This is a genomic window from Caulobacter sp. GW821-FHT12A07, from assembly GCF_058807655.1.
The window spans coordinates 1-223,098 of the sequence record NZ_JBXAQX010000006.1 but is presented as its reverse complement, the minus strand read 5'-3'; the positions used below and the strand labels follow the sequence as shown (position 1 = coordinate 223,098).

Below are 223,098 nucleotides of genomic sequence, written 5' to 3'. Positions count from 1 at the left end.
CGACCCGCACCTGATCCTCTATTGCGTGGACCAGCGTCAGGCCGACCACTTCGAGCAGGTGTTCCGCGCCGCCTATCTGGCGGGCTACGCCCAGCCGGGCGGGCTGGAGCACATCGGCTTCGGCACCATGAACGGCGCCGACGGCAAGCCGTTCAAGACCCGCGCCGGCGGCGTCCTGAAGCTGCACGACCTGATCGAGATGGCCCGCGAAAAGGCCCGCGAGCGCCTGCGCGAAGCCGGCCTCGGTTCGGAGCTGTCGCCGGAAGCCTTCGAGGAGACCGCGCACAAGGTCGGCGTCGCCGCCCTGAAGTTCGCGGACCTGCAGAACTTCCGCGGCACCTCCTACGTCTTCGACCTCGACCGCTTCACCAGCTTCGAGGGCAAGACCGGTCCGTACCTGCTGTACCAGACCGTCCGTATCAAGAGTATCCTGCGCAAGGCCGCCGAACAGGCCGCCAAGGCGGGTCCGGTGATCGTGGCCGAACCGGCCGAACGCGACCTGACCCTGCTGCTGGACGCCTTCGAGGGCGCGCTGAGCGAGGCCTACGACAAGAAGGCCCCCAACTTCGTGGCCGAGCACGCCTACAAGCTGGCCCAGGGCTTCTCGAAGTTCTACGCCGCCTGCCCGATCCTGGGCGCCGACGATCCGGCCGTGCGGGCCTCGCGCCTGACGCTGGCCCAGACGGCGCTCAAGCAGCTCGAGCTGGCGCTCGACCTGCTGGGCGTGGACGCGCCGGAACGGATGTGACCCGATCCCTCTCCCCTTGCGGGAGAGGGTGGCCTCCGAAGGAGGTCGGGTGAGGGGTTGCACGTACAGAAACGCCGCGACAGCCGATCGGCCGTCGCGGCGTTTCGCTTTTGAGAGACCCCTCATCCGTCGGCCTTCGGCCGCCACCTTCTCCCGCAAGGGGAGAAGGATCAGTCGGCGGAGAACCCCTCGACGTTTTCGGTTTTCACGCGCTCTTCCAGAACCTTGCCCACCGCCACCCTGCGCAGCCGCACGTCGCGGACCGGCAGGTCCTTCTCGCCCTTGATGCGGCAGATCGAGCCGGCCTCCTCGACCCGGACGTCGCTCACCCGCAGCCCTTCGATAGCCGTCAGCCGCCGCTCGTAGGTCGGGACCAGGGTGCGCCACTGGTAGAGGACGTCGGTGTCGACCGCCAAAACGCTGCCGGCGATCTTCGTGGCGCTGACATTGGTCATGTGGATGTTGCGGACGAAGCCGCCGCGCCGTTCGTTGGTCTTGACGAACATCAGGTTGGCGATCGGCACGGCCCAGCCGTCCTCGCCCTTTCCATCGCCGGTGAAGTGGCAGTTGTCGACGAAGACGTTCTCGATCCCGGCCGAAAGCTCGCTGCCGACCGCCAGCAGCTGGTGGCCGTTCTTGATCCGGCAGTCGCGCATGACGACGTTGCGGGTGGGAACGCCCAGGCGCCAGGCGTCCTGGTCGCGGCCCGACTTCACCGACACCGCGTCGTCGCCCTGGTCGAAGACGCAGTCCTCGATCAGCACGTTCCGGCTCATCTCCGGATCGACGCCGTCGTTGTTGTGGCCGTGGGCGCGGATCTTCACCCGGCGGATGACGACGTCGGTGCAGAGGAAGGGGTGGATCACCCAGAACGGGCTGTCCTCGATGCTGACGTCCTCGACCAGCACGTGGCGGCAGCGGTTGAACTGCACGAACTGCGGGCGGAGATTGGCCTCGCCGGCCGCCATCTGGCGCTCGCTCACCGGCTCGCCCCTGGCGGCCTTGTGATAGAGCGCGACCAGGGCGTCCATGTGCGGCTTGGGCCGCGCGTACCAGACCTTCCAGACGTCGAGCTTGGCCTTCAGCTTGCCTGGGCCGGTGATCGCCACGTTCTCGCAGTCGAAGGCGTAGACCAGCGGCGAATAGTTCCAGCACTCCAGCCCCTCCCAGGTGGTCTGGACGGCGGGCAGGTAGTCGGCGGGCTTTTCCGAGAACAGCAGGGTCGCGCCCTTGGCCAGGTGCAGGGCGACGTTGCTTTTCAGGTGCACCTTGCCGGTCGGCCAGGTTCCCTCGGGGATCACCACCACGCCCGCGCCGGCGGCGTTGGCGGCCGTGATCGCCGCGGCTATGGCGGCGCTCGTGCTGCCCTGGTCGCCCTGATCGGCGCCGAAGTCGGTGATGACAAAGCGCCGGGCGCCGGAGAAGTCGGGCACGCCGATGCCCGGCATGTCGAACGGCGCGGTCGGGCGGACGAGCTTGTGCGGGAAGGGTTTGGCGAGGGCGAGGCCTGGGATCAGCGGCGCGGCCAGACCGGCCGCCAGCGCCGTCCGTCGGGTCGGAAGGTGGATGCCCATGCCGCGTCTCCCAGCGCCGGGCGTTGAGCGCGCCCGTGATGGGGCATTGCTCGCATGGTGGGATGTGAAGTCAATATTTGAGAATCGATCCTTCTCCCCTTGCGGGAGAAGGTGGCGGCCGAAGGCCGACGGATGAGGGGTCTCTCAAAAGAAAACCGCTTCGCCCAGCCTGCAGCGTCGAGGTCTGAGAGACCCCTCACCCGACCCGCTCCGCGGGCCACCCTCTCCCGCAAGGGGAGAGGGATCTAGACGAGCCGCTCCAGTCCCGCCCGCGCCGCCTTCAGGAACACGCTCGGCAGCGCCGACAGCCCCTCGTGCGGGGTCCAGACGAAGTCGCCGGCGACGTCGGCTTCGGTGACCAGCACCCGCAGGGTCAGGGAGAAGTGGGTGAAGACGTGCTCCACGGCGCCGAGATCACGCCACGGCGCGAGGATCGGCGCGACGCGGATCGCCTCATCATCCGACCACGGACGATCTCGCCAGTCGGAGGTCGGCAGGCCCAGCATCCCGCCCAGCAGGCCCTTGTCCGGACGCCGCACCAGGGCCGTCTCGCCCCGGCGGCTGACCACATAGGCCACGCCGTGGCGGCGGGGGCGGTCGGCCTTCTTGGTCTTGCGCGGATAGGTTTCGGGCGCGCCGCCGGCTTTGGCCGCGCAGAAGGTCTCGACCGGGCAGCGGTCGCACAGCGGGGCCTTGGGCTTGCAGATCGTAGCGCCCAGATCCATCAGGGCCTGGGCCCAGTCGCCGGGACGCTCGTCGGTGACCAGTTCGCCGGCCAGGCGCTTCAGTTCGGGCTTGGCGTCGGGCACGGGGGCCTCGACCGCGAAGAGGCGCGCCATCACCCGTTCGACATTGCCATCGACCACATTGGCCTTGCGGTCGAAGGCGATCGCCGCCACGGCCGCGGCGGTGTAGGCGCCCACCCCCGGCAGGGCCAGCAGGCCTTCCTCGGTGTCGGGAAAGACGCCGCCGTGGTCATTGGCGACCGCGCGGGCGCAGGCCAGCAGGTTGCGGGCGCGGGCGTAGTAGCCGAGCCCCGCCCAGGCCCCCATCAGCGCGCCGTCCTCCTCGGCCGCCAGGGCTTCGACCGTGGGCCAGCGCTGGGTGAAGACCAGGAAATAGGGCGTGGCGTGCGGCACGGTGGTCTGCTGCAGCATCACCTCCGACAGCCAGACGCGGTAGGGATCGCTGCGCAGCCCCATGCGCCCGGCGACGGGGCCGGTTCGCCAGGGCAGGACGCGGGCCTCGCGGTCGTACCAGGCCAGAAGTGCGGAGCGGATCGCGGCGACGTCGGTCATTGTCGCCTCCTATCGCAAATCCGCGCGCGCGAGGGGAGAGGGGGCGTGCTAGGCTTTCGCGCATGTACCGCCGCACGCTGCCCACGGCCGACGAAGCGCTGAAGATCCTGTCGCGCCGCCGCACCCGGCCGCCGATGCGCGTGCCGCCGCCGGCCGGCAAGAGCCTGGCCCCGCTGATCCGCGAACTGGACAAGAAGTACGGCCAGGGCCCGGGCGCGCTGCAGGCCCGCTGGAAGGAAATCGTCGGCGACGCCCTGGCCCGCCGCACCGAGCCGGTCCGCATCATCAAGAGCCGCACTGGCGAGGGCGGCACGCTGGAATTGCGGGTCGATGGACCCGTGGCCTCGCTGATCCAGCACCAGGCCCCGCAGATCACCCAGCGTCTCGACCTGCTGCTGGGCAAGGGCGCGGTCACCCGCCTGCGGATCGTGCAGGGACCGGTGCGCGTCGCCGGGGCCGCCGCCAGCGCCCCGCCGCGTCCACGCCGCCGCCCGCCGCTCGACGCCGCCCAGGAGCGCGACCTGGCCAACAGCCTGGTCGATCAGCCCGAGGGGCCGCTGAAAGAGGCGCTGCTGAAGCTTGGTCGAGGCGTGCTGCGCAACGAAAGTTGACAACCTGCGCGCGTTCACGCTGATGCGCTCCAAGCCTCAAGCGCGCCATTTTCATGCCGATAAAGAATCGCGCTTAACTCTACTATTCACGTTCGAGGAAGACCCGACCATGCGCTCGCCCCTTCGCCGGATCCTGCTGGCCGCAGCCCTCGTCGCCGGCGTCGCCGGCCTTTCCGCCTGCAACAAGTCGGGCGGCGCCGTCACGGCCGACGACATGAGCCTGGGCAACCCGAACGCCAAGGTCACCGTCATCGAGTACGCCTCGGCCTCCTGCGTGCACTGCGCCCGCTGGAACGAGGAGGTCTTCCCGGCCTTCAAGCAGAAGTACATCGACACCGGCAAGGTGAACTACGTCTACCGCGAGTTCCTGACCGCTCCGCCGCAGGTGGCCGCCGCCTCGTTCCTGCTGGCCCGCTGCGCCGGCAAGGACAAGTATTTCTCGGTCCTGGACTCGGTCTACCGCTCGCAGGAAGAGATGTTCACCACCGGCCAGTACCGCGACGTGCTGCTGCGCATCGCCCAGTCGGCCGGCCTGGACGAGGCCAAGTTCGACGCCTGCGTCAGCGACGAGAAGGCCCTGAAGGCGCTCAACGACCGCATCGAGCGCTACTCCAAGGAAACCGACATCAAGGGCACCCCGACCTTCGTCATCAACGGCAAGAAGCTGAACGAAGAAGGCGGCGAGGCCCCGCTGGCCCAGCTGGACGCCGCCATCGCCGCGGCGAGCAAGTAAGCATGACCCTGGACCGGCGCGCGCTGATCGTTTCAGGCATGGCCGTCGCGGCCATGCCCGGCCTGGCGCGCGCCGCCCAGATGCCGCCCCTGCCCGGCGACCACGTCATGGGCTCGGTCAAGGCCAAGGTGCAGATCGTCGAGTACGCCTCGATGAGCTGCAGCCACTGCGCCCACACCGCGCTCGAGATCATGCCGGCGATCAAGAAGCGCTACATCGACACGGGCAAGGCCCGGCTGGTGTTCCGCGAATTTCTGACCCCGCCCGCCGACCTGGCCGGCGCGGGCTTCCTGCTGGCCAATCGCGTGCCGCCGGCCCGCTATTTCGAGGCGGTCGAGGCGATCTTCGCGGCCCAGCACGACATGTTCCAGACCGGCGACTACTGGGGCGGCCTGCTGGGCGTGGCCAAGCGGTTCGGCCTGACCGAGGCGCAGCTGGAGGCGACCCTCAACGACAAGCCCGCGCTCGCCGCGCTGAACGCCCGCGTCGAGGCGGCCGCCAAGCGCGGGATCAACTCCACGCCCACCTTCTACATCAACGGCGAGGAATTCGTCGGCGAGCTGACGGTGGAAGACCTGGCCAAGGCCGTCGACAAGGCCCTGAAGGGCTAGCGGGCGGGCGCGGCCGTGCAGTTCCAGCGTCTGCGCCTTTCCGGCTTCAAGTCCTTCGTCGAGCCGACGGAGTTCAGGATCGAGCCTGGCCTGACCGGCATCGTCGGGCCCAACGGCTGCGGCAAGTCCAACCTGCTGGAAGCCCTGCGCTGGGTGATGGGCGCCAACTCCGCCAAGGCCATGCGGGCCGGCGGCATGGACGACGTCATCTTCGCCGGATCGGGCAACCGCCCGCCGCGCAACCACGCCGACGTCACCCTGACCATCGACAACGCCGACCGCACCGCCCCGGCCGCCTTCAACGACGATCCGGTGCTGGAGGTCGTGCGCCGCATCGACCGCGGAGCCGGCTCGACCTACCGCATCAACGGCCGTGAAGTCCGCGCCCGCGACGTCCAGCTGCTGTTCGCCGACGCCTCGACCGGCGCCAACTCGCCGGCCCTGGTGCGCCAGGGCCAGATCAGCGAGCTGATCGGCGCCAAGCCGCAGAACCGCCGCCGCATTCTGGAAGAGGCGGCCGGGGTCTCAGGGCTCCACACCCGCCGCCACGAGGCCGAGCTGCGCCTGCGGGCGGCCGAGACCAATCTTACCCGCCTGGAAGATGTGGCCCGCGAGCTGGAGACGGCGCTGAACCGCCTCAAGCGCGAGGCGCGCCAGGCCGAGAAGTACCGCCGCCTGTCGACCGAGATCCGCGCCGTGCAGGGCGCGGTGCTGTTCGCCCGCTGGACCGAGGCCCGCGATGCGCTGGAGCGCACCCAGGCCGAGGCCACCCAGGCGATCCGCGATGTCGAGGACACCGCCCGCGCCGCCGCCGCCGGCCAGGGCGCGATCGTCGAGGCCGAAACCGCCATGCCGCCGCTGCGCGAGGAGGCGACGATCGCTCAGGCCGTGCTGGGCCAGCTGGCGATCCAGAAGGACCGGGCCGAGCGCGACGCCGCCGCCGCCGCCGCCGAGTTCCAGCGCCTGTCGGCCGATCTGGCCCGCATCGACGAGGACCGCGCCCGCGAGGAACAGGCCGCCGAAGACGCCGGACGGAGTCTGGCCCGCATCGAGCCGGAACTGGCTGAGGTGCGCGCCCTGATTTCCGCCGCGCCCGAACGCGGTCCCGAACTGGAAGCCGCCGCCAAGGCCGCCGAGGTCGCCCGCGCCGAGGCCGACGGCGCCGTCGAGCGCCTGGCCGCCCAGACCGCGGCGGAAGAGGCCCGCGCTCGCGCCGCCGCCCAGCGCCTGGCCGAGGCCGAAAGCCGCCTGGCCCGCACCGTCCGCGCTCTGGACCAGGCCAAGGCCGAACGCGCCGCCGTCGGTCCGGCCGTCGATCCCGCCGCCGCCGAGGCCCGTCAGCGCTTTTCCAACGCCGAGGCCGCGCTCGCCGCCGCCCGCGCCGCCCTGGAGACCGCCGAGGCCGAACGCACGACGGCCGCGCAAGGAGAAGGCGCGGCCCGCGATCTGGCCCGCAAGGCCGAGGACCAGCTAGGCCGCCTGCGCACCGAAGCGAGGGGCCTTGCCCAACTGACCGCTCCGCGCGCCAAGAGCGGCTTCTCGCCCGCCCTCGACGCGGTGACGCCCGACAAGGGCTATGGCGCGGCCCTGGCCGCCGCCCTGGGCGACGACCTGGAAGCCGCCCTCGACGCCCGCGCATCCTCGCACTGGGCCGGGGCGGAGACGCCGGCGACCGCCTGGCCTGACGGCGTCCAGCCGCTGGCGCCGCTGGTCAAGGCCCCGCCCGAGCTGGCCGCGCGCCTGGCCATGGTCGGGCTGGTCGAGCGGGCCGACGGCGAGCGCCTGGCCAAGGGTCTGCCGGTCGGGGCGCGGCTCGTCTCCAAGGAAGGCGACCTCTGGCGCTGGGACGGCTTCGTCGCCAAGGCCGAGGCGCCCAAGCCCGCCGCCGTGCGGCTGGAGCAGCGCACCCGCCTGGCCGAGGTCGAGGCCGAGATCGACCTGGTCGCCCCGCGCGCCGAGGCCGGGGCCGCCGCCCTGAAGACCGCCGCCGACCGTCTGCGCGCCGCCGAAGACGCCCTGCGCGACAAGCGCCGGGGTCCACCCGACGCCGAGCGCCTGCTGAACCAGGCCCGCGAGACCGTGGCCCGCTTCGAGCGCGAGGCCGCCCAGCGCGAGGCCCGCGCTCAGTCGCTGGACGACACCATCGCCCGCTTCGAGGCCGAGCGCGCCGAGGCCGACGAGGCGTTACAGGCCGTCCGCGCCGAACACGCGGCCGCCGAAAGCGTCGGCGACCTGGCCCCGCAGCTGCTCGCCGCCCGCCAGGCCGCGACCGCCGCCCGTGAAGCCGCCGCCGCCGCCCGCTCGGCCCTCGATCTTGAGAACCGCGAGCGTTCGGGCCGCCAGCGCCGCGTCGAAAGCCTGGAGCGCGACCTCGGCGACTGGACCCGCCGCCGCGACGCCGCCGCCAAGCGCGCCGAGGGCCTGGAAGTCGATCGCGCCAAGGCCGCCGCCGCCCTGGAGGCCGCCCGCGCCGCCCCGGCCGAGCTGGAGGCCAAGCTGCTGGTGCTGGTCGATCAGTTCGACGCCGCCGAGCAGCGCCGGGCCAAGGCCAGCGACGCCCTTGAGGCGGCCGAGACCGCCCGCATCGCCGCCGACCGCGCCGCTCGCGCCGCCGACCAGGCCGCCGGCGAGGCCCGCGAGCGTCGCGCCGCCCTCGTGGCGCGCCTGGACGGGGCCCGCGAACGCTTCGCCGAGATCGCCTCCAACATCCGCGAGAGCGCCCGCATGGAGCCCGAGGCCCTGGGCCGGCATCTGGCGGGCGAGGCCGTGGCTGTCCCGAAGGACGCCGCCGGCGTCGAGGCTCACCTCTTCGCCCTGGAGCGCGAGCGCGACGCCATTGGGGCGGTGAACCTGCGGGCCGAGGAAGAGGCCCAGGAATATGCCGGCCGGCTGGAGACCATGCGCATCGAGCGGGCCGACCTGTCGGGCGCGGTGGCCAAGCTGCGCGACGGCATCGAGGAGCTGAACGCCGAGGGCAGGGAACGTCTCCTGGCGGCCTTCGACGTGATCAACGGCCACTTCCAGACCCTCTTCCAGGCCCTGTTCGGCGGCGGCCAGGCCGAGCTGCGGCTGATCGAGAGCGACGATCCGCTGGAAGCGGGGTTGGAGATCTTCGCGTGCCCGCCCGGCAAGCGCCTGGCCAGCATGAGCCTGATGAGCGGCGGCGAGCAGGCCCTGACGGCCAGCGCCCTGATCTTCGGCGTCTTCCTGGCCAACCCGGCCCCGATCTGCGTGCTGGACGAAGTCGACGCGCCGCTCGATGACGCCAATGTCGACCGCTACTGCAACATGCTCGACGAGATGCGCCGCCGCACCCTGACGCGCTTCATCGCCATCACCCACAACCCGGTGACCATGAGCCGGATGGACCGCCTGTTCGGCGTGACCATGTCCGAGCGCGGGGTCAGCCAGCTGGTCAGCGTGGACCTGAGCACCGCCGAGGAGCTGGTCGCGGCGCAATAATCCTTCTCCCCTTGCGGGAGAAGGTGGCGGCCGAAGGCCGACGGATGAGGGGTCTCTCAGATCTTTCCGCTGCGTCTGGTCTGACGGCTGGGCGAAGCGGCGCCGATTTTCGACCCCTCACCCGACCTCCTTCGGAGGCCACCCTCTCCCGCAAGGGGAGAGGGATCAGAAGAGGGCGGCCACCGCATGCCGCAGCGGGTTGCTCGGATCGGCCAGCAACTTCACCGCCATGGCGCAGGAGATCGTCACCAGCAGCGGCCGGATCAGCCGCGCCCCGAAGCGCACCGCCAGGCGCGAACCGAGCTGCGCGCCCAGGAAGGCGCCGACGGCCATGGCCAGGCCGATGGGCCAGATCACCGCGCCCTTGAGGATGAACAGCGCCAGGGCCCCGACGTTGCTGGCGGCGTTGGCCAGCTTGGTGTGGGCGGTGGCTTTCAACACGCCGTAGCCGAGCAGGGTGACGATGGCGACCATGTAGAAGGCCCCCGCGCCCGGGCCGAAGATTCCGTCATAGAAGCCGATGATCGGCGCGATGAAGCCGGCGAATACCGGCAGGGCCAGACGGGCCGGGCCGTCCTCGGCCTTCAGGGCCTTGGACAGGCCGAAATAGACCGCGATGACGATCAGCAGCACCGGCACCAGCGCCGCCAGGACGCGCGGCGAAAGAAGGCTGGCGCACAGCGCGCCGGCCAGGCCCGCCAGGCCCGCCGCCAGGGCGATCGGCCAGGCGGTCTTCCAGTCGATCAGGCCGCGCTTGGCGAAGGCCCGGGTGGCCGAGACCGAGCCGAAGGTGCTCTGCAGCTTGCTGGTGCCCAGCGCCGCGATCGGCGGCAGGCCGGAAAGCAGCAGGGCCGGCAGGGTGATCAGGCCGCCGCCGCCGGCGATGGCGTCCAGGGTTCCGGCCACGAAGGCCACGCCGAACAGGATGACGAGCAGCTGGACGCTCAGATGTTCCATGGCGATCCCTACAAACGCGAAAAGCCGCCCGGGAGCCGGGCGGCGGCAGGCGGCGGGTGAAGGAAGGGGAGGCGGCCGATAGCACGTCTCCCCATCGTTCGGATCAGCCGATCAGGTGGGCCCACTGGTGGGCGCGCGAGGCCTTGCTGTTGCGGCCCAGGGCCTTCAGCTCTTCGCGGGCCGCGGCCTTTTCTTCCTTGCGGACGCGTTGCTCGGCGGCTTCGACAGCCTTGCGTTCCTTACGCTCGGCGCGCTTGACGGCCGCGATCTCTTCCTGGCGGGCCAGGGCTTCGAGGCGGGCGATTTCCTTGGCTTCGGCGCGGGCGACGCGAACGGCTTCCAGCTCGGCGGCGCGTTGTTCATCGCGCTTGTCGAAATCAGGATCCTGAACGGTGGCCTTCGGCTTGAACTTGGCCAGCATAGCCTTCTTGGCTTCCTGCTGGGCGGTGATGCGATCGGCGAATCCGGTGTTCTTCAGGTAGGACATGAATCTTCGTGCTGTTGGAGAGGCGCGCCTCCTAAACCCCAAAACGGCGAAAAAAGCAATTGGAGCCGCCACGCTCTTCGTCGGACGGATCGTCGCGCGCCGGGGGTATCGCCAGCGGCGGGGCCGTCCCGGAGACCCAGATTCCGCGGATTGGCTGACCCTGCGGAAATTCCCCCGTCAAAACAGTGCCTTGTGCAGTTTCTCCACAATCTTGACGCACCGCAGCGCGCCCTATAGGTTCCGCCGCGATCAAGCCGGCCGAAAAAGCGCCTTCTTCAGGCGCGTCTGCGGGCGCTTTCGGACCTGACCGCTTCCCATGCCCAAGGCCGACGAACCGAACGACGAGGCTTTCAAGAGCCTGGACGCTCGGCTCGACGCTTTCGAGGCGCGGAAGGCGGCGGAAAAACCCGCCAAGGCGGCGGACGAGAAGGCTTCCCAGGACGGCTATCGCCTCCTGGCGGATTTGATCGGGGGCGTTCTGGTGGGGCTGGGCTTCGGCTGGCTGCTCGACCACTACGTCGGTACGGGGCCCTGGGGAATGATCGGCGGTCTGCTGGTCGGAACCGGTCTCGCGATATTCTCCGTCGTCCGCAAGGCGACGAAACTGAGCGCGCAGGCGTCCAAGGCCCAGGCCGAGGATGTACACACGGGAGGCGGGTCCACCGCCCCCAAACAGAAGAGAGACTAGGGCCGATGGCCGATCCGATGCACCAGTTCCAGATCCAGAAGGTCGTGGAACTGCCCACCGTGAACGTCTTCGGTCTTCCGATCGATCTGTCGATCACCAATTCGGTGGCCGCGATGCTGCTGGCCGCGACCCTGGTCGTGGCGTTCTACGCCGTCGCCGCCCGCCGCGCCGTGGTTCCGGGCCGCCTGCAGACCGTGGGCGAGATGCTCTATGGACTGGTCGACGGCCTGGCGGAGTCGATCATCGGCCACGACGGCAAGAAGTTCCTGCCCTTCATCTTCACCCTGTTCGCGTTCGTGCTGTTCATGAACCTGCAGGGCATGTTCCTGGTGTTCACCGCCACCTCGCAGCTGGCCGTGACCCTGACCCTGGGCCTGATGGTCATCCTGACCGTGGTCGCCGTCGGCTTCGCCAAGAACGGCCTGAAGTTCTTCAAGCTGTTCGCCCCGTCGGGCGTGCCGTGGCCGCTGTACTTCCTGCTGGTGCCGATCGAGATCCTGTCGTTCCTGATCCGCCCCATCACCCTGGGCCTTCGTCTGTTCGGCAACATGCTGGGCGGCCACGTGGTGCTGAAGATCTTCGCCGGTTTCGTGATCGCCCTTGGCGGTCTCGGCGCGATCGGCTGGGCCGGTTCGCTGCTGGCCCTTTCCTCCGTCGTCGCCCTGACGGCCCTCGAGTTCATGGTGGCCTTCCTGCAGGCCTTCGTGTTCGCGGTGCTTGCCTGCGTCTATATCAACGACGTCGTGCACCTCGACAGCCACTGATCACCCTTTTCTCTTCAACCTATCTCTGAATTCTCAAGGAGCCTCACAATGGAAGCGGAAGCCGCTAAGTACATCGGCGCTGGCCTGGCCATGCTCGGCATGATCGGCGCGGGCATCGGCCTGGGCGTCATGTTCGGCAACTATTTCCAAGGCGCGCTGCGTAACCCGACCGCCGCCGCTCAAGAGCGTCCGATGCTGTTCCTCGGCATGGCGCTGACGGAAGCCCTGGGCATCTTCGCCCTGGTCATCGCCTTCCTGATCCTCTTCTCGTAATCCTCTGAGCGCGGCGGCGGTCGGTTCCCGGCCTTCGCCGCGCTTTGATCTTTAAGAACCGAGCCTGCTCGCCCGTTTCGGGCCGCAGGCGCTAGCTGAGAGGCGCCCTCGCCCATGGCGACGGAAAATCACGGCACGGTCGCGACGACTGAAGCCCCCGGACACGAAAGCGGCGGTCTTCCGCAGCTCCAGTTCCAGCACTGGGGCGGTCAGATCGTCTGGCTGCTGCTCATCTTCGCCGTTCTCTACATCGTGCTGTCGAAGGGCCTGCTGCCCCGCGTCAGCGGCGCGATCGACGAGCGCGGCGCCAAGATCGCCGGCGACATCGCCGACGCCCGTCGTCTGAAGGACGAAGCCGAGGTGCAGGCCCGCGCGGCCGCCGCCGAGGTGGCCGAGGCTCGCGCCAAGGCCCAGAAGACCGCGGCGGACGCCAAGGCCCAGGCTTCGGCGCAAGCCGCCGAGCGCCAGGCCAAGGAAGAAGCCGTGCTGGCCGAAAAGCTGGCCGCGGCGGAAGCCTCGATCCAGGCCGCCCGCGACGAGGCCATGAGCCACGTCCGCACGGTGGCCGAGGAGACGGCCGGCGCGATCGTCGAGAAGCTGACGGGCAAGGCGGCTTCGGCCGCCGAGCTCAAGACGGCTCTGGCCTGAGGAGTAGCGGACCATGGAACACGAATCCCTGTTCAGCTTCTCCAACCCGGAGTTCTGGGTGCTGGTCGCCCTGGTGATCTTCTTCGGCCTGCTGGTCGTTCTGAAGGTCCTGCCGGGCGCCCTGTTCGGCGCGCTTGACGGCTACGCCGCCAAGATCCAGGCCGAACTCGACGAAGCCCAGAAGCTCCGCGAGGAGGCGCAAGCCCTGCTCGCCGAGGTCAAGGCCCAGCGCGAGGAAGCCGAGCGCCAGGCTTCGGCCATGCTCGAGGCGGCCAAGGCGGACGCGGTCCGTCTGGCGGCCGAGGCCAAGGAAAAGCTCGAGGAGCAGATCACGCGCCGCGCCCAAATGGCCGAGCGCAAGATCGCCCAGGCGGAGGCCCAGGCCGCCGCGGACGTCAAGGCCGCGGCCGTCGACCTCGCCGCCCAGGCGGCCGAGGCGGTGCTCCTGGCCCGCGTCGGAACCGGCGCCGACCCTCTGCTCGACGCGGCCATCGGCCAGATCGGCAGCAAGCTGCAGTAGTCCTCTTCGGACGGCTGAAGATCGAAAGGCGCGGCTCGCAAGGGCCGCGCCTTTTTCGTTCTGGATCCCTCTCTCATCGAGAGAGGGAGGGGCCCACGCGGAGCGTGGGAGGGTGAGAGGTTACAGTCTGTCCGGACAAGGTACGGGTGAGGCGGAGAGCGCCACCCAGAGGTATTGGCGGATATGCCCCTCAAAGAACAAACGATGCAGGGACCGAGGTTTGCCGGCAAACGGTGAAACCTCTCACCCTCCCACCGCTTCGCGGCGGGCCCCTCCCTCTCTCTAAGAGAGAGGGTTCTTCTTCCTCAGCCACTTCCGCACAGCCTTCCGGCCCCGCTTCAGCACCCGCCAGGCCGGCCGGCGCAGGAACACCTTCTCGGACCGCAGCAGCTGCTGCCAGGCCACCAGCAGGATCTCCGGCTCGCGGCGCATCAGCCTCCGGATCGGGAAGATCAGCTTGGGGTGGCGCTTCTGCCAGCGGATAAAGCGGCGGCGGGCCTGGAACGAGTTGCGCAGCACCACCATCAGCCCGATGACCAGCAGCGGCAGGCCGACGTGGCCGGGCAGGGGCGTGAGGATGGCCCCGGCCAGCAGGATCAGGCAGCCCAGGGCGATCAGCAGCAGCCGCGCGACGCGGGCCAGGGTCTCGCGAAGAACGAAGGCCAGTCGCCGGCGGCGCAGGCTCGACAGGCGACGGACGACCCTTGGGTCGCGGGGGCTCACTGGCCGCGCGGGTTGACCTGGCCCCGGCGCTTGAAGGACTTGCGCCAGCGCTTGGCCACCCGCCAGCGGCGCGGCACGACCAGCTTTTCGATGCGCAGCACCTGCTGCCAGGCCACCAGCACGACCTCCGGCTCGCGGCGCAGCAGGCGGCGCAGCGGGAAGACCAGCTTGGGGTGGGCGTGCTGGAAGCGCACGAACTGCTTGCGGGCCTTGAAAGAGTTCCGCAGCACCAGCATCAGGCCGATGACCGTCAGCGGCACGCCCATGGGGCCGGGCAGGGGCGCGATCAGAAAGCCCGCGGCGATGAACACCAGGCCCAGAGCCACCAGCAGGCCGCGAATAATCCGGCCGAGAAGCTCGCGGGCGAGTTCGTCGGCGGCGGAGAGGCGCACGGGCGTCATGGCGATGGCGAAGTTCATGGGGGGCTGAACGGGGTATGTGGTCCGCCGGTTTCCGACAAAGCGCCGGCCCCCTCTTCCCACACGGTGCATATGGAAACGGGGCGCCCTTCCGTAAAGGCGCCCCGTTCCGCTTTCGTGCCTGTGTTGCGCCTATTCCGCTGCGAGTGGCGCGGGGGCAACAGGTTTCCACTTCAACTTCGGCTTTCGGGCCGCCAGGGTCTCGTCCAGGCGCTTCAGCGGGGCCAGGTGCGGGGCGTTCTTGAACCGCGCGACCTCGCCGGCCTTGGCCGATTCCGCGAGCAGACGGAGGGCTTCGATGAAGCGGTCGAGCTCGGCCTTCGACTCGGTCTCGGTCGGCTCGATCAGCATCGCGCCATGCACCACCAGCGGGAAGTACATGGTCATCGGGTGGAAGCCCTCGTCGATCATCGCCTTGGCGAAATCGAGCGTGGTGACGCCAGTGCCTTCCAGCCAGGCGTCGTCGAACAGCGCCTCGTGCATGCACGGACCTTCGGGGAAGGCCGGGCTCATCAGGTCCTTGAGGCGGGCCTTGATGTAGTTGGCGTTCAGCACCGCGTCCTCGGCCACCTGGCGCAGGCCGTCGGCGCCGTGGCTGAGCATGTAGGCGTAGGCGCGCACATACATGCCCATCTGGCCGTGGAAGGCGCTCATCCGGCCGAAGGCCTGGGCGGCGACGCCCTCGGCCTCTTCGACCAGCTTGTAGCCGCCGTCGTCATGCACCACCCACGGGGTGGGGGCGAACGGGGCCAGGGCCTCGCTCAGCACCACCGGACCCGCGCCGGGACCACCGCCGCCGTGGGGCGTCGAGAAGGTCTTGTGCAGGTTGATGTGCATGGCGTCGACGCCCAGGTCGCCGGGGCGCACCCGGCCGACGATGGCGTTGAAGTTGGCGCCGTCGCAGTAGAAGTACGCGCCCGCCGCGTGGGTCAGGCGGGCGATCTCGACCACGTCGCGCTCGAACAGGCCGCAGGTGTTGGGGTTGGTGACCATGATCGCCGCCACGTGGTCGCCGAGCTTGGCTTCCAGGTCGGCGAGGTCGACGCGGCCGTCGTCGGTCTGGGCGATTTCCACGACCGTATAGCCGCAGAAGGCCGCCGTGGCCGGGTTGGTGCCGTGGGCGCTGGTCGGGGCCAGTACGGTCTTGCGGTGGCCGTTGCCGGCCGCCTCGTGGGCGGCGCGGATGGCCAGCAGGCCGCACAGTTCGCCGTGGGCGCCGGCCTTGGGGCTGAGGGCGACCGCCGGCATGCCGGTCAGGGTCTTCAGCCAGTGGGCCAGGTTGTCCATCAACTCGATGGCGCCCTGCACCGTCGACTGCGGCTGCAGCGGGTGGATGTCCGACAGGCCCGGCAGGCGCGCCATCTTCTCGTTGAGGCGCGGGTTGTGCTTCATCGTGCACGAGCCCAGCGGATAGAGCGCCAGGTCGATGGCGTGGTTCTTCTGGGACAGGCGCACGTAGTGGCGCACCGCTTCCGGCTCGCTCAGGCCCGGCAAGCCGATGGCGTCGTCGCGGGTCAGGCCGGCCAGGGCGCTGTCGGCGGCGACGGCGTCCGGCAGGTCGACGCCGGTCTTGGTCCAGCCGCCCAGTTCGAAGATCAGCGGCTCGTCCTGCAGCAGACCGCGACCGCCCGACAGGGAGGCGAAGCCGGCTTCTTCGTTGGCGGCTTCGGGACGGGTGGGACGTCCGACATTGTTCATGCTCATTGGACGGCTCCGGCCAGCAGCTTGGCGAAGAAGGTGATGTCGGTGTCGAGCGTGGTCTCGGTCGTGGCGATCAGCAGCACGTCGTCCAGGCCCGAGCCCGGCTCCAGCCGCGAATAGGGCACGCCGGCGATGACGCCGTGGGCGGCCAGGGTCTCGACGACCTCGGCGGCGTCCTTGGGCAGGCGCACGGCGAACTCGTTGAAGAACCGCGGCGTCAGGATCTCGACGCCGGGAATGGCCGCCAGGGCCTTGGCCGTGGCCAGCGCCTTCTGGTGGTTCAGCGAGGCCAGCTGGCGCAGGCCCTGCTCGCCCAGCAGGCTCATGTGGATCGAGAAGGCCAGGGCGCACAGGCCGCTGTTGGTGCAGATGTTGGACGTGGCCTTGTCGCGGCGAATGTGCTGCTCGCGGGTCGACAGGGTCAGCACGAAACCGCGCTTGCCGTCGGCGTCCACGGTCTCGCCGCAGAGGCGGCCGGGGGCCTGGCGGACGAACTTTTCCTTGCAGGCGAAGAGGCCGACATAGGGGCCGCCGAAGTTCAGGCCGTTGCCGATCGACTGGCCCTCGGCCACGGCGATGTCGGCGCCCATGGCGCCCGGCGACTTCAGCAGACCGTACGAGACGGCCTCGGTGGTGACCACGATCAGCAGGGCGCCGGCGGCGTGGGCCGCTTCGGCGATCTTGGTCACGTCGGTGGCCGTGCCGAAGACGTTGGGGGTCTGCACGACGACGCAGGCCGTGTCGGCGTCGATGGCGGCGATCACCGCATCCTCGGCGTCGATGGCGGCCGGCAGGCGCTGGGTGGTCACGCCGGCGGCGTGGGCCAGGGTCTCGACCGCGCCGACATAGTGCGGGTGGACGCCGCCCGACAGCACGGCCTTGGTCTTGCGGGTGACGCGCTGGGCCATCATCACGGCCTCGGCCGTGGCGGTGGAGCCGTCATAGAGCGAGGCGTTGGCCACCTCCATGCCGGTCAGGGCGGCGACCTGGCTCTGGAACTCGAACAGCACCTGCAGCGTGCCCTGGGCGATTTCCGGCTGGTAGGGCGTGTAGCTGGTCAGGAACTCCGACCGCTGGATGATGTGGTCGACCGTGGCCGGCACGTGGTGGCGATAGGCCCCGGCCCCGACGAAGAACGGCCCCTCGGCGGCCGAGCGGTTGCGGCGCGACAGGCGCAGCATTTCGCGCTCGACTTCCAGCTCGCCAGCGTGGTGGGGCAGGTCCACAGGCTCGCTGCGGCGGGCGACGGCCGGCACGTCGACGAACAGCTCGTCGATCGAGCCCGCGCCGATCACGCCGAGCATGTCGGCGCGGTCTTCGGGGGTCAGGGGGAGGTAGCGCATGGGAACTTCCTGCTCCCTCCCCCCTCGATGGGGGAAGGGTCGGGGATGGGGGTGGTTACGGCGGCGGGGTCACCCCCAACCCTGCCCTTCCCCCATCAAGGGGGAAGGGTTCTTCCTTACAGCGTCGCCAGGAACGCCTCGTAGGCGTCGCGGTCCATCAGGGCGTCGACCTCGGCCGGGTTGGAGAGCTTCAGCTTGGCGAACCAGCCGCCGCTTTCCGGCACGGCGTTGACGGTTTCCGGCGCATCGCCCAGCTCGGCGTTGGCTTCCACGACCTCGCCCGACACCGGGGCGTAGACGTCGGAGGCGGCCTTGACGCTCTCGACGACGGCCAGGCCTTCACCCTGGGCGACGGTCTTGCCGACTTCCGGAACTTCGACGAACACCACGTCGCCCAGCTGCTCGGCGGCGTAGGCGGTGATGCCGACGGTGGCGATGTCGCCTTCGACGGCGACCCACTCGTGATCTTTGGTGAAACGCATCTCTCGGCCCTTGATTAGAGTTTGCGGACGTAACGGGTGGGAACGAACGGGGAGGCGACGACCTCGGCGGCCGCCGACTTGCCCCGGACGATGACTTTCAACTGCGACCCGAGCACGGCGTAGGCCGGGGGCACGAAGCCGATGGCGATGGCGCCGCCGAAGCTGGGGCCGAAGCCTCCGCTGGTGACCTTGCCGATCACGGCGCCATCAGCGTCGGCGATCTGCGCGCCTTCGCGGGCCGGGGCGCCTTCCAGCACCTTCAGGTTCACGCGGACGCGCGACAGCTCGCCGGCCAGTTCCTTGGTGATGCGCGCCGCGCCCAGGAAGTCGCCGGCCTCGCGGCGGCTCTTGCCGACGGCGAAGTTCAGGCCGGCCTCGATCGGCGAGACGGTCTCGTCCAGGTCGTGGCCGTAGAGCGGCAGGCCCGCTTCCAGGCGCAGGCTGTCGCGGGCGCCCAGGCCGATCGGCTTGACGCGCTCGTCGGCCAGCAGGGTGTTCCAAATGCGCTCGGCGGCGTCGGCCGGAACCGAGATCTCGTAGCCGTCCTCGCCGGTGTAGCCCGAGCGGGAGATGATGGCGTCGACGCCGAACGCGGTGAGCGCGCGGGCGTCCATGAACACCATCGTGGCGGCGTCCGGCACGTGGGCGGCCAGCACGGCGGCGGCCTCGGGGCCTTGCAGGGCCAGCAGGGCCCGGTCTTCCAGGCGGGTGACGGTGGCTTCGCCGGCCAGCTCGCGGGCGATGATCGCGTAGTCGTTGTCCTTGCAGGCGCCGTTGACCACGACGAACAAACCATCGTCATCAGGGCGGGCGGTCATCAGATCGTCGATGATCCCGCCTTCTGCGTTCAGCAGCACGCCGTAGCGCTGCTTGCCGGCCTTCAGGCCCTGGTAGTCGGCCGAGACCACCTTCTCGAAGCTCCTGGCGGGGTTGTCGCCGCGCAGACGGGCCTGGCCCATGTGCGAGACGTCGAACAGGCCCGCATGCTCGCGGGTCCACAGGTGCTCCTTGAGCACGCCGTCCTTGTACTGCACCGGCATGTGGTAGCCCGCGAAAGGCACCATGCGCGCGCCGGCGGCGACGTGCGCGTCGTAGAGCGGGGTCTTCTTGAGGTCTTCGGTGGACACGCGGAGGGCTCCAAACGGGGACGGCGCTGCAAGCCCGGCTTTCGCCTGGCGATAGCGCCCCCGCTGTCCCTTTGACCTGAGAGATTCCGGACCTGAGCCAGGCCCTTGCTCCTTCGGCGGGCAGCTCTCGCAAGCTGCCACTTTCCAGCGTTCCTAAACCCGCGCGGTCCTTTTGCCTGAGCGTTTCCGGGGCGGTTGCGCCTTCGGCCTCGGGAGCGAATCCCGACGTCTCCCGCGAGGGTCAAGGCGGTCAATGAGCGAGGCGGGGGAGGGAGTCAAGCGCGGCCGAGATCTGGGCGGGCGGGGATCTGGCGACGCCGGGATTCAAGGCGCGTCGCGGCTTGGCTTCAGGCCAGCCGCTTCACCGTCGGCGGATAGAGAGAGGCCACCTCGATCAACGCCTCGTGGGTGCAAAGCGCCCAGTGCCGCAGCACGTTCGGTGGATCGGGCGGAAAGCCCTGCATGGCGGCGACGTAATAGGGATCGGCATGGCTGCCGGCGCGAATGAAGGTCAGGAACGGGCTGTCGGGCGGTTCCTCGATCAGGGTCTGGGTGCTGGGGCCGCCGGTGGGAAAAGGGTCGCCCCGCACCAGAACGCCAACCGTGACCTCCCAACTGAGTTCGAAGGTCTCGCCCTCCGCGGCCTCGACGACCAGCCGCAGGCCGCGATCGGAGATCACTTCGATCTCCATCAGCGAAGGCGGAAAGGGAATATCGGGCAGCGCTTCGTCCACGGGCTCAAGCCTTGGTGCGGCCGCCCTGGCCGATGAAGCCGACGATCAGGAACTGCAGCACCGCGCCCATGGCCACGCCCAGCAGGGTGACGCCGAGCCAGGCGGTGGGTCCGGGTTTCGGGCCGAAGCCTCCTTGGTTCACCCAGAGATAGACAGCCCACAGGATCGCCGCGCCGAGGGCTGGACCGATGAACGCCAGGTTGGCCTTCGCGCCCAGCCGGCGGCGGGCGATGAGCACCAGGATGGCGCAGCCGACGATCTCGATCAGCGGGCCGACCAGGCTGACCGGGCCGGCCTTGTCCGGAACCGCCGGACCGCACAGCACCGTCAGCACGATGGCCAGGCAGCCGATCGTCCAGTAGCGGCGAACGCCGATGGGGCCTTCTTTCACGCTGGATCCGGTCAGGCGTGGGGCATGCTGGCGCGCACCTGGGCGCGCAGGACGTCGATGGGGGCCAGGCCCGCGTCTGTCTTGAAGTGCCAGTAGGTCCAGCCGTTGCAGGCCGGGGCCGACTGCACCATGGCGCCGATCTTGTGGATCGAGCCCGACAGGTCGCCGACCGCGATCGAGCCGTCCGGGCGGACCTTGGCGACGTGATTGCCCTTCGAGCAATAGAGGGTGTCGCCCGGGTGCAGCAGGCCGGCCTCGACGATGGTGCCGAACGGCACGCGCGGCTCGGACCGCTTGCTGCCCATGACGTCCAGGTCCTGCGGCGCGATCGGGATGACCTTGGCGATCCGCTCCTTGGCGTGGCCGACATATTCGGCCTCGCGCTCGATGCCGATGAACTTGCGGCCCAGGCGCTTGGCGGCCGCGCCGGTGGTGCCGACGCCGAAGAACGGATCCAGGATCACGTCGCCCGGCTTGGTCGTCGACAGGATCACCCGGTAGAGCAGGGCTTCCGGCTTCTGGGTCGGGTGGGCCTTGTTCCCGTCGGCGCCCTTGATGCGCTCTTCGCCGGTGCACAGCGGGATGGTCCAGTCCGAGCGCATCTGCACCTCGTCATTGGCCATCTTCAGGGCGTCGTAGTTGAAGGTGTAGCGCTTGGCGTTCTGGCTCTTGGAGGCCCAGATCAGGGTCTCGTGGGCGTTGGCGAAGCGGGTGCCCTTGAAGTTGGGCATCGGGTTGGTCTTGCGCCAGATGACGTCGTTGAGGATCCAGAAGCCCAGGTCCTGCACGGCCACGCCAACGCGGAAGATGTTGTGGTAGCTGCCGATCACCCAGATCGCGCCGTCGTCCTTGAGGACGCGGCGGGCGGCCTTCAGCCACTCGCGGGTGAACTTGTCGTAGGCGGCGAAGCTCTCGAACTGGTCCCAGTGGTCGTCGACCGCGTCGACCTTGGAGTTGTCCGGACGCAGCAGGTCGCCGCCGAGCTGCAGGTTGTAGGGCGGATCGGCGAAGATCAGGTCGACCGACTTCTCGGGCAGGGCGTTCATCGCCTCGATGCAGTCGCCCTGGATGATGGTTTCCGGCCCGAAGGACATGTCCGCTTCCCTGAAAAACACCCAAGGGAATCATGGAGTCCCGTGGTTACCCGGGAATGAACGGTCATGGTTAGCCGACGGTTAATCGCGAATCCGAAATCGGTTAACGACGCTTGATGTTCCTGTAATGTTCCGTATTGTGGACTCGACCGAGACGCGAAGAGGCGGGGCGAGGGGGAAGGGGCATGGCGCTGATCCGCGGTTTCATCGCCGCCAGCCTCGACGGTTGCGTGGCCGACGCGGACGGCGGGGTGCAGTGGCTGGCGCCGTTCCGCAAGGTCGATCCCGGCTATGGCGCCTTCATCGACGACGTCGGCACCGTGGTGATGGGCCGGCGCACCTACGACCTGATCCCGAGCCTGGGAACCGGCTGGCCCTATGCCGGCAAGCGCGGCTTCGTCGTCACCTCGCGGCGGGGCGATCCGGTGCAGCGCGGGGTGAGGTTCTGGCGCGAGGGGGTGTCTGACCTGATCGAGCGCCTGCGCGACCTCGACGACGGCGACGTCTGGGTGGTGGGCGGCGCGGGCCTGCTGGCCGCCTTCGCCGAGGAAGGCGCGCTGGACCGCCTGTCGCTGCTGATCGCGCCGGTGCTGCTGGGCGAGGGCCTGCGCCTCTTTCCCGAACGCACCGGCGCGCCGCGGGGGCTGGTGCTGCGGGGGACGGCCGCCCTGGCCATGGGCGTGGTGCGGCTGGACTACGAACTGCCGCCGGTCAGGCCGGGACAGGGCAGGGGGCGGGCGGCCGGGTCCCAGGGCGTAGCGGAGGTTTAGAAGGGGCGCGAACCTCGCCTGTCGGGCGTCATCTAACCTTCGCGCGATCGACGTAACGGCGTCTTGCGACCGCCATATCCGCCACCCCAGCGCGCCGCCTGGCGCACAAGGGGATGGATATGACTTTCAACACGAAGGGCCGCTCGGCCCTGATGTTCTGCGGCGCGGCTCTCGTGGCCCTGCTGGCGACGAGCGCCCAGGCGGCCGACGCCGCCGCGGTTCCGGCGACCGCCGACGCCGCCAATCCTGACTCGACCGCCGTCGAGCAGGTCATCGTCACCAGCCAGAGCGAGACCCGCTCGGCCGTGGCCATGCAGGCCCAGCAAATCCAGCGCGTCCTCCCCGGCGCCAGCCCGCTGAAGGCCATCCAGTTCCTGCCCGGCGTCGTCTATCGGACCGCCGATCCGTGGGGCAACAACGAGCAGAATCTGTCGCTGTTCGTCCACGGCTTCTCGACCCAGCAACTGGGCTTCACCCTCGACGGCGTGCCGCTGGGCGACCAGCAGTACGGCAACTACAACGGCCTGTCGGTGTCGCGGGCCGTCACCAGCGAGAACGTTTCCCGCGTGACCCTGTCGTCGGGCGCCGGCTCGCTGGGCGTGGCCTCGACCAGCAATCTGGGCGGCGCCATCGAGACCTTCAGCCGCGATCCGTCGGCCGAGCGCGGCTTCACCGTGCGCCAGACCGTCGGCAGCAACGAGACCAGCCGCACCTTCCTGCGCCTCGACACCGGCGAGATCGCCGGCGGCTTCAAGGGCTACCTCTCGTACCTGCGTCACGACGCCAAGGCCTGGGACTTCGACGGCCACCAGCGCGGCCACCAGGTGAACCTGAAGGTCGATCGCGAGGCCGAGCACGGCGTGCTGACCTTCTATGCCGACTGGCAGATGAAGGTTGAGCCGAACGAGGACGCCACCGCCTTCGGCAACCAGCAGACCACGGCGGCCGCCAGCTACACGCCCTATACCCGCCCGTTCCTCTATCCGAACCTGGCGGCCTGCACGAGCAACCTGACGGGCGGTCCCGGCACCCCGCCGACGGCCCAGGGTAACAACTTCTCCAACTGCTTCAGCGCCGCCCAGCGCGAGGACATCCTGACCTACGTCAAGTACGCCTGGAAGCCGGTCGAGGACTTCACCTGGACCAACCAGGCCTATCATCACTACAACTTCGGTCGCGGGATCGTCGCCGGCCCGATCAACACCGCCGGCCTGCCGGCGCTGTTCGCCACCTACTATCCCAGCCTCGTGGTCGGCTCGAACACCAGCGCCGCCACCCTGGCCAACATCGCCAACCTGTTCGGCGGTTCGGGGAACGCGGTGCGCACCACCGAGTACCGCATCAACCGTACGGGCCTGACCTCGACGGCCGAGTGGACCCTGGGCGACCACCAGATCAAGGGCGGCGTCTGGTTCGAGCACAATGAATCGGCCCAGCAGCGCGCCTGGTATCCGATGACCGCCGCCAACAACGACCTGTCGCCCTACGACGTGCCGCGCGGCAAGAAGGTGCTGACCCAGTACGCCGCCGAGTTCTACGTCAACGACATCCAGCTGCACCTGCAGGACCAGTGGCGCGTGACGCCGAAACTGCTGCTGCAGGCGGGCTTCAAGTCGAGCCTGCAGGACGCCACCGGCAAGTTCCCGATCAACCAGCAGAACCTGCCGACCGTGGCGGTGCCGGTCCACTATCCGACCGGCAGCATCAAGTCGAACAAGTGGTTCCTGCCGCAGGCCGGCCTGCTGTGGGAGGCCACCGACAGCGAGCAGGTGTTCGTCAACGTCCAGCAGAACATGCGCCAGTTCATTCCCTATGGCGCGGGCAGCAACTTCTACGGCTTCTCGCCGTGGAGCCTGGGCACCCAGGCGGCCTTCGACCTGTTCAAGCAGACGGTGAAGCCCGAGACCTCCTGGACCTACGAGATCGGCCTGCGCAGCCGCCACGACGTGGCCTGGGGTCCGATCACCGGCGTCGAGGGCCAGATCAACGCCTATGACGTCAAGTTCAGCAACCGCCTGCTGAACATCGCCCCCTACAGCTTCATCAACCCCGGCCCGGCCATCCTGGCCAATGTCGGCGGCGTTACCTCCAAGGGCGTCGACGTGGCCGGCACGCTGAAGTTCGGCACGCACGTCCAACTCTACAACGCCCTGTCCTACAACGAGGCCAAGTACGACTCCGACTACCAGAGCGGCACCACCGTCGTGGGCGGCGTGAGCACCCCCGTCACCGTGGCGACCGGCGGCAAGACCGTGCCGTTGACGCCCAAGTGGATGAACAAGACCGTGCTGCGCTTCAACCAGGGCAAGTTCGACGCCCAGATCAGCGGCGACTATGTCGGCAAGCGCAACGTGACCTACCTCAACGACCTGTCGGTGAAGTCGATGATGCTGGTCGACCTGCAGGCCGCCTACACCTTCGACATGCCGGCCGACGGCTTGGTGAAGGGCCTGCGGGTCTCGGCCAACATCACCAACCTCTTCGACAAGAAGGGCGTCTCGACGGCCAACGTGACCAGCAACTCGGGCGGCTACACCGCCTACGCCCAGGCCCCGCGCATGGGCTTCGTGACCCTGTCGGCGGACTTCTAGTCTTCGGGCCAACGACCGCGAACAGAGAGGCCCGGCGGGAACACCGCCGGGCCTTTTCTTTGGGCCTCAGGGCGCCAGCACGACCCCGACGCTGGGCGAGGTTCCGCCGTCGACCTGGGCCAGGAAGGCTTGCTGGATCGCCTCTCGACCCTCGCCGCGCTCCACCGTCAGCCAGCGCGGGGCGTCGGCGACGAACGGGCCCCAGGCGGCGCCGTAGCGGGTCTCGAACTCGCCGGGCGCCCAGTCCTGGCGACGCTTGGCGATGCGGTCGGGGGCGAAGAAGAACACCGGCTTGGGGCCGGGCAGGGATCCGCCGCCGCGTTCGGTCTCCCAGTGCGTGCCGCCGACCAGCAGGGAGAAGGCGAGATCCTCGCCGAAGGTCTCGTGCACGCTGTGCAGTACGGCCGCGTCGCCGGCGAAGTCGACGAACACCGCCGGGCGCTCGATCGGCGCCGTTGGCAGGTCGGCATAGGTCACGACCTGGTTGTAGACGCCTAAGGCTTCGACGAAGGCGACGTTGCGCGGCGAGGTCAGGCCCACGACCTTGGCGGCGCCCCGGCGCTTGAGCAGGTGGGCCAGGCCGATCGCCGTCTTGGCCGAGGCGCTGGAGAGGATGACGGACTTGGCGCCGAACAGGGCGCTCTCGTCCAGAAAGTCCTCGATCAGGAACGAGGTGATGAAGAGGGGCTGCAGCAGCGCCCTGTGCGCCTCCAGCCCGTCGTCTTCGCCGACGGCCTGGTACTGGTTGTAGACCGCCGCCAGCTGGGCGCGGTGGGGCGAGACGTCGGTGAAGCCGGTGCGGCCGGGCCTGGCCTGCACCGTCAGGTGCGTCGACATCGGCCAATAGCCATAGAACCGCTGGCCGACCGCGATGTCTGGATGGGCCGAGGCCTCGACCCGGGCGTGGCCCCAGACCGGCACGCGGCCGAAGCCTTCCGGCGCGGGGAAGAAATCCCAGTAGCGCATGGCCTCGCCGAACACGGCGTAGGTGATGTTGTTGGCGGTCAGGGCGAAGGTCTCGATCGCCAGTCTTGCCTGGCCGTCCTCGAGCGGCGGCGGCTCGACCTCGCGGAATTCGGTGCGGCGCAGGTCGGACTTGGCGACCAGAAAATCCCAGGCCATGGCGAGCCTCCCGTTCGTCGCTGGGAGTAGGCGGCAGGCTCGAACACAAGTCAAACAATTGTTTGAATTCTTGCCGCCCGCCGCGTCAACGGCGCATGGTCGCCGGCAAAAGGGAGAAACGACCATGAGCCTCGCGGGCAAGACCCTGTTCATCACCGGCGCCAGCCGCGGCATCGGCCTGGCCATCGCCCTGCGGGCCGCGCGCGACGGGGCCAATATCGTGGTCGCGGCCAAGACCGCCGACCCGCATCCCAAGCTGCCCGGCACCATCTATACCGCCGCCGACGAGATCGCCGCGGCCGGCGGCGCGGCCCTGCCGCTGGTGGTCGACGTGCGCGACGAGGCCAGCGTGCAGTCGGCGGTCGACCAGGCCGTCGAGCGGTTCGGCGGCATCGACATCCTGGTCAACAACGCCTCGGCCATCTCGCTGACCGGCACGCTGTCGACCGACATGAAGCGCTACGACCTGATGCATCAGGTCAATACGCGCGGCACCTTCCTGACGTCGAAGGCCTGCATCCCGCACCTGAAGAAGTCGGCCAATCCGCACGTGCTGATGCTGTCGCCGCCGCTCGACATGTCGCCCCGGTGGTTCGGCGGCCACGTGGCCTACACCATGGCCAAGTTCGGCATGTCGATGTGCGTGCTGGGCATGGCCGAGGAGTTCAGGAGCGACGGGATCGCCTTCAACGCCTTGTGGCCGCGCACTGGCATCGCCACCGCCGCCATCCAGTTCGCCCTGACCGGCGAAGAGGGCCTGCGCCACTGCCGCACCCCCGAAATCATGGCCGACGCCGCCCACGCGATCTTCGAAAAGCCCTCGCGCGAGCTCACCGGCCAGTTCCTGATCGACGACACCTTCCTCTACGGCGAGGGCGTGCGCGACTTCGACCAGTACCGCGTCGATCCCACCGCCACCCTGATGCCGGACTTCTTCGTGCCGGAAGACAGCGTCCCGCCGCCGGGGGTGGTGATCGGTTAGAGAGCGCGGCTTTCTTTTACATGTCGCGCTCAATGTGTTATTAAAATGCGATTTCTTTAACATGATGGGTGCGACGTGTTAAAGCCGACCTATGTCATTCCGCCGCTGCCGCCGGCAGTGGAATTGGAGACGACGGCGGTGCTGCGCGAGGCGACGCGAGCGCACCGCTATCTGGCCGAGCTCAAGGGGCGCGCCGGCACGATCCCCAACCAGGGCATCCTCATCGACACCCTCTCGCTGCAGGAAGCGCGCGCCAGTTCGGAAATCGAGAACATCGTCACCACCCAGGACGAGATGTTCCAGGCCACCCTTCTGCTCGAGGCGGGGCAGGGCGGTCCCGCCAAGGAGGTCGCGCTCTACAGGGATGCTCTAAAGCGCGGCTTTGACCGGTTGCGCGAGAGCGACGGGCTGCTGACCAACAACATGCTCGTCGAGATGTTTCAGGTGCTCAAGCGCACCGGCGGCGACTTTCGTTCGACGCCAGGGACGGCGCTCTACAACGACGTCACTGGCCAGATCGTCTACGTGCCGCCGCAGGATCGGGACGCCATCATCGCCCACATGACGGCGCTGGAGCGTTTCGTGAACGACGATGCGGTCAGCGATCTGGACCCTCTCATCAAGATGGCGCTGATCCACCACCAGTTCGAAAGCATCCACCCGTTCCCGGACGGCAACGGTCGTCTGGGCCGCATTCTCAACGTGCTGTATCTGACCAAGGTCGGGTTGCTGGAGATCCCGATCCTCTATCTCAGCCGCTATGTGATCACCAACAAGGCCGAGTATTATCGCCTGCTGCAGCAGGTGCGGGACGACGGCGCCTGGGAGCCCTGGCTGCTCTACATGCTGCGTGCGGTCGCCGAGACCTCGATCCAGACGTTGGCGCTGGTGCAGGGCGTCGCTGCGTTGATGACCGAATACAAGGCGCGCCTGCGAACAGGGCATCCCAAGATCTACTCGCAGGACCTGCTCAACAACCTGTTCCGCCACCCCTACACGCGGATCGAGTTCGTGCAGAACGAGCTGGGCGTCGTGCGCCAGACGGCGGCCAAGTATCTGGACGAACTGGCGGCCGGAGGGCTGATCGAGAAGCACAGCCAGGGACGCAGCAACTATTACGTCAACCGGCCGCTGGTGGACTTGCTGCTGCGGGTGTCCGGCGGCTGACGCCTCACCGCTTCTTCCGCGCCGCCACCTCCAGCGCCTTGCGCGCCCAGTCCACCAGCAGGTCCGGATCGTCCATGGCCTCGGCCGGGGCGCTCCAGTAGGCCATGGGCTTGCCTTCGCCGAAGGGATCGAAGGCGTGGCCGCCGGCGGCTTCGAACTGGGGTTTGAGGGCCTCGTCGCCCTTGAGGTAGAGGGTGTCGTCGTCGAGGATCGCGAAGAACAGGCCGTTGGCGTAAAGACCGACGCCGCCGAACATCCGCTTGGGCTTCAGCGCTCCCAGAGGGGCCAGCTGCTCCAGCACGAACTCCAGGAAGTCATTCGAAACCGCCATGCCCGTCACCATCCGTCCCGCCGCGCCAGAAGACGCCGCCCTGATCCTGTCGTTCGTCCGCGACCTGGCGGAGTACGAGAAGCTGCTGCATGCGGTGGAGGCCACGCAAGCCCATGTCGAGGCGGCGCTGTTCGGCGAGCATCCCAAGGCCTTCTGCGACATCGCCGAGATCGACGGCGAGCCGGTGGGCTTCGCCTTGTGGTTCTACAACTTCTCGACCTTCGTCGGCCGGCACGGGATCTATCTGGAGGACCTGTTTGTGCGGCCGGCCGCGCGCGGTTCGGGCGCGGGCAAGGCGCTGCTGGCCAACCTGGCCCGTCGCTGCGTGGCCGAGAACCTGGGGCGGCTGGAATGGGCCGTGCTCGACTGGAACGCCCCGTCGATCGCCTTCTACGACAGCCTCGGGGCGGCGGCGATGGACGAGTGGATCGTGCGGCGGATGACGGGCGAAGCGCTGGAGCGGCTGGCGGCGAGCTGAGGCGCTACTCCAGCCGGTCGGCCTTGCGCAGCGCCGGGAACAGCCAGGCCCAGGTTCCGGTGACGACCATGGCGCCCAGGCCGCCGAACACCGCCGCGCCGACGGGGCCGAGCAGCCAGGCGACCGCGCCGCTCTCGACCTCGCCCAGTTCGTTGGAAGCGCTGATGAACACGCCCGAGACGGCCGAGACGCGGCCGCGCATGGCGTCGGGGGTGACGATCTGCACCAGGGTCTGGCGGACATAGACCGACAGCATGTCGGCCCCGCCCAGCACCGCCAGCGAGGCCACCGACAGCCAGACCAGCTTGGACAGGCCGAAGACCACGGTGGCCGCGCCGAACACGAACACGCCGGCGAACATGATCCGGCCGGCGTGGCGGCGGATCGGCTGGCTGGCGAGATAGAGGCCGACCAGGGTCGCGCCGATGGCCGGCGAGGCGCGCAGCAGGCCAAAGCCGCCGGGGCCGATGTGCAGCACGTCGCGGGCGAAGACCGGCAGCAGGGCCGTGGCCCCGCCCAGGATCACCGCGAACAGGTCCAGCGAGATCGAGCCGAAGACGATCTTGTTGTTCCAGACATAGGCCAGCCCTTCCTTGATCAGCTCCAGGCGCGAGCCGGGCTGGGCCTCGGGCTTGGTCGGCCGGCGGATGGCCGACAGCAGCAGCAGGCCGACGACATACAGAGCAGCCGCGCCGCCGAAGGCCAGGCCCGCCGAATGCACCAGCAAGAGCCCGCCCAGCGCCGGGCCGACGATCGAGCCGGCTTGCCAGGCCAGGGCGTTCCAGGCGATCGCCCGGGGCAGCAGCGGCCGGGGCACCAGCATCGGCCCCATGGCGCCGGTCGCCGGGGCCATGAAGGCGCGGCTGGCCCCGAAGAACACGGCGACGACGAAGATCGGCCACAGGGCGTGGATGCCTTTGATCGCCAGGAAGAACAGGATCAGCACACTGACGATGTCGATCCCCAGGGTGATCATCGCGATGTGCTTGCGGGTGCGGCGGTCGGCCGTCTCGCCGGCCAGCAGGGTCAGCAGGAACAGCGGCACGAACTGCGCCAGGCCGATCATGCTGACCATGAAGGCCGACTCGCCGACCGACATGGTCTGGCGGGCGATGGCGTAGACCTGCCAGCCCAGGGCCACGGCCTGGATCTGCACCCCCAGCGTGCCGACGAAGCGCGCCCCCCAGAAGCAGAGATAGTCCCGCTCGCGCAGCAGGGCGCGGGTCGAGGTGTCGGGTTCTGGCGGCGAAGCAGGGGAGGCGGGGTCTGACATTTCGGCGCGGACCCTGCCCCTTGAGGCGAAGCGTCGCAATCGCGTTTGTCTCATAAGGCCGTCGATTTCGTTGACGTCGGGGTCATACGGCCCTATGCCGCCCGCCTCTGCCATGGGGAGCGCCGCTCATGCGACGCCTGCGACGAACCTGCGCCGCGCCGACTTCGGTCCGCGCCTGAACGCCCCGGAAAGGCGGCCGTCGCGGCCGCGTCACGCGCCGAGGATAAAGCCCCCTGCACGTACCCGGATCATCGCCGCACCATGACTGCTTCTTCTGCTTCTTCCGTCGCCGCCATTTCGCATGACGCCCCCGCCATCGAGGTCGAGGCCCCGCGCCACGCCGCCGCCGTCGAGGCGCTGGTCGATCGCGCCTTCGGGCCGGGCCGGTTCGCCAAGTCGTCCGAGCGGCTGCGCGAGGGCAATCGCAAGCTGGACGACTGCTCGTTCGTGGCTCTGCGCGGCGACCAGGTGATCGGCAGCGTGCGCCTGTGGCCGGTGACCATCGGCGGCAAGCCGGTCGCGTTCCTCGGCCCGCTGGCGGTTGATGCGACCCAGCGCAGCGCCGGCCTGGGCCAGGCCCTGGTCGAGACCGCCTGCGCCGCCGCCGCCAAGGCCGGCTGGAAGGCCGTGCTGCTGGTCGGCGACGCGCCCTATTTCGCCCGCATCGGCTTTTCGGCCGCGCCGGCCGCCAAGGTCGTGATGCCGGGTCCGGCCGACCAGCGCCGGGTGCTGCTGAAGGCCCTGGTTCCCGGCGGCGACGAAGGCTTCGAAGGCCGCGTCGCGGTCGCTTAGGCCCAGCATCGCTTGAGCCGGGAGCGCGCATGGCCTACCTGAGGGCCATGCCCTCCGACACAGCCCGCACCGGACTTCAAGGCGTCGCCGACGCCGCCAAGGCCGCGCAAGGCGGCGAGGGGGAAAAGCGCGGCCTGCCGCCGGTGCATCTGTGGAACCCCGCCCACTGCGGCGACATCGACATCCGCATCCGCAAGGACGGGGTCTGGTTCCACGAGGGCACGCCGATCGGCCGCGAGGCCCTGGTGCGCCTGTTCTCGACCATCCTGCGGCGCGACCCCGACGGCTTCCACCTGGTCACCCCGGTGGAGAAGATGAAGATCGTGGTCGAGGACGCGCCGTTCATCGCCGTGCGCGTCGACCGGGCAGGCGAGGCCCTGCGCTTCCTGACCAATGTCGGCGACGAGGTCGAGGCGGGGCCGGAAAACGCCATCCGCGTCGAGGAGGATCCCGCCACCGGCGAGCCTCGACCCTATCTGCACGTGCGCCGGGGGCTGGAGGCGCTGATCGCCCGCCCGGTGTTCTACGAGCTGGTCGAGATGGCGGCCGAGGGCGACACGCCGGACGGCCCGCGCCTGGGCGTCTCGTCCAACGGCGCCTGGTTTCCGATCGGGCCGGCCGCATGATCCCGCGAACGGACGTGGCGGCGCGGCGGGCCTGGATCCGCGAACGCCTGGACCCGATCGAGGCCTATGATCCGAGCGTGGAGAACGTCTGGCGCTCGGACTACGACCTCAATCCGGGCCTGAAGATGGACAATCCGCACGCCCTGCGGCCTGCGGCGGTGCTGATCGGCCTGGTCGAGCGTGGCGACACGCTGAACGTCATCCTCACCCGCCGCTCGGACGCGCTGCGCAGCCACACTGGCCAGGTCGCCTTTCCCGGCGGGCGCTGCGATCCGGGCGAGACCCCCTGGGGCACGGCCCTGCGCGAGGCCAACGAGGAGGTGGGGCTGGACCCGCGCTTCGTCGAGGTGGCCGGCCTGCTGAACGGCTACGCCACGGTGACGGGGTTCTACGTGACGCCGGTGGTCGGCTTCGTCGATCCGGACTGCACGCTGACCGCCAATCCCGACGAGGTGGCCGACGTCTTCGAGACGCCGTTCGACTTCCTGATGAACCCGGCCAATCACCAGCGCCAGCATCGCGACACGCCGACGGGGCCGCGCTACTTCTACGCCATGCCGTGGAACGAGCGGTTCATCTGGGGCGCCACGGCCGGGATGTTACGGGCGCTGTACGAACGGTTGCACCCTGATGTCCCGACAGTTGGGGACGACGGTGTTTCCCCTCTTGGCGGGTCGAGCCATTCCCTGAAATAGTCGTTTGAAAGCAGGACGTCCCACCCGCGCCAACGGGAGACGGCCTGCCGTTGCGTAAAGGGGGACTTCGCGTGCAGACCCAGACCATCGGCAAGGCGCCGTGGATGGAATGGCCCGAGACCAAGGCGGTGATCGCCGCGCTCGAGGCCAAGGGCCGGCCGGGCTGCGCCCGCTTCGTGGGCGGCTGCGTGCGCAACACCCTGATGGGCAAGCCGGTCGACGACATCGACATCGCCACCACCCTGACGCCCGACCAGGTGATCGAGGCCCTGGGTGAGGCGGGCCTGAAGGCCATCCCCACCGGCGTCGACCACGGCACGGTGACGGCGGTGGCCAAGAAGATCCCGTTCGAGATCACCACCCTGCGCCGCGACGTCTCGACCGACGGCCGCCGGGCGGTGGTGGCCTTCACCCACGCCTGGGAGGAGGACGCCCAGCGCCGCGACTTCCGTTTCAACGCCCTCTATGTCGACGGCGAGGGCCGACTCTACGACCCGACCGGCCACGGGGTGCAGGACGCCAAGGACGGCAAGGTGGTGTTCGTCGGCGAGCCGATGACCCGCATCCGCGAGGACTATCTGCGCATCCTGCGCTTCTTCCGCTTCCAGGCCTGGTACGGCAAGGGCGAGCCCGACCAGAAGGCCCTGGCCGCCTGCAAGGCGCTGAAGGGCCTGGTCTCGGGCCGCGCCGCCGAGCGCACCCAGAAGGAAATCCTCAAGCTGCTGGCCGCCGATGATCCGCGTCCGGCCCTGCGGCTGATGGCGGCGACCGGCGTGCTGGCGGCGATCCTGCCGTTCGTCAAATCGCTGGCGCGCCTGGACGGCCTGGTCGCCATCGAGACCGAGCAACTGTTCGAGAACGACGTCGAGCTTCGCCTGGCCGCCTTGATCCCCGACGACGTGGCCCTGGCCCGCGAGTTGGCCGAGCGCCTGCGCCTGTCCAACGCCCTCAAGGAGCGGCTGGCCGAGGCGGTGGGAACCTCGCCGCGCATCGTCTCGTGGATGAGCCCGCGCGAGGCCCGCCGCGCCGTCTATGCGCTAGGCCTGCGCACCTTCACCGACCGGGTGAAGCTGGCCTGGGCCGCCTCGACCCGCTTGGCCACCACCCCGCAGTGGCGGGCCCTGCTGGCCCTGGCCGAGACCTGGGATCAGCCGTCCTTCCCGCTGACCGGCGAGGAAGTGATGCGCGCCGGCGTGCCCAAGGGGCCGCTGGTCGGCGAGGTGATGCGCGAGGTCGAGATCTGGTGGATCGACCAGGACTTCATCGAGGACAAGCTGTCGGTGATCGAGCGCCTGAAGGCGGTCGTCCAGGGCATGGCGGTTTAACGAAACCTCCCCCTGTGGGGGAGGTGATCGCGTAGCGATCGGTGGGGGGAGGCCGTACGAGATCGGCCGATGCTTCGAAAGCTGAAAACGGCCCCCCACCGGCCTGCGGCCGCCTCCCCCACAGGGGGAGGTTCCAGCAAGCCGGCGCCCTCTCCCTTGAAGGAGAAGGCGCCGTGTCACCTTAGTTCAGGCCGAACGAGGCCTCGTAGATGATCGGGGTGTAGGTTCCCGAGGTCCAGTAGATGCGGGCCTTGCTGGCGTTGACCGTCGGGAAGGTCACCGTCTTGGAGGCGCCGATGGTCGTGCCGGTGTAGGCCGTGGTCCAGCCGACCGTGGGGCCGGCCCAGTACTCGATGCGGTAGCCGCCCGTGCGATCGCCGAACTCCGACATCGTGGCGGTGTTGAACGGCTTGCGGACGCCGAAGTCGACCTCCAGCCAGGTCCCGGCGATGTTGGCGCCGCTGCCCTGCCAGTTGGTGTTCGGATCGTTGTCGAAGGCCTTGGCCGCGCCCTGGCTGGCGTCCCACTGCGACGAAGCCGTGTAGGAGCGGTTCAGCGCGAGGTTGGCCGAGACGTTCGGCGTGGCGTTCAGGCTGGCCTCGTAGATGATCGGCGTGTCGATCCCCGAGGTGAAGTAGAGCCTGGCCTTGCGGCCGGTCACCGCCGGGAAGGTCACGGTGCTGGAGGCGCCGATGCCGGTCCCGGTATAGGCCGTCTTCCAGGTCGAGCCGTTGAGGTACTCGATCCGGTAGCCGGTGGTGCGGGCGCCATACTCGCTGATCGTCGCCTGGCTGAAGGTGGAGTCCTTGCCGAAGTCGATCTCCACCCATTGATTGGCGAAGCCCGAGGCGGCCTGCCAGTTGGTGGACGGGTCGCCGTCGAAGGCTCCCCGCGCCGTCTGGCCGGCGTCCCAGTTGGACGAACTGGCGTAGGTCAGCGTGTTCGACAGCGCGTCGACGCGGTCGGTCCCCTTGGACAGCGTCGGGGTCAGCCAGCCGCCCTCGTCGAACTCGTTCCAGGCGTACATGATCACCGTGTTGGCGTCGGCGGTCGCGGCGAAGTTCTGGTTCCAGGTCAGGGCGTTCTGCAGGTTGGTCGCCACCTCGGCCGCCGTGGCCTGCTGGGCCCAGGCGTTGGTCGGCGGGGTGGGGCTGACGAAGCTCTGCGGATAGAGCGCCCGCGGACGATTGTCCCAGCCGGCGGTGACCCAGGGCACCACCTTGTGGCCGGTGGCCTTGTGGTTGTTCCAGTTGGCGCTGTTCTGGCTGATCACCTGCGAATAGGCCGCGCCGTTGATCGGGCTGTCGGCATAGGCGCTGACCGCGTCGGCCCCGACCGTCGAGGCGATGCTCGCGGCGGTGGACGAGGTGGGGTTCATCACCACGATGTACGGGTTGGGCAGGCTCGCCGTGGCCGCCGCCGCGCGCACCTCGGCCACGTAGTTCGCCGCATAGCTGTCGGCCGAGAAACCGAACAGATAGAGCAGCGGCCGGCCGTTCAGCACCTTCTGGAAGTGCGGCTTGGCCATCTCGGTCACCAGGGTCGGCGTCGGGATCGAGCCCGGGCCGAGCACCAGGGTGAAGTTCAGGCCCTCGCGCTGGGTGCTGGCCTGGTAGAGGTTGCGGGCGATGTCCATGCCGCTGCCGTCGGCGTAGTAGCAGAAGGCCCAGTAGTTGATGCCCGCCCGCTTGGCGTAGGCGATGTCGGCGTCCATCTGGCCTTGCGTCAACTGGCGCACCAGGACGCTGCTGGTCGAGGTCTCGACCCCGTAGAACGGGATCCGATCGTGGAACTGGTTGGGGCCGAGGGCGCCCTCGACCTCGAGACCGATGTGCGAGCCGGCGATGACGCCGTTGGTGCTGGTGTCGCCCACCCAGGCGTCCCAGCGGATGGCGCCGACGGTGGCGCCGGGGCCGTTGGCGGCCAATGCCGCGGCCGGGGTCAGTGACGCCAGGCACAAGGCGGCCGCTACGGCCATCGCGCGTTTGGACGCCCGGCCGCGTAGAGGCTGGAAGCTATGCATGTCTGAAATACCTTTTGGTTCAATAGGTTTGGGTTGAAGCCACGCCGGTGGAAAATTCCCGGCGGGCGGCTGAGTCGACCGCGGCGGCGTGATCCTTGGATCCGGCCCCCGTTTTCGACAGTTCCTATTTTGTTCTCATGTTGCGACAGAGTCGGACGCCTCGGCCAGCCTGGCCGACCGAGGCGAAGCGATTTTCGCGCCTAGCGGAGTTCGAAGTAGACCGTGCCTTCGCCCTCGGTGTGGGCGACGATGGCGATGTCATGCTCGACGCCGTCGTCCAGGGTCAGGCGGCCGCCGCCGGCGCGGAAGGCCTCGCGCATCGCGGCCGGCTCGCCCGTCAGGCTGCCCTTGCCGGCACGCCGCGCGGCCGAGCCGCCGGTGATCAGCAGCGAGAAGTCGATGTCCTGCCGCTGGCGGGAAATGGTCAGGGCGCCGGCGCCCGTACGGGGAGTGGGGGGAACTTTACGCATGGGGATGATAACGCCGAGCTTGGCCGTTCGATCCTGGTCGATCGAAATAAGGCGCCGGTCGAGCAGGTCGTGACGAGATTTTCCAAAAATGAAAGCGGCCTGGCGCCGCTTGTGGAAATGAAAAAGATTCGAAATCGCTTGTGAAATAATCCACAGGCGCGCATGATTTGACGATCGAATATCGAAATGGTTCGGCCGCTCTCCACGCTTGTTCTTCGGATCGAGCGCCCGAGTCTACCCAAAACCTCTCCGAAAATTTGATCGCGCGGACCATTACGGCCGTGCGGCTACACCTGTCTTAAGGATACTCTCCCATGGCTACCGGCACCGTGAAGTGGTTCAACTCCACCAAGGGCTTCGGCTTCATCCAGCCCGACGACGGCGGCGCGGACGTGTTCGTCCACATCTCGGCCGTCGAGCGCTCGACCCTCGGTTCGCTGAACGAAGGCCAGAAGGTCGCCTTCGAACTCGAGCGCGACCAGCGCAGCGGCAAGATGTCGGCCGGCCAACTCCAGGCCGCCTGATCTCGACGTCTCAATTCGCCCGCGGGATCCTCCCGCGGGCGTTTTCGTGAAGGGATCTCATGAGTTCATTCCAAAACGTCGGCCATGCCGATCGCCTCAAGACCGCGGCGCAGGCCAAGGCGGCCCTGCTGGCCAAGTTCAAGCCCAAGGCGGCTGTCACCGATCCCCAATTCGAAGACCGCGCCGCCCTGCGCGCGGCCGAACTGACCGCGGTTCGCAAGGAGCGGTCCGCCGCGCGGGCGCTCATCAAGGCGGAAGCCGTCGAGCAACAGGCGGCCCAAGACCAGGCTCAGGCGGCTTTGGCCGAAGAAGCGCTTGCCGCCAAGCGTGGAGCGCGTAAGGAACGTAAGGCGCTCACCAACGCTGAAGCTAAGGCCAAGCGCGACGCACGTTACGCCGCGCGTAAGGCCCGCGCCTGACTGCGCGGACTTTCTTACAAAGGGAGCCGCCATGGCCCGCAAGCCGAACTACAATTTCGAACGCCAGGAACGCGAGCGCCTGAAGGCGGCCAAGGCCGCGGAAAAAGCCGCCGAGAAAGCCGCCGAACGCGCGGCCAAGCGCGCCGAGTCGGGCGAAGGCGAGGGCGAGGGCGAGCCCTCCGCCTGATCCGCCGGCCCTGAGCCGACGGGGCCTTACTTCTTTTCCGGGTTCCGGACCGACGGGCCTTCCATCTTGGAGGTGTCGGTGTTGATCGGCGGCAGGTTCGCCGGCCGGCCGGTCAACTGCTCGATCGGATAGATCGTGCCGCACTTGAGCCATTTGCCGGCCCAGGCGCCGCCTCGCGCCTCGCACTTCGCCTTCGGCCACACCCACAGGTAATGATAGCCGAACACGCCAACGATGCTGGCGAGGAAGATGCCGATGAAGATGATCTTCAGGCGGTTGATCGTGCGGTTCATGGCGGCGTCTTAAGCACTGGCCGCGCTATGTGGCTAGCCCCATTTCGCGAGGCGGAGCGCCGGACGGCGCTGACGGCGCGCGGAAGGTGTCGTACATTTGTTTGAATGATCCCTGAAAAAGAGCATTACGCTTACGTTAGGGGAAACTTGCAAACCTGTGCGGACGCGCTAAGTCGATTGTCCAAGCAGGGGAAACCTCGAAAGAGCAGCCAGGAGGCGGCGTAGACCGATGAAGGTTCTGGTCCCGGTCAAACGGGTTATCGATTACAACGTGAAGGCTCGGGTGAAAGCCGACCAGACGGGCGTCGACCTGGCGAACGTCAAGATGTCGATGAACCCGTTCTGCGAGATCGCGGTCGAAGAGGCGGTGCGCCTCAAGGAAAAGGGCGCGGCGACCGAGGTCGTCATCGTCTCGATCGGCCCGGCTCAAGCCCAGGAAACCATCCGCACGGCGCTGGCCATGGGCGGCGACCGCGGCATCCTGATCACCAGCGACGCCGACCTCGAGCCGCTGGCCGTGGCCAAGCTGCTGAAGGCCGTCGTGGCCGAAGAACAGCCGGGCCTCGTCCTGATGGGCAAGCAGGCCATCGACGGCGACAACAACGCCGTGGGCCAGATGCTGTCGGCCCTGCTCGACTGGCCGCAGGCGACCTACGCCTCGGCGATCGAGATCTCGGGTTCGGCCGCCAAGGTCACCCGCGAAGTGGACGGCGGCCTGCAGACGCTCGACGTCGACCTGCCGGCCGTGGTCACCGCCGACCTGCGCCTCAACGAGCCGCGCTATGCGTCTCTGCCCAACATCATGAAGGCCAAGAAGAAGGAAATCGCGCAGAAGACCGTCGCCGACTACGGCGTCGACGTCGCTCCGCGCCTGACCGTCGTCAAGGTCACCGAGCCCGCCAAGCGTTCGGCGGGCGTCAAGGTCGAGTCCGCCGCCGACCTCGTCTCCAAGCTCACGACCGCGGGGGTGCTGTAATGGCCGTTCTCGTCATCGCCGATAACGACAACGCGCACCTGCGTGACGGCACCCACAAGACCGTCACCGCCGCCCTGAAGCTGTCGGGCGACGTGGACGTGCTGGTGCTGGGCTCGGGCGTTTCGGCTGTCGCCGCCGAAGCCGCCAAGATCGCCGGCGTCCGCAAGGTGCTGACCGCCGAGAGCGACGCTCTGGGTCACGGGATCGCCGAAGCCCAGGCCGACGCCGCCCTGGCCATCGCGGGCAACTACGATGCGATCCTCGTTCCGGCCACCGCCGGCGGCAAGAACTTCGCCCCGCGCATCGCCGCCAAGCTCGACGTCGCCCCGATCAGCGACATCGTCGAAGTGGTGTCGGCCGACACCTTCGTGCGCCCGATCTACGCCGGCAACGCGCTGGAGACCGTCCAGTCGTCCGACGCCAAGAAGGTGATCACCGTTCGTCCGACCGCCTTCCCGGCGGCCGGCGAAGGCGGCTCGGCCTCGGTGGAAGCCGTCTCGGGCGCCGATGCGGCCAAGACCCGCTTCGTCAGCGAAGAGATGGTCAAGTCGGACCGTCCGGAACTGGCCGCGGCCAAGATCGTCGTCTCGGGCGGCCGCGCCATGGGCTCGGCCGAAGAGTTCCAGGCGGTCATCGAGCCCCTGGCCGACAAGCTGGGCGCCGCTGTCGGCGCTTCGCGCGCCGCGGTCGACGCCGGCTACGCCCCGAACGACTACCAGGTCGGCCAGACCGGCAAGGTCGTCGCCCCGCAGCTCTACATCGCCGTGGGCATCTCGGGCGCCATCCAGCACCTGGCCGGCATGAAGGACTCCAAGGTGATCGTCGCGATCAACAAGGACGCCGACGCGCCGATCTTCCAGGTCGCCGACTACGGCCTGGTCGCCGACTACAAGACCGCCGTGCCGGAACTGCTGAGCGCGCTCACCGCCGCCGGCAAGTAAGGCTTCTCGCCTGTCGAGTACGAAAGGCCCGGGAGCGATCCCGGGCCTTTTGCTTTTTGGGGCGCTTTCTCCTCCCCCGTGCAAACGGGGGAGGGGGACCCCGAAGGGGTGGAGGGGGCGAGACTGGGCGCCGTGCCGGCCGTCGCCCCCTCCGTCACGTCGCCGATGGCGCCGCGCCACCTCCCCCGTTTCACGGGGGAGGAGTTGGGTCCCTTTTTTGATCTGGATCCTCCGCAAAACCCCTTATGCGCGCCCCCGGATTTGCGCGGGATCGGGCTTGGGCTTAAGCCGATCCCATGACGCAACAAGCCGACACCCTTTCCGATCTCGACGCCCAGAAGGCCCGTGCAAAGGCCTGGTTCGAGAGCCTGCGCGACCAGATCTGCGCCGCCTTCGAGACCCTGGAGGACGAGGCCCCCGCCGAGCTCTACGGCGACACGCCCGGCCGCTTCGAGCTGAAGCCGTGGGATCGTCCGGCCGGCGGCGGCGGTGTGATGGGGATGATGCACGGCCGCCTGTTCGAGAAGGTCGGGGTGCATGTCTCGACCGTGTTCGGGACCTTCCCGCCGGAAATGGCCAAGACCATGCCGGGCGCGGCCGAGGATCCGCGGTTCTTCGCCACCGGCATCAGCCTGATCGCGCACATGACCAATCCGCGCGTGCCGGCCGTGCACATGAACACCCGCTTCATCGCCACGACCAAGGGCTGGTTCGGCGGCGGCGGCGACCTGACCCCGCTGCTGGGCTACCAGCGCCAGCAGGACTTTCCGGACGCCATCGACTTCCACGCCGCCTACCAGCGGGCCTGCGACAAGCACGATCCGGACTGGTACGCCAAGTACAAGGCCTGGTGCGACGAGTACTTCTTCCTGCCGCACCGCAACGAGCCGCGCGGCATCGGCGGCATCTTCTACGACCACCACGACAGCGGCGACTGGGGGCGCGACTTCGCCTTCACTCAGGATGTCGGCCGGGCGTTCCTGGAGATCTATCCGACCCTGGTCCGTCGTCGGATGGGCGAGGCGTGGACGGCGGACGAGCGCGAGCAGCAACTGATCCAGCGCGGCCGCTACGTCGAGTTCAACCTGCTCTACGACCGCGGCACGATGTTCGGCCTGAAGACCGGCGGCAACGTCGAGTCGATCCTCAGCTCCATGCCGCCCGAGGTGAAGTGGCCGTGATCCTTCTCCCCTTGCGGGAGAAGGTGTCGCCGTAGGCGACGGATGAGGGGTCTCTCAGAAGTAAGACGTCGCGAAAGCTGATCAGCTGTCGCGGCGTTTTCGTATGAGCGACCCCTCACCCGACCCCCGCCTTCGCGGGGGCCACCCTCTCCCGCAAGGGGAGAGGGGACTTAGACGGCCAAACAAACCACCTGCGCCACGCGCAGGTCCCGCCGCAGGCCGTCGGCGATGCGGCCGTAGTTGTCGGTGGTGATGGACTCGCCCGGGGCGAACTCGGGAACGCCATTGTCGCCGCCGCGGCGGGGCGAGCGGGCGATCAGGGAGCGCAGGCTTTCGGGGGCGGTGGTGTAGATGCGGCCCCGGCGCGGGGATTCGGCCACCGTCACGCCGATCACTCTGCCTGCGCTGTCGAGGGCCGGGGCGCCGGAGAGGCCGGCCAGGGTGCCCTTCAGATTGTCGGTGCGGCCGACCTCGGCCCAGACCAGGACGGGCTCGGTGCGGGCCCCTCGGCCGTGGATCACCAGGTTCTCGCGGCCGATCAGGCGCGAGGCGACCTCGCCGGCGTGGCCTTGCGGGAAGCCGGGGTGGAAGGCTCGCATGCCCTTGCGCGGGTCGCCGGTGTTCATCGGCATGGCCGGGGCGCCGCCCTCGGTGGTCAGGATGGCGGCGTCGAAGCGCGGATCGATGATGACCTTGGCGGCCACGCCGCGCCCGTCGGCGACCAGGATGGCGGCCGACTTGCAGCCGTCGACCACGTGGCGGGCGGTCAGCCAGATCCCTTGCGTGCCCACCGAGAAGGCCGTGCCTGAGGCGGGCTCCTGCTTGTCGGGCACCTGGACGACGATCGACGGGTCGAAGGGCGAGGCGGGGCCCAGGGGCACGCCTTCCTCGCCGGGCACCGGCGGCGGCGGCGGAGGCGCGTCGGCGCGCTCCTGGCGGCCGACGGCGACCACCAGCAGGGCGGCGACCACGGCGCCGTAGACCAGCCAGTCTGGAAGCTTGGGGAAATGCACGCGCCCCGCTCCGGTTCGTCCCTCCGCCTCAGCCCGCCACGCCGGCGGCGATGATGATGGCGGTGGCGAGCTTGGCGCCGACCAGCAGGGCCGCGGCCGAGACCTCGCCCTCGTTGATCCGCTCGGGCAGGCCCTTGAGCATCATGTCGGTCAGGCGGAAGACGAGCAGCTGCAGCGCCAGGGTGGCCACGCCCCACAGCAGGATCTCGATCACCGAGGTCGAGGCGGCCAGCGAGGCGGCCAGCGGAATGGCCAGGCCCGTCAGCACCCCGCCCAGCGACACGGCGGCGGCGGCGTTGCCCTCGCGGATCAGCTTGATCTCGCGATGGGGCGTCAGAAGGATGTAGATGGCGGCCCCCGCGATGAGCATGACCATGGTCACGCCCACATGGGTCAGGGTCGTCAGCAGGCCGTTGGCGAAGGCCTGAATCTCGGGCGACTGGATCTGAGGCATGGTTACGCGACCCCCGGGGACTGAAGGGGCAAGCTCTAACACGGGTCGGCGAGTCTTGCGTAGAGGGCTCGCCTCAGGCGGGTCAGCGCGGCCAGGGTTCGGGGGCGCGCAGCCTCTGGGCGGGGCGGACGTCGAGCCGCGAGCGGCCGCAGCGCGGGCAGTCGGCGGGGAAGGCGCCGAAGTGCATTTCCGAGAGGCCATGGAACGGCCCCGCGCTCCAGGCGCCGAGATCCAGACCGCAGCGCGGGCACTTGAAGAGCAGGGCGTTGGCGGCTTGGAGCAGGACGGTGATGATCAGCAGCGGCCACAGGCCGCCCCACACCGCGCCGCCCATGCAGGCGATCGCCAGGGCGAACAGCGCGAGGCGGGTCTTGCCCCAGGGCCCTGGCACGACGCTCAGCCCTCGCCGTTACAGGTCATCGAGACCAGGCGCTCGGTCTTGACGTCGTACATCACAGAGACGACCGAGCAGCCGCCGTCGGCGATGTCGGGGATGGCCGACAGCGGGCCGATGCGCACGCCGATGGTGCGGCCGCTGTCGTCGCGCACCCAGCGGCCGACGATCATCTTGCGGTCGTCCAGCGTGACGCCGGCGTAGTCGCGGCCGTAGCGCCAGATCGGAGCCATGCCCGGCTTGCGCGAGGTCTGGGATTCCAGCTTGGCCACCTGGGCGGGGGTCGGCGTCCAGTAGGGGCGGCCGCGCGGCAGGGTCGCGCCGGCCGGCGCGGCCACAGCGAAGGCGGTCAGGGCGAGCGCGGCGAGGGCGCGTCTCACGCCGCGTCGTCCGCGTCCTCTTCCAGCATCCCGGCCATGGCCGCCATCGACAGCTTGCGCAGGGCGCTTGCGCGGACCTTCTCGCTTTCGCTCTTCAACTGGCCGCAGGCGGCCAGGATATCGCGGCCGCGCGGGGTGCGGATCGGCGAGGAGTAACCGGCCTTGTTGAGGATCGCCGCGAAGGTCTCGATCGCGCCCCAGTCCGAGCACTCGTACTGGCTGCCCGGCCACGGGTTGAACGGGATCAGGTTGATCTTGGCGGGGATGCCCTTGATCAGCTTCACGAGCGCGCGGGCTTCGTCGGGGCTGTCGTTGACGCCCTTCAGCATCACGTACTCGAAGGTCACCCGGCGGGCGTTGGACAGGCCCGGATAGGCGCGGATGCCGTCCATCAGCTGGGCGATCGGGTACTTCTTGTTCAGCGGTACGAGTTCGTCGCGCAGCGGGTCGTTGGTGGCGTGCAGGCTGATGGCCAGCATGGCCTGGGTCGTCTCGCCCAGCTTGCCCAGCATCGGCACGACGCCCGAGGTCGAGACCGTGATGCGGCGACGCGAGATGCCGATGCCCTCGTTGTCGCTGATGATCTCGATGGCGTCGGACACCTGGCCCAGATTGTAGAGCGGCTCGCCCATGCCCATGAACACGATGTTCGAGAGCAGGCGGTCTTCCTTGTCGGACGGCCATTCGGCGAGGTCGTCCTTGGCGATCTGCACCTGGGCGACGATCTCGGCCGCCGTCAGGTTGCGCACCAGGGGCTGGGTGCCGGTGTGGCAGAAGCTGCAGTTCAGCGTGCAGCCGACCTGGCTGGAGACGCACAGGGCGCCGACCCGGCCGACCGACGGAATATAGACCGTCTCGACCTCGATGCCCGGGGCCATGCGGATCAGCCACTTGCGGGTGCCGTCCTTGGAGACCTGGCGCTCGACCACCTCGGGGCGGGCGATCGTGAAGGTCTCGGCCAGGCGCGCGCGGGTTTCCTTGGCCACGTCGCTCATCTGGGCGAAGTCGGTGACGCCGCGGTGGTGGATCCAGCGGAACACCTGGGTGGCGCGCATCTTGGCCTTGCCGTGCTCGACCACGCCGCTCTCCGTCAGGGCGGCGATCAGCTGCGGGCGGGTCAGGCCCGACAGGTTGACGGGCGGCTTGGCCGCATCGGCCCCGGTTTGCTTTTCAGCAGGGGCGACGCGGGACAGGTCGAGGGTGACGCTCAAGGGGCGGTCCGGGAAATTCGAGGAATGTGCGGGGTCGAGGCGGGGATATAGCAGATGTGGGCCGGTTTTCCAAAAGCGTGCGGCGAAAGGCCCCCTCCGGCCCTCCGGGCCACCTCCCCCAGAGGGGGAGGATTTAGAAAGCGCCGGCGCAAAGATGCTCCCCCTCTGGCGGAGCTGTCGCGGAGCGACTGAGGGGGCCCCCTTCGACAATCCCGCCATCTCCCGCTAAACCGCGCCCATGCCGTTCACCGCCACCGTCATGACCATGTTCCCCGAGGCCTTCCCCGGCCCGCTCGGCGTCTCGATGATCGGGACCGCCTGGAAGGAGGCCGACCTGTGGCGTTTGGAAACACTGGACATTCGCGCCTTTTCCAAGGATAAGCGCGGCTTCCTCGACGACACCCCCGCGGGTGGCGGCGCGGGAGCCGTACTGAAAGCGGACGTCATCGCCTCTGCGCTCGACAGCGTGGACCTGGGCGGACGGCCGCTTTTGTACATGAGCGCCCGGGGCAGGCCCCTGACCCAGGCGCGCGTTCGTGAGTGGAGCAAGGCGCCCGGCATCGTGGTGCTGTGCGGCCGCTTCGAGGGGGTGGACCAACGGGTGCTCGACGCCCGCGGGTTCGAGGAGGTCTCCGTCGGAGACGCGGTTCTCGCCGGTGGCGAGGCGGCGGCGATGGTGGTGATCGAGGCGTGCGTTCGACTGGCCCCGGGTGTGCTGGGGAACATCGAGAGCACGCTGGAAGAAAGCTTCGAGGACGGTCTCCTCGAGCATCCGCAGTACACCAGGCCGCGGACGTTCGAAGGGCTCGACATCCCCGAGGTGCTGCTGTCGGGCGACCACAAGAAGGTCGACCAGTGGCGGCGCAGTATGCGTGAAGAAACGACCCGCGAGCGGCGGCCCGATCTCTGGGAAGCGCATCTCGCCAATCAACAGGCAAAAGGCGGCCCGAAAACGGGTAAGCCCAAGGAGAAATGATCATGGCGATCAACATCGTCGCTCAGCTCGAGCAAGAAGAAGCGGCCCGTCTGCTGGCCGTCCGCGCGATCCCGGACTTCCGTCCCGGCGACACCCTGCGCGTCAACGTGAAGATCAAGGAAGGCGAGCGCGAGCGCGTTCAGGCCTATGAGGGCGTCTGCATCGCCCGCGCCGGCACCGGCGTCCACGAGAGCTTCACCGTCCGCAAGATCTCGTTCGGCGAAGGCGTGGAACGTCTGTTCCCGCTGCTCTCGCCGAGCATCGAAAGCATCGAAGTCAAGCGCCGCGGCGTCGTCCGTCGCGCCAAGCTGTACTACCTGCGCGACCGTCGCGGTAAGTCGGCCCGTATCGCCGAGCGCGTCAACGTTCGTCGCGACGCCGAATAAGCCCTTCCGCTTCGGCGAGAGGATCGAAGGCCCCGGTGGAAACGCCGGGGCCTTTTGCTTTGGCGTCTTGCCCTGGGCGTCGGTCAGCAATGCAACTTTGGGTGACATTTATCACGCCGGCCCGTCTTGGATGGCGCTAGTCTGCCGTCTCGGCTGAAGGGGAGGGCGACATGCGGCGGATGGCGAAGGCGGCGGGGCTGGCGGCGGTCGCGCTGCTGGTCATGGGCGCCGCGGCGCCGCTCGGACCGCTCTGCACCCAGGGCAAGACCCGGCTGATCGCCAAGACCGGCCGGACGGGCCTGCTGGTGAACCTCAACGAGGCGCGGCTGTGGGTGTTCGGCGGCTACGGAGGCGAGCGCCTGCGCAGGGGCGACCTCATGCCGCTGCGCAAGATAGAGGGCATGGGGTTCTACGCGCTGAAGGCCGGCCGGGCGGGCGAGGACGGCCACGTCTATGTCGACCGGGACGGCGACGGGCTGATGGACGCCGGGGCCATCTACAGCACGTTCAATGGCGTCGTGATCGCCGACTGGAACTGCGACGGCAAGGGCGACCAGATGCTGGCCGAGCTGAAGCCGACGTCATAGCGACCGCTTCTGACGCTTCGATATCCGACTGTGCAGGCGTCGGCCCGATCTTGGGTCGTCCGGGCGGCGTTCTATTTCGAGCGCCGCCGAGATTGTACAAAGGGTATTGTAATGACTGAATATTTCCTTCGTCCGGGTTATGGCGCGGCGTCGCGGCCGATGAATGACCAGATTTCCGACTATGTGCTGAGCCTGGGCGAATACGCCGGGGCGGTGTTCGACGGCGCTACCGACATGAGCGGCGTACTGACGGCGGCGATCGCGGCCATGCCGGCCGGCGCCGCCCTGCTGATCCCCGGACCGATCCGGCTGAACAGCACGGTCACCCTGACCAAGCCGATCAAGATCTTCCAGCACGCGAGAGGCGCGGCAAAGATCGTGACGCCGGCGGGCGTCACTGCCTTCGCCATCGCCGCCGGGGTCAACAACGTCACCCTGTCGAACCTGAAGCTGGAGAGCATCGGCGGGACCCGGACGAGCGGTAGCTGCGGGGTCAAGACCCTGGCGACGGCGCTGGCCAACAGCGTGGGCTATCTGTGGGTCGAGGGTTGCGACATCTTCGGCTACGACATCGGCCTGAACCTGACCTACGTCCAGTTGGGCAGCCTGACGACCAACCACGTCTGGGGCAACAACACCGGCCTGTACACGCGCTACGCGGTCAACATGACGGCCAGCGACAACGTCTTCGAGCTCAATCTGCTGTGGAACGCCAATATCGACGGTGATCCGGCGGCGGTGACCGACAGCTGCGGCTTTCGGCTCATGGCCAACACCATGGTCAACGGCGGAACGGCCTCGATCACGGAATCGGGCAATCTGCGCGTCGCCTTCAACGAGAACGTCTTCGACGCCGGCGGCATGTACGACGTGCCCGTCGGGGTGAAGAACGTGCGGCTGTACAACGTGATCCGGGGCACGTTCGCGCCCTCCTGGGTGGGGGCGTCGAAGAGCTCCAACGTCCACCTGTCGCTCTGTACAGAGCTGCAGTACCTGGGCGGCGACAACGTGTCGGCGCAGGAATACGGGGTCGCGGTGGAAAGCTGCTCGGCGGTGCGGGTCACCAACGTCAACTTTACCGCCAACCAGAACTTCGACGCCCTGGTCTATGGCTCCGCCGGCTACAACATCTTCAGGGGCAACGATTTCCGCTCGACCGTCGCGGCCCTGAGCCTAGTGGAGGCCAGCGCCCTGAACACCATCGCTCTCGGCAACACCTACCGCAAACCGCTGCAGCTCGCGGGTTCGGCCGTCGCCAATAACATCGCCGTGCCGTGAGGTCGCAAGGTCAAGCTTGGTGCGTTCGCACGCTTGTTGACAGAACCGCGTTCTAGGCGCTGAATGCTGTCACCCCCGCCGCTCAGTCGACGGGCTTCCAGACCGTCTCCTTTCTAGTGGACGGCCCTCTTCAGGTGGAGCCATCGGCCCCTGGAGTGTTGAAAACGATGTCAGGGCGCGCCGACAGGTCTCTACGACCGGCGCGCCCTTAGTCGTTCTAGGAGACGTCGTGGCGGCGCTATGTCGCGGGCTCGGGCAAGAAATGTGCGTCCGATCCGGCGATCCTTGCGTGTCTGGGGCAAGATCAGTCGTCGCTCGGCGATCACACAGCGGATTTTCGGCGCATCCACGCTTTACGCGCCACCGCTTCGGGCCTAGATGCGAGGCGCTATGACCCGCGCAACAAAGACCCTCTACGACAAGATCTGGGACGCCCACGTCGTCAGCGAAGCCGACGGCGAGGCCATCCTGTACATCGACCTGCATCTCATCCACGAGGTGACGACGCCACAGGCCTTCGCCGGCCTTCGCGCCGCGCATCGCCCCGTGCGCCGGCCCGACCGCACGCTCGCCGTGGCGGATCACAACGTGCCGACCGAGAACCAGGCCGCCGGCGTCGACGCCGTCGCCGACGAGGAGGCGCGCCTTCAGCTCCAGACGCTTGGCCGCAACGTCGCCGACAACGGGATCGAGTATTTCCCGATGGGCGACATCCGCAACGGCATCGTCCACGTGGTCGGTCCCGAGCAGGGCCGCACCCAGCCGGGCATGACCATCGTCTGCGGCGACAGCCACACCTCGACCCACGGCGCCTTCGGGGCCCTGGCCCACGGCATCGGCACGTCGGAAGTCGAGCACGTGCTGGCGACCCAGACCCTGCGCCAGAAGAAGGCCAAGAACCTGCTGGTTCGGGTCGACGGCCAGCTGGGTCCCGGCGTCACCGCCAAGGATATCGCGCTCGCCGTCATCGGCGAGATCGGCACGGCCGGCGGCACCGGCTATGTCATCGAATACGCTGGCGAGGCCGTGCGCGGCCTGACGATGGAGGGCCGCATGACCCTCTGCAACCTGACCATCGAGGGCGGCGCCAAGGCCGGCCTGGTCGCGCCCGACGAGACCACCTTCGAATACGTCATGGGCAAGCCCGCCGCGCCGAAGGGCGCGGCCTGGGACATGGCCGTGGCCCACTGGAAGACCTTCTTCACCGACGAAGGCGCCGTCTTCGACCGCACCGTCGTCATCGACGGCTCGGCCCTCGTGCCGATGGTCACCTGGGGCACCAGCCCCGAGGACGTCATCCCGGTCACCGGCAACGTGCCCGAGCCGGAAAGCTTCGGCACCGCTGACAAGCGCGCCGCCGCCCACCGGGCTCTCGAATATATGGGCCTGACCGCCGGCCAGCCGATCTCGGAAGCCAGGATCGACCGCGTCTTCATCGGCTCGTGCACCAACAGCCGCATCGAGGACATGCGCGCCGCCGCCGCGGTGGTGCAGGAAGCCTTCCTGCACGGCCGCCTCGTGGCCCCGCACGTCAAGGCGATGGTCGTGCCGGGCTCGGGCCTGGTGAAGGAACAGGCCGAGGCCGAGGGGCTGGACGCCATCTTCAAGGCCGCCGGCTTCGACTGGCGCGAGCCGGGCTGCTCGATGTGCCTGGGCATGAACCCCGACCGCCTCGAGCCGGGCGAGCGCTGCGCCTCGACCAGCAACCGCAACTTCGAAGGCCGTCAGGGCCGCGGCGGCCGCACCCACCTGGTCTCGCCGGCGATGGCGGCGGCGGCGGCGATCGCCGGCCACCTGGTCGACGTGCGGACCCTGCTGTCGTGAGTCTGCTGCTCGCCCTGGCGGCGGCCTCGACCTTCGCCGCGCCGCTCGACCTGCCCAAGACGGCGCAGGTCGAGATGGTCGTGGTCAAGAGCCGCGAGGACATCCGTGACGGCAAGGCCGCCGCGCCGATCGGCGGCAGGACGGTCTACGCCAAGACGATCGAGACCCGGGGCGACGGCTACCGCGTGACTCTGAAGCCGGTGTCGACGGAACTGCCCAAGGTCGGCACGGCCGCGCAGCAGGCCAAGGTGCAGGCCGCGCTCGAGGGCATGCTGGCGCGGACCTATGTCTACGACGCCGACGAAAGCCTCTCGCCGGTGTCGATCGAGGATTGGCCGGCCACGGTCGCCGACGTCACCAAGGCGCTGACCGCCCTGGCCGGCGACGACGCGGACGCGGCCAAGGCCATCGGCGCCGTGACGAGCATGTTCGCCAGGATGAGCCCCGAGCAGGCCGCCACGGTCATGCTCAAGGAAGACAGCCTGCTGACCGTGCCGGTGAACGTCGAGCTGGAGGTCGGCAAGCCGCTGACCTACGACGACGAGATCGCCAGCCCGTTCGGCGGCGGCGCGATCAAGGCCAAGGGCGTCGTCTCGATCGAGAAGATCGACGAGGCGCGCGGCGTCGGCGTGGTGCGCTGGAGCCGGAGCCTGGATCCGGAGTCGACCACGGCGATCATCGCCAAGATGATCGAGGCCATGGCCGCCCAGATGGGCCCCGACGCCCAGAAGCCCGACGTCAAGGCGATGTTCGCCAAGATGAGGTTCGAGAACACCAGCGGCTGTCTCTACGAGATCGACCTGAAGATCGGCCTGCCGGTCAAGGCCGACTGCGAGAGCAAGACCGTTCTCACCGATCCGAGCAGCGGCCAGCTGAACGGCCGCACCGAACGCTGGGCCATCACCCAGACCCTGAAGAACTAGGAGAGGCGCGAATGCAGCCCTTCACCCGTCTCGACGGCCGCGCGGCGCCCCTGTCGCTGGCCAATATCGACACCGACCAGATCATCCCCAAGCAGTTCCTGAAGACCGTCGAGCGCGAAGGCCTGGCCAAGGGCCTGTTCTTCGACTTCCGCTTCGATCCGGCGGGGAACGAGATCGCCGACTTCGTGCTGAACCGGCCGGAGTACAAGGGCTCGTCCGTGCTGATCGCCGGCGACAACTTCGGCTGCGGCAGCTCGCGCGAGCACGCCCCGTGGGCGCTGATGGACTTCGGCATCCTGTGCGTGATCTCGACCAGCTTCGCCGACATCTTCAACAACAACTGCTTCAACAACGGCCTGCTGCCGGTGGTGCTGGCGCCCGACGAGGTCTCGCTCCTGATGGACGAAGCCAAGGGCGGCAACCACATGGTCAGCATCGACCTGGAAGCCCAGACGGTGATCTCGCCCTCGGGCAAGACCTTCGCCTTCCAGATCGATCCGGTGCGCAAGCAGAAGATGCTCAAGGGCCTGGACGCCATCGGCGAGACCCTGCAGCACGCCACCGACATCGACGTCTTCGAAAGCAAGCGCGCCATCGGCCAGCCCTGGCTGGAATAGCCCGCTTGCTCCCTCCCCCTTGATGGGGGAGGGCTGGGGTGGGGGTGACAGCGGCGGCTCGGTTCGCGCTACATCCTGACAGGCTTCCACCCCCGTCCCCGACCCTTCCCCCATCAAAGGGGGAAGGGGGAGTGCAGCAGATGACCCTGATCCTCGCCGGCTCCATCCGCTTCGCGCCTGAGCGCCTGGAGAGCCTGCGGCCGCACCTGGCGGCCCAGGTGGCCGGATCGCGCGGCGAGCCGGGATGCCTGGCCTACGCCCTCTCCGAGGATCCGCTTGATCCCGGCCTGATCCTGGTGTTCGAGCACTTCACCGACGAAGCGGCTCTGGCCTTCCATCGCGCTTCGCCGCATATGGCGCTCTGGCGCGAGGCTCAGGCCGAGCACGGCGTCCACGACCGCCGCATGTCGTCATTCGACGTTTCTGACTATCGCGAGATCTGAAATGGCTAAGCTCCTCCTGCTCCCCGGCGACGGCATCGGTCCGGAAGTCTGCGCCGAGGTGCGCCGCGTCGCGGCCGCGCTCACGCCGAACCTGGTGGTCGAGGAAGCCATCTACGGCGGCGCCAGCTACGACGCGCACGGCACGCCGCTGACCGACGAGGTGCGTGATCGCGCCCTGGCCAGCGACGCGGTGCTGATGGGCGCGGTCGGTGGTCCCAAGTGGGCCGACGCCCCGCGCCACCTGCGCCCGGAAGCCGGCCTGCTGAACCTGCGCAAGGCGATGAACGTCTACGCCAACCTGCGCCCGGCCTACTGCTTCGAGGCCCTGGCCGGCGCGTCCAGCCTGAAGACCGAACTGGTCTCGGGCCTGGACATCATGTTCGTGCGCGAGCTGGTCGGCGGCGTCTATTTCGGCGAGCCGCGCGGCATCGAGACCCTGCCCGACGGCCAGAAGAAGGGCTTCGACACCGCTCTCTACACGACCAGCGAGATCGAGCGCGCCGGGCGCGTGGCCTTCGAACTGGCTCGCGGCCGCAAGAACAAGGTCCACTCGGCCGAGAAGTCCAACGTCATGGAGTCGGGCCTGCTGTGGAAGCAGGTGATCACCGAACTGCACAAGCGCGAGTATCCGGATGTCGAGCTGGAGCACATCCTGGCCGACAACTGCGCCATGCAGCTGGTGCGCGCCCCCAAGCAGTTCGACGTCATCGTCACCGACAACCTGTTCGGCGACATCCTGTCGGACGCGGCGGCCATGCTGACCGGCTCGCTGGGCATGCTGCCCTCGGCCGCCATCGGCGATCCGAACAAGCCGGGTCTGTACGAGCCGATCCACGGCTCGGCCCCCGACATCGCCGGCAAGGGCCTGGCCAATCCGCTGGCCGCCATCCTGTCGTTCGAGATGGCCCTGCGCTGGTCGCTGAAGGAAGTCGAAGCCGCCGATCGTCTGCTGGCGGCGGTCAAGGCCGCGCTGGATTCGGGGGCTCGTACCCGTGATCTCGGAGGTGAACTTACGACTGTTCAGATGGGTGATGCGGTTCTTTGTCGCATCTAGATTTCTGATATAGCGTTGTTATTCCTGCATTTTGCAATCTGTGCTTAAGTTTTATCGCCCAGTTCCTCGTCTTATCGAATGATAGGTTGAGGGCTGGGCGAAATGCGTTTCAACGACTTGAAGATCTCGACGAAGCTGGGCATCGCGTTCAGCGCGCTGATCATCGCTTTCATCGCCTCGTCGGCGGTGGTGTTCACCAGCCTGCAGCGCATCGAGGACGCCGCCGTCTCCAGCCAGCGCAGCCAGTCCCTGGCCACCGACGCCCAGTCGGTGATGAACCTGGTGCTGGAGCAGCAGAACGCCCTGCGGGCCTACGCCCTGCTCGGCGACGCCGACTTCGCCCAGACCTACAAGGACAACGCGAGCCAGTTCGACCAGGCGCTTGACGCCTTCGAGGGCAAGACCACCGTCGCCGAGCAGAAGGCCCGCATCCAGCGCCTGCGCGCGGCGATGGCCGACTGGCGCACGACGATCGCCGATCCGGTCCTGACGGCCATGTCCAATGACCCGGTGATGGGCCGTGTCACCGCCGGTGAACTGACGGGCCGCAAGAGCCTGACGCAGATCCGCGCCGTGCAGCAGGAGCTGACCGCCGCGGCCAGCGACCGCGTGGCCCTGCGGGCCAAGGAAATGAAGTCGGCCATGGACACGGCCATCCTGTCGCTGGCGATCGGCGGCGTCGTCGCCCTGGCCATCGCCGGGGTGATGGGCTGGATGCTGTCGGCGACCATCGGCGCCTCGGTGGCGGCGATGACGGCGGCCATGCGCCGCCTGGCCGGCGGCGACAACAGCATCGAAGTCCCGGCCGTAGGCCGCAAGGACGAGGTCGGCCAGATGGCCGAGGCTGTGCTGAGCTTCAAGGACGCCGCCATCCACAAGCTGCGCCTGGAAGGCGAGGCCGTCGAGCAGCGTCGCCTGACCGAGAGCGAGCGCGCCCGCGTCGAGGCCGAGAAGGCCGCCAAGGCCCAGGAAGACGCCGTCGCGGTCGCCGCCCTGGCCGAGGCCCTGGACCACCTGTCGAACGGCGACCTGACCTTCCGCATCACCGCCCGCTTCGCTCCGGAAACCGAACAGCTGAAGGCCGACTTCAACGCCGCCGTCGCTCGCCTGGAAGAGGCCATGCGCGGCATCAACGGCGCGGCCGGCGGCATCCGCGCCGGTTCGGAAGAGATCGCCCAGGCCTCCGACGACCTGTCGCGTCGCACCGAGCAGCAGGCCGCCAGCCTGGAAGAGACCGCCGCTGCGCTCGACCAGATCACGGCCACCGTCCGCAAGACCGCGACCGGCGCCAAGGAGGTCTCGGGCCTCGTGGCCGACGCCCGCGCCGGCGCCGAGCGCTCGGGCCGGATCGTCGACCAGGCCGTCAGCGCCATGGCCGGCATCGAGCAGTCCTCGGGCCAGATCGGCAACATCATCGGCGTGATCGACGAGATCGCCTTCCAGACCAACCTGCTGGCCCTCAACGCGGGCGTCGAAGCCGCCCGCGCCGGCGACGCCGGCAAGGGCTTCGCGGTCGTGGCGCAAGAGGTGCGGGCCCTGGCCCAGCGCTCGGCCGAGGCCGCCAAGGAGATCAAGGGCCTGATCTCGACCTCGACCCAGCAGGTCGGCTCGGGCGTGTCCCTCGTCGGCCAGACCGGCGAGGCCCTGCGCGCCATCGTCAGCCAGGTCGCCAGCATCGACGCCCTGGTCGGCGAGATCGCCGCCAGCGCCCAGGAGCAGGCCACCGGCCTGCACCAGGTCAACAGCGCCGTGAACCAGATGGACCAGGTCGTTCAGCAGAACGCCGCCATGGTCGAGGAAGCCACCGCCGCCACCCACTCACTGAAGGGCGAGGCCGGCGAGCTGGCCGTGCAGGTCGGCCGCTTCAAGGTCACCGGCGGCGCGGCGATCGCCTCGGCCCCGCGCGCGGCCTCTCCCGCCTCGCGTCCCACCGCCAGCCCGGCCCGCGCCGCCCAGGCCCGCGCCGCCGCCTTCGCCAGCGAAGGCTCGGCCGCCCTGAAGGTGGAAGCCGACGCCTGGGAAGAGTTCTGATCCCCCTTCTGTCCTTGTGGGAGAGGGTGTCGGCGACAGCCGACGGATGAGGGGTTTCCCAGACGCAAGACGCCGCGACAGCTGAACAGCCGTCGCGGCGTTTCTGTATGTGCGACACCCCGCTTTCGCGAGGCTGCCCCCTCCCGCAAGGGGAGAGGGGTTTTAAGCCAGGGTCCGCACCTTCGGTTCGCGGTCCCAGAACCGCTTGACCGCGGCGGCGAGGAAATCCTCGCCCAGGCCGGTCACGCCCTTGTCCGGCTCGACCCCGGCCTTGTCCAGCAGAGGCTTGGCGGCCTCATTGGCGCCGATGGCCTTGAGGTGGCCGAAGGCGTCCATGACAAACTGAACGGCGGCGGCCTCCTTCAGCAGGGCCGCGCAGCCGTCGTCCGACAGCACCAGGGCCACGGCGTCCACCGTCACCGACGGGGTTCCGGCCAGCTGGCCGTCGGCGGGGATCAGGGTTCCGTCCGCGCCCTTGGCGCCGCCGATCTTCGGGGCGATCACCTTGGCCACGGCGCCGGCCTTGGCGATCGCCGCCTTCAGTCGATCGACCGCCTTGGCGTCGGAGCCGTCGGCGACCAGGACGCCGATAACGTGGCCCTTCAGCTCGGCCGGAGCGCGCGGGCCGTTGACGATCCGCAGGGCGGGCGAGGGCGGCAGGTCCCGCACCGGAACCGCCGTCTTCGAGGCCTTGGGCACGGGCATGTTCAGGCCGTCGCCGACCCGGGCCGCCAGCTCCGGATCGACATTGACCAGGTTGGACAGCATCCGTGTCCGCACCGCCTCGATCCCCACCTTCGACAGCTCGAACACCAGGGCCGAGGCCAGGTGCGCCTGTTCGGCCGGGTCGAGCGAGCGGAAGAACAGGCGCGCCTGGCTGTAGTGGTCGGCGAAGCTTTCGGGGCGGATGCGCAGCTTGTCGCCCTGCTCGTCGTCGCGGTCGGCGGCCTCGTGGGTATGGAAGCCGGTGGCCGGGCATTCGCGCGGCCCGCCGATCTCGCCGGCCGTTTCGGCCAGGCTGTTGGGCTCGTAGTTGGCGCGGCCCTTGGGCTGCAGCATCTGCATCATGCCGTCGCGCTGGAAGTTCATCACCGGGCACTTGGGCGCGTTGATGGGTATCTGGTGGAAGTTGGACGTGCCCAGCCGGCTCTTCTGGGTGTCGAGATAGGAGAACAGGCGCCCCTGCAGCAGCGGGTCGTTGGTGAAGTCGACGCCCGGCACGATGTTGCCCGGGCAGTAGGCCGCCTGCTCGGTCTCGGCGAAGAAGTTGTCGGGCCAGCGGTCCAGCACCATGCGGCCGATCGGGGTGATCGGCAGCACCTCCTCGGGGATGATCTTGGTGGGATCGAGGACGTCGAACTCGAAACCGTCGGCGAAGGCCTGGTCGAAGGCCTGCACGCCCAACTCCCATTCGGGGAAGTCGCCGCGCTGGATGGCCTCGAACAGGTCGCGGCGCTGGAAGTCGGGATCGGCGCCGGCGATCTTCACCGCCTCGTCCCAGAGCGTCGAGGCCACGCCCTGCTTGGGCTTCCAGTGGAACTTGACGAAGGTCGACTTCCCCCGGGCGTCGATCAGCCGGAAGGTGTGGACGCCGAAGCCCTCGATGGTGCGCAAGCTGCGCGGAATGGTCCGGTCGCTCATCGCCCACATGATCATGTGGGTGGCCTCGGGCATCAGGCTGATGAAGTCCCAGAAGGTGTCGTGGGCGCTGGCGGCCTGGGGATAGCCGCGGTCGGCCTCCATCTTCACCGAGTGGACGAGGTCGGGAAACTTCATGGCGTCCTGGATGAAGAACACCGGGATGTTGTTGCCCACCAGATCCCAGTTGCCCTCCTGGGTGTAGAACTTCACCGCGAAGCCGCGCACGTCGCGGGGCGTGTCGACGCTGCCCGCGCCGCCGGCCACGGTGGAGAAGCGCACGAACACCGGGGTCTTCTCGCCCGGACGCTGGAAGAGGTCGGCCTTGCTGAGCTTGGCCGCCGCCGGATAGGGTTCGAAGAAGCCGTGGGCGGCCGAACCGCGCGCGTGGACGATGCGCTCGGGGATGCGCTCGTGGTCGAAGTGGAAGATCTTTTCCCGCAGGACGAAGTCTTCCAGCAGCACTGGGCCGCGCGGGCCCGACTTCAGCTGGTTCTGGTTGTCGGAGACCCGGACGCCCTGGTTGGTGGTCAGGTGGCCCTCGGCATCGTGCGGGCCGTCCTTGGGAACCTGTTGATGGGTTTCGTCGCCTGTTCCGCGCTTGGTGATGAAACCATCGTCCATGGCCTGCCCTCGTTGGTCCCGGCGGTGTTGCGGGGACCGGTAGCCAAACCCTGGGGTGAGTGTGGCGGTTCCTCCGGCGACGCTTGCGGCCTCAGCCTTCCAGGCGCGCCTTCAGGGTTTCGAGGTCGCGGGTCACCGCCTGGGCGTCGCGCTCGAAGGCGGCGTCGTCCATGTCGGGCAGGCGGAAGAGGGTCAGGGTGACCTCGGCGCCGTCGCCGTTGGCCACCACGCGCAGGGGAACCGAGACTTCGGTCCCGTCGGCCAGGGTCACCCAGTGGTCGAGAACGCCGTAGGGATTGTCGGGTGAGAAGCGCACCTGGGCCTCCCCCTCGGGCGTGTCGACGATCCAGATGTCGGGTTCTGCGGAGGCGCGCAGGCCGCCGCCCAGGCCCGCGGCCCATTCGGGCATGGTCTCGGGGCGGCGCGCATAGTCATAGACGTCGGCGGCCGTTCGGGCGACGCCGATGGAGATCGGGCGGCAGGGATTCAGGGGCATGGACATCTCGCGGCCAAGCGGCGCGCGAGCTGTCCGCGCCGAAGGGTCAGGAAAGGGCTGTGGCCAGGGCGATGATGCCGGCCCAGAGGCCGAGGCTGGCGCCGACGATCGCGACGCGCTCCCAACGGATCCGGCGGCGGGGCGACGCGGTCTGGTGGCGCGCCTCCAGGCTGATATAGGCCATGGCTTCCTCCTCCGTCTCTGTTCTCCCTGGGGGAGGGAGCGGACGGTTTCATTTGAGACGATCTCCTGGGTTGCAACGCTTGGCAAGGGCGAACGGCGCCGTGGAGTGACAAAAATGTGTGTTTTCATACAGCGACTTGTGTCGACGGGCCGACCTAACCCCTAGATCGAGCCCGTTCCGTGGTACGGACGGCCGATCACCTGGTCCTCGTCGCCCTCCCAGGCCTCGTCGTCGGGCATCGAGACATTGGCCTCCCAGTGCTCGGCCTGGCTGCTGCCCGAGCCGCTGTCGGTGTGGCGGACGATCTCGTCGATGTCGTGGGCGCTGCGCGGGGCCGCGCCGGGGATCGCGGCGGACTCGGCCGGGCTGAGCGCGTCGTTCTGGAAGTCGACATGCTGCGGATAGAAGGCCAGCCGCCCGGCCAGCCGGTCCATGCCCTGCAAGGGCGACTCGTAGGACCAGACGGCGTCCTCGATGATCTGCCGGTCGCGATAGATCGTGTAGTAGGTCGCCTGGCCCTTGTAGGGGCAGCGGGTGGTCTTGTCGGACTTGCGCAGGAAGGCCATGGCCACGTCGCCGCGCGGGAAGTAGCGGACCGGCGGATAGTCGGCCTCGCGGAGCACCAGGACGTCGTCGCTGTCGGCGATCTCGTGGCCTTCGAACAGCACCCGCACGCGGCCGCTCTCGCGGGCGCAGGTGATCGGGTGGTCGGGATTTGACGATTGCATGCGCGTTCCCCAGTCGTTGCGGGTGTCGTTGCGGAACCTGTCGCCACTGAAACGCGCGGGGTGGGGCAAGCGCTCCCTTCCGGCAAGCCTTTGCTTGTGAAACGGAAAGCCGCGTGATCTTCTCCCCGCGAACTGGGGAGGGGAGGGCGAAACGACCGTTGGTGTCGCCCTATCTGACTTGAATACAGTCAAGGTCGAGAATGAATAGCATTGTCATTGTTATTGGCGTGCTCGTCACGTTATTGACGGGTCTGCCGGTATTCCTGCAGCTTATCAAAGAGCACCCCAAGGGGCTGATCATCCTGTTCTTCGCCGAGATGTGGGAGCGCTTCTCCTACTACGGCATGCGGGCGATCCTGATCTTCTATTTGACGCAACATTTCCTGTTCGAACCGAAGGTGGCCAACGCCCACTATGGCTCCTACACCTCGCTCGTCTACCTGCTGCCGCTGATCGGCGGCTTCCTGGCCGACAAGTGGCTGGGCACCCGCAAGGCCGTCGCCTTCGGCGCCCTGCTGCTGGTGGCCGGCCACCTGACCATGGCGGTCGAGGGCAAGCCGGCGACCCAGACCCTGGCCTATGCGGGCCAGACCTACGAATTCCAGGCCGAAGGCCGCGGCGACGACCGCGTGGCGCGCCTGATCGTGGCGGGCAAGCCCTACGACATCTCGGCCAACAAGGCCGGCGACTTCGAGATCAAGAACCTGGCGGCCGACGCGCCGCTGCCGGCCGTGCTGCCCAAGGGCCAGTACAAGCTGGGCGTCGAGGGCCGTGACCCGACCTATCTCAACATCTTCTGGCTGGCCCTGTCGCTGATCATCGTCGGCGTCGGCTTCCTGAAGCCCAACATCTCGACCATCGTCGGCCAGCTCTACCCGCAGGGCGACCCGCGCCGGGATCCGGGCTTCACCCTCTACTACTACGGCATCAACCTGGGTTCGTTCTGGGCCTCGCTGCTGTGCGGCTATCTGGGCGTCAAGGTCGGCTGGTGGGCCGGCTTCGGCCTGGCCGGGATCGGCATGCTGGCCGGCTTCGTCGTCTTCGTGCTGGGCAAGCCGCTGCTGATGGGCAAGGGCGAGGCGCCCGACGCCAAGGCGCTGAAGCAGAACGTCGCCGGCCCGCTGAGCCGCGAGCACCTGATCTACCTGGTGTCACTGCTGGCGGTGGGCGTGGTGTTCTTCCTGGTCCAGCGCAGCGCCATCGTCGGCGTGACCCTGACCCTGGGGATGATCGGCTCGATCGGCTACATCCTGTGGTTCATGTTCACCAAGGTCGAGAAGGTCGAGCGCGAGCGCCTGGGCCTGGCCATGTTCCTGATCTTCGGCGCGGTGGTGTTCTGGACCCTGTTCGAGCAGGCCGGCTCGTCGCTGAACCTGTTCGCAGCCACCAACGTCAACCTGAACCTGACGTCGGCGCCGATCCACCTGTTCGGAAGCGCGGTGACCATCGCCACTCCGGGTCAGCTGAAGGCGGCGGGCCTCGACCCGGCCTCGACCTTCTGGATCGACTCCAGCTTCAACGCCGCCCAGACCCAGGCCCTGAACGCCGGCTGGATCCTGATCTTCGCCCCGGTGTTCGCGGCCCTGTGGACGTTCCTGGGCCGTCGCGGCAAGGATCCCAACCCGGTCGTCAAGTTCGGCCTGGCGCTGCTTCAAGTCGGTTTGGGCTTCCTGGTGCTGCAGTGGGGTTCGACCTTCGCCGACGGCGCCTTCCGCATGCCGCTGTTCTTCCTGGTGCTGATGTACATGCTGCACACCACCGGCGAGCTGTGCATGTCGCCGGTCGGCCTGTCGCAGATGACCAAGCTGTCGCCGGCCTCGATGGTGTCGTTCGTCATGGCCGTGTGGTTCATGGCCGTGGCCATCGCCCAGTACGTCGGCGGCTTCATCGCCGGCCTGACGACGGTGGAAACCGTCGGCGGCCAGGTGCTGGACCCCGAGGCGGCGCTGCGCACCTCGCTGCAGGTGTTCAACGTCATCGGCCTGATCGCCGCCGGCATCGGCGTGATCTTCCTGCTGCTGTCGCCCTTCCTCAAGAAGTGGTCGCACGGCTCGGACGAGCATCACGCAGCCCCGGTCGACACCGCGACGGTCGCCGACTGAGGCGGGCGTCAGCCCTGACGACGAAGGCCCCGGAGCGATCCGGGGCCTTTTTCTTTGCCCCGTTTTCTTGGGCGGTTGTCTGGTTTCGCACAGCCGTCCCGGACCGCGCCGCGCGTAATCGCTCGAATGCAATTTTCGGTCGCGCGTGGCGACCGGCGGGGAGGCGGCGATGGCGACGACCTATACGATCTTCGGCGCGGGGCCGGCCGGGCTCTACACGGCCTGGCGGCTGGTCACGGGCGGCAAGGCCGTCGCGGGTGATGTGATCCAGCTCTACGAGTGGGGCGACTACGCCTTCGACGGACCGGGCTCGGGCACGCGCCTGCCGGCCGGGCGCATCGTCACCCACTTCTGCTTCGACGATCCCAAGCAGTCCTACATCGAGGCGGGCGGCATGCGCTTCATCGAGTGGGACGGAACCCAGGGTCACCAGCTGGTCACCCTGACCATCCAGGCGCTGGGCCTGTCGGACAAGGTCATCGACTTCAACACCACCGACAACCCGCTGCTGTTCCTGCGCGAGGAGCACATCTACCAGAACGACCTGGCGACCCACCCCGCGCCCTACAACACGCCGGGCAACAACGAGCAGCCGGCCGCCACCCTGTTCTCGAACATCTCGGCTCTGATCACCGGGACCGCGCCGGTCTCGACCCGGACCCAGCAGTGCGCCTTCTACGGCTCGGGCCGGTTGCCGGACACCTTCAACTCGTTCGTCTATCCGCCGGGCGCGATCGCCGGCAACATCGGCTACTGGAACGTCTTCTACGACCAGGCCGGCAACGAGGGTTACGAGTACGCCGCCGACGCCGGCGGCTACACCTCCAACGTCATCAACTGGAACGCCGCCAACGCCGCCGTCTACAACGGCGAATTCGCGCCCGGCGGGGCGTTCAAGACCGTCAACGGCGGCTATTCCCAGGTTTTCGTCCAGCTCTACCAGCAGGCCCTGGCGGCGGCGCGGGAGGCGGGGGTGGACCTCGTTCTGACCCAGCGCACGCGCCTGCACTCGGTGTGGCTGGAGGACGACGTGGTCAACTACCGCCTGGCCAGCGCCGAGAACCCGTTCAAGGGCGGCGAGGTCCAGACCACGCAAAACGCCTTCCTGGCCATGCCGCCGGCCTCGTTGGATCTCGTGGCCGAGGCCACGCGCTACGCCGACATGCCAGCCGGCACGCTGGACATCCTCAACGCCGAGGGCGTGCAGCTCTACATGGACGGGGTGATCCGCCAGCCGTCGATGCGGGTGATGCTGTTCTTCGACCGTCCGTGGTGGACCGACGCCGACGTGCCCTATCCGCCGGACCTGTCGGGCAAGGACAACGTCTTCGGCCCCACCATCACCGACCTGCCGCTGCGCCAGGTCTACTATTTCGGGAACAACAGCCAGGGGACCGACAAGCCCATGTACGGCGTGCTCGCCTCGTATGACGACATGCAGTACGTGCAGTTCTGGCAGGAGTTGGAGATCGGGGTGGGCGAGCGCCGCAAGGTGCCGATTGACCAGGACTACCAGGTGCTGTTCGGCCCCCGGAAGGCGACCGACACCATGATCCGCATGGTGCTGCTGGAACTGGCCAAGGTGCACTGGGGCGATCCGAACGCCGCCCACCAGATCCCCTGGCCGGTGGAGTCGATCTTCGACGACTTCTCGCTCAATCCGTTCGGGGCCGGCTATCACGCCTGGGCCGCCCACTACGACATCTGCGACGTGATGCAGAAGATCCGCCAGCCCACGGGTCTCGTACCCGGCGCCACGGCGGCCAACCTGTTCATCATCGGCGAGGCCTATTCCAACGACCAGGCCTGGGTCGAGGGCGCGTTCTGCACGGCGGAGTCGGTGCTGGTGCAGTACTATGGCATGACCACCATCGCCGACACGACCAACTACCCGCTGATCTGCGCCTGCTAGGGGGAAGCTAGGCGGCGGCCTGCGCCGCCGCCGCGTCCTTCAGCGCCTGGACCTTGGGCTGGCGGGCCGCAACCAGGAACGACAGGGCGATGGCCACCACGCCGATCAGGGCGGTGTAGACGAAGAAGGCCACATAGCCCGCGCCCATGGCCGCGCCGCTGACGTTCAGCTTGGCGCCGGCGGCGGCGAAGGTCTCGGGCGGCACGCGGGCGAACAGGGCCTTCAGCGCGCCCAGCGGCCCGCCGTGTTCGGCCGCGACCGCCGAGGCCTCGACGATGCGGCCCGACTGCGAGGCCACCAGCTTGCCCGGCAGGGCGTAGAGCGACGAGAACAGGGCGTACTGCGTGGCCGTGAAGCCGGCGCTGGTGAGGCTCGACATGTAGGCGATCAGCGCCGTGCCGGCGATGCCGCCGCAGATGTTGTCCAGGCAGATGCTGGTGAACAGCATCGGCACGCTGTGGCCGCTGACGGCCAGGACGGCGAAGCCCAGGTTGCTGATCGGCTGGGCGAAGGCCCCGATGATCAGGGCCTTCATCAGGCCGAAGCGGGCGACGATGACGCCGCCCAGGAACACGCCGATCATCGAGGCGATGATGCCGAACACCTTGCGGATCTCGGCGATCTCGGTGAGCGAGAAGCCGAGGTCGCGGTAGAACGGGTTCATGATGTTGAGCACGAAGTCCGAGACCCGGTAGACGCAGATCGCGGCCAGGATCAGGCCGGCCACGCCCGAGAAGCGGGTCGTGAACTCCTTCAGCGGCTCGCCGAAGGCCTTGGACATGTAGACGCCAGGCTTGGTGCGCAGGCCCGGGATCGGCCAGGCGGCGATCACGATGACGCCCAGGCCGACCAGGGCGCCGAACAGCTGCAGCCAGACGCCGTTGGGCTTGGCGGTCCAGGCGTCGGCCAGGGCCTCGCCCCCGACCAGCTTCGACAGCAGGCCGGCGTCGCCGGCCAGGCCCGAGCCCAGGATCAGGGCGCCCAGGGCGATGATCGCCAGGCGCAGCAGCCATTCGACCACGACCAGGGCCTGGGGCTGGGCGACGTCGTCGGTGTGGATCGGACGGATGGTGTGGGCGGCCTCGCGCGGGGCCCACAGGGTGGCGCCAACGCCGATCAGCACGGCCAGGGCCATCAGGGCGTAGGAGAAGTTCCAGCCGAAGCGCTCGGCCAGGAGCAGCGGCACGGCGCCGGCCATGACCATGGCGCCGCGATAGCCCCACTGCACGGCCACGGCCATCGGGCCCTGGCGCTCGGCGTCGGCGACCTCGATGCGCCAGGCGTCGATGACGATGTCCTGGCTGGCGGTCAGGAAGCCGGTCAGCACGGCCAGGGCGGCCAGCAGGCCCAGATTGGTCGCCGGGTTCAGGGTCGAGATGGCCCACAGTCCCAGCATGATCCCGGCCTGGCAGACCAGCATCCAGGCGCGGCGGTGGCCCAGCAGGCCGTGCAGGACCGGGATCTTGGTCCGGTCGATCAGCGGGGCCCACAGGAACTTCAGCGAGAACGACAGGGTGGCCAGGCTGAAGAAGCCGATCACCGACAGCGACAGGCCAGCGTCCCGCAGCCACAGCGACAGGGTGTCGAAGATCAGCATGTAGGGCAGGCCCGAGGCGAAGCCGAGGCCGAGCAGGGCCAGGGCCCGCCGCTCGCCGAACACGGACAGGGCGCCGAGCAGGCTCTTCTTGGGCGGCGCCGCGGTCGGCGTGCTGTCCTGGCTCATGCGGTCTTCCCCCGAGGCGACGGGAAAACCGCCGTCAGCGGGCGACCTTGGCGCGCGTCGCGACGTTCGTCCAGCGGCGCGGGCGGTCCGGGCCGGTCCAGCGCGACAGCGCCTCGCGCAGGGCGGCGGGGGTCAGGGGCTTGACGAGAAAGTCGTCCATGCCGGCCAGCAGGCACTGGCGACGGTCCTCGTCGAAGGCGTCGGCGGTCAGGGCCAGGATCGGGGTCTCGACGCCCTTGTCGCGGACGGCGCGGGTGGCCTCCAGGCCGTTCAGACCGGGCATGCGCAGGTCCATGAACACCAGATCGTAGGTCCCGCGCGACAGGGCGGCCACGGCCTCGTCGCCGCTGGCGATGCGGTCGACCGTGCAGCCCTCGCGCTCCAGCAGGGTGCGGGCCAGCAGGGCGTTGATCGGATTGTCCTCGGCCAGCAGCACGCGGGCGCCGGGGGCGGCGGCCGGGGCGATGCGGTCGTCCTGGGCCTCGGCCGGAGTGACGATGGCCTCAAGGGCCGCGTCGATCGGCTTGGCGGCCAGCACCTGCGTGACCAGCGAGGCGCGGCGCAGGGGCTTGATCAGATAGCCGCTGAAGCCGGCCTTCGACAGGCTGGGGATCAGGTCGCGCTGGTCGGGGGTCAGCAGGGCCACGGCGGCGCGGCCGGCGGGGGCGGCCAGCGGACGATCCGGCGCGGCCAGGGCGGCGTCGACCAGCAGCACGGTGGCGGCGGGCAGGGTCGCGATCTTGTCGAGGCCGGCCAGGTTCCTGACCCAGGCGCCCGACGCGATGGCCTGGGCGCCGACGGCCTCGCGGACCACCGGGTTGGGCGAGACCACGGCGACGAACCGGCCTTCCAGCGGCGGGGCGGGGGGGGCTTCTTCGTGACGGGCGAACGGAGCCTCGAACCAGAAGTCGGCGCCGCCTCCGCCCCCTTCCTTGATGGAGGCTTCGCCGACGCCGGCCGCGCCGTCCATGGCCGCCGCCAGGCGGGCGACGATGGCCAGGCCCAGGCCCGCGCCGCCCAGCTGGGCCTGGTGCGAGGGATCGGTCTGGACGAAAGCCTCGAAGATGCTTTCGCGCTGCTCGGGCGCGACGCCCGGCCCGGTGTCGGCCACCGAGAAGCGGACGCGGCCCTCGCCGACGTCGCGGGCGGTGATCAGCACGCCGCCCTTTTCGGTGAACTTCACGGCGTTGCCGGCGAAGTTCAGCAGCACCTGGCGCAGGCGGCCCTCGTCGGCCAGCAGCGGCGGCAGGCCGCGCTCGACCGCCCAGCCGATCTCGATCTTCTTCTCGTGGGCGCGGGGGCTCATCAGCTCGGCGACCTGGCGCAGCAGGTCCTCGATGTGCACGGGGGCCAGATGCAGCTCCAGCGCCGTGGCCCCCAGGCGCGCGAAGTCGAGCACGTCGTTGACCAGCGAAAGCAGGTGGTCGCCGCTCTCGCGCAGGGCGGAAACGTAGGAGCGCTGCTCGGCCGTGAGCTTGGTGTTTTCCAGCAGACGCGCCATGCCCAGCACCCCGTTCAGGGGCGTGCGGAACTCGTGGCTCAAGGTGGCCAGCTGTTCGGCGGTGACGGCGTCGCGGGTCTTGGTCATGGCGCGTGAGTGTAGGGGGCGCGGGTTAAGGTCAGGTTCGCGGCCCTTCTCCCCTTGCGGGAGAAGGTGGCCTGCGAAGCAGGTCGGATGAGGGGTTTCTCAGATATCGGACGCCTCCACCCGGCCTGATCGCTGCACGTAGCTTTCAGTTTTGAGAGACCCCTCACCCGACCCTGCTCCGCAGGGCCACCCTCTCCCGCAAGGGGAGAGGGACATGGCGGTACGGCCTCCCGTGAAAACTCACGAAAGTTGATGGGGAGGCGCGGAGCGGCCGGGCGGAGCCCGGAGACCGTGATGTTGTTTAGCGTTTCGGCTTCGTCCGACCGCTCCGCCGCACCGTAGGCTCGAAGGACCGGGGGCGCGGGTGCTTTTTCAACCCTGGACCCGGTTGTCCCTCGGACGGGCAGGATCAATAGCCCCGCGGTGATCCGGCGGCGCCTCGGCTGATCCTGTTAGGCCGGTTTGAAACGATCCCGACCCTGTCGACCCGCAAGTCTCGTCACCGAACGGCTGGCGGCCCAATCACGCCTTCTGAGCGATCCTGCAAACCCGCCCTTCCCATGACGCCCCAAGCGGCCCCGCTCGATGCGATCCACAGCCGCTAACTCGGGCCGGTACCAAGAGCCCTCCCCATGGCTGGGATGGGTTTGATTATGGGGCGGCTCGAGCAGGGGAGGATAAGTTGGGATTATAAAGTTGTAGAGCGTTGAGTTCGTTCAACTCTTTTTCGCGCTCGCCGTGTGAGCAGCGTGCGTATTCCCCGATCCTTCTCCCCTTGCGGGAGAAGGTGGCGGCCGAAGGCCGACGGATGAGGGGTCTCTCAGACTTGAGACGCCCCGCCCAGCCTGACCGCCGCACGCAGCTTTCAGTTTTGAGAGACCCCTCACCCGACCTCCCTCCGGGAGGCCACCCTCTCCCGCAAGGGGAGAGGGATCAGGTGTTCCGCTTTCGCGGGGATTTTACGGGGGAAAAGGTCGGCGCTGCGGAAGCTGAAAACGGCCCCCTCCGGCCCTTCGGGCCACCTCCCCCAGAGGGGGAGGATCTGGCGCGGCGCCCAGTCTCGGCCCCGCCACCACTTCGTGGGGGGATGGGGATCAGAGGGTTTCCATTTCACCCACCGTCGCCGTCCTGCGATGCGCCAGGGCCTCGGCGATGTGGACGCGCTTGACCGACGCCGCGCCTTCCAGGTCGGCGATGGTGCGGGCCAGGCGCAGGGTGCGGGTCCAGCCGCGGGCGGAGAGGCGGCCGGCTTCGGCGGCGCGGGTCAGCAGGGTGCGGCCGGGCTCGTCGAGGGCGCAGATGCGCTCCAGCAGTTCGCCCTCGGCGCGGCCGTTCAAGACCTCCGGCGTGCCTGGCATGACGTCTTCGGCCCGTTCGGCTTGCAGCCGGCGAGCGGCGGCCACCCGGGCGGCGACCTCGGCCGAGCCTTCGCTGGAGGCGGGCAGGGCCAGGTCGGCGGCGGTGACGGCGGGCATGTCGACGGCCAGGTCGATGCGGTCCATCAGCGGTCCCGACACCCGGCCCTGGTAGTCGCGCTGGCAGCGCGGGGCCTTGCCGCAGGCGCCGCGTCCGGCCCCGCCGTGGCCGCAGCGGCAGGGGTTCATGGCGGCGACCAGTTGCACCCTGGCCGGATAGCGGATGTGGGCGTTGGCGCGGGCGACCATCACCTCGCCGGTCTCCAGCGGCGCGCGCAGGCTGTCCAAGGCCTGGACGCCGAACTCGGGCAGTTCATCGAGGAACAGCACGCCGTTATGGGCCAGCGAGACCTCGCCCGGCTTGGCCTTCAGCCCGCCGCCGGTGAGGGCGGCCATGCTGGCGCTGTGGTGGGGGCTGCGGAAGGGGCGGGCGCGGGTCAGGGTTCCCTTGGCGATCAGCCCGGCCACCGAATGGACCATCGAGGTCTCCAGCAGCTCGCCCGAGGTCAGCGGCGGCAGGAGGCCGGGCAGGCGCTGGGCCAGCATCGACTTGCCCGAGCCCGGCGGGCCGACGAACAGCAGATTGTGGCCGCCGGCCGCGGCGATTTCGAGCGCCCGCTTGCCCTGTTCCTGGCCTTTGACGTCGCGCAGGTCTTTCGCGCGCTCGCCCTCGACCACCGGGCCGGGCGCGGGGGCGGAAAGGATCTGGCTGCCCCGGAAGTGGTTGATCAGCGCCACCAGCGAGCGCGGCGCCAGGATCCGCGTGCCGCCGGCCCAGGCGGCTTCCGGCCCGCAGGCCTCGGGGCAGATGAGGCCCAGGTCCATGGCTCCGGCCGCCATGGCCGCGGGCAGGGCGCCGGCGCAGGCGACGATGCGGCCGTCGAGCGACAGCTCGCCCATCGCCGCCCAGCCGTCCAGCGCGTCGGCCGGGACCACGCCCATCACCGCCAGCACCGCCAGAGCGATCGGCAGGTCGTAGTGCGTGCCCTCCTTGGGCAGGTCGGCGGGGGCCAGGTTGGCGACGATGCGCTTGCCCGGCATCGACAGCCCGAGACCGGCGAAGGCGCCCCGCACGCGCTCGCGGCTTTCGGCCACGGCCTTGTCGGCCAGGCCGACGACGGCGAAGGCGACCTGACCGCCGGTCAGCTGCACCTCGACGTCGACGCGACGCGCCTCGACGCCCTCGAACGCCACCGTGACGACCTTGGCCGCCATCCCGATCCCCCGGTTTTTGTCCTAGTTATCCACAAGTCCAGCATGGGGACCGGTTCGGAGCAAGAACAAAAATCGAACGTTTTGAGAAAGTGTGACGATTCAGTATACTAGCGCTACTTGTTCAAGCAGAGGTTGATCGGATGGCTTCGATCCGATCCCAGAGGATCGCGGCGGCGTCGATTCCGCTGAACCGCTTCAACTGCTGCGCGCCGGTGGGCGAGGTGACGTTGATCTCGGTCAGGTAGTCGCCGATCACGTCGATGCCGACGAACAGCAGGCCGCGCTTCTTCAGTTCCGGGCCGATGATGGCGCACAGTTCCTTGTCGCGGGCGGTCAGCTCGACGGCCTCGGCGCGGCCGCCGACGCGCAGGTTAGAGCGCACCTGGCCGGCGGCCGGCACGCGGTTGATGGCGCCGACCGGCTCGCCGTCGACCAGCAGCACGCGCTTGTCGCCCTTGCTGACGGCGGGAACGAACTTCTGGGCGATGACCTGCTCGCGGCTGATCATGGCGTGCAGTTCGAGCAGGGCGTCGAGATTGGGATCGTCCGCCAGCAGACGGGCCACGCCCGAGCCGCCGCCGCCGTAGAGGGGCTTCAGGACGATGTCGCCGTGACGGGCGCGGAAGTCGTAGATCGCCTCGTGGTCGGAGGTGATCAGGGTCGGCGGCTGCACGCCGGGGAAGTCGGTGACGAACAGCTTTTCGGGCGCGTTGCGCACCTCGGCCGGGTTGTTCACCACCAGGGTGTGGGGGTGGACCTTCTCGAGGAAATAGGTCGCGGTGATGTAGGCCATGTCGAACGGCGGATCCTGGCGCATCAGCACCACGTCGACGTCGTCCTTCATGTCGAGCACTACGGTCTCGCCGAGCTTGGCGTGGGCGCCCTTATCGGCGAACACCTCCAACGGCTGGGCGCGGGCGAACACCCGGCCGTCCTCCAGGGAAAGCTTGTCGGGCGTGTAGAACCACAGCTTATGGCCGCGGATCTTGGCCTCCATCATCATCAGGAAGGTGGTGTCGGTGTCGATGTTGATCCCCAGGACGGGATCCATCTGGACGGCGACTCTCAGCGACATGACGACTCCGGATCAGCTTGGGCGGGGCGGTCCCGCGCGGCGACTGTCTAGTTAGGGCGACAGGCGCCGGAATGCGAGAGAGAGCTGGCTTCAGGGCGGCGAATGTGAGCGCTTGCGCCCTGTTCGTGGCCGCTCCAGAGTTCGGCATCCGAGCGTCGAGAAGGTGAGTCGTGCGTCTTCCCGCCTGTATTGTTTTGGCGCTTTTGGTTGTCGGTGCGGCTCAGGCCGAGCCGGTGAGGCCGGCGTCGGAAGACCCGCAGGCTGGCGGAGCATCCTGGAAATGCAACTATGCTCGGATCCAGGCGACGCATGTCGTCGTGGTCCGGGCCACGCTTCGGAAGGGGGCGCCGATCATTGCGCGGCTCGACCCCGGCGCGGTCGTCTATACGTGCGATGAGACCCGCACGCATACCAAGGTGCATTTCTCGACGTCGCGGAAGCCTTGCCCAGTCGAGGCCGCCGGGCTGGAGCATCTTGTCGCCGAGGCCTGCGCGTCGGGATGGGTCCTAAACAAGGATGTCGAGGTGCTGTCCGGCTGACGGACTGGCGCGTTCAGACGCACCTGCTTCCCAGCCACTAGTTTCAGCCTAACCGCGCTCCCGCGCTGCCCTCTCTAGTTAAGTCTGAGCCGCACGCGTTCGCGCGCCGCCCTCCCTCAGTTAAGTCTGAGCCGCACGCGTTCGCGTGCGGCTCGGGCGGCGATCGTCGCCCCGCCGTCCAGGGTCTGCGCGCGCGACAGCGCCTGCAGCGCCCCGGCCAGGGCGCCCTGGCCTTCGCGGGCGGCGGCGACGTCGAGCCAGGGGTGGTGGTCGGTGGGGTCGAGCAGGGCGCGGCGCAGGGCCGAGCGCTCGGCGCGGGCCCAGTCGCGGGCCTGCTGGGCGCGGGCGAAGATGTTGTTCTGCAGGCGGATCAGCACGGCGCGGTCGGAGATCGGGGCCATCAGCTGGTCGAGCCTTGCCGCGACGTCGGGCATCAGGCCGGTGCGCAGGGCCCGGCGCGACAGCTCCGACGGCAGCACCACCCGGCCCTCGCTGAACGGATCCAGCGCCAGCGGCCCCTCGTCGGTCTCGATGCGCAGCAGGAAGTGGCCGGGGAAGTCGACGCCGAACACCTCCAGCCCCGCCTCGCGGGCGGCGTGGATGTAGAACACGCCCAGGGCCACGGGCAGGCCCTTGCGGCGCTCGGCGATGGCGATGACGTCGGCGTTGTCGGGGTGGTCGTAGGTCAGGAGGTCGCCGGTCAGGCGCAGGTCGCCGGCCATGGTCTCGGCGATGGCCTCTTCGGGCGACTCGCTCCGCAGGCGGCTCTTCAGGCGCTCGACGGCCGAGCGGGCCAGGTCTAGGGCGGGCTGCTCGTCGCGATCGGGATCGTCGTGCACCGCGCAGGCCGTGGCCGCCTCGAACAGCGGGAAGCCGTCGTCGTCGTGCTCGCCGGCGCGGGTGAGGATTTCCTCGGCCTCGTCACGGGTCATGCCCAGCCCCTCCCGTCATCGGGCCAGGCGTCGGGGACGTGGCGGGGCGGGCGGCCCGGCGACATCGCCAGCAGGTCCAGGCGCACGGCCATGCCCTTCAGCCCGGCGCGCGAGGCCGCGGCCAGCGCGCCCGCGCGACGCAGGCGCATCCGTTGTTCGAAGCTCACCGCCTCCAGCGCCGCCTCCAGGCTCGTCCGGCTCTTGACCTCGACAACGATCAAGACGCGTCCGCGTTGCGCGAGGATGTCGATCTCGCCCGCGCGGGTGGCCAGGCGGAAGCCGAGAATGCGGTAGCCCTTCAGCATCAGCCAGGCGGCGGCGATCGCTTCGGCCCGGCGGCCGGAGCGGCGGGCGGCCGCGCCGCGTGCGCTGCGGATGTCGCGGAAGGGACCGGCCGTCATCCAGCCTCCTTCAGGGCCAGGGCCTGGCGGTAGAGGTCCTTGCGCGACAGGCCCAGGGCCTTGGCCACTTCGGAGGCGGCCTCGCCCAGCGGCAGGCGGCTCATGGCCTCGCGCAGGGCGGCCTCGGCGTCGTCGGCGCTGGCGGCCTTCTCCTCGCCGGGACCCACCAGAATGACGATCTCGCCCTTGGGAGCCTCGAAGCGGGGATCGACGGCCAGTTCGCCCAGCGGGCCGCGCACGCAGGTCTCGTAGAGCTTGGTCAGTTCACGGCACACCGCGCCCGGACGATCGGCGCCGAACACGGCGGCCATGTCGGCCAGCGTGTCGTCCACCCGCGAGGCGCCTTCGAAGAAGATCAGGGTGGCGCGGACGTTGGCGAATTCCTCGAGGAAGGTCTTGCGCGCGCCGCTCTTGGGCGGCGGGAAGCCGGCGAACAGGAAGCGGTCGGTCGGCAGGCCGGCCAGGGTGAGCGCCGCCAGGGCGGCGGAAGCGCCGGGGATCGGGAACACCGGATGGCCGGCCGCGATCGCCTCGCGGGCCAGGCGGTAGCCGGGGTCGGAGACCATCGGCGTGCCGGCGTCCGACACCAGGGCCACGCGCTCGCCGGCCTCCAGCCGCTCCAGGATGGCGGGGATGGCGCGCTCGGCCACGTGCTCGTCGTGGCGCTCCAGCTTGGTCTTGATGGAATAGGCCGACAGCAGCTTGCCGGTGACGCGGGTGTCCTCGGCCAGCAGCAGGTCGCAGGCGGCCAGCACGTCGAGCGCCCGCAGGGTGATGTCGCGCAGGTTCCCGATCGGCGTGGCCACGAGATAGAGGCCAGGCGCGAGGGGGGCGTCGGACAGGACGGGCGGGGGAAGCAGACGGCTCAAGACGCGGAACTATCCTTGTGTGGGGCGCTGCCCCGGAGAAGGTGTCGCGAACAGTTATCAGGTCGCCAGCATGCCCGTAAGCCGGTCGAGCACGAGCCTGCCCTGACGCGTGGCGCGCAGACGCATCGGGTCATCGACCAGAAGCCCGGACTCGACCAGCGATTTCACCTTGGGCGTGTCCGCGCGCAAGTCGAGGGCGGCCATCTCGGCGAAGGCCACGCCGTCGTCGATGCGCAGCCCCAGCAGCAGGCGCTCCTCGGCGGCCTCGACGGCGGAAAGGTCCTCGCGCTCGAAGCCAGTCCCGTCGCGGGCGACGGCGGCGATGTAGTCGGTGATGCGGGCCTGGGCGGTGGTGGCGAGCTTGCCCGAGGGCTGGGTGAGGCGGCCATGGGCGCCGGGGCCGACGCCTACATAGTCGACGCCGCGCCAGTAGACGAGGTTGTGGCGCGAGCGGGCAGCCGGTCCCCGGGCGTGGTTGGAAACCTCGTAGGCGTCGAAGCCGGCGGCCTCCAGCACCTCCTGCGTCGTTTCGAACAGCTGGGCGGCCAGGTCCTCGTCGGGCGGGACGATCTTGCCGCGCCCCACCGCGCGGTCGAAGGCGGTGCCGGCCTCGATGGTCAGCTGGTAGGGCGAGACGTGCTCGGGGCCGTAGGCCAGCATTTCGGCGAGTTCCTCGCGCCAGGCGGCGTCGGTCTGACCAGGGCGGGCGTAGATCAAATCGACCGACAGGCGCGGGAAGAGGCGCGCGGCCGTGGCGATGGCGCGGCGGGCCGAGCCGGCGTCGTGGTTGCGGCCGAGCATCTTCAGCGAGGCGTCGTCCAGCGCCTGGACGCCCAGCGACAGCCGCGCCACGCCCGCCTGCGCCAGCGCCTCGAAGCGGCCGGCCTCGGCGTCGGTGGGATTGGCCTCGAGGCTGATCTCCAGGTCGTCGGCCGGGCTCCACAGGGCCTTGGCGGTCGCGATCACGCGGGCGACGGCGGCCGGGTCCATCAGCGAGGGCGTGCCGCCGCCGAAGAAGATCGACAGCAGGCGGCGCGGGCCGGTCAGGACGCGCTGAGCGGTCATGTCGGCGACGATGGCGTCGGCCAGCGCCGCCTGCTCGTCGGTCCGCCCCCGGTCGCGCACGACGTTGAAGTCGCAATAGGGGCAGATGCGGGCGCAGTAGGGCCAGTGGATGTAGAGCCCTAGCGGAGGGAGGAGTTCCTCACTCAAACAGCGCCGCCTTCAGCTTCTCGAAGGCCACGGCGCGGTGGCTCATGGCGTCCTTGGCGGCCTGCTCCATCTCGCCGAAGGTCAGGTCGTGGCCGGTGGGGATGAAGATCGGGTCGTAGCCGAAGCCCTTGTCGCCGCGCGGCGGGAACACCAGCGTGCCGTGCACCTCGCCTTGCACCACCACGGCCGGGCCGCCGTTGGGCCAGGCCACGGCCAGCGCGCAGGTGAACCAGGCGGCGAGATCTTCGGAACCCGTTTCCTCGATGCGCTCGGCCACCTTGTCCATGGCCAGGGCGAAGTCCTTGGTCGGGCCGGCCCAGCGGGCCGAATAGATGCCGGGCGCGCCGTCCAGGGCGGCGACCGACAGGCCCGAGTCGTCGGCCAGCGACACTTCGCCCGACAGATCGGCGGCGTGGCGGGCTTTCAGCAGGGCGTTGCCGACGAAGGTGGTCTCGGTCTCGTCCGGCTCGGGCAGGCCCAGGGCGCCGGCGGCCAGCACCGTAAAACGGCCGTCGAGCAGGGCGGCCAGCTCCTTGGCCTTGCCCGGATTGTGGGTGGCGGCGACGATCTTCTGGCCGTTGATCAGTTTCAGGGTCATCGCGCGGCTCCTCGACAAAAGACGGCCCGTTAGACCCCCGGCGGACCCTCGCCGCAAGGCCCGATCATTGCGAAAGTTTAATATCGTTTATCGATAAGCGACATTGTTCGCTGGCCGCCGATCGGCGATCCTGGCGTCATCGGAGAAAGGCTTCTCCGTCCCCCCGCCTGGAACCGCCCTGATGACCTTGCCCCGCCTGTTCAGCCTGCTGGAAACCTCGGCCTTCCGCCTGGCGACCCTGGCGCTGATCGCGGGCCTGCCGATCTCGGCCGTGACGTTCCTCGCCCACTCGCTCTAGACTTCAATCCGGCGACCGCCTGAGAGCGAGTCGCCAGAGCATAGGTGGGGACAAAAGCCCATGCGCGCCTTGGGGCCGGGCTCGGTATCGAGCTTCCTGAAGATCATTCTCGACGTCAGCTACTATGTGCTGTGGATCTGGGTCAGCCTGCTGGCCCTGGTGACCATCCTGGTGCTGCTGCTGAGCTTCAACACCGACCTGCTGACCTCGATCCTGCCCAGCGAGCTGGCCGAGCCCCTGGCCAAGAACGGCCCGGGATCGGCCGCCGCCCTGGCCGGCTGGGCGCTGATGTCGGGCGGCTGGATGGCCATCGTCGAGCGGCTGCGCAAGATCTTCGCCACCATGACCCTGGGCGACCCGTTCCACCCCGAGAACGTGCGCCGCCTGCGGGTGGTGGGCGGGATCCTGGCGGCCCTGGAGGTCGGGCGCTATGTGTTCGCCGCCCTGACCCGGGTGCTGATCGACGGCGAGAAGGTCGTCGACGGCTCCTTCACCCTCAACGCCTGGTTCTCGGTGCTGGTGGTGTTCGTCCTGGCCGAGGTGTTCCGCGAGGGCGCGCGCCTTCGTCGCGAAGCCGAACTGACCATCTGAGCGCGGAGTTCGTCTCGCCATGTCCATCCGCGTCAATCTCGACCGCGTGCTGCTGGAACGCCGCATGTCGCTGACCGAGCTGTCCGACCGCGTCGGGGTGACTATCGCCAACCTGTCGATCCTGAAGACCGGCAAGGCGCGGGCCATCCGCTTCTCGACGCTGGACGCCCTGTGCCGCGAGCTCAATTGCCAGCCGGGCGACCTGATGACCTTCGAGCACGGGCCGGGCGAGGGCCACGACGAGGACTGAGGGTGGATCGGCGTTCAGTTGTTCGCGACCTTCAACTCCGTGTCTCCCCGCGAAGGCGGGGACCCAAGCTGGTTTTCAGGATTAGGCGCGACCGTGGATCGATCCCAGCCTCGGCTTGGGTCCCCGCCTTCGCGGGGATGCTCGGTGAAAAATGAGCTCGGGCTGGTGAACGTCTATCCGACCTAAAGACGGCCCTTGCGGCGAGGGCCGCCGCGCCACACCTGCTGGCCATGCAAATCGTCTGTCCATCCTGCGGAGCGGCCAACCGCCTGCCGCAAGACCGCGACCCCGGCGCCGGCAAGTGCGGGCGCTGCAAGAGCGCCCTGTTCACCGCGACGCCCATCGAGGTCGACGCCGCCGGCCTCGACCGCCATCGCCGCCTGACTCAAGGGGCGGCCGTGCTGCTCGACGTCTGGGCTCCGTGGTGCGGGCCGTGCCGGGCCATGGCGCCCAACTACGCGGCCGCCGCCGGCAAGCTGGAGCCCCGCGTGCGCCTGCTGAAGCTGAACTCCGAGGCTCATCCCGCGCCGGCTTCGGCCCTGGGCGTCAGCGGCATCCCGGCCCTGATCCTGTTTCGCGACAACGCGGTGGTCGCCCGCCAGGCCGGCCTGATGAGCGCGCCGCAGATCGTCGACTGGACGACCCGGGCCCTGGCTTAGGCGACGTCTTGACCCCTCCCCCTTGATGGGGGAGGGGCAGGGGTGGGGGTGATACGGCGGCGGCCGTGCGCCGCGGCTCGCTCAGCAGGTCACCCCCATCCCCGACCCTTCCCCCATCGAGGGGGAAGGGAGACATGAGAAAGACCCGAAAATGATCGAGCGTATCGGCAAGGCGGCGCGGTGGAGCGACGCGGTGGTCTTCAACGGCGTGGTGTTCCTGTCGGGCCACGTCGCCGAGGAGACCGTGGGCGGCTCGGTGCTGGAGCAGACGCGCGAAGTCTTGGCCCAGATCGACGACACCCTGGCCCAGGCGGGATCCAGCAAGGCGCGCCTGCTCAGCGCCACTATCCATCTGGCCGACATCGGTCAGATCGACGCCATGAACGCGGCCTGGGACGCCTGGGTCGATCCCGAAAACCCGCCGGCCCGCACGACGGTCGAGGCGCGGCTGGCCGATCCGGGCTACGCCGTGGAGATCACGGTGGTGGCGGCGCGGTAGGGGGCGGTCATGCTCACGGCTGACCTGGAGACCGCCATCGCCGCCGCGCTCACCGCGAAGGGCTCCGGTCGCCTGTCGTTCGAGCGGATGACGGCGCTGATCGAGCTTTGCCGATCGCGCGGCCTGTCTGTTTCGACCATCGATGCGACGTGCGACAGCGGTTGGACGCCAAGGCCCGAGTGGGGCTTCCACATCGACAGCGACGACCTGGACCGCATGGCGGGCGATCTCCCGGCGCGAGCCGACGCCGCGGCCGAACAGGCCAGGCAGAACTACCGGTCGATGACGGTCGAGGACGGCGTCGAATTCGAAGTCTGGTTCTGGCGGGACTGAAGTCGGCGCGGTTGGCGAATCCAGGCTGCGTGGACGAAGTTAAGGTGGTGGCGCGCCCTAAACTCCCGTCATTCTCGCCCTTGTGGCGAGAACCTCCCCCGCTACCGACGACCAGCGCTGAAGCGGGCAGAATTGGTCTCAGTTGAGGGTGGTTATCCGACTCCGCCGTGATCGGCGCGGGCTATCAACACTGCTAGAAGCCAGATGCCTGAGAACGCCGCGACAACGAAAATCATGGCCGCTGCGATGCGATTGGTCCTGCTGGCCGGGCTCAAGGCCTTGTTCAGCGTCACCAATGACAATCCCGGTACGATTGGGAGGGGCAGCCAAATGCTCCACTCGGGGAGATGCAGGCTGTAGGTATTGCCGGAGATAAGCAGCGCCAGGATCGCCGCCGCGAAGCCGCTTACAAAGCCCGTCGCGACTGCTAACGCATACCGTTGGGCGCTTTTGACAAGCTGAGCGTTCATGGTCCTCACCATTGGCGACAATGGTGCAGTCGCCGGAGCGGGACAAGCAGACGGCTACGACGGCCAACATGGGTCGCTAACCGAAGGCGCCCTGTCGCCTGTTTTGGAGCATCCGATCGCTGTCGCGGGCAAGTGTCGTTCTGGGTCAACACCTGCCCCTGTGGCGGGAACCCCTCTACTCAGTCGCAGGTGCGGGTGGGGCAGCGTGCTCAGCACGCCGCTGGCGCCTCACGTGCGAACGGAACCAGGGTTTCCCGCCACAAGGGCGGGAATGACGGGAGCGAAGGAAAGGGTAGCCCCCTTACTTGCCGATCGCCGCGCGCTGGAATTCGAACAGTTCGCCGATGCCCTTTTCGGCCAGGCCGAACAGGGTGTCGAACTCGCCGCGGGTGAAGCCGCGCTTTTCGCCGGTGGCCTGGATCTCGACGATCTCGCCGCCGCCGGTCAGCACGAAGTTGCCGTCGGCCTCGGCGTTGCTGTCTTCCTCGTAGTCGAGGTCGAGGACCGGGGTGTCCTTGAACACGCCGCAGGAGATGGCGGCCACCTGGCCCAGGATCGGGTCGGCCTTCAGCACGCCCTCTTCCAGCAGGTAGTTGGTCGCCAGACGCAGGGCGACCCAGGCGCCGGTGATGGCGGCGGTGCGGGTGCCGCCGTCGGCCTGGATGACGTCGCAGTCGAGGCTGATCTGGCGCTCGCCCAGGGCCTTGAGGTCGACGACGGCGCGCAGGGAGCGGCCGATCAGGCGTTGGATTTCCTGGGTGCGGCCGGTCTGCTTGCCGGCGGCGGCCTCGCGGCGGCCGCGGGTGTGGGTGGCGCGGGGCAGCATGCCGTATTCGGCCGTGACCCAGCCGGCGCCCTTGTTGCGCATCCAGCCGGGGACGTTCTCCTCGACGGTGGCGGTGACCAGCACCTTGGTGTGGCCAAAGCCGATCAGGCACGAGCCCTCGGCGTAGCGGTTGACGCCGGTTTCCAGCGTGACGGCGCGCAGTTGGTCGGGGGCGCGTTCGGACGGACGCATTCGGAAACTCCGGTCTGGTTGGCGGGGGCTAGTCGTGGTTGAAGGCGCCGCTTATCCTCCCCCGGACGGGAACCTCCAAGTCCCCGCTCGATTTTTTCGCCCCTCAACCCTATCTCCAAGGGCCATGACACAGCTTTTTCCGGGACCGATCGCTCGGACGCCCGGCCTGACCGAGCTGGACGCCCGCGCCCGCGACATCTTTCGCCGGGTCGTAGAGGCCTATCTGGAGACCGGCGAGCCGGTGGGCTCGCGCACGCTGTCGCGCGGCGGCATCCAGCTGTCGCCGGCCTCGATCCGCAACACCATGCAGGACCTGGCGCAGCTGGGTCTGCTCGACAGTCCGCACACCAGCGCCGGGCGGATGCCGACGCATGCGGGCCTTAGGATGTTCGTCGACGGCTTTCTGGAGGTCGGCGACGTCGGCGAGGACGAGCGGCGCGAGATCGAAAGCCGCCTCTACGCCAAGGGCCGCACCTTCGAGGAGGCGCTGAACGAGGCCTCGGCCATCCTGTCGGGCCTGGCCGGCGGGGCCGGCATCGTCGTCACCCCGGTCCGCGAAGGCGGGGTCAAGCACGTGGAGTTCGTCTCCCTGGGCGGCGGCCAGACCCTGGCGGTGATGGTGTTCGAGGACGGCACGGTCGAGAACCGGCTGATGCGCGGCGGGGCGGGGCTGACGCCCTCGGCCTTCCAGGAGGCGTCGAACTTCCTCAACGCCCGCCTGCGCGGCCGCACCCTGACCGAGGCCAAGGACGAGATCCGCGCCGAGCTGGAGACGGCCCGCCGCCAGCTGGACGAGACCGCCGCCCGCCTGGTCGAGGACGGCCTGGCCGCCTGGGGCGGCGGGGAGGGGGCCGAGCGGGCCCTGATCGTCCGCGGCCGCGCCAACCTGCTGGCCGAGGGCGGCGCCCGCGAGGACCTGGAGCGGGTGCGCCAGCTGTTCGACGACCTGGAGCAGAAGGGCCAGCTGATCGGCCTGCTCGACGACGTGCGCGACGCCGAGGGCGTGCGCATCTTCATCGGGGCCGAGACGCGACTCTTTTCGCTTTCGGGTTCCTCCGTGATCGCGGCGCCCTATATGACGGGGCGACAGAAGGTGCTGGGCGCGATCGGCGTGATCGGCCCCACGCGTTTGAACTATGCCCGGGTGATCCCGCTGGTGGACTATACCGCCCGCGTGCTCGGCCGGATGATCGATGGATGAGGACTGTTTGGAAATGACCGACGAGCAGACGCCGGCCGAAGACGTCGCTTTCGAAGCCGAGGACGCCGCCCAGGAAATCGAGGCCCTGAAGGCCGAGATCGCGGCGATGAAGGACCAGGCGCTGCGCTATGCGGCCGAGGCCGAGAACGTCAAGCGCCGCGCCGAGCGCGAGATGAACGACGCCCGCGCCTACGCGATCCAGAAGTTCGCCCGCGACCTGCTGGGCGCGGCCGACAACCTGTCGCGCGCCACCGCGGCCAGCCCGCGTGATTCGCAGGACGCGGCGGTGAAGAACTTCATCGTCGGCGTCGAGATGACCGAGAAGGAGCTGCAGGCGGCCTTCGAGCGCAACGGCCTCAAGAAGGTCGACCCGACCAAGGGCGAGAAGTTCGATCCCCACCTGCACCAGGCGGTGATGGAGCAGCCCTCGGACGAAGTCGCCGCCGGCGGCGTCGTCGCGGTGCTGCAGGTCGGCTACGAACTGCTGGGCCGCCTCGTGCGCCCGGCCATGGTGGCCGTCGCCGCCAAGGGCTCCACCGGCCCGGCCCCGGCCGAGCCGGCCGCCGCCGCCAATCCGTACGCGGCTTCCGGCGAAGAGTCGGGCGGGTCGTTCGACACCAAGGCTTGATGAAGAGGCCCTCTCCGAAAGGAGGGGGCCTTTTCTTCATCTGATAAATTGTCATCCCGGCCGTAGCGTAGCGAAGCGCCGGGATCTCCCACGCCGGCCATGACAACCAGCCTCTCATGGGTGAGCATCAACCCATGATTGAGGCGGTCTATTTCGTCTACATAATGTCGAACCGCAAACGCGGCGTGATCTATGTGGGCGTGACCTCGGACCTTCCGACCCGTGTCCTGCAGCACCGCACCGGCGACAAGGACGGCTTCACCAAGCGCTACAACTGTCGTCGCCTCGTCTGGTTCGAGGGTTTCGACGACGTGCGCGACGCTATCGATCGCGAGAAGCGACTCAAGCGTTGGCTGCGCGCGTGGAAGATCGACCTGATCGAGGCGCGCAATCCTGACTGGAAGGACCTGTGGCCGGGGTTGATGGGCGAGGAGCGCTTTCCCTGGGAGACCGAAGCGGACTTCCTGGCGCCGGGTGATCCTGGGACGCTGACGTGGATGCGGAGGGACTGACCCTTCTTTTCATCGTCACCCCGGCCGGGATGACAAAGATGGTTGGAGGCGGTCCCTCACGCTGCCGCCTTCTCTTTCCCCACCTTGCTCCACACCCGCTCATGCAGGTTGAAGGCCACGGTCTGGACCATCGGTTCGACGATCCCCACCGCGAGCGCGATGCGCCAGTCGCGGGTCAGGGCGTAGGCGACGGCGATGGCCACGGTCAGGTGCATGGTGGCGTAGGTGGCGGTCTTCAGGGCGAGGCGCATGGCTTTCAGCCTTAGTTGCGATTGATTATCAATATAAGCTATCGGCGAAACCGATCAAGGGGAGCGGTTTTCGACAGGTCGCCCACCGGATCCACAGCCCTGGCCTGTCTCAAACGCCGCACGGGCTCTTCCCCCGCCGGCCGATTACGGTAATGTCCGTGGTCCATTGACGACGGGGCGGGCGCTCGGGGGGATTCTCTTGACGACGACGGTTCCGCGTCCAGCCTGGACCGAGAAATGAAGCTTACCATCGAGCGGGCGGCGCTGCTGAAGGCGCTGGGTCACGTGCAGAGCGTCGTCGAGCGGCGCAACACGATCCCGATCCTGTCCAACATCCTGCTGTCGGCGGATGGCGACACGCTTTCGTTCTCGGCCACCGATCTCGACATGGAGATCATCGACGAGGGCCTGGCCCAGATCGACGTGCCCGGCCAGATCACCGCCCCGGCCCATACCCTGTACGAGATCGTCCGCAAGCTGCCCGACGGCTCGGACGTGTCGCTCAGCTTCTCGGGCGACGACCCGCGTCTGGTCATCCAGACCGGCCGCTCGCGCTTCAACCTGCCGGTGCTGCCGGCCGGCGACTTCCCGGTGATGAGCAACGAGGGCCTGTCGGGCCGCATCGCCGTCGACGTCAACGAACTGATGCGCCTGATCGACAAGACCCGCTTCGCGATCTCGACCGAAGAGACCCGCTACTATCTGAACGGCCTCTACCTGCACACGGTCAACGAGGGCGGCGAGACCAAGCTGCGCGCCGTGGCCACCGACGGCCACCGCCTGGCCCTGGCCGAGATGCCGGCCCCCGAGGGCTCGGCCGGCCTGCCGGGCGTGATCGTGCCGCGCAAGACCATCGCCGAGGCCCGTCGTCTGCTGGAAGACGCCGGCGAGTCGATCGACCTGCAGGTCTCGCCCCAGAAGGTCCGCTTCGAGTTCGGCCGCGCCGCCCTGACCTCCAAGGTCATCGACGGCTCGTTCCCCGACTACATGCGCGTGATCCCCAAGGACAACGCCAAGATCCTGACCCTGGACAACGACCTCTTCGCCAAGGCCGTCGACCGGGTGGCCACCATCTCGGCCGAGAAGAGCCGTTCGGTGAAGCTGGCCATCGAGCCGGGCCGCATCACCCTGACCGTCCGCAACATGGAAGCCGGCCAGGCCGTGGAAGAGGTCGAGGTCGACTACGACGGCGAGCCCTTCGAAATCGGCTTCAACGCCCGCTACCTGCTCGACGTCTGCGGCCAGATCGCCGGCCCGCAGGCCGAGTTCCGCTTCGCCGACCCGGCCTCGCCCACCCTGGTGGTCGACCCGGTCGATCCGGGCGTGAAGTACGTGCTGATGCCGCTGCGGGTCTGATCGCGCGGTTCTGAACTGGAACGGGCGCCCTAAGGGGCGCCCGTTTTGCTTTGAGGGATGTCCATCGTGATGAAATCCATGTTCGGCGCCTCGATCGCCGTCCTGATCCTGGCCGGCGGGCCGGTGCTGGCCCAAGCCCAATCGGGGACCACCCCCGTCGAGCGCCGCGAGATCGGCAATCAGATCCTCGAGAACGTGCCGGTCGCCGATCCGTCGATCCGCGAGGGCCTGGCGCGCTACCAGAACGCCCGTAGCGGGGCCTTCCAGGACTGGGCGGCCGACGGCGGCATGCTGATCGTCACGCGCTTTGGCAACACCAACCAGATCCACAAGGTGGCCGGCCCCGGCGCCGACCGCAGCCAGCTGACCTTCCACGACGAGCCGGTCAGCGGCGTCCATACCTTGCCCACCGGAGAGATCCTGTTCTCCAAGGACACCGGCGGCGACGAGTGGTTCCAGCTGTTCGTCCGCGACGCCTCGGGCAAGGAGACCCAGCTGACGGAAGCCGGGACCCGCAACCAGTCGCCGGCCTGGTCGGGCGACGGCAAGGTGCTGGTCTGGAGCCGGGCGGCCAAGGGCTCGGCCAATTACGACATCGTGCTGCGTGATCCCTCCGCCCCAGGCGGCCGCCGTGTGATCTTCCAGGGCGAGGGCCAGGTCTCGCCGATCGACGTCTCGCCCGACGGCAAAACCGTGCTGCTGGGCCGCTATTTCTCGATCGGCCAGTCCAAGCGCTGGCTGCTGGACGTGGCCACCGGCAAGACCACCGAACTGAACCCGACCAAAGGCAAGGTCGCCTACGACGGCGGCGTGTTCACGCCCGGCGGCAAGTCGGTGCTGATGCTGTCGGACGAGGGCTCGGACTTCATGCGGCTGGTCGAGTTCGACCTGGCGACCGGCAAGAAGGCCCTGGTCTCGGGCGAGCGGCCCTGGGACGTCGAGGACTTCAAGCTGTCGGGCGACGGCCGCGTCCTGGCCTATGTCGTCAACGAGGACGGCTATTCGAAGCTGGTGGTGCAGGACTTCCGCACCCGCCGCGCCCTGCCGCAGCCGGAGCTGCCGGGCGGCGTGGTGTCGAACCTGGCCTTTTCGGCCGACGGTTCGAAGATCGGCTTCTCCCTGGCCACGCCCACCACCTCCAGCGACGCCTGGAGCCTCGACGTGGCGAGCGGCCAGGTGACGCGCTGGACGGCCTCGGAACTGGGCGGCCTGGACCCCGCGGCCCTGGTCGCGCCGGAGCTGGTGCGCTTCCCCTCGTTCGACAAGCGCTCGATCCCGGCCTTCGTCTACAAGCCCAAGCTGGCGGCGGGTAAGAAGGCCCCGGTGATTATCGACATCCACGGCGGTCCGGAAGGCCAGTCGCGGCCGGTGTTCAACGCCTTCCACCAGCACACGGTGGCCGAGCTCGGCGCGGCGGTGATCGTCACCAACGTTCGCGGCTCCTCGGGCTACGGCAAGACCTATCTCGACCTCGACAACGCCGAAAAGCGCGAGGACTCGGTCAAGGACATCGGCGCGCTGCTGGACTGGATCAAGACCCAGCCCGACCTCGATCCCAGCCGCGTGGTGGTCTACGGCCAGTCCTACGGCGGCTACATGTCGCTGGCGGTGATGACCCACTATTCCGACCGCCTGGCCGGCGGGGTCGAGCGCTACGGCATCAGCAATTTCGTCTCGTTCCTGAAGAACACCGAGGCCTATCGCCGGGATCTTCGCCGCGTCGAATACGGCGACGAGCGCGACCCGAAGATGCTGAAGGCCTTCGAGACCATCTCGCCGCTGAACAACGTGGGCAAGATCACCAAGCCGATGCTGGTCATGCAGGGCTGGAACGACCCGCGCGTGCCGAAATCGGAGTCCGACCAGGTGGTCGAGAAGCTGCGCGAGAAGGGCGTTCCGACCTGGTACGTGCAGTTCAAGGACGAGGGCCACGGCTTCCTCAAGAAGGTCAACAACGACCGCCGCCGCGAGGTCGAGACCCAGTTCCTGGAGCAGGTGCTGGGGACCGGCCAGGCGCAGTGAGCCGGGGAGGTCCGGCGGGCCTGTTGCGCGAGGAGCGCTTCGACGACCTCTTCGACCGCATGCTGACCCTGTGGGAGGCGATCGACTTTTCCGGCTGCGCGACCTGGTTCGAGCGGTCGGAGGCGGTCGCCGTGGCTTTCGCATCTCTGGAGGCGGCCGTGGACCTGGCGGTCATGAACTCGGCTGTGCATCGGGCGATCGCGCCGGATGCGCCGTTCGAGGCTGCTGTGCGCGACCTGGTCGATCGCGATGTCGCCCGGACGATCTTCGAGGTCGAGATGCGCCGCGTGCTGCTGGGGGCTGTGGGGGTGTGGCGGCTGGCCGAGGTGGAGGTCGCGCGGGGGTATTTCGGGTGAATGTGCGGTGAAATCCTGTGGCGGAGTAGGGATTACCACGCCCCTTGACGCCCGCCGCCGCCCCGCGCCACCGTCCGTTTCATAAGAAAACGGGAGAAGGCCGCCATGGCGAAGATCAGCTACATGACCGTCGGTTCGAACGACCTGGAGAAGGCCAAGGCCTTCTACGACGCCCTGCTGGGCTCGATCGGCATGAAGCCGCTGTTCGAGCACCCGTCCGGCGGGCGACTCTATCGCGGCAAGGGCGTGGGCATGTTCGGGGTTCTGGGGCCGTACGACGGCAATCCCGCCTGCATCGGCAACGGCATGATGGGCGGCTTCGACTTCGACACCCGCGAGGAGGTCGACGCCTTCCACGCCAAGGCCATCGAGCTGGGCGGCAAGTGCGAGGGCCAGCCGGGCGAGCGGATGCCGAAGGCGTACTTCGCCTATTTCCGGGATCTCGACGGCAACAAGCTGTGTGCTTACCGGCTGGGGGAATAGCCCGCTCTCACCACCAAACTCCCGTCATTCCCGCCCTTGTGGCGGGAACCCCTCTGTCAGCCGCAAGAACGGATGGGGCGACGTGCTCAGCACGTCGCTGGCGCTTCACCTGCGAGCGGAACCAGGGTTTCCCGCCACAAGGGCGGGAATGACGGGAGGAGAAGAGGGGCGAGGGCATAAACCCTTACCCTCCCACGTCTACGCCAAGCCCCCATTCCGCCGCGATCGGAGCGTAGCGCGGCGGTGTCGCTTCCATCGGAGACACCCCCATGCGCCTGGCCTGGGACCGCATCGTCGTCGTGCTGCTGAGCGCCGGGGCATGGGCCCTGGTGCTGATCGCCGGACCTCACCTGCTGCACGGCCTGCGCAGCGCGCCGCGCCTGCTGGCGCACGCGGGCGGACGCCGCTGGCAGGGATAGGCGTCCAAGGTCAGGTGGGCGTTTGGCGTCCCGCGCGACCTGCCTTAAGAGACGCCCATGGCGTCCGCCACCATCGCCCGCCTGCGGCTCACCGACTTCCGATCCTACGAGCGCGCCGATCTCTCGACCGGCGGGCGCAGCGTCTACCTGTTCGGCCCCAACGGCGCGGGCAAGACCAACCTGCTGGAGGCCGTCAGTCTGCTGTCGCCCGGCAAGGGCCTGCGCGGGTCGAGCCTGGCCGAGGTCGGGCGCCGGCAGCCGGGCGAGGCCGTGGGTCGGGCCTGGGCCGTGGCGGCCGAGATCGAAGAGGCCGACGGCGAGATCCTGAAGGTCGGCACGGGGACGGAAGCTGCCGGCGCCGCGCGCCGCATCGTCCGCATCGAGGGCGAGACCGTGCCGCCGGGCCGCCTGGCCGACCACGTGCGCCCCATGTGGCTGACGCCCGCGCAGGACCGCCTGTTCCTCGAGGCGGCTTCCGACCGCCGCAAGTTCTTCGACCGGCTGGTGTTCGCCGCCGAACCCGCCCACGCCAGCCACGCCAACGCCTACGACAAGGCCCAGCGCGAGCGCATGCGCCTGCTGACCGACGCCGCCGACGGCGGGGCGAGCGCCGATCCGGCCTGGCTGACGGTGCTGGAGGCGCGGCTGGCCGGAGCCGGGGCGCTGATGGTCCAGGCGCGGGCGCGGACCCTCACCGCGCTGCAGGCCGAGATCGACAGTCGCGGCGACCGGCCCTTCCCGCAGGCCCGCCTGGCCCTCACCGGGGCCTGGGAGCAGATGGCCCTAGACGGCGCCGACGCGGCCGAGATCGAGCTTCAATTGGCCCAGGCTTTGGCCGCCGCGCGACCTCGCGACGGGGCCGCCGGACGCGCCCTGACCGGCCCGCACCGGGGCGATCTGGCGGTGTTCCACGTCGACAAGGACCGTCCGGCCTCGGAATGCTCGACCGGGGAGCAAAAAGCGCTGATTTTGAACCTGGTTTTGGCCCAGGCGGCGAGACTTTCGCGTGCGGAATCCGCGCCGAATCCTATAGTGTTGCTCGACGAAGTCGCCGCGCATCTCGACCTCACCCGGCGAGCGGCTCTGGCCGACGAACTCACGGCGCTCAAGCTCCAGGCCTTCCTCACCGGCACGGACGAGTCGCTGTTCGACCATCTCAAGGGTCGGGCTCTGGGCGTTCGCGTCAGCGAAGCCGGTCTGACCCCCATTGAGTCTACGGCTCTGGAAGACGAATGACCGAGAATACCGAAGGCCAAGTCCCCGAAGTTCCCGAAGAAGCCGTCGCCGGCGAATATGGCGCGGACTCGATCAAGGTCCTCAAGGGCCTGGACGCGGTGCGCAAGCGCCCCGGCATGTACATCGGCGACACCGACGACGGTTCGGGCCTGCACCACATGGTCTACGAGGTGGTCGACAACGCCATCGACGAAGCCCTGGCCGGCCACGCCACCAAGGTCCAGGTGATCCTCAACGCCGACGGTTCGGTGACGGTCACCGACGACGGCCGCGGCATCCCCGTCGACATCCACGAGGGCGAAGGCGTCTCGGCGGCCGAGGTCATCATGACCCAGCTGCACGCCGGCGGTAAGTTCGACCAGAACAGCTACAAGGTCTCGGGCGGCCTGCACGGCGTGGGCGTCTCGGTCGTCAACGCGCTGTCGGACTGGCTGGAACTGCTGGTCCACCGCAACGGCAAGGTCCACCAGATGCGCTTCGAGCGCGGCGACGCGGTGACCTCGCTGAAGGAAACCGGCGTGTCGCCGGTGCGCGACGAAGGCCCCAAGGCCGGCGAGGTGCTGACCGGCACCGAAGTGACCTTCTTCCCCTCGAAGGACACCTTCGCCTTCATCGATTTCGACCGGAAGACCCTGGAGCACCGCCTGCGCGAGCTGGCGTTCCTGAACTCGGGCGTCACCATCTGGTTCAAGGACAACCGCGACGCCGAGCCGTGGGTCGAGAAGCTGTTCTACGAGGGCGGCATCGAGGCCTTCGTGCGCCACCTCGACAAGGCCAAGACCCCGCTGCTCAAGGCCCCGATCATCGTCAAGGGCCGCAAGGACAAGGTCGAGGTCGATCTGGCCATGTGGTGGAACGACAGCTACCACGAGCACATGCTGTGCTTCACGAACAACATCCCCCAGCGGGATGGCGGCACGCACCTTTCGGCCTTCCGCGGCGCCCTGACCCGGGTGATTTCGAACTACGCCGAAAGCTCCGGCATCCTGAAGAAGGAGAAGGTCAACCTGGGCGGCGAAGACAGCCGCGAAGGCCTGACCTGCGTGCTGTCGGTCAAGGTTCCCGATCCGAAGTTCAGCTCGCAGACCAAGGACAAGCTGGTCTCGTCGGAAGTGCGCCCGGCCGTCGAAAACCTGGTGCAGGAAGGCCTCTCGACCTGGTTCGAGGAGCATCCGAACGAAGCCAAGGCCATCGTCAGCAAGATCGCCGAGGCGGCCGCTGCCCGTGAAGCCGCCCGCAAGGCGCGCGAACTGACCCGCCGCAAGAGCGCGCTCGACATCACCTCGCTGCCCGGCAAGCTGGCCGACTGCTCCGAGCGCGACCCGGCCAAGTCCGAAATCTTCATCGTCGAGGGCGACTCGGCCGGCGGCTCGGCCAAGCAGGCCCGCAACCGCGACAACCAGGCCGTCCTGCCGCTGCGCGGCAAGATCCTGAACGTCGAGCGCGCCCGCTTCGACAAGATGCTGTCGTCCGACCAGATCGGCACGCTGATCACGGCGCTGGGCGCCGGCATCGGCCGCGACGACTTCAACCCGGACAAGGTGCGCTACCACAAGATCGTGCTGATGACCGACGCCGACGTCGACGGCGCCCACATCCGCACCCTGCTGCTGACCTTCTTCTACCGGCAGATGCCGCAGCTGATCGAGCGCGGCTACATCTACATCGCCCAGCCGCCGCTCTACAAAGCCGCCAAGGGCAAGTCCTCGCGCTACCTCAAGGACGACGCCGAAATGGACGCCTTCCTGGTGGACGAGGGCGTCGACGGGGCCGAACTCGACCTGGTCTCGGGCGAGCGCCTGATCGGCCAGGACCTGCTGGCCCTGGTGCAGCTGGCCCGCTCGGCCAAGGGCAATATCGACCGCCTGGCGACCCGCGCCCCGGCCTCGGCCATCGAGCAGGCGGCCCTGGCCGGCCTGCTGGGCGAGAGCCCGGACGCGGCCAAGGCCGCCGCCCGCCTGAACCTCTACAACGAGGAGGGCGATGGTCCCTGGTCGGGCGAGCGCGGCGACACCGGCTTCGTCTTCAGCCGCGTGCGCCGCGGCGTGTCGGAGCGCGTCGTGCTCGACGACGTGCTGCTGCACGCCGCCGACGCCCGCCGCCTGGCCGAACGCGCGGTCAAGCTGGCCGAGGTGTTCTCGGGCGTCGCCACCTTCCGCCGCAAAGACAAGTCGACCACGATCCGTGGCCCGCTCGACCTGGTGCAGGCGGTGCTCGACGCCGGCCGCAAGGGCCTGACCATCCAGCGCTACAAGGGTCTGGGCGAGATGAACCCCGACCAGCTGTGGGAGACGACCCTCGACGTCGACGCCCGCACCCTGCTGCAGGTCAAGGTTAACCACGCCGACGATGCCGACGACATGTTCAGCCGCCTGATGGGCGACCTGGTAGAACCGCGCCGCGAGTTCATCCAGGAAAACGCCCTGGACGCCGAAGTCGACGTCTGACGGCCACGGCCTGAAGCAAGCTTGAAAACCCTCCCGAGCCGGCCGGTTCGGGAGGGTTTTTGTTTGGGGCGACTTTGAATTCACCTCTCCCATGGGGAGAGGGAGGGGCCCGCGCCGAAGGCGTGGGAGGGTGAGGGGGTAAGACGTCGACCGTCTCATCTCCTTCGACCCTGCCCCGTCCGGAAAGGTCCCTAACCCCTCACCCTCCCATGCTGCGCATGGGCCCCTCCCTCTCCCTCTGGGAGAGGTGGTTTAGAGTCACGCCTTGGTCGGTCGGATCATCTCGAACAGCGCCGAGGGCTCGACGGCGACGTAGTCGCCGCGGCCGCCCCAGCGCAGGATCGGCTCGCCGGCGGGCGCGTCATAGACGCCATCGGCGCGGATCAGGCGGCGGTCGATGTGGACGGCGACGACTTCGCCGAAGGTCATCCAGGTCTCGACCTCGTCGCCGTTCGCATTGGTCAGCTTGAACGACTGGGTCAGGCGGCACTCGAAGTTCACCGGGCTCTCCAGCACGCGCGGCGCGGCGACCAGGCTGCTTTCAACCGGCGTCAGGCCGGCCAGTTCGAACTCGTCCTGGCCGGGGGCGGCGGGGGCGGAGGTGATGTTCATCGCCGCCGCCAGGTCGCGGGTGGCCAGGTTCCAGCAGAACACGCCGGTGGCCTGGATGTTGGCCACGGTGTCCTTCCAGCCGGTGCTGGCGAAGCCGACGATCGGCGGGGTGTAGTTGAAGGCGTTGAAGAAGCTGTAGGGCGCCAGGTTGCGGCGGCCTTCCGCGTCGATCGTCGAGATCCAGCCGATCGGGCGCGGGCCGACGATGGAATTGAACGGATCATGGGCCAGGCCGTGGCCGTCGCGGGGCTGGTACTGGTGGGCGTCGGCGGCGGCCATGCGGGGGCTCCTCGGTGGAGCTGTGCAGGTAGGGACGGGGGAGGCCTTTTTGAACCCTCTCCCCTTGCGGGAGAGGGTGGCCTCCCGGAGGGAGGTCGGGTGAGGGGTCTCTCAGAACTGTTCGAGCGACCCCTCATCCGTCGGCCTTCGGCCGCCACCTTCTCCCGCAAGGGGAGAAGGATCAGGACCACCCCCCGCCCAGCGCCTTGTAGATCGCCACGACATCCGTGTTCACGCCCGTCTCGGCCACGGTCAGGGCGTCCTCGGCGCTCAGCAGCGTCCGCTCCGCATCGAGCAAGACGAGGAAGTCGATGCCGCCTTCCTTGTACTGGATCCGCGCCAGTTCGGCGGCGCGGCGGGAGGCGGCGGCCTGGTCGGCGAGGCTGGCGAGACGCGCCTGGCGCTGGCGGTAGGAAACGAGGGCCGTCTCCAGGTCCTCAATGGCCGTCAGCACGGCCTTGTCGTAGGCCGCCAGGGCCGCGTCGTTGCGGGCCTGCGCCGCCTTCAGCCGCGCGTGGGCGCCGCCGAGGTCGAGGGCGGGCCAGCTGACCGAGGGGGCCACCGACCAGGCCTGGCTGGCGCTGTTGCCGAAGCCGGAGGCGGTGCCGGTGAGGAAGCCGACGAAGCCGGTGACGCGGACACGCGGGAAGAGGTCGGCCGTGGCCACCCCGACCTTGGCGGTCTGGGCCGCCAGCCGCCGCTCGGCCGCCTGCACGTCGGGCCGGCGGCGCAGGAAGGTCGAGGCGTCGCCGATCGGCAGGGCCGTGACCAGCGGGGCCGGATCCTGGGCGCGCGGCTTCAGCTGGACGTCGAGGGCGCCGGGCCGCTGGCCGGTCAGGACGGCGAGGCGGTAGTTGGCCCGGGTCTCGGCGGTGACCAGTTCGGGGATGGCGCTTTCGGTGGCCTTGAGGCGGGCCTCGGCGCTGGCGACGTCGATGGCCCCGCCGGCCCCGGCCTCGAACCGCACGCGGGTCAGGCGCAGGGTCTCGCGCTGGGTCTCAAGGTTGCGGCGGGCGACCGCCAGCCGGGCCTGGGCGCCGCGCAGTTCCAGATAATTGCGGGCCACCTCAGCGGCGACGGTGACCTGGGCGTCGCGCAGGTCGGCCTGGGCCGCGCCGGCCTCGGCGCTGGCGGCCTGCACGCCCCGGCGCACGCGGCCGAAGAGATCGAGCTCCCAGGCGGCGTCGAAGCCGGCCTGGTAGGTGTCGCCATAGACGCGCTGGCCGTTCGAGGTGGGCTGCTGCTGGTCGGCGGCGGCGTAGGTCCCGGTGGCGGTGACGCGCGGGGCGGCGTCGAGGCGGGCGTCCTTGAAGAGGGCGCGGGCCTCGTTCACCCGGGCCACGGCGATCTCGAGGTCGAGATTGGTGGAGAGGGCCTGGGTCACCAGGGCGTCGAGCGTCGGGTCGCCGAACGCCTTCCACCACTGGGCCTCGGGGGCGGCGGTGGAGGCGACCGCGGGCGCGGCGTTCTGCAGGGCGATGGGGGCGACGACGGGGGCCTTGTAGTTGGGGCCGACGGCGCAGGCCGTGGCCAGCAGCGAGGCGCCGGCGATGAGGGTTGTGCGGAAGAGGGTCATGGGAGCCTCGGGAGTCTCCCTTCCCCCTTGATGGAGGAAGGGTCGGGGATGGGGGGGTCTGGGCGGTTGGGGAAGGGGCGCCGGCCGACGCAGCGTTCACCCCCGCCCCTGGCCCCTCCCCCATCGCGGGGGAGGGGAAGGGGGAGGGGAAGGTTGGTCAGTGGGCCTCCACTTCCACGGCCGGCGCGGGCTGGCTCTTCACCAGCGAGCGCGAGCCGCTGAGACGGCGGATCACGTAGTAGAAGACCGGCGTCAGGATCAGGCCGAAGACGGTGACGCCCAGCATGCCGGAGAACACCGCCACGCCCATGGCCCGGCGCATCTCGGCCCCGGCCCCGTGCGACACCACCAGCGGCCAGACGCCCATGATGAAGGCGATCGAGGTCATCAGGATGGGACGCAGGCGCAGGCGGCAGGCTTCCAGCACCGCTTTCAGCGGCGTGTCGCCCTCGATCTCGCGTTCGCGGGCGAACTCGACGATCAGGATGGCGTTCTTGCACGCCAGCCCCACCAGCACGATCAGGCCGATCTGGGTGAAGATGTTGTTGTCGCCGCCGGTGACCAGCACGCCGGCCAGGGCCGACAGCAGGGTCATGGGGACGATCAGGATCACCACCAGCGGCAGGCTCCAGCTTTCGTACTGCGCGACCAGAACCAGGAAGGCCAGGAGCACGCACAGCGGGAAGATGTAGATCGCCGTGTTGCCGGCCAGGATCTGCTGGTAGGTCAGCTCGGTCCATTCGAAGCCCATGCCGGCCGGGAGTTCCTGCTTGGCCAGTTCCTCGAGGGCCTTCTGGGCCTGGCCGGTCGAGAAGCCCGGCGCGGGGCCGCCGTTGATCTCGGCGGTCAGCATGCCGTTGTAGTGCATCTCGCGGTCGGGACCGGTGGCCTCCTTGAAGCTGATGAATGAGCCCAGCGGGATCATCTGGCCGGCGCCGTTGCGGGTCTGCAGGCGCAGCATCTGCTCGGGTTGCAGGCGGAAGCTCTGGTCGGCCTGGACGTTGACCTCGTAGGTCCGCCCGAAGCGGTTGAAGTCGTTGACGTACAGCGAGCCCAGATAGACCTGCAGGGTCTCGAAGAGGTCGGTCAGCGACACGCCCTGGGCGCGGGCCTTCTCGCGGTCGATGTCGGCCTGGATCTTGGGCACGCTGACCTGGTAGCTGGAGAAGACGCCGGCCAGGGCCGGATCCTTCTGCGCCTTGGCGATGATGTTCTGGGTGGCCTTGTAGAGCTCGTCCGAACCCAGGCCCGCCTTGTCGACGATCTGCATGCGGAAGCCGCCGATGGTGCCCAGCCCCTGCACGGACGGCGGGGGGAAGACCGCGATCTGGGCGTCGGGGATGGCGGCGAACTTCTGGTTCAGCTGGCCGACGATGGCGTTGGCCGACAACTCCTTGCCGCGACGGTCCTTGAAGTCGCTGAGCGGGAAGAACACCGCGCCGGCGTTGGGGCTGTTGATGAAGCCGTTGGCCGACAGGCCGGGGAAGGCCACCGAGTGCTCGATGCCCGGGGTCTTCATGGCGATGTCGCCCATCTGCTTGATCACGGCCTCGGTGCGGTCCAGCGAGGCGGCGTCGGGCAGTTGCACGACGGCGACCACATAGGCCTTGTCCTGCTGCGGCACGAAGCCGGACGGGGTGCGGGCGAAGGCCAGGCCCGTCAGCAGCAGGAGGCCGCCATAGACGAACAGCGAGGCGGTCGAGCGGCCCAGGGTCGCCTTGACGCCGCGGACGTAGCCGTTCGAGGCGCGGTGGAAGACCTTGTTGAACGGCGTGAACAGCCAGCCCAAAGCGCGGTCGATCAGCTTCTGGAAGCGGTCCTTGGGCGCGTCGTGTGACTTCAGGAGCACGGCGGCCAGGGCCGGCGACAGGGTCAGGGAGTTGATCGCCGAGATGATCGTCGAGATGGCGATGGTCAGGGCGAACTGGCGGTAGAACTGGCCCGACAGGCCGGTGATGAAGGCCGTGGGGATGAAGACGGCGCAGAGCACCAGGGCCACGGCGATGATCGGGCCGGTGACCTCGCTCATCGCCTTGCGGGTGGCCTCGGGCGGGGAGAGGCCGTTGGTGATGTGCCGCTCGACGTTCTCGACCACGACGATGGCGTCGTCGACGACGATGCCGATGGCCAGCACTAGGCCGAACAGGGTCAGCGCGTTCAGCCCGAAGCCCAGCAGCAGCATGATGGCGAAGGTGCCGATCAGCGACACCGGCACGGCCAGCAGCGGGATCACCGAGGCGCGCCAGCCTTGCAGGAAGATCACCACCACGATGACCACCAGGATGATGGCCTCGATCAGGGTGTGGACCACCGAGTCGATGCTCTCCTGCACGAAGGCGGTGGTGTCGTAGATGATCTCGTAGTCGACGCCTTCGGGGAAATCCTTCTTCAGCTCCTGCATGGTCTTCTTGACGTCGGCGGCCATCTGCAGGGCGTTGGAGCCGGGGCGCTGGAAGATCGGCACGGCCACGGCCGACTTGTTGTCGAGCAAGCTGCGCAGGGCGTAGTTGTTGGCGCCCAGCTCCACCCGGGCCACGTCGCCCAGGCGGGTGATCTGGCCGTCGGCGCCGGCGCGGATGATCACGTCGCGGAACTGCTCCTCGTCGGTCAGGCGCCCGGGGGCGTTGATCGACAGCTGGAACTCGGCGCCCGAATTGGGCGAGGGCGGCGCGCCAAGCTGGCCGGCGGCCACCTGGACGTTCTGCTCGCGCAGGGCCCGCACGACGTCGCCGGCGGTCATGCCGAGGGCCGCGACCTTCTCCGGATCCAGCCACACCCGCATGGAGTAGGCGCCGGCCCCGAAGATCTGCACGTCGCCCACGCCGTCGATGCGCTTCAGCCGGTCGCGCACGTTCAGCTGCGCGTAGTTGCTGAGATAGAGCATGTCGTAGCGGTTGTTGGGCGAGATCATGTGCACGACCAGGGTCAGGTCGGGCGAGGCCTTGTTGGTGGTCACGCCGATGCGCTGCACCTCCTGGGGCAGTTTCGGCAGGGCCTGGGCGACGCGGTTCTGCACCTGCACCTGGGCCTTATCCAGGTCGGTGCCGAGCGCGAAGGTCACGGTCAGGATCATGGCCCCGTCCGAGGCCGATTGGGACGACTGGTAGATCATCCCCTCGACGCCGTTGATGGCCTGTTCCAGCGGGGCGGCGACCGTCTCGCCGATCACCGACGGGTTGGCGCCGGGATAGGCCGCGCGCACGACGACCGTCGGCGGCACCACCTCGGGGTACTCGCTGATCGGCAGGTTGGGCAGGGCCACGAGCCCGGCGATAAAGATGACGATGGACAGGACGGCGGCGAACCGCGGCCTGCCGACGAAGAATTTTGCGAAGTTCATGGCGGGCGTCCGGAGGGGAGGAGGGACGAGTTTGGAGACCCCCTCCCCCTTTGATGGGGGAGGGGCAGGGGTGGGGGTGTCTGCTGAGGGCGGTGAGAGGCGCCGGCGTCTGTCGGCTGGCGCTGCTGTCACCCCCATCCCCGGCCCTTCCCCCATCGAGGGGGAAGGGAGAGGGCTTTAGTTCTGGCTCGTGGCGGTCGCGACCGCGGCCACCTTGCGGGGCCCGGCTTCCAGCTGGCCCAGGTCGGCGGCCTCGGTCTTCACCGCCACCGGGGCGACGGCGTCGCCGGGTTTCACCTTTTGCAGGCCGCCGACGATCACCCGGTCGCCGGGCTTGAGGCCCTGGCGGATGACCCGCAGGTTGCCGGCCAGCGGACCGACCTCGACCGGGCGGTACTGGGCCTTGTTGTCGGCCCCGACCACGATGACGTAGCGCTTGCCCAGATCCGTCGCGATCGCCCGGTCGGGGGCCAGGGCGACGGTCTGTGACGCGGCGCTGACCAGGCGGATGCGGGCGAACAGGCCCGGCGTGAACCGGCCGTCGGCGTTGGCGAAGATCGCCCGGCCGCTGATCGTGCCGCTCTTGGCGTCCAGGGCGTTGTCGATGAAGGCCAGCTTGCCGACGTGCGGATAACCGTCCTCGGTCATCAGGCCCATATAGACCGGGCTTTCCTTGCCGCGCTCGGCGGCGGCGTATTTCAGGAAGGTCTGCTCGTCGGCGCTGAAGGCCGCGTAGATCGGCGTGTCGGAGACCACGGTCGTCAGCATGTCGGCCTGGGTGACCAGGTTGCCGCGGGTGATCAGGGCCTTGGAGACCCGGCCGTCGATCGGCGAGGTGACGCGGGTCCATTCCAGGTTCAGGCGCGAGGTCTGCAGGGCGGCCTGGGCGGCGGCGAGATTGGCCTGGGCGGCCTTTTCTTCCGACGACAGCCGGTCGAATTCGCTGCGGGCCAGGGCGTTCTGGTCGATCAGCCGCTGGCCGCGCTCGCGGTTGACGACGGCCAGATCGAGGCCGGCCTTGGCGCGCGCCACCTCGGCCGAGGCGCGGGCGGCGTCGGCCTGGAACGGGCGCGGGTCGATCTCGAACAGCACCTGGCCCTTGCGGACATAGGCGCCTTCGGTGAAGCGGACGGTGTTCACATAGCCGCCGACCCGGGGACGGATGTCGACGGTGTCGACCGCCTCGAGGCGGCCGGTGAAGTCGTCCCACTGGCGCAGCGACTTGAAGGCCACGTCGGCGACGGTGACCTGGACGGCGGGGGCGGGGCCTTGCTCGGGCTGGGCCTTGGCGCTGCAGGCGGCCAGGACCGCCATGGCGGCGAGGCCGGCGAAGGTGTTGATGGCGTGGCGCATCGGGGAACCTGTCGAAAGAGACGCTCGGGGAGGAGCGGACGGGGAGGGGTTACGCTGGGACGCTATTCCCAGGCCGGGCGGCGAGCCCGGCGGCTGGGCTTGGGCTGGGAGGCCGTCCGGCCGATCCAGCGCTTGAGGGTGCGGCCGTGTTCGGCGGCGGTGGTCAGCCAACCCATCACGGGAGCGGCCGGGGCTTCGGGGGCGGCTGTGAGGTCGCTCGCGTTCGGCATGGCTTGCGCTCCGTTCAGGGGCTAAGAGGGAGGAAATGTCGCAGGGTCGGTTGCTTGAGGCTGGTTGCTTGACTTGGCGATGGCGGATAACGATCTAGAATGTGACGATACCGTTCGGTATCACTGACATCCGGAGAGATACTGACCGGTAACTCTCACGTCAAGGCGAGGTGCTGCGAAAATGGCTGCGAGAAAATCTGGGGAGGTCGGCTCGGGGGAGCTGGGAGCCGGGACGGCGTGCGCGCCGGACGGCCCGCCGGCGTCCAAGAGGCCCGCCCGCGACCGGATCTTCGAGACGGCCCGCGAGCTCTTCTACCAGCACGGCATCCGGGCCGTCGGCGTCGAGGCCATCGCGGCCGAGGCCGAGGCCACCAAGATGACGCTGTACCGGAACTTCCCGTCGAAGGACGAGCTGGTCGCCGAGGTCCTGCGCGAGCAGGAGCGCGAATACTGGGCCTGGTGGGACGGCGTCACGGCCATGTGCTGCAGCGATCCGCGCGGCCAGCTGGAGGCGATCTTCGACGCCTTCGAGACCAAGGCCTGCGACACCAACATCCACGGCTGCCCGCTGTCGAACGCCGCCATCGAGCTGCACGAGGAAAACCACCCCGCCCAGCAGGTGTCGGTGAACTACAAGCGCTCGCTGCACGGCCGGCTGATCGACCTGTGCAGCCGCGCCGGCGCGGCCGACCACGAGCTGGCCGACTCGCTGATGCTGCTGATGGAGGGCTCCTACACCGCCCGCGTCACCCTCGGCGCCGACGGCCCCGCCCGCTCGGTCGCCCGCGCCGCGCGGAGCTTGATCCGGGTGCACCTGGGGGATCGGTAGGGGCTGCTGGGCCCCCTCCGGCCCTCCGGGCCAACTCCCCCAAAGGGGGAGGATCTAAGAGCGCCGAGCCAAGAAGATGCTCCCCCTCTGGGGGAGCTGTCGCGAAGCGACTGAGGGGGTCAGCCCGCGATCTTCGCCGCCAGCCCCCGCGCACCGGCCACCGCATCGGCCCAGGTCACCTCGAACCCCGCCTCATCGCCATAGTACGGATCGGCCACGGCCTGGCCGGTCCGCCCCTCGACGTGATCCAGCAGCAGGCTCAGCCGCGCCCGGCTTCCGGCCGGCGCCAGCCGTTTCAGGTTCCGCAGATTGTCCAGGTCCAGCGCCACCACGTGGTCGAAGCGCTCGAAGTCGGCGGCCGTCACCTGCCGCGCGGCGTAGTGCCCGATCTCCACCCCATGCCGCCGCGCCGTCGCCTGGGCCCGCCGATCCGGCGGATCGCCCGCATGCCAGCCACCGGTCCCCGCCGAGTCCACGACGACGTCCAGCCCCAGCCGCTCGGCCTCCAGCCGAAACGCGGCCTCGGCCAGCGGCGAGCGACAGATGTTGCCCAGGCAGACGAACAGCACGGAAACGGTCATGACGAACCGCTAGGCCAAAACCCGCCGCGCCGACAACTCTGATTTTTCAGGAGATCTTCTAGGAGAAGAAAATGGCGCGCCCGGAACGATTCGAACGTCCGACCCTCAGATTCGTAGTCTGATGCTCTATCCAGCTGAGCTACGGGCGCGCATTTTTCGGCAAGAGAGACTGGCGCACCCGACACGATTCGAACGTGTGACCTTTGCCTTCGGAGGGCAACGCTCTATCCAGCTGAGCTACGGGTGCATCCGCCTTGCGGAAGCGCGGTCTTAGCCGAAAGCCGCGCCTGCGCAAAGGGTTTTGGTCAGCCTTTCGCCAGATAGACGAAGCGCAGCACGAAGAGCGCGGCGAGGACCACCAGCAGCCAGTCGCCCTTGCGCAGCTTGCCCGTCGCGGCCTTGAGGATCGCGTAGCTGGTGATGCCGAACGCCAGGCCGTTGGCGATCGAGAAGGTCAGCGGGATGGTGATCACCGTCAGGAAGGCCGGGATGGCCACGGTCGGGTCGTTCCAGTCGACTTCGGCCAGCGAGCCGATCATCAGCGCCCCCACCAGCACCAGGGCCGGGGCCGTGGCGGCGGCGGGAATGGCCTGGACCAGCGGGGCGAAGAACAGGGTGATAAGGAACAGGATGCCGACCACCACGGCCGTCAGGCCGGTCCGGCCGCCGGCGGTGACGCCCGAGGCGCTCTCGATGTAGCTGCACACCGTGCTGGTGCCGGCCGCGGCGCCGATCATGGTGGCGGCGGAATCGGCGGTGAGGATGCGGTTGAGGCGCGGGATCGTGCCGTCCTCCTGCACGAGGCCGGCCTTCTTGGTGACGGCGACCAGGGTGCCGACATTGTCGAAGAGGTCGACGAACAGGAAGACGAAGATGATCTCGAGCAGGGCGACGCCCATGCCGCCGCGCAGGTGCAGGGCCGCGCCCACGTCCATCTTCAGGAAGGTGGCCGAGAGGTCGGTCAGGCTGTAGGCGCCGGGGGTGAACTTCGACAGGCCCAGCAGCCAGCCGGCGATGGCGGCCAGCAGGATGCCGATCAGGATCGCGCCCTTCACCCGCCAGGCCTGCAGGGCGGCGATGACCACGAGGCCGATCAGGGCCAGGGCCGCCGTCGGGGTGGTCAGGTCGCCCAGGGCCACGGCCGTGGCCGGGTTGGCGACGATGACGCCGGCGTCCTTCAGGCCGATGAAGGCGATGAAGAGGCCCACCCCCGCCGCGACGGCGGAGAACAGCGGCCGGGGGATGGCGGCCACGATCATCTGGCGGATGCCGGCGACGGTCAGGATCAGGAAGGCCACGCCCGAGATGAACACGCAGCCGAGCGCGGTTTCCCACGGCACGCCCATGCCCTTGACCACGGTGTAGGTGAAGTAGGCGTTGAGGCCCATGCCGGGGGCCAGGGCCAGCGGGTAGTTGGCGATCAGCCCCATCAGGATCGAGCCGAGCCCAGCGGCCAGGCAGGTGGCGGCGGCGACGGCGGCCACCGGCATGCCGGCCTCGCCCAGGATCGCCGGATTGACCACGACGATATAGGCCATGGTCATGAAGGTGGTCAGACCCGCCAGCACCTCGGTGCGGACGTTGGTGCCCTGGGCCTTCAGGTGGAAGAGACGTTCGAGCATGGCTTATCGGCCTCCGGCCGGAGTAGGCAGGGCGCGCGCGTAGCGATCCCAGTGCTTGACGAGGTCGCGGGCGACGACGCCCCCGACCAGGAATTCGGCTTCGAAGCCGGCCTTGGCGCCGTCGTCGTGCAGCACGCGCGGGAAGGTCGGCTCTCCCAGGGGCGGGCGCGTGTAGTTGCTGGCCGTGCGCAGCACCAGCACCCGGCGCCGGTCGATGCGGCCGCTGTCGGCATGGGCGTCGAGCACGTCGAGGATCCCCTGGTCTTCGCAGTCGCTCATGGTGAAGGTCCCCGCGCCGTCGGTCCAGAGCTTGACCCAGTCGCGCGCCCACTGGGTGCGCTGCGTACCGTGCCAGAACCGCACCGTGCCCAGGGCGTCGCCTTGCAGCACGAACGGCGGGCGGGCCGCGTTGGGCTCCTTCACATAGCCGGCGCGCAGTTTCACCAGATCCGCATTGTCGGGCAGCTTGACGTCCTTGGTCAGGGCGTAGGCCCAGTCGACCAGGCCGCGATCAAGCGTCCAGGCCATGGCGCTGGAGCCCTCGGCCTTGCCCTTCACGTTAGGACGGTCGGCGTCGTTGGAATAGAGGCCGTAGGGCCAGTCGGCCGGGATCTCGCGATCGTCGACCTCGTAGATCGGGTCGGCGTCGACGACGTAGCGGGCCCAGGCGGCGCTGCCCACCGAGGCCGAGGCCGGATCGACGCCGGCGATGCCGCTGACGATCCAGTAGGCGTGGGAGAGATCGAACTGGTCCGACAGGATCAGGGCCGCGACGCTCTCACGGGTGCGGCCGCGCATGTCGCTGACGATGGCCAGCACGCCGTCGTCGGAATAACGGGCGACGTGGCGGATACCCGGCACCTTGATCTCACGCTTCAGCGGCCAGCCCTCGACCCAGGGCTGGAACTCGCCGGCGACGTCGCCGGTGTCGGCCCCGATCTCGAAGGTGGTGACGACCACGACCTTGATCGGGATGGGGATCGGGATCGGCTTGGCGGCCGCCTGGGCCAGGCCGGGGACGCTCGCGCCCAGGAGGACCGTCCCCAAAATGGTCGCCAAAGCGACCAATGTTCTTAGAATCCAAGCCCTCATGCCTGCCCCGCTTACTTAAAACGGCGCGAAAGTCGTCGGAACCGGCGGACGATGCAACAGGCTGGACGTCGGCCCTTCCGGCGGCGGCGCGCGCGAGGCTAGGGTGCCGCCGAATCGACCATCGGAAGCCTCCCCCCATGCGTATCGCCTCGACCGCCCTCGCCTGCGCTCTTCTGCTGACGCCGATCGGCGCGCCGATTGCCGCGAACGCCGCCGAGCGCCTGGACGCCGCGCCGCGCACGGCCGTGGTCAGCGCCTTCCCGCCGGAGATGGCGGCGCTGGAGGCGGCGACCGCCGACAAGCACGAATATGTCGCCGCCGGCACGCGCTACGTGACGGGCAAGCTGGAGGGCAAGCCGGTGGTGCTGTTCCTGTCGGGGATCAGCATGGTCAATGCGGCCATGACCACCCAAGCGGCCCTCGATCGCTTCCATGTCGTCCGCATCGTGTTCTCCGGCGTGGCCGGCGGGGCCGATCCAGAACTCGAGGTCGGCGACGTGGTGGCGCCGGAGACCTGGGCCCAGACCTCCGAGATGGCCTATGCCCGCGAGGTTCCGGGCGGCTTCGCCCCGACGCCCGGCCTGGTCAGCGACCTGCCCAATTTCGGCATGATGCATCCGCGCGCCGTGACGGTGAACCAGGACCCGGCCAAGGCGGAAGACAAGCTCTCCTTCGCCGCCGATCCGGCCCTGATCGCCCTGGCGCGCCAGTCGGTCGAAGGCCTGGCCCTGAAGCGCTGCGCCGCCGACCAGTGCCTGACCAAGCCGCCCAAGGTGGTGGTCGGCGGGGCCGGCGGCTCGGGCCCGGTGTTCGTCGACAACGCCGCCTTCCGCGACTACGCCCACAAGACCTTCGGCGCCCGGGTGCTCGACATGGAGAGCGCCGCCGTGGCCCAGGTGGCCTATGTCAACAAGACCCCGTTCATCGCCTTCCGCAGCCTGTCGGACCTGGCCGGCGGCGACCCGGCGACCAACCAGTTCCCGGTGTTCCTGCGCCTGGCGGCGGATAACTCCGCGACGGTGGTGCGGGCGTTTGTGAAGGCGTTGCCGTAGTAAGCAGACCTCTCCCAGCCCAAATCCACCTCTCCCATAGGGAGAGGGAGGGGCCCATGCGCAGCATGGGAGGGTGAGGGGTTTCGGACTTTCCGGACAGGGCAGGGTCAAAAGGGGACGAGACGGCAGACGTCTTACCCCCTCACCCTCCCACGCCTTCGGCGCGGGCCCCTCCCTCTCCCCATGGGAGAGGTTTTCCGTAGACGGCCTCCGCCTCAGGTCTTCAACGGATCCTTGGCGTTCGGATCGCCGTAGGTCAGCGACACGAACACGTCCTCCAGGTCCGGATCTTCGGTCGCGATGTCCTTGATCGACACGCCAGCCCCGCGCACGGCGGCCAGCACGTGTTCGACGCTCGACTGGCCGGTGCGGTAGCTGACCGAGAAGGCCCCGCCGGCGCGGCCCTTGGTGTCGAAGCCTTCCAGCGCCGGCGGCGTCGCCAGCGGGCTCTCGGGGGTCACCACCACGTTGCGGATGTCCATCCGGCCCAGCAGCGTCGGGGTCGGCTCGCAGACCACGACCTCGCCGCGGTTGACGATGGCGATCTGGTCGCAGAGTTCCTGGGCCTCTTCCAGATAGTGGGTGGTCAGCACGATGGTCACGCCCAGCTCGTGCAGGCCCTTCACATATTCCCACAGCTGGCGGCGCAGCTCGACGTCGACGCCGGCGGTCGGCTCGTCGAGGATCAGCACCGGCGGCTGGTGGACCATGGCCTTGGCCACCATCAGACGCCGCTTCATGCCGCCCGACAGCTGGCGGACGTAAGCATTCGCCTTGTCGCCCAGGCCCAGCGCATTGAGCAGCTCGTCCGTGCGGCGCTCGTTCTTGGGCACGCCGTAATAGCCGGCCTGCACCTCCAGCGACTCGCGCGGGGTGAAGAAGACGTCGGCGGCCAGTTCCTGCGGCACCACGCCGATGGCGGCGCGGGCGTCGCGCGGGCGCTCGTCGATGTCGCGGCCCCAGATCCGCACCGTGCCCGACGACTTGCGGGTCAGGCCGGCCAGAATGTTGATGAAGGTCGACTTTCCAGCCCCGTTCGGACCCAGCAGCCCGAAGATCGAGCCGCGCGGCACCTTCAGGTCGATGCCGTTCAGCGCCCGCTTCTCCGGCGCGGTCTTGGTGGCGGGATAGGTCTTGAACAGGCCCTCGGCTTCGATCGCGTAGGCAGGCAGGTCCATGAAGCGTCCAATCAAGGCCCGTCGCGGGGCCGAAGGCTTTGAAAACGAAGGCGCGGCGCCTTGCCCGAATTGACGTGGCGCCGACGCGTCGCATAGGTATGCCTCGTTCGCCGCCTAGCCAAGGCCGCGCTCAGAATTCGAAGGTTAGTTCCCATGGCCAAGGCCAAGTCCGAAGCTCCGACCGCCCCCACGGGCATGGACGTCGCTGTCACCGCCGGCCCGGCCCCGGAAATCGTCCACGTCCATTCGCACCGCATCGCCTGCGAAGGCGTCGGTGGGGCGCTGGGCCACCCGCGCGTGTGGCTGGAGATGGGCGCGGCCGGCTCGGTCGACTGTCCCTATTGCGACCGCCGCTTCATCGCCGCCTCGCACGCCGGCCACGACGAGGACGAGCAGCTCGCCCCCGGCGTCTACGAAGGCCCCGGCGGTCACTAAGTTGGACGATTCCAGCCTCTCCGGCCCCCGCGCCGAGACCCTCGCCCAGGCGTGGGAAGCAGCCGAGTGGCCGCACGACCCGCCGGTCCTGCGCGCCATCGCCATGCCGTCGGACACCAACCCCGAAGGCGACATCTTCGGCGGCTGGCTGCTGTCGCAGATGGACCTCGCGGCGGCCTCGATCGCCTTCCACCGCGCCGCCGGCCGCTGCGCCACCATCGCCGTCGACGGCATGGTGTTCATCAGCCCGGTGTTCGTCGGCGACGAGGTGAGTCTCTTCGCCCGCATCGTCCACACGGGGCGCACCTCGCTGAAGGTCGAGGTCGAAGCCTGGCGCCGCCGCCGCGACGGCGAAAAGGCCCACAAGGTGACCCAAGGCGTGTTCACGTTCGTCGCCATCGGCGAAGACCGCAAGCCGAGGCCTTTGCCTTAAGGCGGATCGGGGCCTTAAGGCGGATCGGGAGATGCTCCCCCTCTGGGGGAGCTGTCGCGTAGCGACTGAGGGGGTCCAGCGCCGGCGCTACCCCCTCCGGCCCTCCGGGCCACCTCCCCCAAAGGGGGAGGATTTGCCGGACTATTCCAACCCCTTCGCCACGCCTTCGCGACGCGGATCCGCGCCGCCTTCCAGCACGCCGCCCTTGCGCACGATCACCCCGTGCAGGCCCGAATTCTCGTTCTGGCCTTCCTTGACCAGCACGCCGCGCGCCTGCAGGGCCGCCGTCAACTCCGGGCCGAAGCGGTCGACCTCGCCCGAGAACACGTCGCCGCGCGCCACCAGGTTGGGCAGGGCGACGGCGTCCTGCATCGACAGGCCCCAGTCGAACACGCCGACCATGGCCTTGAGGTTATAGGACAGGATCGCCGAGCCGCCCGGCGAGCCGACGGCGGCCAGGAACTTGCCCTTCCTGTCGAGCACGATCAGCGGCGACATCGACGAGCGCGGACGCTTGCCCCCGGCCACGGCGTTGGCGCCGGGCAGGCCGTCCTTGTCGATCGGCGCGAAGTTGAAGTCGGTCAGCTGGTTGTTGAGGAAGAAGCCGCCGACCATCCGGCCCGAACCGAAGATGCTCTCGACCGTGGTGGTCATCGACACCACGTTGCCGGCCGGATCGACGATGACGAAGTGGGTGGTGCCGCCCGGCTCGATCGTCGAGTCCGGGCCGACCTTGGGCGCGCCCTTGGGCAGGCCGAAGGTGGGGACCGGGCCGGCCGTCTCGCCGATCAGCTTGGCGCGTTCCTTGACATAGGCCGGGTCCAGCAGACCCTCGACCGGCACGGTCACCTTGCCCGAATCGCCGACATAGCGGTCGCGGTCGGCGTACATGACGCGTTCGGCCTCGGCGATCTGGGTCCAGGCGATCGGGTCCTTGGGGCCGCGCTTGTCGATGTCGGTGTGCTCGAGCATCAGCAGGGCCTGCAGCAGCGACACCCCGCTCGACGACGGGTTGGGCACGCAGACGGTGTAGACCTTCCACGGCCGGCAGAGGGCGTCGGCGCTGCGCGGCTTGTAGGTCTTCAGATCCGCCAGGGTCATGGCCGAGGGCCGCTCGCCCTCGTGCAGCTTGGCGACGATCGCCTGCGCCAGCGGGCCTTCATAGAGGGCCGACGGCCCCTCGGCGGCCAGGCGGCGCACCGTGGCGGCGTAGGCCGGGTTCTTCAGCGTCTCGCCGGCCTGGTAGCGCTGGCCGTCGGGCTTGGTGAAATAGGCGGTCGCGTCGGGCGTCTTTCCCTGGGGCGAGCGGCCGTTGATCATCGAGGCCAGGCGCGGGCTGACGGTGAAGCCCTGGTCGGCCAGCTTTTCGGCGTCGAGGAACAGGCGGTCCCAGGCGATGGCGCCGTGCTCCTTCTGGGCCTGGGCCAGCATGCCGACCGCGCCCGGCACGCCGGTCGAGCGGCCCGACAGCACCGCCGAGATGAACGGCACGGGCTTGCCGTCGTCGCCCAGGAACAGGGCCGGCGTCGCGGCGGCGGGCGCGGTCTCGCGCCCGTCATAGGCCGTCACCTTGCCGGTCTTGGCGTCGTAGACCACCAGGAACGAGCCGCCGCCCAGGCCCGAGCTCTGCGGCTCGACCAGCCCCAGCACCGCCTGCACGGCCACCGCCGCATCGACGGCCGAGCCGCCTTCGCGCAGCACCCGCAGCCCCGCCTCGGTGGCCAGCGGATTGGCCGTGGCGACCATGCCGCGCGGGCTGTAGGCGGCCGCGGCGCCATCCGTGCTCGGCGCCGTGACCGCGGCCGGCCTGTCCTTGGCCACCGCCGCCGGCGTCGCGCAGCCGGCGATCCCTCCGCAAGCGGTCAGGACGGCGAGGGCGGCGAGAACGGGCAGGCGCATGGGCGGATCCTCGGAACGGAGCGCGGAACAGGTCCTGGCGAGCGGCTTCAAAGCCGACTCCCGGGACGGAGATTCGACGAACCATGCCCCCGCCGCCGCCAGCGCGCTCGCAAAAAACACGGTCCCACGCCCCTGCGACATCTTTTCCGGCCGTTGAAACCGTTACAGCACAAGGATTCGCCCACTTATCCACCGGACTCGGCGACTTTTTTCGACAAGACGCTTGCACACCCCCGGGGTCCGGGCTATTTCCCCCGCCTCGCCGCAAGGCAGTGCGCGCCCGTAGCTCAGCTGGATAGAGCATCAGACTACGAATCTGAGGGTCGGACGTTCGAATCGTTCCGGGCGCGCCATTTTCTCCAAGAAAATCATACACTTAACCGGTGGCGCGGTGAGCGCCCCCGACTAATTTTGCTTTTTAGTCGGGGTTTTAGTCGGGGGATTTTCTTTCTCCGTGCTTCCCTGCTGCATCGGCGGGTTCAGCTTGGGCCTGGATAGCGGAGGCGCAGGCTAGCTTCGCGACCTGTTAGAGGGGTGAGCAACGCTGGTCAGGCAGCTGTGCTGCGGCCTGTCGCGACTCGCGAAGATCCGTTCTACTCATGTTCCATGAGCGGAAAGACACGATCGGCCGAAGTCCCGGCCTTGCCCCGCGGCGTCTCGCCGTCGGACTTCATGCGCAAGATGCGCCCTGAGCAGTATTCCGACAGCGCCGAACGGTCGGCGTACAAGCTCGATGCCTCGGCGCTGGAGCAGAGGCTCGATACTCTGACGGCGCGCAACCAAACCCACGACTTCGAGATCTTCTGCCGCATGCTTTGCGAGAGGCTGATTTGTCCCAATCTCAAGCCGGCGACGGGGCCGGAAGGTGGGGGCGACAGCAAGGCTGACAGCGAGACCATCGCCACTGCCGACGAGGTGATGAATCTCACCTATGTCGGCGCCGCCAATGCCGGACGCGAGCGATGGGCCTTCGCCTTCAGCGCCAAGAAGGCCTGGCGGCAGAAAGCGCGATCGGACATCGACGGTCTGGCCGCGACAGGCCGTCCCTACGACAAGGTCTTTTTCGTAACGTCCCAATATGCCCGCGCCCGGGATCGCGCGGCGCTTGAGGACGAGATGTCCACCAAGCACGGCTTTCGGGTGGAGATTCTCGATCGATCTTGGATCACCGCCAAAGTCATCGAGGGGAACCAGAAGGATCTGGCCTTCGAGTATCTCGGTGTCGGAGAGCACCTGGCCGCCCACCGGCTCGGCCCTGCCGACTACGCGCGCATGCAGCAGTTGGAGGATCTGGAAAAGGTAATCCAGGATCCCGCTGCCTACGAAGGTCAGCCAGGTCAGCGCTCTGCTGACGCTCTGTCCGCAGCCCTTCTATCTCGTGAACTCGAGCGACCTCGCTTCGAGACCGATGGTCGTTTTCAGCGTGCAATCCGCTTGGCCGATGATCATGGCCTGCTTCGGCAAAGGCTCGACGCGCGCTATCAAATGCTCTGGACGGCCTTTTACTGGTTCGACGACTTCGACCTGCTGGACCGGGAATACGACGCCTTCGCGGAAATGGTGCTCGCCTCTGACATGGCGCGTAACGTCGAGCTGGTCGGCAACCTGACGCAAAATCTCGTCAACCTGGTGATGCACGGTCATCGTTCGGCCGAGCAGGTGAAGCTAGCGGCGAGGATGGAGCGCCTGGTCGATCGCTTGAAGACCTTGGCCGCCGACAAGGAACGGCCCAACAACGCGCTCGAGGCCCGAACCTCACTCCTGATCATCCAGGTCAACGAACTGATGCTGACCGGGGACAAGGCGGCATTGCCAAGCCTGTGGCCGCAGTTCACGCAGATCCTGCAAGAGGCCGACGGCCTCGTCGAATACTCCGCCGAACGCCTAGTACAGATGATCGAGGTCTACGGGACCTTGGCCGGGCGAGACCCCGGCTATAGCCGTCTCGTCGATGAGCTGGCGGCTTTTGTCAGTCGACGCACGGGGGAAGGCGAAAGCGGGTTGATCCTGCTCAAGCGCGCCAACCAACTGGATGGTGAGGAAGATCGCTTCGAGCTTATCCGGATTTTAGGGCGAGCCACCCGCCAGTTGGCCAAGAAGGAGTACGTGGAGAGCCTCGTGGAGGCCACCTACCTGCTCGCCCTGGCCTATCGCGGCATGGGCATGCTTTGGGCCGCGAGGGCTCACGCGATGTTCGCCGTCGCCAGCATCTTCGTTGAGGCTGAAACAGAAGCAGATCTGCCAGCATCGATCGTGCCGGCGCTGATGTTGCTCGGGTGGATCGACGTCGAACTTCGACTGCTTCCCGAACTCCTTGATGTCGTTCGACTGGTGCGAGGGTGCCGCGAAAGCCTGCCGCTGACCGAGGACTCCCTCGAGCGCGTCGCAGATCGCCTTGAGCGTTTCGACGTGGTGTTGGCGAGCCAGATGGTCAATCTCGGCGCGAAGGAGCTCGCGGCCGCCGCGTCGCTGCCGGACCTCTTTGGCGGCCTGGGCCTAGAGAAGGCGCAGGGCGCGCTCTTGTACGCCTTAGGCTACGAGACCCTCATCATCGACGAAGCCACCTTGGCTGACAGCGAAGCGCTCGCAAAGATCCGCGAGACGTTCGTACTCTTGGCCAGCCAGCCCGCAGGCGATCCAACCGGCACGCCGCTGATCACTTACGGGACCACGGAGCAGGTGATCGAGACGCGCGTCCTGGGCATGCGCGTCGCCGCGCGGTTCCTTGGATCCGACGTCCTGATCCAAGTTGCCGAGACGCTCCTAGCTGTGATCGAGACGCTGTTCGCCACGACGTTGGCCGCCCGCGTGGGCGCCCACGTCGAGCGGTTCGAGATCAGGATCGAGGAGCATGACGGCTTGGAGGAGCCGGTCTATGAGATCGACGAGGTGCGAGCGCGGTCCCTGCTGAAATGGCCGAGCGGCGTGGCGCCCACATCTTTCGCCATGGACGGGCGCACGCATCAGACCATGACCTACGTCGCCAGTATGGTATTCGTCGCCAGCTGCGTGACCGACAATCCCTTGAGCCTGATCGAGCAGCTGTACCGTGACGAGGCTCTCGGCGAGCGCATCAGCACCGCTGTTGCAAGTGCAGCCAGCCGTAGCCGAGCCTTCACATCCGCAGCGTCGCGGCTGTCGGATTGGGTGGCGATATCGGAGACGTCCTACCCTCCGACCGACAACCGGCCACTGATTGTTCGCCGGAAGCTCGACCCAATCCCGAGCGAAGATGAGGTTCGGGAAGTGCGCGGCGCCAATTTCGAGCCCGCGATGCCTCGGGACCATCGCGATCTCGAAGTTCGCGCCATTCTCGAAGTGCCGCTTTGGGAGAGAAGCGGGTGGGCAGGTCTGTTGTCCTGCACCTTCGGGGCGGCGGCGCCGCCGATCATGGCGTTCGTCTTCGACAATCGCGACATCGGGCGCGAGATCTTCAGCCGCTGGCGGGAGCGCTTTGGCAAGCGCGATACGAACGGCGACATCCACTTCGCCATTCTCCGCAATCTGCCCGGATGTCCGCCCGCCCACTACGCGGCGCTTTTGACTGCCGGCCGCAACGGCGTCTCGGAGGTGAAGGTCACGCAGATGGTTAGCCGGCTTAAGGTCCTGGAGCCGAGCACAGACGAGAATCTTCAGCGGTTCCTCTCCGCCTATGAGACGATTGGCTGTTACGGCATTGCGCCGGCGGTGATCGGCGAGGACGGTGAACCGGAACTGATGTTCGACCTTGCGATCCTCAAGCGTGATCTTCCTGTCAGGAACTTCGACGAGATCCAGGAAGGGGAACTGGAGCATATCGGCCGGATGTTATTGGAGGGGCCTCGAGGATAGGCTTTGCGGGGGCGGCAGCGCCGCCGAAGAGGGCTTTGGTGATGTCCGAAATCAAGCTCAGCGCCACCCCGAAGGGTAATGGGTATCAGGCGACCATCACGTTCCCGACGGGCGTGGTCGTTAGTTCCTCCGAAGCGTTTCCGTCGATCTCCGAGGCGATCGCCGCAGCTGCCGTGAAGCTGTTGGAGATGCCGGATCGGATCGCCCGTCTCGATCAATCCGATGATGTGGCCGGCTAGGCGCGACCCACTTTGCGACTGCACCGCGAGTCAGGTGAAGCTGGGCGAGCTTGCAGCGAAGCGCCCCGCGTCGGCGCCATTTGGCGGGAGGGAAGATGGCGACGAACACGAAGCCACGATGCATAGACGTCCTGTCTTGGCGCAGACCAACCAAAAAAGAGCATCGCCAATACCTGGATCGGTTGTTGAAAAGGGCGAAGGTATCTGAAGGTGGGGGTGCGGCGCTATGTGTTCGGAAGCACATAAGCACCTTGGATATGTACTGTTACCTGAAGGCTCGCTTTGGTTTGCCAAATGGGATGCAGAGCTTTCTCCGAAGGGACGATAGCGACAACATTTATCACTGGGACTACAATCTCAAAGTACACGACCTCGATCTCTACATCGTCGCCTCCTCACGCGAAGTGCATATCTGGGCCTATGAGCCGATGTCGGATGAGGATTGGAAGGCGCTGATCCTGGCGATCAAGGCCGACTTCGGGCGCATGGGGCGTGAAAAGTCGGAGGTCCTTCATGCGCTGGATAAATGGTCGGTTTTTCCCAACAAGTACGTCGCAATCGCGGGGCTATGCGCCGACCATCACGCGGTGATCACCGACGTTCTCGGTCAGGGTGATCCGTTCGAGTTCGATTCATTGACGATGCTGCGCAATCGCGCCGCTAAGGGTGAGGTCGCCGAGGAAGAACACGTCCCCCAAACGCCAGAACCAGAGCTGTTCGGGGCCTGTCTGCAGTTGGCGCTGCTGACGCCGATCATGGCGGAAGCCTTCCTGAATATGGTGATCCTGATGCTCTGCCGGCCCGAGATCCGTGCGGATAAAAGGCAATACGACGCGTTCATTCGCGATAACATTGACAGGCGAATTTTCGATCTCTTCTACAAGTGCGAGGGCTTCGATAAGCCGATCGACATGTCTTCCGATATTTACAAGGCCTTCAAGCGCGTGGTTGATAGGCGAAATCATGCGATACATGGTAATATTGACCCGATCGCAGAGCGCATAGAGACGGTGTACTTCGATGCGACGCGGCCACTCTATCCCGAGGGTGGCGATCACATCGGGAAATTCAGGGCATCTTTAGCTAAGCACTATCGGCCGCAGGAAGCCGTCGATGATTATGAGGCCACGCACCTAATGCTGCTGGAAATCGTCGCTGCTCTGAAGCCGGACGTGCAAGCGGGGTTCTGGGTTGTCATGGATGACGCCTATCCCGGCTTCGACGAGCGCAGGAAGAAGTGCGGGCACCTATTTCCGGGGCACTTCGTGAGCAGTCACTATGACGCGCAGCGCTTTGACGATGACCTAGAGGTCGTTTGGTAGCGGGGCCATCTGGAAGAGCTGTAGGGACGAGTAGGTCTAAATTTCAGGCTCTTGAACCATTCGCACGCGCAAGCGCCGGGCCCGTTCCTTGAACGCCGCCTCGCCGCCTTCGAGAATCTCGCAAACCCGCTGCCTGATGTTTTGGTTCTCCAACCCGCCACACGTGTAGGTGATTTCTGGCAGCGCACCGGCGCGGTGCTGACCACAGGTGGCGACCACGACCTGGTCGGCATCCGTGTTCACGACCAAGTTGGCATTGTGCGTCACGATGACGACCTGCCGCCGAATCTTGGCGTTGCGGAACCTGGGCACGAGTTCGTCGAAAATCGACTTCGGGTCGAGGTTCTCCTCCGGCTGATCGATGATCAGCGGGCGGAGGTCTTCCCGATCGACCGCAAGGTACAGCAACAGCAGGACGATGCCGCGTGTGCCCGGCGACAATTGCTCGATGTCGACGCCGTCATACTGAACACCGTAGGACACCTCGATGTGCTCAACGCTGTAGAGCCAGCGGGTAATAGCCGCAGCCCAGCGCCGGAAGGCCGCTTTATCAGTCCGTTCGACATTGGCTTGGTCGAGGAAGTCTTGACGGTGCCTTTGAAAAAAGGCGCCCATAGCGTCGCCGGCTTCGTCGACGCTCCCCGTTTCCCAAACCGACTTCAGGGTTTCCATAGCCCGCGTCGCCAAGGTCCCTCGGCCACGGAAGGCGCCGGCCTTGCGGACATCGAGCAGCTCCTCGCCGGCGTCAGCCCAAGCCTGCACATCTGCGGTGCGCCGCACGGAAAACGACAATCTTCCGAGCGCGCCGAGTTCTTCCTCCAATCGAATTTTGAGAGGGGCGTAGAGCGCTTCCAGCTGCTGCTGTTCTTCAACCAACGCCGCGATGACGCCCTTGTAGGCCGTGATCCGATCCGCCTGCAGCTTGCTGATGCGCGCTTTGGCGCCCTCGGCAATCGCGATCTCGCGCTCCAGCTTCGCGGCCGCCGTCTCATCGGCGACAATCCGTTGCGTGAGCTGGTCATATCGCTTGGCGCGATCCCGATCGACGCCGACCAGTTGTTGAACCCTCGCCAGTTCGGCTTGAAGAACAGATAAGGATAGTTGGGACAAATCTGCGCCGTCGGCCAGCTGAGGGCCGGAGCCGACCGCGGGCGTTCCTCTCACCTGGGCGACAGCCGTCTCGACTTCAGCCAGGGCCGACTGTGTGGCGCCGTCGACGTCGCCGACATAGTTGAGCTTGAAAAAGTCCCAGGTAGCGTCTGACAGGCCCGCCTCGGCGTATTTCCCGCGCAACTGGCGCAGCTGCGCGTCCGCGGTGCTTTTTCGGAAAGCGGCGACCTCCTCAGCGAGAGCCAGAACCGCTTGTTTTCGTCGCTCAAGTCCCTCTAGCACCTGCGATTTGGATTCAACCGCGCGCGATACTGCGTCTAATGCCGCCGCCCGCGCTTCGTCTCCCTGGGGGATGAGAGCGGCGCGATCGACTTTGAGCTTCGCAGCGTTCGTCACCAGAGATTCACGCTGGAGCTGCAGGCCTTGCAGGCTAGCCTCGCGCTCCCGTTCCTGCTCGATCTCGACAGAAACGGATCCTAGCGCTTCAACTTCGCGCGCATGTGCGGCGCGGGCGCGTGACGCCTTCAGGTCCAAAAGTTCTTTGAAGTCGCTCGCGCCTAGGCGAGCGTCCTGACCATGCGCTTGGTAGATCACCCGGTGGATCTCGGACATGAGTTCGGTGGTGACCCCGTCGGAGGCGCAGAGCCGATCGACGAATTGTTGGGAGAGATACTGGACGCGGGGACGATCCAGGAAATCCTCGAGCTCTAGGGAGGTCAGGCCGTTCTCGGTCGTCTCGCCGTTGCGCCAAGTCAGCGCGACAGCCTCATTGCTCAGCGCCGGCTTTGCGCGGCTTAGGAAGGAGCGCTCATTGACCTGGGCGGAAGCGGAGAACGCGCCTGCCGCGATCAGATCAGCCAACGCCGTCTTGCCAGAGCCGCGCGCACCGATCACGCAAACCAGACCGCTGTTGAGAGGCACCCTTGGATTGGGTAGCCAGTCCGCGTCAGAGACGCTCACTTCAGCAATGACCTGGGAAGCCAAGCCTTCCTCAGGCGGAGCGGGGCCTATTGCAACGCGGACTTCAGGCTCGAGCGCCGCTTGACGCAGGCTCTCAAACACCGCGTCACCTTTGATCCAGCACCGTCGGTCGAGGTCGGGGTTTAGAACCTTCGTCAGACCGTGCGCGTCGCTTCCGTGCAGACAGGGCTTTCGGCCGTTGTATCGGGCTTCCAAGTGCTCACGCGTTACGCCGCCCTGCCCAAGCCAGAAGGCTCGCTGACTGGGTGTCGAGGCGAAAACGATGTGCGCGAAAGATTCGATCTCGGCCCGCTGAGTGTCCAGCGCCGGGTCACCGCCCAGGCCAGCCGTTCCGTCTCGGTTGCTGCCGGCGACGGCGACGAGCACGTTCTCCTGCACCCACGTGTTCTGACGCCAGGCCGTGCGCAGCTGTTTGAAGTCGACCTTGAACTGGTTCGCGCCCTCGGCAAGGAGCGCGGCCGTGTCCGTCTGTAGGGGCTTGTAGCGACTTCCAAGGCGTCGCAGGTCGTCTGGGTCACAGTGAAAGGTTGTCTCGAACGCCTCGAAAGTCAGCCCCTTGAGGAACTGATTGATTTTAGCGACATGGGCAGGGTCCTCGGGCGACACCAGCAGGTGGAGATTTATCGCGGGTCCCTTCTGCGTGCTGATGTTCAGCCGCAGTTCGATGTTCGGGAAGACCAGCGCCACACTCGGCAGCCGGCCTGCCGCGCGGTTGAGAAACTCTTCGTATGTCCAGGCGCCGAAATAGTCGGTCACGCCGAGCGCCTGCACAGGTGGATCGGCGGTCTCTATGAGAGTGAGATAGGCCTCCCAGCCGGTATCCCCAGCGGGATATTGATCGTTGAACAGCGTGCCAGGAGGATGGATGTGCGGCTCCCACCGCCGCCATACCGATCCGCGCGGATCCGCCGTCCCTGCTCGATAGCTAACCACGGCCGCCCCGCCCGCGCTTACAACCAAGCCTAGATTAGGCCAATGATCTCGCGCCTATTGCAAGGTGGGAGGGCCGCCCCCTAGCGGGAACCAAGGTGGCTGTAGAGGTTCGCTTAGCGCCGGAGGACGACTGTGACGTCGCCTTTCTTGTGCGCTTGGAACGCACAGGTTATCGTCTTGGCAGGCTCTCGGTAGGAGCCCGCCGCCCGTCAGCGCGAAGCCTCACCTGGCACTACTCAGACTAATTCCTGACCCTGTTCGTTTTGTTCAGGCTCTCGGGCGGTGGACGGGCGACGCTTCGGCACGGGCCAGGAGCACAACGATGACCGGTCTTCAGACCTCCACGTCCACCCCCACCACCCTCGACGGCATCAAGCGGCTGGCCAAGCGCATCCGCGCTCAGCAGGGCCTGCAGCACGCTCGCGCCCTCGACCAGGCCGCCGTCCAGTCCGGTTTCAACAACTGGATCGACGCCACGCGCCGCCTCCCGGTCCGTCCGCCGTCGGCGGGTCCGCGCAAGCCGAATGTCCGGCCCGGCTACGCGGTGCGGATCACGATCGGCTGGCGCGACCGTGAAGCGCGACAGGCGGGCGTTGAGTCCCTCAGCGTGCGCCTGAGCCGCCCGCTGCTGGAGGTCGTCAGTCCGGCCCAGATGCGCATCGCCGACCGGCTGGGCCACCTGCGCGTCATCGGCGACAATCACCTGGCCGCCCGCGATCTGGACCACTCGCAACAGTCCGCGCGCTGGGCCATCTGCCAGGCGCTGCGCACCCTGCAGTTCATCGACGTCACGGGCCTGCGCCCCTCCACCAGCCGCTATCGCGCTTATCCCAACGGCGCCTATCGCGCCGAGGCGCCGGGCGTGGATCACCCCACCACCTGGTACGATCCGAAGGCCAAGGCCCATCTGATCGCCGACGAGCCCTACCCGATGTCGGACAGCAGGCTGCAGGAGCGGGCGGCGTGGGCCGACGAGCACGGTTTCATCATCGCCAAGGCTGATCGGTGGGGGATGTACCGGCCGGACGGCGGTGTCGAGTTCTACCTGATCACCGACGGGCGCAAGGGTTACGACCCGTCGCCGCTGATCGCCGCGGTTAACGCCCTGGGCGCGCCGATCAGCGAGGCGCCGTGGTCTGGTACGTCCACGGCCTTCGACGCCGCCCGGCTTCAGCCGCAACGCAGCGCCTAATTTACCCCTCCCGCCAAGCGGCGAGGTTTCCGGATGGCGCCGTCGCCGGCCTAGCCTACGGCGGCGTCTTCTTGGGCGGCGGCGGTGACGATCGTCTCCACCGACTTGATCAGGGCCAGTAGTTCCTCGCCCTGGAATTCCGACCAGGCCAGGGAAACCGCCAGACTCTGTTGCTCGAAGTCCAGGGTCTGCGCGACCGCCGGGGTCAGGAGTTCGCGGCTATAGAGGGTCGAGTGCTGCTGGCCCATGGGCCTGACCAGCCCCTTGAAGGTCTCCGGGTGATCGGCGGCGGCCTGATAGATCCGCCGACGCAAATCCGCCTCCAGCGGACCCAGCACCAGGGTGACATGCACCCGGCCGGTGGTCGGGTTGACCTTGATCTCGAACATCAGGCCCCGTCCAGTGCGCGTCCAGAGCGACCGGCTGCATTGCGCCCCGGGAAGGTCGCTATCCCATCGGGCCGGCAGGAAGCGGAAGATGGTCATAGATGAGCGATCTTCGACCAGGCCCTCGACGCCTAGAACGCGTGATTTCAGGACGTCGAGCAGACCTTGCGGCGCGGGGCGGACCTCGAAAACGAAGTCGAAGGCCTCGCGATGGCGCTCGTAGAGTTTGAGCGCGAGGGACTTGAGTTCTTCGTCGGGCACGACGTGTCTCCGCAGCATTTCGACGTAGTGGGACAGGATCATCCGAGGCTCGACAGCGACGCTGTCGTGGCGCGAAAGATCGTCCAGGATCTCGGCCAGCCTCCGATAGCTGAAGGGCACGTAGCCCTCGCAGTCAGGCTCGACGCCATCAGGGGTCAAGAAGATCAAGAGGTGTTTTCGGGTTGGAAAGCGGCGCTGGAGGGTCTCCTTGTAGCGCTGCAACTGCCCCTCGCCGGCGCCTGCGCCGACCTTGTTCTCGATCAGCACCATCAGGTTCAGCGAGCCGATCTCGATTAACAGGTCGATATTCTCGCGCTCGCGATGAACGACCGCATCGTCGAGATCGGCAAGCGCCAGTTCCAAGGGGCGGATCGGCCGCAGCTCGGGCGGCGTCGCCTCCAGGATCGCGCGAAGCGTCTTTTCAAGCGCTAGAGGGCCAAGGCCATGAGCCCTCGCCGGCGTGAACAGGTAGCCGAGGAAGTTGGAGTGGCGCAGTTCGGCGCGAACGCCGCCCATGGCCTCGAAGAGATTGAACCGCCCGAGCAGGGCGTCGAGGCGATGAAACCCATCATCGTCGACCAACTGGTTGAGGGCGTTTTCGATTCCGTGGAGATCAGGATCAGGCAGGGCGCGTCTCCCAAGCTTGGCCAGGCAGAGCTTAGCGGCTGCGCGGTTGCGGCTCTAGCCGCGGTCGAACCGCACCTTCTCCTCACCGTTTAATGAGGCCACGAAGCCCGCCGAGCGCCAAGCCGCCGTCTGCACGCCGGGCGCGGCGTGCGCGTCTGCGGTCGACCACCACTGCGGGCGCTGGGCGCGCTTGGGAAGCATGGCCCCGATCAGCCGCTCAATCTCGGTAAAGGTCAGCTCGACATGGCTCGTCTTCTGGCGGGCGAGGTAACGTCTGAGCGGTTCGTACTTGGCCATCGGCGCACCTTGCGCACCGAGACCCCGTCCGCAAGGCCGATTGGCCCGCGGCGTCATCTGGCCGCAGGCGGCCAGTTTTAGGTCACGAGGATGAAGGCCAGGGCGATCAGGAAGGCCATCGCGCCGGCGAGGCTCAGGGCCACGGGCCAAGAGAGGCTCACCCCGAACCGGTCGGCGTGGATCCGACGCTTGCGCGCGGCCTCGGCGGAGGCGAGCTGGTCGCTCGTCGACCGGACCGTCGTGGCGCTTTGGTCGAGCCTGGCTTGCAGGTCCTCGGCGCGCTGGCGGGCCTGGTTGAGGGTCTCGCGATCCTGGCGTCGGCTGTTGGCGCGGACGACGCCGCGCGCGATCGCAAGGCCCAGGACAGACGGCGTGGCGAAGCAGTCATCGGCATGCTTATCGATCAGGAACACGTCGTCGCCATGCCCTTGGGCGCTGTAGAAGGGTCGACCAAGACCGATCAGCGCTTCGGTAAGACGCGGGGAATTTGCGGTCAGCTCCAATCCCGCGCCGCCGCCGCGCGCCAGGGCCACGGCCTCGGCGCCGTCGGCCACGGCTTGCCGCGCGGCTTCGACCATCGCGGCCTCATCATCGAACCGGGCCCGCACGATCCTGGGGCGCTGAACCAGGCCCGCTTCGGTAAAGGCCTGCTGGATGTCGGCTTCAGCCTTGCCCGACACCAGGATCGTCAGGCGATCAGGCAGATAGGTGTCCAGGAAGTCTTCCAGCGGCAGCCGATCGGCCCGTGCGGTCAACTGGACCACCTGACGGTCCGCGCCGCCGGGCGACCAGGTTCCGGCCTTTTCGCCGATCAAGGTGACCTCGAAGGCGCCGTTCCACCGATCCCGTCCAGCCGCCTTGGGCGGCTTGATCTCCAGGCAGGCCGACAGGATTACCGCTTCGCCCTCCTGGGGCGCGTTCAGGGGATCGGCTTTGAAGCGGATCGAGGCCGCCCCCAACTGCAAGGTTCCATAGACGTGGCGTGGCGCGCCGGTCGCTGGCCAAGCGCGGACGTCACGCGCGAACCCCTTGATCAGGAAGACGCCGGCCTGACCCACGACCTGCACCGTGGCCGAGAGGATCTCGGGGGTGAGAACGGCCTGGGTCGCCGTCGGGAACTGGTTGGTCATCTCGTTCATGGACGCGCACTCCGCCACAGCACTCTACCTTAGCGATGACTACGCTTGGATGCGCGGGCGTAACCGAAGCGTGTTCGGACTTGGTTGGAATGGCGTTCACCTCGCCATGTCGTCCTTCCTGACGCGCCAGGCCATCGAAATCCCTGGGCCGAGAAACTCCCTTTTTTGCAGGGCGGCCGCTTGCCGCGGCCGCGGGCTTGGGGGCGCTGCCCCCTGGCGCACTTCGCATCGGTTTCCGCCCAGCTTCGCGGGCGCGAGGGCGGCGAAAGGCGCGAGGACGGCGACGGCTGCAGCCGGGTCCCCGCGAAACCGCCGCTCCGTTTGCACCCCCCGGTCTCGCCGACGGGCAGGGGTCAGGCGCAACCCGCGCCTGACCCCACCCTCAACGGGAGACCTGTCATGTCCGTGTCCAGTCAAACCGCCCAAGACGCCGCCGACGGCGTGATCGCCGCCAAGTACTTCGTGCTCACCGACACCGGCGCCGTCCGCTCCGGCGAAGAGCGCGTCTATCCGCTCAACAAGCTCAAGGCCTCGCCCGACAACGTCCGCAAAGGCGGCCATCGCCCCGAGGTCGTCGAGGCGCGGGCCGCTTCGATCCTGGCCAAGGGGATCATCCAGCCGCCCGTCGTCAAACCCGAGCGCCGCGCCGACGGCTCCGAGACGGGCTACGCCCTGGTCACGGCCGGGGAAGGTCGGCGTCTGGCGCTGCGCCTGCTGGCCAAGCGCAAGCTGATCCCGCGCGGCGCGCTCGTGCGCTGTCTGGTGGACGAGGCCAATGACGCGGTGGAGGTCAGCCTCGACGAAAATATTTCCCGCGAGCCGCTGCCGCCCGCCGACGAGTTCGAGGCGTTCCGCGATCTGGCCGAGCGCAAGGGCTGGGGCGCCGAGGCCATCGCCGCGCGCTATGGCGTCACCGCCGCCGTCGTGCGCCAGCGCCTGCGACTGGCGGCGGTGGACCCCTCGCTGATCGCGCGTCACCGTGAGGGCGAGCTGACCCTCGACCAGCTGATGGCCTTCGCCGTCTCCGAGGACCACGCGCGCCAGCTCCAGGTCTTCGAGACCTACGCCCAAGCCCACCCGTCCGCCATTCGCCGGGCCATGACAGAGAAGACGGTGCAGGCCGACGACCGCCGCGTGCGCTTCATCGGCGTCGAGGCCTATGTCGCGGCGGGCGGGGCCGTCATCCGTGACCTCTTCACCGAGGATCGCGGCGGCTACCTGTCGGACGTGGCTCTGATCGACGAACTGGTCGCCGCCAAGCTTTCGGACATCGCCCAGGACGTCCAGACGGCCGAGGGCTGGAAATGGGCGCAATGGCGACTGGACTATCCGCACGGGCACGGGCTGCGCCGGGTGTGGCCCAAGCCCGTGCCGGTCAGCCAGGAGGAGCAGGCCCAGCGCGACGCCTACAACGCCCTCTGCGAGGAATGGGGCGGCGTCGAGGACCTCCCGCCGGAGATCGAGGCCCGTCTGTCGGCGCTGGAGGCTCAGCTGGAAGAGCCCGCCGAGGCCTTCGCCGCGCAAGACCTCGCCCGAGCCGGTGTCTGGGTGATCCTCGGCTATGACGGCGAGCCGCGTATCGAGCGTGGCCTCGTCCTGCCCGAGGACGAGGTTGTCGCCACCGCGCCGGACGAGGAGGACGATGAAGCGGACGGCGAGGCGCAAGGCGATGACGCCGACGACGAGCCCGCACCGGCGAGCGAGGAGCCCGAGGGCGATGCGCGCGCGCCCCTGTCGGCCAAGCTCATCGCCGACCTGACCGCCCACCGTTCCGCCGGGCTGCGGCTTGCGCTGGCCAATGATCCGGACTTGGCGCTCCTCGCCCTGACCCACGTCCTGGCGCTCTGCACGTTCCAGGGCGTGGGCCGCGCTTCATGCCTGACGATCCAGGCGACCTCCACCTTCCTGCCCGAGCATGGCGAGGGGGTGAAGACCAGCCCCGCCCATGAGGCCCTGGAAACGCGGTTTGGCCAATGGGCGCGCCAAGTCCCGGAGGACCCGGCTGCGATGTGGGACTTCATCGTCGGCCTCGACGCCGACAGTCGCGCCAGCCTGCTGGCCTTCTGCGTGGGGCGCACGGTCGATGCGGTCAAGGCTTTCGGCGGGCGCGGCGCGGCCCTGGCCCATGCCGAAGTCCTGGCCACGGCGGCGAGCCTCGACATGACAGCCTTCTGGCAGCCGACCGCCGAGCGCTACCTGTCTCGGGTCACCAAGGCACATGTGCTGGCGGCGACGAGCGAGGCGGTCTCGCCCGACACCGCCCAGCGTCTGTCGGGCCTGAAGAAGGTCGATCTGGTGGCGGCGGCCGAGCCCGATCTGGTCAAGGCCCGCTGGCTTCCGACGTTGCTGCGGACCAGGGCCGCACCGGAGCCTCAGCAAGCCGACGAGGCGGTCGCGGCGCAGGCCGGGGATCAGGGCCAGCCTGAGGTCTCGCCCGAGGCGTCGGAAGCCCCTGATCTCGTGGCGGCCGAATAGGCAGGTCCGGCGGGTCGCTCTTCGGGCGGCCCGCCTTAGCTTGGCGCGGCGGCCTTCTGGCGTCTTGCGAGAAGGGCCATCCCGCCGGGTGGCGAGCATCGCTAGGAGGGGGCGGGCCTGCGGCGCGTCATCCGCCTGAAGTTCGACCTCGGGGCCGGCCTCGGCGCGACGACGCTTGGTCGGACGGGTCCAGACCAGATCAAAGCCGTGGTCGACCGGGAGACGCCGAGCCTTCGCCAGCACCAGGAGGCCGGTGTCGTCGAGGCTGACCGACAGGAAGTCGACGCCCTTGCCGGACGTGTACTTCCAGGCCGAGCCGATGGCGTCGCCTTGGCCCTGACCCATTAGGCGGGCTGCGACTTGGCCGGATCGCCGCCGATGATCCCGAACACGGCGTTGCGCACGGTGATCGGCAAGGGCGTGGCGAAGACCGGTTGGAGTGTCGGCCGGGCCCTGCCTTCCCGATGCGCGCCCTGGAGCGCCTTTGCTGGAGCGCGCCGCGTCCCTTGCGGCCTCTCCTGGCTGCAAACGGACCGGGGCGGTGGCCGCCGTCAACCTTGGGCTCGGGTTTCTTCCCCGACGCTTGGGCCTTCGGCCGCGCGCGCCTTCCTCGCGAGGCAACAAACCCGCTCCCGGCGGTCCTGCGCTGGGCTTCGGGCTCGCTGACGCGACCTGCCGTCCTCCCCCGTCCCCGGTCTTCGCAAGCGCCATCGAGGCCGCGATAGGCGCGGCCCGAAACCAGCGAAAGGCAAGCTCCCATGGCTCGCATCGGTAAGTTCAAGGCCACGGCCGACGGTTTCACCGGCTCCATCCACACCCTGCAAATCCGCGTGTCGAACGTGGTGTTCAAGGCCATCGACGGCGATCCGGCCAAGTCGCAGCCCGTCTACCGGGTCTATGCCGAGGGCGCCGAGATCGGCTCGGCCTGGAAGTACACGTCCGGCAAGGGCGTCGACTTCCTGTCGGTCAGCCTCGACGACATCAGCTTCCCGGCGGCGGTCAACGCCCGCCTGTTCGCGGCCGAGGAGGGCTTCGATCTGGTCTGGACCCGTCCGACCAAGCGTCGCGGCGCCGACGCCGGCCCCGAGCTCGAGCCCGAGGCGGACGACGCGCCGCAGGCCTGACCCGCCAATCGCTCCCCGCCGCCCGGCGGGGAGCCCCTTCTCTCAAGACGCAAGGAGGCCGCCATGTCGCGCGCCGACAAGACCTCGCGCCCGAACGGCGCGATCCGCCAAGATCCCTATTCGGCCATCACCGATCAGATCCTCGCCGACCTTTCCCAGGGCGTGACCCCCTGGACCAAGCCCTGGACCGCCGGCCATGCCGCCGGACCCGTCTCCCGGCCGCTGCGCCACAGCTTGGAGCCCTATTCCGGCATCAACACCTTGGTGCTCTGGGGCGCGGCCCTCGAACGGGGCTACGGCGCGCCGATCTGGATGACCTTCAAGCAAGCCCTCGAACTGGGAGGCGCGGTGCGCAAGGGCGAGAGCGGAACCACCGTCGTCTACGCCAACCGCATCACGCGCCAGGAGACCAACGAGCAGGGCGAAGACGTCGAGCGCTCGATCCCCTTCCTGAAGGCCTACAGGGTCTTCAATGTCGAGCAGATCGACGGACTCCCAGAGCGCTTCCAGGCCGCGCCGCCGACCCTGCCGGAAAGCGAACGCATCGCCCGCGCCGACGCCTTCCTGGCGGCCACGCAGGCGCAGGTCACGCATGGCGGCGACCAGGCCTGCTACGACCTCATCGCCGACCGCATCCGCATCCCGGTGTTTGGCGCCTTCGCCACCTCGCACGACTACTACGCCACCCGGGCTCACGAGACGGTCCATTGGACTCGTCACTCCTCGCGTCTCGACCGTGATCTTGGTCGCAAGACCTTCGGCGACGAGGGCTATGCCCGCGAGGAACTGGTGGCCGAGCTGGGCGCTGCGTTCCTCTGCGCCGAACTGGGCGTGGACCTCAGGCCGCGCGCCGACCACGCGGCCTATATCGGTTCCTGGCTGAAGGTCCTGGAGGGCGACAAGCGGGCGATCTTCGGCGCCGCCGCGCACGCCCAGAAGGCGGTCGATTACCTCAAAGCCTTGGTCGGCTGACCGCAGGGCCGGCGGCCCGCGCCGCCGGCCTATTCGGCCGCGTCCAGATGTTCGGTGTCGGCGAAGGCGCGGATCAGGGAGAGGACCTGAAAACGCTGGCGAACGGGTAGCCCCGCCACCAGGAGCGCCAACTCGGGTCCTTCGCGTGTCGCCAGGAAGCGCCGCAGGGCTTGGCCGCGCTGGACTAAGACGGCCTCTTGGGCCGCATCGTGTTGCGCCTCGTCGGTCGGCGCCAAGCCCTCGAAGAACCAGGCGATCTCCAGCTTCAGGAGGCGGGCCAAGGCCAGGAGCACGGATGCTGAAATCCGGTTTGTCCCTCTTTCGTATTTCTGGACCTGCTGAAAGCTGATCCCCAAGGCGTCGGCGAGCACGCGCTGGGGCACATCGCGCATCTTGCGGCCCAGCCGCAAGCGGGCGCCGACATGCAGATCGATCGGGTGGTGCGTGGTGTCGGGCGTCAAGGAAGGCTCTCCGCGATCGCGAGGCGAATGGCTCGCGGGCGTCTGACGCACCAGCGTCGCTCTCCCCCTGGCGAAGCTTACATGAGAATGGACGATCGACCGGCGGCGCCGTCAAGCGATCCTGTCGCTTGGATGGGCGCGGCATGATCAGGCAAGCGGCGCCGGTCGCCGCCGATTTGGATATTCCGGCGGCATTGGGATCAGCATGCGGTGTTGGTGGCGAGCGGCCTTGTGAACTGGCGAGCCGACGCCTAGCTCTGGACCCGTGAGGCGATCTCGCCTCTGCCCTTCCTGGGCGTTTCCTCCCTAATGAACTGGCCCGGCGGCGACGCCGGGCCTTCTTTTTGATGACCATGCCGTCCCGGTAGATAAGGTGCGCGAACAGGCCAGGGGACAGGACAAAGAGGCTTATGGCGCGCGCGAAAATGCAGTCTGAACAGCACTTGATCGACGATGCCGGCGTCGACTTGCTGAAATCCAAGCTGCCCCGCCACTGGATCCTCCGGCCTTATCGCCCCGACTATGGCCTCGACTTCGCGTTGGAGGTCTTCAAGACGCGGGAGGCCGACGATGACGGTCCGGCCGGTGCGGAAACCCTTGGCGAGCATATTTTCATTCAGCTGAAGAGCGTGGCGAAGGGCGAAACCAAGCCTTTGGCGCTCTATAGCCGGACCAATGTCGAAAAGAGCGCCGAAGCGCTTACCGATGAGAAGGTGGCCGAGGTTGAGACCTATCGCTTCTCCCTGGAAACGACGGAACTCCTGACTGTTGAGCGCATGGGCGTCGCGGTTCCGGTGCTGCTCGTCATCGCCGATCTCGAGGCCCAACGCTGCAGCTTCGTCTGCCTGAACGACTACATCGACAAGATCCTGATCCCTCGGCACGCCGACTATCTCGACGCGGCCAGTCGCACAATCCACGTCCTCGCCAGCAACGAGATCGGCAGTGAAAAGGGCTTGGCCGCCCTTCGCTGGTACGCCAAGCGGGCAAAACTGATGGCCGCGTTTCAGCGCTTCACCTACCAGTTTTCTGAACTCGGATGGGCCGAAGACGGTGATTGGCGAGGCCTGGCCGAACTCTTCGCCCAGCGCATCGCTCGCTACGATTTCTGGACCGATACGGACATGTGCGGGATGATCGGCTATCTGGGCGCTGCGCTCACCCGCTTCATCGAAACGGGGCAGCCGGGCCTCATGAGCCGCGCGCTGGACAAACTGCCGGACGGCTTCGACCGCCAGGAGGTCGAAGCCTTTCTCACCAAGCAGGAGGTGTTCGAGCTCTGGCGCCAGCTGGCGCTCCTACCAAAACTCTATGAGGATTTATGGCGGGAATGGTTCTTGCCGACAGGCATGGGCCACCGCACCTCAGAACCGGATCACAAGGACCCTTCAGACGCCCCCACCTCGCCTACAGGATCTTCTTGAAGGCCATTCGGTTCAGGCGGGCGGCCCGGATTTTCTTGCGGATGAACTCGACGAGGTCGTCGCCGCGTTCCAGAAGCGCCACGATTTCCTCGACCGTCGAGAGCACGAGCATGCGGTGGTTCAGGAAGACCTCGGCGGCCTCGATGGCGCTCGGCGTGTAGTCCGAGCTGGAGATGAAGAGACCTGACACGCCTGAGCGGAGCATCAGGCGATTGAGGTGGGGCGCCAGCTCGGCGTGGCCGATCTTGTCGCTCCACCATTTCATCTCCACCAACAATAGCTCGTGGTCGATCTCGATGACGCCGTCGACCTGCTCAACGACGCCGCCCTCTCCCCCGGTCCGCCGGAAGTCCTCGGCGATCAGAATGCCATAGGCGGAAAACAGGGCGTTCAGCGCCGCTTCGAGCTGCTTTCCGCGCTTGTGCGGATCCGTGACCTGGAACAGCGCGAAAAGGCGCCGCTTGGCGTCGTCGATGGCGGTTTGGCGGCTCAACGCCTTCTGGCGCTCGGCGGCCAGCTGGCTTTCGCGTTCGGTCTTGGCTTGGTCGGCCGCTTCCTGCCGCGCCTGGCTCATGCGCGTGAAGCTGTCCTTCACGTTCACGATCTTTTGGATCTGCGCCACAAGGCCAGTTGCACGCAGCTGGTCGTTGGGCCAGCAGCCCGAGAAATCCTCGTACTCGACCACCCGTCGCAAAACCTGCCGACGGGTCGCCAGCGTTCGGTCGCCGCCTTCGTTGAGCGCCGTCAACAACTGCCGGGTCATTTCATACTTGTTCAGGCTAGCGCGGTCGGTCGAGAGCTGCTCATCGACCTCGACCGTCATCGAGGGTGTCATTCCCGCGCCACGAAAGAAGGTGATCAGGTCCTTCTTCGAGCGGCACAGAAGCGGGATCGTGTCGACGAGGAGGCTGAAAAGTTCGGGCGGATAATGATAGGCGTCGCCGTCGTTCATCGTTCGATCTGAATATCCCCACCGCGCGATCTTGCCGCCAGCCTGACCTTCAGATGGGTGTTTGGCAACGCTCCGTCCACCCGTTTCAAAAATCGCTCAACGCCAGGAATTGCGATCTTGCCGGCGGAATGCCCGCTGCGGCGGCGCGTGCGCGCACGCCATCTGGATCATCATAGACGCTGATCTTCCAGTGGACGCGCGAGAGGTCGATGCGATCGATGATCGCCTCAAAATATGGAGCGTCCACCGACATCAGCGAATGGCCCATCACGCGTATGTCCTCCACGGCCGACAAGGCGTCGAAGAACGCCACGTTGTCGGCGATGATCCGTGCGGTGGGCTTGAAGGTGCTATCGAAGTAGTCGTCCAGCAGACGGTAGCCGCCCGCCACCCTCACATCCGTGTCTTCGTCGATCCCGGGCGAGAAACGCTCTTCAGCTGGCCGCGCCCAGCCGTGACCCAGGACGAGTTCGCTGGTCGCGTCGACGCTTCGGCCATGAATGTGCAGGATGCGAGTCTCGGTCACGCCGTAGGTGCGTTGTAGGGTCGGCGTGTAGTTGAACGTCAGGAAGAGCGCGGTCGGGTCGATCGGCACGGGTCTGGCAACGGCTGAGGCAGGCGGGATGGGCAACGCCCGCACCCAGTCGGCAAAGTGCGCCCTTAGGGTTTTCGAGAGGCCTCTGACGGTTTGCTCGATCTCGTACTCATAGTCGTGATGGCCAGCGTCGCTCCAGTCGTCCGCCCCGTAGGACGCCAGGTAGACCGAATTGTCGTCCATGACCAAGTCGGCATCGAACTCGGCGAGCCGTGTCTCAAACTCACCCCAGAATTTGTCATCCAGAGAGAAATAGCGGTCGATCAGCCGGTACACGGCCCGGTCAACCCCTTCCACATAAGCTCCAAACTGCTTGTAGGCTGACGGTATCGCATGGTGAAGATCAAAGCCGTTGCCGATGATGTCGAGCTTCTTCGGTGCGGACATTGTCCTCGCCCATCTGGGTGGTGTCCGACCGAACTTGGCACGGGTAGGGCGGAGCGGCGAGATGGTCCGGCGTGAGGCAATCCCCCAGTGCCTCCATCAGGCGAGACCAGGCGACGGAGAGGCCGTGCGGCAAAGCGCACATTGACTCCGTCGCGGGATGGCTTGAGAACATTTCGGGAACAAGGAGATCGCCATGCCGCCCCCACGCGTTCGTAAGCGCGCGACGACGCACGCCCCTTTGCCGGAGCGGGTCATCCATAGGATGGTCGTCAAGCTAGTGCGCGTGCGCCAGTTTGGCGGCGAGGGTCACGGCAAGACCTTGATGTTCACCTTCGAGGGCGGAACCCGCCGGGCCCAGCGCAGCCGCAACAGCTTCATCGATCGGGAACGGGTTCCAGACTTCGAGGGCGAAGAGGCGTGGTTCGAGGTCGAGGAGGTCAGTGGTCGCCCCTGGCCCCACTGGCGCGCAGTTCGCCGCGTGGAGCCTCCCGGCGATGCCTGAGCTGAGCGATCGGCAGCGGCGCAAGATCGCCGAACTGGAGACCTGGTTTGCTTCGGCGCGTCTCGTCGAGGCCTTGGAGCGAAACTGGGAGATCCATTTTCGCTGCACCGTCTGCGGAGCGACAAAGACTTGGCGGCGCGACACCATGCTGGGACGCGCGCGAGGTCTGCTCGGCCTGACCATGGCCCAGATCCAGGCGCGCACGCCCTGTCCGCAGTGCGGCGCGCGGACGCCGGCCATGTGGATGTCGGGGGTGATCGATCCTGGTCCAGAAGCCGAACCGTTGCGCTGGGCGCTGATCAACGCGCTCTTGGACGCGGGCTTGAGGCCTTCCGACTATGGATACGGCTGGCGGCCGCCCGGATAGCGCGCGTGCGCGTGCGCATAAGCGATCAGGCGGCGGCGCCTACGCCAGTCCGCGCCAGCGCCTGTCTTTGCCCGATCGGTGTGTGAGACGTCTTGCGAGGGGCGGAGCATGCCGGTCATCGTCCTGACGCGAGACGGTCCGCCGACTTGGTCGAGCGCCTCGCGATCGCCCCGATGGGCGAGCGGCGACGTGATCTGGCGGTCCCCCACCCTAGGCTGGATCCGTCGCCGCGACCTCCTCAGAAAAGGATCCGCCATGACCACGATCGGCTACTTCCGGCGCGACGGCGAAGGTTTCGTCGGCCGGCTCAGCACCCTGCAACTGGACGCCACCGTGCGCCTGACGCCGGTGGAGAAGATTTCGGCGCGCGCGCCGGAGTTTCGCGCCTATGTCGGCGATGTCGAATGCGGCGCGGCCTGGCGGCCAAGCGACGCGGCCAGCGGCGCCATCCTCAATCTCAAGCTCGACGATCCGACCTGGGCCGAGCCGCTGGACGCGCGGCTGATGGCCGGTGAGGAGCCCTTTGCGCTCAGCTGGATCCGCAAGTCCGATGACAAGGCGCGCGAGGAGCCCCGCCCCCGCGCACCAGGCTGACCTCCAAGGGCGATGCCGCAGACGCATCGCCCGATGCCGTGCAGGAGCCATCCCTTCCCTGGTATTTTCCCCTAGGGTGACATCCCGGCCGGGAGTGGGAGGCCCGATGGACCACGGTGATCTTCGAGATACGCCGATCTGCGAGCCGCAGGTCACCGACTACGATCGCGTCCACCTGCTGGCCTATCTGCGCCTGTTGGACGCCGCCGCCGCCCATGCTGATTGGCGTGAGGCGGCGGCCGTGATCTTGGGTCTCGACGTCGAGGCCGATCCCGACCGCGCCCACCGGATCCATGACGCGCATCTGCGGCGCGCGCGCTGGATGGCGCAAACCGGCTATCGCGATCTGTTGGCCAGCGCCGGCCGTAAGTGATGCCGGCGTGGCATCACCTGTCCCCACGGCCGGGTCTACCCGCGTGCTCTGACCACGGAAGACCCTCACGAGGCTCAATCTCTGAGTGAGCCTTGCCGGAGTTGCTCATGTCGCCAGACGCGTCTCGGTGGCGATCCGCTGAAGCCTACGACTATCTGGACGATCTTTCAGCCGCCGATCTGGCCTGGGAATATCTTCGCCGGAACCCAGACTATCAGAAGGATTTCCAGACCGCGCCCGCCATCGGGGCGGCCGACTGGACGACGCGCTGGGGGTTGCGATTTCCCCGTCGATCCTTCGCTTGACGCTCATCACGCCCAGGTCCGCTGGCGCGCCGAAGACGACGCCGGCCTCATCCTGCTAGCCTCGTCGCCGACGGCCTCGGGCATGGTCCTGCCTCCACCCGATGGAGCGCCAGGCGAGGCCGGGTGGTCGCTCGGGTCAGGTCCGGGTCTTAGTCGTCTGCTCCTGTTGGCCGCCGACGCCGCCGCAACGCCGATGGCCGCGGTCCTACCTCTGGACGCCAGCCTGCCCAATCGCCTGGAAGCCTTGGCAGGGCTTTGGCGACAGCTGCAGGGCGGTATGCCACGACCCGATCCGCTCACCCGCCAGCGGCGCCTGCGGCTCAAGGCGATGCTTCGCACGCTGGACGGCCGACGCGGCGGGGCCGCCTACCGAGACATCGCGATCGCGCTCTATGGCAACACCCGTGTCTCGGCCGCCCCCTGGAAGTCCTCATCCCTGCGCGACGCCACCATGCGCCTGGCCCGTGACGGGGCGGCCCTGGTCGAAGGCGGTTATCGCGACCTGCTGATCTGACCCAGGGGGTGCGAAAATCGCACCGCCGTCTTCGCACTCCCCCGGCGCTGTCCGACCTCGCCAGCTTGCCCCAGTCCGCGCGGGGTCATCCCGGCCATCGCCACGAGACCAGGGAGTTCGACCATGTCCGCCACGCCCGCCAGCGGCGCGCCGCGTTTTGTTCGCACCCAGCAGGCGGCCGCCTATCTTGGCCTCTCGCACCGCACGCTCGAAAAGCATCGCACCTTCGGCACTGGCCCGGCCTACCGCAAACTGGGCGGGCGCGTGGTCTACGCCATCGAGGACCTCCAGGCCTGGGCCGATCGCGGCGCCAAGACCTCCACCACCGATCCGGGCGTCGGCGAGGTTTTGCCGGCCAAGCGCCACGCGGCGGTGTCGAATACGGGCCTGGTCTGAGCATGGGACGTCCGCCGAACTTCCCGATCCGCCCTCGCGAGCGCCTGGATCCCTTCATCGTCGTCAACGGCGACGCCACGCCCCGCGATCAACGCGACCTGATGGAGCGTCCGTTCTTCTCGCTATCGAAGTCGCGCCGGACGCGTCCGATCCTCTACCGCGCCGGCGCGATCGAGGTTCAGGTCTATGGCCTGCCCGAGCATGGCATGGCCACGATCTGGGATGCCGACGTGCTGATCTGGGCGGCCTCCCAGATCGTCGATGCGGAGAACCACGGCCTGCGCACGTCGCGTCGGCTGCAGTTCACCCCCTATCAGCTGCTGACGGGCGTGGGTCGGGCGACCGGCGCTACCGAGTATCGCCTGTTCAAGGCCGCCTTGCGCCGCCTGCAGTCCACGGTCGTGGCCACCACCATTCGTCAGGGCGAGCATTGGCGGCGTCAGCAATTTTCCTGGATCAACGAATGGGAAGAGCGCGCGACGCGCGACGGGCGCATCGAAGGCGTGGAGATCGTGCTACCGGACTGGTTCTATCGCGGCGTCGTCGATCGCTCCTTGGTCCTGACCATCGATCCGGCCTATTTCCGCCTGACGGGCGGCATTGAGCGCTGGCTCTATCGGGTGGCGCGCAAGCACGCCGGTCGCCAGGTTCAGGGCTGGGTCTTCGAGCTGTCCCACCTGCACCACAAGTCTGGCAGCCTCGCACGGCCGTCTGACTTCGCCCTCGATATCCGCCGGATCGTCGCCCGCCAGCCCTTGCCGGGCTACCAGCTCTTTCTGGACCGCGCGCACGGCCCCGAGCGCCTGCGCATCGTTCCGGCCGTGGTGGAAATCGCCCTGGGCGAGCCTGTGGACAGGGTCGTGAGATCAGGCGCGGCAAGGCACGTGACATCAGGCGCAGGCGGCTCGGGAGATCAGGCGCACGCCAAGCCTAAAGAGCCTTTCCAGGCAAGGGTTTGCGCCGCCCGTAACTTGGATTCTAACCCAGAGTCTAACTCTTACCCGGTCGAGGTCGCGCCGCGCGCCCAGAAGGGTGGTCGGCCATGATCGTCGCGCTTCTCAATCAGAAGGGCGGGGTGGGCAAGACCACGCTGGCGATCAATCTCGCCGGTTGCTGGGCGAGCCAGGGGCGCGGCGTGACCCTGCTCGACGCCGACCCGCAAGGCTCCGCCCTCGACTGGGCCCAGGCGCGGCAACAGGCCGGCCTGCCGCGCGCCTTCGGTGTCATCGGCCTACCCCGTGAGACCCTGCACCAGGAGGTTCCAGGCCTGGCCCGTCATGCGGATCACCTGATCATCGATGGTCCGCCCCGCGTGGCCCCCCTGATGCGCTCGGCTCTGCTGGCGGCCGATCTTGTCCTCGTGCCCGTCCAGCCCTCGCCGCTGGACGGCTGGGCGTCGGCCGAGATGCTGCGGCTCATCACCGAGGCCCGGCTCTATCGGCCGCAGCTGAAGGCCCGCTTCCTGATCAATCGTCGCCTGGCGCGAACTGTGATCGCGCGCGAGACGACGGCGGCTCTGGCGCGCGAGGAGCCCTTCGCCCTGGAGAAGGCCGTCGGCCAGCGGGTCGCTTTCGCTGAGGCCATGCAGAGCGGCCAGGTCGTCGGCGAACTGGATCCCGACGGCTTGGCCGCCCGCGACATCCGGGCCCTCGCCGCCGAGATCGAAGGGCTCGCGCCATGAGCGACAGATCCTTCGCCGCGCGACCCGCCGCCGCCGAAGCCTGGGTCAAGGCCGCCGACGCGCCAGAGCGCCCCTCCGCCTACAGCGCTCGCCTGACGATCGATGTCACGCCCGCCTGCCGCGCGCGGATCAAGATCGCCGCCTTCGGTCGGGGCCAGACGGTCGCCGAAATGGTCCGCGAACTCTTCGACCGCGAATTTCCGGACGCCGCGCCATGACCGCGCTGGCGATGACCGAGGTCGAGCTGATCTGGCGGCCGGCGCAAATCGAGCATTGGCTCAGGTTCGGCGCGGTCTGCGACGAGGTGCGTCATGACCGTCGCCGGCGCACGGTTCGACTTGCGGCCGGGGCGGTGTTCGCCGTCGTGCGCTGGTCGGGGGGCGACTACGGCACGACCAGCTCGGACCTCGATATCCTCCGGGCCGTCGCGCCGGGCCAGGCTTTCACCACCCGTCCGGGCGTTCGCCCCGGCGCGGAGGTCCTGGCCGCGTTCAGCGGCTGGACACGGGTGCAGCGAGGGCTCGCGGCGATCGATGCGGTAGAGGCCGCGGGGTTCGCGCCCGAACGCATCGCGCCAGCCTACTGGGGTCATGTTCAAAATCGGCTGCAATCTGGCCAGGCGCCCAGGGCCTATGATCGGGCGCGCCATCGCGCCTGGTTGCTGCGACTGCAGGCCTCGTGATGAGGCGGTGGGTGCTTGCCCTAGGTGGCGGGGCCTGTCTGCTTCTGGCATGGCGTCCGCTCCCGCCGGGCCTCTTGTGGAACGCCACCGCCAGCGTGCCGGTCGGCCTTTATCGCCTCACCCAGGCCGCGCCGAAGGTCGGCGACCTCGTCGTCTTTGACCCGCCGTCGCTGACCGCAGCGTGGCTGGCGGAGGCGGGATGGCTTCCCCGGGGCGTGCCCCTGATCAAGCCTGTCGCCGCCCTGCCTGGCGCGAGCGTCTGCCGGATCGGCGACCGGCTGGTGGTCAACGGGACGGCGTTGGTGCGCGTCCGTGACCACGACGGCGCTGGCCGGTTGCTTCCGCAATGGCGCGGTTGCCGCAAGCTCGCCGCCGATGAGATCTTCGTCGTCTCCACCGTCGAAGGCAGCTTCGACGGCCGCTACCTGGGACCCACCCCGCTGGCGTCTGTGCGCGGCGTGGCCCGTCCCGTCTGGACCTGGCCATCGAGCGCTCAGGTTGGCGCGCCATGAAGGGACGGATCGCTCCGCTCCTGCTCGCTGGACTGCTGGCTGTTTGGCCAGGCCTGGCCATGGCCCACCAGGCGGCGGTCCTGCGCGCCGCCGAGCGCTTTGATCTGGAGCCCAGACTGATCGAAGCGGTGATCCAGGTCGAGAGCGGCGGCGACCGGCGCGCCGTTTCGCCGGCCGGCGCCATGGGCCTGATGCAGCTGATGCCGGGCACCTGGTCGGACCTGCGATCGCAACTGGGCCTGGGCGAGGATCCGTTCGACCCGGAAGACAACGTGTTGGCTGGGACGGCGTACCTGCGCTGGTTGCTCGACCGCTATGGGCGCGAGGGCTTTCTGTCGGCCTACAACGCAGGGCCGGGCCGCTATGAGCAGAGCTTGAGCGGCCGGCCTCTGCCGCCTGAGACCGTGGCCTATGTCGCCAAGCTGCGCGATCGGATCGCCGGCGCGCCGGGGTCTGCGGATTGGCGCGCGGCGGGCCTGTTTCCACCCGCCTGGTCGGCGCGCTGGCGCTCGCCGCCCCAGGCGCTCTTCGTTGAGAGGAGCCGATGAACCTCATGATCCGATCGGATCTTGGCGCGTCCTGGAGAAGGCAAAGGCGATGGCCAGATAAAAGCACCGCCGTCGGTGTGCGCGCGAGGCGTTGTGGGACTTGGGGTTGCAACGCCGTCTGCGCTCGGAGCCGGCTGGCGCACGGCGAGATTTGCTCAAGGATTTCAGATCGCCCCGCGCCATCGGTGGCCTCGTGAGTGAGTTCGACGACGATTTTCTGGTGCGACCGGGACGCAGCCGGGCCGAACGGGGCGGGCTCTCGACCGGCTCCTTCCTCGGCCAGGTCAAGCGCGCGGCGGCCCTAGCCAACGATCCGGGCGCGGGCGCGCGACGGGGCCGCGCCGTCGCGCGCGGCGGACTGGCGCGTGGCGCGGGGCGCAGCGCCAACCTGACGGCCAGTCGCCGTCGCGTGGTCGTCAAGACCCGAGTGGTGCGCCATCGGGGAAGCCGCTTTCGGGCCGCGCCCTTGGCCAGGCATATCGCCTATCTCGAGCGTGAAGGCGTCACGCGCGACGGCGAGAAGGCCGCCATGTTCGACGCGACCGGTGAGCGCGCCGATGTCGCCGCTTTCGCCGCGCGCTGCCAGGACGATCGCCACCATTTCCGCTTCATCATCTCGCCGGAGGATGCGCCGGCGATGTCGGATCTTCGCGGCTTTGCCCGTGACCTCATGGCGCGCGCCGAGCAGGACCTCGGCGCGCGGTTGGACTGGGTGGCTGTCGATCATTGGAACACCGACAATCCCCACCTTCATGTTCTGGTTCGCGGGCGGGCGCAGGGGCGCGACCTGGTGATCGCCGGCGACTACCTCGCTCAGGGCTTGCGCGGCCGGGCTCAGGATCTCGTCACCTTGGAGCTTGGTCCGCGCACGGCGCGTGAGATCGCCAAAGGCCTGGACGCAGAGATCGCCGCAGACCGCTGGACCGGTCTGGACCGCGGTCTCGTCCGCAAGGCCGACGACGATGGACGGCTGGACCTGCGTCGCCAGGCGGGCGATCCAGATGACGGCCGGCGCGCCTTGGGGCGTGCGTCGCACCTGCAGAAGCTGGGCCTGGCCGAACCGCTCGGGCCCGCCCGTTGGCGACTGGCGCCCGATCTCGAAGCGCGACTACGCGACCTCTCCATCCGGGGCGACATCATCAAGACCCTCCATCGGGCCATGGCGGGCGAGGGACGAGCGGTGGAGCCCGGACGCTTCGTGATCCACGACGACCAGGCCGCCCAGCCGGTCGTCGGCCGACTGGTCGAGCGCGGTCTGCGCGACGAGCTGACAGGATCGGCCTATGCGATCATTGATGGTCTGGACGGTCGCCAGCATCATCTGGGTTTCGCCGACCTGGAAGACACGGGCGACGCCCGCCCGGGGGCGATCGTGGAATTGCGCGCGCCTCCAAGCGCGCGCACCCGGTCCCTGGCGATCCGCAGTGACTTGTCGCTCGACGGCCAGATCCACGCCGAGGGGGCGACCTGGCTGGACCGGCGGATCCTGCGGCAGGCGCAGGGCGGAGGCGAAGCTGGCTTCGGCGCCGAAGCGACCGCCGCTGCGGAAAGCCGGATCGAGGTCCTGCTCGCGCGGGGGCTGGCTGAGCGGCGCGACGGGCGGGTGACATTCGCCCCCCGCCTTCTGGCGACGCTTCAGACCCGAGAGCTAGAGGCGGTCCGTGCGCGGATCGCCGGCGAGACCGGCTTGTCCCCGCTTGCCGAGGCTCAGGCGGGCGAGACCTTCGCCGGGGTCTATCGCCGGCGCCTCGACCTGGCGTCCGGGCGCTTTGCCATGATCGAGGACGGATTGGGCTTTCGCCTCGCGCCCTGGCGTCCGGGCCTCGAGCCTCATCTGGGCCGCACCGTCATGGGGCGTGTCGCGATTGGGGGCGAGGTGACATTCGAGCCGGGGCGCGCCCGTGGTCTTGGTCTATGATCCGTCCTCGTCCTCGTCAGGGGCGACGGGCAGTCCCACCCGTCCGGCGTTCTTGGCGACCCAAGCGTCATTCTGCTCCCGCGCGGCCTTGGCCTGGCGAGACAGATCTTGGAACATCGCCCGGTAGGCCGAGACGAAGGTCGTGGTCTCAAGCCGCGCGATATCCTCGCCGGCGTCCTCGACGAACTCCTGCAGCGTGATCATCAAGGCCACCATCGCCTTGTTCTGAGCGACATAGGCGGCGAACTCCGGTCGGCCGATCTGCACCGCTGCCAGGACGCCTATGGGGTCGCAATCGAGGGCGGCGCCGAACCTGAGGACATGGTCGACATTGAGCTGGCCGCCGCCGGCCTCGAAATGCTGGTAGCCCCGCAAGGACAAGCCCAAGGCGGCCGCCAGATCGCGTGACTTGGCGCCGCTGCGAACGCCGCGAACCGCCTTCAGGGCGCGAGACAGAAGATGAGCGCGCTTTTTGCTGTCGGGGTCCTTATCCGTCATTCAGCCCACGCATACGCAATCTACCTGAAGGTGTAGCAAGGCTTTGGTGATCGGCGATAGCCACAACCCGCCCGGAAGCCCAAGGGAATGGCTCGCGCCACCGTGGGATCTCGCCGGTCACTGCACTATCAAGTAAATCGCAAATGGTGGTGCGCAAATATATTGCGTATTGGCGCAAATATCCTGCGCATAGGTATAATATACCGAATATATCTTGCGGTTGAACGATGAAGGTTGTGCGACTATTTGTGTAATGGTGGCGTAGCGAAGCGATGAACTGGCGTGCGCTTTCGTTGTCTGGAGACACGCGTGAGAATTTCGTCGCCCGGTAAAGCCAGGGACCCCTTCACAGCCGCCCTCGGCGCTCTACGCCACCGTATCCGCGCGGGCGACCTGGTGCTGGGCGAGCCATTGACCATCACCGAGCTGGCCGATGATCTGGGTCTGAGCGCGACACCGGTGCGCGAGGCCCTTTCCCGGTTGGCGGGAGAGGGGCTGATCGAGGACCAGAGAGGCCGAGGCTACTTCGCCCGTCGCCTCGACGTCGCCGATCTGGTCGAACTCTACAGCATGCGGCGTCTCTACCTCGTCGACGCCCTTTCGGCCGCGCCGAGGTCAGAACTTCATGACACCGTCCCAGCGGCCGAGGATCCGATCGGCCAGGGAGAACAGCTTGGTTTGCACTTTGATCGGATCATCGCTCAGGCGGGCAATCGCGCCCTCCAGGAAGCCTACCGACAGACCGCCGATCGCTTGGCCCCCGCCATCGTCGTGGAAGCGCAGATCTTTCCCGTCCGAGAGGAGCTTCTGGGCCTTCTCGCCGCGGGGCGCGGCGGCGGCGGCGCGGTTCAGGGGGCGATCGACGCCCTGCATGAGGTCCGTCGGCAGCGCGCTGGCGATGTCGTCCGCGCCCTGCGAGCTCGTGCGAATATATCCCGGTTATAGGCCCAATATACTATCAATGCAGGGTGGTGGATGCGCCTGATGTGTTGTCGCGATTGTGCGATCAACACTGATATGGAGCGTGTCATGACCAAGACCCGTAAGTTCCGCCTCGTCCGCGTCGGCGACGCCAAGCGCCTGACCAAGGGCGACGGCACCGTCAGCCTCGAGATCAACCTGGAGCCCAAGCAGGTCGCCGGCTGATCATCCCGGGCGCTGGCCGCCCCGGTCAGCGACCGTTCCTGACATCAACGCGCGTCCGTTCGGGCGCCTCGCTGAGGAGCGCATCATGCGATCCAAGGACAAGACCACCACCATCGTTCGCCTGGGTTCGGCCAAGCGCCTGACCCGCGGGGGCTTCAACTTCAGCATCGAGCTGAACATGCAGCCGCGCGAGTTCGCCGGCTGATCTATCGCGGCGGCGCGCCTGCGGGCCGCCGCCGCGCTTTGCCGTAAACCCGCACTGCCGGAAAGACACATGCATTTGGCTGGCTGGGTCCATGGCGCGCGCCTGGGCCAGGACATCGTGTTGCTCGATACCCGCAAGGGCGAGTACTTCTGCCTGCCCAACGGCGCGGACGCTTTCAGCCCGTCCGGGTCGGATCTGGAGATCCTCGACGCCGATCTCGCGGCGGATCTTTCGGACCTCGCACTGCTTGGAGAGCCCGACCCTCTTCGTCGCGCACCGCCTCCGCGGGCGAGCCTTGATCTTGGATCGCCGCCGTCGCCCAGGCTGGCGACGCGGGAGCTTCTGGACGCCGTGGCCGCCTATGGCGTGATGCTGCGACGTTACTACCGACGACCTTTCGCCGAACTGATCACATATGCCGCCAAGCATCGTCAGACGGCGCCGCCTCGAGAGATCAGCGCGGATCTTGTGCGGCGTGTCGCGCTCTTTCGCAGGCTTCTGCCCCTGGCGCCGTTTCCCGGCGTCTGCCTCTATCGCGCCTTCCTGTTGCTGATCTTCCTGCGACAGGCCGGTTTCGACGCGGACTGGGTGTTCGGCGTCAAGACCTGGTCCTTCGAGGCTCATTGCTGGCTGCAGATCGGTGACACGGTGCTCGATGACCGGGCCGAGCGCTTGATCGCCTACACGCCGATCATGGTCGTCTGACATGCGCGACTACGTCATGCTCACCTGGGATACGTCGGACCTCGCGGCTGGCGCCCAGGCCGAAGCGATCGCCGCGCCCCTAGCGTCGTCATGGCGCCTGGAAGCGCGCGAGCCTGGCCTGTTGCTGCTTGTGCCCTTGGACCGGCCGCCAGCCGTGCGCATCCTTCAAGGCGGACGCCTCGTCCTCATCGGCGACTTCTGGGGCGACGATGTCGAACAGATCCGTGGCGATCCGTCCGTCACGTCGCACCAACTGAGCCAGGGTGGGTGGGGCCGCTATGCCGCGATCTTCCGGGGGGCGCACGGCTTGGCCGAGGCCGTCTATCGCGACCCGTCCGGCGGGCTCGACGCGATCGCCTGGCGACGGGACGGCGTGGGCATCGTCGCGTCGGACCTGCTTGCCGATCTCGATCACGCCGCGCCCAGGGCGCTGGCCATCGACTGGGCGGTCGTCGGCGCTGCGCTCTGCGACCGAATGCACCTAGCCGGCGCGACGCCGCTGGTCGGGCTGACCACGATCACCCCGGGCGGCCTCCGGAAGCTGGGCGGCGACAAGGCCGAAACGCTGATCTGGCGGCCAGACCGGTTCGCGCGTCTGGCCCTGGATGACGCGGTGGATCGTCAAGTCGGGCTCGTCGCGGTGATCGACAGAACGATCGCCGCGCTGACCGGGCGAAGATCGACCCTGGCGGAAGTGTCGGGCGGTCTCGATTCCGCGATCGTCGCCTCCAGCCTCGTCAGGGCGCGGACCGACGTGCGGGGGTGGCTCAACTATCATGTCGTCGATCCTCATGGCGATGAGCGGACCTTCGCGCGCGCCGTGGCCCGCCAGAACGGGTTTGTGCTGACCGAGGCGGTCAAGGCCGATGCCGGTGTCGATCTTGGCGGCCTGGAGCACGGCAGCCCCAGCGCTCGTCCGAGCTTTCGGCTGGTCGATGCGGCCTACGATCAGGATCTGGCAAGACGCTGTCGCGATCTTGGTGTGGCGCAGATCGTCACCGGTCTGGGCGGCGATGTCGTCTTCATGCAGGGCGGCAGCCGATGGCTCGGCGGCGACTACTTGCGTCACACACCGCCATGGCGTTGGCGGCCCAAGGCCCTGATGGAGATCGCGCGCCGCGCCCAGACCTCGGTCTGGCGGGTCACACGTCTTGGCTTGGCGGGCGCTGTCGGGCTTGGCCACCCAACATCGCCACCGCCGCGACACCTGACTGCGGTCGCGATCACGGCGGCCCGGCGCCGCCCCCCGCCGCTGTGGCGCAAGGCGTTGAAGGGGTTGACGCCGACCAAGCGCGCGCAGGTCGAAGGCTTGGCCCGCGTGCTGCTGGTGACGGGCCGTTCGGCGCGTTCGAGCGTGGCCGACGTCGTCAACCCGCTGTTGGCCCAGCCCGTCATGGAAGCGACCCTGAGCTTGTCGTCGCTCACCCTGACGCAGGGCGGTGACGATCGCGCCTTCGCCCGCGCCGCCTTCGCCGACCGCTTGCCCTCGCTGGTGCGAGACCGTCGCTCCAAGGGCGACCTTAGCCGGCACTACGGCCAGGCCCTCGCGCGCGACCTGCCGCAGCTGCGCGACCTCTTGCTGGACGGCGCCTTGGCCGAGGCCGGCCTTCTACGCCGCGACGTGGTCGACGCGATGCTCACGCCGGAGCATCTGATCTGGAGCGATCCCTACCGCGACATCATCGGCATGGTCGTCATGGAGCTTTGGGTGCGGTCCTGGCGCTCACGGCTTGTTCGCCTCGGGTACGGGAACATCTAGCGCCTGATCCAGGAAGGCGAAGCTTTCAGCATAGAGCCGGCGGATGTTTTCAGGGGCCAGAACCACATGGCCTTCGCCCCAGAAGGTCAGAAGCTTGGCGTCCTTGCCCAGGCGATAGAAGGCCGAGAACATCTCCTCGCCCTGGGTGGCGCCGTAGCCGTCGAGATCACCGTAGATCAGCAGCACCGGCGCGGTGATCCTGTCGGCGTTGAGATAGGGGCTGGCGCGGATATAGCGGTGTGGCGCGACCCACGGCGGAGCGCCCACACGCATCTGGCCCGTCTCCAGATACCCCGTGCCGGCGTTGAAGACGAACCCCTCCTCCGGGCGCGTGCGCGCTGCGTTGCCGCGAACCTGCCCCCAGGCGCTGAACTGGTCGGTGATGCCGGCCGAGGCGATGACCGCCTTGAACCTTGGCGACTGTGTCGCGGCCGACAGGACGATGTAGCCGCCGAAGCTATGGCCCCAGAGGGCCACGCGATCAGCGTCGGCCAGTCCGGCGGCGCCGACCGCATCGACGGCGGTGAGAATGGCCGAAGCCATGCCTTCGCCAGGGTCGTCCGTTGGGCTGCGCACCAGGCTCGGATAGAGAACCGCATAGCCACGCGCCGCGATCAGCTGGGCGGAGATATTGGTCACGGCCAGACCCGGCAGCAGGTCCGATGGCGGCTTCGACGCCGAGAAGTGGCTTCGGCTCGGATAGGGCACGACCACGATCGGCGGCCGATCGCCGGGCTTCCAGCCTGGCGGCAGCATCAACCAACTGGTGACTTCCAAGCCATCTGGAGCGCGATGCTTCACCGGCTTGACGAGGTTGAGGTCGCGCGTGGCGAACTGCGGATTGAGCACCGCCGCGGCCCGGCGCTGTCCGTGATCGACAATGGATAGCGTCTGGACGCCGTGATCGTCGCGCTCGAGGGTGACGGCCGCGCCGCGAACTGTGATCAGGTTCAGAGCGGCGGGCGCTGGCCCGAAGTCCTCGACCGTGCCGGATGCAATGCGCACGAGCCGCCCCTTGGCGACGCCGACAAGGTTGGGTTCGGAGCCGGCGCGCGCGAAATCCAGACCGGAGATCTGGCTTGAGGGCGCTCTGATCGGCGTAAAGCCCTCGAGCACCGGCTTGGCCTGACCGCTCCGAGCATCAATGGCCAGGAGTCGATCGCCATCGAGCGCCAACAGGTCCTCGCCCGGCGTCTGATAAAGACGCGCCGCCTTTTCCGCTCCGGCCGGCAGCGGAGCGATTGGCCCCGCCCCCCGAAGGCGCCACCAGGCGCTGGCGGCCGAGGAGGAAGCAGCGTCCGGCGCGCCCCAGGCGACAGGAAGGTCGGCCAGCCAGCCGGCCTGGATCAGCTCGAAGCCCTCATTGGTGCGGCCCATGGTTGGGCGAAAGCCGAGGAGCCAGGACACCGCATCGGCGCCCGCTCGGGCCGGGGAGATCACCGCCAGGCGCCCTTCCTGCACGGCTTGGCCTGGGCGCCTGGCATGGATCAACAGCCGGTCCCCGCTCGGCGCCCACGACAGCAGAAACGGTGACAGATCGCAGGACGGGCAAGGCGCGAGAACCTGCTTGGTCTCCAGGTCGACGACGACGAGATCGCGACGCCGCATCGCTGTGCCGCCGGTTACGGGCTCCAGCGCGCTCGGCTGGGTGTCGGCGCCCTCCTTGACCGCCGCGACGTACCGTCCGTTCGGCGCCAGTTCGAGATAGAGGAAATCGCCCTTGGCCAGGGACGAGGCCTTGCCGGTCTCGACGTCGAGCCGCACCAGCGTGGCTGGGATGTTTGATCCGCCGCGGCTCAAGTACCGCCCCGAGCCGATCATCGTGGCCGATGGGCCGCCATCGATCGCCGTGGCGCGCCAGCGCGCCGCCAGGGTGGCGGGCGGTTCCGACCCGCGCCTCAAGAGCAGGTGCGGCCTATCCGTCGGATGGGTGATCGCGATGATCTCCGTTTCTCCCCGCCAGGCGGCCGTTCGTCCCTGGACCGAGAAGTCCACGCCCAGGCCAAACCAGCGAACCTTCCGGCTGAACAGGTCGATCACCCCCGTCTCCCAGTGATGGTCGCGGACGCGGTGGACGAGCATCCGTTGGCCAGAGGGCGAGAACGGTCCCGGCACGAAACCGGTGTTGCGGTCCGGCGGGATCAGGAACGCCGCTGGCGCGGCTTTCGTCAGGTCGATGACGCGCAGTCGGCTGGTGGCCAGATAGTAGGCGGCGTCATAGTCGAACCGCGGCGCATGGGCCTGGCCCGCATAGGTCTGCACAACCACCCAGCGCCCATCGGGCGAGGCCAGGGTGGTGACCAGGGTCTCGGCGTCGAGGAGGTCGTTGATCGTATAGGGCTCGGCCCGACTGGGCGAGCTGGCCAGGGCGCAGCACAGCGCCACGACCGCGAGAAGCTGTCGCATGGGTGGTCCTTCGAGGGGAAGCGTCGCGGCGCGGCGTTGATCGCCGCGCCGCCGGGGGATCACCAGCGTTTGGTGAGCTGAAGAGCCACGACACGGCCCAGGACGTCGGCGTTGGCAGAGTCGTAGCCTACGCCTTGGACCGCGTCATAGAAGGGCGGCTGCTGGCCCAGCAGGTTCTGGGCCGAAAGCGCGATCACCACCCCTGCCGATGGCCCGCGGGTCGAGGGCGCGGTCCACCGGACCTGGGCGTCCAGGGTGGTCCAGCTGTCGATCTTCACGCCAGCCGAGGTCCGATAGTCATCAACATAGCGAACCGTGGCGTTCGTGACGAAGTCGCCATGCGTCCAGGCCAGGCCGAGATTGGCCCGCAGATCGACCGGAAAGGTCGCCAGATCGACGTACTGGATGGTCGGCGCGTCGACCGTCAGCTGGCGCTTGTAGTCGAACAGATAGGACGCATCGCCGTTGAGGACGACGCTGTCACCCGCCAGGCTGAACGGCCAACTGGCCTGCAGGTCCAGGCCACGAACCTTCAACTCGCCGACATTGCGGTTGCGCCCGTCGAGGATCGCCCCGAAGGCGTTGGCCGGAAAGAGCTTGGCGTCCGTCGAGGTCGGGTGGTCGATCAGGGACTGGGCCGCGGCCATGTCTGCCGCATTGGTCGGATTGAGGCGTCGCACGAAGCTGGCGTAGATCGGGTTGGTCAGAGCGTTGATGACGTCGTCATACACCGGATGGCCGACCTGATCGGAAAAGCGGGTGTCGAAGTAGGTCAGGCTCAGGCGTGCGCCGCGACGTGCCTGGGACGCCAGATCGAACCCCAGCGTCCAGGTCTTGGCGGTTTCGGGGCCCAGGTCGGGATTGCCGCCCGTCTCCATCAGGATGAGCGTCTGTCCGGACGTGTCGGGCAGGATGGCCGCGCCGACGGCGTAGGTCTCATAGATGTCGGCGAGCGTGGGGGCGCGAAACGACGTGCCGTAACTGGCCCGCACCTTCAGGGATTCGATAGGCGTCCACACCGCGCCAATCTTCGGATTACGCGTGACGCCAAAGTCGCTGTAGCGCTCGATCCGACCGGCCAGCGAAAGTTCCAGGCGCCGCACCCCGGGCACGCCCATTTCCGGCGAAACCAAAGGGGCTCGGAATTCGACATAGCCCGCCGAGACGTCACGGTCGAACAGGCGTCCCCCGCTCGTCGTCGGGCTGGTTCCCGAGGTCAGGTTGGTGGTGCGCACGATGAAATCCTCGTGCCGCGCCTGGACTCCGAGCGCCATTTTCAGCGGTCCCGCCGGCAGGGTCAGCAGCACGCCATCGATCTGGACGCCGCCGGCGCTCACCCGGTTTCGCCGCTTGAGGTGCTGGTAGCCGCTGTTGACGAAGTCGAGAACCGCCGCGTTGCTGGTCCCGAACGGATTGAAATAGCCGTCTCGGGCGGCGCTGAAGGGCGTGAGCGGATCGTCGGCGAGATTGCCCAGGGCTTCGTTGAGGAAGCGCGTGTTCAAGGCGCGGTTCTGATCGCGACGGCCTCGGTCGATGCTGAAAGCGCCATAGGCGTCCCAGCGCCAGGTCCGCCCGAAATCTCGCGCCGCGCCGAAGGTCAGGCCCAGGTTTTCGCCCAGCCCTGACAGTCGGCGAGGGCCAAGATCATCGGTGAAATTGTACCCGATCAGGTGGGAGGCCGCGCCGGTCGGCGAAACGAAGTAGGGATTGGCCTGCCGGACAGTGAGGATCGTGGTGGGGCCGCCCTGCAAGTAGGAGAAACGGCGATGGGTGTAGATGGCGTCGGCCGACAGTTCGACCTCGCCGACATCCTGGCGGACGCTGGCGTAGAAGCTCGCGCGCTCCTGTTCGGGTAAGGTGTCGCTGCCCTGGCGCGGATCGCCGAGATTGGCTGAACCGGCGATGAAATCCGTCGGCTTCAGGCTGGTCCCTGGCGCGGGGCGCGGGATCGCATAGAGCGGGACGTAGCCCCCGACCGCGGCGCTGTAGGCGACGATGTTCCCAGGATGGGCGAAGCTGTTGCGATGGTCGGTCCCTCCCAGCCCCCGCAGGTCGCTGCTTTTGGTGAGGCGGCGATCCAGGGCCGACAAGGCGTCGCGATGGTGATACTCGCCCGAAACGACGAGGTTGCCGCCGGTCCAGCCGAAGCCGGCCGTCTGGGAGACCTGTCGTTCCTGAGCTTTGCCGCCCTCGGCGACGCTGGCGCGCAGGCGCGTTTCGGCGCCGATGAAATTACGCCGCAGCCGCACATTGACCACGCCGCCCACGGCGTCCGACCCATAGAGCGCCGAGGCCCCGTCGAGAAGCACCTCGACCCGTTCGACCGCGCCGGTCGGGATGGCCGAGACATCGGCGAAGTTGCCTTTCAACCCGGTTCCAGCCACTCGCCGGCCGTTGAGCAGGATCAGGGTCGCCGAACTGCCTAGGCCTCGCAGGTTGATGCCGGTGGCGACGGAGTCGTTGGTGAAGCTGCGATCAGCGCCGAGCAGCTGGTTGGCCGGCGTCGAGCCGCCGCCGAAGTTCTGGGGCAGGTCGCTCAAGGCGTCGGCCAGGGTTGCATGTCCGCCGCTGTCCAGCGTCTCGCGATCGAGGTGGACGATCGGCGAAGCGCCATCGCCCGCCCCCCGGATCAGCGATCCGGTCACCACCACTTCAGCGACCTCGGTGGGGCCGGGCTCTGGAGCGGCCGCGTCGGGGGTTGCCGTCTGCTCGTCCTCGAAACGGATCGGCGTCGTGCGCCGCTTGAGAACAAAAGCGTTTGTTCCCCCGCGCCGGACCTCGATCGGGGCGCCGGCCAGCAGCCGGGCGATCGCCTCGTCGGACGTCAGGCGTCCGCGAACGCCTGACGTCTTCAGCCCGGCGACCAGATCCGGCGTATAGATCAGCTGGCGCCCGCTCTGATGGGCGAAGGCCTGGAGCGCGCCGTCCAGCGATCCGGGCTGGATATTGAAGTCGACCGTCTGGGTTTGCGCCTGGGGCGCGGCGAGCGCGGCATTGGCCCCGAGCGGCAGGGTCAGAATGGTGGTCGCCAGCCCAGCCAGCAGGCGGCGGCGCAGAGATGCGGAAAGCATGAAACAGGTCCCCTCAGACGCTCGCGCGGCGTCCGTCGCGGGACGGATCTTCTTTGCACGGCGCAGTGCGTCGGCGGATTGACGCGTCAGCCGCCTCGTCTCCCTGGACCTGCGGAAAAGAAAATCAGGGGCTCTCGTTGTGGGCTCCAGAACGAGTCAACCGGAAGACCCCCTTCTCCGGTCGGGTGACGGTCAGATCGAGCAGTTCGGCGGCCGAGCTGACAAAGGTCTCGGTGTCGCCGGCGTCGAACGCGCCGCTGATGGGCGCGCGTTCCAGGTCGCCCACATCGAGTTCGATCTTGCGACGATCGTAGCGCCGGACCTCCTCGACGGCCTCGCCGAGCGGAACGGATTTGAAGACCAGGCGGCCGGTCGTCCAGCTCGTCTGGGCCTGCACGTCCGCGAAGGTCGGCGTCGTGGTCTTGGGCGACAGCGTCTGCCCGGGCGTCAGCCGCAAGGGCTTGGTGTCGGCTTGGGCCTGGCGCTTCACCTCCACCGCGCCGCGCAGGAGCGTGACACGTGCGCCGCCATCTTCCCGCCGCACGTCGAAGCGCGTGCCCAAGGCCTTCACCGAGGTTTCGCCGGCGGTGACGACGAAGGGGCGCGTGGCGTCATGGGCGACGTCGAACAAGGCCTGTCCGCGATCAAGACGGATGTCGCGGTTGGCGCGCGAATAGCGAACGCTGACCTTTGTCTGGGTGTCCAGGACGATGGACGAGCCGTCGTCGAGGCGAACCGTTCGTGTTTCGCCCACGTCCGTGGCGTAGGTCGTAGGACCCCAAAGGGCGTAGCCCCCGACCGCGCCGATCACCAGGATCGCCGCGGCGAAGCCCACGCCGATGATCGGCCGGCGCACGGACTTTCGGTCAGGGACCGAACGCGTTAGCGCCGACGAGACGGCGGCTTCAATGTCGGGGTCGGCTTGGAGCGCGGCGCTCCGGCGCCAGAACGCATCGACGGCGTCATAAGCCTCCTTGTGACCCGGCGCTTTGCGCCAGAGTCGAAAGGCCTCCATGTCGGCGGCGGACACGTCGCGTTTGTTCAGGCGAGCAAACCAGTCCGCGGCCTCTTCCTTGGCTTGGTCGCTCGAAACGGTCGAAAGGCTCATGTGACGCTTCTTCCGCTCAGTCCTTAACGTGCTTGACGCAGTGAGCGATGGCCCTGCTCAGCCGCCATTCTACAGACTTCACCGATAAACCGCAGCGTGTGGCGATCTCTTCATAGGTCAAACCGTGGAAGCGGCTCAAGACGAAGACATCGCGATAGGCCTCGGGGATCGACAGGATGACCTCCTTGGCGGCCAGCAACTCCAGCGCTGCCTCTCCGGTGACGCCGCCTTCGGGTTCGTCACGCACGGCCTTGGCATGTCGCCCCCGAACCTCGCGGCGGCGCAGGATGTCCTTGGCCAGGTTCGAGGCCACGCGCATCAGCAGCGCGCGCGGGCGGCGAATGTCGCGCACGGCGTGGGGAGCCAGACGGGCATAGGTCTCCTGCACGACGTCATCGGCGTCCGCATCCAAGCCCTGGCCGAAACGTCGACGCAGCATGCCGCCAAGCCAAGATGCATGGCGCCGATAGAGCTGGTCCATGTCTTGGCCATCATCCCATCCCGCTTCGGGCTGGGTGGCGAGCCTCTTCAGATTCCGATCCATCGCCGACTCCGCTGCTCACGGAGGCGAGGGAAACGCCTGGGCGGACAAGGGCGCGCGACCGCGAACCGCGGACACGGGTTGCGCGCCTGGAATCCAGACGCGAGCGGCCAGCCGTCTCCGGCTCGTCGCTATGGCTCTAATCAACGCACGGGGTTTCCACGCCCCACCAGCGTGCAAGGACGCCAGCCGGAGAATCCTGAATCAAATAGGCTGGCTGCGCAAGCCGGCGAGCGGCGTTCGGCGGAAAAGGGGCGGGCGTTGGAACCTCGTGCGCATGCCAAAGGCCCGCCGGCTTCAGCCACGATCGCCGCCGATTACCCCCGGCTCAAGATCGTCACCTATGAGGCGGCGCCCGCCGTTTGATTCTAGGTCGTAGCGGATCGCGCGGCAATTGACCTTAGCTTCGCTCCAGGAATGCGACGTTCGTTTGTGGGCGTCTCGGCCGTTCATCCACCTCCTCGCCCAATGCCAAATCCTCTCAATAGCGTTGGCATGTTGAGCACCAGCTGCGCGTCCCTCACCACATCCAGCCGCAGCATGGCCGAGGCGCCCAGGCCATTGAGGAGATCGCTCATCGGCCCGCCATTGCGCGTCAAGGTCACGCCCTTAGGAAAGAGCTCCTGGGAATAGGACAGGGTGTTGGACTGCACGACCGTCTGGTTCCACTGGCCGTCGATCTGGTGGACCATCGTGCTGGCGCCCAGGCGCGACTGAGACGGCGCGTCGCGGAAAGCCGGCGCCGGCGCGTGAAGCACCAGGTCGGGAGAGCCGTCGGGAGCGGCGATACTGGCTTTCACCTCACTGCCGATCTCCACCGTGATCGGCGTCAGCCACTTGGGCAGCTGATAGCCTTGTATGCCACGCGTGCGCGCGATCTCGGTGGTGACCGGCAGAGCCAAAACGTGGGCGAAGAAGTTGCGACGCCGGATGTCGCCCAGGAGCTGGCCGACATGCGAGCCCGTGGCCCCCGGTCGGCGCACGACGACGGCGATCGAGACCTCGTCGTAGGGATCGTTGTCGCAGACGGCGTAGGAGAAGAAGGTCAGCGCCACCAGCCCCTTGCCCGGCAAGGGTCGTAGCGGCTCGAGCGGCGCAGGCAGGGCTGCGGCGAGCCGGTCGACCGGCGCCGTCATCAGAAGCTGCACGGAGCTGCTGCGGTAGTAGAAGTTCGGCGCCCAGACGGGGCCGACCCGCGAGGCGACCTTCTGCTTAGGGATCCGCCGGAAGAAGTCGATATTGCCCGCGGCCGGATCGCGCGCCACGACGTCGAGGTCGGGATTGGAGCGGAAACGATCGTAGTATCCGCCCTTGGGGACCTGGACCTGTTGGCCGCCGAACTCGACGTCCACGAATTGCTCAACCATGCGCTAAACCTTTTTGACGATGGGCCAAGAGCGATGGCGATCAGGCCACTGCCAGGCGCTGCGTCATCCAGCGCCGGTATCGGCGAGCGCTCTTCTTGGCCTGGAGCTGAGAGGTGATCAGAGCCCAGACGGGCGAGATGTTTGGGGCGGTGCGCCGCCGGCGGCTCAAGCGCACGAGCTGGTAGCGGACGGCGGCCATGTGCGCCGAAGAGGCGATGGGCTTGTTCTTCCAGGTGATGGGCCGCAGGCTGGGCGCGATGGCCTTGCCCTGCCGCCAAAGCGTGGGAAGGTTTGGCTCGATGGCCAACGCCGTGGCGATGCCGGCCATGGCCACGCCGCTGTCAACGACCGTCTGCGCCACCTCGCGCCGCTTGATGCCGCCGGTGACCATCAACGGCATAGCCGCGACCTTGCTGATCTCTTCGGCGAACTTCAGGAAATAGGCCTCGCGCGACAGGGTTCGCTCGTCGCGCGACGCGCCCATCATCGCCGGCGCCTCGTAACTGCCGCCTGACAGCTCGACGAGATCCACGACCATCCCGTTGAGCATCTCGACAACGGCTCGCGCATCCTCTGGCGAAAAGCCGCCGCGCTGGAAGTCCGCCGAGTTGAGCTTGACCGCCACGGCGAAGCCCGGCGTCACGGCCGCCCGCACTCCCCGCACGATGTCCAACAGCAGGCGCGCACGGTTTTCCAGGCTGCCGCCCCAGCGGTCCTGGCGATGATTGGCCAGGGGCGAGAGGAACTGGCTCAGCAGATAGCCGTGGGCGGCGTGGATCTCTACGCCGGTGAACCCAGCGCGCTCGGCCAGCACCGCCGTCGCCACGAACCGCCGCTCGACCTCGGCGATGTCGGACGGTGACATCTCGCGCGGGATTGGAAAGACCTTGGACTGGGCGCCCAGGTCCAGGGCGATCGCCGAAGGGGCCAAGGTTTCCTGACCGAGAGCCGCGGGCATCTGACGGCCGGGATGATTGATCTGCATCCACACCTGCCCGCCGCCCGACCGAGCCGCCGCGGCCCAGGTCCTGAAGCGGTCCAGGTGACGGTCATTCTCCAGCACCACGCCGGCCGGCCCGGTCATGGCGCGCGCATCGATCATTACGTTGCCGGTGATGAGGAGCCCCGCCTTACCTGCAGCCCAAGCCTGATAGAGGTTGATCAGCGCCTCGGAAGGCAGGTGGTCTCCATCGGCCATGTTCTCCTCCATCGCAGCCTTGGCGATGCGGTTGGGGATCACGGCGCCGTTGGGCAGGGTGAGCGGCGAAAACAGAGACATTAGCGGCTCCATGAAAAGCGTGGACCCAGCCCTAACCTTTAAGTTAGGTTTAGGGTCAACGTACTTTTTGGGCCCTACGGATGAACATCGGTGATCTCGCCAAGCGCACTGGCCTTACGCAGTCGCGCATTCGGTTCTACGAGCGGGAAGGTCTGCTCAGCACGGTGGAGCGCCGCCCGAACGGCTATCGCACCTACCCGAAAGACGCCGTTCTCGTGCTCGAGCTGATCGCCACCGCGCAAAAGGCGGGGTTCAGCCTCGACGAGATCCGAACTCTTCTCCCCTCCGATCTAGCAGACTGGAAGCACGACGCCCTCTTAACGGCGCTTCACACGCGCGTGTCCGACATCGAAGCCCTTGAGGTCCGCCTGGCCGAAACCAAGACCCAGCTTGTCGCGCTCATCTCTGGAATTGAAAGCAAACCCGAAGATCTGGACTGCGCCGCCAATGCGCGCCGGGTGCTTTCGAGCGTCTTGGGCAAGGAGATCGCGTCCGTTCCCACCGAGGAACCAAGTCGTCCTCAAGTGCGGCGTCGCACCCGCGCCTAGGCTGGACCCTTCTCGGACATTTGGAACGGACGCGGCCCCCTGCGCCAAGTCGGCCGATCGGATCGCCTAAGCCAACGCTGAGTTGGGCGCCGAGACCAGGCTCGGTTGGACGTCAGCAGATGAGCCGCCTGACCTGCGCCTGGGCTCTGTCGTCAGCGGAAGAATACGGCTGACCGGAGGGGCCGGGGGCCCTAACTGAAGCCATTGTCCCCGCTGGGGCGTGACCCGGCCGGCTAAACCCTATATATTCTCCTTCTGGAGAATGATTATGCGCAATACTCCCCGTCTCTACACGCCTGCGGAAGCTGCCGCCGTCAGCGGCTTGGGTCTCAAGGCGGTCAATAACCTGATCGACAAGCACATCGTCGATGTGGCGCGGCCGGGTGTCGGCGCGCGAGCGCCCAGGCGCTATCTGACCCATAGCCATCTGCTGTGTATGCGGCTGGAGCACTTCCTGGCCGGCAGCTTGCCGGTCGAGCGTCGGCAGCATCTGTTTGAGGTGGTGGTGGCTCAGCCGCATGCCCGAATGGTGAAGGCCAACAATGTGCTTCACGTCGACGTCGCCGAAGCTCGTAAAGAGGTCGAGGCCCGTGTACGGGACCTGGAGGAGGCCGAGTCGGCCATCCACCGCGACCCGCAGATTCTGGGCGGCGAGCCGGTGTTCAAGGGCACGCGCATCCCGGTCTATGGTGTCGTGGCGATGCTTGACGCTGGCGCCGAGCGACAAGATTTGCTGTCGGGCTATCCCAAGCTAGATGAACGCAAACTCGAGTTGGCCAAACTCTGGGCGAAGGCTCACCCCCGGCGCGGGCGCCCCAAGCGCTTGTCCGATCACGGCGTGAAATCCACCTCCAGCAAGCGGATCTCTCTCAAGAGTGATCCGCTGCGTAAGGCTTCCGGACCGGCGGGCGCTCGTTGAATTTCCTGATCGACGAGTGCCTGCACACCTCGCTGGTGGAGGTGGCGCAAGGCCGGGGACACGAAGCCACCCACGTCACCTGGCGCGGGATGGGTGGCATGCAGGACTGGAACCTGATGGAGCCCATCCGTCAGGAGTTCTTCACCTTCGTCACCAACAACGCCCGCGATTTCAGACGTCTCTACGCCGAAGCCGAGCTGCACGCAGGCCTGGTGATCATCGTCCCTCAGGTGCCGCCTGCTGAGCAGCGCATCCTCTTCGATGCGATCCTGGAGGAAATTGAGGGGCAAGATCTGCTGAACGAGGTTGTTGAGATCGCGCTCGATGATGGCGAGGCGCTGATTGAACGCTATCCCTTGCCTGTCGGTTGATTGGGGCAGGCCTGGTCCCGCACAGCGAAGGTTTGACTCTCCGGTAGAAACTCGCGCAAAGATTGTGCTCCTCGCAATCGTGAAGGGGCTAAGCGATGGCCGACTATTCAGCGCCAGAAATCGACGATTTCCCGCCGGGCGAGGCGATCGTGGGCATGCTCAAGCTTCTCGATCAGCTGTTTATCGAGATACTCGAGTATCGATGGCTGCTGCTGCCTGATCGCTTCTCGGGCGTGTTTGCCCGGGATGAGAGCGCGTTGCCCGCAGCGCTCGATGAAGCCCGGGGCCAGATCAAGGAACTCATCGATGCGATCCTGGCCTTCGTTGAGGTTGGCGCTTATCGAGCCCGGCTGCTCGACTACGGCCTGACCGGAGCCCCTCTGCGCTTCAAGTTGCAGGTCATCGAGTACGCCAACTTTCAGATCCCACCCGCCCGCAATCGCGCGCTGGAACGCGTCAGCGACCGGCGACGCTTGCGCCCCTGGGGCTACAGGAAGGTCGTGAAAGGCGCCTTGGCCGCGATCGACGGTCCGCTGGAATCGTTGACCAAGATGCTGGGCATCGGAGAGAGCGTCGTCGAGTTCAAGAAGGGCCTTGAGGTGCTGCTGGACCTTTGAGCGCCGTGAGGCGCGCTAACCGGCTGCCTTCCTAAGGGCTTCGATCCGCTCCAGAGCGATGGTTTCGGCGATTGCCTTCAGGGCGGCGACACGCTCTTCCAGCCAGTCCAGGTGCTCGGCCGAGATCTCATAGGTCTTGGAATAGCGCGCCTCGACATAGGCGCGACGGATCAGGTCGAACCCCTGGCGCTCGAACTTGTTGGAGCCGGGCCAGAGGCCGATCAGGCGCGCATCCATCGCCTCGGCGCGATCGCGCAGAAGGTTCAGGCGGTGGGTCTTTGCGCTGTAGAGCGTCAGGACCAGGATCAGGCCGTGGTAGAATTTCTCTGCCGCTTGGTGGAGGGAAAACGCCGCTTCCTTTGGGCTCCCGTCGGTGCGGTAAAAGCGAGCGCCCCTAAGGAACGCCGAGGCGCTCCGCATCCACTCTTCGTAGTAGCCTTTCGTTTCGCTGTAGGCGTCTTGAGGCGACAGCAGTTCGGGCTGTGAAAACGGAAATCCGTCTTCCTCGAAAAGCGTAACGCCGTCTCTGAGGATGTCCGTAAAGAAGTAGCGGCCCAGCCGCAGCTGCTCGTTCACGTCGTCGAGGCTGTGGACGATGAAGTTGGGTTGCGTGCGCAGGCGCTCGCCCGAAGCCAGCTCGCGCAGCAGGACATCGTCGGGCTTGCCCCAGAATTCCTCCAGGTCGGTCAGATCCTCATGATTGACCACCACCAGGATGTCGTAGTCGGAGAAGTAGCGGCCTTTCGGATCCTCGACCCAGTCGCCGCGCGCATAGCTGCCGAAAAGGATGATCTTGAGAAGCTTGCCCGCTCGAAAGCGCGGCATGGTTCGCCGGCTCAGCGCTTGGCGGAACCCCTCGCGCAACGTCTCGACCACGAAGTCGAGTTCCTTGCGCTTGCCGGCCGGCAGATGGTCGAGCGAGGTCTTCATGGGCTCCTGACGAGTACGCGTCCGCCGATCACACTCTGGTTCGGCGGCTAGGAAAAGAGTCTAGGGCAGGAAAGCGCCGACGTCGAAGGTCGAGCGCGTGGGCCGTCGGAAAACAAGGTGTGCGGATGCGTCGATCATTCCAGGTCCAGGCGGATATTCCGCATATATTTGCTCTATAGAGTGGCGCGGCGCATCCGAGCGCCCTCTGGATACCCGGGCGACCGCCAAGGTCGCGCCATCGGCGCTGCTTGTGTTCGACGCCCCGCTGACGAGTTCGCCGATCAGGCCCACGCCGCCCCGGACCAGCGCCTGGGCGGGATTGGGTCTGCATCAGTTGCGCTATGTCCTGGCCGCGGCTGAGCACGGCGGCTTCCGCCGCGCGGCGCGATCGCTGGGTGTCCAACAGTCGGCCGTCTCCCGGCGTATCCATGACCTTGAAGCCCGGCTTGGCGCCCGGATCTTCGATCGAGCGCCCTGCGGCGTGCGCTTGACCGCGGCCGGCGCGGATTTCGTCGCTGAGGCCAAGGCCGCCCTGGCGAGTCTGGATCGCGCCGTTGACCGCGCGGCGGAGCTCGGCCAGGCCGAGATGGGCGTCCTGCGTGTGGGCATGTTGGGCGGACTGGGTCCTGGTCCGCTGGACGACCTGATGCGCCGGCTGCTTGAGCGCGAACCGGATCTGCAAGTCGATCTCCTCGAAGCCGATGGCGAGCGATTGGCCAGCGCCTTGCTGCAAGACCATCTCGACATCGCCTTCATGATCGATCCGCCCGCCCGGCTAGACCGGCGCCTGGGTTGGCGCGAGCGCCTGGTGGTCGCCCTGCCGACCGGGCATCCGCTGGCCGCCAAGAGCGCCTTGGCCTGGGAGGATCTGGCCGGGCGCCGGCTGCTTTCCCCCACCGCGATCGCCCTGGCCGTCTCCCGGCTGGCGCGGCGGCGCGATCCCTCGGATCTGAACCTTCAGGCCCAGGCCGCGAGCGCGGCCGGCGTCGCGCGGCTGGTGGCGCTGGGCCAGGGATTTGCCCTGATCAACGAGACCGCCGCGCCTCGAGTCAACGGCGTGGTTTTCCGACCTTTGACCAGGGCGTTTCTGACTTTCAGGGCGATCGTCGGCAGGCGGGCGGACAAGCCGGCCCTGCGTCGGCTGCTCGACCTCTTGCCCGACGAGACCTAGCGGGCGGCGGCGACCGGCGTATCGAAGACGATATCGCGGGTCACGAGGATCGAGAGCGGTAGACCCGCGCGCAGAGACAGGGTCGGCTGGACATCGAGCTGGCGGCGCACGAGCTGCTCGCCGGTCTGATTGATGCTGCCTTGCAGCCCTTCGCGGATCGCCTGGGTGACCTCGCCCTCGCTGTCGCTGCCAAGCTCGGCGCCGACGCCCAGCAAGGTCGATAGCAGGGCGGCCTTGGTCGTCTCGCCCCAATGGGCGTCGATCCGATCCGACAGGCCCGCGCGGCCGGCCGCGTCGCCGGCGACCAACCGGTCAAGCTGCAGCGAGCGTCCATCGGGAAGAAGGAGGCGGTCCCACGCCAGCAGGACGCGACGCTGGCCGAAGGCGACGCGCGTCTCATAGGTTCCCAGGAGCTTGGAGCCTTGAGGGATGAGAACCTCTCGGCCCGTCAGGCTGTCATAGACGTTGCGGGTGACCTGCGCCGCCACCGGACCCGGCAGATCCGAGCTCACCGCTGTCTGCAGGGCGGCGGGGATCACCGTATGCGCCTGCAGGATCCGGCGTCCGGCCGGTGGCTCTAGGCGAAAGCCGCTCACCGTCGAGCCAGCCCGGCGGTCGAGGAAGGCCTGCCGAGGATCGCTGGGCTGCGCCTGGGGCGATGGCGACGCGAGCAACGGCGCTGGAAGCGAGATCGAAGGCATGGTGAGCGCCGGCGCTGACGCGTTGGCCGCCGGCGCCGATCGCGGGGCCTGGCCGGTGAACAGGCTCGCTGTGCGGGCGCTGTCGGCGACGGATCGTTGCGCGCCCTCGGTGGAGCTGCTCGACGAACCGGCGCCCGGGCCCATCGCCGGGGGCGCTGCGTCTACGCCCTTGGCTTGGGCGGCAAGAATGGGTCGCCCCAGATCGCCGGGCAAGGGCGGCCCCAGCCGAGGCACGTCCCCATAGGTCTTGGGCGCATCGGCCATGGCCGCCAGCGGCGGCTTGGCGTCGGGCTCTTCGATCGGGATCTCCACCGGCTTTGGCGTTCGGCCGTGCAGGGCCACCGCCAAGGCGACGGCGATCGCCACGACCGCCACGCCGCTGGTCACGAGGATCACCGGTCGCGAGAGCCGCGCCACGCGCGGCGGCGCGGCCCGCAGCCTGACCGTCTCCTCCGCGCGCTCATCCGCCGGCCGGTTCATCGGTCCCGGGCTCCGATGCGCTCGATGCGCTCGATGCGCACGCGGCGAGCCTTGCGCTTGTCGCCCAGGCGCAGCTCGGCGCGATCGAGCAGGCGGTCGGTGATCATCCGTCGCCCTTCGATCCGATAGTTGACGAGCGCGGGGCGGCCGGCGGCGTCCAACACGAACAGCGGCGGCAGTTCGCCAGCGGCGATGGACGAGGAGAAGACGAGCACGGTCTTGCGCCCGTCATCGAAGACCTGCTGCGGGCGCCAGTCGACCTTGTCTCCGGAAATCCTGTAGTCGAACGACAAGGCCGCCAAGTCTACCGGCGGCGGCGCGGACTTAGGCGGTGGCGCGACGGGCGCTGGCGGCGAGGTGCTCGGCTTGGCCAGCGCGATCAGCGCGCTCTTGGGATAGGTCCAAGCGACAGACGCCATGTAGGTCGCGGGCGTGGCGCGCAGTTCGACATAGTAGGTGCGCCGGTCGGTGTTGATGATCAGATTGGTGATCAGCCCGCTCTGGGCCGGCTTGACCAGCACATGCACGCGCCGCCGCTCGCCGAGGCCGCTCTCGGTGTCGCCGATGATCCAGCGCACGGTGTCGCCGGCCGCGATCGGCCCAGATCCGATCAGGCTTTCGCCCTCCTCCAGGACGATGTCGGTCACGCGTCCTGGAGCGGCGTAGATCTGGTAGAGCCCGCCATCGCGCCAGGCGAACGTCTGGACAGCGCCTTGGAAGGTGTCGAGTTGCGGCTGGACACGCGCGGCGGCGTTGGCCGCGGCGATCGGGCGGCGCGGATCGGCCTGCGCGGCCGGCGTGCTCGCCATGGCTGTGATCGCCACGACCATGGGCGTCAGGATCGGGGTCGGCATGCGCATCAGGCCATCTCCTTGGACCAGTCGATCGCGTCGACGTAGACGCCGAGCGGGTTCTTCTTGAGGTGTTCGGCGTTGCGGGCCGGGCGATGGATCACGGTCAGGGTCGCGGCCCAGCGTTCGGTCGCCGACAGCTTGCCGTCCTGATATCGGCGCTCGACCCATTCGACCCGGAAGCTGGTCGGCGAGACCTTTAGCGTGTTGGCGATCTCCACCGAGACCTGCTCCTTGCCAACCCGCAGGAAGGGATCGTCGGCCTGGGCGTAGGCGCTGAGGGCGCGGGCCCCTTTGGCGCTGGTCACCCCATAGGCCGACAACCAGTTCTGGCGCACGACGATCGGGTCGGCCGACACCGACCGCACTTCCTGGATGAAGCGTTCGAGCCGCGCGGCGATCATGAAATCAGAGGGCTTGAAGTCGGCGTCCGCCGGCGCGACCGCACGGGCTTCGCCTCGCCGATCGACCTCGACGATCCAGGGCGTGATCTGGCCGCGCGCGCCCTGCCACACGAGCCCCGTCGCCAGCACCGCGATCACCCCGGCCTCGACCAGAGCCAGGCGCCAGACGCGACGGCCATTGATCGCGATCCTGCCTTCGCGGTCGTCCCAGTCCTGGCGCGCCCGCCGATAGGGCGTGTCGAGTTCGGGCGTCGCGCCGTATCGCACCTCAGGGCGCTTGAACATCGCTCTTAGTCTCCTTCCGAGAGATCGACCGACGCACCGCCGCCGCTCTGGCCGGACGAGGCCGCGTGGCTGGCGGCCGAAGCGCCGTGGGCGACGGCCTGGCCGCGGTTCATGCGCCGCGCCCAGCCAGGCGGCCGCGTTGCAGACCGCGGGCCGTCTTGCCCGGCCGTCGATCCGCTCGTCTGCTGGGCGCGCGCGGCGGCGAAACGGCCGCCAAGATCCTGAGCCAGGCGCCGCAGGGGGCTGGCCGCGCCGCTCGCGGCGGCCTTGACCAAACCCATCGCGCCCCCGCTTTGGGCCGCGCCGGTCGCCGCCCCCGCCAGGCTCGCGCCGCCGCGCGCCGCCCCCATCGCCAGGCCCGCCGCGCCGCCCGCCGCCATGCCCGCCAGAGCGCCGCCGGCCAGTAGGGCGCCGCCGGCCGCGGCCCCAGCGCCCACGGCCGCTCCAGCCGAAAGCTGGGGGCCGCCCGCGATCAGGCCGCTGGCGATCCCGGGGGCGAAGAGCCCCAGGCCAAGCAGGCACAGCGAGGCCAGCACCACGGCCAGGGCCTCCTCGATCGTCGGCTGGCTGGAGGCGAAGCCGGCGGTGAATTGCGCAAACAGCGTCGAGCCGATGCCGACCACGACGGCCAGCACCATGACCTTCACGCCGGAGGCCACGACCGCCCCGAGCACGCGCTCGGCGAGGAAGGCGGTCTTGCCAAAGAGCCCCCAGGGCATCAGCACGAAGCCGCACAGGGTCGTCAGCTTGAACTCGATCAGCGTCACGAAGAGCTGGACCGCCAGGACGAAGAAGCTCAGCACGACGATCAGCCAGGCCACCAGCAGGATGGCGATCTGGATGAAATTCTCGAAGAAGGCGACGTAGCCCATCAGGCCCGAAATGCTCTCCAGCAGCGGGCGGCCAGCATCGATCCCAGCCTGGGCGACGCGGCCGGGACGAAGAAGGTCGGCGGCGGCGAACCCGGTCCCGGACGCCTTCAGGCCAAGGCCCGCGAAGCTCTCGAAGATGATCCTGGCCAGGGCGTTCCAGTTGCCGATCAGATAGGCGAAGGCCCCGATGAAGAGCGTCTTGCGGATCAGGCGCGCGATGACGTCCTCGCCTTCGCCCAGGCTCCAGAAGACCGCGGCCAGGGTGACGTCGATGACGATCAGGGTCGTGGCGACGAACGCCACCTCGCCGCCGAGCAGGCCAAACCCGGAGTCGATATAGGCGGTGAAGACGCCCAGGAAGCGGTCGATGACGCCTGGCCCTTCCATCAGCGCGTGGCCTCCGCCCCGCCCAGGAAGCGTGTGCGCGCATCGGCCCAGGCCTTCAGGCAGGTCGGCTCTTGCGCGCCTGCCGCGCCGAGCGCCTGGCATCGCGCCAGTTCGGCCTGGTGGACCTTGGGATAGGCGGGCGCGGCGATTACCTGCGCCCGCGCCGGCGGCGGGGCGGGCGTCTTGCGTCCGGCCTCGAGCACGGTGACCAGAACGACCAGGGCGGCTAGGCCGATCGCGCCCAGGCGGAAAGCCAGGCGCGCGCTCATGGCTGGTTGAACATCTTGGCCGAGCCGGGCTGATAGCCGGTTCCAGGCGTCAGGAAGCGCCGAAGCTGCTCGCGGGCCTGGTCCTGGGCGGCCGCGCGCTGCGCCGCCTCCAGGGTTTGGGCCCGGCCCGAGGCGGCCAGCAGGGTGATCAGGTCCGAAAGCTGCTGAGACTGTAGCGCGAGAAGCTGGTTGCCCGCCTGCGCGGCCTGCAGAGCGCCACTTGCCGATTGGCTGGCGCTCACCAGGACGCTCATCTCCGAACGGGCCTGGTCGAGATTGCCAACGACGCCGGCCTGCACCTTCAAGGCGTCTTGGAAGGCGCCTACGCTGTTGGCCCACCGCGTTCGGGCGTCGGCCACCAGGTCAAGATCGCCGGCGCTCAGATTGGCAGGGCGATAGGCGGCCTTGAACGCCGTCTCGATATCGCTGACCCGCATCGCCAGGCCCTTGGCCTCGTCGACCAGGGCGCGGGTGCGCTGCAACTGGTTCTGCAGCGTATCCAGCGCCGAGTAGGGCAGCGTGGTCAGGTTGCGGGCCTGGTTGACGAGCGACTGGGCCTGGTTCTGCAGGCTGGTGATCTGGTTGTTGATCTGTTGCAGCGAGCGGGTCGCGGTCAGCAGGTTCTGGGCGTAGTTGGACGGGTCGAAGACCGTGAACTGCGCGAGCGCGACGGCCGGAGCCGACGCGAGGACGCCGACCGCTAGCAGCAGCCGGCGACGAGCAAGGCGCGGGGTCATGACAGAATCTCCTGTGGCAGGGTCGAGAGAAGGTCGGCCGCCCAGTCGAGCCCCCGCTCCACGAGCCAAGCCTGCGCGAAGCCGTCAGGACCGGCGCTGGCCAGGACATGGTCCATGGCGGCGTGATCGCTCTTTGAAGACGCCGCGGCGAAGGCCAGGGCCACTTCGCCCAGCCCCAGCTCGAAGAGGCGGTCGCCCACCGGCGACTGGCAGTAGTAGTCGCGCTTGGGCGTGGCCCGGGCGAGGATTTCGATCTGCCGGGCGTTGAGGCCGAAGCTCCGGTAGACCTCGGCGATCTGCGGTTCCAGAGCCCGGGCGTTGGGCAGGAATAGGCGCGTGGGGCAGCTTTCGATGATCGCCGGCGCGATCGTGCTGCCCTCGATGTCGGCCAGGGATTGGGTGGCGAAGACGACGCTGGCGTTCTTCTTGCGCAGGGTCTTGAGCCACTCGCGCACCTGGCCGGCGAACAGCGGATCATCCAGCGCCAGCCAGCCTTCGTCGATGATCACCAGGGTCGGCCGACCGTCCAGCCGCGCCTCGATGCGGTGGAAAAGATAGGCCAGCACCGCCGCCGCGCCGGGCGTGCCGACCAGCCCCTCGATCTCGTAGGCTTCCAGATCGGCGACGCCGAGACTCTCATGATCGGCGTCCAGCAGCCGGCCCGCCGGTCCGCCCAGACAGTAGGGCGACAACGCCAGCTTCAGCGGCGCGTCCTGAAGAAGCGCCGCCAGCCCCGTCAGGCTTCGCTGATCGAGCGGTGTGCTGGCCAGGGCCTCCAGAGCCGACCATAGGTGCTGGCGCCCTTCGGGGCCCGGCGCGGCGTTCTCACGGGTGAGCAGGGCCGTGAGCCAGTCGAGCGCCCAAGCCCGTTCGGCCAGATTATCGACGCGCGCCAGCGGCTGGAGAGCGGGCGCGCCGTCCGCGCCCAGATCATGGAACCGTCCGGCCATGGCCAGCACCGCGGCCCGGATCGAGCCCCCGAAGTCGAAGGCGAAGATCTGGGCGCCGGCGTAGCGGCGAAACGATAGGGCGAGGACGGCCAGCAGCACCGACTTGCCCGCCCCGGTTGGTCCCACCACCAGGGCATGGCCGACATCGCCGACGTGGAGCGAAAGCCGGAAGGGCGTGGAGCCGTCGGTGCGCGCCTGGAGCAGCGGCGGGCCGCCAAGGTGCGCGTCGCCGTGTGGCCCGGCCCACACCGCCGAGAGCGGCATCATGTGGGCGAGGTTGACCGTGGAAATCGGCGGCTGACGGACGTTGGCGTAGACTTGGCCTGGCAGACTACCAAGCCAGGCCTCCACGGCGTTCAGGCTTTCGGGGATGACCGTGAAGTCCCGTCCTTGGATGACCTTCTCGACGAGACGAAGCTTGTCATTGGCCACCTTTGGGTCGGCGTCCCAGACCACCACGCTTGCGGTGACGAAGGCCTGGGCGACGTCATCGGCCCCCAGATCCTGCAGAGCCGCATCAGCGTCGGCGGCCTTGTTGGCTGCATCAGTGTCGACCAGCGAGGAGGCCTCGTTGGTCATCACCTCCTTGAGAATGGCGCTGATCGACTTGCGCTTGGCGAACCATTGCCTGCGGATCTTCGAGAGCAGTTTCACCGCGTCGGTCTTGTCGAGCATCAGCGCCCGCGTCGACCAGCGGTAAGGAATGGCCAGCCGGTTCAGCTCGTCGAGAATTCCGGGGAAGGTCACGCTCGGAAAGCCGATCACGCTGAGCACCCGCAGGTGCTGGTCGCCCAGGCGTGGCTCCAGACCGCCGATCAGCGGCTGGGTGGCCAAGAGCACGTCCAGGTGCATCGGCGTCTCGGGCACGCGAACCGTCTGGCGCGTGGTGGAGACCGCGCCGTGCAGGAAAGTCAGCGTCGCCGCATCGTCCAGCCAGGCGGCCAGGGGCATGAAGCCCTCGATCAGCTGCAGAACGCGATCCGTCCGCTGAATGAAGCCTTGGACCTCCTCCCAGGCGTCGGGTCCTCGTGAGGCCCGTCCCTCGAACATCAGCGCCCCCAGGCGCGAGACGTCCTCGGCGGGTGGGCGCCAGACGAAGGTCAGGTAGTAGCGGGACTCAAAGTGTGATCCGTCCTCGGCGAACTGTTCGCGCCGCTCCAGATCCACCAGCGCCGAAACCCGATCGGGAAATCGGCTCGCGGCGTAGCTGGGCGCCGGATCCCGTCTGGCCTCGACGAACAGCGCCCATCCCGAACCGAGCCGGCGCAGGGCGTTGTTCAGCCGCGCCGTCGTCGCCGTCAGCTCGGCCAGGGTGGCGCTGTCGAGATCCGGGCCGCGAAAGCGGGCGGTCCGCTGAAGACTACCGTCCTTGTTGAGAACGACCCCTTCTGCGACCAGCGCCGCCCACGGCAGAAAATCGGCCAGGGCCGGGGTCCGGTCGCCATAGGCCTTGAGCGCCATCATCGGCTCAGACCCGCAAGTACGGCGGATAGCGCAGGTGGCGTCGTCCCACCTCGACGAACTGCACGTCGTAGCGCGCCGCCCAGACCGCCAGGCCGTGACCGATCATCCAGATGACCAGACCGACGATCCAGAGCCGAAGGCCCAGACCGATGGCGGCGGCGAGCGTGCCGTTGGCGATCGCCACCGTGCGGGGCGCGCCGGCGAGCAGGATCGGCTCCAGCAGCGCGCGATGCACGACGGCGTGGTAGCCGGCGGGAATATCGCCGGGGCTCATGCGATCATCGCTCCGCCGCCGAACGAGAAGAACGACAGGAAGAAGCTGGAGGCGGCGAAGGCGATCGAAAGGCCGAACACGATCTGGATCAGGCGGCGAAACCCGCCCGACGTCTCGCCGAACGCCAGCGACAGCCCCGTCACGATGATCACGATCACCGCGACGATCTTGGCGACCGGCCCCTCGATCGATTCCAGGATCGATTGCAGGGGCGCTTCCCAGGGCATCGAGGAGCCCGCCGCCCTGGCCGGCAGCGCGTAGAGGAGGCCGCCGGCGGTGATGGCGGCGCAGCCGAGCCGATCGAGCATGGATCCGGCCAGCAGCCGGCGTTTGCGGCGCGCGGCCGCATGGGGCGAGGTCATTGCGGGTCTCCTAGGGGTGAGAGCACGTAGTCGCCGTCCGCGAGCGCCTCGACGACGACGAGGTCGGTGAGCCGGCGCGGGCCGTCGCGTCCGGACAGGACGGCGACGAGGTCGATGGTTTCGGCGATGAGGGCGCGCGGAACGGACGTCGCCGTCTCCTGGATCAGCTGCTCGAGCCGGCGCAGCGCCCCCAACGGCGTGCCGGCGTGGATGGTCGCTACCCCGCCCGGATGGCCCGTGCCCCAGGCCTTGATCAGGTCGAGCGCCTCGGGACCGCGTACCTCGCCGATGATGATCCGGTCAGGCCGCAGCCGAAGGGTCGAGCGCAGAAGCTCGGTCAGGGAGGCCACGCCCTCCTTGCTGCGCAAAGCCACCGTGTTGGCGGCTGGGCATCGCAACTCGATCGTGTCCTCGATCAGCACGATCCGCTCGTCGCGCTCGGCCAGTTCGGCGAGCAAGGCGTTGGCCAGGGTGGTCTTGCCGCTGGAGGTGGCGCCGGCGATGAGGATGTTCTTGCGATCGGCGATCGCGGCCTTGAGCAGCCGGGCCTGGCGCTGATCCATCACCTGGGCCCTGACATAGTCGGCCAGTCGCAGGGCCTGGATCGCCGGCTTGCGGATGGCGAAGATCGGCGCCGTGACCACCGGCGGCAGCAGGCCCTCGAAGCGCTCGCCGCCCTCGGGCAGTTCGGCCGAAACCCTGGGGCTTCGGGCGTGAACCTCGACGCCGACATGGTGAGCCACGAGACGGACGATCCGCTCGGCGTCGGCGGCGCCGAGGATCGCGTCGGTCGCAAGTAGCCCCTCGCCCAGCCGCTCCACCCAGAGCCGGCCATCGGGATTGAGCATCACCTCGACCACATCGGCCTCGGCGAGCCAGGCGCTGATCGTCGGCCCCAGCGCGGTGCGCAGCATGCGCTGACTGCGCTGCGCGGGTTCGCTGGCAAGGGGATGAAGGGACACAACAGAGCCTCGGCGTCGAGCGGAGGCTCACTAGAGAAGGCCGCCGTCCAGGTCGCGCAACAAGCGCTTTGGGTCGGGCGAGCTATGGCGCGCAAAGACAGGCGATGGCGTAGGAGGGCCGGGTTTGCGTAGAGCCGGCAGTGCGGAGACCCGGAAAAACGCCCGTGGTTCAGCTTGCCCAAGGTGGTGGGCGCGGTGATGGTGCTCACATGGTCGAGCGCATGGATTTCACCGACAAGATCAGGGCGCTTGTGATCACCGAACTGGCCCTGGCCAATCGCGATCCAGAGCGGATCGAGGTGGTGATCGCGCGCCTGGCTGAGTTGCTCGCGGCCGCGCTGGTGGTGGCGCACCGCGACGACCAGCGGGCTTTGGACCAGAGGTGCTCGGCCCTCGAGGGCCAAATCCATCGCGAGGCGGTTTTGAAGCTGGAGATGTTGCGAGCCTTGGGCGTCGACCGATGGGACGAGGAGCCCCCGGTCTAAAGCTCGGGCGGATCCTCGGGCTGGGTCGCGGCGATATCCTGCGACAATGTCTTGCCCTTGGCGATCCGTCGGCCCAGCGCGGCCAGGAAGTTATCGTAGCGCTCACGTCCCTTGGCTTGCTGGGCGGCCAGGGCCGCTTCGGGAAGGGCCAGGGTGTTGGCCAGCCAGAAGCGGACGAAGAGGCCGATCGCTTCGTTTGCGATCAAGCCTTGCTGCTCGAGACGATCGGCCTGGCGCGACAGACGATCAAGCCGCCGGCTCAAGGCCGCTTCCAGCTGTTCGGCGCCATCGGGCGACAGAAAGGACTCCAGCGCGGCCTCGACGACCAGCGCCTGAGAGATGCGTTTGCGCATCGCGTAGTCGGCCAGACGCCGCGCCAGAGCGGGCGGCAGGCGAAAGGTGTGCTTGCTGCGCATGTCTAGAGCTCCACGCCATCGTCCGGATCGAGCGCCGCCAGCCTCGCCGTTCCCGACATCCGCCGATCAAGACGCGTAGCCGCGGCGTCGAGGTCTCCCTCTGCCCCGCCGTCCTCGAAGGCGAACTCGTCGGCGAAGCTGGCGGGCTCGGTCAGCGACGGGGCCAGATCGAGCGCGCGCGGCGAAGGCCCTTCGCCATCGCTCTCGCCGAGGGAGGAGCCGGCGACGGGACCGCCGTCGTAAGCCGGGACCGCGCGCCCACACCAATCGTCGGGGCGCGGCTCCACGGCCCGCCAGGGCGAGGGTGGCGGCAAGATCCGCCGCGCCAGGCGCGGATCCTCGAAGTAGCGCGCCTTGCGGGCCCGGATCGGCGCGGAGCCGGCCAGCATGACCACCTCGTCGTCGGCCGGCAGTTGCATGATCTCGCCGGGCGTCAGCAGGGGGCGGGGCGATTCCGCCTTGGAGACCATCAGATGGCCAAGCCAGGGCGAGAGCCTGTGGCCCGCATAGTTGCGCATGGCCCGCTCCTCGGTCGCTGTACCCAAGGCGTCGGAGATGCGCTTGGCGGTGCGCTCGTCATTGGTGGCGAAGCAGACGCGCACATGACAGTTGTCGAGAATGGCGTTGTTGGGCCCGTAGGCGCGCTCGACCTGGTTGAGCGATTGGGTGATCAGGAACGCCTTGACCCCGTAGCCGGCCATGAACGCCAGCGTGCTCTCCAGGAAATCGAGGCGGCCTAGGACGGGCAGCTCGTCGAGCATGAGCAGAAGGCGCTGGCGCTCGTCCACGCCGTGCAGGCTCTCGGTGAGGCGGCGAACGATCTGGTTCAGGATCAGCCGAATGAGCGGTTTGGTGCGGCTGACGTCCGAGGGCGGGACGACGAGATAGAGCGAGCACGGCCCGCCCTCGACAAGATCGGCGATGCGCCAGTCGCATCGCGCCGTCACCCGCGCCACGACCGGATCGCGGTAGAGGCCCAGGAAGGTCATGGCCGTGGACAGCACCCCGGAGCGCTCGTTGTCGCTCTTGTTCAGAAGCTCGCGCGCGGCGCTGGCGACGACGGGGTGAGGTCCGTCCTCGCCCAGATGCGGGGTGCGCATCATCACCGCCAGGGTCTGTTCGATCGTGCGCTTGGGGTCCGAGAGGAAGGTGGCCACGCCGGCCAGGGTCTTGTCGGTCTCGGCGTAGAGCACATGCAGGATCGCGCCGACCAAGAGCGCGTGGCTGGTTTTTTCCCAATGGCTGCGCTTGTCGAGCGAGCCTTCTGGATCAACCAGAATGTCGGCCACGTTCTGGACGTCGCGCACCTCGTTCTCGCCGCGGCGCACCTCCAGGAGCGGGTTGTAGGCTGACGAACCCTGGTCGGTGGGATCGAACAGCAGCACCCGGCCAAGGCTCGCCCGAAAGCCCGCCGTCAGCGTCCAGTTCTCGCCCTTGATGTCATGGACGATCGTCGAGCCGGGCCAGGTCAGGAGGCTAGGCACGACCAGGCCGACGCCCTTGCCCGAACGCGTCGGGGCAAAGCAGAGAACGTGCTCTGGCCCTTGGTGGCGAAGATAGTCTTGGTCATGGCGCCCGAGCACGACGCCTTGGTCGCCGAGCAGGCCCGCTTGGCGGATTTCCTGGGGCGAAGCCCACCGCGCGGTGCCGAACGTGCCGGCCCGCCCTCGTTCGCGGGCGCGCCAGACCGACAGCAAGATGGCCGCGCCCGCTGAGAGCAGGCCGCCGCTGGCCGCGATGGCCGCCCCCCGCAGGAAGACGGCTGGCGCATAGGCGTCGAAGGCGAACCACCACCAGAAAAAGGCCGGCGGCTGGTAGACGCGGTAGTGCGCCAGGACGAACCAGGGCGGGCCCAGCTCTGGCTGGTGGCCAAGCGACTGGGCGGTGATCTGGGTCGCCGTCCAGGTCGTGACCAGGACGATCCCGGCCACGACGGCGATCGGCAGCCAGAGGATTCTGGTCGGCGACACGGTCGTCTCCACACAGGCGGAGACAGACCATTGCGTCATGCGGCAGGGACGCCAGGGCCAAAAAGCGCACGTCGCGCCCTGGCGTGCAAAGACAGGCGATGGCGAAAGCCCGTCCTTTGACGGCGCGCCGGTGTAGCGCTAACCGATGGAGGCCTTGGTCGGGGAGCCTAGCGGCATGTCCAAGCGCTCGCGCCAAAACCCTGGGGGTCCTCGCACGACTTTTCCAACTCCCCGACTAGGATCGGCAATCTTTGCGCCCAGGGTCGATCAGCGGTGTCGACTGGGCGATGTCCGATCAGGCATGACTCATCGCTTCCGTTGGGAAGGGCTGCTTTCCGCAGATTGGCTTGAGTCGCAGCGGCATCCGACTAGCGGACCTCGCGAACGGCTGACCCGTACCCCGAAAACTCGAAAGCTCGCGTAAGGATTTGCCGCTCGCGCGATCGGCACTACCACGTCGAGTGGTGTTCGCCGAGCGCTTCTATTTTTCCGAATGTATGGATAAGCTTCAGCAGACGCTCAGTCATGAGTCTGGGGGAGTCGATCTTGAAGGGTTACATCTACATCAGCAGCCCAAACGCGGATCCAGGGCGGCATCGAAACCTTAACGACCCGATGTTTAGGAATCCGCCAACGCTTGGCGGGTGCATGCCCAACATTCGGCGACTCGTTCTTCCCGGCGACCATGTCTTCGTCATCAGCGGCACCACGAAAGGTGTTCAGCAATATGTTGTCGGTGGCTTTCAGGTTGCGGAGAAGATCAGTGCGCTCGCCGCGTATGATCGTTTTCCCGACAACAGGTTGCGCCGGGACGAGGAGGGGAGGCTCGTGGGCAATGTCCTGATCGACGCCAACGGCCAACAGCATCCCTTGGACACGCATAAGGCGGATACGTTTGCCAGCCGGATCGAGAACTATCTCGTCGGGATCAACCCCGTTGCCCTTGAATCACCGGCAGAAATCGCCCAGGGCAGGAGCGAAACTCTGGAGCGCCTGTCTTCGATTCTAGAACGCCCTCGCGCCAACCGCGTCATTGATGTCATGGGGCGATGGGCGAAGCTCGACCAGTCACAGGTCGAGAAAACTCTGGACTGGCTGCGCGGGATCAAGGCTCAATCGAACTAAATGGCTAACGTCTCCGCCAGTTTGCGAGCCCTGAAGCTCCAGTCAAACGAGATCGCTGCGCGTACTCGTTTGGCGCCGGCGCGCGTACAGGAAATCCTCGATGGAGCTCCCGTCAACGCGGCTGAGCTTCGCGCGCTAGCTCGCGGTCTCAAGCTGTCAATGCGGGCGTTCACCTCAGCTGCAGCAAGCCTGGAGCTCACCGCCCGCTTTCGTGCGCCGGGAGTCCAAAATGCGGAGCGTGAACCGACGCTTGACCGTCTCGCAGGCTTCGTGGATGCCGCTCTCAAAGTGCTTCCACCTCGTGACCACCTGCCATCCTGGCATGAGAGATTTGGACTGAACGGCCCTGAAACCTATTCCGAGGCGGAGCGGCTTGCGGCTCAGTTGCGTGAGCTGATCTATCCCGGGCAGGAGGAAAGCCCCGCCAATGATCTTCCTCAGCGCCTCCTTGCGCTCGACGGACTGATCGTCAGCCAACTGAAGAACTCCAAGTACGAAGGAGCCTCAGTCGCAGCGGGCGGGTATCTATTCGTGTTCGTCTCGCCGCGGTTTTCCGCCAGGATGCTGTTCACTCTCGGTCACGAGCTTGGCCATGTGGTAGCGCACCACTCGCTGCAGGGCGCTCATCTCGATCTCGCCAGCAATATTGGAAGCTTCCGCAATCGAGCTGAGGGCTTCGCCGATGCTTTCGCCTCCGCATTCCTTCTTCCGCCCCAAGCAGTCGGCGGCACGCTGAGTGAAATCAGGCGCGTTATCGGTGCAGGCGGCGATCAGCTCGGCGACGTTGAAATATTGATCCTTGCCCGCCTTCACGGCGTGAGCTTCGACGTGGCGGCCAGGCGCTGCGAGGACCTTGACCTCTTGCCCGAAGGTGGTGCCGCGTCATTGGCGGAGTTCCTCCGTAAACAGTATGGGAGCCCGGAAAAGAGAGCTGCCGCCCTCAACTTGCCCCCTAGGAGCGAGGTATATTTCGACGCGGTATCGCCCAACCTTATGAAGCATGTTCACGAGAGCATTGCTCGCGGTGAGACCTCGCCGACTTGGATCGCCGATCGACTAGGGACGTCGATCGAAAGTATCTACAACACTCACGCGTCCATGGGTGGGACCCGTGCGCCTGCTCATTGATGCCTGCGCAGCTATCAACCTTTATAACTGCGGTCGGCTCGCGGACGTTTGCGATTTGCCCGATACCGATATTGAGGTGTCGCCGATAGTGTTGTCTGAGTGCGGGGTTGATTGCGCTGGCCTAATTTTGGAACTGGAGGCAGCAGGGCGGCTTAAGTTTGTGCCTGATGCTGAAATCTCACCAGATCGGTTCCTTGAGTTGGTAGCAGATCACGACATTGGCGATGGCGAACTTGAGGCAATTGCCGTCTGCGAGTTGATCGGGGGCTCCTTCTGCACTGATGACGGGGCCGCAAGGCGCCTTGCCATCAATCTTCTTGGTGCGCCGAAAGTAATGGGTAGTCTCAGACTTCTCAAGTTTGCCGTCGAAGCGTCGCTACTGAAATGTACCGAAGCATTTTCGGGCTATCTTGATATGCGCGAGTGCGGCGGATTTCTCCCAAACTTGGAAAACGATTTCTTCTGCAACGGTGGACAGGCCTGATCTCGCCGATAGCTATGTAGGTCTTCTGCAAGGTTAAAGCTCACGTCCGAAATTTGGGGTTGAGAATGGGAGACGGCAATCGCGATATTGGCATCTTGGCTCAGTTCGACGCCGCGTATGCGCGGGTCACCCTTGATCGGCGTGACGTCTACGGATCGCCCCAAGACACCTATCGTCGAATTTCAACCTTGCGCACTATCGTCGATGAGTGCCCTGATCCGCAGGTTCGCGAGATACTTGCGATGATCGTGACGAAGGTCGCGCGGCTCGTTCAAACGCCCGACCATCTAGACTCTTGGGTGGACGTGGCAGGTTATGCCCGATGCGGCGTGATGCTGTTGGACGACCGAACCAAGAGCGGGGGCAACGGCGCTGGCGACTAGCTCTGCGCTGTTGGTCTCGACGCCAGGAATGTAGAGTACGCCAAGGCGACCGGACGACCTGACCGCCGCGCCCATGAGAAGTCGATGTTTGTAGAGCGGAAGATCGATCCCGTATCCAACAGGGTTGAGCTCTGGTGGGCCGACGGGGCTCCAGGCGCAGGTAGAACGCTAGTCAGCAAGATTGGCGAAGAGCAGCCCCTGGCCTTCGAGTCCGGTCATGACGCGCCGAACCAAATTGCTATCTGCTGGGCAAGTGGTCGTACCCTTGGGAACATAGAAGTCCGCTCTCCTGCGCTCCTGAGATATTTCACCGCCAAACAGGCTGATCAAGCGATCTTGCCGTGCGACTTCGTCTACGCTGGGAAGTATAGGCACGGTGCAGATCGATGGTGGTGTCGGACACACCAAATTCATTGGGGTGTAAAGGCGGATATCACGGCGTTGCAATCCTCAGGCGTGTTCCGATGCGCCGCCTATGGACAGCCGATGAGCTATGTTGTCGACCCATACACAATCGATCTAAGCAATCACGCCGAGGTCGGAGTCTGGTGCTCACTCCCAGCCGCTCTATCGACCTTTGAAATAAAGCCTCGGCCGCCGAAAATCCATGTCCATGTGCGTGACAAACCGGATGAGGCAAAACACATTGATCGAGACTTTCCGGCGATTACCGTAGTCTACAGTACGCGTGTTGGCCTATTCGCAGATGGTAATATTTCCCGCGTCGATATCACTCCCCCTGCAGCATTTGAGTTTGTATGCGGACTCGAAGGGGGGCAAGATATGGGCTGCATCGATTGCCCCCATTGCTCCCACCCCCATCTCGATCTTGGCGAATTTGGCAAAACGCCACACCGCAAGCATTTCTGCGGTAATTGTGGCCGTGATAGTACGTGGAGCAAGGAGCCTATTGTATCTACACCGCTAAAAACTCTACATGACCAGAGCGCTACACACCTTACGTGTGTGATGCCTGATAGGAGGTTGAACCTAGACGACTACCAGGGCTGCCACTATTCTATTTGGGCTTCCACCCCTGCGATCGTTTGGACAGCTTCCAGGCCGCAGGAATATGGGATTCACGTACATGTCCATAGAGGGCAAGAGCGGATCATCGACGATACCTTCGGTGAAGTAATTCTCGAGGGAAAGCCACTCGTCCGAGAACAGCTGCTTAGGGCGATGATTGGGCGTACTGTCGTCTAGGCGTATACTCTGGGCCTCAGAAGTAGGGCGCGCTACGCTTGTGCAATGGGCGACTATCCGCCACTCCGCGGCAACTTTGCAAAGCTGAGCATTGCGGGAATGCTTTCTATAATCAAGCAAGTGTTATCTATTACGGGTTGTCAGAGGGCTCGCAGCCTGTCCTGATCAAGCCTGATCGTCGCTCTGCCTGCGTCCGGGTTTGTCGCGAGCCTTCGCCATGGTGGCGTGACCGCGTTTCGCTCGGAAGGGTTATGTTTAAGGAAGTCTTTCCGCTTGCGTTGGATGGTGGGACGCAACCGACGCGTCATGAGGACGCGGCAGCAGAGTTTGAAGCATGGCCGAGACGCAGATCGAGTGGACCGACGCCACCTGGAATCCGGTGGCGGGCTGCTCCATCGTCACCGCTGGCTGCACTAACTGCTACGCCATGCAGATGGCTCGCCGTCTCGAAGCCATGGGCGTCGAAAAATACGAAGGTCTGACCCGCAAGAGTGGCAAGCGCGCGCTGTGGAACGGCGTGGTGCGCGAGGATCGTTCGGCGCTCGAAATACCCTACGGATGGCGCAAGCCTCGGAAGATCTTCGTCAACTCGATGAGCGACCTCTTCCACGACGCGGTAAGTGAGGACTTCATCGTCGACGTGTGGCGGGTCATGCGCGAGACCCCGCAGCACAACTACCAGATCCTCACCAAGCGGCCCGAGCGCATGGCCGAGGTCGTGGCGCGCGCGATCCCCGATGTGCTGCCCAATGTCTGGCTAGGCACCAGCGTCGAGAATGAGGACGTCATTGGCCGGATTGATCACTTGCGAGCCGTGCCGGCCGCCATACGGTTCATCTCGTTCGAGCCGCTGATCGGACCGGTGGGGGCCGTAAATCTCACGGACGTGCACTGGGCGATTGTCGGCGGCGAGAGCGGTCTGAACGCGCGTCCGATCCGTGAAGATTGGATCGACGAGATTTACGCGCAATGCGATACCTATGATACTGCCTTCTTCTTCAAGCAGTGGGGCACTTGGGGCAAGGACAACAAGAAACGCTCCAAGAAAGCCAATGGCCGCGAATACCGCGGAAGGACCTGGAACGAGATGCCGGCGACGCCGGAAGCGATCTGAGGCCCAGGTCGTTTGCGACGCCGCCCGGCGGGGGATAGTCGGACGACATGGTCACCAAGCATTATGCGTGGAAGGTGGGTGAACGGCTGCCGAAGATCGGCGCGCACAGCATCGCCAAACACGACGTCTTCGCCACCTACATCGACAGTTACATCAAAATCCTGTCGTCCAACCCTCGCCGACGGGAATTGAACCTTACGATTGTCGATGGGTTCTGCGGCGGCGGTGCCTATCAGAACGGCTCGGTCATCGTTCCGGGGTCCCCGCTGAGGGTGCTTCGCGCGGTAAAGGCGGCCGAGGCTGGTCTGACGCTCACGCGCCAGAACGGCTTTCAGATGAAGTCGCAGTTCTTCTTCATCGACAAGCAGCCCGAGCATATCGAGTTCCTCCAGCACGAGCTCATGAAATCAGAGTTCAGCGGCGAGGTCGGGGCTTCGATTTCGGTCTCGACCGGTCTGTTCGAGGAAAAGGCCGCCGAGGTCATCCAGAGGATCAAGGATCGCGGATCAAGCCACCGGGCGCTGTTCCTGCTGGACCAGTACGGCTGGAGCGCCGTCTCGTTCGCGACCATCCGGCAGATCTTCGCCTGCCTCCGCAATCCCGAGGTGCTGCTCACCTTCTCGGTCGACTCGCTGATCGATTACTTTTCGGACCAGACGGCGCGCACATCCGGCGGCCGCGCGATCGAACTCGATCCGGCAATGGGCGAAGCGATCAAGGCGCTCAAGTCCGAACAGGATCAACGACGCCTCATTCAAGGCTTTCTTTACAAGCACATCATCGGCAGCACGGGCGCAAAATACTACACGCCCTTCTTCATCAGATCAGCCGACAGCCGCCGCTCCTATTGGCTGCTCCACCTGTCCAAGCATGAGCGGGCCCGGGATGAAATGGCTCGGCTCCACTGGGACATGAGCAATCTTTTCTCCCATCCTGGCGATGCCGGCTTCAACGCGCTCGGCTATGACCCCAGCGTCGATCCTAAGCAGATTAGGCTCGAGTTCGACTTCGGCGTGGACGCTCGCAAGGATTCACTAGCCGCGGCGATCAATCAGTTGCCTCGAATGATCCGGGACGACGCGCAGGATGCGAGCGCGCCGGTCACGCTCGGCGACCTCTTCCGGGCGCATTGTAACGAGACGCCGCTGACCTTCGAGATGGTCGCCGACGCGGTGATCCAGTTGCGCGACACCTATGCCGAGGTCGACGTCTTCACCGCCGAAGGCAAGGCCCGTCCGGCGGCCAAGAGCCTCAAGTGGGACGACATGGTGCGTAACAGGCCGCAGAAATCGTTCATCCGCCGAATGGGGGTCTAGCCTGCGGCGCTGTCCTGGAAGCGGGTGTCAGCGAGACTTGCCGAGCACCGCGTCGACATCGGCCTGGTCGATGGCCATGAAAGGTCGGTTCGTATCCACGCTTAGTTCAAAAGGGGCTTGGAGGTCTGGTTCCTGGCGACAAGCTAAGGGCAGCTATTGGCGCAACGCGGACGGCAAGGCGATAAGCCTGTCCGACCTCGTCGCATTCGTCCACGACATCCAGCCCTTCTGGGCCCGCGCATCCTGACTGTAGCGCTCATCGGATGACGCCGCTTATTGACCAAACCCTCGGCCGCATGGGGCACGCTCTGCTAGGGCGCAGGCTGGCGCGCGAGAGCGTCCTCCAGGCAAGTGATGAGGGCTTCGCCCGTGAAGGGCTTTTTCAGGAAGCAGGCCGCGCCCAGATCAAGCCCGCGTTGTTGGGCGCGTGCGTCGTCGAAGGCGGTGATCAGGATGACGGGGGTGGCGACGCCGCGCTCGGTGAGCGCGATCTTGAGGTCAAAGCCGCTGAGGCCCGGCATCTGAACATCGCTGATGACGCAGTCGGCAGCGGTGACTTGGTCCGAGCCGAGGAAAGCCGCGGCGGAGTCGAAGCTTGCGATCCCGTAGCCCAGCGACCGGATCAGCGCTTCGAGCGACGTGCGGACCGCCTCGTCGTCATCGACCACGCAAATCAACGGAACTTTCGACACCAGGGCATCCTCTGTGGCGCGTCGACCGCGGGAGGAGGCTGGCGACAACGACGCCGCCTAGGTGCCTGAAGCGGGCGCGCCGGGAAATAATACTCGGGTGTATGGCGCTATGACGCAGCCGCCGCTTTCAGGTCCAGCAGTTCGGCCAGGCGCGCGAACTCGAGCATCGACTTGGCGCCCATCTTCCGCATCGCCGTGCTGCGATGGATTTTCACGGTCACTTCCGACAAGCCGATCTCAAAGGCGATCTGCTTGCTCATCAGACCCGTGGCGACCAGGCCCATCACCTGGCGTTCGCGCGGGGTCAGGGTCTCGTAGCGTTGGCGCGCCTCATCAACGCCGCTCTGCTCGTGGCGCTGGGCGTCGTCCTTGGCGATGGCGGCCATGACCGCGTCGAGCATGTCCTGGTCGCGAAAAGGCTTGGCCAGGAAGTCGATGGCGCCGGCCTTCATGCCCCGAACGGTCATGGGAATATCGCCATGCCCGGTCATCAGCACCACCGGCATGCGGATATCGGCCGCGTTGAGCTGGCTCTGGAAGTCGAGCCCGCTGACGCCCGGCAACCGGATATCCAAGACAAGGCATCCTTTGTCATGCGCATGTCCGGACTTGAAGAAGTCCTGGGCGGTGGAAAAGAGGCGGGTTTGCAGGCCGACGGAGCGGAACAGGCTGTCGAGCGCGTCTCGGACAGCGGCGTCATCATCAACGATGTGGACAGTGGGCTCGGACATTTGCCTGATAGCTGGACCACCCATCGCGCGCCGTCAATAAAGGCGCGCAACCTTTGGTGAGGATGATGTTGAAGGCCTTCGACGCCGCCGAACAGACTGGCGCCTCGCCCGAAGACCTGCGCGCCATCACCAACGCCGTGCCGGCCTTGATCTCGTTTTTCGACGCCGACCATGTCTGCCGGTTCGCCAACGACTTCCACCGAGAATGGTACGGCCGGGCGCCCGAGGAGCTCGTCGGCAAGCCGATGCTCGACTTCATCGGCCCCGACCTCTACGCGTCCCGTCGTCCGTTTCTCGACCGCGTCGCGGCCGGCGAGCAAGTGGCCTTCGACGCGGTGGTTCCGCACCGCGACGGCGGCGTGCGGGACGCAGCGATCCGCTACGTGCCCAAGATGGGATCGGCGGGGTTCGAGGGGTTCTACATCCTGGTGTTTGACGTCGCTCGGCGAAAGCAGGAGCTGGCGGGCATGCTGGACCTGGCTCACGACGCCATCTTCGTGCGCGACCTGCACGACAACATCACCTTCTGGAACCAGGGCTCTCAGGAACTCTATGGCTACGGCCGCGAGATCGCGCGGCTCTCCAACGCCCACGACCTGCTTCAATCGCACTTTCCCTCGCCCCTCGAGGAGATCAACGCCCAGCTGCTGGCCACCGACCAGTGGCAAGGCGAAGTCACCCGCCGTCTGGCCGACGGCCGCGAGGCGGTGATCTCCACGCGCTGGTCGCTGCGCCGTGACGAGACCGGCACGCCCGTCGAGATCCTCGAGACCGGACGCGATATCACCGAGAGCCGTCGCGCCGAGGACGCCTTGAGGCGCAGCGAGTACCGCTTCCGCAACGTCTTCCACGCCATGAGCGTGTCGTTCTGGGAGCTGGATTTCTCGGCCCTCGCCGGCATCCTGGGCCAGCTGAAGGCTCAGGGCGTGACGGATCTGCGGGCCCACATCGCCGATCATCCGGGTTTCGTGCGCGAGATGATGGAGTGCAGCCAGGTCATCGACGTCAACGACAAGTCGCTGCAGCTCTTCAACGCCACCCGCGATCAGCTGGTCGGGCCCGTAGCCCGGTTCTGGCCGCCGGCGAGCGAGCACATCTTCGCCGCCAGCGTCATGGCCTCCTTGGAGCGCAAATCCCACTTCGAGGCGGAGACCAAGTTTCGCACCCATGACGGGCGCGACTTCGATGGCCTGTTCACCTGCTGCTTTCCCCGCGAGCATCTGCCTCGCGGCACGACGCTGGTGGGCATCATCGACATTTCCGATCGGATCCGCGCCCAAGAAGATCTCCAGCGCGTGCAGTCCGAGCTTGCCCACGCCGCGCGGATCTCGACCCTGGGCGAACTGACCGCCTCGATCGCCCATGAGGTCAACCAACCGCTTACCGCCATCGTGACCAACGGCGAGGCGGGCATGCGCTGGCTGCGGCGCGACACGCCCGATCTGGAAGAGGTGCGCAAGGCGATCGATCGCATGATCGGTGAAGCCACCCGCGCTTCAGGCATTATCGGGCGGATCCGGACCATGGCCGTCAAGGGCGAGCCCGAGAAGGTCAGGGTCGAGGTCAACGGCCTGGTCGAGGACGCCACCCTGCTCGTCCGCCGTGAGCTGGCGGCTCATGACGTGGCCCTGCAGCTGCAGTTGGCGCCCGATCTGCCCGAGGTGGACGCCGATCGCGTGCAACTGCAGCAGGTCCTGGTCAATCTGATGGTCAACGCCGTGCAGGCGATGGCCGAGGCCGGCGGCGTCGATCGCAACCTGACGATCCGCACGGCCCAGGATCACGGCCATGTCGTGATGTCGGTCAGCGACACGGGTCCCGGTGTCGCGCCAGAACGCCGCGACCAGCTCTTCAACGCCTTCTACACCACCAAGGCCAGCGGCATGGGCATGGGCCTTTCGATCTGCAAGACGATCATCGAGGCCCATGGCGGCGACATCGTCGTTGACGATGGCGCAGCGCGCGGCGTGACCTTCCGCCTGCGTCTGCCCGCCTTTCAGGCGGCCGATGCATCCGCGCCTTCCGCCCTTCTGGAGACCCGGTGAAGGCGCAGGGCTTCCTCTAGCAGCCAGACGACATTTTCCCTGGCGTCCAGCCATCCCCAGGATGGGATTTCGTTGCTCAGGGTGTCGATAGCGGTGTCGTGGTCGTAACAACCGTAGCGCACGAGATGGTCGTACTGGCCGGAGACATAGACGGCGAGCGACCAGTGGCGGCGGAAGCGCTCGACCGCCTCGGTCAAGGCCGCCGCGTTGCGAGCCGCCTGCAGCACGGCGTCGTAGTCGACGTCATGGCGCTGGTTGGGGCCAACGGCCAGGATCGCCGCGCGAAGATCATCGACCGTGAGCACCTGGCCCGACAGCCCCTGGTGACGCGTGCGGAACACCGTGACGATCTCCCGGCAGTCCTGGCATATCAGCACTTGGCGTTGGTGACTGATGACCAGTGCGGCCTCCTCGTCCCGCCGATAGAGCTGGCCCTTGTCGGTTTCCGCAACGAAGTCCTCGAAGCCGTGGATTCGGGCGGTCCATCGCCCCTTGTTGGATTGGCGACAGATCGCCCGCTTGCCGCGCTCGCAAACCGGACAGCACCAATCGGGCCCGGCGTCGCGCCACGGCGGTGAAAGCTGATGCTCAGCGTCCAGGGCCGCAAATTCCGCGTCGGTCGGGGCGGCGGTGCGTTTGCGACGTTTGTTGGCGATCGAAGACCCCACACCGCCGGCGCGGCACGATCGGCTCCAGATCTCGCCCGCGATTCTATTGGGGTCGATACGGCCGCGGCTCGAGGCGACCAACAATGCGGTCAGGGGCTCGGCGGCGCCCGGCTGACGCGGATCCAGAAACTCGCCGTGTTCCTTGAGCAGATCGCCCGCGAGCAGGCGTTCGCCCAGGAGGCTCGCCAAGGCCAGGCGTGCCTCGAACGCGGGACGCACCTCCTCCCAGACCCGTCGGGCGGCCTCGAGGTCGACCTCGTGCATGCGATTGGCTTCGATGGCGATGAAGCGGCGGATTTCCAACGGCGAGAAGCTGAAAGGATCCGGAACGACGTCCTTGAGCTTCAGCTTGGCCTTGCCCTCGGCGGTGTTGCAGTCGGTGCAGAGGGTTTGTGGCCCGAAGCGCTCGATCAGGTTCTTGCAGGCGCTGACGCCGGCGTGCCAACGCCGTCGCAGCGCTTCGTCAGCCTCGATGGGTGGGCGACAGGCCGCGAACAGCTTTTCGGCGTGATCGCGCAGGTGGTCGTGGTGGAAGTCGAGCTGGCAGAGGAGAATGCCGGCCGGCGTCAGGCGCGCGATCTCAGACTTGCTCCGCCGACAACAAGGGCAGGTCCAGCGCGTGGAGCGCAAGGCCCAGGCGGCGTTGAGGTTAAGATCGCTGGCTCCAAAGTGCTGCATCAGCCAACGCGTCTGACGGCTCCAGGCGCCATCATTGTGCGGCAGAAGCTCTTCGAGCGCCTCGTCGCTGATCGTCGTGAAGTCCGGGATCTCGATGTTCACCACCAGCGCCGTCATGCCCGTCCCCGATCTGATCGAGGTCTAGCTTGGCGGTGTTCGGGCAAGGTTCAAGACGCCCGCAAGGAGCCTGCGTCCGCTTTTGTCATCGGCGCTCGCGGGGAAAGGTCAGGGTGACCAGCGCGCCAATCGCCGTGAACCGTCGAACTATGGTTCCACCCAGCTCCTGGGCGAGCGCGTCGATGATCCGCCAGCCGCGACCGGGGCGCGGCTGGCCAAGGCAGCCCCCGTTGTCGGCGACCCTGCAACGGACCTCGTCACCCTCGGTGAGGTCCACGCTGACACGTATGGAACCCTGGCAGACCAGATCGCCATGGCGCACGGCGTTGGTGACGAGTTCGCTGACCACCAGGCCCACGCGCCAGCAGCGTTCAGCCTCCAGCGCCACGGGGGCGTCGACAAAGGTCAGCTGGATCTCGCGCTCTTCCAGGGTTGTTCGCACCAGGCTGGCGCAAAGGTCCTGCAGATAGATCGACAGGTCGATGACGTCGGGCGTGACAGGCGGCTGCAGCGCGCGATGGGTCTCGGCCTGCCGATGAAGGCGGGCCGCCGCGGCGTTGAGGGCCGCGCGCGCCTCGGGGCTGGGGTTTCGCGACGCCTCCCGCGAGAGGCTCGCCACGGCCAGGGCGTAGTCGTTGGCCACGCGATGGGACAGCTCATCGACGAAGAGCCAGGCGGCTTGCTGTCCCGTCCTGGGCTGGGCGCTGGGAAACATCTGCGTGCGGCTCCAGTGAACGCGATCCGGGGCGGATCGTCCGTGTCACGCGAGACCCTGGCAGACCCGCTGTCGCCGATCTTGAATACGAACGCGTCGAATAGGACCGCCGGCTGTCGCGCTCAGCAGGCGCAGGGACGCGGCGTGGTCTGCGCGCGCAGGAGACGCGCGACCATCACGGCGCCGAGGATGACCAGCGCTCCGGTCGCGACGATCAAGGACAGGGTCTGCCACGGTATCGTCAGCGCTTGGGACACGCCGCGTCCGGCCAGATAGCCCGGGAGCAGAAAGGCGGCGACCCACACCACGCCCGACAGCGCATTGGCGATGTGAAAGCGTAGAACCGGCATGGCCATCATGCCGGCCATGATCGGCACGAAGGCCCGCAACGGGCCGCCGAACCGGCCCACGAAGAGGGTCGCGACGCCGTACTTCTGGGTCGCCGTCCGCGTCTTGGCCAGGAGGGTCTGGTGGCGGGAGAGCCAGGGATGGGCCAGGGCGCGATCGCCCAGGCGCCGGCCAAGCGCGTAGGACGCCGCATCGCCGAGGATCGCGCCGAACAGGGCGAAGGCCACGACCTGGGTCGCGTCCAGAACGCCGGCGGCCACCAGGCCTCCGGCGACCACGAGCAGGACCGTGGCGGGCAAGAAGGCGCCCACCACCACGATGGACTCGCCGAACGTGATGAGCCCGACGATCGGACCGGCCCAGGCGCGGTGTTCGGCGATGAAACTCGAAACGGTGTGGGCGAACCCGTCCATCGTGGTGTCCTCGGGGGAGCAGCGTTCAGGCGCTGCGCCGGTGGAATGCGCCCGCAGGCGCGGTTGATGAAGCCGAATAAAATCGTCCGCTATGTTCGATATTTTAGAACGGATAGCGATCGCCTGATGTTGGTCGCGTCTTGTCGCCGGTTCTTGGAGGATCGCGCGATCAACGGGATAGATCGCGCGGCTTATGCGCCGGGGACCGTTCCCATCCGTCCGGCCTGGTAGTCGCCGATCGCCCGTCGCACCTCTTCCTGCGTGTTCATGACGAACGGGCCGTAGCGCAGGATCGGCGCATCCAGGCGATCGCCGCCCAGCACGAGGAGTTCCGTGCCCGCGCTGGCCGAAAGGACGACGGCATGCCCCGCGCCCAGTCGCGCCAGTTCCCCGGCCTGCACCGATTGGGCTGCGGCCCCGACGAGCGCCGAGCCGAGCATGACATAGACCGCCAGTTCCTGGCTCGTCGTGGGCGCGACCAGGGCGTCGTCGGCGTCGAAGGAGACGTGCAGGGCGAACGGCGCGCCGAACGTCTCGATGGGTCCCTTGATCGGACCCACCTGGCCGGCCACCAATCGCGCCCGCGTCGCGCCGCCCTCCGACGGCAGGAGCGGGATCGCCGCGGCGTCGACGTGGCGATAGGTCGGGTCGATGTGCTTGGAGCCCGTGGGCAGGTTGATCCACAGCTGCACGCCGTGGGTGCTGTCGCCGGCGCGCATAGCCGCGACATCAGGCTGCTCGTCGTGGACGACGCCGCGCCCGGCGCGCATCCACTGCACGTCGCCCGGCGACATGGTGCTGGCGTTGCCCAGGCTGTCCTTGTGTCGCATCCGTCCCTCGATCAGGAGGGTCAGGGTCTCGATGCCGGCATGGGGATGGGCCGAGGCGCCCTTGGCCTTGGCCGGATCGAAGGCGATGGGCCCGAAGTGATCCAGGAAGATGAACGGCCCGACGCTTTCATAGCCTTGACCTGGAACGGCGCGCAGCACGTCGACACCGTCGCCTTCGACGGTGTGGAAGGCGCGGTGGCGGCTTTGGATCTCTCGGACGGGCGACATGGCGGGCTCCTTGGGAACCCTCAGGTGGCGCTCGCCAGCGACGTTTTCACCGCGGAAAAACTCGAAGGCGTTGTTCGAGATTTCCGAAGGGTCGGCCGGGGCGTCATCAGCGCCCCGTTAGCGCCAGGACAGGGCGCGGCGGCGGCGAAAACGCCTGGCCAGCAGCCTGACCACGGTCACGAAGACGAGAAACTTCCAGATCTCGGCAAAGATGTTGGTGCGACCCACGACACGGTTCCTTCGATGAGCCCGCAGCGACGCGCCGCGAGAAGGCCGCCATCTGCGCTCTGAGGACCTGGCCGAGACAGCCGAATAAAGTCCGAGAAACCGTTCGGGAAAATCGAACGGACCTAGCCGATCTTGATGAGATTGTGGGTGATCAGCGCGCCGCCGAATTGTTGCAGGCGCCCGCCTTCGGCGATCTTGCCCAGGATCACCGGGAAGAAGCCCAAGGCCGTGGCCAGCCTGCTGATTTCCTTGTTGGCGTTGTCGTCGTCGCCGGCCAGGAACAGCACCCTGTGTCCGCCAGCGAACTCCGGCGCGGCGGCGAGCACCGCGGCCGGGAGGGTGTTGAAGCCCTTGACCAGCCGCGCGCCCACCGCGGCCTCGGCGACGACCTCGGACGACAGCCGGCCGCCAAGGTCGGTCGGTGTGAAGTTGGTGAAGTTGATGGCGTTGGTGGCGTCGACGACGATGCGGCCTTTCCAGTCGGGCACCTGCCCAAGGATGACGGGCGCGGCCGCGAAAGGCGCGGCGAAGAGCACGATCTCGGCGGCGAGCGCTTGGTCCAGTTCGACCGGCCAAATGACGTCGCCCAGCTCCTGGACCAGCGGCTGGATCGAAGCCGCGCCGCGGCTGTTGGCGATCTGGACGCCGAGCCCCTTGGCGGCGAAGCGACGCGCGAGCGCCGAGCCGATCGCGCCTGAGCCGACGATGGCGATGGTCATGACAAAGGATCCTTTCACTAGCGCGGCGAATGTGCGGATCAGCGAGCCCGCCGCCTTGGACGCCTCGTCGATATTTGACGCGCTCGGCGGGAACCGGCGGGCGTGTGGCTTGCCGGAACGCCTGACCTTCGCCAAGTCTCGAACCTACGACGATGTCGAACGAACACCGCGCAAACCTTCGAGATTTTCGATGAATGATCCGGGCAACCCAACCCTCGATCAGCTGAACATCCTGCTCGCCGTGGTCGATGGCGGCAGCTTCGGCGCGGCGGCCCGACAGCTTCGACGCGCGCCGTCGGTCGTTAGCTACGGCGTGGCCAACCTCGAGGCCCAGCTGGGCGTGGTGCTCTTTGATCGCGACAACAGCAAGCGCCCGATCCTGACGGACGCGGGTCGCGCTGTCGTCGCCGAGGCGCGATCCATCGTCGAAGGCGTTTCCGGGCTAAAGGCCAAGGTCAAGGACCTCGCACGGGGCGTCGAGCCCGAGGTGCTCTTGGCGCTCGATGTGATGCTGCCCGCAGATCGCGTCGTGGACGCCTTGCGGGCGTTTAGGGAAGCCTACCCGGCGGTGACCTTGCGTCTCTACACAGAGGCCTTGGGCGCGGTCACGGACATGGTGCTCACCGGGCGTGCGACGCTCGGCGTCAGCGGCCCGCTCGACGTCAGCGCCACGGGCATCGAGCGCATTGGCGTGGGATCGGTTGCCCTCGTCCCTGTCGCGGCGCCCGATCATCCTCTGGCGCGGGCCGGCCGCAACCATCCTGGCGCGGGCCGCGATCACATTCAGCTCGTTCTGACCGATCGCTCCGCCCTGACGGAAGGCCAGGATTTCGCCGTGGTCGGTAATCGCACCTGGCGCCTGGCGGACCTGGGATCCAAGCACATGCTCCTGCGCGAGGGGATCGGCTGGGGCAACATGCCAGAGCCGATGGTTCGCGAAGATCTCGCCAGCGGCCGACTCGTCGTCCTCGACATGCCCGACGCTCAGGGCGGTCCCTACCGGTTGCAGGCCATCTATCGCAGCGACAGCCCGCCCGGGCCGGCGGCGAGCTTCCTCATCCGCCGCTTCGAGCTTCAGGCAGCCTCGTCATCGGGCGGCCAAGCCTTGGATTAAGCCGGCCAGGCCCATTCCATACTCGGGTATGAGGCGGCCAAACACGGGAAGGCCCCGCGACACGCACGGGTGCAATGGCGGCGCGCGGTGGGCTTGAGGAACAGTGATCCCAGCTTCGGAGCCCGCCAGGGCGCGTCAGTAAGGGATCACCCTCATGTCCTTCCTCGCCATCGACACCGCCCGCGCCGCCCCCGCTTCCGGGCTTGTGGCCATGCAGATTCTGGACGGCGAGCGCCGCAGCTTTGCCGACCTCCAGGAGGTGCTCGAAGCGCTCGACAGGACGCTCGACCCCCAAGCGGCGATGGCGCGGGCCTTGGTGGCCAAGGCGTCGGCGATCGTTTCGACGGCTACGGCGCCCAACGCCGAGCGCTTCACTAGCGGCGGACTTTCGCCCTGGCAGGTCCGCAAGCTGCGCAAGCACATCGAGGCCAACCTCGACACGCCTCTGAGCAATACCGAGCTGAGCGCACTGGTCTCCTTGAGCCCCAGCCACTTTGGCAAGGCGTTCAAGATCAGCTTTGGCGACACGCCGCACGCCTACATCACCCATCGTCGCCTCGAAGCGGCCAAGACCATGATGCTGGTCGGCCGCGAGCCGCTGAGCCAGATCGCCTATCAATGCGGCTTTGCCGACCAGTCGCATCTTTGCCGCCTTTTCCGACGCGCCACGGGCGCATCGCCGAAGGCCTGGCGCCGTCAGCATCTGCTGGCGGCTTGAGGGGAACCGACGCGGGGGGCAAGAACTCTCCAGCGCCCCTATGTCCTTAATCCCGGCCACTGCAGGCGACACGCCTCGCGTCGCCTTCCTGGCCGCTGTTGTACAGTCCCTCCGGCCCCATCGGACTTGAGCTGGCTGGACAGGCCTACAGGAGGGGGGCGATCCTGGCGTCGATGGATTTCCTCGTCGCGCAACGCCTTCCGTCCTCGGGACACACGCCATGACGGTTTGGCGCGAACCCGCCTTTGAGCCGCCTGGCTACGGCTCCTTGCTTTCGCAGGCGATGCAGATCGTCGAAGCGCACGATCCGGACCTGCTTTGGCCCGTTGATGAGGGCATGCAGGTCATCGTCAGCGACTACTCGGGCCAGCACCGTCAAGCGACCCACGAAGTTTATTCGTTCCTGATCACAACCTGGGATGTACTTCAGGCTTGGCTGCCCCTTCGTGACGCCTTCAGGGCTAAGTGGCTCCCCGATGGCCGACGCCTTTCGTTCAAGCAACTGCGTGAGCCGATGCGACGGCGCGCCTACGGGCCGTTTCTCGAACTCGTGGGCTGTCTGCCGGCAAACCTGATCACGGTCATGATCGACAACCGTGTTGGCAGTTTCATTGACGGTGGTCCAAGGGCGTTGGCCGAGGCGCTCGACGACTGCTTCACACCCGATACGCCTGACGCGAGTATCGAGAAGATCCATCGCCTCGCGCTTTTTGTCGCACTGCTCCAAGCAGGTCTCCGTCGCGAGGAGCAGCCCTCCCTTTGGATCAGTGACCATGACGAAACGCTCGACAGCTACGAGCGTCGAGAGGGTTTCAGCCGCCTAGCCACCTATTTGACCTTTGGGATAACCGGCTGGCGTAAGGCCGCGGATCAGAACTTCATGACCACCGAGGCCAAGGGCATGCCTGATTGGGTGGAAGACGTGGCGGCCATTCCAGACATCGCGGCAGGGGCGTGCGCGCAGTTGGAGGGGGTGCTACCGCTCTTTGGGCCAGGGAAAAACTGGACGATCCCGTTGACCCACAGCGTCGAACCTGACTGGCGCGCCAAGCTCTTTGGCGATTGGCTCTCGGCGCCTCACGGCACGCTGAGGCATGTGCTACTGCGCTTAGCCCCTGACGACAGCGGCGAAGTGCGCGCCTCGGCTCAGCGGTTCATACGTCGACCCGTTTTCGCTCCCTCTGCCCCCGAACGATAAGCCGTGAAGGCGCCTTGGGCGTTGCTATCTCAGCCTGTCTTGATTTCATCGAAGGACTTCACGCCCAGCTGCTGGAACAGCACCAGGCCGTGGGGCACGCCCCAGTGCGCCGTGATCTTGCGATCGCGGACCTCGACGATGTCCATGATCGGAAACGCGATCTGCCGTCCGGTCGGGGCTAGGCCCATGAAGGTGGCTTTGTGCGTGCCGCGATAGGTCTTGAACGAGGCGACGCGGCCATCGGCGACCACCTGTAGGTGGACCTCGGCCCGGAAGTCGGGGAAGGCGTCGCGGAAGGTGTGATAGATGCGCCGCGCGCCGACCTTGTCCGGCGAATAGCCCGGAAACGGCGTGTGATCGACGAAGTCCGGATCAAACAGTTCCTCGAACAACGCGAAGTCGCCGCCGCTCTGCACCTCGGCGATCAGTCGTCCGACGATGGCGCGCGCTTCGGCGTCCTGGGCGGTGTCGGTTTGGGGCGAGGCCGAAGCGCCCGGCGCGGCCATCAGGGCGGCCAGACAGCCGGCGGATCCGACGAGGGCTCGGCGGGCGGGATCGAACGGGAGGCGGCTAGTCATAGGGGGTGTCCTTGGATCGCCGGGGGTGGCGCGGAGAACCCAAGGCCTAGCCTGGAGGGTCGCGTGCGTTATTGGATCATCCGGCGTCGAAGGGGCGGCGCGAGCGAGGAAGCCCGCGCCGCCCCAGGCGTCGGCTACTCGGCGGCCACGGCCTGGGCCTCGGCGTTTGACGAGGCGCGTCCGCCGGCCAGGCCGATCAGCAGGCCGGTGGCGACGGCGGAAGCCGCGGCGACCCACATGGCGCTGACGACGCCGGCGCGATCGACGACCAGACCGCCGACCAGCGCGCCCGCGCCGATCGAGAGCTGCGCCACCGAGACGAAGAGCGCCCCGACATTCTCGAGGCGATCAGGCGCGGCGTTGAACATCCAGGTCTGCATGGTGATCGGCAGCATGCCGAACGCCAGACCCCAGGCGAGCACGGCGATCACCGCAGAGATCGGATTGGCGCCGGTCAGGGCCAGGAGCGCCACCGAGCCAGCGGTCAGGATCGCCATGGCGATGACCGAGACCCGCACGTCGCGGCTGGCGATCCAGCCGCCGACGATGTTACCCAGGAATCCCGTCACGCCATAGCCCAGGAGCACCGCGCTGAGCGCGCCGGCCGTCACGCCGCTGACCTGATTGAGGAAGGGGGTGATGTAGGTGTACCCGGCGAACTGCCCGATGAAGATCAGCACGGCCGCCGCCGAGCCCAGCCGCACCTTGGGCAGGCGCATGACGTCGGGCAGGCCGCGCAGGCCTTGGCTCGATTGCGGCTTGATGCTGGGCAGAACGATCGACAGCGCCAAGGCCACGACGCCGGCCATGACGGCGGCGACCACGAAGGCCGAGCGCCACCCGAAGGCCTCGCCCAGCAGCGCTGCGGCCGGAACACCAGCCACGGTGCCCACCGATACGCCCGACAGGATCAGGGCCGAGGCCTTGGGGCCTTCCGCGCCCGGTCGCAGTCGCGGACCAAGCGATCCGCCGATGGTCCAGAAGCCGCCGACCGCCAGGCCCAGTAGCACACGGCCGATCAGCAGGGTCGTGAAGTTGGGCGCCAGGGCGACCACCAGGTTCGACAGCGCCAAGAGGCCCAGCAGGAACAGCAGAACCTTGCGGCGGTCGAAGCCGGCGGCAAGGCCGATGGTCGCCGGAGCGGCGACGGCGGCGACGAAGCCGGGCGTCATCACCGACAGACCTGCGACGCCTTCGGTCACGCCGAGGCTTTGGGCGATCTTGGGCAGCAGACCAACGGGTAGGAACTCGGTGGTGACCAGGGCGAAGGCGCCGACGCCGATCGTGGCGACGGCCAGCCAGGAGGCGGCCGGACCCTGGTGGTCGGCGGCCTCGGACGTTGAGGGACCCATGGGGGACTCCGATGAGCGCCCCCGCCGATCGGCGGGGGCGTCGGCTCAGCCGAACTTGACGAGGTTGTGGGTGGGCAGCGGACCGCCCGGGAACTGGGCCAGACGACCGCCGACTTCGGTGGAGCCGAGATCGAGCGGGTAGAAGCCCAGGCGTTCGATCAGGGCGTTGACCTGAGCCTTGGCCCGGGCGTCGTCGCCGGAGACGAACAGGATGCGACGGCCGCCTTCGCTGCGCGGATCGCCTTCGATCAGGCGGGGCTGCAGGTGGTTGAACGCCTTGACCACCCGAGCGCCGGGGACGAGGTCGGCGAAGACCTCGCTTGACGGCCGGCCGCCCAGATCCACCGGTCGAAACAGCGGCGCCTCGATCGGATTGTTGGCGTCGATGACGATGCGGCCCTTCCAGTCGCCCAGGCCTTCCAGGGCCTTGGGCAGCTTGGACCAGTTGACCGCCACCAGGACGATGTCGGCGCTGGCGGCCTCTTCACGCGTGCCGGCCTTGATCGTGGGGCCCAGCTCCTGAACCAGGCTGGCCAGGCTTTCAGGGCCGCGGCTGTTGGCGATCGTCGCCTCGATCCCCGCGCGGGCCAGAGCCCGCGCGAAGGCCGAACCGATCGCGCCCGCGCCGATGATGCCGATAGTCATGATCGTAGTCCTTCAGCTTGAGGGAGCGCGGGGCGGTTAGGCGGTGAAGCCGCCGTCGGCGAGGATGTCCGCGCCGGTGACGAAGGCCGCTTCAGGGCTGGCGAGGTAAGCCACCAGACCAGCGATCTCACCCGACTGGCCGTAGCGGCCGACCGCGATGCCCGGGCCGACGATGGCCGAGACCGGACCGTCGGCGGGGTTCATGTCGGTGTCGGTCGGGCCGGGGTGGACGGTGTTGACCGTGATGCCCTTGGGGCCCAGGTCACGCACCAGGCTGCGATTGAAGCCGGCCACCGCGCCCTTGGTCAGGGTGTAGACCGAGGCGGTCGGGAAGGCCGCGTAGCGGGTCATCGAGCTGCCGATGTGGATGATGCGGCCGCCGTTCTTCATGTGGCGCACCGCTTCCTGGGTGGCCACGAACACGCCCGTGACATTGACCGCGATCATCCGCTCGTAGTCGGCGAAGGCATAGTCTTCGATCGGCGCGTTCACCGCGACCCCGGCGTTGTTCACCAGGATGTCCAGGCCGCCGAAGGTCTCGACGGTCTTGGTGACGGCCGCGCGGACGGCGTCCGGGTCGCCGGCGTCGGCTTGCACGGCGATCGCCTTGCCGCCGGCGGCGGTGATGGCGGCGACGACTTCGTCGGCCTTGGCCGGCGAGGCGCTGTAGGTCAGGACGACCTGGGCGCCGTCGGCGGCCAGGCGCTTGGCGATGGCCGCGCCGATCGAGCGCGAGCCGCCGGTGACGAGGGCCGTCTTGCCGGAAAGGGTTTGGGCTTGGGTGGTCATGGAAAAGCTCCGTGGTTTGATGAAGCCCATATTGCGATCCCAATCCCCTCGTATTAGTCGTGAGTGGCTTGCATCAGTCTCAAGTCAAACTTGAAAGTAGCGGCATGGAAAGCCTGGCGAACCTGGAGTCGTTCGTGCGTAGCGCCGAACTGGGGGGCTTTTCCGCCGCCGCGCGCCGGCTGGGCCTGACGCCGGCGGCGGTCAGTCGCAACGTCGCCACGCTGGAGAAGAATTTGGGGGTGCGCCTGTTTCAACGGAGCACCCGCAAGCTGACCCTCACCGAGGCTGGCGAGCGGTTCCTGGGCGAGATCGGCAATAATCTGGATGCCCTGCAGGCGGCGATCGCGGTGATGAGCGCCGATCGCGACGCGCCGGCCGGGATCTTGAAGGTCAGCCTCAGCCCAACCTTCGGCGAGCGCTACATGCTGCCGATGTTGCCCGCCTTCATGGCGCGCTATCCGGCCGTGCGCATCGATTGGCAGCTTGAAAACCGGCCCGTCGACCTGATCGCCGAAGGGTTCGACGCGGCCGTCGGCGGCGGGTTCGAGTTGGGCGCGGGCCTTGTGTCGCGCACCCTGGCGCCAGCCCATATCATCGCCGTGGCCGCGCCGGACTACATCAAGGACAAAGCGCCTCTGGTCGATCCTTCGGGTCTCATCGCCCTTGACGGGATCGTCATGCGTTCGGCTCGAACCGGGCGGGTGCGCGAACACATGATGCGAGACGCCCATGGCCGAGAAGTGGCCGCGCCGTTGCGCGACACCATCGTGCTCAACGATCCCTCGGCCATGCGCCGGGCCGCGATCCTGGGGCTGGGGGTCAGTCTGCTGGCCGTACCCGATGTGCTGCCCTACCTGGAGAGCGGCGCGTTGGTGCGCCTCGTCCCCCAGTGGTACGCCGACGCGGGTCCCATCTCGCTCTACTACTCCAACCGGGCCCTGCTGCCGGCCAAGACGCGCGCCTTCATCGACCATGTCGTCGAAGTGTTTCGCAAGGAGCGCTATGCCGAACGCTTCGCGGGAAGCCTGGGCTAGAACGCAAAAATCGCCCGGCCGCGCGGGGCGACCAGGCGATGGTTCTTGGCCGTGAGGCTTGTCTTAAGGCTGGGCGAGGGGACGGCCGCCAAACAGCGGCGAGGGGCGCTGGCGCAGGGCGTCGACGCTGAGCGCCCCGCCGCCGAACGCGGCGATCTGCAGGAGCCCGCCGGCCATGGCCAGGTTCTTGAGGAAATGGATAGCCTGGTTCGGGTCGCCGACGGCGCGATGAAAGAAGATCGCCGTCGCCACGCAGAACCCAGCCAGAACCAGGGCCATGATCCGCGTCTTGAAGCCGATCAGGAACAGAAAGCCGATCCCGAGTTCGACCAGGACCGCGCCTGCATAGCCGACCTGAGGCGCTGGCAGGCCTACCGCGGCGATATAGCCGATGGTCGCCGCGGGGGCCGACAGCTTCGTCAGGCCGCTGGCTATGAAGATCACGGCGATCAGCAGGCGACCGGCCGCGGCGGAAGTGGAGGTGAGCTTTTCCATAATGTCCTTCGTCGGATCGAGGATGAGGGCTGGGGTCGGACGGATCAGGCGGCGACCGACGCGCTGGCGGCCGGCGGGCTCGTCGCCAGCAGCTGCAGTTCCCAGGCGAACGCGATGCCGCTGCCGCCGCCGTGCTCGGCGAGGATCTCGGCGACGGCCGGCACGGTGCCTTCGCGCGCCCAGTCGCGTTGCCATTCGCCCATCACCGCCATCCAGGTGATCGGTTGACCGCCGGCGCTGGCCATCCTTCGCACCGCCATCTCGTGCGCTTCGAGCGTCACCCCGCCCGAAGCATCGGTGACGAAATAGACTTCGTAGCCCTCGCCCAGGGCCTGGATCACCGGCATGGCCAAGCAGATTTCGGTCCACAGCGCGGCGACGACCAGCTTCTTGCGGCCAGTCGCCTTGACCGCCTCCACCACCCGCGCGTCCTGCCAGGTGTTGATCAAGGTGCGATCGATCGGCTTCTGGTCGGGGAAGACGTCCTGGAGGCCCTTGATCAGGGCGCCGCCGCGCGCCTCGATGACGGTGCTCAGAATGGTGGGCACACCGAAGGCCTTGGCCGTCTTGGCCAGTCCCACGACGTTATTGACGATGATCGTCGGCTCATGGCTGTGCAGATTGGCGAACTGGAACGGTTGATGGTCGATCAGCAGCAGGACGCTGTCTTCAGGCGACAGCAGAGCGTCGAGACCGGTGTTGGGCATGGGGCAACCTCATCCTTGAAGAAGAGGTCAGGGTCGCTGAGGCCGATCACCAGATATCGACGATCCGCACGCTGGTTTGTCGATCCCGGCGTCGTTCTCGTCGCGAGCGGGTGCTGACGCGCCGGCCTCAGGCGGGTCCGTCCGTCGTCACGACCTGGTTCACCTGGACCTTCGGGTAGGTGAAGGTCTGAACCACCATGCCCTTGGCGTCGAGCAATTCGACGGTGTCGCCGCCGTTGTTGAGCGACAGAGGCTGGCCAGCGCGGGTAAGCGTCTGCTCGGCGCGCGCGGCCAAGACAATGCTGGTGTCGAAGGTCCAGTAGGCGCCGCTGAGATCGCGCAGTTGCCAGCCCGCCAGGCTCAAAGGCGCGTCTGTCGTGTTGGCGACGGTGATCTGCTCGTTCTGCAGGTCCGGCCCTTCAGGATCGGGCAGCAGCGACACCAGCCGCAAGGCCGGGGTCGCGAGCGAGGGCGGCGTCAAGGGCGCCGCCGCGCCGTCGAACCAGATCGGCGCGCTCCAGGCGCGGTCCTCGTCCTCGTGCTCGGCGTCAGGTCCAGACGATTGCGTCACCCGGACCAGGACGTATTCGCCCGCCTGCCGCGCATAGACGCCATCCAGCGTCCAGACCCCATTGCCCTGCACCCTGTAGGACTGCACGGGTCGAAACGCCGGATCTCCACCCGGCATGTCCTGAAAAACGTCGATCCGGTAGGCCGCATTGGGCTCGTCAGGATCGTGCAGGTCTAGGGACAGATCATATTCGGTGTCGGTCGCCGGCGCCGGCGCGACGTCGCCCATGACCCATCCGCTCGAGCGGAAGATCACCTTCAGGTTCTTGTCCTCGGAGGCGAAGGTGCGCCTTGCCCGCAGCGCTGCAAGGATCGCGGGCTTTGTCAGACTGGCGGCGTAGACGCCGACGCGGGCGTGGCTGATCGTGCCCCAGGTCTTGTAGTGATTGTCGTGGCCGACGCTGGGGCCGATCCGGAAGCCGACATTGAGATAGGCGAGATACTGCCGCTCCTTGCTCTCGGCGCGGTGAAGGCCGCCTTCCTCCATGGCCGGCGCGTTCAGCACCTCGATCAGGGAAACGGCCGGCCCGAGCGTGGCGACCCAGTTTTCGTCCGGGCCAAGCTTTACGCGGCCATAGTCCGTCTCGAACCGCTGACCGCCGCGAGGATGGTTGAACTGGACGACCGGGATCGCTCCGGCGCTGTCGGGGTGGCGCTTCAGCCAATCAAGAAGATCGGCGAAATCGCCGCTCTTGGCGTCGATGACACTGGCGGCGTCGAAGACGTTGACGTGGTTGCCCGAGCTGATGGTCGAAAATTCCTGGCCGTAGAGGGCGATGAACTGTCCATCCTTGCTGGCCTTGGCGGCCGCCGACTTCAGCGATGCGGCGTCGGCGCCCTGATAGAGCGCCGGCTGGGTGGCGATGAGCTTGTTGTCGCGGCGATCGGGCGTGGCCCCCATCTCGGCGTCTTTGTGATTGTGTTCAGTGACCGCGAAGAAATCGAGGCCGGCGCTCTTGGCCATGGAGAAGGCCTCGCGCGGCGCGCCGCTGCCGTCGCTGTAGCTGGTATGGGCATGAAGATTGCCGAAATAGATCTCGTCGGCGGCGACCGGCCCCCCGCCCAGGATCGCCAGGCCCGCGATGATCCACGTCCGTCTGTTGTTCACGATCAGCCCCCCAGCCTCACCAAGAGCGTCCCGCGCGAGGCGAGTTAATGCAAGTCGCAAACCAGCGTTGTGTGAATTTCACATGACCCATACCCGGGTATGGCTTGGAGCAAACCGGGGCGCGATCAGACCGATACGCCAAGGCAAGTTCGCTGCGCGCCGACGTTTGGCACTCTGTCTGGGCGATCGGACGCCGCCCAACCCTCCCCCGGCCGGCGCGACCCTCGCAAGGATCGGCGTTGTCTCCCCCTACACGCCGGGCGCCGTCGCCTCCAGCGACGGGCCACAATCGTGCCGGCGGCGGTTCCTGTCCCCCGCCCCGCCGCCGGCACGCCACCCTCGCTGGCGGCCGGAGCGAACCGATGTCCAAGACTGTGCTTCTGATCCATGGAGCCTGGCTTACGCCCAGCTCGCTGGACGGCTTTCGCCATCGCTATGCCGCGCGAGGTTTCACGGTTCTGGCGCCGGCCTGGCCGCTGATGGACGCGCCGATCGCCACCCTGCGGGAACGTCCCGATCCGGGCCTGGCTGATCTCACCCTGGGCCGCATCGCCGACCACTATGCCGGCATCATCGCCAGCCTGCACGAGGCCCCCATTCTGATCGGCCATTCCTACGGTGGGCTCATCGTCCAGATGTTGCTCGATCGGGGCCTTGGCGCGGCCGGCGTCTCGATCGAACCGGCCCCAGCCGCTGGCATCAAGCCCGGGCCTGTCGCTCTGGCTGCCGCCTTTCCGGTGTTCGCGGCCTGGGCGGGGTGGCGGCGGGTGCTGCGCATGAAGCGCGCCGCGTTCGGCAAGTATTTCGCCAACGATCTGCCGCGCGCCGTGCAGGACGCGTTCTTCGACCAGGAAATCGTTCCGGCGCCCGGGCGGATCTACTACCAATCGGTCCTCGGTCTCGGCTCGTCCATCGACTGGAAGAACCCCGAGCGCGCGCCCCTGCTGCTCGTCAGCGCCACGGGCGACAAGACCATCGAGCCGGCGATGGTGCGCCAGAACCTCAAGCGCTATGCGGCCTCGCCGGCGCTCACCGCCTTCAAGAGCTTCGCGGGCCGTTCGCACCTACTGATCGCAGCGCCGGGCTGGGAGGATGTGGCCGACTATGCGCTGTCCTGGGCGCAGAATCCCACGGCGACGCCGGTCGTCGCCGCCGCGCCCCCTTCGATCTCAGACCCGCTGGCCGCTCACTGAGCGCCAAGCGCTCCGCTTGGATCAAGGGCCTGCGCGGCTTGACCTCCGCGCAGGCCGTTCGCAACGAGACCGACAATGCCTGAAACCCTCCCAGATAGCCCCGCGCCCGCCATCGAGAAGGTGGTGTTGCCGGCCGTGCGCGACCTTGGCGACGGCTTTCAGGTGCTGCGCGCCTTGCCGACCCGCGAGCGTCGCATGGTTGGTCCCTTCGTGTTTTTCGATCAGTTCGGTCCCACCGTGTTTCGCGCCGGCCAGGGTCTCGACACCAGGCCCCATCCGCATATCGGCCTTTCGACCCTGACCTACCTGATCCAGGGCGAGATCGTTCATCGCGACAGCGCCGGCCACGTGCAGACCATCCGGGCCGGCGAGGCCAATTGGATGACTGCGGGCCACGGCATCGTCCATTCGGAACGTTCGAGCCCGCAGGCGCGCAACGCCGGCGGCACGGTGTTTGGGCAACAGATCTGGGTCGCCCTGCCCAAGGCGCTTGAGGAGATCGAGCCGAGCTTCTCCCACCATGCGGCTGCGTCGCTGCCGCGCCTACTGGGCGATGGGGCCGAGATCACCATCGTCGCCGGCACGGGATTTGGCGCGCAGGCGCCAACCCCTGTCTTTTCCGACCTCGTCTATGCCGACATCATCCTTGCGGCCGGAAGCCGCCTCAAAATCCCGGCCGACTATGTCGAGCGCGCCATCTACATCGTCTCCGGTTCGCTGAGCGTGGCCGGCGACGAGATCGTCCACGAGGCTGGCCGTCTCGTCGTCTTCAAGCCCGCGGCGGAAATCGTCCTGAAATCCGACGCCGGCGCGCGCGTGATGCTCGTCGGCGGCGAGCCGCTCCCCGAGGCGCGGCACGTCTACTGGAACTTCGTATCCAGCTCGGTCGAGCGCATCGAACAGGCCAAGGCCGACTGGCGCGCCCAGCGCTTCGACGCAATCGTGGGCGAGAGCGAGTTCATTCCGCTGCCGCCAGATCCGCCCGGCCTCGCCTACAAGGGCTAAGGCCAGACCCGCCCTAGGTTCGTTGGGGAACGTTTGCCAGCAACGCGGCGAGTTCGGGCTGGAGGATCGGTGAATGGTCTTGCAGCTGGCTGGCGATGCGCAGGACGACGTCCCAGAATTGGCGGACCGCATCCTCGGCGCACCCGCGGGCGCCGACGAGATCCGCGCCACGGTCTCCAAGCTGTCGAACAAGGTCAAGATCCGCGCCGCTGCCGGGCGGGCCAGCGTAGCCGATCATAGGGTCTGTGCTGTCGGGCAGATCGCCTGTGGCTTTTGCGTGGCTGACGGCCGCCGCGCCTCCGAAGAAGTAAGCGGCGAAGCGGGTGGCGTCATGGCCGTTCTGCGGCAGGGCAAGACCTGAACTGGTCAGAGCCTTGCTGGTCTTGGGATCGTAATGCAGGTGAACAGGGACCTTGCCCATCTCCCGCTTGAGGACGACGGCGTGGCCAGCTTCGTGAATGCAGATCTTGTCCATGGTTCTCCCCGTAACGCCGACGCGGCGCGAGCCTTAGCGGACGGGGTGTTGGCCAAGCGTTACCACGGGGAAGGTCGGAGGCGGCCGGCGAAGTTGAACCGCCAGTCCCGCTGAGAGACCGATCCCATAGGCAGCCAGGGCGATGAGGCTGAGGAAGCGTCGCATCGAGGCGGTCCCTTTCGTGAACGAGGTGGCGATCCGGCCGACGACGTCGAACCGGATCGCCGCCCGATGCCCCGCGTCAGCGGAAGAAGGCGACGAATTCCTTGATCAGGACCTGGGGCTGTTCTTCGGGAACGAAGTGGCCGCTGTTGTCGACCTTGACGAGTTTCAGGTCGGGCGCCTTGGGCGGCAGCGCCGCCTGGAGCCAGGGGTAGCCGATCCCGCCCAGGGCCAGGACCGGCATCTTCAGCGGGCCGTAGGTGGCCTCGTCGTCGATGTCCTGGGCGAAGCTGCGATACCAGCCGTTGCCGCCGCGGATGGCGTCGGCGTTGTTGTAGGCCGCGAAGTAAATCTCGCGGTCGGCCTTGGGGATCGAGGCGTTGTCGCGCAGCATGTAGTTGAACGACCAGTCCTGGATCAGATGATAGCGGCCCAGCAGCAACTCTTCGGGAAGCTCCGGCACCTGGTTGAGCGCGAACCACCACGGCCAGACCGGATGGGCGTCGTCCACCTTGGCGCCGAACGAGCCCTTGGGCGGGATCATCGGTAGGCCCTTCCAGCCCTCGGCTGGGTGGGGCGTGTCGATCAGGGCCAGCTTGATCGTACCTTGCGGATAGTTGGCCGCATAGGCGTAGGCGACCATCGCGCCGATGTCGTGACCGGCGATATTGGCCTTCTCGTAGCCCAGCGAGCGGATGAGCCCGTAGATGTCGCCGGCCATGGTCTTCTTGTCGTAGCCGCCAGCCGGCTTGGCCGAGCCGCCCATGCCGCGAATGTCGACGGCGATGACGGTGTAGTGCTTGGAGAGCTCGGGCATGACCTTGTTGAACTCCCACCAGGTCTGCAGCCAGCCGGGCATCAGCACCAGCGGCGGGCCCTTGCCGCCGATCACGTAGTGGATGCGCGTGCCGTTGACGTCGGCATAGGCGCTCTTGAAGTCGCCCAGCCGCTTGGCGAGGTCGACGTCGGACACCGCGGGAATGACGCGGTCGGCAGGGGCGGCGAAGACGGTCGTCGAGACGGCCAGAGGCGCAGCGAACGACAAGGCCAGGGCGCCGGCCATCAGGGCGCGACGAAGGCTCGCGCCGGCGCGGCGCGTCGAGGACGTATGGGTCATGAGGGGTCTCTTCGGTTGGGGAGGCGGATGCGGCGGCGCTAGGCCGCGGGCAGTTTGGCGAAGCAGTTGCGCAGCTCGTCGACGAACAGGGCCGGCTGCTCGAGGGCGGCGAAGTGGCCGCCCTTGGGCGGATAGTTCCACCAGATCAGCTTGCTGTAGGCGGCCTCGCCCCAACTGCGAGGGGGCAGATAGACCTCGCCGGGGAAGACGCTGATGCCGACCGGGATATCGAGCGGGATCGCCGTGAAGGTGAAGTTGCGGTTTTCCCAGTAGGTCCTGGCCGAGGACGCCCCGGTGTTGGTGATCCAGTAGAGCATGATCTCGTCGAGGATCTCGTCGCGCGTCAGGACCGTCTCGGGCACCCCGCCGCTTTCGGTGGCGTCGACATAGTGGTCGTACATCCAGGCGGCTTGGCCCAGCGGCGAGTCCGAGAGCAGAAAGCCCGTCGTCTGGGGCTTGTTGGCCATCTCGTGGAAGTAGCCCGACCGGGTGTCGCTGTAGAGCTTGAGCGCGGCGATGGCGGCGGCTTCCTGCGGCGTCGGGGCGGTCGGCAGCTTGGCCGGCAGAACGATCGGGAAGTTCAGGTGAATGGCGTCCAGCCCCGGGACATGGTCGCGGGCCATCAGGGTGGTGACGATCGCGCCCCAGTCGCCGCCCTGTGCCACGAAGCGCTCGTACCCCAGCCGACGCATCAGCGTCGACCAGGCGTGGGCCGTCGTCTGGTGGGTCCAGCCGGGCTTGCTGGGCTTGCCCGAGAAGCCAAAGCCCGGAAGCGCGGGGATCACCAGGTGAAAGGCCTGATCGGCCGTGCCGCCGTGCGCGGTCGGGTCCGTCAGCGGACCGATGACCTTCATGAACTCCAGCACCGATCCAGGCCAGCCATGGGTCATGATCATCGGCTTGGCCTGCGGGTGCTTGGAGCGGATGTGCAGGAACCAGATGTCGAGGCCGTCGATCCTGGTCTTGAACTGCGGATAGGCGTTCAGCTCCCGCTCGATCCGGCGCAGGTCATACTTGTCGCGCCAGTGCGCCATCAGCGCCTTCATCGGTTCGGTGCGAATACCTTGGCTGCGATCGGGGACGATTTCCGGGTCTGGCCAGCGGATCGCGGCCAGTCGGCGCTTGAGATCGTCCAGATCGGCTTGCGCCAGCGCGACCTTGAACGGGACGACCGCCTCGCCGGCGGGCGCGGCAGCCAGGCTTTGGGTCGCTGGCGCCAGGCCCGCCAGCGCGACCAGGGCCAGTCCCGAGGCCACCAGACTCCGGCGAGAGACGAGGGGCTCGTCGCGAAGACGATCTGTGGAGGATGCGGACGTCATGGCGGGCTCCCGGCGAGGATCTCGGACTGGCCGCTGTCCGCCAGGATTTGGCGCGAGCAGCGGTGTCCCTCCTTCGTGCCAGCCGCCCGATCGAATGTGTTGAAGACGCCCACGCGAACTGGGACGAGAGCGCGGTAATGACGGTTTCTGCGGGCTAGAGCCGGCGCCGGACAACCAGGCCCAGCGTGCGCGGGGGCGCGCTCGTCACCTGGGTTCGGCCAAGGGTGACGGCGTTGGCGGTGGCGGTCGACAGCGCGACCTCGTCGAACAGGTTGTCGATATAGGCCAGCATCGACCACCGACCATCCTGGCTCTCGACGCCGACACGCAGGTTGGTCAGGACGGAACTGGGAAGCCGTCGGTAGAAGGCGTTGGTGGGCCGAAACTCCGAGTAGGACGCGCCTGAATAGCTCAGGTCCAACTGGATCGATCCGGTGAGGCCGGCGATCGGGCGCTCGTAGCGCGCCGAGGCGGTCGCGATGGTCTTGGGAATGTAGGGGACGCGATCGTTCTTGCGGCCGGCGGCGACCACGGCGGCGTTGATCTGATCTTCGGAGAGCGCCGCGTCCAGGGCGGTCAGCGCGCCCGTCAGGCTAAGGCCCCTCGCGGGCCGGATCCGAGCCTCCAATTCAACACCCGAGATCTCGGCGGCGCCCGCGTTGGCGGTGAAGCGGAAGAGGCCGTCGGGACGCGAGCCGAGCGCCTGCAGATTGCTCCAATCGCTTCGGAAGGCCGAGGCCTGGAGGTCGGCGCGGCCGGCCAGACCCTCGAGCCGAGCGCCCGCCTCGTAGGTCCAGACGTGATCCGACCGATAGGCCACCAGTGCGTCGGGCAAGCCCAGAACCTGGTTCACGCCGCCCGGGCGATACCCCTTGCTGGCCTGGCCAAACACCAGGGCGCCCGGCGCGATCCGATAGCTAGCGTTGAACCGCGACACCCACCCCGTCTCACTGGCGTCGTAGCGTGCGTAGGGCGTGGCCGGCGCGTTGATCAGGTCCAGGCCCAGCGGCGTCTGGCCCGCGCTCTGGCGCTCATAGCGAAACCGGCGCGCGCCGGCTTCCAGGCGCAGGCGTTCGCTTGCCTGCCAGCCAAGATCGGCGAAGACGGCGGTCTGGCGCAACTGCTCGGAGATCTGCCGGATGAAGCGCGGCGCGCGGCCTTCGATGACCTGGCCGTTGGCCGGATCGACATCCATCTGGACGTTGGTGACTTCACCGTCGCGCTCGGCGTGGAAGACGCCGACGGTCCAGGCCAGAGGGGCGGCCGCCTTGGAGCTGGCGCGCAGCTCGAAGTTGTCGTTGTCAGTGGCCTGGCGCGGCTGGATGACGTTGGGAATGAAGCTGGCGACGTAGCTATTGAACGTCGCCGTCGTCTCGGGTGAGCAGGGCGCGCCGCCGCCGCGCAAGCGCGCGCACATGGCCGCGTTGTTCAGATAGGTCGCGAAGAAGGCGCTGGCGTCGGTGTTGAACTGATCGATCCGGCGGTGGCTGTGCGAGGCCAGCCCCGTCACCACGACCGCGCCGAGATCCCAGCGACCCGTAAGGCTGTAGATTTCCTGCTTGTCGAGATTGGTCCGGCGAGCCTGGGCGTCGTCCTGATAGTCGCCCGCCTCCAGAACCCAGGACGGAAGGTCGCCGCGATTGTCCTGGTAGTGGACGGCGGCATCGATGGTCAGGTCTTGCCGCGGCGTCCAGCGCAGGAGCACCCGCCCGCCCCACCGGCGCGCGTCATTGAGGTTCTTGGCCTGGCGCGCGGAGCTGTCGATATAGCCGCCGCCGCTGTCTTGAAACCCGACCAGACGCAGGGCCAGACGCTCGTCGACCAAGGGGAGGTTGAGCAGGGCCGACGCGCGTTCACCCAGCTCGCCGCCGGCGCGATGATAGACATCGATCTGACCGGCCGCCTCGGTTGAGAAGCTGGGCTTGGCGAACAGGACCTTCACCGCGCCGGCCATCGCATTGGAGCCGTAGAGCGTGCCTTGCGGGCCGCGGAGCACCTCGATCCGCTCAACGTCGAAGAGCGCCAGGCCTGGGGCGGATCCGCCCGCGTCATTGCTCGCGCCGACCGATCCGGAAACCGCAACCTCGTCGTAATAGAGCCCGACCGTGCCCTCGCCGATTCCCTGGATCCCGCGAATAGCCAAGCGAAGGTTGGAGGCGCCGCCATTGAGAACGGTCAGGCCCGGCGCCAGACCGTTGAGGCTGGCGATATCGACCACGCCTCGGTCTTCAAGCGCATCGCCCGTCAGGGCCGAAACAGCGGCGGGCGTATCGCGCAGCAAGGCCTCGCGCCGGCTGGCGGTGATGATGATCTCGTTGACGCGATCGCCTTGTTCCTGGGCCCGCGCGCTTGTCGCCAGGTGCGGCGCGGCCAAGGCGCCGGCCAGCAACATCAGGTTCCTGGCTTTCATTGAACCGCTTGCCCCCGAGCGCCGCGCGGCGCGACGGTCACGATGACCAGGACGCTGAGCGCCAGGGCAGCGATCATGATCCCGGCGATCGCGAAGGGGCCTTGCGCCTTGAGCAGGGGCAGCAGGGCCAGAGGCGCCAGAGCCGCGCCCAGGCGGTTGAACGCCCATGAGACAGCGACAGCGAAGCTGCGCATGCGGGTCGGGAAGACCTCGCCGGCCAGGATGTAGAGCATCGGCACATACATCAGGGCCACCAGATTGAAGGCGAAACCCGACGCCATGAGCACCAGGGGACTGGTCCCCCACGCGAAGGCGATGATCGCGACCGCGATCAGGCCCGCGCAGAGGCCCAGACCCAGACGGCGGTCGATCTTGTCGATGAAGGGCGTGGCCGCCAACGAGCCGATGGGCGGCCCGAACGCGGCCACCCCGACATAGAGCAAGGTGTCAGACAGCTTGAAGCCCTTCTCCAAAAGGATCGGGGCGCTGATGATTGGGAAGCTGATCAACGCCCAGCCGCTGAGGAAATAGAGCCCGAAGATCACCGCCCAGACCAAACGCGAGGGCGTGTCGGACGGGGGCGGGTCTGGCGGCGGGCGCGTCTGATCCGCGGCCCTGAACCTCACGAGCCGCGGCGAGGCCAGGAAGCGGCTCATGATCGTGTCGGCCGCGCCATCGCGACCACACGCCAGCAGCCAACGCGGCGACTCGGGCAAGGCCGCGAACGCCAGCGCCAGGACGGCCGCGCCGCCGCCGCCGATCACGAAGGCCCAGCGCCACCCCTCCAGGCCGAGCGGCGCCAGCGGCGTCAGGTCCCGAACCAGAAAGATGGCCAGCGGCGCCCCCAGGGCCCCGATCGCGCTCACCAGGATAAGCACCGGTCCGCGCCGCGCGGCGGGCAGGATATCGGTGAGATAGGCGAACATCACCGGAGGATAGGCGCCCATGGCCATGCCGCCGATCACGCGCAGAATGGTCACGCCCACCAGACTTGGCGTCATCGCCGCAGCGAGCGAGGACAGGCCCAAAAGCGCCATCAGCCCGATCAGCACCGTGCGCCGTCCAAGCCGGTCCCCGGCCTTGCCGAACACCGGAGCGCCGACCAGGGCGCCAATATAGATCGAGGACAGAAGCCACGGCAGTTGGCGGGCTGTCGCCGGGTCCGCATGGGCGCCGAAGACCGCCGACAGCACGCTGGTCAGGGCCACTTCCCACAGATCGAAACCAAACCCCAGGGCGCAGACCGCGATGATCGCTACATGCAGTCGGGACAGCGGCGCCGAGGGCGTCTCGTCCTCGGCTTTGAGATAGATCTTGGCGATCGACATACTGACTCGCAAACCGGCGTCCAACGGGGCCATACCTCTTGCTGAAGCTCCGGGGGTCAAGACGCTAAGCGGGGCGAGCGGGCGGTTCGTCGGCGACTGTCCGAAGCCAGACCTGTTCTCGTCGCCAGTGGTTGGGCGAGCGGCCCAGATGAATACGGAAGAGCCGTGACAGGTGAGACTGGTCGGCCATGCCGCAGGCCAGGGCGATCTGGCAGAGCGGATCGCCGCTTTCGACCATCATGGCCTGGGCACGTTCAAGCCGGCGGCGAGTGACATAGGCCTGCGGCCGTTCCCCGAAATTGACCTTGAAGGCCTCGGAGAAGTAGCGATCGCTCAGCCGAGCGACCCGCGCCAGATCGATCGTCCGGATCTTCTCGTGAAGATGGGCGTCGACGAAATCGGCCACGCGCTTGACCTGCCAGGGGGCCAAGCCACCCGAGGCTGGCGGCGCGAGCAGCGCGCCGCGCAACAGATCTCGCGCCTGGCTGATGTGGTCGCGAGCAGGCTTGTGTTCCTCGCCCAGGCGCCGGGTCGCATCGACCAACAGCTCCAGCACGACGTTGAGACTGGACGGCGGCGCCTCTTCGCGCCGCGCCCTCGGCTCAAGCTCCAAAGCCACGGACATCATTGTCCCCTCCTTGCCGTTCGACCGGCGCTTGTCGGTCGAATGCCACGGTGAGGCCCGGACCGGGCGCTAGCCAGTCAAGACCTGCAAAGAGTTGTTGCGGGTGTTGCGCAACAGGGCTGATGGCGTTCACGCAACGTTGCGCCAGGGTGCGACACAGGCATAGTTGGCCGACTGTCAAACGGAGCTGGCCATGCTTTCGGAAGGCGGCCACGAGCACTGCTTTGGCCCGTATCGACTTTCCATCGCCCAGAAGGCCCTGTTCGACGCCAGCGGCGCGGTTCGCCTGGGCGGACGGGCCCTGGACATTCTGAGCCACCTGGTCGAACGCGCCGGCGACGTCGTCAGTAAGGACGAGCTGATGGCCGCCGCCTGGCCTGGCCATTATGTGGAGGAAGCGACCCTGCGGGCCCATATCGCCACGCTGCGCAAGACCATCGGCGATGGTCAGGACGGCGCCCGCTACATCGCCAACATCCCAGGTCGCGGCTACTGCTTCGTCGCCCCGATCAGCGCGCGACCCGCGCCCGCCGCCAACGCCGAGCCCATCGCGATCCAGGCGGGCGGGGTGCGGGCGCCGCCCGCGCTGCCGCGCATGATCGGCCGGGGGGCGGCGGTGGAAGCCTTGGCCCTTCAGCTGCGTGATCGTCGTCTGGTGACGATCTGCGGTCCGGGCGGCATCGGCAAGACGACGGTGGCTGTCGCCGTGGCGCATCTGGTCGCGCCGCGCTACGCCGACGGCGTTCATCTGATCGACCTGGCGCCGGTCGCCCACGCCGAAGCGGTGGTCAGCGCTTTCGCCGCGACGCTCGGCTTGAACACGGCCACCGGCGAGTCCGTCGAGGCGTTCGGGCGCGCCCTGGTCGGCAAGCAAATGCTGCTGCTGGTCGACAACTGCGAGCACGTGGTCGAGACGGTCGCCGCGATCGTCGAAGAAGTGCTCAGCCGCGCGCCGCAAGTGGCCATTCTGGCCACCGGTCGCGAGGCGCTAGGAGCCGACGGTGAGACCGTCCACCACCTGCCGCCGCTTCAGACACCCCCGTCCAGCGACTTCATCAGCGCCGACGATGCGCTGCAGTTCGCCGCGGTCGAACTCTTCGTCGAACGCGCTCAGGCCGGCGACGACGCCTTCGTCCTGTCGCCCGCCGAGGCGCCGGTGGTCAGCGTCCTTTGCCGGCGGCTGGACGGCATACCGCTCGCGATCGAACTGGCCGCCGCGCGCATCGGCCAACTGGGCGTGACGGGACTGGCGGCTGAGCTGGATCAGCGGCTCCTGACCCTGACCCAGATCCGGCGCTCCGCCCAGCCGCGCCATCGCACCTTGGCGGCGATGCTGGACTGGAGCTACGAGCGGCTCGACGCGGGCGAGCAAAGCCTGCTTCGCAGACTCTCGGTGTTCTCCGGTCGGTTCACGGCCCGGGCCGCCGAGGCGGTGTGCGGTTCCGATCCCTTTGATGGCGTTGTGCTCGAGACCCTTCAAAGCCTTCGCGCCAAGTCTCTGGTCGCCGCCGAGACCAGCGGGGGCGTGGTCTATCGTCTTCTCGACATGACGCGGGCCTATGCCGTCGCCAAGTTGGAGGCGCATGGCGAGGGCGATGAGGTCCGGCGGCGGCACGCCGCGCTTTGCCTGGATATTCTGGGCCGCGCCGAGCGCGCCTGGCCCGAACAGACGCGTGACGCCTGGATGGCCGACTACGCGCCGTGGATCGACGACATCCGCGCCGGAATAGACTGGGCGTTTTCGACCGGCGGCGATGCGGTGACGGGGATCGAACTGACCTCTGCTTCGGTCCCGCTGGCCTGCCAGCTGTCGTTGATGCGGGAGTTTCGGGGACGCGTGAACCGCGCCATCAGCGAGCTGGAACGTCTGCCGTTCCCGCTTCCCCTGGCCGAGGTCCAGCTCAACACCTTTCTGGGGACGGTCTCATTCCACGAGTCCGGCTCCGGTTCGATGATCACCTCGGCCTACGCCAAGACCGTCAGCCTGTCGGAGACCCTCAACGACCCCAACCACGACAAGTCGGCGACGCTGGATCTTTTCCAATGGGCCTTCAGCCTGGGGGACTATCCGGCGGCTCTGAAGGCCGCCGAGCATCTGGGCATGCTGGGCCGCGCCAGCTCCGACCCGATGCTGCAACTGACCTCCGATCGTCAGATCGCCCAGGCCAGCCACTTCCTGGGTAATCACACGCGCGGCCGGACCTACGCCGAGCGCGTCCTCAACCATCCGACCCAGGGCATCCGCCTTCCTGTCGGCAGTCCGATGCAGCTGAACCGCAAGGTCTCCATGCGGATCATCCTGTCCAGGATCCTCTGGATCGAAGGGTTCGCCGACCAGGCCCTGGCCATGGCGCTGGAAGGGATCGAGCTTTCGGCCTCGGACCTGTCGCTGGCGCTGTCGCAGACCCTGGCCCTAGCGGCCTGTCCGATCGCGATCTGGCGCGGGGAGACTAGCCTGGCTTTGCAGCTCACCGAGCGTTTGCGCGACCACGCCCGCGCCTCGGGCACGGAGTATTGGGCCAGCTGGGCCGAAGCGATGCTGCATGCCCTGAGCACCGATCCGCTGGACAATCGCCTGCACGTCAACAGTCACCTGCTCGGGGCCAAGCAGTTGGACGGCTTGGGCGCGCTCGATTGGCGCTACGCCAGCGCCGAATCCCTTGAGCGCGTCGAGCGTGGCGTCGTGGGCTGGTGCGCGCCCGAAATCCTGCGCGCCGAGGGGCACATCGCTCTGGCCGCCGGCGATCTCGACGCTCGCAGGGTCGCCGAGAGCTATTTCGAGCGCGCCCTGGAACTGGCCACCCGACAGGGCGCCCTGGCTTGGCGGCTTCGGGCCGCCACCAGTCTGGCGGGGCTGATGGCCGGCGATGGTCGAGGCCGGGAGGGGGCGAAAATTCTGGCCCCGATCTATGAGCAGTTTACCGAGGGCTTCTCGACCGCCGACTTGAGGGCGGCCAAGACCCTTCTTGAAACCCTGAGCGAGACGGCATGAGGCGGATGGGTCGATGAGCACCACGAGACCTGGCGCTGTCGAAGATGCGCTCACCTTTGGTCCGTTCAGCCTGCGCCGTTCGGCCAAGATCCTGCGCGAGGGCGACAGCGACGTTCATCTGGGCGAAGCGATCTTCGCGGTGCTGGCGGCTCTGGTCGAGCGGGCCGGAGAGCAGGTCACGCCCGATGAACTGATCGTCTATTCAGGCCGCGCACACGATGGCGGCGCTGAGATCATCGAGGCCTATGTCCGGATCCTCTGTCGGCGCCTGGGGCTTGATCCCAACGGTCGCGCCTACATCACCCGACGCTCGACGGGGTACTGCTTTGGCGCGGCGGTAAGCCGCCAGCGTGTCCCCTCGACCCCGGCGTTGCGGGTGGTCAAAGCCAGAAACAACCTGCCAGGACCCGGCGACCGTCTCGTGGGGCGAGACGATGATGTCCGCGCCATCGCGGAGATGGTGGATCAGGCCCGGTTCGTCACCGTTGTCGGCGCGCCGGGCGTTGGAAAGAGCGCCGTCGCCGTCGCAACGGCCGAAGGCGTCAGCACGCGCTTCGCCGACGGCGTATGTTTCGTTGACCTTGGGGTCGTCAAATCGCCGGAGGGGTTGGCTGCGGCCGTAGCGATCGCGCTCGGCGTCGGCAGCCTTGCGGAAGATCCGCTTCCCACCATCCTGGCCCATCTACGCGACAAGCAATGTCTTCTCGTGCTGGACGATTGCGCGGGCGTGGCCGAGGCCGCGCCTGACTTTGCCGGTCGCCTTCTGGAGGCGTGCCCGGGCGTGCGCTGCCTGACCAGCGCGCCGCGCCCCCTGGGCGCGCCCGATGAGCGGGTCTATCGGCTGCAGGGCCTTCCGGGCGAGACCGGCCGCGCATCGCCGGCCGCGACCCTAATGAAACAACGGCGGATCGAGCGGCTGATGGCGCCTGATCTGTCGGATATGGACCTCTACCCCTACGGCCGCCTGGTCGAGGCCTTGGCTGGCGCGCCGCTTTCCATAGAACTCGTCGCGGCCGCGCCGCCCGAACATCTCGACGCCTTGGCCGCCCGTATCCCGACCTATGGGGGCGATGGCCTTGGCCTCGATGCCGTATTGGCCTGGTCGTTGTCCGCCCTCGATGAGTCTGATGCGGCTTTCCTGCGCCAGCTCGCTGCCTTCAACGGCTTTATCAGTCTCGCGGCGGCTCAGTTCATGGCCGAGATTTGCGGAGTCGCGGATCTGAGCGCGGTGATGGGACGTCTGGCCGGGATGCACCTGGTCACACGCGACGTCGTCGATGGGGTCCTGCTCTATCGGTTGCATGCCGCCGTTCGCGACTTCGCCCTGTCCGGTCTTCAGAGCGAAAACGACTACGCGCTTGTTCGGCGTCGTCACGCCGAGGTCTGCAACGCCGTGCTCAAGGTGGCCGAAGGCGATTGGGACGAGCTTGGTCAGCGTCAGTGGGTGGAGCGCTACGGCTATGTCATCCACGATCTAAGGTCAGCCATCGACTGGTGCATGAGCATTGGTGACCGTCCGCTCGGCGTGGCGTTGACGGCCGCGGCCGTTCCCTTGGCGGTGCAGCTGTCTCTGACCGCGGAGTTCCGCGGGCGTGTGAAGCTGGCGCTAGACGTCAGCGATGGCTGGCGGCGTAGCCCGATCCTGCAGATGCGGCTCAACACCGCCTTTGCAAACCTCGCCCAGCTGACCTGGGGCACCGGAGCCGAAGCGACAGCCGCCTTTTCCAAGGCTCACGAACTGGCCGAGCGGGTCGGCATCGCCAGCGAGCAGGCGTCGACCCTTCTGGGGGTCTGGTCCTGCGCCTTCGGCAAGGCCGACTACCCGGCCGCGGCTGAGTTCAGCAATCGTCTGAGCATGGTGGCCAAGGTCTCGTCCGAGCCCTTCATCACCCTGCTGGGCGATCGCACCTCGGCTCAGGCCCAGCACTTTCTTGGACGCCACGATCGGGCGCGGATCCTGGCCGAGCGGGTCATCAACTATCCCCAGCGCTCCATTCCGCTGTCGATGTCTATGCCTGGCGTCAGCCGACAAGTCTCGATGCGCATCATCATAGCCCGGATCCTGTGGATCCAGGGGCATCCGGATCAGGCCGAGGAGATGGTCGAGGCGGCGATCAGCCATGCCGCCGCCGACCTGGGCATCGCCATGTGCCATGCACTGGCCTTGGCAGCCGCGCCGGTCGCCCTGTGGCGGGGGGACGAGGCCCGAGCCCAGACCCACATCGACCGCCTCCTGGACTTGTCCAGCGCGGCTCAGGCCAACTATTGGCGCAGCTGGGCCCAGCGCTTCGAGGAAGTGCTGCGTTGGCGCCAGACCGGCGTCGCCGTCGCGCCGCCCCAAGATGCTAAGCAGGCCGACGCCATGGCGACCTTCGCCGAGGTGTTCGTCACGCCCGGCGTGTTGGCCCGCGTGGAGGCGGGTCTGGTCGGCTGGTGCGCGCCGGAGGTTTTCCGCGCCGAGGGCGAGCGCCTCCTGGGCCAGGGCGAACATGATGGCGCCGAAACAAGCTTCAAGCGTGCGCTCAACCTGAGCCGTCGTCATCGCGCGACCGGTTGGGAGTTGCGCGCCGCCAGCAGCCTGGCGCGGCTCTGGAACAGTCAGGGCCTGGCCGATGAGGCCGAGGCGCTTCTGGCCCCGATCGTCGAAGGGTTCAGCGAAGGGCACGCCACGGCCGATCTGCGAGCGGCGCACGAGGTTCTCGCCAAACTCAATCGCGGCGGTGTGCGAAACCACAAGGATGGCCGCCCTCCTCGGGGTTGAGGCGGTGGGAGGAGGGCGGCGGGTCCTGGGTTTGGGGGGAGGAGGACCCGTCCTTGAGGACATCTCCACAGTCTCATTTCAGCGGCGATGGTGCTTGGACGCTCAACGTCGATTTGACAGGTTCGGCGGTGCTTTAGTGAGGCAGAGGGTGGGGCTCCGCATCCCGATCGTCTATGCGACCGGCTCGATCCGCCAATGTTCGCAGAGCTTACCGGCGCTAACGCGATAGGCCTGCAGGGCTTCAAACGCGATCCTGGTTCCAGTGGGCGGCAAGTCGCCCAGAGGATTAAGGTGGGTTCCCGTGATCCGAGCCAGAACCATAACCCGATTACCTTCAGCCATCATGTCCAACGGGCGCCAGATCATGTCCGGAAAGGCCGAGCGAAGGCCGCCCAGATAGCGTTGGAGTTCGCAGACGTCGAATTGGCCGTCGTTGGGCGATCGACAAGACACGTCGACCAGCTCGCCAAGGGCGTCCAACGCTCCTTGATTGATAAGATGATAGTAGCGGAAAACAACGCTCTTGTTGATTTCGATCGACATCTGCAAACCCTTGCGCAACGCGATCTCAAGAGTGAGCGATGCGGTGGGGGCGGCCTTGAACTTTGCCGTCCGCGTTGGAGCCCGTCAGCGGTACTTGGCGCGCGAGGGCGTCAAGCAAGGCCGACGATCTTCAAGACGCTTGGCAATACAGGGGGGCTCTGGGCGAGACGGCTCATCGGCCTTGCGATAGACCTCGGTGCGAGGAGGCGATGATCAGCCGGGCGACGCTTGGTGCGTCGATGACTTGGCAAACGCCAGCCAACGACGAGAGCGAGCGCTCGACAACCACAGGCCTTCTGTGCTCGATCGTGGAAGTCGCCTGGCCGACCCAAGACCGACCAAAGCCGTTCGATCATGAATCCTGTTCGCCGCACTGCCATGATCGAAAGACTCGCCCGGGGCATCGAGCGCATCGGCCCGCGGTTCGAGGTGTTCGCGGGCATCGTGATGGCGGCGCTCGCCAAAGTCCCGACCACCCACGACGGCGTCAACGCTTTGGGCTACCCGGTGGCCAAAGTGGCCGACGGCGAGAGCGATGATGGCTCTACGGTCTTCGAATACTCCGACGAGGCAGGCTACTTCGTAGCCAAGATGCCCAAACCTGAACAGGATTTGCGCAAGGTCCTGAAGGACAAGCCCAACGCCACGACGATCTACCTGGTTTCGGGGTCCAAGCGGAAACCCCAGAAGATCGCAACCTTCAGGAAGACGGTCGAAGCTTGGCCCGGCATGAAGGGCAAGGTTCTACACATCTGGGCGAGCCAAGACATCGCCGCGCACCTCGTTGATCATCTTCTGGTCAATGACCGGCTGGTCAGACGTCTTGCGCCATACCTGCCCGAGTTGCAGCGGCTTGCCGACGAGGAAGCGGCGACCCGCCTTGCGCCAGCGCCGGACGCCAACCGGGTGCCGCGCACGGACGTCGACCAGGAAATCGCCCGGCGCTTGAAGGCCTTTCCGGTAGTGGCCATCGCCGGCATGGCGGGCTTGGGCAAGTCCAACGCGGCGGCAGCGTTTGCGGCCAATCACGCCGAAGACTACGATCTGGTCGTCTGGCTGGAGGGCGAGGAGGTCGATCGCATCGAATCCCTGCTATCGGTGCCTTTGACCCGAGTTGGCGAGCAACGAAACATTGTCACGCTGCTCAAGCACCAGGCCTGCTTGCTTGTGGTCGACAATGTCCAAGGGCAGCTGGCGGCGGTGGATATCGCCAAGCTTTGCGGACCCAAATCGCACGTGATTCTGACGCAGCGGCGCTCGGTCGGTGAGACCTACGACCTCCCGCTACTGGATGAAGTTGAGGCACGGGCCGTTCTCAATCGCGCTGGCACGCCTGTTCCAGATCCGGTCTTCGATACGATCTGGGCTAAGGTCGGCGGCCATCCGTTCAGCCTGAATCTGCTGCAGGCCGCGGTCGCCGAAGAAGGGGCGACCTGGAGCGAGGTCCAAGCCGATTGCGTCGAACTCGGCGAAATGGCCGATGACCGGGGCCAGCGCCTAGCCGATCGCATGCTCAAGCATCTGGCTGGCGTGCTCACGCGCGAGCTGGCCGTCTTCGAGTGGGCAGGGCTGCCCGCGATTGGCGAAGAGTTTTTGCTCCAAACAATCCTGCCGCTGGGCGTTCGCAAGCTCCGGTCGTTCGGGCTGACGGCCGTCGACCGGTCGGGAGTCTTGCGCCTGCACGATGTGGTGTTCGCCGTGCTCGACGGCCGCGGCTGGGCGGACGCGAGCCGGTGTGCCGAGCTCGACGACAGGCTGGAAGCCTATCTGATCGCGACCGCCGAGGAATTGGGCCTGACGTTCTGGGCCACCGCGCGAAGCCTTCGGCCAAAGCTGGAAGCGCTCGTCGCCGCCGGCGACCGGCGATCAGCTTTTCTTTATGCGCTGTTGGTGGTCTGGGAGCCGTCGGAGGTGAGACCCGATCTGGTTGGCGATCCGGTCGCCACCGCCCAGGCGCTGGCGGAGGCTGCCCGAGGGCCGCTGGGCGTCATCGCGGTCATCGAGGCGATCGAGCAATTGTTCCTGCTCGAAAAAGAACTTGAGGGCGACGTCGCCAGGAAAGGGCTCCAAGCGCGTCTACCGGCTTTCGACACCATGTTGGCGCTGGGCGATCTCTCGGATCGCGAACGCGCTCAGCTCCAGCACCACAAGGGCAAGGCCCTCAAGCGCTTGGGCGACACGGCCGCGGCCGCTGCGCTCTTCGACACGGTGTTGGCCGGCCCTTACCCGATGAACGAGTCGCGGTTGCAACTGATCGACATTCGTCGAAGCGATCCCACCCAAACCGCCGCCACGGTTCAGCATGTCGATGCGATCTTCGCGGACCTGCGAAATGGCGGCGAGGTTACCTATTCGGTGCTGCTGGGGCTCATCGAGCGGCTCCCGGCCGGCAAGGGCGCATGGCGCAACACCGTGATTGCTCAACATCTGGACGAGATCACCAAGACGATCGTCCAGGCCGCCAAGCTCGGGGTCAGCCAAGCCTTTAGGGCCTTCGCACCGCTTGGTCGGTTCATGTCGAGCGAGATGCCGGATGAGTTCAGGGCGATTTTCGATCAGCTTCCGGCGCCAGGCCTCGAAAGCCTTGGCGTCGACGGCGATCGCTTTGCCTGGGCGGAGATCTACGCAGAAGCCGCGCGCCTCCCCGGCGCCGCCAGCGTGCAACTCCGCAGCAAGGCCTTGGCGCTCTACGAAGGCCTGGTCAAGCCGCAGAAGTTCCATACCCAAAGGCGCGCGGAGCTGCTGATCGATATGGGCCGTCCAGCGGATGGCGAGGCGCTCATCCGGACCCTGCCCGATATTGAGGGCGACGATGGCTGGCTTCAGCGCCTAATGGCTCGCGCGCGCTTGGCGCAAGGCGATCCTGACGACGCGCTCCGCTGGATTGACTTGGCGCTCGACAAGCTGAAGGCGGCGAATTTCAAGAGCGAGTTTCTCGAACTGCGCTTCGCTATCCGCGACCGGCTGGGCGATAGCCAAGCCTATGAAGATCTGATCGCAGCGAGGGCCGCCAGCGAGAAGACCGGTGAACAGTTGCGTCTCGATCAGCGTCTTGCAGATCTGGGACGGAGGTAAACGCGAGGGCGCAGATCAGCTAACGGCAAGGTCTCATGCCCGTCTTGCCTCCATTGTTTCGGTATCACCCTCGCTCGCCCGAACCAGAAACAATCTGTCCTCGACTTCCAGCAGCGGTTGGTCGACACGACCCCAAAACGGACGCTCGCCATCCTCATGGGCGAAATCGTAGTCCATGTTCGGCAGGCTCTCTGCCATTCGGCGGATCTCTGTTTCATCGCCAGCGAAGCCGACCGTCCGGATGGCGTGGTTCCACTCCAGCGCCCAGGCCCAGACTTCCTTGCCCTCGGGGTGGCGCCGGATGATCATCTTGAAGAACGTGTCGCCCCCGATCGCGTGAATCCGCAATTCCCAGTCGGCGACCAAATCGTAGAACCAGCGCAGCCAGGGGTTACCCCAGTCGGCCCGCCGAGCGGTGATCAAGGGGAAGAAGCCGCCTTGGACGAAGCCGCCACGGCGTGTCTGTTCCTGATGGGTGATTAGGAAGAAGAAGCCGCGAAAATGATAGTGGGCGAGCCGGAAAATTCTCGCCTCGTCGATCTGCGGCGGCGCTGTCAGGGCATAGGTGATGACCCCGCCCTGGATGGGGATCTCGAACTCGACCTCTTCCTGGCTCTTGGCGACCAGTTTTCGGGTACGACGGCTTCTGGCGTTTTGAGCCTTTCGTAGGGCTTCGGAAACCAGACGAGGGTCGTCGATCGCATACCGCCCCCACAGGTCCGGCTGCATCGATATCGCTGAGATGTCGTCTTCAAGGTCGGCCTTGTCGCCGTTGCAGGCCTCACAGGCATTGAGGATCAGGTTCCATTGCCCGTCGAAGCATCCGCGGGGGACGAAACGCCGCCCGATCACGTGCTCCTTGCTGGCCGCTTTTTTGGCGTCGAACAGGCTGCCGCAATAGGCGCAATTGACGTTTCGCAGGACGATCGCGCGTCCTGGGACATAGCGGATAATGCCGTCTTCCTGGCTCATCGAGGTTTTGCTCTCTGGAGCGACGGGAGTGCCGCGACGCCACCGAATCGTTGACGTCGAGTGTGACAAGGCGGCCACCTAGCCGGCAAAAAAGCAACGCCAGCCCACGAGGGCGAGGACGATCACCGCCAAGGCGACCACGCCCCAACCGTCGGCTTCGATCCGCTTAGGCGTGATTTTCAGAAAGTGGCGACGGGACATTTTCACTCCGCTTGAGGTCGGACCAACCTCGCGCGATCGGGTGATCACCACGAGGCCGTTTCGATCTCGGTTGTGGGCGTCACGACCCCGCGCGGGCAATCGACCTGCGTTGTGTGGAGCACAGCGCACAACGCTGGGCCGGCGTTCGGGCGCTAACCGATGTGGAAGTTTGGAAAGTGGCGACGCTTCCGCCATGACGGGCGCCGCCGCTCCCCCCGGTCGCCTAGGCAGACCACACTTGGTTCAGAACCTGGGCGGCCAGGGCCGCCTTGTCCTGCGGCAAAAAGCGGCCGTAGTGCTCAGCGATCGTTTCGGGTGTGTCCTGGATCGCGTAGCTGGCCTGCTCGTATGAGCCCGTCTGCTTGAGGACATGGGTGGCGATCACGTCTCTGATGTTGTGCGGACCGTGTGGCAGCAGGCCTTCGATTGCCCCGCGACCGGTGTAGGGATTATAGATTCCATGCCGTTCTATCGCTAATCGCCAGGCCGCATAGAAGCTGTTGGAGTCGTATGCGGCGTCCTTGCTCTTGGTCTTCATCGTCTTGACGAAGAACACGCCCGGGTCAGCCGCACCTTTCAGCAGTACCGCGCGGTGACGGTCGATATAGGCCTCTATCTCTCGATAGAGACCGGCCAGATCTGGAAGCGCGAGGCGGAAAGGGTTTTTGCGGAAGTAGGATGAGCCAGCGTTTTTGAAGGCGGCCGCCGGTATCAGCACCTCCCAGGTGTGATCGCGCGTGTTCCAGCGCAGCTCCCCGCACTTGAGCGCCTCAAGTTGCCGCTCCGACGTTGGGATGCGGTCCTTGGGGCAAACGAGCAACTGGCGAAGGTTTTTCTGCCGCAGGCCAAGGTGCAGACCAAGGCGAAGCATCAGAAACGCACGCGTCGATTCCGCTGCAGGGACCGGATAGAGCCGCTCGTCGGCGCGCCACTTGAGAACCTCAACGGTGATCTTGCGATACTCCCCAACCGGGCTTTCGGCTTCGAGGATGGGAAGGATCGGCTCGAAGGGATCACGATGAACCCGCGCAACGCGCGCCACTTCCTTGGCGCGCAGAAGTACGTGTCGATGCTGGGTGTCGCATGCCTGGTCCCAGTTCTCACAGGCGGCGCGGACGTCGTCGGCGCTGATCAAGCCCTCGACCGGCCGCAGGCGCTCGGCCAGCTTGGGCGTCTGTCTCAGCCAACCGGTCTCCTTGCGCGAGAGGCCGGCCGCCACGGTCAGCATCTCCGTCTCCCATTGGGTGAAGAAGCCGCGCCGGCTCTCTCGCCATTGCAAGTACCAATCCCATACGGCCGGAAAGACCAGGACGGCGAAACTCAGGCAGCGCACCGGCGCGCCATAGCCGCGCACGGGGCCAAGCGGGCAGGCCGCCAAGGCGCCGAGCATTAAGCCCAGATGCTCCATCTTCTGGTCAGCGGTGGCGTCGTTCCAGACGCCATTGCGACGGCGGCCGCGAGAGGTAAGGGTGGCCGTCTTGAACGCCATCAGATCGGCCGCTTCGGCGTCGAGAAGCACGGGCGCGGCAAATGCGCCAAGGGGGCGTCCGGTTTCACGCAGGCCCGGATCGGCCAGGCGGTCCTCAAGGGCTTGACCTGGGGTCAGCTCTCCCGGATCGACACCACCGATCCGCGCCGAAAACTGCACGGCGAAGCGCTGCTTCATGGCTTCAGCCTGAAAGCGCCGGTAATCGGTATGGCCCGACATCACAACCTCGCGCACCCAGCGCTCGATCTCTTGGCGCTTGGCCGTGGGCAGTCGGGCGAAATCGTCGGGAAGGTGCCAGGCCATGCGTCGACGCTCGGACATCGGCAACGGCAGACTCTTGGCGTCGGCGACCATCCGGCCCGGGTGAGGAAGCTTGGCCCGCAGGTAGCCCACGGGAAGGCGCCAGCGCCGCTCGAGGGCGGCCAAGATCCGCAGGCTCGTCGCGCCGCGCGGCGCCTTCAAGCCCAGACGCCACATCCGAAAGGTGCTGACCTCCAGGCTATCGCCCTTCAGGCACACCGCCCGTCGCAGGCCATAGCCGGTGTCGCCGTGACGGCGCATGTGCAGGTCGAGCGCCTCGGCGAAGGTCGGCGGATCTTCCCAATCCTCCCAGAGCGCCTTTGGAAATGCGACGACTGGGCGGGGCGCGTAACCGGTTTTACGCTTCTGCGGACCTATTGGCGTCCCCGGCTGTGGGGAACTGGCTTTCTGGAGGGAGGGCTTCGGCGGCTCGGATTTTCTAGGCATTTCACTCAAGTTCACGCGCGGATCTGATCGTCCGCGCGGCCTAGACGCGCCAGCTTCGACTTCTCCCTGTGTCGCCGGAGCGGCCATGATCGGCGTGCCGCGTGAACCTGGGAATCGAGCGCTGACCGCGCCGCATCAATTACGGGGTCAGCGGTTCGATATGGCAGCTCCCCACCACTGGCTGCAAAACAAGCAAGCCAGAGCCTGGACCCGTTCACTCTTGGGGACCGCGCTCGGCACGGTACACCTGGATCTTCAGCGGTCCTGGTCGATCGAAGATCGAAACATCGCCGGCCACCTTGCCAAGGACGACGATGCCGGGCTGGGGCACGCGGCCCCGGCGGTAGTAAATCACTAAGTCGTCCGAGCCCCACAAGCCGAGCGTGCCGGGCTCGAAATCCAACTTACGTGGGGCCTGCGGCAGCGGTGCAGGCAAAGTCCCCGTCTTCTCCTGCCTCAGGTGGTCGCGCATCTCGATCGTCATCGGCAACCGCCGCGCGAAAGCGCGCGCGGCGGCGTTGTCGGTCAGGGTGGCGGTGACCTCGCCCCACGGCGACAAGATCTGGATGCGCTCTTGCGCCATGGCGTGTCCCATTGAGACGAGGGCGAGGCTGGCGGCGGCCAGGACGGTGCGACGCATGGCGGGTCTCCCTGGATTGAGGACCAGTCGCCCTAGGCGGCCAGGTGTTGCCGGAAGAAGCGGGTCAGCTTGGCGAACGGGATCATGTCCACGCGGTCGTAGAGGTCGACGTGACCCGCGCCCGCCACCCAGACAAGCTCCTTCGGCTCGGCGGCGCGACGGTACGCTTCGGCGCTGAACTCCTTGGAGTGGGCCTGTTCGCCGCTGATGAACAGCAAGGGGCGCGGCGAGATCGTTTCAAGGTCGTTGAACGGATAGAAGTTCATGAACTTGATGTTGCTCGTCACCGTCGGCTTGGTGGTGCGCTCGCGCGACGCGCCGGGCGGCGTCACCTCGCCGCGCGGGGTGCGGTAGAAGTCGTAGAACTCACGCTGGATGGGATCGGTGTCGGCCGTCAGCTGCAGGGTCGTGCCGCCGGCGACCTCGACCGTCCCGCCTTCGAACTCAGCCCAGCGCTTCTGGGCCGCCGCGGCGATCATCTGCTTGCGCTGCTCGATCGAAACGGTGTGGTTCAGCCCATCGCGATTGGCCGCGCCCATGTCGTACATGCTGACGGTGGCGACCGCCTTCAGGCGTGGGTCGATCTTGGCCGCGCTGAGGATGAAGCTGCCACTGCCGCACACGCCGATGCCGCCAATGCGCTCGCGGTCGATGAAGGGCCGCGTGCCCAGGAAATCCACCGCGGCGCTGAACGCCTCGGCATAGAGGTCCGGCGCGACCGCGTTGCGCGGATCCCCCTGGCTCCCGCCCCAGAACGGCAGGTCGATGGCCAGGGTCACGAAGCCCTGCTCGGCCATCTTGGTGGCGTAGAGCGTCGCGCTCTGCTCCTTCACCGCGCCCATCGGATGGCCGACGACCAGCGCCGGGGCCTTGGCGCCCGGGGCGAGGCCCTTGGGCGTGATGAGGTTGCCTGCGACTGTCGTCTGGTACTGAGTCTTGAAGGTGACCGGTTGGAGGGTCACGCGATCGCTCTTGTAGAAGTTGTCTGCGCCGTGGGTCATGTCCTGAGCCTTTGCGGATGCGGGGATAAGCGAGGCGGCGGCGAGGGCGGCGACGCTCGCGCCGACCCCCTGGAGGAGAAGTCGACGGTCCAGCGCCGATGGGCGCGCGAGGGCCGGAAGATTGTCTGGGCTTTGCATGAAAATCTCCGTGGGGTCAGAGTCTGGCGAGACGGCGCGGGACGCTGAGGGCGGCGAACCCCGCCGAGGCGCAGAGCAGAAGGGCGCTGATGAGGAAGGTCGCGCGGTGGCCGCCGGCGTCGAACAGCAGTCCGCCGCATGCCGCGCCGGCCGTGATCGCCAGCTGGATCACCGCGACCATGAGGCCGCCGCCCGCGTCGGCGTCGTCGGGAAGGGTTCGCGCCAGCCAGGTCCACCAGGCCACGGGCAGGGCCGTGCCCACGAAGCCCCACCCGATCAGCATGGCCATCGTCGGCAAGGCGCTTGGGCCGACGACGATCAGGCCAAGGGAGATCACGGCCATCAGCAGCGGCGCGACGAGGAGCACCGCTCTCAGGCTCGCGGCCACGAGGCGCCCGATCACGGCCGTGCCGGCCAGCCCGGCCAGGCCCATCAGCAACAAGGCCAGCGAGAGCGGCGAGGCGCCAAGCCGGGTGACGCCTTCGAGGAAAGGGCGCAGATAGGTGAAGAGCGCGAACTGGCCCGCGAACAGCAGGCCCATCGCCACCATCCCCGCCTTGGCATAAGGCCGGCGCAGGACGCCGACGACGCTCGGCGTCGCGCCGAATGATGACGGCATCTTCGGCAGGGCGAGCCATTGCCAGGCAAAGGTCACAGCCGCGAGCGGCACGACCAGGAAGAAGGCGCCGCGCCAGCCGATGAACTGCCCGAGGAATGCGCCCAGCGGCGCGGCGACCAGGGTGGCCACGGCGTTGCCACCGTTGACCAGGGCCAGGGCGCGAGGGACCTCGTCGTGCCGGACCAGGCGCATGACGGTCGCCGCCGACAGCGACCAGAAGCCGCCGATGACGACGCCGACCAGGGCGCGGCCGACCATGAAGAGCGGCGCGTTGGGCGCCAAGGCCACCAGAAGTCCCGAAATCACCATGACGCCAGTCAGCCCGAGCAGCACGAGCCGTCGGTCCAGCCGCGCGACCCGGCCGATCGACAGACTTGTGAGCACGGCGAACAGGCCAGATACGGCGATGGCCTGGCCAGCCATGCCCTCAGTCAGCCGCAGGTCCGCGGCGATTGGGGTCAGCAGGCTGACCGGCATGAACTCCGAGGCGATCAAGGTGGCCACGCACAGCGTAAGCGCCAGGACCGCGCTCCAGCGGCTGCGGTCGGCCGGCACGGTGTCAGAGCGGGTTGAGACGGTGTCGAGGTTCAGGCTGGCGGCGGTTTCCATGGCCAGCAAGATAGGGGCTGGGGGGAGGCGCAATAGCCGCCACCCGTTTATCGCGGCGTTGAGCCCCGCTCATCATCGCCAGCCAGTCAGAGGCCGAGCGGGCGCTCCTCTCGGATAAGGTCGATCAGCAGGCGCAGCCCGGTCGGCAGCTGCCGGCGGCCTGGGTAGTAGATGTAGAAGCCGGGTCCGTTCGAAGCCCAGTCGCCGAGCACCGTCCGCAACGTTCCCCGAGCGACCTCCGCGGCGACGCACGGCTCGGGCAGATAGGCCAGCGCCGCCCCGCCCTTGACCAGATCGATGGCGAAGGCGGTGTCGTCGATCGTGACCTGGCCAGGAACGTCCACCGCCAGCGCCTCATCGCCGCGCTCGAACTCCCAGTGGTAGATGCTGTCGTCGCCCAGCCGGATGCGCAGGCAACGATGCCGCGTTAGGTCCGAGGGATGCTGGGGCGCGTCGAACCGAGCCAGGTAACCGGGCGAGCCAACCACCACCCAGCGGATGTCGGCCGACAGGCGCTGGGCGACCATGTCCTCCGGCACGGTGCCGCCGTAGCGGATGCCAGCGTCGGCGCCGGCCGCGACCACATCCACCAAGTGGTTGGCGATCACGACGTCGATGGCGATGTCCGGATAGCGCTCGACAAAAAGCGGCAACACCGGGGCCAGCAGCAGCGTGCCGGCGTGTTCGAGAACGTTGAGCCGGATCCGCCCTGCTGGTTCGGCGCGAAACCGGTTGAGCGTATCCGCCGCCGTCTCGATCGCCTCGAAGGGGCCCAGGATCGACGCCTGCAGGTGCTCGCCCGCCGCGGTCAAGGTGACGCTACGGTTGGTGCGGTTGAGCAGGCGAACCCCGAGCCGGGCTTCGAGACCCTTTAGCGAGTGGCTGAGCGCCGAGGCGCTGACGCCCAGCTCCAGCCCCGCCCGGCGGAAGTTGCGGTGCCGAGCCAATGCCAGGAAGTAGCTGAAGTCTGCAAGATCGGTTCGGCTGAGCGGCATGCCGTAGACTGGCCCGTTATGGCGGCCCGTGGCAATGTTGATGAAGTATCTTCAACAGTCTGAGCCGATACCAACGGCCTTTGCCTTGGACACCCATATGGGCGCGAGGCCTCGCCTACTCTAATCGCGGACGTTCAGCGGAGCGAGCGGCCCCCGTCCATTGAGACTCTCCACCGTTGCCCGGGCCTAGGCCGCTATTCGCATCCCCGCGGTGACCGAACCTGTGCGTTCCCAAACCACTGACTGCTTGGCGAAGCCCGCGATCCAGAGCTGGATATCCGGACCGGACTTGGCTGCGCTCTGGCACACGACCTGGGAAATTCGCTCCTGCTGTTTGCGCAGGTGGCCCGAGAGCAGCCGGTCGCGAGTGATGTAGCCCGTGTTCACGCCGGGCAGGGAGTGGTTCATCAGCAGGTGGGCGTCTAGCTCGGAAACCTCGGCGATCTGCGCGACCGTCCGGAAGGTCTGGCGCAGGTCATTGCCCCACTTGGACAGAACGATCCGCTTTTCTTTGTGCTCAACGATGTGGCCGCTCGCGCTGTCCGCCGGGAAGAGCCAGAACTCGGCCTGCTCGGGATGCAGCATTCGGCCCCAACGCATCGCCCGGATCACGCACCGCATCATCGCTCGCGACAAGGGGATATCGAAGGCCTTCTTCGCGCCTCCCTTCGGGCGCGGCACATGCAGGATCCTCTTGCGGAGATCGATGTGCTCAATCCGGACCTTTTTGAGCGCGGTTGGGCGCGAGCCGGAAAGCAGGACGAGCAGATGATACTCGCGGCGTATGGGGCTCTCCAGGGCGTGCGCCTGGCGCAGCCAGCCCACCAAGTCCTGGTCCCCCATGCCGGTGTCGCGACGGACCTCGACGTTCCAGTCGATCGCTTTGACAGGGTTCACGCCGGGCAACGCGGGGTTGGTCTTGAGGGCGTGATTGTAGATCGCTCGCAAGCTGCGCATGGCGCCGTTGGCGATGTAGGGTCCGTTCAGCTCGCTGATCCGCTCGTGGCGCTCGACGACCATCGACGGCGTTTCGCCCAGGCGAGCGAGCGGTCGGTCAAGCCAATCCGCCATCAGTCGCTCGATATGGTCGCGGTAGTTGGCGATCGTTCCGGGATCGCGTCCCTTACGGAGCAAATGGCGATCAAGATAGTTCTGCCAAGCCGTCCGTAAGGTGACCGGTCCGCTCTTGGACTTCGCTTCCCCGCCAGGTTTTTCGCCCCGCGCGATCTGGCCGAGAAAGTCTTTGGCCTTGTTGCGAGCGTCGCGGCTAGAGAGCTCGCCGAACTCGCCCAGCTTGGCCTGAGCACGAAACTCGCGAACGCCGTGCTTCCAGTGCTCGCCCTCCGCCATGAAGGTTTTTCGGCGCTTGCCGACCTTGAGCAGGAAGCCGGACAGCTCCGTGTCGCGGACGAGATACTGCCCTGTCTCGGCGTAGGGGAGTCGGGCGATCGCCTTGTCTGTGAGAAGAAGCTGTTCGGACGCCATGTTCAGACCCAGAATTTTAGTCGGGGTTTAGTCGGGGGAAGTGCTCCGTGTGAGTTTCTCGAGGTCCATGTACGCTAATGTACGCTAGATCGCGAAAATCATCATAATTACAATGACATACAACGCTTGCGGAGGCAAGTAATGTGGCTCTAGAGGGCGCTGGAGAAGGCGCTACTACATTCTACGAATCTGAGGGTCGGACGTTCGAATCGTTCCGGGCGCGCCATTTTCCAAAATCAGGAAACCGACGGCCTCGCGGTCGTTGCGTCGTTCGCGTCAGCGGCTGGCCAGCGCCGCTTCCAGGCACTTCACCAGGCTGTCGCCGCTGAAAGGTTTCTTCAGGAAGCAGGCGGCGCCGAGGGCCAGGCCGCGGGCGCGGGCGCGGGCGTCGTCGAAGGCGGTGATCAGGATGACCGGGGTGGCCAGGCCGCGTTCGCCCAGGGCGAGTTGCAGGTCGAAGCCGGAGAGGCCGGGCATCTGGACGTCGCTGATCAGGCAGTCGGCGCCGGACGAGACCTCTGAGGCCAGGAAGGCGGCGGCCGAGGCGAAGGTGGCGACGCGGTGGCCCAGCGAGCGGATCAGGGCTTCCAGGGAAGCCCGGACGGCTTCATCGTCGTCGACCACGGCAATCAACGGGGCTTGCGACACCTACTCGTCCCTTCCGGTCCCGCCGGGAGCGCGCGGACAGGCGGCGGGCGGCGGGTGGGATCTATCTGCCCCAGACCGGCCGGCGGCGGAATCATACTCGGGTGTATGGCGTCATGTCGCAGGGGCGACGCCGAGCAGTTCGGCCATGCGCACGAACTCCAGCATCGAGCGCGCCTCCATCTTCCGCATGGCCGAGCCGCGGTGGATCTTCACCGTGATCTCGGAGAGCCCGATCTCGAAGGCGATCTGCTTGTTCATCAGGCCGGCGGCGACCAGGGCCATGACCTGGCGCTCGCGGGCGGTGAGGGTGTCGTAGCGGCGGCGGGCCTCGTCGAGCCCCGAGCGTTCAGCGCGCTGGGCCTGGTCGCGGCCGATGGCGGCGGTCACCGCGTCGAGCATGTCCTGGTCGCGGAAGGGCTTGGCCAGAAAGTCGACGGCGCCGGCCTTCATGCCGCGCACGGTCATCGGGATGTCGCCGTGACCGGTCATCAGCACCACCGGCATGCGGATGTCGGCGGCGTTGAGCTGGGCCTGGAAGTCGAGGCCGCTGACGCCGGGGAGCCGTACGTCCAAGACGAGGCACCCCGCGTCGTGCGCATGTCCGGAGCGAAAGAAGTCCTGGGCGTTGCCGAACAGGCGCGTCTCCAGCCCGACCGAGCGGAACAGGCTGTCCAGGGCTTCGCGTATGGCCCCGTCGTCGTCGACAATGTGCACCGTCGGAACCGACATGAGGGCGATAGCTGGACCAACCACTGCGCGCCGTCAATAAAGGGGCGCAACCTTCGGTGATCTCGATGCGCGACCACCCCGACGTCTTGAACGTTTCGACCGAATCCCTGCTCGGCCTGCTGGACACGGCCCGCGAGCCGATCCTGGTGCGCGACCTGGAGGGGCGGATCCTGTTCTGGAACCAGGGGTGCGAGGCGCTGTACGGCCACAGCCGCGAGGCGGCCCGCCACGCCCATGCGCCGCGGTTGCTGGAGACGGTGTTCCCGGCCCCGCTGGAGGAGATCAACGCCCGCCTGCTGGCGCAGGGCGCCTGGCGGGGCGAGGTCACCCGGCGGCTGGCCGACGGTCGCCAGGGGGTGATCGACCTGCGCTGGTCGCTGCGCCGCGACGCCTCGGGCGCGCCGGCCGAAATCCTGGAGACCGGCCGCGACGTCACCGAGGCGCGCAAGGCCGAGGAGGCTCTGCGCCGCAGCGAGTACCGCTTCCGCAACGTGTTCCACGCCATGAGCGTGTCGTTCTGGGAGCTGGATTTTTCGGCCCTGGCGGGGATGTTCGGCGCCCTGCGCGCCAGGGGCGTGACCAGCCTGCGGGCCCACATCGCCGAGAACCCGCGCTTCGTGCGCGAGATGATGGAGGCCAGCCAGGTCGTCGACGTCAACGAGAAGTCGCTGCAGCTGTTCGAGGCCACGCGCGAGCAGCTGCTGGGTCCGGTCGACCGCTTCTGGCCGCCGAGCAGCGAGCACGTCTTCGCCGCCAGCGTGATCGCCGCCCTGGAGAAGAAGCCGCACTACGAAAGCGAGGCGCGCTTTCGCACCTATGACGGTCGCGAGTTCGACGGCCTGTTCACCTGCTGCTATCCGCGCGAATACCTGCCGCAGGGGGCGACCCTGGTCGGGGTCATCGACATCACCGACCGCTTGCGCGCCCAGGAGGACCTGCAAAGGGTGCAGGCCGAGCTGGCCCATGCGGCGCGGATCTCGACCCTGGGCGAACTGACCGCCTCGATCGCCCACGAGGTCAACCAGCCGCTGTCGGCCATCGTCACCAACGGCGAGGCGGGGCTGCGCTGGCTGAAGCGCGAGACGCCGGACCTGGAGGAGGTGCGCCGGGCCTTCGACCGGATGATCGGCGAGGCCAACCGCGCCTCGGGCGTGATCGGCCGCATCCGCACCATGGCCGTCAAGGGCGAGCCGGAGACGACGCGGCTGGCGCTCGGCGCGCTGGTCGAGGACGCCGTGCTGCTGGTGCGGCGCGAGCTGACGGCCAATGGGGTGGCCCTGCGCGTGCAGGTTCCCGCCGACCTGCCGGAGGTGGACGGCGACCGGGTCCAGCTGCAGCAGGTGCTGGTCAACCTGATGGTCAACGCCGTGCAGGCGATGGCGGATACCGATGCGCAGGAGCGGGTGCTGACCGTGCGCGGGGCCGTGGAGGACGAGGCGGTGGTGCTGTCGGTGGCCGACAGTGGGCCGGGCGTGGCCCCCGAGCGCCTGCCGCAGCTGTTCAACGCCTTCTACACCACCAAGTCCGGCGGGATGGGCATGGGGCTGTCGATCTGCAAGACCATCGCCGAGGCCCATGGCGGGACGATCGTCGTGACGTCGCAGCCGGGAGAGGGGGCGCGGTTCGATCTTCGACTGCCCCTGGCGGCCGCGTCGCAAGAGGTCGATTGATGAATTTTGCTCATCGAGCCGTGAAAGGCTGAGCGGCTAATTTTACGATCGCGCGCGCGCTAGATTGGCCCCGCAAGATCCCTCGCGGGTCTTCCTCCCCCAAAAAAGCCAATCGGAACATCCTGCACATGGCCATCAAAGCCTATGGCGCCTTCGCCGCCGACAAGCCGTTGGAAGCGATGGACATCACCCGCCGCGCCGTCGGCGCGCACGACGTCCAGATCGAGATCGCCTATTGCGGCGTCTGCCACTCCGACCTGCACACCGTGCGCTCGGAATGGGCCGGCACCCTCTTCCCCTGCGTGCCCGGCCACGAGATCGTCGGTCGCGTCTCGGCCGTCGGCGGTTCGGTCAGCCGCTTCAAGGAAGGCGACGTGGTCGGCGTCGGCTGCATGGTCGACAGCTGCAAGCACTGCCACTCGTGCGACGACGGCCTGGAGCAGTTCTGCGAGAACGGCTTCGTCGGCACCTATAACGGCCCCACCGAAGACGCCCCCGGCCACACCCTGGGCGGCTACTCGCAGCAGATCGTCGTCAATGACGGCTTCGTGCTGAAGATCAGCCACCCCGAGGAGCAGTTGGCCGCCGTGGCCCCGCTGCTGTGCGCCGGCATCACCACCTGGTCGCCGCTGCGCCACTGGAACGTCGGCCCGGGCAAGAAGGTCGGCGTCGTCGGCATCGGCGGCCTTGGCCACATGGGCGTCAAGCTGGCTCACGCCCTGGGCGCGCACGTGGTGGCCTTCACCACCTCGGAAGCCAAGCGCCAGGACGCCCTGGACCTGGGCGCCGACGAGGTCGTGGTGTCGCGCAACGCCGATGAGATGGCCGCCCACGCCAACTCGTTCGACTTCATCCTCAACACCGTCTCGGTCAGCCACAGCCTCGACGCCTTCACCGCCCTGCTGAAGCGCGACGGCACCCTGTGCCTGGTCGGCGTGCCGGAACACGCTCACCCGAGCCCGGACGTCGCCGCCCTGATCTTCAAGCGCCGGTCGATCGCCGGCTCGCTGATCGGCGGCATCGCCGAGACCCAGGAGATGCTCGATTTCTGCGCCGAGCACGGCATCGTCTCCGACATCGAGATGATCAAGATCCAGGAGATCGAGACCGCCTACGAGCGCATGCAGAAGAGCGACGTGAAGTATCGCTTCGTGATCGACAGCGCCTCGCTGGCCGAGGGCTGACGGGCCGGGTCCGCGCGGCGTCGAAAGCCGCGCGGACCCACCTCGCAAGGTAGCGATCCCATACCTGGGTATGAGCCCGTCAAACCCTGGGACTGCGACGATAAGCGCGGGTGCGATGGCGACGTGCGTCGCGCTCGAAGAACAATGATCCTCGAAAACGAAGGGGCCCGTCGGGGCGCCCGCAGTCAGGGATCGAAACCATGTCCTTCCTCGCCCCGTCATCCTTCTCCGACGCCGCCCCCTCCACCGGCCTGATGGCCGCGCGGGAACTGGCGGGCGAGCCCCGCGGCTTCGCCGACCTGCGCGAGGTGCTCGGCGCCCTGGAACGCTCGCTGGAGCGTTCGGCCGAACCGGAGGCCGCCACGGCCCGGGCCCTGATCGCCAAGGCCTCGGCCCTTGTCGTCGGCGTTGGCGTCGTCGGCGTCGCCGCGCCGAGCGCTGCGCCGGCCGTGCAGGGCGGCCTCGCCCCCTGGCAGGCCCGCAAGCTGCGCAAGCACATCGACGAGGGCCTGGAGGGCGATCTCAGCACGGCGGCCCTGGGCGCCCTGGTGGCGCTCAGCCCCAGCTATTTCGGCCGCGCCTTCAAGGTCACCTTCGGCCAGACGCCGCACGCCTATGTCACCCGCCGGCGGCTGGAGGCGGCCCAGTACATGATGCTGACCACCCGCGAGCCGCTGAGCCAGATCGCTTATCTTTGCGGCTTCGCCGACCAGTCGCACCTGTGCCGGCTGTTCCGCCGCGCCATGGGCGCCGCGCCCCAGGCCTGGCGGCGGGCTCACCGCCTGGCGGCTTGAGCTCCTCTCCACTACGCGACCGTTCCGGCCACACGTCGCGCGTGTCCCGCCGATCCGCGCCAAACCTTTCCCGGGAGACTTCCAGGAGAGACGGCCATGGCGAAGTGGTTGAAGAGCGGTGCGGACGCGGGCGTTGTGGCGGCGGCGGACCGTGCGGTGCGCGAGACGGT

At 67.6% G+C, this 223,098-nt stretch carries 214 protein-coding genes, 3 tRNA genes, 1 pseudogene and 1 riboswitch (1 of these 219 only partly in view); of the genes and pseudogenes, 108 read left to right on the top strand and 110 right to left on the bottom strand.

Annotation, left to right across the window (positions count from 1 at the left end; translation table 11 throughout):
- Positions 1–748 carry the end of an arginine--tRNA ligase gene (gene argS, locus AC1RRS_RS14780; RefSeq protein ID WP_110120055.1) on the top strand. 1,094 nt of this gene lie to the left of the window's left edge, so 748 of the gene's 1,842 nt are visible here — the last part of the coding sequence; the start codon falls outside the window, past its left edge; the stop codon is at positions 746–748.
- A gap of 170 nt (positions 749–918) precedes the next feature.
- On the opposite strand, the gene AC1RRS_RS14775 is transcribed toward argS, so the two are convergent.
- Positions 919–2,322 carry a glycoside hydrolase family 28 protein gene (locus AC1RRS_RS14775; RefSeq protein WP_492855804.1) on the bottom strand — a complete coding sequence of 468 codons (1,404 nt, stop codon included), beginning with the start codon at positions 2,320–2,322 and terminating at the stop codon, positions 919–921.
- Between the two features lie 245 nt (positions 2,323–2,567).
- Positions 2,568–3,620, bottom strand: a complete 1,053-nt coding sequence (mutY, locus tag AC1RRS_RS14770; protein WP_492855803.1) for an A/G-specific adenine glycosylase — start codon at positions 3,618–3,620, stop codon at positions 2,568–2,570.
- 62 nt (positions 3,621–3,682) lie between these two features.
- Here mutY and AC1RRS_RS14765 point away from each other — a divergent pair, with 62 nt between their 5' ends.
- The 4 genes from AC1RRS_RS14765 (at position 3,683) to smc (ending at position 9,037) form a co-directional block, all read left to right on the top strand.
- Positions 3,683–4,231, top strand: a complete 549-nt coding sequence (locus AC1RRS_RS14765) for a DUF721 domain-containing protein (RefSeq protein WP_492855802.1) — start codon at positions 3,683–3,685, stop codon at positions 4,229–4,231.
- Positions 4,232–4,340: 109 nt separating this feature from the next.
- Positions 4,341–4,964 (top strand): DsbA family protein, encoded by a 624-nt coding sequence (locus tag AC1RRS_RS14760; RefSeq protein ID WP_110120050.1) that lies wholly within the window; start codon positions 4,341–4,343, stop codon positions 4,962–4,964.
- A 2-nt stretch (positions 4,965–4,966) separates the two neighbouring features.
- A complete protein-coding gene (locus tag AC1RRS_RS14755; RefSeq protein WP_492855801.1) occupies positions 4,967–5,575 on the top strand; it encodes a DsbA family protein in 609 nt (202 codons plus the stop codon).
- Positions 5,576–5,590: 15 nt separating this feature from the next.
- Complete coding sequence (gene smc, locus AC1RRS_RS14750) at positions 5,591–9,037, top strand: chromosome segregation protein SMC (RefSeq protein WP_492855800.1); 3,447 nt, start codon at positions 5,591–5,593, stop codon at positions 9,035–9,037.
- Positions 9,038–9,202: 165 nt separating this feature from the next.
- Here the strand turns inward: smc and AC1RRS_RS14745 are convergent, their stop codons facing one another.
- On the bottom strand, positions 9,203–9,994 hold the full coding sequence (locus AC1RRS_RS14745) for a TSUP family transporter (protein ID WP_492855799.1): 792 nt from the start codon (positions 9,992–9,994) through the stop codon (positions 9,203–9,205).
- A 103-nt stretch (positions 9,995–10,097) separates the two neighbouring features.
- A complete protein-coding gene (locus tag AC1RRS_RS14740) occupies positions 10,098–10,481 on the bottom strand; it encodes a DUF6481 family protein (protein WP_487292168.1) in 384 nt (127 codons plus the stop codon).
- A gap of 316 nt (positions 10,482–10,797) precedes the next feature.
- Here AC1RRS_RS14740 and AC1RRS_RS14735 point away from each other — a divergent pair, with 316 nt between their 5' ends.
- From AC1RRS_RS14735 to AC1RRS_RS14715, 5 genes are all read left to right on the top strand, one after another.
- The gene (locus tag AC1RRS_RS14735; RefSeq protein ID WP_487292167.1) at positions 10,798–11,169 is read left to right on the top strand and encodes an AtpZ/AtpI family protein; all 372 of its coding nucleotides are present in this window, start codon (positions 10,798–10,800) and stop codon (positions 11,167–11,169) included.
- A gap of 5 nt (positions 11,170–11,174) precedes the next feature.
- Positions 11,175–11,933: a F0F1 ATP synthase subunit A gene (locus AC1RRS_RS14730; RefSeq protein WP_110120044.1), complete on the top strand. Its 759-nt coding sequence runs from the start codon at positions 11,175–11,177 to the stop codon at positions 11,931–11,933.
- Between the two features lie 48 nt (positions 11,934–11,981).
- Positions 11,982–12,206, top strand: coding sequence for a F0F1 ATP synthase subunit C (locus AC1RRS_RS14725; RefSeq protein ID WP_108505567.1), 225 nt, complete (start codon positions 11,982–11,984; stop codon positions 12,204–12,206).
- Between the two features lie 114 nt (positions 12,207–12,320).
- Positions 12,321–12,854: a F0F1 ATP synthase subunit B family protein gene (locus AC1RRS_RS14720; RefSeq protein ID WP_110120043.1), complete on the top strand. Its 534-nt coding sequence runs from the start codon at positions 12,321–12,323 to the stop codon at positions 12,852–12,854.
- Positions 12,855–12,867: 13 nt separating this feature from the next.
- Positions 12,868–13,374: a F0F1 ATP synthase subunit B gene (locus AC1RRS_RS14715; RefSeq protein ID WP_110120042.1), complete on the top strand. Its 507-nt coding sequence runs from the start codon at positions 12,868–12,870 to the stop codon at positions 13,372–13,374.
- A 282-nt stretch (positions 13,375–13,656) separates the two neighbouring features.
- Here AC1RRS_RS14715 and AC1RRS_RS14710 read toward each other — a convergent pair whose 3' ends face one another.
- The 9 genes from AC1RRS_RS14710 to AC1RRS_RS14670 form a co-directional block, all read right to left on the bottom strand.
- Positions 13,657–14,097, bottom strand: a complete 441-nt coding sequence (locus AC1RRS_RS14710) for a hypothetical protein (RefSeq protein ID WP_492855798.1) — start codon at positions 14,095–14,097, stop codon at positions 13,657–13,659.
- The gene (locus tag AC1RRS_RS14705; RefSeq protein WP_110120041.1) at positions 14,094–14,516 is read right to left on the bottom strand and encodes a hypothetical protein; all 423 of its coding nucleotides are present in this window, start codon (positions 14,514–14,516) and stop codon (positions 14,094–14,096) included. Before AC1RRS_RS14705 ends, AC1RRS_RS14710 begins: the two co-directional genes overlap by 4 nt.
- A 132-nt stretch (positions 14,517–14,648) precedes the next feature.
- A complete protein-coding gene (gene gcvPB / locus AC1RRS_RS14700; RefSeq protein WP_492855797.1) occupies positions 14,649–16,220 on the bottom strand; it encodes an aminomethyl-transferring glycine dehydrogenase subunit GcvPB in 1,572 nt (523 codons plus the stop codon).
- Positions 16,217–17,560 carry an aminomethyl-transferring glycine dehydrogenase subunit GcvPA gene (gcvPA, locus tag AC1RRS_RS14695; protein ID WP_492855796.1) on the bottom strand — a complete coding sequence of 448 codons (1,344 nt, stop codon included), beginning with the start codon at positions 17,558–17,560 and terminating at the stop codon, positions 16,217–16,219. Before gcvPA ends, gcvPB begins: the two co-directional genes overlap by 4 nt.
- Before the next feature lie 116 nt (positions 17,561–17,676).
- Positions 17,677–18,042, bottom strand: a complete 366-nt coding sequence (gcvH, locus tag AC1RRS_RS14690) for a glycine cleavage system protein GcvH (RefSeq protein WP_487292163.1) — start codon at positions 18,040–18,042, stop codon at positions 17,677–17,679.
- Between the two features lie 14 nt (positions 18,043–18,056).
- Entirely contained in the window at positions 18,057–19,169 is a 1,113-nt protein-coding gene (gene gcvT, locus AC1RRS_RS14685; RefSeq protein WP_492855795.1) for a glycine cleavage system aminomethyltransferase GcvT, read from the bottom strand.
- A gap of 154 nt (positions 19,170–19,323) precedes the next feature.
- Positions 19,324–19,414: riboswitch (glycine riboswitch) on the bottom strand.
- Between the two features lie 102 nt (positions 19,415–19,516).
- Positions 19,517–19,903 carry a hypothetical protein gene (locus AC1RRS_RS14680; RefSeq protein WP_492855794.1) on the bottom strand — a complete coding sequence of 129 codons (387 nt, stop codon included), beginning with the start codon at positions 19,901–19,903 and terminating at the stop codon, positions 19,517–19,519.
- A gap of 4 nt (positions 19,904–19,907) precedes the next feature.
- Positions 19,908–20,294: a hypothetical protein gene (locus tag AC1RRS_RS14675; RefSeq protein ID WP_492855793.1), complete on the bottom strand. Its 387-nt coding sequence runs from the start codon at positions 20,292–20,294 to the stop codon at positions 19,908–19,910.
- An 11-nt stretch (positions 20,295–20,305) separates the two neighbouring features.
- Complete coding sequence (locus tag AC1RRS_RS14670; RefSeq protein WP_492855792.1) at positions 20,306–21,388, bottom strand: site-specific DNA-methyltransferase; 1,083 nt, start codon at positions 21,386–21,388, stop codon at positions 20,306–20,308.
- A 185-nt stretch (positions 21,389–21,573) separates the two neighbouring features.
- On the opposite strand from AC1RRS_RS14670, the gene AC1RRS_RS14665 reads away from it, so the two are divergent.
- Positions 21,574–22,158, top strand: coding sequence for a dihydrofolate reductase family protein (locus AC1RRS_RS14665; protein WP_492855791.1), 585 nt, complete (start codon positions 21,574–21,576; stop codon positions 22,156–22,158).
- 119 nt (positions 22,159–22,277) lie between these two features.
- Positions 22,278–24,749, top strand: a complete 2,472-nt coding sequence (locus AC1RRS_RS14660; RefSeq protein WP_492855790.1) for a TonB-dependent receptor — start codon at positions 22,278–22,280, stop codon at positions 24,747–24,749.
- Positions 24,750–24,815: 66 nt separating this feature from the next.
- Here AC1RRS_RS14660 and AC1RRS_RS14655 read toward each other — a convergent pair whose 3' ends face one another.
- Complete coding sequence (locus AC1RRS_RS14655; RefSeq protein ID WP_492855789.1) at positions 24,816–25,871, bottom strand: DUF2855 family protein; 1,056 nt, start codon at positions 25,869–25,871, stop codon at positions 24,816–24,818.
- 124 nt (positions 25,872–25,995) lie between these two features.
- Between AC1RRS_RS14655 and AC1RRS_RS14650 the strand changes: the two genes are divergently transcribed.
- Positions 25,996–26,853, top strand: coding sequence for an SDR family oxidoreductase (locus tag AC1RRS_RS14650; RefSeq protein ID WP_492855788.1), 858 nt, complete (start codon positions 25,996–25,998; stop codon positions 26,851–26,853).
- A gap of 75 nt (positions 26,854–26,928) precedes the next feature.
- A complete protein-coding gene (locus tag AC1RRS_RS14645; RefSeq protein ID WP_492855787.1) occupies positions 26,929–28,020 on the top strand; it encodes a Fic family protein in 1,092 nt (363 codons plus the stop codon).
- Positions 28,021–28,024: 4 nt separating this feature from the next.
- On the opposite strand, the gene AC1RRS_RS14640 is transcribed toward AC1RRS_RS14645, so the two are convergent.
- The gene (locus AC1RRS_RS14640) at positions 28,025–28,351 is read right to left on the bottom strand and encodes a TfoX/Sxy family protein (RefSeq protein WP_492855786.1); all 327 of its coding nucleotides are present in this window, start codon (positions 28,349–28,351) and stop codon (positions 28,025–28,027) included.
- Between AC1RRS_RS14640 and AC1RRS_RS14635 the strand changes: the two genes are divergently transcribed.
- Entirely contained in the window at positions 28,350–28,829 is a 480-nt protein-coding gene (locus AC1RRS_RS14635; RefSeq protein ID WP_492855785.1) for a GNAT family N-acetyltransferase, read from the top strand. The two genes, AC1RRS_RS14640 and AC1RRS_RS14635, sit on opposite strands and share 2 nt — an antisense overlap.
- 4 nt (positions 28,830–28,833) lie before the next feature.
- Here AC1RRS_RS14635 and AC1RRS_RS14630 read toward each other — a convergent pair whose 3' ends face one another.
- Positions 28,834–30,102 carry an MFS transporter gene (locus tag AC1RRS_RS14630; RefSeq protein WP_110120027.1) on the bottom strand — a complete coding sequence of 423 codons (1,269 nt, stop codon included), beginning with the start codon at positions 30,100–30,102 and terminating at the stop codon, positions 28,834–28,836.
- 261 nt (positions 30,103–30,363) lie between these two features.
- Here AC1RRS_RS14630 and AC1RRS_RS14625 point away from each other — a divergent pair, with 261 nt between their 5' ends.
- From AC1RRS_RS14625 to AC1RRS_RS14610, 4 genes are all read left to right on the top strand, one after another.
- A complete protein-coding gene (locus AC1RRS_RS14625) occupies positions 30,364–30,894 on the top strand; it encodes a GNAT family N-acetyltransferase (RefSeq protein ID WP_492855784.1) in 531 nt (176 codons plus the stop codon).
- 47 nt (positions 30,895–30,941) lie between these two features.
- The gene (locus AC1RRS_RS14620; protein ID WP_492855871.1) at positions 30,942–31,520 is read left to right on the top strand and encodes a DUF1285 domain-containing protein; all 579 of its coding nucleotides are present in this window, start codon (positions 30,942–30,944) and stop codon (positions 31,518–31,520) included.
- Complete coding sequence (locus AC1RRS_RS14615; protein ID WP_492855783.1) at positions 31,517–32,215, top strand: CoA pyrophosphatase; 699 nt, start codon at positions 31,517–31,519, stop codon at positions 32,213–32,215. The genes AC1RRS_RS14620 and AC1RRS_RS14615 overlap by 4 nt, the downstream gene beginning before the upstream one ends.
- Before the next feature lie 104 nt (positions 32,216–32,319).
- Positions 32,320–33,540 (top strand): CCA tRNA nucleotidyltransferase, encoded by a 1,221-nt coding sequence (locus tag AC1RRS_RS14610; protein WP_487292170.1) that lies wholly within the window; start codon positions 32,320–32,322, stop codon positions 33,538–33,540.
- Between the two features lie 181 nt (positions 33,541–33,721).
- Here AC1RRS_RS14610 and AC1RRS_RS14605 read toward each other — a convergent pair whose 3' ends face one another.
- A complete protein-coding gene (locus AC1RRS_RS14605) occupies positions 33,722–35,518 on the bottom strand; it encodes a discoidin domain-containing protein (protein WP_492855782.1) in 1,797 nt (598 codons plus the stop codon).
- 245 nt (positions 35,519–35,763) lie between these two features.
- Positions 35,764–36,033, bottom strand: coding sequence for a hypothetical protein (locus tag AC1RRS_RS14600; protein WP_487292145.1), 270 nt, complete (start codon positions 36,031–36,033; stop codon positions 35,764–35,766).
- A gap of 314 nt (positions 36,034–36,347) precedes the next feature.
- Here AC1RRS_RS14600 and AC1RRS_RS14595 point away from each other — a divergent pair, with 314 nt between their 5' ends.
- From AC1RRS_RS14595 to AC1RRS_RS14585, 3 genes are read left to right on the top strand one after another with little or no spacing between them, the layout of a single operon-like run.
- Entirely contained in the window at positions 36,348–36,557 is a 210-nt protein-coding gene (locus tag AC1RRS_RS14595; protein WP_110120022.1) for a cold-shock protein, read from the top strand.
- A 59-nt stretch (positions 36,558–36,616) separates the two neighbouring features.
- Positions 36,617–36,976: a DUF6481 family protein gene (locus AC1RRS_RS14590; RefSeq protein WP_492855781.1), complete on the top strand. Its 360-nt coding sequence runs from the start codon at positions 36,617–36,619 to the stop codon at positions 36,974–36,976.
- A gap of 31 nt (positions 36,977–37,007) precedes the next feature.
- Positions 37,008–37,163 carry a hypothetical protein gene (locus AC1RRS_RS14585; protein WP_492855780.1) on the top strand — a complete coding sequence of 52 codons (156 nt, stop codon included), beginning with the start codon at positions 37,008–37,010 and terminating at the stop codon, positions 37,161–37,163.
- 26 nt (positions 37,164–37,189) lie between these two features.
- On the opposite strand, the gene AC1RRS_RS14580 is transcribed toward AC1RRS_RS14585, so the two are convergent.
- Positions 37,190–37,456: a hypothetical protein gene (locus AC1RRS_RS14580; RefSeq protein WP_487292143.1), complete on the bottom strand. Its 267-nt coding sequence runs from the start codon at positions 37,454–37,456 to the stop codon at positions 37,190–37,192.
- A gap of 229 nt (positions 37,457–37,685) precedes the next feature.
- On the opposite strand from AC1RRS_RS14580, the gene AC1RRS_RS14575 reads away from it, so the two are divergent.
- The 3 genes from AC1RRS_RS14575 to hemF all read left to right on the top strand — a co-directional run bounded on the left by AC1RRS_RS14575 (position 37,686) and on the right by hemF (position 40,554).
- Entirely contained in the window at positions 37,686–38,432 is a 747-nt protein-coding gene (locus AC1RRS_RS14575; protein WP_487292142.1) for an electron transfer flavoprotein subunit beta/FixA family protein, read from the top strand.
- On the top strand, positions 38,432–39,373 hold the full coding sequence (locus tag AC1RRS_RS14570) for an electron transfer flavoprotein subunit alpha/FixB family protein (protein ID WP_492855779.1): 942 nt from the start codon (positions 38,432–38,434) through the stop codon (positions 39,371–39,373). Before AC1RRS_RS14575 ends, AC1RRS_RS14570 begins: the two co-directional genes overlap by 1 nt.
- 296 nt (positions 39,374–39,669) lie before the next feature.
- Positions 39,670–40,554, top strand: coding sequence for an oxygen-dependent coproporphyrinogen oxidase (gene hemF, locus AC1RRS_RS14565; protein ID WP_492855778.1), 885 nt, complete (start codon positions 39,670–39,672; stop codon positions 40,552–40,554).
- Positions 40,555–40,724: 170 nt separating this feature from the next.
- Here the strand turns inward: hemF and AC1RRS_RS14560 are convergent, their stop codons facing one another.
- The 5 genes from AC1RRS_RS14560 to rlmN form a co-directional block, all read right to left on the bottom strand.
- Positions 40,725–41,567 (bottom strand): S1 family peptidase, encoded by an 843-nt coding sequence (locus AC1RRS_RS14560; protein ID WP_492855777.1) that lies wholly within the window; start codon positions 41,565–41,567, stop codon positions 40,725–40,727.
- A gap of 28 nt (positions 41,568–41,595) precedes the next feature.
- Entirely contained in the window at positions 41,596–42,021 is a 426-nt protein-coding gene (locus AC1RRS_RS14555) for a DUF350 domain-containing protein (RefSeq protein WP_487292137.1), read from the bottom strand.
- Positions 42,022–42,103: 82 nt separating this feature from the next.
- Positions 42,104–42,412, bottom strand: coding sequence for a hypothetical protein (locus AC1RRS_RS14550; RefSeq protein WP_492855776.1), 309 nt, complete (start codon positions 42,410–42,412; stop codon positions 42,104–42,106).
- 5 nt (positions 42,413–42,417) lie between these two features.
- Complete coding sequence (locus AC1RRS_RS14545; RefSeq protein ID WP_492855775.1) at positions 42,418–42,795, bottom strand: hypothetical protein; 378 nt, start codon at positions 42,793–42,795, stop codon at positions 42,418–42,420.
- On the bottom strand, positions 42,792–44,006 hold the full coding sequence (gene rlmN / locus AC1RRS_RS14540; protein WP_487292135.1) for a dual-specificity RNA methyltransferase RlmN: 1,215 nt from the start codon (positions 44,004–44,006) through the stop codon (positions 42,792–42,794). The genes AC1RRS_RS14545 and rlmN overlap by 4 nt, the downstream gene beginning before the upstream one ends.
- Positions 44,007–44,244: 238 nt before the next feature.
- Here rlmN and trmD point away from each other — a divergent pair, with 238 nt between their 5' ends.
- From trmD to AC1RRS_RS14490, 10 genes are all read left to right on the top strand, one after another.
- Positions 44,245–44,982: a tRNA (guanosine(37)-N1)-methyltransferase TrmD gene (trmD, locus tag AC1RRS_RS14535; protein WP_110122138.1), complete on the top strand. Its 738-nt coding sequence runs from the start codon at positions 44,245–44,247 to the stop codon at positions 44,980–44,982.
- 2 nt (positions 44,983–44,984) lie between these two features.
- Positions 44,985–45,368, top strand: a complete 384-nt coding sequence (rplS, locus tag AC1RRS_RS14530) for a 50S ribosomal protein L19 (RefSeq protein WP_487292134.1) — start codon at positions 44,985–44,987, stop codon at positions 45,366–45,368.
- A gap of 170 nt (positions 45,369–45,538) precedes the next feature.
- Complete coding sequence (locus AC1RRS_RS14525) at positions 45,539–45,955, top strand: hypothetical protein (RefSeq protein ID WP_492855774.1); 417 nt, start codon at positions 45,539–45,541, stop codon at positions 45,953–45,955.
- A gap of 111 nt (positions 45,956–46,066) precedes the next feature.
- On the top strand, positions 46,067–47,233 hold the full coding sequence (locus AC1RRS_RS14520; RefSeq protein WP_492855773.1) for a hypothetical protein: 1,167 nt from the start codon (positions 46,067–46,069) through the stop codon (positions 47,231–47,233).
- A 390-nt stretch (positions 47,234–47,623) separates the two neighbouring features.
- Positions 47,624–49,057 (top strand): 3-isopropylmalate dehydratase large subunit, encoded by a 1,434-nt coding sequence (gene leuC / locus AC1RRS_RS14515; RefSeq protein WP_487292132.1) that lies wholly within the window; start codon positions 47,624–47,626, stop codon positions 49,055–49,057.
- On the top strand, positions 49,054–49,980 hold the full coding sequence (locus tag AC1RRS_RS14510; RefSeq protein WP_492855772.1) for a hypothetical protein: 927 nt from the start codon (positions 49,054–49,056) through the stop codon (positions 49,978–49,980). The genes leuC and AC1RRS_RS14510 overlap by 4 nt, the downstream gene beginning before the upstream one ends.
- A gap of 11 nt (positions 49,981–49,991) precedes the next feature.
- The gene (gene leuD, locus AC1RRS_RS14505; protein WP_492855771.1) at positions 49,992–50,597 is read left to right on the top strand and encodes a 3-isopropylmalate dehydratase small subunit; all 606 of its coding nucleotides are present in this window, start codon (positions 49,992–49,994) and stop codon (positions 50,595–50,597) included.
- Positions 50,598–50,737: 140 nt separating this feature from the next.
- Positions 50,738–51,040 (top strand): putative quinol monooxygenase, encoded by a 303-nt coding sequence (locus AC1RRS_RS14500; protein ID WP_492855770.1) that lies wholly within the window; start codon positions 50,738–50,740, stop codon positions 51,038–51,040.
- Position 51,041: 1 nt separating this feature from the next.
- Positions 51,042–52,094, top strand: a complete 1,053-nt coding sequence (gene leuB / locus AC1RRS_RS14495) for a 3-isopropylmalate dehydrogenase (protein WP_492855769.1) — start codon at positions 51,042–51,044, stop codon at positions 52,092–52,094.
- Between the two features lie 102 nt (positions 52,095–52,196).
- Entirely contained in the window at positions 52,197–54,125 is a 1,929-nt protein-coding gene (locus AC1RRS_RS14490; protein WP_492855768.1) for a methyl-accepting chemotaxis protein, read from the top strand.
- Positions 54,126–54,287: 162 nt separating this feature from the next.
- Here AC1RRS_RS14490 and AC1RRS_RS14485 read toward each other — a convergent pair whose 3' ends face one another.
- The 4 genes from AC1RRS_RS14485 to AC1RRS_RS14470 form a co-directional block, all read right to left on the bottom strand.
- Positions 54,288–56,387: a catalase gene (locus tag AC1RRS_RS14485; RefSeq protein ID WP_492855767.1), complete on the bottom strand. Its 2,100-nt coding sequence runs from the start codon at positions 56,385–56,387 to the stop codon at positions 54,288–54,290.
- Positions 56,388–56,478: 91 nt separating this feature from the next.
- Positions 56,479–56,883, bottom strand: coding sequence for an SRPBCC family protein (locus tag AC1RRS_RS14480; protein ID WP_492855766.1), 405 nt, complete (start codon positions 56,881–56,883; stop codon positions 56,479–56,481).
- A gap of 46 nt (positions 56,884–56,929) precedes the next feature.
- Positions 56,930–57,067, bottom strand: coding sequence for a hypothetical protein (locus AC1RRS_RS14475; protein ID WP_487292125.1), 138 nt, complete (start codon positions 57,065–57,067; stop codon positions 56,930–56,932).
- Between the two features lie 161 nt (positions 57,068–57,228).
- A complete protein-coding gene (locus tag AC1RRS_RS14470; RefSeq protein ID WP_487292124.1) occupies positions 57,229–57,795 on the bottom strand; it encodes a DUF427 domain-containing protein in 567 nt (188 codons plus the stop codon).
- 200 nt (positions 57,796–57,995) lie between these two features.
- On the opposite strand from AC1RRS_RS14470, the gene AC1RRS_RS14465 reads away from it, so the two are divergent.
- Positions 57,996–59,897, top strand: coding sequence for a peptide MFS transporter (locus AC1RRS_RS14465; RefSeq protein ID WP_487292123.1), 1,902 nt, complete (start codon positions 57,996–57,998; stop codon positions 59,895–59,897).
- Positions 59,898–60,066: 169 nt separating this feature from the next.
- Positions 60,067–61,809, top strand: a complete 1,743-nt coding sequence (locus AC1RRS_RS14460) for a flavin monoamine oxidase family protein (RefSeq protein WP_492855765.1) — start codon at positions 60,067–60,069, stop codon at positions 61,807–61,809.
- 7 nt (positions 61,810–61,816) lie between these two features.
- Here the strand turns inward: AC1RRS_RS14460 and AC1RRS_RS14455 are convergent, their stop codons facing one another.
- From AC1RRS_RS14455 to gshB, 4 genes are all read right to left on the bottom strand, one after another.
- Entirely contained in the window at positions 61,817–63,532 is a 1,716-nt protein-coding gene (locus tag AC1RRS_RS14455; protein ID WP_492855764.1) for an AmpG family muropeptide MFS transporter, read from the bottom strand.
- Positions 63,533–63,566: 34 nt separating this feature from the next.
- Entirely contained in the window at positions 63,567–65,120 is a 1,554-nt protein-coding gene (locus tag AC1RRS_RS14450; protein WP_492855763.1) for a response regulator, read from the bottom strand.
- Positions 65,121–66,214: 1,094 nt separating this feature from the next.
- On the bottom strand, positions 66,215–67,750 hold the full coding sequence (locus AC1RRS_RS14445; protein WP_492855762.1) for a YifB family Mg chelatase-like AAA ATPase: 1,536 nt from the start codon (positions 67,748–67,750) through the stop codon (positions 66,215–66,217).
- 121 nt (positions 67,751–67,871) lie between these two features.
- Positions 67,872–68,825 (bottom strand): glutathione synthase, encoded by a 954-nt coding sequence (gshB, locus tag AC1RRS_RS14440; RefSeq protein ID WP_492855761.1) that lies wholly within the window; start codon positions 68,823–68,825, stop codon positions 67,872–67,874.
- Between the two features lie 170 nt (positions 68,826–68,995).
- Here gshB and AC1RRS_RS14435 point away from each other — a divergent pair, with 170 nt between their 5' ends.
- Complete coding sequence (locus AC1RRS_RS14435) at positions 68,996–69,364, top strand: hypothetical protein (protein WP_492855760.1); 369 nt, start codon at positions 68,996–68,998, stop codon at positions 69,362–69,364.
- A gap of 116 nt (positions 69,365–69,480) precedes the next feature.
- Here AC1RRS_RS14435 and AC1RRS_RS14430 read toward each other — a convergent pair whose 3' ends face one another.
- From AC1RRS_RS14430 to rdgB, 5 genes are read right to left on the bottom strand one after another with little or no spacing between them, the layout of a single operon-like run.
- Complete coding sequence (locus AC1RRS_RS14430; RefSeq protein WP_492855758.1) at positions 69,481–70,296, bottom strand: SirB1 family protein; 816 nt, start codon at positions 70,294–70,296, stop codon at positions 69,481–69,483.
- Positions 70,293–70,697, bottom strand: a complete 405-nt coding sequence (locus AC1RRS_RS14425; RefSeq protein WP_110133211.1) for a YraN family protein — start codon at positions 70,695–70,697, stop codon at positions 70,293–70,295. Before AC1RRS_RS14425 ends, AC1RRS_RS14430 begins: the two co-directional genes overlap by 4 nt.
- The gene (gene rsmI / locus AC1RRS_RS14420; RefSeq protein WP_492855756.1) at positions 70,694–71,566 is read right to left on the bottom strand and encodes a 16S rRNA (cytidine(1402)-2'-O)-methyltransferase; all 873 of its coding nucleotides are present in this window, start codon (positions 71,564–71,566) and stop codon (positions 70,694–70,696) included. The genes AC1RRS_RS14425 and rsmI overlap by 4 nt, the downstream gene beginning before the upstream one ends.
- 57 nt (positions 71,567–71,623) lie before the next feature.
- Positions 71,624–72,778: a radical SAM family heme chaperone HemW gene (gene hemW, locus AC1RRS_RS14415; protein ID WP_492855755.1), complete on the bottom strand. Its 1,155-nt coding sequence runs from the start codon at positions 72,776–72,778 to the stop codon at positions 71,624–71,626.
- Entirely contained in the window at positions 72,771–73,376 is a 606-nt protein-coding gene (rdgB, locus tag AC1RRS_RS14410) for an RdgB/HAM1 family non-canonical purine NTP pyrophosphatase (protein WP_492855754.1), read from the bottom strand. Before rdgB ends, hemW begins: the two co-directional genes overlap by 8 nt.
- A 358-nt stretch (positions 73,377–73,734) precedes the next feature.
- Here rdgB and AC1RRS_RS14405 point away from each other — a divergent pair, with 358 nt between their 5' ends.
- From AC1RRS_RS14405 to AC1RRS_RS14385, 5 genes are all read left to right on the top strand, one after another.
- Positions 73,735–74,265 carry a DUF2975 domain-containing protein gene (locus AC1RRS_RS14405; protein ID WP_110120426.1) on the top strand — a complete coding sequence of 177 codons (531 nt, stop codon included), beginning with the start codon at positions 73,735–73,737 and terminating at the stop codon, positions 74,263–74,265.
- A gap of 19 nt (positions 74,266–74,284) precedes the next feature.
- Positions 74,285–74,515 (top strand): helix-turn-helix domain-containing protein, encoded by a 231-nt coding sequence (locus AC1RRS_RS14400; RefSeq protein ID WP_110120425.1) that lies wholly within the window; start codon positions 74,285–74,287, stop codon positions 74,513–74,515.
- Positions 74,516–74,745: 230 nt separating this feature from the next.
- Positions 74,746–75,174: a thioredoxin domain-containing protein gene (locus AC1RRS_RS14395; protein ID WP_492855752.1), complete on the top strand. Its 429-nt coding sequence runs from the start codon at positions 74,746–74,748 to the stop codon at positions 75,172–75,174.
- A 151-nt stretch (positions 75,175–75,325) separates the two neighbouring features.
- A complete protein-coding gene (locus tag AC1RRS_RS14390; protein WP_492855751.1) occupies positions 75,326–75,673 on the top strand; it encodes a RidA family protein in 348 nt (115 codons plus the stop codon).
- A 9-nt stretch (positions 75,674–75,682) separates the two neighbouring features.
- A complete protein-coding gene (locus AC1RRS_RS14385) occupies positions 75,683–76,006 on the top strand; it encodes a hypothetical protein (RefSeq protein WP_492855750.1) in 324 nt (107 codons plus the stop codon).
- A gap of 152 nt (positions 76,007–76,158) precedes the next feature.
- Here AC1RRS_RS14385 and AC1RRS_RS14380 read toward each other — a convergent pair whose 3' ends face one another.
- Complete coding sequence (locus tag AC1RRS_RS14380; RefSeq protein ID WP_492855749.1) at positions 76,159–76,476, bottom strand: hypothetical protein; 318 nt, start codon at positions 76,474–76,476, stop codon at positions 76,159–76,161.
- 301 nt (positions 76,477–76,777) lie between these two features.
- The gene (gene rph / locus AC1RRS_RS14375) at positions 76,778–77,494 is read right to left on the bottom strand and encodes a ribonuclease PH (RefSeq protein ID WP_110120422.1); all 717 of its coding nucleotides are present in this window, start codon (positions 77,492–77,494) and stop codon (positions 76,778–76,780) included.
- A 124-nt stretch (positions 77,495–77,618) separates the two neighbouring features.
- On the opposite strand from rph, the gene hrcA reads away from it, so the two are divergent.
- The 3 genes from hrcA to AC1RRS_RS14360 all read left to right on the top strand — a co-directional run bounded on the left by hrcA (position 77,619) and on the right by AC1RRS_RS14360 (position 79,835).
- Complete coding sequence (gene hrcA / locus AC1RRS_RS14370) at positions 77,619–78,695, top strand: heat-inducible transcriptional repressor HrcA (RefSeq protein ID WP_110120421.1); 1,077 nt, start codon at positions 77,619–77,621, stop codon at positions 78,693–78,695.
- A 13-nt stretch (positions 78,696–78,708) separates the two neighbouring features.
- Positions 78,709–79,323 carry a nucleotide exchange factor GrpE gene (gene grpE / locus AC1RRS_RS14365; RefSeq protein ID WP_487290661.1) on the top strand — a complete coding sequence of 205 codons (615 nt, stop codon included), beginning with the start codon at positions 78,709–78,711 and terminating at the stop codon, positions 79,321–79,323.
- 116 nt (positions 79,324–79,439) lie between these two features.
- The gene (locus AC1RRS_RS14360; protein ID WP_492855747.1) at positions 79,440–79,835 is read left to right on the top strand and encodes a GIY-YIG nuclease family protein; all 396 of its coding nucleotides are present in this window, start codon (positions 79,440–79,442) and stop codon (positions 79,833–79,835) included.
- Positions 79,836–79,918: 83 nt separating this feature from the next.
- On the opposite strand, the pseudogene AC1RRS_RS14355 reads toward AC1RRS_RS14360, so the two are convergent.
- Positions 79,919–80,086 (bottom strand): annotated as a pseudogene (locus AC1RRS_RS14355) (DUF2061 domain-containing protein); the annotation flags it as partial.
- Between the two features lie 237 nt (positions 80,087–80,323).
- On the opposite strand from AC1RRS_RS14355, the gene dnaN reads away from it, so the two are divergent.
- The 7 genes from dnaN (at position 80,324) to gyrB (ending at position 88,405) form a co-directional block, all read left to right on the top strand.
- Complete coding sequence (gene dnaN / locus AC1RRS_RS14350) at positions 80,324–81,442, top strand: DNA polymerase III subunit beta (RefSeq protein ID WP_110120418.1); 1,119 nt, start codon at positions 80,324–80,326, stop codon at positions 81,440–81,442.
- A 69-nt stretch (positions 81,443–81,511) separates the two neighbouring features.
- A complete protein-coding gene (locus AC1RRS_RS14345; RefSeq protein WP_492855746.1) occupies positions 81,512–83,464 on the top strand; it encodes a S9 family peptidase in 1,953 nt (650 codons plus the stop codon).
- A gap of 23 nt (positions 83,465–83,487) precedes the next feature.
- Entirely contained in the window at positions 83,488–83,820 is a 333-nt protein-coding gene (locus tag AC1RRS_RS14340) for a hypothetical protein (protein ID WP_492855745.1), read from the top strand.
- Between the two features lie 105 nt (positions 83,821–83,925).
- A complete protein-coding gene (locus AC1RRS_RS14335) occupies positions 83,926–84,303 on the top strand; it encodes a VOC family protein (RefSeq protein WP_110120413.1) in 378 nt (125 codons plus the stop codon).
- A gap of 269 nt (positions 84,304–84,572) precedes the next feature.
- The gene (locus AC1RRS_RS14330) at positions 84,573–84,722 is read left to right on the top strand and encodes a hypothetical protein (protein WP_492855743.1); all 150 of its coding nucleotides are present in this window, start codon (positions 84,573–84,575) and stop codon (positions 84,720–84,722) included.
- A 57-nt stretch (positions 84,723–84,779) separates the two neighbouring features.
- Positions 84,780–85,958, top strand: a complete 1,179-nt coding sequence (gene recF, locus AC1RRS_RS14325) for a DNA replication/repair protein RecF (protein ID WP_487290666.1) — start codon at positions 84,780–84,782, stop codon at positions 85,956–85,958.
- Positions 85,955–88,405, top strand: a complete 2,451-nt coding sequence (gene gyrB, locus AC1RRS_RS14320) for a DNA topoisomerase (ATP-hydrolyzing) subunit B (protein WP_492855741.1) — start codon at positions 85,955–85,957, stop codon at positions 88,403–88,405. The genes recF and gyrB overlap by 4 nt, the downstream gene beginning before the upstream one ends.
- A 258-nt stretch (positions 88,406–88,663) precedes the next feature.
- Here gyrB and AC1RRS_RS14315 read toward each other — a convergent pair whose 3' ends face one another.
- From AC1RRS_RS14315 to AC1RRS_RS14295, 5 genes are all read right to left on the bottom strand, one after another.
- Complete coding sequence (locus AC1RRS_RS14315; RefSeq protein WP_492855740.1) at positions 88,664–89,296, bottom strand: flavin reductase family protein; 633 nt, start codon at positions 89,294–89,296, stop codon at positions 88,664–88,666.
- 181 nt (positions 89,297–89,477) lie between these two features.
- Complete coding sequence (locus AC1RRS_RS14310; RefSeq protein ID WP_492855739.1) at positions 89,478–90,872, bottom strand: efflux transporter outer membrane subunit; 1,395 nt, start codon at positions 90,870–90,872, stop codon at positions 89,478–89,480.
- Between the two features lie 157 nt (positions 90,873–91,029).
- Positions 91,030–94,212, bottom strand: a complete 3,183-nt coding sequence (locus AC1RRS_RS14305; RefSeq protein WP_492855738.1) for an efflux RND transporter permease subunit — start codon at positions 94,210–94,212, stop codon at positions 91,030–91,032.
- Between the two features lie 177 nt (positions 94,213–94,389).
- Positions 94,390–95,565: an efflux RND transporter periplasmic adaptor subunit gene (locus AC1RRS_RS14300; RefSeq protein WP_492855736.1), complete on the bottom strand. Its 1,176-nt coding sequence runs from the start codon at positions 95,563–95,565 to the stop codon at positions 94,390–94,392.
- Positions 95,566–95,627: 62 nt separating this feature from the next.
- Positions 95,628–95,795, bottom strand: coding sequence for a hypothetical protein (locus tag AC1RRS_RS14295; RefSeq protein WP_487290672.1), 168 nt, complete (start codon positions 95,793–95,795; stop codon positions 95,628–95,630).
- A gap of 181 nt (positions 95,796–95,976) precedes the next feature.
- On the opposite strand from AC1RRS_RS14295, the gene AC1RRS_RS14290 reads away from it, so the two are divergent.
- Positions 95,977–96,624, top strand: a complete 648-nt coding sequence (locus AC1RRS_RS14290; protein WP_110120406.1) for a TetR/AcrR family transcriptional regulator — start codon at positions 95,977–95,979, stop codon at positions 96,622–96,624.
- Between the two features lie 119 nt (positions 96,625–96,743).
- On the opposite strand, the gene AC1RRS_RS14285 is transcribed toward AC1RRS_RS14290, so the two are convergent.
- The 5 genes from AC1RRS_RS14285 to AC1RRS_RS14265 form a co-directional block, all read right to left on the bottom strand.
- The gene (locus AC1RRS_RS14285) at positions 96,744–97,205 is read right to left on the bottom strand and encodes a low molecular weight protein-tyrosine-phosphatase (protein WP_492855735.1); all 462 of its coding nucleotides are present in this window, start codon (positions 97,203–97,205) and stop codon (positions 96,744–96,746) included.
- 72 nt (positions 97,206–97,277) lie between these two features.
- A tRNA-Arg gene (locus AC1RRS_RS14280) sits at positions 97,278–97,354 on the bottom strand.
- A 21-nt stretch (positions 97,355–97,375) separates the two neighbouring features.
- Positions 97,376–97,452, bottom strand: a tRNA-Arg gene (locus AC1RRS_RS14275).
- Positions 97,453–97,510: 58 nt separating this feature from the next.
- The gene (locus AC1RRS_RS14270; RefSeq protein ID WP_492855733.1) at positions 97,511–98,827 is read right to left on the bottom strand and encodes an NCS2 family permease; all 1,317 of its coding nucleotides are present in this window, start codon (positions 98,825–98,827) and stop codon (positions 97,511–97,513) included.
- Between the two features lie 3 nt (positions 98,828–98,830).
- Entirely contained in the window at positions 98,831–99,919 is a 1,089-nt protein-coding gene (locus AC1RRS_RS14265; protein WP_492855731.1) for a purine nucleoside permease, read from the bottom strand.
- 137 nt (positions 99,920–100,056) lie between these two features.
- Here AC1RRS_RS14265 and AC1RRS_RS14260 point away from each other — a divergent pair, with 137 nt between their 5' ends.
- Entirely contained in the window at positions 100,057–100,971 is a 915-nt protein-coding gene (locus tag AC1RRS_RS14260) for a 5'-methylthioadenosine/S-adenosylhomocysteine nucleosidase (protein ID WP_492855730.1), read from the top strand.
- Between the two features lie 215 nt (positions 100,972–101,186).
- Here AC1RRS_RS14260 and AC1RRS_RS14255 read toward each other — a convergent pair whose 3' ends face one another.
- Positions 101,187–102,149, bottom strand: coding sequence for an ABC transporter ATP-binding protein (locus AC1RRS_RS14255; RefSeq protein WP_487290677.1), 963 nt, complete (start codon positions 102,147–102,149; stop codon positions 101,187–101,189).
- 153 nt (positions 102,150–102,302) lie between these two features.
- On the opposite strand from AC1RRS_RS14255, the gene AC1RRS_RS14250 reads away from it, so the two are divergent.
- Positions 102,303–102,584 (top strand): zinc-finger domain-containing protein, encoded by a 282-nt coding sequence (locus AC1RRS_RS14250; protein ID WP_487290676.1) that lies wholly within the window; start codon positions 102,303–102,305, stop codon positions 102,582–102,584.
- Position 102,585: 1 nt separating this feature from the next.
- The gene (locus tag AC1RRS_RS14245) at positions 102,586–103,017 is read left to right on the top strand and encodes an acyl-CoA thioesterase (RefSeq protein WP_110121666.1); all 432 of its coding nucleotides are present in this window, start codon (positions 102,586–102,588) and stop codon (positions 103,015–103,017) included.
- A gap of 141 nt (positions 103,018–103,158) precedes the next feature.
- On the opposite strand, the gene ggt is transcribed toward AC1RRS_RS14245, so the two are convergent.
- Positions 103,159–104,916 carry a gamma-glutamyltransferase gene (gene ggt / locus AC1RRS_RS14240; protein ID WP_492855729.1) on the bottom strand — a complete coding sequence of 586 codons (1,758 nt, stop codon included), beginning with the start codon at positions 104,914–104,916 and terminating at the stop codon, positions 103,159–103,161.
- 276 nt (positions 104,917–105,192) lie between these two features.
- Here ggt and AC1RRS_RS14235 point away from each other — a divergent pair.
- From AC1RRS_RS14235 to AC1RRS_RS14220, 4 genes are all read left to right on the top strand, one after another.
- A tRNA-Arg gene (locus tag AC1RRS_RS14235) sits at positions 105,193–105,269 on the top strand.
- 289 nt (positions 105,270–105,558) lie between these two features.
- Positions 105,559–108,747 (top strand): hypothetical protein, encoded by a 3,189-nt coding sequence (locus AC1RRS_RS14230; protein ID WP_492855728.1) that lies wholly within the window; start codon positions 105,559–105,561, stop codon positions 108,745–108,747.
- Positions 108,748–108,788: 41 nt separating this feature from the next.
- Complete coding sequence (locus AC1RRS_RS14225; RefSeq protein ID WP_492855727.1) at positions 108,789–108,986, top strand: hypothetical protein; 198 nt, start codon at positions 108,789–108,791, stop codon at positions 108,984–108,986.
- A gap of 95 nt (positions 108,987–109,081) precedes the next feature.
- A complete protein-coding gene (locus AC1RRS_RS14220; RefSeq protein ID WP_492855726.1) occupies positions 109,082–110,308 on the top strand; it encodes a hypothetical protein in 1,227 nt (408 codons plus the stop codon).
- Positions 110,309–110,344: 36 nt separating this feature from the next.
- Here the strand turns inward: AC1RRS_RS14220 and AC1RRS_RS14215 are convergent, their stop codons facing one another.
- Positions 110,345–113,332 (bottom strand): TrlF family AAA-like ATPase, encoded by a 2,988-nt coding sequence (locus AC1RRS_RS14215; RefSeq protein WP_487290684.1) that lies wholly within the window; start codon positions 113,330–113,332, stop codon positions 110,345–110,347.
- A 322-nt stretch (positions 113,333–113,654) separates the two neighbouring features.
- On the opposite strand from AC1RRS_RS14215, the gene AC1RRS_RS14210 reads away from it, so the two are divergent.
- Positions 113,655–114,524, top strand: coding sequence for a hypothetical protein (locus AC1RRS_RS14210; RefSeq protein WP_492855725.1), 870 nt, complete (start codon positions 113,655–113,657; stop codon positions 114,522–114,524).
- A gap of 50 nt (positions 114,525–114,574) precedes the next feature.
- Here AC1RRS_RS14210 and AC1RRS_RS14205 read toward each other — a convergent pair whose 3' ends face one another.
- The 3 genes from AC1RRS_RS14205 to AC1RRS_RS14195 all read right to left on the bottom strand — a co-directional run bounded on the left by AC1RRS_RS14205 (position 114,575) and on the right by AC1RRS_RS14195 (position 117,234).
- Positions 114,575–115,753, bottom strand: coding sequence for a PDDEXK-like family protein (locus tag AC1RRS_RS14205; protein WP_492855724.1), 1,179 nt, complete (start codon positions 115,751–115,753; stop codon positions 114,575–114,577).
- A gap of 99 nt (positions 115,754–115,852) precedes the next feature.
- A complete protein-coding gene (locus AC1RRS_RS14200) occupies positions 115,853–116,095 on the bottom strand; it encodes a DUF7662 domain-containing protein (RefSeq protein ID WP_492855723.1) in 243 nt (80 codons plus the stop codon).
- Positions 116,096–116,172: 77 nt separating this feature from the next.
- The gene (locus AC1RRS_RS14195; protein WP_492855722.1) at positions 116,173–117,234 is read right to left on the bottom strand and encodes an exodeoxyribonuclease VII large subunit; all 1,062 of its coding nucleotides are present in this window, start codon (positions 117,232–117,234) and stop codon (positions 116,173–116,175) included.
- 399 nt (positions 117,235–117,633) lie between these two features.
- Between AC1RRS_RS14195 and AC1RRS_RS14190 the strand changes: the two genes are divergently transcribed.
- The 3 genes from AC1RRS_RS14190 to AC1RRS_RS14180 all read left to right on the top strand — a co-directional run bounded on the left by AC1RRS_RS14190 (position 117,634) and on the right by AC1RRS_RS14180 (position 121,805).
- Entirely contained in the window at positions 117,634–119,709 is a 2,076-nt protein-coding gene (locus AC1RRS_RS14190; protein WP_487290689.1) for a ParB/RepB/Spo0J family partition protein, read from the top strand.
- Between the two features lie 758 nt (positions 119,710–120,467).
- Positions 120,468–120,833, top strand: a complete 366-nt coding sequence (locus AC1RRS_RS14185; protein ID WP_492855721.1) for a DUF736 domain-containing protein — start codon at positions 120,468–120,470, stop codon at positions 120,831–120,833.
- 63 nt (positions 120,834–120,896) lie between these two features.
- On the top strand, positions 120,897–121,805 hold the full coding sequence (locus AC1RRS_RS14180; protein WP_492855720.1) for an ArdC family protein: 909 nt from the start codon (positions 120,897–120,899) through the stop codon (positions 121,803–121,805).
- A 29-nt stretch (positions 121,806–121,834) separates the two neighbouring features.
- Here the strand turns inward: AC1RRS_RS14180 and AC1RRS_RS14175 are convergent, their stop codons facing one another.
- Positions 121,835–122,266, bottom strand: a complete 432-nt coding sequence (locus AC1RRS_RS14175; protein ID WP_492855718.1) for a helix-turn-helix domain-containing protein — start codon at positions 122,264–122,266, stop codon at positions 121,835–121,837.
- Positions 122,267–122,709: 443 nt separating this feature from the next.
- Between AC1RRS_RS14175 and AC1RRS_RS14170 the strand changes: the two genes are divergently transcribed.
- On the top strand, positions 122,710–123,690 hold the full coding sequence (locus tag AC1RRS_RS14170) for a DUF4365 domain-containing protein (protein WP_492855717.1): 981 nt from the start codon (positions 122,710–122,712) through the stop codon (positions 123,688–123,690).
- On the opposite strand, the gene AC1RRS_RS14165 is transcribed toward AC1RRS_RS14170, so the two are convergent.
- Positions 123,674–124,642, bottom strand: coding sequence for a restriction endonuclease (locus AC1RRS_RS14165; RefSeq protein WP_492855716.1), 969 nt, complete (start codon positions 124,640–124,642; stop codon positions 123,674–123,676). The genes AC1RRS_RS14170 and AC1RRS_RS14165 overlap by 17 nt on opposite strands.
- An 85-nt stretch (positions 124,643–124,727) precedes the next feature.
- Positions 124,728–125,624 (bottom strand): bacteriophage abortive infection AbiH family protein, encoded by an 897-nt coding sequence (locus tag AC1RRS_RS14160; RefSeq protein ID WP_492855715.1) that lies wholly within the window; start codon positions 125,622–125,624, stop codon positions 124,728–124,730.
- Positions 125,625–125,886: 262 nt separating this feature from the next.
- Here AC1RRS_RS14160 and AC1RRS_RS14155 point away from each other — a divergent pair, with 262 nt between their 5' ends.
- The 14 genes from AC1RRS_RS14155 (at position 125,887) to AC1RRS_RS14090 (ending at position 134,016) form a co-directional block, all read left to right on the top strand.
- Positions 125,887–126,126, top strand: a complete 240-nt coding sequence (locus tag AC1RRS_RS14155; RefSeq protein ID WP_492855713.1) for a hypothetical protein — start codon at positions 125,887–125,889, stop codon at positions 126,124–126,126.
- Positions 126,119–126,493 carry a hypothetical protein gene (locus tag AC1RRS_RS14150; RefSeq protein ID WP_492855712.1) on the top strand — a complete coding sequence of 125 codons (375 nt, stop codon included), beginning with the start codon at positions 126,119–126,121 and terminating at the stop codon, positions 126,491–126,493. Before AC1RRS_RS14155 ends, AC1RRS_RS14150 begins: the two co-directional genes overlap by 8 nt.
- A gap of 255 nt (positions 126,494–126,748) precedes the next feature.
- Positions 126,749–127,087 carry a DUF736 domain-containing protein gene (locus AC1RRS_RS14145; RefSeq protein ID WP_492855711.1) on the top strand — a complete coding sequence of 113 codons (339 nt, stop codon included), beginning with the start codon at positions 126,749–126,751 and terminating at the stop codon, positions 127,085–127,087.
- 106 nt (positions 127,088–127,193) lie between these two features.
- Entirely contained in the window at positions 127,194–127,460 is a 267-nt protein-coding gene (locus AC1RRS_RS14140; protein WP_492855709.1) for a DNA -binding domain-containing protein, read from the top strand.
- Between the two features lie 107 nt (positions 127,461–127,567).
- Positions 127,568–127,765 (top strand): transcriptional regulator domain-containing protein, encoded by a 198-nt coding sequence (locus AC1RRS_RS14135; protein WP_487290700.1) that lies wholly within the window; start codon positions 127,568–127,570, stop codon positions 127,763–127,765.
- 193 nt (positions 127,766–127,958) lie between these two features.
- The gene (locus AC1RRS_RS14130) at positions 127,959–128,279 is read left to right on the top strand and encodes a DUF2285 domain-containing protein (protein ID WP_492855708.1); all 321 of its coding nucleotides are present in this window, start codon (positions 127,959–127,961) and stop codon (positions 128,277–128,279) included.
- Between the two features lie 123 nt (positions 128,280–128,402).
- The gene (locus AC1RRS_RS14125; protein ID WP_492855706.1) at positions 128,403–128,675 is read left to right on the top strand and encodes a helix-turn-helix transcriptional regulator; all 273 of its coding nucleotides are present in this window, start codon (positions 128,403–128,405) and stop codon (positions 128,673–128,675) included.
- Between the two features lie 2 nt (positions 128,676–128,677).
- Entirely contained in the window at positions 128,678–129,721 is a 1,044-nt protein-coding gene (locus tag AC1RRS_RS14120; protein ID WP_492855705.1) for a replication initiator protein A, read from the top strand.
- The gene (gene parA / locus AC1RRS_RS14115; RefSeq protein WP_492855704.1) at positions 129,718–130,356 is read left to right on the top strand and encodes a ParA family partition ATPase; all 639 of its coding nucleotides are present in this window, start codon (positions 129,718–129,720) and stop codon (positions 130,354–130,356) included. Before AC1RRS_RS14120 ends, parA begins: the two co-directional genes overlap by 4 nt.
- Positions 130,353–130,574, top strand: coding sequence for a hypothetical protein (locus AC1RRS_RS14110; protein WP_487290705.1), 222 nt, complete (start codon positions 130,353–130,355; stop codon positions 130,572–130,574). The genes parA and AC1RRS_RS14110 overlap by 4 nt, the downstream gene beginning before the upstream one ends.
- Positions 130,571–131,038: a DUF2840 domain-containing protein gene (locus tag AC1RRS_RS14105; RefSeq protein ID WP_487290706.1), complete on the top strand. Its 468-nt coding sequence runs from the start codon at positions 130,571–130,573 to the stop codon at positions 131,036–131,038. The genes AC1RRS_RS14110 and AC1RRS_RS14105 overlap by 4 nt, the downstream gene beginning before the upstream one ends.
- Positions 131,039–131,112: 74 nt before the next feature.
- On the top strand, positions 131,113–131,550 hold the full coding sequence (locus AC1RRS_RS14100; protein WP_492855703.1) for a S26 family signal peptidase: 438 nt from the start codon (positions 131,113–131,115) through the stop codon (positions 131,548–131,550).
- Entirely contained in the window at positions 131,547–132,098 is a 552-nt protein-coding gene (locus AC1RRS_RS14095) for a lytic transglycosylase domain-containing protein (RefSeq protein WP_492855701.1), read from the top strand. Before AC1RRS_RS14100 ends, AC1RRS_RS14095 begins: the two co-directional genes overlap by 4 nt.
- Positions 132,099–132,204: 106 nt before the next feature.
- The gene (locus AC1RRS_RS14090; RefSeq protein ID WP_492855699.1) at positions 132,205–134,016 is read left to right on the top strand and encodes a relaxase/mobilization nuclease domain-containing protein; all 1,812 of its coding nucleotides are present in this window, start codon (positions 132,205–132,207) and stop codon (positions 134,014–134,016) included.
- On the opposite strand, the gene AC1RRS_RS14085 is transcribed toward AC1RRS_RS14090, so the two are convergent.
- Entirely contained in the window at positions 134,011–134,514 is a 504-nt protein-coding gene (locus AC1RRS_RS14085) for a hypothetical protein (RefSeq protein WP_487290710.1), read from the bottom strand. The genes AC1RRS_RS14090 and AC1RRS_RS14085 overlap by 6 nt on opposite strands.
- A gap of 309 nt (positions 134,515–134,823) precedes the next feature.
- On the opposite strand from AC1RRS_RS14085, the gene AC1RRS_RS14080 reads away from it, so the two are divergent.
- From AC1RRS_RS14080 to AC1RRS_RS14070, 3 genes are all read left to right on the top strand, one after another.
- Positions 134,824–135,459 carry a GntR family transcriptional regulator gene (locus AC1RRS_RS14080; RefSeq protein ID WP_487290711.1) on the top strand — a complete coding sequence of 212 codons (636 nt, stop codon included), beginning with the start codon at positions 134,824–134,826 and terminating at the stop codon, positions 135,457–135,459.
- 475 nt (positions 135,460–135,934) lie between these two features.
- On the top strand, positions 135,935–136,570 hold the full coding sequence (locus AC1RRS_RS14075; protein WP_492855697.1) for a lasso peptide biosynthesis B2 protein: 636 nt from the start codon (positions 135,935–135,937) through the stop codon (positions 136,568–136,570).
- Position 136,571: 1 nt separating this feature from the next.
- The gene (locus AC1RRS_RS14070; RefSeq protein WP_492855696.1) at positions 136,572–138,329 is read left to right on the top strand and encodes an asparagine synthase-related protein; all 1,758 of its coding nucleotides are present in this window, start codon (positions 136,572–136,574) and stop codon (positions 138,327–138,329) included.
- Here AC1RRS_RS14070 and AC1RRS_RS14065 read toward each other — a convergent pair.
- The 6 genes from AC1RRS_RS14065 to AC1RRS_RS14040 form a co-directional block, all read right to left on the bottom strand.
- A complete protein-coding gene (locus AC1RRS_RS14065) occupies positions 138,294–140,735 on the bottom strand; it encodes a S9 family peptidase (RefSeq protein ID WP_492855695.1) in 2,442 nt (813 codons plus the stop codon). The two genes, AC1RRS_RS14070 and AC1RRS_RS14065, sit on opposite strands and share 36 nt — an antisense overlap.
- A gap of 59 nt (positions 140,736–140,794) precedes the next feature.
- Positions 140,795–143,806 (bottom strand): TonB-dependent receptor domain-containing protein, encoded by a 3,012-nt coding sequence (locus tag AC1RRS_RS14060; protein ID WP_492855694.1) that lies wholly within the window; start codon positions 143,804–143,806, stop codon positions 140,795–140,797.
- A gap of 124 nt (positions 143,807–143,930) precedes the next feature.
- The gene (locus AC1RRS_RS14055) at positions 143,931–144,914 is read right to left on the bottom strand and encodes a FecR family protein (RefSeq protein ID WP_492855693.1); all 984 of its coding nucleotides are present in this window, start codon (positions 144,912–144,914) and stop codon (positions 143,931–143,933) included.
- Between the two features lie 16 nt (positions 144,915–144,930).
- Positions 144,931–145,458 carry an RNA polymerase sigma factor gene (locus AC1RRS_RS14050; RefSeq protein WP_492855691.1) on the bottom strand — a complete coding sequence of 176 codons (528 nt, stop codon included), beginning with the start codon at positions 145,456–145,458 and terminating at the stop codon, positions 144,931–144,933.
- 446 nt (positions 145,459–145,904) lie between these two features.
- Positions 145,905–146,822, bottom strand: coding sequence for a hypothetical protein (locus tag AC1RRS_RS14045; RefSeq protein WP_492855690.1), 918 nt, complete (start codon positions 146,820–146,822; stop codon positions 145,905–145,907).
- 40 nt (positions 146,823–146,862) lie between these two features.
- Positions 146,863–148,101 (bottom strand): NADH:flavin oxidoreductase/NADH oxidase family protein, encoded by a 1,239-nt coding sequence (locus AC1RRS_RS14040; RefSeq protein ID WP_492855688.1) that lies wholly within the window; start codon positions 148,099–148,101, stop codon positions 146,863–146,865.
- 80 nt (positions 148,102–148,181) lie between these two features.
- Between AC1RRS_RS14040 and AC1RRS_RS14035 the strand changes: the two genes are divergently transcribed.
- The 4 genes from AC1RRS_RS14035 to AC1RRS_RS14020 all read left to right on the top strand — a co-directional run bounded on the left by AC1RRS_RS14035 (position 148,182) and on the right by AC1RRS_RS14020 (position 150,556).
- Complete coding sequence (locus AC1RRS_RS14035; protein ID WP_492855687.1) at positions 148,182–148,649, top strand: MerR family transcriptional regulator; 468 nt, start codon at positions 148,182–148,184, stop codon at positions 148,647–148,649.
- A gap of 268 nt (positions 148,650–148,917) precedes the next feature.
- On the top strand, positions 148,918–149,568 hold the full coding sequence (locus AC1RRS_RS14030) for a DUF433 domain-containing protein (protein WP_492855686.1): 651 nt from the start codon (positions 148,918–148,920) through the stop codon (positions 149,566–149,568).
- Positions 149,565–149,939 (top strand): DUF5615 family PIN-like protein, encoded by a 375-nt coding sequence (locus AC1RRS_RS14025; protein ID WP_492855685.1) that lies wholly within the window; start codon positions 149,565–149,567, stop codon positions 149,937–149,939. Before AC1RRS_RS14030 ends, AC1RRS_RS14025 begins: the two co-directional genes overlap by 4 nt.
- A 95-nt stretch (positions 149,940–150,034) precedes the next feature.
- Complete coding sequence (locus tag AC1RRS_RS14020; protein ID WP_492855684.1) at positions 150,035–150,556, top strand: hypothetical protein; 522 nt, start codon at positions 150,035–150,037, stop codon at positions 150,554–150,556.
- A 15-nt stretch (positions 150,557–150,571) separates the two neighbouring features.
- Here AC1RRS_RS14020 and AC1RRS_RS14015 read toward each other — a convergent pair whose 3' ends face one another.
- Positions 150,572–151,486, bottom strand: coding sequence for a HEPN domain-containing protein (locus AC1RRS_RS14015; protein ID WP_492855683.1), 915 nt, complete (start codon positions 151,484–151,486; stop codon positions 150,572–150,574).
- A gap of 250 nt (positions 151,487–151,736) precedes the next feature.
- On the opposite strand from AC1RRS_RS14015, the gene AC1RRS_RS14010 reads away from it, so the two are divergent.
- The gene (locus tag AC1RRS_RS14010) at positions 151,737–152,657 is read left to right on the top strand and encodes a LysR family transcriptional regulator (protein WP_492855682.1); all 921 of its coding nucleotides are present in this window, start codon (positions 151,737–151,739) and stop codon (positions 152,655–152,657) included.
- Here the strand turns inward: AC1RRS_RS14010 and AC1RRS_RS14005 are convergent.
- From AC1RRS_RS14005 to trbB, 10 genes are read right to left on the bottom strand one after another with little or no spacing between them, the layout of a single operon-like run.
- The gene (locus tag AC1RRS_RS14005) at positions 152,654–153,838 is read right to left on the bottom strand and encodes a TraB/TrbI/VirB10 family type IV secretion system protein (protein ID WP_492855680.1); all 1,185 of its coding nucleotides are present in this window, start codon (positions 153,836–153,838) and stop codon (positions 152,654–152,656) included. The two genes, AC1RRS_RS14010 and AC1RRS_RS14005, sit on opposite strands and share 4 nt — an antisense overlap.
- Positions 153,835–154,698: a P-type conjugative transfer protein TrbG gene (gene trbG / locus AC1RRS_RS14000; protein WP_492855679.1), complete on the bottom strand. Its 864-nt coding sequence runs from the start codon at positions 154,696–154,698 to the stop codon at positions 153,835–153,837. Before trbG ends, AC1RRS_RS14005 begins: the two co-directional genes overlap by 4 nt.
- Positions 154,698–155,378, bottom strand: coding sequence for a conjugal transfer protein TrbF (trbF, locus tag AC1RRS_RS13995; RefSeq protein WP_492855678.1), 681 nt, complete (start codon positions 155,376–155,378; stop codon positions 154,698–154,700). Before trbF ends, trbG begins: the two co-directional genes overlap by 1 nt.
- A 5-nt stretch (positions 155,379–155,383) precedes the next feature.
- Complete coding sequence (gene trbL, locus AC1RRS_RS13990) at positions 155,384–156,637, bottom strand: P-type conjugative transfer protein TrbL (protein WP_492855677.1); 1,254 nt, start codon at positions 156,635–156,637, stop codon at positions 155,384–155,386.
- A complete protein-coding gene (gene trbK-alt, locus AC1RRS_RS13985; protein ID WP_492855676.1) occupies positions 156,637–156,906 on the bottom strand; it encodes a putative entry exclusion protein TrbK-alt in 270 nt (89 codons plus the stop codon). Before trbK-alt ends, trbL begins: the two co-directional genes overlap by 1 nt.
- A complete protein-coding gene (gene trbJ / locus AC1RRS_RS13980; protein ID WP_492855674.1) occupies positions 156,903–157,643 on the bottom strand; it encodes a P-type conjugative transfer protein TrbJ in 741 nt (246 codons plus the stop codon). Before trbJ ends, trbK-alt begins: the two co-directional genes overlap by 4 nt.
- Positions 157,640–160,057: a conjugal transfer protein TrbE gene (gene trbE / locus AC1RRS_RS13975; RefSeq protein ID WP_492855673.1), complete on the bottom strand. Its 2,418-nt coding sequence runs from the start codon at positions 160,055–160,057 to the stop codon at positions 157,640–157,642. The genes trbJ and trbE overlap by 4 nt, the downstream gene beginning before the upstream one ends.
- Positions 160,058–160,061: 4 nt before the next feature.
- Positions 160,062–160,331, bottom strand: coding sequence for a VirB3 family type IV secretion system protein (locus tag AC1RRS_RS13970; RefSeq protein WP_487291806.1), 270 nt, complete (start codon positions 160,329–160,331; stop codon positions 160,062–160,064).
- Positions 160,328–160,639 (bottom strand): TrbC/VirB2 family type IV secretion system protein, encoded by a 312-nt coding sequence (locus AC1RRS_RS13965; protein ID WP_487291813.1) that lies wholly within the window; start codon positions 160,637–160,639, stop codon positions 160,328–160,330. The genes AC1RRS_RS13970 and AC1RRS_RS13965 overlap by 4 nt, the downstream gene beginning before the upstream one ends.
- 50 nt (positions 160,640–160,689) lie before the next feature.
- Positions 160,690–161,607: a P-type conjugative transfer ATPase TrbB gene (gene trbB, locus AC1RRS_RS13960; RefSeq protein ID WP_492855671.1), complete on the bottom strand. Its 918-nt coding sequence runs from the start codon at positions 161,605–161,607 to the stop codon at positions 160,690–160,692.
- 257 nt (positions 161,608–161,864) lie between these two features.
- Between trbB and AC1RRS_RS13955 the strand changes: the two genes are divergently transcribed.
- Positions 161,865–162,140 (top strand): hypothetical protein, encoded by a 276-nt coding sequence (locus tag AC1RRS_RS13955; RefSeq protein WP_492855670.1) that lies wholly within the window; start codon positions 161,865–161,867, stop codon positions 162,138–162,140.
- Here the strand turns inward: AC1RRS_RS13955 and AC1RRS_RS13950 are convergent.
- Positions 162,137–162,556, bottom strand: a complete 420-nt coding sequence (locus AC1RRS_RS13950) for a CopG family transcriptional regulator (RefSeq protein ID WP_492855669.1) — start codon at positions 162,554–162,556, stop codon at positions 162,137–162,139. The genes AC1RRS_RS13955 and AC1RRS_RS13950 overlap by 4 nt on opposite strands.
- A 2-nt stretch (positions 162,557–162,558) precedes the next feature.
- Positions 162,559–164,526 carry a conjugal transfer protein TraG gene (locus AC1RRS_RS13945; protein ID WP_492855668.1) on the bottom strand — a complete coding sequence of 656 codons (1,968 nt, stop codon included), beginning with the start codon at positions 164,524–164,526 and terminating at the stop codon, positions 162,559–162,561.
- A gap of 546 nt (positions 164,527–165,072) precedes the next feature.
- Here AC1RRS_RS13945 and AC1RRS_RS13940 point away from each other — a divergent pair.
- The 6 genes from AC1RRS_RS13940 to AC1RRS_RS13915 all read left to right on the top strand — a co-directional run bounded on the left by AC1RRS_RS13940 (position 165,073) and on the right by AC1RRS_RS13915 (position 171,282).
- Positions 165,073–165,651: a hypothetical protein gene (locus AC1RRS_RS13940; protein ID WP_492855667.1), complete on the top strand. Its 579-nt coding sequence runs from the start codon at positions 165,073–165,075 to the stop codon at positions 165,649–165,651.
- A complete protein-coding gene (locus AC1RRS_RS13935) occupies positions 165,652–166,779 on the top strand; it encodes an ImmA/IrrE family metallo-endopeptidase (RefSeq protein ID WP_492855666.1) in 1,128 nt (375 codons plus the stop codon). It begins immediately after the preceding gene.
- Positions 166,763–167,263, top strand: coding sequence for a hypothetical protein (locus AC1RRS_RS13930; protein ID WP_492855665.1), 501 nt, complete (start codon positions 166,763–166,765; stop codon positions 167,261–167,263). Before AC1RRS_RS13935 ends, AC1RRS_RS13930 begins: the two co-directional genes overlap by 17 nt.
- A 65-nt stretch (positions 167,264–167,328) precedes the next feature.
- Positions 167,329–167,646, top strand: coding sequence for a DUF6378 domain-containing protein (locus AC1RRS_RS13925; protein WP_492855664.1), 318 nt, complete (start codon positions 167,329–167,331; stop codon positions 167,644–167,646).
- A gap of 1,540 nt (positions 167,647–169,186) precedes the next feature.
- A complete protein-coding gene (locus AC1RRS_RS13920; protein ID WP_492855663.1) occupies positions 169,187–169,966 on the top strand; it encodes a DUF5131 family protein in 780 nt (259 codons plus the stop codon).
- Positions 169,967–170,013: 47 nt separating this feature from the next.
- Positions 170,014–171,282 (top strand): three-Cys-motif partner protein TcmP, encoded by a 1,269-nt coding sequence (locus tag AC1RRS_RS13915; protein WP_492855662.1) that lies wholly within the window; start codon positions 170,014–170,016, stop codon positions 171,280–171,282.
- A 311-nt stretch (positions 171,283–171,593) separates the two neighbouring features.
- Here AC1RRS_RS13915 and AC1RRS_RS13910 read toward each other — a convergent pair whose 3' ends face one another.
- Together AC1RRS_RS13910 and AC1RRS_RS13905 are read right to left on the bottom strand one after the other, a co-directional pair.
- On the bottom strand, positions 171,594–171,974 hold the full coding sequence (locus AC1RRS_RS13910; protein ID WP_492855661.1) for a response regulator transcription factor: 381 nt from the start codon (positions 171,972–171,974) through the stop codon (positions 171,594–171,596).
- 107 nt (positions 171,975–172,081) lie between these two features.
- Entirely contained in the window at positions 172,082–172,705 is a 624-nt protein-coding gene (locus AC1RRS_RS13905) for a response regulator transcription factor (protein ID WP_487291799.1), read from the bottom strand.
- A 62-nt stretch (positions 172,706–172,767) separates the two neighbouring features.
- On the opposite strand from AC1RRS_RS13905, the gene AC1RRS_RS13900 reads away from it, so the two are divergent.
- Entirely contained in the window at positions 172,768–174,750 is a 1,983-nt protein-coding gene (locus AC1RRS_RS13900) for a PAS domain-containing protein (RefSeq protein ID WP_492855870.1), read from the top strand.
- Here AC1RRS_RS13900 and AC1RRS_RS13895 read toward each other — a convergent pair.
- The 5 genes from AC1RRS_RS13895 to AC1RRS_RS13875 all read right to left on the bottom strand — a co-directional run bounded on the left by AC1RRS_RS13895 (position 174,702) and on the right by AC1RRS_RS13875 (position 179,694).
- Positions 174,702–176,213, bottom strand: a complete 1,512-nt coding sequence (locus AC1RRS_RS13895; RefSeq protein WP_492855659.1) for a hypothetical protein — start codon at positions 176,211–176,213, stop codon at positions 174,702–174,704. The two genes, AC1RRS_RS13900 and AC1RRS_RS13895, sit on opposite strands and share 49 nt — an antisense overlap.
- Positions 176,214–176,298: 85 nt before the next feature.
- Positions 176,299–176,928 carry an ATP-binding protein gene (locus AC1RRS_RS13890; protein ID WP_492855658.1) on the bottom strand — a complete coding sequence of 210 codons (630 nt, stop codon included), beginning with the start codon at positions 176,926–176,928 and terminating at the stop codon, positions 176,299–176,301.
- Between the two features lie 122 nt (positions 176,929–177,050).
- Positions 177,051–177,689: a DedA family protein gene (locus AC1RRS_RS13885; RefSeq protein ID WP_492855657.1), complete on the bottom strand. Its 639-nt coding sequence runs from the start codon at positions 177,687–177,689 to the stop codon at positions 177,051–177,053.
- A gap of 191 nt (positions 177,690–177,880) precedes the next feature.
- Positions 177,881–178,747: a pirin family protein gene (locus tag AC1RRS_RS13880; RefSeq protein ID WP_492855656.1), complete on the bottom strand. Its 867-nt coding sequence runs from the start codon at positions 178,745–178,747 to the stop codon at positions 177,881–177,883.
- Positions 178,748–179,097: 350 nt separating this feature from the next.
- Positions 179,098–179,694 carry an NADPH-dependent F420 reductase gene (locus AC1RRS_RS13875; protein ID WP_492855655.1) on the bottom strand — a complete coding sequence of 199 codons (597 nt, stop codon included), beginning with the start codon at positions 179,692–179,694 and terminating at the stop codon, positions 179,098–179,100.
- Between AC1RRS_RS13875 and AC1RRS_RS13870 the strand changes: the two genes are divergently transcribed.
- From AC1RRS_RS13870 to AC1RRS_RS13860, 3 genes are all read left to right on the top strand, one after another.
- The gene (locus AC1RRS_RS13870) at positions 179,681–180,808 is read left to right on the top strand and encodes a LysR family transcriptional regulator (protein WP_492855654.1); all 1,128 of its coding nucleotides are present in this window, start codon (positions 179,681–179,683) and stop codon (positions 180,806–180,808) included. The genes AC1RRS_RS13875 and AC1RRS_RS13870 overlap by 14 nt on opposite strands.
- Positions 180,809–180,962: 154 nt before the next feature.
- Positions 180,963–181,526 (top strand): helix-turn-helix domain-containing protein, encoded by a 564-nt coding sequence (locus AC1RRS_RS13865; RefSeq protein WP_492855653.1) that lies wholly within the window; start codon positions 180,963–180,965, stop codon positions 181,524–181,526.
- Positions 181,527–181,746: 220 nt separating this feature from the next.
- A complete protein-coding gene (locus tag AC1RRS_RS13860; RefSeq protein ID WP_492855652.1) occupies positions 181,747–182,724 on the top strand; it encodes a hypothetical protein in 978 nt (325 codons plus the stop codon).
- Positions 182,725–182,753: 29 nt separating this feature from the next.
- On the opposite strand, the gene AC1RRS_RS13855 is transcribed toward AC1RRS_RS13860, so the two are convergent.
- From AC1RRS_RS13855 to AC1RRS_RS13840, 4 genes are all read right to left on the bottom strand, one after another.
- Positions 182,754–183,302 (bottom strand): ester cyclase, encoded by a 549-nt coding sequence (locus AC1RRS_RS13855; protein WP_492855651.1) that lies wholly within the window; start codon positions 183,300–183,302, stop codon positions 182,754–182,756.
- A 134-nt stretch (positions 183,303–183,436) separates the two neighbouring features.
- Positions 183,437–184,654 carry an MFS transporter gene (locus tag AC1RRS_RS13850; protein WP_492855650.1) on the bottom strand — a complete coding sequence of 406 codons (1,218 nt, stop codon included), beginning with the start codon at positions 184,652–184,654 and terminating at the stop codon, positions 183,437–183,439.
- Between the two features lie 45 nt (positions 184,655–184,699).
- A complete protein-coding gene (locus AC1RRS_RS13845; protein ID WP_487291787.1) occupies positions 184,700–185,299 on the bottom strand; it encodes an NADPH-dependent F420 reductase in 600 nt (199 codons plus the stop codon).
- 36 nt (positions 185,300–185,335) lie between these two features.
- Positions 185,336–186,088, bottom strand: coding sequence for a 3-oxoacyl-ACP reductase family protein (locus tag AC1RRS_RS13840; protein WP_487291786.1), 753 nt, complete (start codon positions 186,086–186,088; stop codon positions 185,336–185,338).
- 104 nt (positions 186,089–186,192) lie between these two features.
- Here AC1RRS_RS13840 and AC1RRS_RS13835 point away from each other — a divergent pair, with 104 nt between their 5' ends.
- Positions 186,193–187,122: a LysR family transcriptional regulator gene (locus AC1RRS_RS13835; RefSeq protein ID WP_492855649.1), complete on the top strand. Its 930-nt coding sequence runs from the start codon at positions 186,193–186,195 to the stop codon at positions 187,120–187,122.
- Between the two features lie 63 nt (positions 187,123–187,185).
- Here the strand turns inward: AC1RRS_RS13835 and AC1RRS_RS13830 are convergent, their stop codons facing one another.
- From AC1RRS_RS13830 to AC1RRS_RS13820, 3 genes are all read right to left on the bottom strand, one after another.
- Positions 187,186–187,617, bottom strand: a complete 432-nt coding sequence (locus AC1RRS_RS13830; protein WP_492855648.1) for a DoxX family protein — start codon at positions 187,615–187,617, stop codon at positions 187,186–187,188.
- A 44-nt stretch (positions 187,618–187,661) separates the two neighbouring features.
- Positions 187,662–188,324, bottom strand: coding sequence for a hydrolase (locus AC1RRS_RS13825; RefSeq protein ID WP_492855647.1), 663 nt, complete (start codon positions 188,322–188,324; stop codon positions 187,662–187,664).
- 127 nt (positions 188,325–188,451) lie between these two features.
- The gene (locus AC1RRS_RS13820) at positions 188,452–190,002 is read right to left on the bottom strand and encodes a CehA/McbA family metallohydrolase (protein ID WP_492855646.1); all 1,551 of its coding nucleotides are present in this window, start codon (positions 190,000–190,002) and stop codon (positions 188,452–188,454) included.
- Between the two features lie 362 nt (positions 190,003–190,364).
- Here AC1RRS_RS13820 and AC1RRS_RS13815 point away from each other — a divergent pair, with 362 nt between their 5' ends.
- Together AC1RRS_RS13815 and AC1RRS_RS13810 are read left to right on the top strand one after the other, a co-directional pair.
- Entirely contained in the window at positions 190,365–191,195 is an 831-nt protein-coding gene (locus AC1RRS_RS13815; protein ID WP_492855645.1) for an alpha/beta hydrolase, read from the top strand.
- A gap of 75 nt (positions 191,196–191,270) precedes the next feature.
- On the top strand, positions 191,271–192,200 hold the full coding sequence (locus tag AC1RRS_RS13810; RefSeq protein WP_492855643.1) for a pirin family protein: 930 nt from the start codon (positions 191,271–191,273) through the stop codon (positions 192,198–192,200).
- A gap of 13 nt (positions 192,201–192,213) precedes the next feature.
- Here AC1RRS_RS13810 and AC1RRS_RS13805 read toward each other — a convergent pair whose 3' ends face one another.
- The 6 genes from AC1RRS_RS13805 to AC1RRS_RS13780 form a co-directional block, all read right to left on the bottom strand.
- Positions 192,214–192,675 (bottom strand): hypothetical protein, encoded by a 462-nt coding sequence (locus AC1RRS_RS13805; RefSeq protein WP_492855642.1) that lies wholly within the window; start codon positions 192,673–192,675, stop codon positions 192,214–192,216.
- 241 nt (positions 192,676–192,916) lie between these two features.
- Complete coding sequence (locus AC1RRS_RS13800; protein ID WP_492855640.1) at positions 192,917–193,954, bottom strand: alpha/beta fold hydrolase; 1,038 nt, start codon at positions 193,952–193,954, stop codon at positions 192,917–192,919.
- Between the two features lie 38 nt (positions 193,955–193,992).
- Entirely contained in the window at positions 193,993–195,273 is a 1,281-nt protein-coding gene (locus AC1RRS_RS13795) for an epoxide hydrolase family protein (protein WP_492855639.1), read from the bottom strand.
- Positions 195,274–195,427: 154 nt separating this feature from the next.
- Positions 195,428–197,683 carry a TonB-dependent receptor gene (locus AC1RRS_RS13790; RefSeq protein WP_492855638.1) on the bottom strand — a complete coding sequence of 752 codons (2,256 nt, stop codon included), beginning with the start codon at positions 197,681–197,683 and terminating at the stop codon, positions 195,428–195,430.
- Positions 197,680–199,011, bottom strand: coding sequence for an MFS transporter (locus AC1RRS_RS13785; protein ID WP_492855637.1), 1,332 nt, complete (start codon positions 199,009–199,011; stop codon positions 197,680–197,682). Before AC1RRS_RS13785 ends, AC1RRS_RS13790 begins: the two co-directional genes overlap by 4 nt.
- A 64-nt stretch (positions 199,012–199,075) precedes the next feature.
- Positions 199,076–199,639 (bottom strand): helix-turn-helix domain-containing protein, encoded by a 564-nt coding sequence (locus tag AC1RRS_RS13780; protein WP_487291775.1) that lies wholly within the window; start codon positions 199,637–199,639, stop codon positions 199,076–199,078.
- A 190-nt stretch (positions 199,640–199,829) separates the two neighbouring features.
- Between AC1RRS_RS13780 and AC1RRS_RS13775 the strand changes: the two genes are divergently transcribed.
- Both AC1RRS_RS13775 and AC1RRS_RS13770 read left to right on the top strand, forming a co-directional pair.
- Positions 199,830–202,628, top strand: coding sequence for an ATP-binding protein (locus AC1RRS_RS13775; RefSeq protein WP_492855636.1), 2,799 nt, complete (start codon positions 199,830–199,832; stop codon positions 202,626–202,628).
- 13 nt (positions 202,629–202,641) lie between these two features.
- Positions 202,642–205,389 (top strand): ATP-binding protein, encoded by a 2,748-nt coding sequence (locus AC1RRS_RS13770; RefSeq protein ID WP_492855635.1) that lies wholly within the window; start codon positions 202,642–202,644, stop codon positions 205,387–205,389.
- Positions 205,390–205,560: 171 nt separating this feature from the next.
- Here the strand turns inward: AC1RRS_RS13770 and AC1RRS_RS13765 are convergent, their stop codons facing one another.
- Complete coding sequence (locus AC1RRS_RS13765; protein WP_487291772.1) at positions 205,561–205,932, bottom strand: ester cyclase; 372 nt, start codon at positions 205,930–205,932, stop codon at positions 205,561–205,563.
- Positions 205,933–206,286: 354 nt separating this feature from the next.
- Here AC1RRS_RS13765 and AC1RRS_RS13760 point away from each other — a divergent pair, with 354 nt between their 5' ends.
- The gene (locus AC1RRS_RS13760) at positions 206,287–209,007 is read left to right on the top strand and encodes a hypothetical protein (protein WP_492855633.1); all 2,721 of its coding nucleotides are present in this window, start codon (positions 206,287–206,289) and stop codon (positions 209,005–209,007) included.
- A 33-nt stretch (positions 209,008–209,040) separates the two neighbouring features.
- Here the strand turns inward: AC1RRS_RS13760 and AC1RRS_RS13755 are convergent, their stop codons facing one another.
- From AC1RRS_RS13755 to AC1RRS_RS13710, 10 genes are all read right to left on the bottom strand, one after another.
- Complete coding sequence (locus AC1RRS_RS13755) at positions 209,041–209,979, bottom strand: HNH endonuclease (protein WP_487291770.1); 939 nt, start codon at positions 209,977–209,979, stop codon at positions 209,041–209,043.
- Positions 209,980–210,057: 78 nt separating this feature from the next.
- Positions 210,058–210,180, bottom strand: a complete 123-nt coding sequence (locus AC1RRS_RS13750; RefSeq protein WP_487291769.1) for a hypothetical protein — start codon at positions 210,178–210,180, stop codon at positions 210,058–210,060.
- A gap of 223 nt (positions 210,181–210,403) precedes the next feature.
- A complete protein-coding gene (locus tag AC1RRS_RS13745) occupies positions 210,404–212,431 on the bottom strand; it encodes a hypothetical protein (protein ID WP_487291768.1) in 2,028 nt (675 codons plus the stop codon).
- 199 nt (positions 212,432–212,630) lie between these two features.
- The gene (locus tag AC1RRS_RS13740) at positions 212,631–213,056 is read right to left on the bottom strand and encodes a cyclophilin-like fold protein (protein ID WP_492855632.1); all 426 of its coding nucleotides are present in this window, start codon (positions 213,054–213,056) and stop codon (positions 212,631–212,633) included.
- Between the two features lie 32 nt (positions 213,057–213,088).
- Positions 213,089–214,057 (bottom strand): alpha/beta hydrolase, encoded by a 969-nt coding sequence (locus tag AC1RRS_RS13735; protein WP_492855631.1) that lies wholly within the window; start codon positions 214,055–214,057, stop codon positions 213,089–213,091.
- 154 nt (positions 214,058–214,211) lie between these two features.
- On the bottom strand, positions 214,212–215,423 hold the full coding sequence (locus AC1RRS_RS13730) for an MFS transporter (RefSeq protein ID WP_492855629.1): 1,212 nt from the start codon (positions 215,421–215,423) through the stop codon (positions 214,212–214,214).
- An 86-nt stretch (positions 215,424–215,509) separates the two neighbouring features.
- Entirely contained in the window at positions 215,510–216,418 is a 909-nt protein-coding gene (locus tag AC1RRS_RS13725; protein WP_492855628.1) for a LysR family transcriptional regulator, read from the bottom strand.
- Positions 216,419–216,604: 186 nt separating this feature from the next.
- Positions 216,605–217,903: an integrase arm-type DNA-binding domain-containing protein gene (locus AC1RRS_RS13720; RefSeq protein WP_492855627.1), complete on the bottom strand. Its 1,299-nt coding sequence runs from the start codon at positions 217,901–217,903 to the stop codon at positions 216,605–216,607.
- Between the two features lie 276 nt (positions 217,904–218,179).
- Positions 218,180–218,551, bottom strand: coding sequence for a response regulator transcription factor (locus AC1RRS_RS13715; protein WP_492855626.1), 372 nt, complete (start codon positions 218,549–218,551; stop codon positions 218,180–218,182).
- 111 nt (positions 218,552–218,662) lie between these two features.
- Positions 218,663–219,280 carry a response regulator transcription factor gene (locus AC1RRS_RS13710; protein WP_487291755.1) on the bottom strand — a complete coding sequence of 206 codons (618 nt, stop codon included), beginning with the start codon at positions 219,278–219,280 and terminating at the stop codon, positions 218,663–218,665.
- Between the two features lie 65 nt (positions 219,281–219,345).
- On the opposite strand from AC1RRS_RS13710, the gene AC1RRS_RS13705 reads away from it, so the two are divergent.
- The 3 genes from AC1RRS_RS13705 to AC1RRS_RS13695 all read left to right on the top strand — a co-directional run bounded on the left by AC1RRS_RS13705 (position 219,346) and on the right by AC1RRS_RS13695 (position 222,928).
- Positions 219,346–220,950 (top strand): sensor histidine kinase, encoded by a 1,605-nt coding sequence (locus AC1RRS_RS13705; RefSeq protein ID WP_492855869.1) that lies wholly within the window; start codon positions 219,346–219,348, stop codon positions 220,948–220,950.
- 128 nt (positions 220,951–221,078) lie between these two features.
- The gene (locus AC1RRS_RS13700) at positions 221,079–222,134 is read left to right on the top strand and encodes an NAD(P)-dependent alcohol dehydrogenase (RefSeq protein WP_492855625.1); all 1,056 of its coding nucleotides are present in this window, start codon (positions 221,079–221,081) and stop codon (positions 222,132–222,134) included.
- A 200-nt stretch (positions 222,135–222,334) separates the two neighbouring features.
- Positions 222,335–222,928: a helix-turn-helix domain-containing protein gene (locus AC1RRS_RS13695; RefSeq protein WP_492855624.1), complete on the top strand. Its 594-nt coding sequence runs from the start codon at positions 222,335–222,337 to the stop codon at positions 222,926–222,928.
- The last annotated feature ends 170 nt before the right edge of the window (positions 222,929–223,098 follow it).

Coding starts and splice junctions, on each gene's coding strand:
- AC1RRS_RS14775 (WP_492855804.1), bottom strand. CDS start 2,322: ATGGGCATCCACCTTCCGACCCGACGGACGGCGCTGGCGGCCGGTCTG.
- mutY (WP_492855803.1), bottom strand. CDS start 3,620: ATGACCGACGTCGCCGCGATCCGCTCCGCACTTCTGGCCTGGTACGAC.
- AC1RRS_RS14765 (WP_492855802.1), top strand. CDS start 3,683: ATGTACCGCCGCACGCTGCCCACGGCCGACGAAGCGCTGAAGATCCTG.
- AC1RRS_RS14760 (WP_110120050.1), top strand. CDS start 4,341: ATGCGCTCGCCCCTTCGCCGGATCCTGCTGGCCGCAGCCCTCGTCGCC.
- AC1RRS_RS14755 (WP_492855801.1), top strand. CDS start 4,967: ATGACCCTGGACCGGCGCGCGCTGATCGTTTCAGGCATGGCCGTCGCG.
- AC1RRS_RS14745 (WP_492855799.1), bottom strand. CDS start 9,994: ATGGAACATCTGAGCGTCCAGCTGCTCGTCATCCTGTTCGGCGTGGCC.
- AC1RRS_RS14740 (WP_487292168.1), bottom strand. CDS start 10,481: ATGTCCTACCTGAAGAACACCGGATTCGCCGATCGCATCACCGCCCAG.
- AC1RRS_RS14735 (WP_487292167.1), top strand. CDS start 10,798: ATGCCCAAGGCCGACGAACCGAACGACGAGGCTTTCAAGAGCCTGGAC.
- AC1RRS_RS14730 (WP_110120044.1), top strand. CDS start 11,175: ATGGCCGATCCGATGCACCAGTTCCAGATCCAGAAGGTCGTGGAACTG.
- AC1RRS_RS14725 (WP_108505567.1), top strand. CDS start 11,982: ATGGAAGCGGAAGCCGCTAAGTACATCGGCGCTGGCCTGGCCATGCTC.
- AC1RRS_RS14720 (WP_110120043.1), top strand. CDS start 12,321: ATGGCGACGGAAAATCACGGCACGGTCGCGACGACTGAAGCCCCCGGA.
- AC1RRS_RS14715 (WP_110120042.1), top strand. CDS start 12,868: ATGGAACACGAATCCCTGTTCAGCTTCTCCAACCCGGAGTTCTGGGTG.
- AC1RRS_RS14705 (WP_110120041.1), bottom strand. CDS start 14,516: ATGAACTTCGCCATCGCCATGACGCCCGTGCGCCTCTCCGCCGCCGAC.
- gcvPB (WP_492855797.1), bottom strand. CDS start 16,220: ATGAGCATGAACAATGTCGGACGTCCCACCCGTCCCGAAGCCGCCAAC.
- gcvPA (WP_492855796.1), bottom strand. CDS start 17,560: ATGCGCTACCTCCCCCTGACCCCCGAAGACCGCGCCGACATGCTCGGC.
- gcvH (WP_487292163.1), bottom strand. CDS start 18,042: ATGCGTTTCACCAAAGATCACGAGTGGGTCGCCGTCGAAGGCGACATC.
- AC1RRS_RS14670 (WP_492855792.1), bottom strand. CDS start 21,388: ATGTCCTTCGGGCCGGAAACCATCATCCAGGGCGACTGCATCGAGGCG.
- AC1RRS_RS14665 (WP_492855791.1), top strand. CDS start 21,574: ATGGCGCTGATCCGCGGTTTCATCGCCGCCAGCCTCGACGGTTGCGTG.
- AC1RRS_RS14660 (WP_492855790.1), top strand. CDS start 22,278: ATGACTTTCAACACGAAGGGCCGCTCGGCCCTGATGTTCTGCGGCGCG.
- AC1RRS_RS14655 (WP_492855789.1), bottom strand. CDS start 25,871: ATGGCCTGGGATTTTCTGGTCGCCAAGTCCGACCTGCGCCGCACCGAA.
- AC1RRS_RS14650 (WP_492855788.1), top strand. CDS start 25,996: ATGAGCCTCGCGGGCAAGACCCTGTTCATCACCGGCGCCAGCCGCGGC.
- AC1RRS_RS14635 (WP_492855785.1), top strand. CDS start 28,350: ATGCCCGTCACCATCCGTCCCGCCGCGCCAGAAGACGCCGCCCTGATC.
- AC1RRS_RS14640 (WP_492855786.1), bottom strand. CDS start 28,351: ATGGCGGTTTCGAATGACTTCCTGGAGTTCGTGCTGGAGCAGCTGGCC.
- AC1RRS_RS14630 (WP_110120027.1), bottom strand. CDS start 30,102: ATGTCAGACCCCGCCTCCCCTGCTTCGCCGCCAGAACCCGACACCTCG.
- AC1RRS_RS14625 (WP_492855784.1), top strand. CDS start 30,364: ATGACTGCTTCTTCTGCTTCTTCCGTCGCCGCCATTTCGCATGACGCC.
- AC1RRS_RS14620 (WP_492855871.1), top strand. CDS start 30,942: ATGCCCTCCGACACAGCCCGCACCGGACTTCAAGGCGTCGCCGACGCC.
- AC1RRS_RS14615 (WP_492855783.1), top strand. CDS start 31,517: ATGATCCCGCGAACGGACGTGGCGGCGCGGCGGGCCTGGATCCGCGAA.
- AC1RRS_RS14610 (WP_487292170.1), top strand. CDS start 32,320: ATGGAATGGCCCGAGACCAAGGCGGTGATCGCCGCGCTCGAGGCCAAG.
- AC1RRS_RS14605 (WP_492855782.1), bottom strand. CDS start 35,518: ATGGCCGTAGCGGCCGCCTTGTGCCTGGCGTCACTGACCCCGGCCGCG.
- AC1RRS_RS14600 (WP_487292145.1), bottom strand. CDS start 36,033: ATGCGTAAAGTTCCCCCCACTCCCCGTACGGGCGCCGGCGCCCTGACC.
- AC1RRS_RS14595 (WP_110120022.1), top strand. CDS start 36,348: ATGGCTACCGGCACCGTGAAGTGGTTCAACTCCACCAAGGGCTTCGGC.
- AC1RRS_RS14590 (WP_492855781.1), top strand. CDS start 36,617: ATGAGTTCATTCCAAAACGTCGGCCATGCCGATCGCCTCAAGACCGCG.
- AC1RRS_RS14585 (WP_492855780.1), top strand. CDS start 37,008: ATGGCCCGCAAGCCGAACTACAATTTCGAACGCCAGGAACGCGAGCGC.
- AC1RRS_RS14580 (WP_487292143.1), bottom strand. CDS start 37,456: ATGAACCGCACGATCAACCGCCTGAAGATCATCTTCATCGGCATCTTC.
- AC1RRS_RS14575 (WP_487292142.1), top strand. CDS start 37,686: ATGAAGGTTCTGGTCCCGGTCAAACGGGTTATCGATTACAACGTGAAG.
- AC1RRS_RS14570 (WP_492855779.1), top strand. CDS start 38,432: ATGGCCGTTCTCGTCATCGCCGATAACGACAACGCGCACCTGCGTGAC.
- hemF (WP_492855778.1), top strand. CDS start 39,670: ATGACGCAACAAGCCGACACCCTTTCCGATCTCGACGCCCAGAAGGCC.
- AC1RRS_RS14555 (WP_487292137.1), bottom strand. CDS start 42,021: ATGCCTCAGATCCAGTCGCCCGAGATTCAGGCCTTCGCCAACGGCCTG.
- trmD (WP_110122138.1), top strand. CDS start 44,245: ATGCCGTTCACCGCCACCGTCATGACCATGTTCCCCGAGGCCTTCCCC.
- rplS (WP_487292134.1), top strand. CDS start 44,985: ATGGCGATCAACATCGTCGCTCAGCTCGAGCAAGAAGAAGCGGCCCGT.
- AC1RRS_RS14525 (WP_492855774.1), top strand. CDS start 45,539: ATGCGGCGGATGGCGAAGGCGGCGGGGCTGGCGGCGGTCGCGCTGCTG.
- AC1RRS_RS14520 (WP_492855773.1), top strand. CDS start 46,067: ATGACTGAATATTTCCTTCGTCCGGGTTATGGCGCGGCGTCGCGGCCG.
- leuC (WP_487292132.1), top strand. CDS start 47,624: ATGACCCGCGCAACAAAGACCCTCTACGACAAGATCTGGGACGCCCAC.
- leuD (WP_492855771.1), top strand. CDS start 49,992: ATGCAGCCCTTCACCCGTCTCGACGGCCGCGCGGCGCCCCTGTCGCTG.
- AC1RRS_RS14500 (WP_492855770.1), top strand. CDS start 50,738: ATGACCCTGATCCTCGCCGGCTCCATCCGCTTCGCGCCTGAGCGCCTG.
- leuB (WP_492855769.1), top strand. CDS start 51,042: ATGGCTAAGCTCCTCCTGCTCCCCGGCGACGGCATCGGTCCGGAAGTC.
- AC1RRS_RS14490 (WP_492855768.1), top strand. CDS start 52,197: ATGCGTTTCAACGACTTGAAGATCTCGACGAAGCTGGGCATCGCGTTC.
- AC1RRS_RS14485 (WP_492855767.1), bottom strand. CDS start 56,387: ATGGACGATGGTTTCATCACCAAGCGCGGAACAGGCGACGAAACCCAT.
- AC1RRS_RS14480 (WP_492855766.1), bottom strand. CDS start 56,883: ATGCCCCTGAATCCCTGCCGCCCGATCTCCATCGGCGTCGCCCGAACG.
- AC1RRS_RS14475 (WP_487292125.1), bottom strand. CDS start 57,067: ATGGCCTATATCAGCCTGGAGGCGCGCCACCAGACCGCGTCGCCCCGC.
- AC1RRS_RS14470 (WP_487292124.1), bottom strand. CDS start 57,795: ATGCAATCGTCAAATCCCGACCACCCGATCACCTGCGCCCGCGAGAGC.
- AC1RRS_RS14465 (WP_487292123.1), top strand. CDS start 57,996: ATGAATAGCATTGTCATTGTTATTGGCGTGCTCGTCACGTTATTGACG.
- AC1RRS_RS14460 (WP_492855765.1), top strand. CDS start 60,067: ATGGCGACGACCTATACGATCTTCGGCGCGGGGCCGGCCGGGCTCTAC.
- AC1RRS_RS14455 (WP_492855764.1), bottom strand. CDS start 63,532: ATGAGCCAGGACAGCACGCCGACCGCGGCGCCGCCCAAGAAGAGCCTG.
- AC1RRS_RS14450 (WP_492855763.1), bottom strand. CDS start 65,120: ATGACCAAGACCCGCGACGCCGTCACCGCCGAACAGCTGGCCACCTTG.
- AC1RRS_RS14445 (WP_492855762.1), bottom strand. CDS start 67,750: ATGGCGGCCAAGGTCGTCACGGTGGCGTTCGAGGGCGTCGAGGCGCGT.
- gshB (WP_492855761.1), bottom strand. CDS start 68,825: ATGTCGCTGAGAGTCGCCGTCCAGATGGATCCCGTCCTGGGGATCAAC.
- AC1RRS_RS14430 (WP_492855758.1), bottom strand. CDS start 70,296: ATGACCCGTGACGAGGCCGAGGAAATCCTCACCCGCGCCGGCGAGCAC.
- AC1RRS_RS14425 (WP_110133211.1), bottom strand. CDS start 70,697: ATGACGGCCGGTCCCTTCCGCGACATCCGCAGCGCACGCGGCGCGGCC.
- rdgB (WP_492855754.1), bottom strand. CDS start 73,376: ATGACCCTGAAACTGATCAACGGCCAGAAGATCGTCGCCGCCACCCAC.
- AC1RRS_RS14405 (WP_110120426.1), top strand. CDS start 73,735: ATGCGCGCCTTGGGGCCGGGCTCGGTATCGAGCTTCCTGAAGATCATT.
- AC1RRS_RS14400 (WP_110120425.1), top strand. CDS start 74,285: ATGTCCATCCGCGTCAATCTCGACCGCGTGCTGCTGGAACGCCGCATG.
- AC1RRS_RS14395 (WP_492855752.1), top strand. CDS start 74,746: ATGCAAATCGTCTGTCCATCCTGCGGAGCGGCCAACCGCCTGCCGCAA.
- AC1RRS_RS14390 (WP_492855751.1), top strand. CDS start 75,326: ATGATCGAGCGTATCGGCAAGGCGGCGCGGTGGAGCGACGCGGTGGTC.
- AC1RRS_RS14385 (WP_492855750.1), top strand. CDS start 75,683: ATGCTCACGGCTGACCTGGAGACCGCCATCGCCGCCGCGCTCACCGCG.
- AC1RRS_RS14380 (WP_492855749.1), bottom strand. CDS start 76,476: ATGAACGCTCAGCTTGTCAAAAGCGCCCAACGGTATGCGTTAGCAGTC.
- rph (WP_110120422.1), bottom strand. CDS start 77,494: ATGCGTCCGTCCGAACGCGCCCCCGACCAACTGCGCGCCGTCACGCTG.
- hrcA (WP_110120421.1), top strand. CDS start 77,619: ATGACACAGCTTTTTCCGGGACCGATCGCTCGGACGCCCGGCCTGACC.
- grpE (WP_487290661.1), top strand. CDS start 78,709: ATGACCGACGAGCAGACGCCGGCCGAAGACGTCGCTTTCGAAGCCGAG.
- AC1RRS_RS14360 (WP_492855747.1), top strand. CDS start 79,440: ATGGGTGAGCATCAACCCATGATTGAGGCGGTCTATTTCGTCTACATA.
- dnaN (WP_110120418.1), top strand. CDS start 80,324: ATGAAGCTTACCATCGAGCGGGCGGCGCTGCTGAAGGCGCTGGGTCAC.
- AC1RRS_RS14345 (WP_492855746.1), top strand. CDS start 81,512: ATGAAATCCATGTTCGGCGCCTCGATCGCCGTCCTGATCCTGGCCGGC.
- AC1RRS_RS14335 (WP_110120413.1), top strand. CDS start 83,926: ATGGCGAAGATCAGCTACATGACCGTCGGTTCGAACGACCTGGAGAAG.
- AC1RRS_RS14330 (WP_492855743.1), top strand. CDS start 84,573: ATGCGCCTGGCCTGGGACCGCATCGTCGTCGTGCTGCTGAGCGCCGGG.
- recF (WP_487290666.1), top strand. CDS start 84,780: ATGGCGTCCGCCACCATCGCCCGCCTGCGGCTCACCGACTTCCGATCC.
- gyrB (WP_492855741.1), top strand. CDS start 85,955: ATGACCGAGAATACCGAAGGCCAAGTCCCCGAAGTTCCCGAAGAAGCC.
- AC1RRS_RS14315 (WP_492855740.1), bottom strand. CDS start 89,296: ATGGCCGCCGCCGACGCCCACCAGTACCAGCCCCGCGACGGCCACGGC.
- AC1RRS_RS14310 (WP_492855739.1), bottom strand. CDS start 90,872: ATGACCCTCTTCCGCACAACCCTCATCGCCGGCGCCTCGCTGCTGGCC.
- AC1RRS_RS14305 (WP_492855738.1), bottom strand. CDS start 94,212: ATGAACTTCGCAAAATTCTTCGTCGGCAGGCCGCGGTTCGCCGCCGTC.
- AC1RRS_RS14300 (WP_492855736.1), bottom strand. CDS start 95,565: ATGCGCCACGCCATCAACACCTTCGCCGGCCTCGCCGCCATGGCGGTC.
- AC1RRS_RS14295 (WP_487290672.1), bottom strand. CDS start 95,795: ATGCCGAACGCGAGCGACCTCACAGCCGCCCCCGAAGCCCCGGCCGCT.
- AC1RRS_RS14290 (WP_110120406.1), top strand. CDS start 95,977: ATGGCTGCGAGAAAATCTGGGGAGGTCGGCTCGGGGGAGCTGGGAGCC.
- AC1RRS_RS14285 (WP_492855735.1), bottom strand. CDS start 97,205: ATGACCGTTTCCGTGCTGTTCGTCTGCCTGGGCAACATCTGTCGCTCG.
- AC1RRS_RS14270 (WP_492855733.1), bottom strand. CDS start 98,827: ATGCTCGAACGTCTCTTCCACCTGAAGGCCCAGGGCACCAACGTCCGC.
- AC1RRS_RS14265 (WP_492855731.1), bottom strand. CDS start 99,919: ATGAGGGCTTGGATTCTAAGAACATTGGTCGCTTTGGCGACCATTTTG.
- AC1RRS_RS14260 (WP_492855730.1), top strand. CDS start 100,057: ATGCGTATCGCCTCGACCGCCCTCGCCTGCGCTCTTCTGCTGACGCCG.
- AC1RRS_RS14255 (WP_487290677.1), bottom strand. CDS start 102,149: ATGGACCTGCCTGCCTACGCGATCGAAGCCGAGGGCCTGTTCAAGACC.
- AC1RRS_RS14250 (WP_487290676.1), top strand. CDS start 102,303: ATGGCCAAGGCCAAGTCCGAAGCTCCGACCGCCCCCACGGGCATGGAC.
- ggt (WP_492855729.1), bottom strand. CDS start 104,916: ATGCGCCTGCCCGTTCTCGCCGCCCTCGCCGTCCTGACCGCTTGCGGA.
- AC1RRS_RS14225 (WP_492855727.1), top strand. CDS start 108,789: ATGTCCGAAATCAAGCTCAGCGCCACCCCGAAGGGTAATGGGTATCAG.
- AC1RRS_RS14220 (WP_492855726.1), top strand. CDS start 109,082: ATGGCGACGAACACGAAGCCACGATGCATAGACGTCCTGTCTTGGCGC.
- AC1RRS_RS14210 (WP_492855725.1), top strand. CDS start 113,655: ATGACCGGTCTTCAGACCTCCACGTCCACCCCCACCACCCTCGACGGC.
- AC1RRS_RS14200 (WP_492855723.1), bottom strand. CDS start 116,095: ATGGCCAAGTACGAACCGCTCAGACGTTACCTCGCCCGCCAGAAGACG.
- AC1RRS_RS14195 (WP_492855722.1), bottom strand. CDS start 117,234: ATGAACGAGATGACCAACCAGTTCCCGACGGCGACCCAGGCCGTTCTC.
- AC1RRS_RS14190 (WP_487290689.1), top strand. CDS start 117,634: ATGTCCGTGTCCAGTCAAACCGCCCAAGACGCCGCCGACGGCGTGATC.
- AC1RRS_RS14185 (WP_492855721.1), top strand. CDS start 120,468: ATGGCTCGCATCGGTAAGTTCAAGGCCACGGCCGACGGTTTCACCGGC.
- AC1RRS_RS14180 (WP_492855720.1), top strand. CDS start 120,897: ATGTCGCGCGCCGACAAGACCTCGCGCCCGAACGGCGCGATCCGCCAA.
- AC1RRS_RS14165 (WP_492855716.1), bottom strand. CDS start 124,642: ATGAACGACGGCGACGCCTATCATTATCCGCCCGAACTTTTCAGCCTC.
- AC1RRS_RS14160 (WP_492855715.1), bottom strand. CDS start 125,624: ATGTCCGCACCGAAGAAGCTCGACATCATCGGCAACGGCTTTGATCTT.
- AC1RRS_RS14155 (WP_492855713.1), top strand. CDS start 125,887: ATGGTCGTCAAGCTAGTGCGCGTGCGCCAGTTTGGCGGCGAGGGTCAC.
- AC1RRS_RS14150 (WP_492855712.1), top strand. CDS start 126,119: ATGCCTGAGCTGAGCGATCGGCAGCGGCGCAAGATCGCCGAACTGGAG.
- AC1RRS_RS14145 (WP_492855711.1), top strand. CDS start 126,749: ATGACCACGATCGGCTACTTCCGGCGCGACGGCGAAGGTTTCGTCGGC.
- AC1RRS_RS14140 (WP_492855709.1), top strand. CDS start 127,194: ATGGACCACGGTGATCTTCGAGATACGCCGATCTGCGAGCCGCAGGTC.
- AC1RRS_RS14135 (WP_487290700.1), top strand. CDS start 127,568: ATGTCGCCAGACGCGTCTCGGTGGCGATCCGCTGAAGCCTACGACTAT.
- AC1RRS_RS14130 (WP_492855708.1), top strand. CDS start 127,959: ATGGCCGCGGTCCTACCTCTGGACGCCAGCCTGCCCAATCGCCTGGAA.
- AC1RRS_RS14125 (WP_492855706.1), top strand. CDS start 128,403: ATGTCCGCCACGCCCGCCAGCGGCGCGCCGCGTTTTGTTCGCACCCAG.
- AC1RRS_RS14120 (WP_492855705.1), top strand. CDS start 128,678: ATGGGACGTCCGCCGAACTTCCCGATCCGCCCTCGCGAGCGCCTGGAT.
- parA (WP_492855704.1), top strand. CDS start 129,718: ATGATCGTCGCGCTTCTCAATCAGAAGGGCGGGGTGGGCAAGACCACG.
- AC1RRS_RS14110 (WP_487290705.1), top strand. CDS start 130,353: ATGAGCGACAGATCCTTCGCCGCGCGACCCGCCGCCGCCGAAGCCTGG.
- AC1RRS_RS14105 (WP_487290706.1), top strand. CDS start 130,571: ATGACCGCGCTGGCGATGACCGAGGTCGAGCTGATCTGGCGGCCGGCG.
- AC1RRS_RS14095 (WP_492855701.1), top strand. CDS start 131,547: ATGAAGGGACGGATCGCTCCGCTCCTGCTCGCTGGACTGCTGGCTGTT.
- AC1RRS_RS14085 (WP_487290710.1), bottom strand. CDS start 134,514: ATGACGGATAAGGACCCCGACAGCAAAAAGCGCGCTCATCTTCTGTCT.
- AC1RRS_RS14075 (WP_492855697.1), top strand. CDS start 135,935: ATGCATTTGGCTGGCTGGGTCCATGGCGCGCGCCTGGGCCAGGACATC.
- AC1RRS_RS14070 (WP_492855696.1), top strand. CDS start 136,572: ATGCGCGACTACGTCATGCTCACCTGGGATACGTCGGACCTCGCGGCT.
- AC1RRS_RS14065 (WP_492855695.1), bottom strand. CDS start 140,735: ATGCGACAGCTTCTCGCGGTCGTGGCGCTGTGCTGCGCCCTGGCCAGC.
- AC1RRS_RS14060 (WP_492855694.1), bottom strand. CDS start 143,806: ATGCTTTCCGCATCTCTGCGCCGCCGCCTGCTGGCTGGGCTGGCGACC.
- AC1RRS_RS14055 (WP_492855693.1), bottom strand. CDS start 144,914: ATGAGCCTTTCGACCGTTTCGAGCGACCAAGCCAAGGAAGAGGCCGCG.
- AC1RRS_RS14050 (WP_492855691.1), bottom strand. CDS start 145,458: ATGGATCGGAATCTGAAGAGGCTCGCCACCCAGCCCGAAGCGGGATGG.
- AC1RRS_RS14045 (WP_492855690.1), bottom strand. CDS start 146,822: ATGGTTGAGCAATTCGTGGACGTCGAGTTCGGCGGCCAACAGGTCCAG.
- AC1RRS_RS14040 (WP_492855688.1), bottom strand. CDS start 148,101: ATGTCTCTGTTTTCGCCGCTCACCCTGCCCAACGGCGCCGTGATCCCC.
- AC1RRS_RS14035 (WP_492855687.1), top strand. CDS start 148,182: ATGAACATCGGTGATCTCGCCAAGCGCACTGGCCTTACGCAGTCGCGC.
- AC1RRS_RS14030 (WP_492855686.1), top strand. CDS start 148,918: ATGCGCAATACTCCCCGTCTCTACACGCCTGCGGAAGCTGCCGCCGTC.
- AC1RRS_RS14020 (WP_492855684.1), top strand. CDS start 150,035: ATGGCCGACTATTCAGCGCCAGAAATCGACGATTTCCCGCCGGGCGAG.
- AC1RRS_RS14015 (WP_492855683.1), bottom strand. CDS start 151,486: ATGAAGACCTCGCTCGACCATCTGCCGGCCGGCAAGCGCAAGGAACTC.
- AC1RRS_RS14005 (WP_492855680.1), bottom strand. CDS start 153,838: ATGAACCGGCCGGCGGATGAGCGCGCGGAGGAGACGGTCAGGCTGCGG.
- trbG (WP_492855679.1), bottom strand. CDS start 154,698: ATGCGCATGCCGACCCCGATCCTGACGCCCATGGTCGTGGCGATCACA.
- trbF (WP_492855678.1), bottom strand. CDS start 155,378: ATGTTCAAGCGCCCTGAGGTGCGATACGGCGCGACGCCCGAACTCGAC.
- trbL (WP_492855677.1), bottom strand. CDS start 156,637: ATGGAAGGGCCAGGCGTCATCGACCGCTTCCTGGGCGTCTTCACCGCC.
- trbK-alt (WP_492855676.1), bottom strand. CDS start 156,906: ATGAGCGCGCGCCTGGCTTTCCGCCTGGGCGCGATCGGCCTAGCCGCC.
- trbJ (WP_492855674.1), bottom strand. CDS start 157,643: ATGACCCCGCGCCTTGCTCGTCGCCGGCTGCTGCTAGCGGTCGGCGTC.
- trbE (WP_492855673.1), bottom strand. CDS start 160,057: ATGATGGCGCTCAAGGCCTATGGCGACCGGACCCCGGCCCTGGCCGAT.
- AC1RRS_RS13970 (WP_487291806.1), bottom strand. CDS start 160,331: ATGAGCCCCGGCGATATTCCCGCCGGCTACCACGCCGTCGTGCATCGC.
- AC1RRS_RS13965 (WP_487291813.1), bottom strand. CDS start 160,639: ATGCTCGATCGGCTCGGCTGCGCCGCCATCACCGCCGGCGGCCTCCTC.
- trbB (WP_492855671.1), bottom strand. CDS start 161,607: ATGCTGCGCACCGCGCTGGGGCCGACGATCAGCGCCTGGCTCGCCGAG.
- AC1RRS_RS13955 (WP_492855670.1), top strand. CDS start 161,865: ATGGTCGAGCGCATGGATTTCACCGACAAGATCAGGGCGCTTGTGATC.
- AC1RRS_RS13950 (WP_492855669.1), bottom strand. CDS start 162,556: ATGCGCAGCAAGCACACCTTTCGCCTGCCGCCCGCTCTGGCGCGGCGT.
- AC1RRS_RS13935 (WP_492855666.1), top strand. CDS start 165,652: ATGGCTAACGTCTCCGCCAGTTTGCGAGCCCTGAAGCTCCAGTCAAAC.
- AC1RRS_RS13925 (WP_492855664.1), top strand. CDS start 167,329: ATGGGAGACGGCAATCGCGATATTGGCATCTTGGCTCAGTTCGACGCC.
- AC1RRS_RS13920 (WP_492855663.1), top strand. CDS start 169,187: ATGGCCGAGACGCAGATCGAGTGGACCGACGCCACCTGGAATCCGGTG.
- AC1RRS_RS13915 (WP_492855662.1), top strand. CDS start 170,014: ATGGTCACCAAGCATTATGCGTGGAAGGTGGGTGAACGGCTGCCGAAG.
- AC1RRS_RS13905 (WP_487291799.1), bottom strand. CDS start 172,705: ATGTCCGAGCCCACTGTCCACATCGTTGATGATGACGCCGCTGTCCGA.
- AC1RRS_RS13900 (WP_492855870.1), top strand. CDS start 172,768: ATGATGTTGAAGGCCTTCGACGCCGCCGAACAGACTGGCGCCTCGCCC.
- AC1RRS_RS13895 (WP_492855659.1), bottom strand. CDS start 176,213: ATGACGGCGCTGGTGGTGAACATCGAGATCCCGGACTTCACGACGATC.
- AC1RRS_RS13890 (WP_492855658.1), bottom strand. CDS start 176,928: ATGTTTCCCAGCGCCCAGCCCAGGACGGGACAGCAAGCCGCCTGGCTC.
- AC1RRS_RS13885 (WP_492855657.1), bottom strand. CDS start 177,689: ATGGACGGGTTCGCCCACACCGTTTCGAGTTTCATCGCCGAACACCGC.
- AC1RRS_RS13880 (WP_492855656.1), bottom strand. CDS start 178,747: ATGTCGCCCGTCCGAGAGATCCAAAGCCGCCACCGCGCCTTCCACACC.
- AC1RRS_RS13870 (WP_492855654.1), top strand. CDS start 179,681: ATGGCGATGGTCATGACAAAGGATCCTTTCACTAGCGCGGCGAATGTG.
- AC1RRS_RS13875 (WP_492855655.1), bottom strand. CDS start 179,694: ATGACCATCGCCATCGTCGGCTCAGGCGCGATCGGCTCGGCGCTCGCG.
- AC1RRS_RS13865 (WP_492855653.1), top strand. CDS start 180,963: ATGTCCTTCCTCGCCATCGACACCGCCCGCGCCGCCCCCGCTTCCGGG.
- AC1RRS_RS13860 (WP_492855652.1), top strand. CDS start 181,747: ATGACGGTTTGGCGCGAACCCGCCTTTGAGCCGCCTGGCTACGGCTCC.
- AC1RRS_RS13855 (WP_492855651.1), bottom strand. CDS start 183,302: ATGACTAGCCGCCTCCCGTTCGATCCCGCCCGCCGAGCCCTCGTCGGA.
- AC1RRS_RS13850 (WP_492855650.1), bottom strand. CDS start 184,654: ATGGGTCCCTCAACGTCCGAGGCCGCCGACCACCAGGGTCCGGCCGCC.
- AC1RRS_RS13845 (WP_487291787.1), bottom strand. CDS start 185,299: ATGACTATCGGCATCATCGGCGCGGGCGCGATCGGTTCGGCCTTCGCG.
- AC1RRS_RS13840 (WP_487291786.1), bottom strand. CDS start 186,088: ATGACCACCCAAGCCCAAACCCTTTCCGGCAAGACGGCCCTCGTCACC.
- AC1RRS_RS13835 (WP_492855649.1), top strand. CDS start 186,193: ATGGAAAGCCTGGCGAACCTGGAGTCGTTCGTGCGTAGCGCCGAACTG.
- AC1RRS_RS13830 (WP_492855648.1), bottom strand. CDS start 187,617: ATGGAAAAGCTCACCTCCACTTCCGCCGCGGCCGGTCGCCTGCTGATC.
- AC1RRS_RS13825 (WP_492855647.1), bottom strand. CDS start 188,324: ATGCCCAACACCGGTCTCGACGCTCTGCTGTCGCCTGAAGACAGCGTC.
- AC1RRS_RS13815 (WP_492855645.1), top strand. CDS start 190,365: ATGTCCAAGACTGTGCTTCTGATCCATGGAGCCTGGCTTACGCCCAGC.
- AC1RRS_RS13810 (WP_492855643.1), top strand. CDS start 191,271: ATGCCTGAAACCCTCCCAGATAGCCCCGCGCCCGCCATCGAGAAGGTG.
- AC1RRS_RS13805 (WP_492855642.1), bottom strand. CDS start 192,675: ATGGACAAGATCTGCATTCACGAAGCTGGCCACGCCGTCGTCCTCAAG.
- AC1RRS_RS13800 (WP_492855640.1), bottom strand. CDS start 193,954: ATGACCCATACGTCCTCGACGCGCCGCGCCGGCGCGAGCCTTCGTCGC.
- AC1RRS_RS13795 (WP_492855639.1), bottom strand. CDS start 195,273: ATGACGTCCGCATCCTCCACAGATCGTCTTCGCGACGAGCCCCTCGTC.
- AC1RRS_RS13790 (WP_492855638.1), bottom strand. CDS start 197,683: ATGAAAGCCAGGAACCTGATGTTGCTGGCCGGCGCCTTGGCCGCGCCG.
- AC1RRS_RS13785 (WP_492855637.1), bottom strand. CDS start 199,011: ATGTCGATCGCCAAGATCTATCTCAAAGCCGAGGACGAGACGCCCTCG.
- AC1RRS_RS13780 (WP_487291775.1), bottom strand. CDS start 199,639: ATGATGTCCGTGGCTTTGGAGCTTGAGCCGAGGGCGCGGCGCGAAGAG.
- AC1RRS_RS13775 (WP_492855636.1), top strand. CDS start 199,830: ATGCTTTCGGAAGGCGGCCACGAGCACTGCTTTGGCCCGTATCGACTT.
- AC1RRS_RS13770 (WP_492855635.1), top strand. CDS start 202,642: ATGAGCACCACGAGACCTGGCGCTGTCGAAGATGCGCTCACCTTTGGT.
- AC1RRS_RS13765 (WP_487291772.1), bottom strand. CDS start 205,932: ATGTCGATCGAAATCAACAAGAGCGTTGTTTTCCGCTACTATCATCTT.
- AC1RRS_RS13760 (WP_492855633.1), top strand. CDS start 206,287: ATGAATCCTGTTCGCCGCACTGCCATGATCGAAAGACTCGCCCGGGGC.
- AC1RRS_RS13755 (WP_487291770.1), bottom strand. CDS start 209,979: ATGAGCCAGGAAGACGGCATTATCCGCTATGTCCCAGGACGCGCGATC.
- AC1RRS_RS13750 (WP_487291769.1), bottom strand. CDS start 210,180: ATGTCCCGTCGCCACTTTCTGAAAATCACGCCTAAGCGGATCGAAGCC.
- AC1RRS_RS13740 (WP_492855632.1), bottom strand. CDS start 213,056: ATGCGTCGCACCGTCCTGGCCGCCGCCAGCCTCGCCCTCGTCTCAATG.
- AC1RRS_RS13735 (WP_492855631.1), bottom strand. CDS start 214,057: ATGACCCACGGCGCAGACAACTTCTACAAGAGCGATCGCGTGACCCTC.
- AC1RRS_RS13730 (WP_492855629.1), bottom strand. CDS start 215,423: ATGGAAACCGCCGCCAGCCTGAACCTCGACACCGTCTCAACCCGCTCT.
- AC1RRS_RS13725 (WP_492855628.1), bottom strand. CDS start 216,418: ATGCCGCTCAGCCGAACCGATCTTGCAGACTTCAGCTACTTCCTGGCA.
- AC1RRS_RS13720 (WP_492855627.1), bottom strand. CDS start 217,903: ATGGCGTCCGAACAGCTTCTTCTCACAGACAAGGCGATCGCCCGACTC.
- AC1RRS_RS13710 (WP_487291755.1), bottom strand. CDS start 219,280: ATGTCGGTTCCGACGGTGCACATTGTCGACGACGACGGGGCCATACGC.
- AC1RRS_RS13705 (WP_492855869.1), top strand. CDS start 219,346: ATGCGCGACCACCCCGACGTCTTGAACGTTTCGACCGAATCCCTGCTC.
- AC1RRS_RS13700 (WP_492855625.1), top strand. CDS start 221,079: ATGGCCATCAAAGCCTATGGCGCCTTCGCCGCCGACAAGCCGTTGGAA.
- AC1RRS_RS13695 (WP_492855624.1), top strand. CDS start 222,335: ATGTCCTTCCTCGCCCCGTCATCCTTCTCCGACGCCGCCCCCTCCACC.